The organism is Gordonia sp. SL306 (assembly GCF_026625785.1).
GTDB lineage: Bacteria > Actinomycetota > Actinomycetes > Mycobacteriales > Mycobacteriaceae > Gordonia.
The window spans coordinates 4,471,702-4,702,387 of sequence record NZ_CP113063.1; the positions used below are offsets into that span (position 1 = coordinate 4,471,702).

The window sequence follows — 230,686 nt, forward strand, 5'->3', positions numbered from 1 at the left end:
GTTCGAGCCGGTGGCCGGCGAGCGGTTCGACCTGATTGTCTCCAACCCGCCGTTCGTCGTCGGCGCCGGCGGCCAGGATTACGTCTATCGGGATTCCGGCATGATCGGGGACGCACTGTGCGCCGACCTGATCAGGCAGATTCCCGATCACCTGAATCCCGGTGGCACGGCCCAGATCCTGGCGAACTGGATCGTGCCGAAGGACGCGGACTGGCGCGACCGGGTGCGTGGCTGGCTGGAGGGTACGGGCCTCGACGCCTGGGTCGTCCAGCGTGAGCTGGCCGACCCCGTCAGCTACATCTCGCTCTGGTTGTCCGATGCGGGAGAGTCTGCCGACACCGTCGCCGAACGCGGCGCGGCGTGGCTCGACTGGTTCGCCGACTCCGGCATCGCAGGCATCGGGATGGGACTCATCACGATGCGCCGCCGGATGGACGGTGAGGCCGGGGAGCCGGACCTGGTCGTCGAGGAGATCACCGGGGCGGGGGAGGAGGTCACGGGGTCCGAGGCCCAGGCATTCCTGGCCCGGCGCCACTATCTCCGGACCAGGTCTGACGCGCATCTGCTCAGCGCGCGGTTGTCGACTGCGCCGATCTTCCTGGAGGAACAGTCGCTGCCCGGAGAGGATGGCTGGCAACAGATCTCGGCGGCCGCGCGCCGGCCCGGCGGGCCGGGTGCCGTACTCGGGGTCGACGAGGTCTCGCGAGCGCTGCTCGCGGGTTGTCGTGGACACGTGCCGCTCGGCGCGCTGATCGACCTGCTCGCCGGCTTTCACGGGGTGGACGAGGGAGCGCTCGCCGAGGCGGCGTTGCCGGTCGTGCGGGAAGCGATCGGGCGGGGGATTCTCTACGAGGCGACCTGACGTAGGTCGCTGCCGCATTCACGTTGTGCAGCAGCACATCTCATGCCGGGCCCGTTGTCAGCCGAAGGTCGCGTCCAAGGCGTCACGGAGGTCCGATTCGAGGTCGGCGTGATCCTCGAGGCCGACCGAGAACCGGAGGTGCCCCCAGCGCCGGAACTCGGCCGGGTAGGCGGCCACCCGGGGACCGTCGGTGCCGACGTGCACGATCAACGACTCGTCGTGGCCGAGGGAGACCGCGGAGGTGATCACCCGCAGGTGGGAGACGAAGCGATTCTGGTCGTCGGGGGTCCCGCTCACCGCGAACGCCATCATCCCGCCGAAGCCGCGGCCGCCGAATTGTCGGGTGGCGAGCCGGTGTTGCGGGTGCGATCGCAGCCCGGGATAAGCGACGAACGCGATGCGCTCGTCCGCTTCGAGGAACTCGGCCAACCGCTGCGCATTCGACTGGTGCTGGGCCAGTCGCAGAGGAAGGGTGATCGATCCTCGCGAGATGAGCCACGCGTTGAACGGTGAGATCACCCCGCCCACATCGACCATCGCCTCGGCCTTGATCGGTTCGACGAGGTCGGTTCGCCCGACGACCGCACCGCCCATCGCATCACCGTGTCCATTGATGTACTTCGTGAGCGAGTGGGCCACGAGGTCGGCGCCATCGGTGAGCGGGCGGTACAACGGCGGTGGGGTGAACGTCGAGTCCACCACCAGAAGTGCATCGGCGCCGTGAGCGATGTCGGCGAGGGCCGCGATGTCGGCCACCTTCGTCGTCGGGTTGGCGACGGCCTCGGTGATCAGCAACCGGGTGGTGGGGCGCACTGCCGCGCGTACGGCGTCGAGATCGGTGACGTCGACGAACGTGGCCTCGATCCCGTACTTGCGGGGCAACAGCGACGACCAGAGCTTCCAGGTCGCCTCGTACGTGGTATCCGACACCACGACGTGGTCGCCGGTTGCGACATGGGTGAAGAAGATCGCGTGAAGGGCGGCGACTCCGGACGCGAGCGCGACGGCATCCTCCCCGTGGTCGAGCGCCGCGAGCTTCTCCTGCAACGCGATCTGGTTGTCTCCCGAGTTGCGGGTGTAGAACGGCCGGTCGGTCGCGGACCAGTTCATCGTGGACGGGTCGTCGGGCAGGCGATAGGAGTTCGCCATGGTGATCGGCGTCCGGATGGCGCCCGACGGGCCTCCCGTGTTGCCGGCGTGGACACACAGCGTGTGATCGCCGATGCCACGCAGCGGTTCCGGGCGGGATGAGCCTGACGACGTCATGGTGGCGCTCCGACGGTCTCGGCGGCCTGCGCCGCCACAATGGGTGGATGTGTGTGGTGGCTGCGCCGTTCGATCCGCCGCGCGAGGATGACCGGCAGCCGGTGGAGTTTGTCGATGTGACAGGCACTCCGGAACTCCGACCATGCCCAGCAGAGGCCGAAGACCGTGAGTACCACGCAGGTGGTCGTCAGCGATGCCCATGGTCGGTGGGCCACGTGTATCGGTATGAGTACGAGGGCGATGGCCTGCAGCACATAGGAGTCGAGGCTGCGGGTGCCGGTCATCACGAGCGGTCGCAGCCAGTCCTTGTGCCACCAACGGAGCAGCATGCGGAAGATCCCGTAGATCGCCGGGACCACGAGCCATGCACCGATCGCGCGCGCGGGCCGAAAATCCAGCTTGTCGGCGATGGCCGGCTCGAATCGCATCCACGGACCCGCGTCGACCACGAAATGGAGTATCAGCGCGACACCGATCGCGACCGCAACGATCGCCGGTAGCCACCGATCGATGAACTCGGGAACCCGCCAATCCCGCCACTTCCAACCCACCACGACCGCAGGTACGAACATGATCTGCCACGCCGCCCAGTTCTGGATCCGCGGTGCCTCCATGGTCGCCGTCAGGTAGAACCAGTCCGGCGAGAACGTCAGCGAGATCACGTACAGGGCAACCGAACCGCCGAGGACGATCGGCCACCATCCCCGCATCAACATGGGGAAGAGGACATAGGCCGATGCCATCAGCACCATGTAGAGCAACAGGATGTTTCCGCCGCTCGGCAGGTATTGCATGCGCAGCGCCAGGCCGAGTCCCTGACCCCAACCGTCGACGGGGAGCAGCAGGGTCAGCCAGCGATGGCCCTCGAGGGCCGCCGCGACCGCGATCAGCGCGATCGTCAGCTGGCACACGTAGAGGACTGCGAGTCGCTTGGTGAGTCGCCAATAGGCGAACCGCAACGAGATGCGTTCGATCCAGCGGCGGTAGACCAGCCCCAGCACCATCCCCGACAGCAAGACGAACGCCGACATCCCGTCCACATAGGGATACGCGTGCGTGGGCGCCGCGATGTGCGTGCCTGCGGCAAAGTGCAGCGAGATCATGCTCCAGATCGCGAGCCCCCGCGTCGCGTCGATGGCGAGATCTCGATTCATCGGATGACACCTTACGTTGTCGATCGTCCGGGGACGCCACGGCGACCGTGGTCACCCGCCCGACGAGAACGCCCGGCTCCCGAAGAGGGGAGCCGGGCGTCGGTCGTCGACCCGGTGGGTGTCGGCCCGTCCGGGTGGGCGATCAGGTGTAGAGATCTGCGATGGCCCGCTTCTGCGCGTCGTGGATCACGTTGCGCTTCAACTTCAGCGTGGGCGTCAGCTCGCCGGACTCGATGGTGAAATCGGTGTCCAGGATGGTGAACTTCTTGATCGCCTCGGCCTTCGACACCTTCGCGTTCGCGTCCTTGACCGCGGCGTCGATCTCAGCGGTCAGGGTCTCGTTCTGGGCGAGATCGGCGAGCGAGGTGTCGGCGGGCAGGTGATGACGCTCGAGCCAGCCCGGGATCGCTTCCGGATCGATCGTGATCAGTGCGGCGATGAACGGCTTGTTGTCGCCGACCACGAGGCACTGGCTGACCATCGGATGTGCCCGGATGGTGTCCTCGAGCTGTGCAGGGGAGACGTTCTTGCCACCGGCCGTGACGATCAGCTCCTTCTTGCGTCCGGTGATGAACAGGAAGCCGTCGTCGAGATGCCCGATGTCACCGGTGTGGAACCAGCCGTCGACGATGGATTCCTCGGTCGCCTTGGGGTTCTTCCAATAGCCGCCGAAGACCACCGGACCGTTCAGCAGCACCTCGCCGTCGTCGGCGATCCCCACCGTCACCCCGGGGACCGGGCGTCCAACGGAGCCGACACGCTGATGCTCTTCGTTGTTCGCCGTCACGGCCGCGGTGGTCTCGGACAGTCCGTAGCCCTCGTACACCGGGATGCCGACGCCGCGGAAGAAGTGTCCGAGTCGCGCACCGAGGGGTGCGCCGCCGGAGATCGCGCCCTCGCACTGTCCGCCGAGCGCGTCGCGGAGCTTGCCGTACACCAAGCGGTCGAACACCGCGTGCTTGAGCTTCAGGCCGAGGCCGGCGCCGCCGTTCTCCATCGCCTTGCTGTATTCGATCGCGGTGTCGGCTGCGCGGTCGAAGATCTTGCCCTTGCCGCCGTCGTAGGCCTTCTGCTTGGCGGAGTTGTAGACCTTCTCGAAGACCCGCGGCACCGACAACACATAATTCGGTTTGAACTTGCCGAGGTCGTCGATGAGGTTCGGGATGTCGCTGGTGTGACCGAGGACCACCCCGTTCTCCACACATCCGACCGCGACGACGCGGGCGAACACATGCGCCAGCGGGAGGAACAGCAGCGTCGACTTGCCCTCGACCAGGCCGGCGCCGACGGCGTCGCGGGTGGCCTCGCACTCGGCCAGGAAGTTGGCGTGGGTCAGGACCACACCTTTCGGCCTGCCCGTGGTGCCCGAGGTGTAGATCAGTGTCGCCGCGTCCGAGGAGAGCGCGTTGGCGTGCCGCGTGTCGAGCTCCGCGTCCCCGATCTTGGCGCCGCGCTTGGTGATCGTCGCCAGCGCGTGGTCGTCGATGACGATGGTCTCCCGCAGCTCGGGAGCTTCTTCGATGACGCGGATGTGCTTGGTGTGGTGGGCGTGCTGCTCGACGAACAGCATCGACGTCCCCGAGTCCTCGAGAATCCACTTCACCTGGTCGGGCGCCGACGTCTCGTAGATCGCCACCGTCGTGGCCCCCGCGCGCCAGATCGCATAGTCCAGCACGGTCCACTCGTAGCGGGTCGACGACAGGATCGCGACGCGTTCGCCCGGCTTGATCCCGGAGGCGATGAGACCCTTGGCCACCGCGTCGACCTCGTCGGCGAACTGTTTGGCCGTCACGTTCACCCACTGATTCCCGGAACGCTTCCGGAACAACGGCATCGTCGGGCGCTCCGATCGGTACCGGAGAATGCTGTCGACGGTCGTCGCCTTGTCCTCGATGGAAAGGTTCGACGGGGTGGAATACTGCTCCATGGCGGGCTCCCCTGTGCGCAACGAATTGGTACATAACGGACACGGGCGGGCCCGCGTGAACTCCGTCAGCTGTCTGTTGAGTGTCACTGACAGTACCAGTATCAGTGGGCGCGATCACAGGTCGGTGCATGCGTGAGCAAGGGCAGGTCGAGGCCGTGACGTCGGCGTTCGGTGAGATTCCTCGCCAGAGGCCTCGGCCGATTAGAGTGGCAGTGATGAACGGACAGATCGCACATGAGTGAGTCCACCGACGAGAAGGCCGACAACGGCGACGGCCCCGGCGTCACGTTCGACGACCTGGACATCGACCCACAGGTCCGCCAGGCGATCACCGATGTCGGATACGAGACACCGTCGCCTATCCAGGCCGCCACCATCCCGCCCCTGATGGCCGGCCGCGATGTGGTGGGCCTCGCCCAGACCGGAACCGGTAAGACCGCCGCGTTCGCGATCCCGATCCTCTCCCGGCTCGACGCCTCGGCGCGTCGCCCACAGGCACTGGTGCTGGCTCCCACGCGTGAGCTCGCCCTGCAGGTGTCCGAGGCATTCGGGCGCTACTCGTCGCACATGCCACAGGTTCGGGTGCTGCCCATCTACGGCGGCCAGAGCTACGGCGTCCAGCTCGCCGGACTCAAGCGTGGCGCGCAGGTCATCGTCGGGACGCCGGGCCGTGTCATCGACCACCTCGACAAGGGCACCCTGGACATCTCCCAGTTGGAGTATCTCGTCCTCGACGAGGCCGACGAGATGCTCACCATGGGTTTCGCCGAGGACGTCGAACGAATCCTGGCCGAGACGCCGGACTCCAAGCAGGTGGCGCTGTTCTCGGCGACCATGCCAAGCGCGATCCGTCGGCTGGCGCAGCGGTATCTCGACAACCCGCAGGAGATCACGGTCAAGTCCAAGACCGCGACGGCCCAGAACATCACCCAGCGTTACCTGCAGGTCTCCCACCAGCGCAAACTCGATGCGCTCACCCGCTTCCTCGAAGTCGAGACCTTCGACGCGATGATCGTCTTCGTCCGCACCAAATCGGCCACCGAGGAACTGGCGGAGAAATTGCGCTCCCGCGGCTTCTCCGCCGTCGCGATCAACGGCGACATGGCGCAGGCCCAGCGTGAGCGGACCATCAACCAGCTCAAGGGCGGGGCGATCGACATCCTGGTCGCCACGGACGTGGCTGCACGCGGACTCGACGTCGAGCGCATCTCGCATGTCGTCAACTACGACATCCCGCATGACACCGAGTCGTATGTGCACCGTATCGGCCGCACCGGGCGCGCCGGCCGGTCGGGAAATGCGCTGCTGTTCGTCTCGCCGCGGGAGCGGCATCTGCTACGGGCCATCGAGCGGGCGACGCGTTCGACCCTGACCGAGATCGGGTTGCCCAGCGTCGAGGACGTGAACGCGCAGCGTGTCGCGAAGTTCGCGGATTCGATCAACGCGAACCTCGGCTCGGACCACCTCGACCTGTTCCGCAAGCTCGTGGAGGACTACGCGCGCGACAAGGACGTCACGATGGCCGACATCGCCGCGGCGCTCGCGCTCGAGACCCGCGACGGCGGTTTCCTGATGGCCCCCGACCCGCCGGAGGGGCAGCGTCCCGAACGGCGCGAGCGTACGCCACGCGGATCCGGCGGCGGCCAGTTCGCCACCTATCGGATCGCGGTCGGACGTAAGCACAAGGTCTCACCGGGTGCCATCGTCGGCGCGATCGCCAATGAGGGTGGACTGTCGCGCGGGGACTTCGGCAACATCAGCATCCGCGACGACTTCTCCCTCGTCGAGCTCCCGGAGAATCTCGACAACGAGACCCTGGCGGGCCTGCGGAACACCAGGATCGGGAAGACCCCCATCGACATCCGCCGTGACTACGGACCACCGCGGTCCCGGGGCGGCGCGAAACGCGGACAGGGTCAGCGCGGCGGGCATGGGCGCGACGGCCACGGGAAACGACCGGATCACTGGGGCAAGCGCACGACGCCGAGAGTCGCCGGCCGCGGCCGTAGCTGAACGTATCCGACGAGATACCTGTGGGGTTTGGTATTTCGTGGTGCAAAACTTGCCGGATCGAGATATTTCCGTAACCTTTTGTGGTGGGGGAGCGACAGACCTCATGGGCCGCGCACATCGCGACCCGCGCCCTTCTGAGCACGGCTGAGGCCGTGCGTCAGTGGAGGTTTCAGACCGGACGACACAACAGGAACGGTGAGTCACCAGTGTCAGTGGTGGATTCGATAACAGCAGCCGACGCGAAGTCGCATTGCGAGGACGATCACGCAGTGATCGTCGATGCGCGCCCGCAGGTGGTCCGACACCAGGGCAGTCTGCCCGGTGCGGTCGTGGTGGACCCGACCGACGTCCGCGATCGGTTCAAGCCCACCCCGTCGGGAACATTCCCCATCGTGCGGGACCCCGACACCGAGATCGCCGTCGTGTCGGTGCGGTCGCAGGCACCCGCCATCGCCGAGGAGATCGCGGATCTCGGCTACACGAATGTGCGCTACGTCGACGGTGGTTTCCCCGCGCTGCGCACCGCGTACCGCGCGTAGTCGAATCCGCACGCACCGAGTCCGATTGGTAGCGTTCTGGACGTATCCACGCCAGTGAATCCAGCCGACGACGCCGGATAGGGCGGACGGAGGAGGGAACGGAACAGGCATGGCCGACGGGACCGACACGGCGCACATTGATCGAGGGCACACAGATCGAGAGCACACTGATCCAGGGCAGACCGATCAGGCCGACCAGGTGGTGCGACTGCTGGGTTATCTCCGAGAACTGGTGCGCTCCCGATCAGAAGCCGTCAGCGACGTCGAGCAGCACCCGGGCCTGGTCTGGGTGGGCAAATCGACCGACGTTCCGATACGGGTGGGTGCCGTGGCCGGTCAGGCCGTCATCGAGCTCGCGCCCGACAGCCAGGGATACGACGCCGTCTCACGCCTGATCGACGAACTGCACGACAGTCCGGAGACCCTCGAACTCGTACTGGCCAACGCGCTGGTCACGGTGCGCGACGTCGAGTCAGAGGGCGACCCCCGCATCCGTGAGCACCTGGTCACCCAGCAAGTGGTCGCCGATCGTGACGACGACACCGCGGCGATCCGCGTGACCATCGGTACCGGCGCGACGCCGATGATGCACGACACCTATCTTCTCGCCCCGATCGACGGTGTCGACCTCGCCGCCGCGGTCAAGGTGCGCGGCAAGGTCTCCGAACTCGTCAGCCCGGTGGGCACACAGGTCACCGAACTCGTGGACACCTGGCTGCAGCAGGTGCGGGACGACTCCGCCACCGTGTCGCTCTCGGTCGACATGCGTCCGGCGCTCGTGCTGCGGCGCCGCGGCGTCACGGCAGCACTCGCGTTCTACGACGCGATCCTGGCCGAGCTACGGGAGACCGCCGGTACCGAGAACGACCCGGACCGACCGGGCAGGGGCGAGGTGCCCATCGGGCTCGCGCAGTTGGTCGCCCCGATCGAGGCGCCCGAACGGCTGGCCGCACTCACACGCTCCGGTGCGTTGCCCGCCGAGGACCTCGTGCGCGACGCGCTGTACCCGCTGCCCGCGAACGTGGAGCAGCGAGATGTGTTGGCGCAATTGGGCGTCGACAGCGGCGTGGTCGTTGAGGGGCCACCGGGGACCGGTAAGACCCACACCATCGCCAACCTCACGGCGGCGCTGCTGGCCAAGGGGCAGCGTGTGCTCGTGACGAGCGAGAAGGCACACGCCCTGCAGGTGATCCGGGACATGCTGCCTCCGGAACTGCGAGGGCTCGCGGTCTCGATCGCCGATGTCGGGCAGGACGATTTCGAGGCGACGGTTTCCGGTGTGGAGGCAATCGCCGAACGCAAGGCCGGGCACCAGCCGCGGGTGGTGGCCGCGGAGATCGCCGACCTCATCGACAAGCGGGAGCAGGCGATCCGCAAGCGTGAGCGAGTGCTCCGCGAACTCTGGACGGCGCGCGAGTCGGAGACCGAGGTCCACGAATGGGTGGCCGGGGACTACCGCGGGACAGCTGCCGAGGTCGTTCGGCAATGCAACGACGACAAAGACCAGTACGACTGGTTGCCGGGTCCGGTCGAGGGGGCGTTACCCCCGCTCGACGCCGGCGAGTTCGAGGAGCTTCTCGACCTACTCCGCACCACTGCCGGTGCGACAACACGATTGGGGCAGCGGCTCCCCGATCTCGCCGATCATCTGCCCGACTCGGCCGACCTCGAGCAGATCTGCGAACGGATCGGGCGGCGGCCGCACGAGCCGATGGTCGGGAGCGGATCGCTGCTGTCGATCCTGTCCGGTGTGGACAGCCGACGATTGGTGCGGATCAAGGACGTGTGCGACCACCTCGCGGTCTCCGCAGGCGAAGTGGCGTCGTTCCCGCCGTTGGTCGCGGACATGGCCGATCGTCTGCTCGCCGGTCAGGCAGCTCATCTGTGGTCGCGGGTCACCACCCTGTCGCCGATCATCGGCGAGGCCGCCGAGCGCGACCGGGCGATCGGGGCACACGTGGTCGGAACCGAGGGTGCGCGGCCCGGCAACAGCTCGATCTTCCGCGCCGCTGCCGATCACCTCGCCGCAGGCGGGCGCTGGCGAGGCCGGCTCCTGCGGTCGGCAGAACAACGTGCCGTCGAGGAATCCGGTGTCCGGGCCACCGTCGACGGGGTCGAGGCAACCGACGAGCAGTCGTTGCGGCTCGTCGCCGACCACCTCTCCGTCTTCGACGCGGTGCAGCAGGTGCAGAAGGTGCTCGCCGACCTGCATGTCCCGGTGGACAACTCAGGATCACGGTCGGCGCAACTGAACAGCCTTGTGCGACTGGACAACCAGCTTGCGTGGATCTCCGAGCTGCTGGCAGGCCGCGACCAACTGGTTCGCGAACTCGAGGCGATCAGCCCGGGCGGCCCGCGGCCACGCAGCGTCGCCGAGGTGACCGAGGTCGCGGTGCAGGCAGGCGTGATCGCCGCCACCAACGACGCGGTTCTCGCCGAGCACGAGCTGGCCGAGTGCGCGTACAAACTCTCGGCCGAAGTGGACCGCGGACCTTCTCCGGAAGGCGATGCGCTTGTCGCCGCGCTGGCGAAAGCCGATGCCCAGGCGATCAAGTCGGCGCGGCGGGACTGGAGCGCGGCACGCGGCGAACTGGAGGCACAGACCGCGCTCGATCTCTACACGCTGCGACTGCGCAACAAGGCGCCGGAGTTCTACCGCCTGTTGTGCGACACCGCGCACGACGACAGCTGGCATGGCCGACTGCGCGACGTCGGGGCGGCCTGGTCGTGGCGTCGCGCACAGACCTGGGCTCTCGAGCGCAGCGACCCGACGCTCGAGACGCGGCTGCAGGCCGAGCTCGACGAACACGAAGCCGACATCGCACAGTTCACCGCCCGGCTCACCGCGGCCTACGCCTGGCGCGAGTGCCTGGATCGGATGAGTGTCGCGCAAGTGCAGGCCCTGCAGTCCTACCGGGACCACATGATTAACCTGGGCAAGGGATCAGGAAAGCACGCCAACCGTTTCCGGGCGGCAGCCCGGGCCGCGATGGAGCATGCGCAGGGCGCGGTGCCCGCGTGGATCATGTCGATCAGCCAGGTCGCGGAAACCGTGGACCCGCACCGCAACGCGTTCGACGTCGTGATCGTCGACGAGGCCAGTCAGGCCGACATCACCAGCTCGTTCCTGCTCTGGCTGGCCCCGCGGGTCATCGTCGTGGGCGATGACCGGCAGTGCGCGCCCACCGGGCTGTCGGGAACCACCCTCGACGACGCGTTTGCCAAACTCGACGCGCATCTGCCCGACCTGCCGCACTATCTGCGGGACGGGCTCACGCCCCGGTCGAGCCTTTTCTCCCTGCTGCGCAGCCGATTCGGTCATCTGATCCGTCTTCGTGAGCATTTCCGGTCGATGCCCGAGATCATTGAGTTCTCGTCACGTCAGTTCTATTCGGGCGCCCCGCTCCTGCCGGTGCGCCAATTCGGTGCGGACCGGTTGCCGCCGCTGCGATCGGTCGCCGTCGACGACGGTGTCGCCACCGGTCAGGGGGCGTCGGTGGTGAACGAGAACGAGGCGGCGGCGATCGTCGCGGCGCTCACCACCTGTCTGGACGACCCCGCCTACGACGGACTCGATTTCGGAGTCATCGCGTTACAGGGCACCAAGCAGGTGGACGAGATCTCCCGCAGGCTGCGTGCTGCCGTCAGCGAAGACGACTGGCGGTCGCGGCGTATCCGGGTGGGGACGCCGCCGGACTTCCAGGGCGATGAGCGGCACGTGGTGATGTTGTCCATGGTGGTGTCCGATCCGTCCGCGATCGCTCCACTGACGCGGGCCGAATCCCAGCGCCGGATCAATGTCGCTGCCTCGCGCGCAATGGATCAGATGTGGCTCTTCCACTCGATCGACCTCGAGGCGCTCAAGACGAACGATCTGAGGTACTCGCTGCTCGACTACGTCCGGGCCGGACAGGGGCCGACCAATCTGCCGATGCCGTCCGACGTCTCGGACACCGAGCGGCAGCAGCCGTTCTCCAGTCTCTTCGAGCAGCAGGTGTTCAACCGGCTCGCGGGCCGGGGCTACTACGTCGTGCCGTCGATGACCATCAACAACCGCGTGATCGATCTCGTGGTCACCGGATCCGACGCCCGGATGGCCGTCGAGTGCGATGGGGACTCGTTCCGGACCACCGGCGAGCAGGCCCGTTCGGACATGGAACGCGAACGCGAATTGCGTCGATGTGGTTGGTACTTCTGGCGAGTGCGGGAGTCCGAGTTCGAGCTCGACCCCGACCGTGCCCTCGACGGGCTGTGGGAGGTGCTCGATCGGCGCGGGGTGAAGCCGGGATCGATCACCTCCCTGTCGGTGGATGTGCCGGCGACATCCGATCATCGTTGGGACCCGATCGATCTCAGCGCGGGGGAGTGAGACGGCGCGGGACCCTGATCGTCAGTCGGTGGGTCGGACCGCGGTGACCAACGCGGGCAGGCCGATCGCGGCCGACGTTCGGATGCTGTGGGTGACTTCGCGGCTCAACGCCGAAGGCTCCGGATTGAACTCGATGACCGGGGTGCCGGCGACGATTGCCCGCTCGGGGAGTTCGGCAGCCGGATAGACGATGCCACTGGTTCCGACCACGAGTACGACATCGCTTGCGGCAAAGACGTTCTCGGCGGTCTTCCACGCGTCGGTCGGCAGCGGCTCGCCGAACCAGACGACACCGGGACGGATCGCGGACAGGCAGACCGGACATGTGGGCGGTTCCACGCGCACCTCGTGCACGGCCAGCTCCGGGTCGGCGCCGGTGCCGTGATACGGCCGCCCGCAATGGCTGCAGCGCGGAGCGAACAGGCTGCCGTGCAGGTGACTCACCACGTCGCTGCCTGCCCGCTCATGGAGATCGTCGACGTTCTGGGTCACCACCATCACCGCACGATCACGAGCCAGTTCGACGAGCGCGCGGTGCCCGGCGTTGGGCTGGGCGTCACGAATCATCCGGGCTCGCCACTGATACCACCCCCACACGAGCGCGGGATCGGCCGCCCAGGCCTCCGGCGTCGCCAGCTGCGCGGGATCGAACTCCTGCCACAGCCCGGTCTCGGCATCGCGAAAGGTGGCGATGCCGCTCTCGGCGGACATCCCGGCGCCGGTGAACACCGTGATCCATTCGGCCCGCCGAACCGCCTCGACCACCTCACCGGGCAGGTCGGGATCGATTGCGGATGCCGACGACGTCGACCGCGTGGTCGGCGGCGTTGGCGATTCGTCGCGCTCGCTCATCGGTGATCCGGTTCCAGCGCCACCCGGAGCAGGTCGGCGGTCTGGTCAGGGTCGGGGTCGCGGCGTACCACCAGCCCTTTGGCGAAGCTCAGCTTGTCTCCGTTGTGGCGGGGTACGACGTGCAGATGTGTGTGGAACACGGTCTGGAAGGCGGCCCGACCGTCGTTGACGACCAGATTGACGCCGTCGGCGCCCAGCGCGCCTGACTTCATCGCGGCGGCCACCCGTTGACCGGCGGCGAAGAGGCGGCCGCCCATCTCGGGGTCGAGGTCGGCGAGCCCGGACGAGTGCTCGCGCGGGACGAGCAGCGTGTGGCCGCGGGTGACCGGGCGGATGTCGAGGAAGCCGACGACGTCGTCGTCGCGGTAGACCGTCCGAGCGGGCGCCCGCCCGCCGACGATGTCGCAGAACACGCACGTTGCCATGTCGAGCACCCTACGTTTCCGGACGCGGGCCGTCGCGATCGGTGGCGACCGGTGACCGTCCTGGATCGAGAGTGCAGCATGTCACATAACGATTGGATAACGGATCGACGCGACTTCCGGAGGCCCCGAACGAGCGCTCGGAAACAATCCGTGATCAGGGGCGATCCGGGGGTGTTCGGTTGAGGGTTCGGTGCACACATGTGTTACTCGCGGGGTTACCCACGGGTATACCCGCGGGTCGATGTCAAACATGAGGAAAGCCTCATTTTCGTGTGTCATCATTGGGACACGTTCACGCCGACGATGACTCATAGGTGAGTCTCACGTGCAACCAAAAGTGTTGCGCGGCAGGTGTGTTCATCCAGTGTGCCACAGCGCAACACGGATAAGTGCAGCGCAGCACCGAAAAGTCCAGGCCACCGTACCGACAGACCTCAGCGGGTGATTTCTGTGCCCGCGGCTCAGCCAACGACGACAAGCCATTGACTACCCGCGACACGAGCACCCCCGCCACAGCAGTGTCGAGACAAGAGGAGAACCCGTGACCGTCGACCAATTCCGTTCAGGAGCACAGGGCGCCGCGCACTCGGACCGCCCGACCACGACGCTGATCGACCGTCTCATCGACGGCGAGCCGTATGCGATCAGTTTCGGTGGACAGGGTTCGCCCTGGCTGCCCACCCTGGCCGAACTGGTCGTCGACGCCGACCTCGAGCATCGGATCGGGAAGATCGTCGCCGCTGCCGAGCGCATCATCGATCCGGTCGCCGCCCAGCTCACCATCGCGGTGGTGGACGGTTTCCACCCGCTGACCTGGGTTCGGGCCCTCGATGCCGAAGAGCCGGTGCCCGGTGAGACAGAGCTCGCTGACTTCACGCTGTCGGGTCCGGGCGTACTCCTGACCCAACTGGCCGCCGTCGAAGCGCTGAAGAAGCAGGGCCTCGACACCACCGCCATCACGCCGACTGCCGTCATCGGGCACTCGCAGGGATCCATCGCCACCCACGCGATCGGCGCCGACGGCCAGGCCGCAGAGTCCGGCCAGGGGCTGCTGCTGGCGATCGCACACCTCATCGGCGCCGCCGGCACCCTCGTCGCACGTCGTCGCGGATTGGCGACCACCACCGACGGCACCCCCATGCTCGCCATCAGCGGTGCCGTGCCCGCACGCATCGAGGCGATCCTCGCCGAATACCGCGCCGGTCTGAGCGAGTCCGAGCTGGCCTCGGCCCCCGTCGTCGCGATCCGCAACGGCCGTCGCGCCGTCGCCCTCTCCGGTGCACCTCGCCATCTCGCCGCGTTCGCGGCGCTCTGCGAGCGCATCGCGGCCGCCGAGACCGACGAGCGCAAGCGCAAGGTCGCGGGTGGGGCGCCGTTCGCGCCCAAGTTCGATCACCTGAACGTCAGCGTCGCCTTCCATCACCCGACCATGGCCGAGGCCGTCGACCTGGTCGCGGAGTGGGCCGACGAGTGCGGGATCGATCGCGACACCGCGATCGGCCACGCCAAGTCCATCCTGGTCGATCCCGTCGACTGGGTCGCGACGGTCGACGAGGTCGTCGATGCCGGCGCCAAATGGATCCTCGACTTCGGGCCCGGCGACCTCGCCACCCGCCTCACCTCATCGCTGGTCCGCGGTCAGGGCGTCGGTCTGGTGTCGCCTGCGCTGCGCGTGGGTCAGCGGAACCTGTTCAGCCCGGGCGGAATCCCCGAGGTCGCCCGGCCCTGGACGCAGTTCGCCCCGCAGCTCGTCGAGCTGCCCGACGGCCGCAAGGTCGTCGATACCGCATTCACCCGGCTGACCGGTCGTTCACCGATGCTGCTGGCAGGCATGACCCCGACCACCGTCGACCCCGCCATCGTCGCTGCGGCCGCCAACGCCGGACACTGGGCCGAGCTCGCCGGTGGTGGGCAGGTCACCGAGCAGATCTTTGCCGACAACGTCGCACGCATGACCGATCTCCTCGAGGACGGCCGGCAGGCACAGTTCAACGCGCTGTTCCTCGACCCCTATCTGTGGAAGCTGCAGCTCGGCGGCAAGCGCCTCGTGCAGAAGGCCCGCGCCCAGGGGGCCCCGATCGACGGTGTCGTCGTGTCCGCGGGCATTCCCGAACTCGAGGACGCTGTCGCGCTCGTCGACGAGTTCGTCGAGGCAGGCCTCCGCTTCGTCGCCTTCAAGCCCGGCACCGTCGAGCAGATCCGCGCAGTGGTCCGCATCGCCGCCGAGGTGCCCCATCACCCGGTCATCGTCCAGATCGAGGGCGGCCGCGCGGGTGGCCACCACTCGTGGGAGGACCTCGACGATCTGTTGCTGGGCACCTACAGCGAACTACGGGCCCGCAACAACGTCGTGATCTGTGTCGGTGGCGGCATCGGTACCCCGGAACGGGCGAGCGAATACCTCACCGGCGCATGGTCGTCGGTCTACGGCTACCCGTCGATGCCGCTCGACGGCATCCTGGTCGGTACCGCCGCGATGGCCACCAAGGAGGCCACCACCGCCCCCGAGGTCAAGCAGCTGCTGGTGGACACGGTCGGCTGTGACGACTGGATCGGGGCCGGGCACGCGACCGCAGGCATGGCGTCCGGGCGTAGCCAGCTCGGTGCCGACATCCACGAGATCGACAACACCGCGTCGCGCTGCGGTCGCCTGCTCGACGAGGTCGCCGGTGACGGCGACGCCGTCGCCGACCGCCGCGACGAGATCATCGCCGCCATGGCCGACACCGCCAAGCCGTACTTCGGCGACGTCGCCGATATGACCTACCGGGCATGGCTGGACCGCTACGCGACCCTCGCCGTCGGCGACGGGCGGTCCGATCAGCTGCCCTGGGCCGACATCACCTGGCAGCAGCGGTTCACCGATATGCTCCAGCGCACCGAGGCCCGGATGAGTCCCGTCGATTCGGGGGAGATCCCGACGATGTTCGCCGGGTCCGGCAGCACCGACGATCCCCACTCCGCGATCGATGCACTCGGCAGCGTCTACCCGGAGATCGAGACCGACGTCCTGCATCCCGCCGACGTCGCGTTCTTCCTCGAGCTCTGCCGCACCCCCGGCAAGCCGGTCAACTTCGTGCCCGTCATCGACAAGGACGTGCGCCGCTGGTGGCGCAGTGACTCGCTGTGGCAGGCCCACGATGAGCGCTACCCGGCCGATGCGGTGTGCATCATCCCCGGTCCGGTGGCCGTCTCCGGCATCACCCGCGTCGATGAGCCGGTCGGCGAGCTGCTCGACCGGTTCGAGGCTCAGGTCGTGAACGATCTGCGCGACGCCGGCACGGACTCCGTCGCCGTCGACACCCGCAAGCGTGCCGGTCTGGTGGACGGCGACGGCACCATCGTGGCCGTGCTCGAAGCCGACGACGTCGACTGGGTCGGGCGCATGGTGCCCAATCCCATTGCGCTGCTGGGCGACCGCGATCGCTGGACGCTCGTGGACCCGGATCGTGCCGAGCACGAGCCGACGGGTTCGGTGCTCGAGCACGTGGCCGAGGATCGTTACGACCTGGTGACGCCCATCTCGGGTTCCTCGGTCCGGATTCCGCTGCACATCGACGCCGGTCTGCTCGACGGCGGCAACCCGCGGGTCGGGATCGACGAGGCCGCGCAGGCCATGCGTGAGATCCTGACCGTCGCCGCCGGTGGCGAACTCGCGACCGTCGAGGACGGCGTCGCGGTCACCACCGTGTCGTGGGACCCGGACAGCGTTGCCGACCACGCCGCGGTGACCGGCTACACCCTGCCTGCCAACCTGCGTCCGACGACCCCGACCGAACCGTTCGGCTTCGCGGTCCCCGACACCCTCGTCGGCGCGAGTTGGCCCAGCGTCTTCAGCCTCATCGGTGCCGCCCGGACCGAATCAGGGGCTCCCGTCGTCGAGGGTCTGCTGGACCTGGTCCACCTCGACCATGCCGTCGAGCTGGTCGGCGAGATCCCTGCCACCACAGCAGAACTGACCGTCACCGCGCGGTCCGGCGCGGTGTACGACTCCGAGGTCGGCCGCGTGGTCGAGGTCGGTGTCGAGGTGGCAGGCCCGACCGGTCCGATCGCCACGATGACCGAGCGGTTCGCCATCCGCGGACGCCTTGGTTCGGCGGAACTCGCCGACCCGGTCCGGGCCGGCGGCGCCTCCGACGACGAGCGGGCGGCCACTCGCAAGCTGCTCCGTTCCGCCACCATCACCGCACCGAGCCGGATGACCGGTTTCGCCGCGGTGTCCGGTGATCGCAACCCGATCCACACCGATGTCGCGGCCGCCAAACTGGCCGGGCTCGGCGACCCGATCGTGCACGGCATGTGGCTGTCGGCAGCCGCCCAGCAGGTGGTCACCGCCACCGACAGCAAGCACCCGACCCCGTCGGCCCGCCCGTTGGTCGGCTGGACCGCCCGGTACCTGGGCATGGTGCGCACCGGCGACTCCATCTCGATCCGCGTCGACAGGGTCGGTCTCGATGCCGGCCGTGAGGTCGTCGAGGTCACCGCGAAGGTCGGCGACGACCTCGTGATGGCCGCCACCGGTCTGCTGGCCGCGCCGCGTACGGTCTACGCCTTCCCGGGCCAGGGCATCCAGAGCAAGGGCATGGGACTCGACGCCCGGTCGCGGTCGAAGGCCGCACGGGAGATCTGGGATCGCGCCGACAAGCACACCCGCGACGCTCTGGGCTTCTCGATCCTGGCGGTGGTGCGCGACAACCCGACCACCCTGGTCGCCAACGGCACCACCTACAACCATCCCGACGGAGTGCTCTACCTGACGCAGTTCACCCAGGTCGCCATGGCGACCCTGGGTGTCGCGCAGATCGCCGAGCTCAAGGAGGCGGGTGGTTTCGTCGAGAACGCCATCACCTGCGGTCACTCGGTGGGCGAGTACAACGCGCTCGCGGCGTGTGCCGGGGTGCTGCCGCTCGAGGCCGTGCTCGAGGTCGTGTTCCAGCGCGGTGAGGCCATGCATCACCTGGTCCCCCGAGATGACCTGGGCCGCAGTGACTACCGCATGGCGGCGATCCGCCCGAGCCAGTTCGGTCTGGCCGATGCCGACGTCACCGGTTTCGTGACGGAGGTCGGAGAGTCGGTCGGCGAGTTCCTCGAGGTCGTGAACCTGAACCTGCTCGGCTCGCAGTATGCGATCGCCGGCACGGTCCGTGGCCTCGAACACCTCGAAGACGAGATCGAGCGTCGTCGCAACGAGTTCGGCGGCAAGAAGTCCTTCATCCTGGTGCCCGGTATCGACGTGCCGTTCCACTCCACGGTGTTGCGTGAAGGCGTGCCGGAATTCCGGTCCAAGCTCGAAGGCCTGCTGCCGGAACACATCGATCCGGAGATCCTGGTCGGTCACTACATCCCCAACCTCGTGCCCCGGCTGTTCACCCTCGATCGCTCCTTCATCGAGGAGATCGCCGCGCTGGTGCCGTCCGATCCGCTCGATGCCGTTCTGGCGGACTGGGATTCCTGGTCGGACAAGCCCGGACAGCTGGTTCGCGTCGTCCTCATCGAGCTGCTGGCCTGGCAGTTCGCCAGCCCGGTCCGCTGGATCGAGACCCAGGAACTGTTGTTCGCCGGACCGTCGCGTGACGGCCTCGGGGTTCAGAGATTCGTCGAGATCGGCCTGAAGGGCGCCCCGACCCTCGCCGGACTCGCCACCAACACCCTCAAGCTCGACGACTACGCCGCGGCGACCACCGAGGTGGCCAACGTCGAACGCGATTCCGATGTGATCCTGGCCAAGGACTCCGGTCCCGAACCCGAGGACGAGGTCGACGAGGGTTCGCAGGCGCCGGCCGCCGAGGCCACGGCAGCAGAGGCCGCGCCGACAGCTGCGCCTGCCGCCGCACCGGCACCGGCAGCAGCCGCATCAGGGCCCCGACCGGACGACATCTCGTTCGGGCCTGCCGACGCGGTGAAGTCCGTGATCGCGCTGTGGACCAAGATGCGGACCGATCAGATCGGCTCCGCGGACACCATCGAGGCGCTGTGCGACGGCGTCTCGTCACGCCGCAACCAGCTCCTCCTCGACATCGGCGGCGAACTCGGACTGGGAGCCATCGACGGTGCGGCCGAGGCCGACATGAACGCGCTGTCGTCGACGGTGGAGACGCTGGCACGCGGTTATCGCCCGCTGGGCCCGGTGCTCAGCGACGCCGTCGGCGACCAGGTCCGCAAGGTGCTCGGGCCCCTGGGCAAGCGGCAGTCCTACATCACCGATCGTGTTTCCAACGTGTGGCAGCTCGGACCCGGCTGGGGACTGCACGCCACGGTGGCGGTCGCCCTCGGTACCCGCGACGGCGCCAGCGTCCGCGGCGAGGATCTCGGTAACCTGCTCGACGGCGCGCTCGCCAACGCGGACGCGCTCGATGCCCTGATCGATCGTGCGGTCACCTCGGTCGGTGCGGAACGCGGTGTCGCCGTGGCCAAGCCGGCCGCCGAGAGTGGTGGCGGCGCAACGGTCGACGCGGCAGCGCTCGGTGAGTTCACCGAACAGATCACCGGTCGCTCCGGTGCGCTGGCCTCGGCCGCCTATACCGTGCTGGAGAAGCTCGGCCTGGCCGAGATCAACGCCGCGGGCGAGGTGGTCGACGACCCGAACGTGGCCATCGTCGAGCGTGTCAGTGCCGAACTCGGCTCCGACTGGGCCAGGACCGTCGCCCCGGCCTTCGACACCGCCAAGGTGGTGTTGGTCGACGACCGCTGGGCCACCAGCCGCGAGGACCTCGTCCGGATCTGGCTGACCGACGAGCACGACCTCGACACCGACTTCGAGGGTGTGGTCGGTCGGTTCAACGGCGCAGGCCACACGGTTGCGACGCACGCCACCTGGTGGCAGGGCAAGGCACTGGCATCCGGAAACGCCGTGCACGCACGCACGTTCGCCGCCATCGCCAGTGCGGCGGAGCAGCCGGGCGTCGGGCAGTGGTCGAACGAGATCGCCGTCGTCACCGGTGCAGGCAAGGGCTCGATCGCCTCCGGCGTGATCGCCGGGCTGCTGGCCGGCGGCGCAACGGTGATCGCCACGACCTCGCGCCTGGACTCCGGCAAGCTCGCGTTCTACAAGAAGCTCTACCGTGAGAACGCCCGATACGACGCGGCATTGTGGGTGGCGCCCGCCAACATGGCGTCCTACACCGACGTCGACGACCTGGTCGAGTGGATCGGTGCAGAGCAGACCGAGAACCTCGGTGGCACCACGTCGGTGATCAAGCCGGCGATGAAGCCGACCCTGCTCTTCCCGTTCGCCGCGCCCCGGGTGGCCGGTGATCTCACCGATGCCGGCGGTCGTGCCGAACTGGAGATGAAGGTTCTGCTCTGGTCGGTCGAGCGGATGATCGGTGGACTGGGAGAACTGCACGCCGATCACGACATCGCCGCCCGCGTCCACGTGGTGCTGCCCGGTTCGCCGAACCGCGGCATGTTCGGCGGCGACGGCGCCTACGGCGAGAGCAAGGCGTCGCTGGACGCGCTGGTCACCCGTTGGGCGGCCGAGGACTCCTGGAATCAGAAGACCACCATCGCGCACGCCCTCATCGGATGGGTGCGCGGAACCGGTCTGATGGGCCACAACGACGGGATGGTCGACGCCGTCGAGGCGGCGGGTGTGCGCACCTGGAGCACGGCCGAGATGGCCGCGAACCTGCTCGGCCTGTGCACCACGGAGCATCGGCAGCACGCCCGCACCGAGGCGATCGTCGCCGACTTCACCGGCGGTCTCGACCCGTCGATCGACCTCAAGGCACTGGCCGGTGCGGCCGCCGAAGCGGCGGCCGACGAAGCCGAGGAGTCCGACGACGAGGTGACCACCGTGGCGGCGTTGCCCGCCCCGGCCCGCGCACCGAAGGGGATGACCCCGCAGTGGCCGTCGATCGACGCCCGTCCGGAGGATCTGGTCGTCATCGTCGGTGCAGGCGAGCTCGGGCCGTACGGCTCATCGCGGACTCGGCTCGAGATGGAGGTCGACGAGAAGCTCTCCGCCGCAGGCGTTGTGGAACTCGCCTGGAACACCGGACTGATCCAGTGGGACACCGCGCCCAAGCCGGGCTGGTACGACACCGAATCCGGTGACCCGGTGCCGGAGAGCGAGATCGCCGAGCGCTACCACGACGAGGTCGTGTCGCGCTGTGGTATCCGGCGCTACGCCGACGAGGGTGCGATGGTCGACAACACCTCGCCGTTGCTCACCTCGGTCTTCCTCGACGAGGACCTCACCTTCACGGTGAGCTCCGAGGCGGAGGCACGAGCATTCGCCTCGGCCGCCCCGGAGAAGACGCGGATCGTGGAGAATGCGGAGACCGGCGACTGGCAGGTGACCCGACTCTCGGGCACCGAGATCCGGGTGCCGCGACAGTTCACGTTGTCGCGCACCGTCGGCGGTCAGATCCCGACCGGTTTCGACCCGACCCGCTGGGGTGTCACCCCGGACATGGCCGAGTCGATCGACCGTGTCGCACTGTGGAACCTGGTGGCGACGGTCGATGCGTTCCTGTCCTCGGGATTCACTCCGTCGGAGCTGATGCGGTGGGTGCACCCCGGTCTGGTCGCCAACACGCAGGGCACCGGTATGGGCGGCATGACGTCGATGCGGGAGCTCTACATCAACACCCTGCTCGGCGAGTCCAAGGCCAACGACATCCTGCAGGAAGCCCTGCCGAACATCGTTGCCGCACACGTGGTCCAGTCCTATGTCGGCAGCTACGGCGCGATGATCCACCCGGTCGCCGCATGTGCCACGGCAGCCGTCTCGGTCGAGGAGGGCGTCGACAAGATCCGTCTCGGCAAGGCGATGTTCGCGGTGGCCGGCGGTTTCGACGATCTCGGTATCGAGGGCATCGTGGGCTTCGGTGATATGTCCGCGACCGCGGAGTCGGCCGCGATGTCGGCACGAGGGATCGACGAGCGCCGGTTCTCCCGGGCCAACGATCGTCGTCGCGGCGGGTTCGTCGAATCCGCAGGCGGCGGAACGATCCTGCTGGCCCGCGGCGACGTGGCGGCGCAGATGGGTCTGCCGGTCCTCGGCGTGGTCGCCTGGGCGCAGAGCTTCGGTGACGGTGTGCACACCTCGATCCCGGCCCCCGGCCTGGGTGCGTTGGGCGCCGCACGTGGCAACGATGCCTCGCCGCTGGCCTGCGCGCTCAGTGCGCTGGGCGTCAGCGCCGATGACGTCGCGGTGATCTCCAAGCACGACACCTCGACGCGGGCAAACGATCCCAACGAGTCCGAGCTGCACGAGCGGCTCGCCTCCGCGATCGGTCGCGGTGACGGCGCTCCGCTGTTCGTGGTGTCGCAGAAGTCGCTGACCGGCCATGCCAAGGGCGGTGCCGCTGCCTTCCAGCTGATCGGGCTGTGCCAGCTGCTGCGCGACGGGGTGATCCCGCCGAACCGCAGTCTGGACTGTGTCGACGAGCAGATGCGCGACTACCCGCACCTGGTGTGGCCGCGTGAGACCCTGAACCTCGGCGAGCGGTTCCCGCTCAAGGCGGGTCTGCTGACCAGCCTCGGGTTCGGTCACGTCTCCGGTCTGATCGCCGTGGTCCACCCGGAAGCCTTTGTGGCGACACTGGATTCGGAACAGGCCAAGGTCTACCGGCAGCAGGCCGCGGAGCGCGCCCGCAAGGGCAACCACCGTCTGCTGGAGGCGATGTGCGGCGTCGAGCCCGCTTACCAGCGTCCGCCGAACCGCCGGTTCGACAGCGCGGCCGACGAGCACGATGCCGAGGCCGAGCTCCTGCTCGACCCGTCGGTGCGGCTCGCGGCAGGTGGCAGCTATGTCCGCGCCGGCGGAGCGGAGTGAAGCCCGAGTCTGATGCGGCGATGAGCGTTCTCGGAGTGGGTATCGACATCGTGTCGATCCCGGAGTTCGGTGAGCAGTTGCGCCAGCCCGGCACGACGTTCGCGGACCGGTTCACGGTTCGCGAACGCCGTGACGCGGCGGCGGGCACCGGCGACGAGGCACGCCATCTGGCCGCACGGTGGGCGGCCAAGGAGGCCGTGGTGAAAGCGTGGTCGGTGAGCCGGTTCTCGCGGTCGCCGCTGCTGCCGCTCATCCGCCACAGCGACATCGAGGTGGTCACCGACAACTGGGGCCGCCCGGCGATCCGCCTGGGCGGAGAGATCGGCGAATTGCTCAAGGACACGCGCCTGCACATCTCGCTCACCCATGACGGCGACACCGCCGCCGCGGTCGCGATCCTGGAAGGCGTCTGACCACACGCGCACGCTCGACGACAAACTGCGCACGCTCGACGGGAAACACTCGTCGAGCGTGCGCAGATTCGCGTCGAGCGTGCGCGGCTCAGTCCTCTGCAGTCGTCTCCTCGAGCAATAGGTAGCCGGCGAGCATCCGCTTGAGCTCCGAGACCGTCTCGTCGTGGTCGTGACCGTCCTGGACGGAGAAACTCAGCAGCGAGTACGCGGTGTGCACCAGCACTTGCGACATCATCTCGCGGCGACCGCGTTGGGTCGGGGTGAGGGGAGCGAGGATGTGTGCGACCTGCTCGGCGAGGACGCGTTCGTTCCGCGAGGCGGTGGCCCTGGTGGCGGGGGTGGACTGCACCGCCAGCCAGACCGCCCGGCGCGACGGGTCGTCGCGCCAGAGTGCGGCGAGGTGATCGAGGAACTTCTCGAGCAGGTGGGGCCATTCCAACGACGGGATCTCCGACGAGAACGCTGCCAACTCCTCCCGGACGTCGACCGTGTCCTGGCGGTCGAGCTCACAGACGATGACGTACTTGTTGGCGAAGTACTGATAGAGGGTGCCGATCGGGACCTCGGCACGCGACGCGATCTCTTCGCAGGTCAACGACTCGAAACCGACCTCGATCAGCAGGTCGCGGGCGGCGCCGAGCATCGCGGAGAACTTCTTCTTGCTACGTTCCTGCGTCGGCCGCTTCCGTGGGACCAGCGGCTCGGCGAGTGATGCGGACATCGTCGTCGCTCCTCGAGGCCGGTCTCACACGGCGATATCGCGCCGGAGCTTGGCGACATGCCCCGTGGCGCGGACGTTGTACTGTGCCACTTCGATCTTGCCGTCCTCGTCGACGAGAAAGGTCGAACGGATCACGCCGGTCACGGTCTTGCCGTACATCTTCTTCTCGCCGAAGGCGCCCCAGGCGCTGAGGACCTCTTTGTCCGGGTCGGACAACAGCGGGAACGTCAGGTCCTGAGCCTCGGTGAACTTCGCCAGCTTGGCCGGCTTGTCGGGCGAGATCCCGAGGACCGCGATGCCCGCGTCGTCGAGGTCCTTCAGGTTGTCGCGGAAATCACATGCCTGCTTCGTGCAGCCGGGGGTGGACGCCGCCGGATAGAAGTAGACGATCACCTTGCGTCCGGCGTAGTCGGACAGGGACACCGGCGTGTCCTGCGAATCGTGAAGGGTGAAAGCGGGGGCTGGGTCTCCGACGGACAACCTCGGTGTCGCTGGCATACCGCCAGGTTAGTCGATGCGCACATCGGTCGGATGCCGCGTGGGGGTGCGGAATGTCGGTATCGCTCGATTTCACGTGGGCACTCCGGCGCGGCGCGTGGCGGCGCGCATGCCTGGTGGGGCCGCCGATGCCGTAGTCTCGAAAGGTCGCAACTCAGGCGTCGCGCGGGTGGCCGGAACGCTGCCGAACACCGATCCGATGACGCCGTCAATCACGTATGGGAGGAACCACGTGGCCGGGGATACCGAACGTATCGAGCAGGAGATCGCACAGGCGCGCGAGGACCTGGCCAAGACCCTCGATTCGCTGGCCGAGCGCGCGAATCCGCAGCGGCTGGCAGGCGATGTCAAGAAGAAGGTGATGGCCACCCTCTCGACCCCGGCGGTGAAGTACACGCTGGCGGGGGTCGGGACAGTAGTCGTCGTCGTGATCGTACGAAAGATCGTGAAGTGACCGATGTTCGTCTGCCCGGCGTACGCCGGGCTCGTCGCCGTGGCGCCGGAGTGGCGCTGGTTGCCGCACTCTCCGTCGTCGCGCTCGCGGGTTGCTCCACGTCGTCGAGCTATCCCGACGTCATCACCGACGCCCAGAGCCTCGATTCCGTGGCGCAGCCGACCATCTCGGTGACCGGCTGGCATGACCAGCCGATGAACGACAAGGCCGTCGGTGTGATGCCCGGTGCGCCGATCACGGTCACCGCCCACGACGGCAATCTGTCGTCGGTGGTCGTGTCGGGCCCCGACGGTCCGGTCCCGGGGAAGACGTCGTCGGACGGCGCTCACTGGGTCTCCACGGGTGCCCTCGACTTCGGTGCCGACTACTCCCTGACGGCGGCCGCTCGCGGCGTCGACGGCGCCGGGGCCCGCAAGATCGGCTTCACCACCGCCTCGGCCGACTCGCTGGCCGATGCGTCCACCGTGACCGGCGACGGTGAGACCGTCGGCGTCGGGCAGCCCGTGGTGATCAACTTCGACACCCCGGTCGCCGACAAGCGCAACGCGGAGAACGCCATCAAGGTCACCACCGACCCGCCGGTCGAGGGCGCGTTCTACTGGCTGAACGACAGCATGGTGCGGTGGCGTCCGGAACACTTCTGGAAGCCAGGCACCAAGGTGCACGTCGCGGCGAACATCAAGGGAATCGACCTCGGCGACGGCGTGTTCGGCGAGAACAATCTGGATTCCGGCTTCAAGGTCGGCCGAAGCTTCATCGCGGTGGCCGACGACAAGACCAAACAGCTGACGGTCTCGGTGAACGGCAAGGTGGTCAAGACCATGCCGACCTCGCTGGGCAAGGACTCCACACCCACCAACAACGGGACCTACATCGTGGCCGAGCGCGAGCCGAGCGTGGTCATGGACTCCTCGACCTACGGTGTGCCGGTGAACTCTCCGGAGGGGTACAAGGAGACGGTCTACGACGCGACCCGAATCTCGTTCAGCGGCATCTACGTCCACTCCGCGCCGTGGTCACTCGGCGATCAGGGCGTCGACGACGTCAGCAACGGGTGCCTGAACGTGAGCCCGGAGAACGCGGAATGGTTCCTCAACCATGCGTTGCGCGGCGACATCGTGATCGCGAAAAACACTGTCGGTCCAACACTTCCCGGCGACGACGGGCTCGGGGACTGGAACGTCCCCTGGTCGGTCTGGAAGAAGGGCAATGCCTGATCGACACGGTGCCCAGGGGCCGTCGTGGGGGCGATTTCACTTCTGTCGCCACGACATGTAAGGTTCCTTTTCGCACCGGCAAGCGCCATTAGCTCAATTGGCAGAGCAGCTGACTCTTAATCAGCGGGTTCGGGGTTCGAGTCCCTGATGGCGCACAACACACACAGATGAACGCCCCGCCCAGCGCGGGGCGTTTTTCTGTCGGGTGGAACACACTGTGCGGGCCCCGATTCATCCGGGGAACCGACTCGGACAAACCGGTCGCACGTCGTCTCGTACACTTGTGTCCAACCGTGGGTCAGGGGCGCGTCATCGTCGACGTGAGCGGTGAGATCGTCGTGGTGGTTACAAGGTTGGAGGATCATGGGGATCAGTCGTACCCGGATGGGGCGTCGTTCACCGCTCGCGCTCATCGGCGTCCTCGTCGCGATCGTCGCGAGCGTGTCGTCGTGCACGGAGGACCCGAAGTATTCGTCGGATGTCGGGAGTTCCAACCTGATCGACGACATGCTCAAGCCGGGGGTGGAAGTCTCGGAATGGGGCAATCGCCCGCTGGCCGATCAGGCGGTCGGGATCCAGCCGGGGGCGCCGATCACCGTTGCCGCCCGCGAAGGCGCCATCACCGGCGTGGTGATCTCCAAGGCCGACGGCTCGCCGGTCAAGGGCGAACTCTCCGAGGACGGCACCACGTGGACCAGCGCGGAGCCGCTCGGCTACAACCGCACCTACACACTGCAGGCCGACGCGGTCGGGATCGGCGGCAAGAGCACCAAACGCGTCTCGTTCACCACCCGCGCGCCGAACAACCTCACGCAGGCATACCTGACACCGTCGCCACGTGAGACGGTCGGCGTCGGTCAGCCGGTCGCGGTCAAGTTCGACGAGCCGATACCGGACCGGAAGGCCGCCCAGGACGCCATCAAGGTCACCACCGACCCCCCGACCGCCGGCGCGTTCTACTGGATCAGCGACTCGGAGGTCCGGTGGCGTCCGCAACACTGGTGGAAGACCGGCACCAAGGTCGCCGTCGCGGTCAACACCTACGGCATCGATCTCGGCGATGGATTGTTCGGCCAGGAGAACGTACGCACCGACTTCCAGGTGGGGCGGTCGATGATCATCACTGCCGACGACAACTCCAAGCAGGTCAGCTTTGCCCGGGACGGGAAGGTGATCCGCAGCATGCCGACCTCGATGGGCAAGCCGGGTGCGGAGACCGACAACGGGGTGTACCTGGTGTCGGACAAGCACGACCACATCATCATGGACTCGTCGACCTACGGCGTGCCGGTGACGTCTGCCGACGGTTATCGCACGCCGGTGGACTATGCGACCCGGATGTCCTACAGCGGCATCTTCTTCCACTCCGCACCGTGGTCGGTCTGGGCCCAGGGCAACACCAACACCAGCCACGGCTGCTTGAACCTCAGCCCGGATGATGCGCTCTGGGTCATGCGCAACACGCTGCGTGGGGACCCGGTGGTGGTGAAGAACACCGGGGGAGCGACCCTGTCGGGCACCGACGGGCTGGGGGATTGGAACATCCCGTGGGCCGTGTGGTCGAAGGGCAACGCCTGACCGCGGTCGGACTCCCTCGCGAGGTGGTCGCGCCGACGTTACCAACACCCACTGTTACGATCGCCGATGACAGTAACGTCCGACGACAAAGGGTGTGCCGACATGGCCGAACGCTCCTCCTGGGAAACCGACGATCTCACCGCGCTGCGTGATCTCGCTCGCAGCTTCTGTGAGAAAGAGATCAAGCCGAACATCGAGAAGTTCATCGACCAGCATCATGTCGACCGCGACCTGTGGAACAAGGCCGGCGAGCTGGGGCTGCTCTGCATGTCGATCCCGGAGGAGTACGGGGGCGGTGGTGGCACGTTCGCGCACGAGGCTGTGCTCATCGAAGAGCAGGCGCGCGTTGCCGATTCGTCCTGGGGGGCGAGCCTGCACAACGGGATCGTCGCGCACTACCTCCTCGCATACGGATCCGAGGAGCAGAAGAAGACCTGGCTGCCCAGGATGGCCGGCGGGGAAGCGGTCGGCGCCATCGCGATGACCGAACCGGGGACGGGTTCGGATCTGCAGAACGTGAAGACAAAGGCGATCCAGCAGGGCGACGAATACGTGATCGACGGGTCGAAGACCTTCATCACCAACGGCAGCCAGGCCGACCTGATCATCGTGGTGGCCAAGACCGACACCAGTGAGGGCGCCAAGGGGATCTCGCTGATCCTCGTCGAAGCGGACCGTGAGGGCTTCCGCCGCGGCCGGGTGCTGGACAAGGTCGGTCAGCGTGGCCAGGACACGTCGGAGCTCTTCTTCGACGGCGTCCGCGTGCCGACCTCGAATCTGCTGGGGCAGGAAGAAGGTCAGGGCTTCATCCAGCTGATGCAGCAGCTACCGCAGGAGCGACTCATCATCGCGGTGGCCTCGGTGGCAGGCATGGAGAGCGCGGTTGCGCAGACCATCGAATACACCAAGGACCGCACGGCCTTCGGCCGACCGATCTTCGGCTTCCAGAACACCAAGTTCAAGCTCGCCGAGGCCGCGACGGAGACACGGATCGCGCGGGTCTTCGTGGACGACTGCATCACCAAACACCTCGACGGCAAGCTCGACATCCCGACCGTGGCGATGGCGAAGTGGTGGACCAGCGATCGTGCCATGGTCGTGGCCGACGAATGCCTGCAACTCTTCGGTGGGTACGGCTACATGAACGAGTACCCGATAGCGCGGATGTGGGCCGACAACCGCGTGCAGAAGATCTACGCCGGCACCAACGAGATCATGAAGGAGATCATCGCGCGATCCCTCTGAAGTGCCCGGAGATCGTCGATCAGCCGACCGTGAATTCCGTCGAGGTGCCGATGAACGAACGGGTGGATCCGTTGTCGGCCCGGCTGTCCCCGTGGTACCGGATGCGGAACCGGCCGGAGGTGCCCGACGGAATCGTCCACTCGATCCGGATCACCGAGGCCTGGGTCTCACCGGCCGGACGTCGCCAATGGAGTTCGGTCTCCCAGTCGTTGTCGTCGGCGACGGTGGTCCAGGACATACGGTCTCGCCGTTGGATCTCGAGGTAGGTCCCGCCGGTGCGCAGCCGGTTGTTCGGGTGCGCACCGGCGAACTCGGCCACCGCCACCTGACCCGGGCGGTACCGGCCCGCGGGGCGGGACAGCAGGTCTCCGTAGCCGCGGCCCGCCACCGGACGGTCGGGTGGAACCGGTGGCAGCAGGTCGGGCTGGAATCCCGACTTGTTCAGCGGGGCAGGGCCCCGGCCGAGTGGGCTGCCCGACGCCATTGCGGCGGCCAGCGCGTGGAACTCCTGCATGTACGCCGACAGCGTCCATCGCCCGAATTGGGTCTCGCCGCCCTCGTACTGCTGGGCGTCGTATTCTTCGGGGGTGGTGACGTATTGCGTGTAGGAGTTCGAATAGCCCTGCACCAGAATGTTGTCGGGGTCGATCCGCAACGCATCGGCGACGACGGTCCGTAATCGGAGGCCCGCGACGATGGTCACCTCGGCGGGCACCGCAACCAGGACGAGATCTCCGATACGGAGGATCTGCAGCGGGACGACCTGAGGAATCCATGGTGCCGGCGGCATGATCCCGAGCGGGAACAGGATGAACTTGGGGGCCTGCATGTCGCGGATCCACGGGGAGACGGGCGGTCGCCGGTCGCCGCCGAACGCGGAGACCAGCGGGTTGGTGGTGCCCTCTTTCAGGAACGGGAGCTGGGATTTCCAGTTGTCCTCAGTGCTGGTCGCTGCCGCGGCGGCACCCATCATCGCCGGCGTGGTGGCGGCCGGTCTGCCTTCGGGCGTGTATGCACCATCGATCTTCACCGCGGACATGTCGACGTAGCGCACGATGGAGTCGACACCGCCGCGGGTCATCTGACGTGCGTCATCGAATGCGGTTCGGCCTGCGAGGTATTGGCGTTCGCCGATCATCTCGCAGTTCGTCTTGTTGTCGGAGGTCGGACCGCCCGGATGCATCTTCACCAGGTTGAGATTCGGTGTCATGTCACCGCTGTTGGTCTGCGGGAAGGCCGCGACGAAGCCGGGATGGGTGCGCTCCCAGCGGTAGCTGGCGTAGCCCTTGTTGTCGCCGGCGATGAGCCGATTTCGGTCGGTCAGTGACGTGCCGTGGGTGGAGAACCAGGTGATGGCGCCGACGTCGGTGTCGCCCTGCCGGAATCGCAGCACGGTGACCTTCGGGTCGATGGCCTCGGGGAAGTGCTTCCGGTCGGAGCCGGGGTTGAGGTCGAACGCGACCTTCGACCGGTTGCGGCTCGCGTTGTGCAGCTCTCCGTGACCGATGGAGAGCGTCCCGGGTGCGAGATTCTCATGGGCGCGCACGATGGCCGTATAGATCCCGTTCAGCTCGGCCTCGTAGGAGTTCTTCTTGAAGCCGTAGGCCGCAAGAGAATACGCGAAGTCCCAGGCCGTACCCCCGCAGGAGGCGTGGCTGTGCGTGGCATTGAGATTGACGTTGCGCTCGGTGTACAGGGAGCCGAACCTCTGGCGGAGCCGGGGCATCAGGCCCATGTGGTGCGACTCGAAGAGGCAGGCGATGTCCGCGGTCACGAACACCACCCGCTCGCCGCTGCCACGGTCGACGATGATGTAGGCGCGTGCCCAGCAGCGCTGGAGGAGGCCTGCCGCGACCTGGTCGGCGTCGGAGTACCCCATCATGCCCTGGCCGGCGATCGCGCCGGTGATGTCGGCGATACCGCAACCGACGAGGAGGTCGGTGCTCCCCGTGCCGGTCGCCTTCGGCGCCGCCTCGGCCACCGGCGGCCTCGCGGTGAGTGCGGCGCCGCCCCCGACGGCCGTCGCCGCAACCCCGGCGAGGAGCTGTCTACGTGTCACGTCCATGATCTGTCCCCCTGTCGATCTCGCGTCATCGTCGACGCGCAGATGTTGATCAGCTCGAGCGTGTGCGGGTCACGTGGCCGAGAAGCAGCGTCACGGTCGCCTCGGCGACGCGTTCGCAGACAGCGCGGTCGCGCGTGTTGAGATAGGCCAGGGTGATCCCGTCCGTCGCCGCGACCACGAGCGGGGCCAGTTCGTCGGTCGGACGGTCCCATTCGACTCCGGCCTGCTCGGCGCCGATGCCGAGTCCGTATGCGATGGCCTCGTAATAGCGGCGGTACATGTCGGCGCCGAGTCCGGCGAGCCCGGCGGTCTGTCTCGCGTACTGGTTGAGCGAGATCATCGCCTGTTCACGGTCCGGGTCCTCGATCAGACCGTAGATATAGCCGAACAGACTCTCCCGCAGCATGATCCGGATTCCGTCGAAACCACCGATGCCGTCTGCCGATGCCGCGGTCAGGGCGTCGGCGATCACTGCCAACTCCCTGTCGGTACCGCGCTCCACCAGCGCGGCCAGCAGGTCGTCGCGCGAGGTGAAGACATAGTGGAAGGTCGAGAGCGTCATCCCCGCCTCGGTGCAGATCGCCCGCGTGGTGGCGCCGTCGACGCCGTCGTGGGCGATCACCCGAAACGCCGCGTCGAGCAGCAGCTCACGGCGCTTCTCGACAGCCATCCTGGCCATGATGTGCCCGGATCAGCGGAGGTCGGCGAGGACTTCGCGTGCGGCGCGCCGCCCCGATCGCACCGCGCCGTCCATGTACCCGGTCCAGTAGTCGGCGGTCTCGGTGCCTGCCCAGTGGATGGGGCCGACCGGATCACGCAGTGCCGGACCGTATTTGGTCAAGGTCCCCGGCGAGCTGACCGCAACCGGACCGCCTCGCGACCACTCCTCGAGATCCCATTTGAACACGCCGTAGTCGACGAGATCGCGCGCCTCGGGGCCGAAGTAGTCGACGAAGTTGCCGACGCACTCACGGACGATCTGGCTCTCCGGCGCATGATCGAGTCTGCGCATGGCATCGGCGGAGATGAACCCGATGAGTATGTGACGACCTTCGGCATGACTCTCGAAGGTCACATCGATCGGCCGCCCGTTGCCGATCACTTGACCGGAGAAACCCTTGTCCCGCCAGAACGGTCGTCGGTAGACCGCGGAGAACTTGCTGACCGCCCCCATGTGGAAACCGCGGGTGAGGGCGACGCGTGCGGCAGGCAGTCCGGGTCGGTATCTGATCTGACCGCTGATCGCGGGCGACATCGCGACGATGACCTTGCGTGCGCGGAATGTCCCGGCATCGCTGTTGACCGAGGCGATCCCGCCCGTGTGGTCGATGGAGCGGACCGGCGCGTTGTACACGACACGTGACCCGAGGGCGTTCGCCATGCGCAACGGGATCAGCGCCGCACCGCCCTCGAAGAGACTCTCCTGCGCGCCGCCGTCGGTGCTCAGCAGGCGGATGAGCGTTCCGGGATTGTTCTCGTCGCCGGACGCAGCGATGTAGTTGATGTAGTAGAGGGCCGAGACCTCGTCGGGGCGCACGGAGAGGGCGGCCGACATCGCGATGCTGGTCAGCATGCGTGCGGTCGGGTCCGAGGTGACGGAGTCGGTGTACTGCTTCCAGGTGATCGAATCCAGATAGCGGGCATTCGGATGCTTCCAGGCCTCGCCGACCGGGAAGGGGAGCAGGGCCTCGGCCTGGGCGCGGGCCAGCGCCGGCAGCGCCGCGAGGGTCGAGAACTCGGCGGGCAGCGGTAGCGCCGCGGGCATCCGGGTGCCTTTGTCCGTGTTCCAGAAGACGCTGTCGCCCTGGTTGTAGGTGCGGATCGAACGCACGTCGTATTCGCGCGCGAGGCCGGCGATGTGGTTCTGCGTCGGTCCGATGAACTCGGCTCCGGCATCGAGGGTGGCGCCTGCCCTCGGCGTGGTGATGTTGTGGACCCGTCCACCAGCCCGGTTGCGTGCCTCCAACACGACGACGGTCGCTCCGGACTCGCTCAGGGTCTTGGCCGCCGACAACCCGGACAGTCCGCCACCGACCACGATCGCATCGACGGTGTCGCCGGGAGCGGCCGCCGCGCGACCACTGCCGAGCGTGGCCACGCCGGCGACCGCGCCCGCGGTCGCGACTGCGCCGCCCAGAAAGACGCGGCGTGAGATGTCTTGGCTCATGAAGGTTTCCGATCCTGACCAGGGACTGCTGGAGTCCGCCACGGGGTACGACGAAACGTTAGGGTCCAGATGTTTAGGTCATTTGACCTGAAGTAACGGCAGAGTAACAGGTGCCTGTGTCGTACGTCTCGGAGGTGGCGGTGTGTCGGATCTGGTCACCGTGGGCCCGCGCCACGAAAACCACCCCACCGCCGACGATTCATCCCTGCGGTGACAGGGCATCGTCGGAGACGGGGTGGAGTGGACGGCGACCCACGAGGGCGTGATCCGCCCTCGTCGCGCTACTTGTACTTCTTGATGATCTTGGCCGCCTCGTCGGCGTCGACATTCTTCGCCACGAGCTTGGCGTTCTTGGTCTTCCGGATGGAGTACTTGCCATCCTTCTTCGCCGCGGCAACGTGCAGACCGACCTTCTTGGCCGCCTTGTTCAGATCCTCGAGCATGCGCGGGATAGTACGGGATGGAGGTGAACAGTCGGCGTCGCGGCTCCGGCGGCGGCCGGGCAGCTACGCCGCGTCTTCCGCCCGTCGGATCGCCGCCACGAGCGCATCGACCGCATCCGGAGTCGTCGCATGGGATGTGACGAGGCGCGCGACACCTGGCTCGGGGTGGCCGTGATGAAAGACGAAGCCGTCGTCGGTGAGTGCCTCGACGGTCGCATCCGGCAGGTGGCAGAACACGATGTTCGCCCCGCCCGTTCCGTGCACGTCCACGTGCGGCGTGGCCCGGAGGCCGTCGACGAGGCGTTCGGCCATCGCGTTGGCGTGGCGAGCGTTGCGCAACCACAGGTCGTCGGTCAGGTACGCGGCGAGCTGCGCGGACTGAAAACGCATCTTCGAGGTGAGCTGCCCAGCCCGCTTGACCCGATAGGCGAGTTCGGTCCCGAGTGTCGTGTCGAAGGCGACCACGGCATCGGTGGTGAGGCCGCCGTTCTTCGTCACCCCGAAGGAGAGGATGTCGACGCCCGCGCGCCAGGTCATCTCGGCAGCACTGATGTCCAGTGCGACAAGCGCGTTCGTGAACCGAGCGCCGTCCATGTGTACCCGCAGACCCGCGTCGTGGGCGATCGTGGTCAACGCGCGGATCTCGTCGACGGTGTAGACCGATCCGCTCTCGGTGGCCTGTGTGATGCTGACGACCTGCGGTTGGGCACTGTGGATGCTGCCGACACCGGCGCGCACGGCACGACCGAGTTCGTCGGGATCGATCTTGCCGTCCGGCCCGTCGAGGGGGATCAGCTTGCCGCCCGAGGTGAAGAACTCCGGCGCGCCGCATTCGTCATAGAAGATGTGGCTCCCGCGATGACAGAGGACCGACCCCCACGGGTCGAGAAGCGTCGCCAGGGCCAACCCGTTGGCCGCGGATCCCGTCGATACGCAGTGCACGATCGCCTCATGGCCGAAGACCTCGGCGACCTTGCGTCGGGCTTGCGAGGTGTACGCGTCCTCGCCGTAGGCGAGGTGCCCGCCTGTCGACGCATGTGCGACCGCTTCGACGATCTCGGTCGAAGCGCCGACCCCGTTGTCGCTGGCGAACATCCGATCGGCCGGGTGGCCGACGAACGTGGCGTCCGATTCAGGCATGAGCACAAGTGTAGGTGGATCGAACAGCAGCCCTCAGAGCCGCAGACGAACAATGCCCCACCTGCGCCGTCGCAGGTGGGGCATTGATTCTTCTCGGGGTGGATGACGGGACTCGAACCCGCGACAGCCAGGATCACAACCTGGTGCTCTACCAACTGAACTACATCCACCATCGGCGTCCGTCACCCAGGATCGCTCACCGGGTCCCAGAGCCAAGGTCATACTCTAGCCGGTCGGGCCGCCCGAACTCCAATCGGCAGGCGGTGCGCGTGTTCACGCAGGTCCGAGGTCCTTCACGATGGCGGCGAGGTCATCGGCGTCAGGACCGGGTGCCGCGACGAAGACGGCTGTCCGGTAGTACTTCAGCTCGCGGATGGACTCCCGTATGTCGGCGAGTGCGCGGTGGGCGAGTCCCTTCTCGGGCTGCCCGTAGTAGATCTTCGGGTACCAGCGGCGGCACAGCTCCTTGATCGAGCTCACGTCGACCATGCGGTAGTGCAGGTAGGCGTCGAGTTCCGGCATGTCCCGGGCGATGAAGCCGCGGTCGGTGGCGATCGAATTGCCCGCGAGTGGCACGGCGCCTGCCGTGGTCACCTGGGTACGGATGTAGTCGAGGACCTGCTTCTCGGCTTCGGCGACGGTCACCGTCGAGGCGCGCACCTCGTCGGTCAGGCCAGACGCGGCGTGCATCTTGGTGACCACGTCGGGCATTGCTGCGAGGTCGTCGTCGGCAGCGTGGATCACGATGTCCACGCCGTCACCGAGGACATTGAGTTCGCTGTCGGTGACGAGCGCGGCGATCTCGATCAGCTTGTCCGATTCGAGACGCAGACCGGTCATCTCGCAATCGATCCACACCAGTTTGTCCTGCATCCGGTCAACCTTAGTCGTCGGTGTGGTTCATGACGGACGGCGACCGCTCTTGTTTGCTGTGATGCACGCGCCGTCGGGCCGATTCCGTCGTCGAGAGTCAGCGGAATGCGCGTGTCGGGACTACGGATTCGCCGGTTCGTCGCCACCGAGTCTGCGGTAGAAACTGCCGACGATCGGCGCGACGACCGCGCGCGGACTGTAACCACCGGCCACCGACATCGCTTTGGACAGAGTGCCCGGGACCACGCGCATCTTGTTGTTCTCCAACGCATCCAGGCTCAACTCGGCGACCTTGGCGCTGGAGTGCCAGAGGAAGTCGGGGACCACACGATCAACGATCGAGGCATCTTCGGGAGTGGGTGTCGAGGTGCGTACCGGGCCGGGCGCGAGCAGCGTCACGTGGACGCCCCGGGGGCCGACCTCACCGCGCAGCGACTCGCTGAAGGAGTTCACGAAGGCCTTGGTGGCCGCATAGGTGGCGTTGTTGGGGATGGGCATGTTCCCGGCGGCCGAACCCACCATGAGGATGCCGCCGGAACCACGGCGCACCATCTGCGGCAGCACCGCCAGTGTCAGGTCATGGACGGCGTTCACGTTCAGGCGGACCTGTGCGCGCTCGTAGTCGGGGTCGAGCTCGCTGAGGGCCCCGAACGTCGAGATGCCCGCGTTGTTGCAGAGGACGGAGATCTCGCGGTCGGCCAGCTCGGCGCAGAAGACCTCGACGGCGCACGGATCCGACAGATCCACCGCCCGGACCTCGGCCTGGACATCGTGCTGTGCGCGGATCCGGGCGGAGAGATCTTCGAGGATGTCGCCGCGCCGGGCGACCAGGACGAGCGAGTGCCCGCGCGCGGCCAAGTCCCAGGCGAGGGCCATCCCGATGCCCGATGAGGCGCCGGTCACCACGGCGCGGGCGGACTCGTTCGGCGCAGGTATACCCATGACAGAAATCCTAGTCGGGCGCCGACCGTCGGCCGGCGCCCGAGGGATTCATGACTCGATCGCTTCCTCAGGCGATGCCGGCGGCCACCTCGGTGCCCTGGCGGATGGCCCGCTTGGCGTCGAGTTCGGCGGCCAGATCGGCACCGCCGATGACGTGGGTGGTCACGCCTGCCACGGTCAGCGGATCGACGAGCTCGCGAACAGATTCCTGACCGGCGCACACGACCACGTTGTCGACCTCGAGCACACGCGTCTCGGTCACCGAGCCGTCCTCACCTCGGAAGCTCAGGTGCAGGCCCTGATCGTCGATCTTGTCGTAGGTCGCTCCGCTGATCTGCTCGACGCCCTTCATCTTGACCGTGGCGCGGTGCACCCAGCCGGTGGTCTTGCCGAGCGACTTGCCCTGCCGGCCGGATTTGCGCTGCACCAGGAACACCTCGCGCGCCGCGGGGAGCGGGCGGGGCTTGGTGACGAAGCCGGGCTTCGAGAGGTCTTCGCTCACACCCCATTCCTGTTCCCATTCCTTGAGATTCAGGGTCGGTGACTCATCGACGGTCAGGAACTCGGTGATGTCGAAGCCGATTCCGCCTGCCCCGATCACGGCGACCCGCTTGCCGATCTCACGGTGACCGAGGACGGCATCGGCATAGGACATGACCATCGGGTGGTCGATGCCGGGGATCTCGGGCATCCGTGGGGTGACGCCGGTCGCCACGATCACCTCGTCGAACTTCGCCTCGATGATCTCCTCTGCAGTGATCCGGGTGTCGAGGTGAACCGTGACGTTGTTGATCTCGAGCTGGCGGGTGTAGTAGCGGATGGTCTCGTTGAACTCTTCCTTGCCGGGAATCCTTGCGGCGATGGAGAACTGGCCACCGATGTGTTCACCTGCCTCGTACAGGTGCACCTTGTGGCCGCGCTGGGCGGTCGACACCGCCGCCGACAGACCGGCCGGCCCGGCGCCGATCACCGCGACCCGCTTCGCCCGGCGGGTGGCGCCCAGCGTGAGGGTGGTCTCACGTCCCGCGCGCGGGTTGAGCAGACACGACACCTTCTTGCCGACGAATGCGTGATCGAGACAGGCCTGGTTGCATCCGATGCAGGTGTTGATCTCGTCGGCGCGACCGGTCTCGGCCTTCGCGGCGAAGTCGGGGTCGGCGAGCAGCGGGCGCGCCATCGAGATCGCGTCGACCTTGCCGCGCTCGAGGATCTCCTCGGCGATCTCGGGGGTGTTGATGCGGTTGCTGGCGATCAGCGGGATGGACACCTCGTCGCGCAGCCGCTCGGTGAACTTCACGAAGGCGGCGCGCGGCACCGAGGTCACAATGGTCGGCACACCGGCCTCGTGCCAACCGATGTCGCTGTTGATCGCATCCACGCCGTATTCCTCGGCCTTGCGGGCCATGAGCGCGATCTCGTCCCAGGTCTGGCCCTTGCGGACGAAGTCGGCGATCGACTGACGCAGGATGACCGGGAAGTCGCGCGGCACCTGGCGGCGGATCTCTTTGATGATCTCGACCAGGAAGCGCTGCCGGTTCTCGGTGGAGCCGCCCCACTTGTCGGTGCGGTCGTTGGTGTGCGGGCAGAGGAACTGATTGATCAGATAACCCTCGCCGCCCATGATCTCGATGGCGTCGTATCCGGCCCTGCGGGCGAGTTTGGCGGAGCGGCCGAACGAGCGGATGACGTGCCAGATGATCTGTTCGGTCATCTTCAGATGCTTGAACGGGTGAATGGGGGAGGGTTCCGAACCCGCGGCGACCTTCAGCGGTGTGTAACCGTACCGGCCTGCATGGATGAGCTGCATCGCGATCTTGCCGTCCTCGCGGTGAACGGCGCGGGTGATCCGCTGGTGCCGCTTCACATCCGCGACATTGGTCATCTTGCCGGCGAAGGGCAGCAGGAGTCCGGTCCGCGACGAGCTGAAGCCGCCCGTGATGATCAAGCCGACCCCACCCCGAGCGCGCTCGGCGTAGTAGGCGGCGAGCTTGTCGGTGTCCCAGACGCGGTCCTCGAGCCCGGTGTGCATGGAGCCCATGACGAGCCGGTTCTTCAGTGTCGTCCCGCCGAGCTGCATGGGCTCGAACAGTCTCGGATAGTGCGGATTCGGTGCGGCCGTGTGGGCTGACATGGCGACCTTTCGGATTCGATGGATGACCGGATGAGGCCGGTCAGGCGGACAGCTCTCGTTCGAGTGCGGCGATGACCTCGTCGCACCATTCGATGAAGCCTGCTTCTTGGCGGATACCGCCGCGCAGCACCAGATACTGGTGCAGTTTGCGGCCGGTGAGCGTGTCCGGATCCGGGTAGTAGCTCTCTTCGAATCCGGTGAAGATCTTGAGCTGGGCGACGTGCTCGTCGCGGTGCACCTTCAATTCGCCGATGATGGCGGAGAGGTCACCGAACTCGGCGGCACGCAGCTTGACGCCCAGGTCGCTCCGAAGGGGCTGCATCGGCGTCGAGCTCGTCGCCCATGCCGACAGGACCTCTCGTCCGGCGTCGGAGATGGTGTAGACCTTCTTGTCCGGCCGGCCGTCCTGGGTGATCGACTCGAAACTGACCAGTCCGTCGGAGTGAAGCTTCTTGAGCGTGCGATAGATCTGCTGATGCGTCGCCGACCAGAAGTAGCCGATCGACCTGTCGAACTGCCGGCCGATCTCGTAACCCGTGCCGGGTCGTTCGGCCAGCGACACGAGAATCGCATGCTCGAGTGCCATGAGATCACGCTAGCAGTGCACCAATGCACTATGCAACTAGGTTCATATCCACCGCGTAGGCGGCGGGGCGGTCAGGCGACGGCGACGCTACGGCTGTGCAGGCGTCCGTCCCGGAGCTCGAGGACGTCGTCGGCGATCTCCGTCACCCGGGCATCGTGCGTGATGAGCAGGGTGGACCGTCCGTGTGCGAGGCGACGCAGCGGTTCGAGGATGCGCTGTGCGGTGGCGTCGTCGAGGCCCGACGTGGGTTCGTCGAGGATCAGGACCGGGCTGTCGCGGAGAAACGCGCGCGCCATGGCGATCCGTTGCCGCTGACCGCCCGACAGCGTCAGACCGTCCTCGCCGAGGGGGGCGTCATAACCGAGCGGGAGATCCGAGATGAATCCATCGGCATCGGCCGCGATGGCGGCGCTGATGATCTCCGCGCGGGATGCCTCGGGACGACCGTAGGCGATGTTGTCGGCGACGGTGGCCGCCTTGATGATCGGCTGCTGGGGGAGCAAGGTGACGTGGTCGCGGATCGAACGACCGGTCAGCGTGGTGAAGTCGTTGCCGCCGAGCATGATCCGACCGTCATCGGGATTCTCGAAGCGACACAGCAGTGACGCCAGGGTTGACTTCCCGGCGCCGCTGCCGCCGACGAGGGCGGTGATCTCGCCGGGGCGCAGGTCCAGCGAGACGTCGTCGAGGATGGTGACGCCGTCGCGGCGCAGCGTCACGCCGCGGACCGCGACGTCGTGACCCGGCCCGTTGTGCGCCACCGCGTCCTCGCGATCCGAGTCGGTGGGGACGAGGTCGAGGAGTTCGGAGATCCGTTCCGCGCTCACCGCGGCGGAGGCGAGCGACAGGCGAACCTCCGCGAGTTCCTGCATCTTCGGGTAGAGCATGCCGAGGTAGCCGGTCAGCGCGAGCAGTTGTCCGACGCTGAGGGCACCGTGGCGGACCTGCCAGACGCCCGCGACCGCGATGGCGAGGGTTACCACCACCTGCCCGAAACCCATGACGGCACCGAAGCCGGCCTCGATCCGCGTCTGTGACATCCGGGCGCCGAGCCAGGTGACGCCGTGGCGGTGCAACCGCGCGTGTTCGCGGCTCTGCTGGTTGTAGGCGACTGCGGTCTCATGCCCGCTGAGCGCGGTCTGGACGGCGATGGCGATGTCGGCGTTGGCTGTTCGCTCGTCGCGGGTGACGATCGTCTGACGGCGGCCGTAATAGGCCGAGATCACCCACAGGACCGGCACCGCTGCGATGGCGACCATTGCAACCTGCCAACTCATGATGAACGCCGCGACGACGAGGCCGATGGTGTTGGCCACCGCGATGACGAACTGCATGACACCGGATCCGACGAGGTACTCGACCGCTTCGAGGTCGCTGGAGTGCCGCGTCACGAGGTCGCCGAGGCCGAACCGTCGATGGATGACCGGATTGAGTCGCTGCACGTGGGCGAACAGCGAATCGCGCAGGCGCAGGACCACCCGCTCGGAGATGCCGATGGCGGTGACCTGACCGTAGTAGTCCGCGCCGGTGGAGACCGCGGTGATGAGTAGCCACAGAACCGCCAACTCGGCGAAGCGGACGGCGCTGTCGGCGGTGAGAGCTCCGTCGATCACATCGGAGAGCACGAAGATCGCGACGATCTCGCAGCCGGTGGCGACGAGTAGAAGCATTGCGGCCAGCGTGAATCGAGCGCCTTCGCCTTTGAGGGCGGGGAAGAAGCGGCGGAAGGCTTCGCGTGCGGTCATCCTGTGATCCGATCGATGACGTGCGACGTTCCGGGACCATACGTGCGGCGGTATGGCCCCGGGACGCTGCGTGGGGTGGTCAGAAACGGGTGGTGCTCAGAACCACGCCCAGTCCCACCGATGCAGACGCCGGTTCCAGACGCGACGACGGCGACGCTTGCGCGGCGGTGCGGGATGCTGCTGCGGGCGAGGGCCGTTTCCGGGCTTGGGTCCTGGCTGAGGCATGAGTGCTTCTCCTTGTGTTCGGGCCGGCAACATTGCCGACGTGGAGAAAGCTATGGGCGCCACCTTCGGACGGCCTTGGCCGTAGCTGGCAGAAGGCTGTCAGATCGGAGCCGTCGGCTGTTCCGCAGCACCGACCGTGCCGTCGTGATCTCCGCCACCCTCGCGCGGACGCTCGGTAAGCGCGCGGGCGCAGGGCGTCATGTCGCACACTGATTCCCATGGCGACACCGGACACTCGAACGGGTGGATTCTTGTCCTGGAGGAAGGTCGACGGCGGGGGAGTCATCGCACCCGACGAACGCCTCAGCTGGCCGCGAACGGTGGGTATCGGACTACAGCACGTTGTGGCGATGTTCGGCGCGACTTTCTCGTCCCGGTGCTCACCGGGTTCCCGCCGTCGACGACGCTGCTGTTCTCCGGGATCGGGACGGTGCTGTTCCTGCTGATCACCCGCAACCGGCTACCCAGCTATCTCGGTTCGAGTTTCGCGATCATCGCCCCGGTGCTGGCGGCCACCGCCTCCAACGGCCAGTCGGCCGCGCTGGGCGGGATCGTGGTGGTGGGAGCGCTGTTGATCGTGATCGGCGCGATCGCACAGTTCGCCGGTATCGGCTGGATCGAGATCCTCATGCCTCCGGTCGTGACCGGCACGATCGTTGCGCTCATCGGGCTGAACCTCGCGCCGACCGCGAAGACGAATTTCGAGAAGGACCCGGTCATCGCGACGGTGGTGCTGGTGCTGCTCGTCGTGTCGGTGGTGCTGTTCCGAGGGCTGTTGGGGCGCCTGGCGATCTTCCTCAGCGTGATCCTGGGGTACGTGATCTCGCTGATCTTCGACAAGGTGGACACCAGTGGGATCGGCGACGCCGCGTGGGTCGGCTTCCCCGAGTTCCACACCCCGACATTCCATCTCTCGGTGATCCCGATGTTCTTGCCGGTCGTGCTCGTGTTGTTGGTGGAGAACATCGGCCATGTGAAGTCGGTCGCGACGATGACCGGGAACAACTACGACCGCCGGATCGGCCGCGCGCTGGTCGCCGACGGATTGGCCACGGCGCTCGCCGGCAGTGGCGGCGGTTCGGCCACCACGACCTACGCCGAGAACATCGGCGTGATGGCGGCGACGAAGGTGTATTCGACTGCCGCGTACTGGATCGCGGGTGTGGTGGCGGTGCTGCTCGGACTGTCACCGAAGGTCGGGGCGGTGATCGCCGCGGTGCCGGCCGGAGTGCTCGGTGGCGTCACGACGGCGCTGTACGGGCTGGTCGGTGTCCTCGGTGTGCACATCTGGGTGACCAATCGGGTGGATTTCTCCAGGCCGGTCAACCAGTTCACCGCAGCGATCCCACTGGTGATCGGGATCGCCGACTTCACCTGGGTCGTGGGGGATCTCGACTTCGGCGGTATCGCCCTGGGCGCCGCGGCGGCGCTGGTCATCTACCATTCGATGTCGCTGATCGGACGGTGGCGGGGCACGGTTGCGCCTGAGCGCAGCAGCGACGAGAGGGAGGCCGATCCGACAGCAGGTGCGTAGGGTCGTCGGGATGAGCGAGGAGTCCGGGACCGACGGAGTCGAGGACGAGGTCGAGGTCAGCGCGCTGGCGATCAATGTCACCATCCCCGAACCGATGAGATGGACGGACAGACGGCGCGACGAGGAGTTCACGCTGACGACACTGAACGTGCGCCTGCTGCCGGACGGACGGCTCGCGGCCAAGGCGTACGGGCGGCCGACGCACGGCGGGCGCGGGACCTACACGTCGTTCCGGGTGCCCGACGATCCCGAGATCTCCACGCTGATCGATCGGGCTGCGGCGCGCCGCGACCTTGTGGTCGGGCCATCGCGGACTCGGGTGACGTGTCCGAGATCACACGGCGGACAGTGCGCCTGCGCCGATCTCTGTCGAGCTCGGTGGGCGCACCGCCGCTGGTGGCGGCCGAGGATTCGGTGGTGCCCCCGGCAGGACTCGAACCTGATTTTGGGAACGTCGGCCGTGGGGTCTCCACCAGCATCAACACCGGAAAACACCAGGTAATCTGACCCGCCGGGAAGCGGACATTAGCGGACGCAAACGGCATGAATGTAGTCTCATCTTGCACGCAAGTTGCACGGGTGAGAGGGCTTAGACATGGCAGGCAAGCGCACCAAACGGGGATTCGGCCGTCTCCGGGAACTCCCCAGTGGCAGATGGCAGGCCGCCTACGTCGATCCCAAGGGGGTTGACGTCTACAAGGCCCCGGCCACGTTCGCGGCCAAGATCGACGCCGAGGGTTGGCTTGCCGCCGAACGTCGGAAGATGGACCTGGGGACATGGAGGCCGCCGACCGCCGAGGCCATCCGGGGGACCACCGTCAAGGTCTACGCGGAGCGATGGCTTGCCCAGCGGGACCTCAAGCCCAGGACCCGCGCCCTGTACTCCGATCTCCTCCGGCTCCACATCAATCCGGGCTTGGGGGATGCCGAGCTGGCCACGGTCACGCCGGGACAGATCCGGGCCTGGCACGCCGGTCTCACGACCGGGCCGACCCGCAAGACTCACGCGTATCAACTCATCCACGCCATATTCAGGACGGCGGTCACCGATGAGGTGATCGACGCCAACCCGTGTCGGTTGGAGAACGCGATGCACACCAAGCGCAAGCGGGAGCCGGTGATCCTGGACGCCAAGGAGCTGGCCGCGTTGGCCGACGCCATGGGCGACCAGTGGGGGACCTCGGTCCTCCTCATGGGTTGGTGCGGACTCCGGCGGGGTGAGTTGTTCGAACTCCGGCGTGGGGACGTGAACCTCAAGGGCGGGACCGTGGCCGTGTCGCGGGCCGTTACGTACCGGGACGGCCAGTGGAGTGTGGACACTCCCAAAACGGCCGCCGGGACCCGGACCGTGGTTGTCCCTCCTCACATCGTCCCGATCTTGAAACAGCACCTGGCCCGTTATGTGGGCAAGGGATCCGATGCCCTCCTGTTCGCCACCGAGGCCGGGGGACACGTAGGAGAGTGGGACTACCGCAAGGTGTTCGGGCCGGCCAAGGCCAAGATCGGTAAGTCCGATCTCCGGGTCCATGACCTCCGACACGCCGGGGCCGTCCTGGCCGCCCAAAGTGGTGCAACCGTCGCGGAACTCATGCACCGGATCGGCCACACCACCCCGGCCATGGCGATGACATATCAGCATGTCGCGGCCAATCGGGACTCTGAAATAGCCCGCCGGATGAGTGAGTTGGCCGGGGGATAAGTAGCCTCCTCTGTGTTGACCTTGTTGGTTAACAACGACTTTCGCGTTTTGTCAGGTATTTGCATAGCGGACACGGACGGCCTAGTGTCGTCCTCATCGCTTGACGGATAACCTCCGCAGACTCGCCATAAGTGCGCAGCACGAGGACCCAGAGCGGCTCCACGCCCGGACATGATCCCGGATCACGTATCTGCGAGTCATCGACAGAAGCGACTCCCGCACATCTGCTGACTAGGAGTCCCGTCATGGCCGCATCGCGTGCCCGCACTCGTTATCTCTCCCTCCAGGACATTGCCGAGGAGCTCGGCATCTCTGACCGCACCGTCCGCCGGTGGATCGCCACGGGCCAACTCAAGGCTGTCCGGCCGTCCCCCCGTGTGATCCGGGTGGAGGCCTCGGAGCTGGACCGCTTCATATCTGCCGCCTGAACGAACCATTAACCCGAACAACACAATTCGGTTCGTTTCAGCAGGAGTAAAAGTGACTACTTTTCTAACCCTCATCGGCCTGGCCGCGCTGTCATGGCCGTTCGGATTTAGCCTCGGCGCGGTTCTCACCAGAGGGGTGAGTGACCGGTGAGCGAAACCATCAAACTCAGTACCGGAGAGATCACCTCGGTTCAGGGTGTCGTTGCCGAGGAGATCCAGCACCTCAAGGCCGCGGTGAAACGGGCCGCGACCAAGGCCGCCAAGGCCAAGAACGACATCTACGAAACCGAGAAGGCGCGCGACGACGCGCGGGACCGTATCCGGGAGGAGAAAGCCAAGAAGAAGGCCGAGGCCGCCGGTATCGCCTCGGTCCGGGAGCGGCTCATGACTGCCGATGAGTTCATGGACGCCGAGGCCGCGGCCGCGCTGGTCAAGGACGTGCTGGACGCCGGAGGGCTCTCCATGCTCATCGGCCACCGCGGGACCTACAAGACCACCGTTGCCTTGGCCATCGCGCTCTGTATCGCGTGCGGGATCTGGTGGGGACGCCATCAGACCACGCGTGGCCGGGTCCTCTACCTGGTCGGTGAAGGTGGCGGCCGAGCGTTCGGCATCCGCATAGAGGCCTGGCTCACCCATCACAGGATCACGCGCGAGGAGATCCGGCCCTGGTTCATGGGTCTCAATGGCGCGGCCCCGTTCATGTCGGCGGCCTGGGATGAGTTGGTGGACGTTGCAAAGGAGTTCGGCCCGTCGCTCATCGTTGTGGACACTCTCGCGCGCCACCAGCTCGGCCTGGAGGAGAACTCCAACTCCGACGCCTCCGAGGCCTTGAGCAAGGCCGACCACCTCCGAGCCCAGACCGGCGCGGCCGTCATGGTCCTCCACCACCCGCCGAAATCTGGGGGTGGAGGGCGCGGAGCTGGCGCATGGGAGGGAGGCGCGGATTCGGTGTTCCTCCTGGAGAAGGACGAACCGGTCAAGGGCCAGGTCAAGATGACCACGACGAAACAGAAACATCGGCCCGAAACCGGCCAGTGGGCATTCCGTATCGAACAGGTGGAGGTCCGGGAGAACGGCACGTGGCCCACCTCCATGGTCCCGGTCCACGCCGATCCGTTCGTGGTGGACCTGGCCGCCCAGGAAGCCAAGGCCGCCGAGAACGCCGCGCTCCACGCCGAGGTCCTGGACTTCATCCGAGGCCGGGAGGCCGCGGAGATGGCCCCGAACATGACCACGTTCCGGGATCACTTCCAGGCCACCGGGAGACGGCAAAAGGCACTGGATGCACTGGCAGAACTGAAGCGGCGCGGGGATGTGGAGACGGCCTCTGGATTCCGGGGTGCGCAGGTCCTCCACGTCGTCACCGAGGCCACGGTGATCCCGTTCTCACAGTCCGGTGGTGGCTCCGATGCCAGCTGACCCCGCACTGACCCCGCACAACAAGTCCGCACAAGGCCCGATTTTCGCTGTGCGGGGTCAAAACCCCCGTTTACCTGCACTAAACGGCGACCCCGCACACCCCGCACGACCCCGCACTAAGTCCGCACAACGACCCCGCACACCCCGCACAGGCCCTATAAGGGCCTGTGTGCCGCGAACTCATGCGGCGTGGAAGACAAACACGGACCGGGCATCGGCCGAGACAGCACACGCCCAGGCAATGGGGTCCCACTCATTTGGGCTACATGGTCAGCAGGCCGTGTCCGCCGACCTGGCCGCGCAACCGAAGGAGGACCTCAAGTGACCGACAACAAACCCATCCAGGCCTCGGTGGACAACCATGGCCGCCTCGGAGGCCCACGTGTGTCCTCAAGGGAGACAAGCAAGGCCACGATCCGTGAGGAGTTCGGAGTTGCCCGCGGCCGCCGCTTGGCCAAGGACCTGGCCGAGGACCTCGGAGTGATCCGTGGTCGCGCCCTCACATCCGACATCATCGACGCCGAGGAGGGCCGCGGGTGAACGCTTCACCGACCCATGATGTCGTCGGACTCCTCACTCACGTTCTCCAGGGCACCGAGGATCTACGCGGCGCAGCGTGCCGAGGCCATGGCCCGTTGTTTGACCCAGACGTGCACGCGACCGAGCTGGGATACCCGGACGAGCGCGAGAGGTGGCGGGAAGTCACCGCGACATGCATCAGATGTCCCGTGCGATCCAAGTGCTGGGCCTGGGCTTCGGGGGTCTCCGCGAACCGGGTGGTCGGACCCACGGCCGCCAGCAGGGCTAACCCGTTTGCAATGCGCCGCAATAGATCTGGGGGGTAGGGGGTGATTGCCGCTGGAAAAACCAAGCCATTCCCAGGTCCACCGGTTCCGGAAGTTTGAAAAAACGTGAGGAGCCCTCATGTTTAGATTCCCGCCGGCCGAATTGACCCAGATTGTCAACACGAAGGACGTACAACCGAGATGACTCAAAACACCCTTACCCCGACCGCCGACGACATCGCATTTACAACGGAACTGGTGACCGCGTTGCGCACCAAGGACCCTGCGCAATTCGGCCCACTCCTGACGCGGGCATTGGAGAAGCCCCGTAGCTACCTCGGGGCGGCGCTACTCCTGTTGACCTGTCATCCAACGCCAGATCCGGACCATCCCGGCCGGGAGCTCCAGGAGGCCGCCACGGCCGTCCTGGCGGCCGTGGACGGGGTGGTTCGATGATCGACATCACCGTGACCCCTGAGGGTGTCCGCGACATCGCCAGGCTCACCAACGCATTACGGGACGGGGACACCCCCGAGGTCCTGGAGCCGCTCATCATCGCGGGATCGGCTCACCCCGGCCGGTTCCTCGGTGGAGCCGTGGCGCTGCTCCTCACCGTCCGCACCCCCGGCCAGGATCCCGGCCTCACCCTCCACCACCGCGCGGAGAACGTGATCGCGACGATGGAGGCGCGGCGATGACCGCGACGAACGTGCGGCAGACCGAGACGTACCGGCATCGGGTCCGCGGGCAGGGCGAGCACGAGCACCACCGCTACGCCACCCCCGCGGGCGAGGTCGTGGAGGTCACGCGCTGGCCGCGGCACCCGCACCGCAACGCATGGGTTCGCAGACTCGACCGCGGCGGCGTCATGGTCACCGAGGAACGGCACTCGGGCCTGATCTCGGTCCGCGGCCTGCTCCGCATGTCTGGTTACAGCCTGGAGGTCGATAGTCCGGTAACCTAGTCCTCGGAGAAGTCGCCACCAGCGTCCGCCATCCTCACCAGCGGTGAGGCCCGCGAGACCAGGCCGCGAACGAATCCGACGAGGTCGAAACGCACAGTGTGCGCTGATCTTTCGTTGTTGATCGACTCCAATTTCTCACACCCTCAAGGAGGGAACCCGTGCGCACAATGCACAAAACAATTGCCGTGACCGGCATCAAGACCAGCGGCCTGGCCGAGGGTGAGTTCATCGGCTACGCGTCCACGTTCGGCAACGTGGACCACCAGGGAGACCGAGTCGTCAAGGGAGCGTTCACCAAGTCCCTGGAGACCGACACCGTCGTACCCATCGCGTGGGAACACAAGACCTCCGACCCCCGGAACCTGGTGGGTGAGATCAAGTCCGCGCGCGAGACCGACGAGGGCCTGGAGATACACGCCAAGCTGGACCTGGACACCGAGTTCGGCGCGGCCGCCTACCGGGCCGTCAAGGCCCGCCGGGTCGGATCCCTGTCCATCGGGTACGGCGTCCGGAACTCGGTCAAGGCCTCGGACGGGGTGAACGAACTCACCGACCTGGACCTCATTGAGGTCTCTCTGGTCTCGCGTCCGGCCAACGACAGGGCCACCATCACCGCGTCCAAGTCGGCCACGCCCCCGACCAAGCTCCTCAAGGCACGGGCCAAGGCCGCGGCCTTGGCCGCCGACGACCCGGACGCCGCCGAGGACGACAAGCCCGACGAGTCAGACATGACCGTGGGTGAGCGTCTCGTGGCGGCGCTGGAGCGTGCCACCGAGGCCGCCAATGAGCTGATCGAGACCGCCGAGGAGGAGGGCCGGGATCTCACCGACGCGGAGGCCGCCGAGGTGGACAAGGCACAAGGTAAGGCCAAGGGCTACCGCCAGGAGATCGAAAAATGGGCCGCCATGAGCCCGACCGACCGGTACGGGCTCCAGTACATCGCAGATGTCATGCACGGAACCAAAGGGGCCGACGTATTTCACACGGCCTGGGGAGCCCAGGACGCCGCCCACACCTCGGACCGGTTCGCCACATTCGCTGCACCATTCAAAACCAAGGCATCAAATACCAAGAACCACAAGGAGACTCACGTGGACACCCTCACCAAGGACAAGTTCCTGACTTTCGGCGCAGGCCGTAAAGCGATGGCATCGGCCATTGCCACCAAGATGACCGGCGGCCACCGAGCTCCCGGCGATGAGACGGCCACGGGCATCGGAACCAAGGCCCTCACCAGCTCCGGCCAGATCGTCTCGGACGTACCGATCCGCCCGGACGTGATCCCGGTTGGCCGTCCCGCAACGTCGATCCTGGACGTGTTGCCCACGGTCACCCGGACCACCCCGACGTGGCGTTACCTGCGCCAGAACTCCCGGACCTCGGCCGCGGCACCAGTGGCACCCGGTGCCCTCAAACCCGAGTCGGTCTACGGCGTCGAGACCATCGACGGTGAAGCCACGGTCATCGCCCACCTCTCAGAACCGGTCGACAAGTTCGTCCTCCAGGACGCTCCCGGCCTCCAACGGTTCCTAGCCGATGAGATGGTCTACGGACTGGACCGCGCCGTCCAGGCCCAGGTCCTCACCGGGGACGGCCTCGGGGCCAACCTCACCGGCATCCTGTCCACCTCCGGCGTGAGCGTCCAGGCGTTCGCCACCAACGTCCTCACCTCGGTCCGTAAGGCCATCACCCAGGCCGAGAGTCTCGGCTACGAACCCAGCGTCCTGGTGATTTCCCCGGCCGACTGGGAAGCCCTGGAGCTACTGGCCACCACCGACGCCGCGCTCTCGTACCGCGGCGTCCCCCTGGACCAGGGGGAGCGCAAGATCTGGGGTCTGCGAGCGGTCCTGGCCACCGGCCTCCCGGCCAAGACCGCCATCGTCCTGGACCCGGCCGCGGTGTCCATCGACATCGTCGGACCGGCCGTCCAGGTGGAGTGGTCCACCGAGAGTGGGGAGCTGTTCGCCCGCAACCAGGTTCAGGTCCGCGTGGAGGGGCGGTTTGGGATCTCGGTCTACCAACCCACCGCAGTGTTCAAGGTCGCCACCGCGGCCGCATGACCTGACCGCATGACCTGACCGCACGACCAACGGCCCCGGACGTCTCGTAAGGAGGTCCGGGGCCTAGTCGATCAGGACCGTGTCAGCGATCATTGCGGCGACTTCCTCCAGTGAGGAGTAGCTCGCAGTGTCCAGTCCGGACCGTGCCGCAAGCAACGGACTGACCCGTCGTAACTCATCAAATGTCGTGTCGTGGACTATTGGGATAACCCGGTCGGTCGCGAGCAATGCTGAAAGCTCCTGCGCCGCGATACCTTCATTGTTCAGGCTCTTGAACAATGAAGGTGTGACAAGAACGATCCCGGCGCGTGAACTCGCCAAGCCCTTGTCGATCTTGCGGATTAACGACGTGCCGAGTGGGACGTCCATCTCACTAAACCAGACCGATACGTCGAGATCGGTCAAGAGGTTGTTCAGTTCCAGGGCTGTGCCCTGACGGTCGTCCCATGCATGGCAGAGAAACAGATCGCGACCGGCGTCAACGGTCTGGGCGATCTTGACGACCTGTTCGCGAACTGGGTTGAGCGTTTGATGCTCTCGCTGCGAGTACGAAACGGATGATCGCCGGGCACGGCTTGAACTGCCACTCCCGCCGGTGGATCGACCGCCACCCCCAGGGGAGCTGCTGGCATAGCTCGGAAACCGGCGCGGCGGCGGAGGCGCCACATAGGTGCGAGGCGGCGGCGAGTAGGTCGACCGGCGAGAGCGGTAGCGGCATTCGGGGCAGTTCGCTTGAGCGGCCGCAGAGCGATGGCCTTGAACCGGTGCAGTGCATCCTGACATGAGCAGAAGATACAGCGCTCCGCTGACATATTCGGTCAAGATTCGCTGACTTCAGCCGTTCGTGCCAACGGCCACCAGATCATGGCCGCGCGAGTCGTCGCGCAACGGCCGCTTAGATCTCGTATGACTCCAGGCTCGCGCCCGCGTCGATCCTGGCGGCCAGGCTTGGAGGAGCGCCGGGGGTATCAGACCAACGGATCTCGACTATTCCGGCCGGGTCCGCGCCGAGGCCAAAACGCCAACCGCCGACATCGTCGCCATCCTGAACCTCTACATCCAGGCCGATACTCGCGTGGGGGGCCGGGGCGTATGGAGGCCGTGCCGGATGCCAGGCATCGGCGGCGTCATCCAGCGCGGTCACGGTGACATCGTGGGCCGGGTTACCCGTCCGATTCACCAGGACGTGGCCACCTGCATTGTCGCGTGGCTCGAGTATCCAAGACATGAGTCGACCGTAACTCGTCTGTCCACAGGCTGAATACTGAGTCGCATGGACTTCCTCAAACTCGTGGTTGGCCCGTTGGTGGGTGCCTTCATCGCTGGAAGCATCACGCTCGCGCTGGCGGTATTCGGGCCTGGACGTTACCGGGGCTGGCGTCTTCAAAAGCTGCTGGATCTCATCCGGGGGATGTCGGACATAGACGACTTCGCGGCGCAACGGGCCGCGCTGGTTGCCGAGGCCGACGATCTTGGCCGCAAAGTTGCCGCAATGCACAAGGTTCCAACCGACTGGCCGATATTCATACTTGGCATCGTGGGGTACGGGTCCGCCTACGGCGCAGCTCTAGGGCTCCCGTACTGGGGGCCACCGTCTATGTCGTGGCCATGGGCAATCGTCTTCTGGACAGTGCTTGTCGTCTGGCTTTTATTCGGTTCGCTCACTTGGCTTTGGGCCAGTCAGTCGCGTCACGCGACGACTGCGGAGCGCGCCAGGTTTATAGCCGAGGGCCTACCAGCCGATTTCAAGTTCAAACCGTCGGCCAGACCCTATTGGATGCCGCCGCGAATCTCAGGGCAGGCAACGTACCGACCTCCGAAACGCGCGGGACATCCGGGCGTTTGACCTAGGACCGCCACACGACACACGAGGGGTCGAACACGTTCCGGCCACGCACACCGCGGAGCAGGCGGACGGCGGCCAGCGCCTCAATTAGGGCCCGATGGGCCATGAGGTCGGCGGATTTGATCGTCCGAATTGCACGGATCTTGCACGGTCGAGGGCGACAGACCTCTGACGTGCACAAACGTGGTGCCCCCGGCAGGACTCGAACCTGCGACCTAGGGATTAGAAGGCCCTTGCTCTATCCACCTGAGCTACGGAGGCAGCGCCGCTCGGGGCGGCAGCGTGGGCGAGTATATCCCGTCCTAGAGTGGTGCCATGACCAGCGCAACGCCGACAGTCCCGGCCGAGCCCGGCCGGGACGCGATGCGCGAGCAGCGAGGCGCGGCGGCGGGTCTGTCGTGGGCGCTCGGTTGGCTGGCCGGGATCGTCGCGATCCTCGTGACAGCGATGTCGGCGGCGACGGCGGTGCAACTCGCCGGTGTGCCCGACCCGGGTTGGCTGACGACCTATGGGCTGCCTGCGGTCACTGCGGTCGGTGAGGTGAGTGCCGCGATCGCTCTGGGGTCGGCCGTCTTCGCCGCGTTCTTCGTGCCCCCGCAATCCGACGGTGTGCTCGACGTCGGTGGCTATCGAGCGATCCGGATCGCGGCGACCGCCGCCCTCACCTGGGCCGTCTGTGCCGTCCTGCTGATCCCGCTGTCGATCTCCAACGTGAGTGGGCAACCACTGTCGGCGTCGCTGAAACCGGGGAACCTGATCAACTCGTACTCGCAGGTCGCCGACGCGCGCACCTGGCTGTGGACGGCGATCTTCGCGGTGGCCGCCGCGGCCCTGGCGCGCGTGATCCTGAAGTGGGGGTGGACGTTCGGCGCGATCGCGCTGATGGTGCTGAGCCTGATGCCTGCGGCGCTCGCCGGCCACTCGTCGACGGGTGGCAACCATGACGTGGCCACCAACAGCCTGATCGTGCACATCGTTGGCGCGACGGTGTGGATGGGTGGGCTGTTCGCAGTGGTCGTCTACGCCCTGGCCGACGGGCGCTGGCGGGTGCTGGCGGTTCGACGGTTCTCCCGGGTCGCGTTCTGGAGCATCCTCGCGGTCGGCGTCAGCGGGGTGATCAACGCACTCGTCCGGATGCCGCTCGCCGATCTCTTCAGCGACACCTATGGGCGGCTGGTGCTGGCCAAGACCTGTGCACTGGTCGTGCTCGGCGCGCTGGGGGCCTGGCATCGGCGGGTGACCATCGCGCGCCTGGAGGACGAGCCCGCGCCGCGGTCGACGTTCGTCCGATTCGGCATCGTCGAGACGCTGGTGTTCGCCATCACCTTCGGACTGGCCGTCGGCCTGTCGCGGACCCCACCGCCGGCAGGCGAGAACGCCGACGTCTCCGCGGTCGAGGCGCAGATCGGATACCGGATCGACGCCCCGCCCTCGCTGTGGCGGATTCTGGTCGACTGGCGGTTCGATCTCCTGTTCGGGACGCTCGCGATCGTCCTGGCCATCGTCTATCTGCGCGGGGTGGTGCGGCTCCGGCGCCGTGGGGACGACTGGCCGGTCGGGCGGACGGTGGCTTGGATTCTCGGCTGCGCGCTGCTGCTGTTCACGACGTCGTCCGGCCTCGGCAGATACTCGCCTGCGATGTTCAGCATGCACATGATCGCGCACATGCTGATGTCGATGATGATCCCGGTCCTGCTGGTCCTGGGCGGGCCGGTCACGCTGGCACTGCGTGCATTGCGGCCGGCCGGAAGGGGTAATCCCCCCGGGCCGCGGGAGTGGATCCAGTCGGCCATCCACAGTGGGCCGTCGCGGTTCCTGACCCACCCCGCGGTCGCGGCGACCCTCTTCGTCGGCAGCTTCTACGTCCTCTATCTGGGCGGTGTGTTCGAGGCGGTGGTGCCGTATCACGCGGCGCACATCCTGATGAACGCGCACTTCCTGCTCAGTGGCTACCTCTTCTACTGGATCGTGATCGGCATCGACCCCGCGCCACGTCAGGTCCGACCGGTCGCGAAACTCGGCATCGTCATGGGTTCGCTGCCGTTCCATGCGTTCTTCGGGGTGGCCCTGATGATGGCCGGTGCGGTCATCGCCGAGGGGTACTACCGCAGCCTGAACCTGCCGTTCGCCTACGACCTGTTCGACGATCAGCGCGCCGGCGGTGGAATCGCCTGGGCGGCAGGCGAGATACCGCTGGTGGTGATCATGCTCGCGCTGCTCGTGCAATGGCGGCGCCAGGACGAGAAGCAGGCTCGCCGTTACGACCGCCGGGCCGCACGGGATCACGACGCGGATCTCGAGAGCTACAACGAAATGCTCAAGGATCTCCACAACCGGACGTGATCGCCGGCGATTCCGCGGACTTGTCCACAGATCACGCTGCGGATCGTTTCGCGGCTGTCGCGTGATCGATGCTGGCTCCAGCCACGACAACGCGTGGCGCGGGAGAACCCGAGGAGTCGAGCATGTACGAGACCTACACCACCATCATCGGCACCGTTGTTTCCGAACCACGGCGCAGGCAGACCACCACCGGGGAGGAGGTGATCTCCTTCCGCGTGGCGTGCAACTCGCGACGGATCGACAAGCGCAGTCAGGAATGGATCGACGGTCCGACCCTGTATCTGACCGTGAGTTGCTGGCGTCGGCTTCTGGCGGGAGTCGGTCTCGCGGTCGCGAAGGGACGCCCAGTCATCGCCCACGGGCAGATCAAGACCAACGAATACGTCACCGCCGATGGGGAGAAGCGCTCCGACCTCGAGATGACCGCCAATGCGGTGGGACTGGACCTGAGCCGGTGTGTGGTCACCTACCAGGGAACACCAGGAGCCGACCGACCGCAGGCGGTCGACCGGGCGGCAGAGGCCGACGTGGCCCCCACGGCGGCGTGATCGTCGGCCGACCTCTCACGACCCGTGGTCGTCGTCCCTGTGAGGCGGGAACGACGGCCACGGGTTCGCGCGTGGATCACCACGCTTTTTGTCAGCGTCTACGCGGCGCGGATACCGTTGGTGCCGTGTCCGCACCCATCCATCCCGGCGAGCTGCTCGCCGACGAGTTCATGACCGACCTCGGACTGTCTCCGCGGCAGTTGGCAGGGCAGTTGGGCGTGCCTCTGGGGCATGTCCGCGAGATCATGGAGGGTCGGCGCGTCATCACATTGGGAATGTCGGAGAGGCTCGGAAAGCTGTTCAACCAGAGCGAGACGTTCTGGTTCGCCTTGCAGGCCGATCACGACAACGCGGTTGCCGCCCAGGGTGCTGGAGGCGTCGGAACCCGTTGAGGGTGAAACACTTCCCAGCCGTCTGACCCGCCAAGCGCTCGCGGCACCCCTCGCTGTCCGGTCCGCCCAATGCGGTGGCGTCAGTGGGCTGGATCGCCGGACGTCTGATGCGAGGGGTGCGTCGAACGCGAGGGTGCGTCGACGGTTGGTCGCGGACGGGCCGCGGGCGGGGACAGCCTGCCCCGACGTGGTGCCACTAGACTGAACAACCGTTGTGTCATGGGTTGGACCTTCCGCCTGATTTCTTTCTCCCTGCGAGGGAGTTCTGCGGGAGACACCACAGTCCAGAGACCCGAAAACGCCGCTAGAGAGGTTGAAGCGTGAGCGAGTTCATCTACACGATGAAGAAGGTGCGCAAGGCGCACGGCGACAAGGTCATCCTCGACGATGTCACCATGTCGTTCTATCCCGGCGCCAAGATCGGCGTCGTCGGACCCAACGGCGCCGGCAAGTCGTCGATTCTGAAGATCATGGCCGGGCTCGACCAGCCGTCGAACGGCGAGGCCTTCCTCGACCCCGACGCCACCGTCGGCATCCTGATGCAGGAGCCTCCCCTCAACGAGGAGAAGACGGTCAAGGAGAACGTCGAGGAGGGGATGGGCGAGATCAAGGTGAAGCTCGACCGCTTCAACGAGATCGCCGAGCAGCTCGCCACCGACTACTCCGACGAGTTGATGGAGGAGATGGGCAAGCTCCAGGAAGACCTGGACAACAACGACGCGTGGGACCTGGACTCGCAGCTCGAGCAGGCGATGGACGCTCTGCGGTGCCCGCCGGCCGACTCGCCGGTCACCCATCTCTCCGGCGGTGAGCGCCGTCGTGTCGCCCTGTGCAAGCTCCTGCTGCAGAAGCCCGATCTGCTGCTCCTCGACGAGCCGACCAACCACCTCGACGCCGAGAGTGTGCTGTGGCTCGAGCAGTTCCTGGCCGGGTACCCCGGCGCCGTCCTCGCCGTCACCCACGACAGGTACTTCCTGGATCACGTCGCGGGCTGGATCTGTGAGGTCGACCGCGGCAAGCTGCACCCCTACGAGGGCAACTACTCCACCTACCTGGAGAAGAAGGCCGAGCGTCTCGAGGTCCAGGGCAAGAAGGACCAGAAGTTGCAGCGCCGCCTCAAGGAGGAGCTGGCCTGGGTCCGCTCGGGAGCCAAGGCGCGTCAGACCAAGAACAAGGCCCGTCTCGCGCGCTATGAGGAGATGGCGACCGAGGCCGAGAAGACCCGCAAGCTCGATTTCGAGGAGATCCAGATCCCGACCCCACCACGTCTGGGCGACGTGGTGGTGGAGGTCAACAACCTCGACAAGGGTTTCGACGGGCGGGTGCTGATCAAGGACCTGTCCTTCACCCTGCCGCGCAACGGCATCGTCGGTGTGATCGGCCCCAACGGCGTCGGCAAGACCACCCTGTTCAAGACGATCGTCGGCCTCGAGGAGCCCGATTCGGGCTCGGTCAAGGTGGGCGAGACGGTCAAGCTGAGCTATGTGGATCAGAACCGCGCGAACATCGATCCCAAGAAGAACGTCTGGGAGGTCGTGTCCGGCGGGATGGACTTCATCGAGGTCGGCCAGAACGAGATGCCGTCACGCGCGTACGTGAGTGCATTCGGCTTCAAGGGCCCCGACCAGCAGAAGCGTGCCGAGGTCTTGTCCGGTGGTGAGCGCAACCGCCTGAACCTGGCGCTGACCCTCAAAGAGGGCGGAAACCTGATCCTGCTGGACGAGCCGACCAACGATCTCGACGTCGAGACCCTCGGTTCCCTGGAGAATGCTCTCGAGAAGTTCCCCGGTTGTGCCGTGGTGATCTCGCACGACCGGTGGTTCCTCGACCGCACCTGTACCCACATCCTGGCGTGGGAGGGCAACGTCGCCGAAGGTCAGTGGTTTTGGTTCGAGGGCAACTTCGAGGCCTACGAGGCCAACAAGGTGGAACGTCTCGGTGCCGACGCCGCGCGGCCGCATCGGGTCACGCACCGCAAGCTCACCCGCGACTAATTCGTGCATCGGCGGCCGGACACGCGCCGGATCGGCTGACCGCGACCACCTCGGTCATTACCATCGCAGAGGAGAGGGCACACTCCGGAGATTCCGGGTCCCTGCCCCTCCCGCGATGGGGTGAGTGCCGTTGCCGAACGTGACATCGCTTCTGCCGCAAGCGATTGCGCGATATTTCAGCTCCTCCTCGTCGGCGCGTCCGGCAGAGTCGCCGGATCTGGATCGATTCGCATCCGAGGAGGTCGACCGGGTACGTCGTCACCTCGACGTGGCTCATCGGCGCGATCCCGGCGAACGTCTGGTCGACATCGCCGCGAGTCGGTCCGGCGGCGTCGAGGTGGTGGTCGTCAACGACGACATGCCCCTACTGGTCGAGGCGGTGCTGGCGACCGTCGAGGCCCACGAGCTGGTGGTGACCCGCATCGACCATCCGGTGCTGCCGGTGATCCGCCACGGCGACGGGACGCTGTCGGCTTTCGGCGACGACGAGCCGACCTCCGTCGAATCATGGATCTTCGTCGTCGCCCTGTCGCAGCAACCCGACTTCGATCTGGCAGCCCTGCGGTCCGACGTCCTCGAGGTCATCGGCCGGGTCGCCGACGTCGACCGGGACGTCGATCGGATGCGGACCGGACTCACCGAGTTGGCCGTCGAATGCGCGGCTGTCCAGGAGTCCGGTGCTACCGGCCTGCCCGCGGGCGAGCGTCAGGAGTACGCGCGCCTGCTGGAGTGGTTCGTCGGCAACCACTTCCTGCCGCTCGGATATGCGCGCGCCCCCGCCGACGGCGCGCCACTCACCGACCGTCTCGGTGTGTGGCGCACGGACACGGTCGTGTCGGCGTTCCCGGTCGCCGCCGAGGCGCCGTTGCCGCGGGTGTCGCGCATCTACCTCGAGACCGGAATCCAGCGTTCCGACTTTCCCACCCTGCTGCAGATACCCGCGTTCACCTCCGACGGCGAGCACGCAGGCGAGCATCGGTTCGTCGGCACCTTCACCTCGTCCGGCCTGCATCAGACGGTGCTCGACATCCCGGTGCTGCGCGCCAAGGTTCGTGGCGTTCTCGACCGGGCCGGTGTCGACGCGGACTCGTTCGCCGGGCAGGCGATGCTCGAACTGCTGCAGAACTACCCGCTCGTCGAGATGTTCGCCGCCACCGATGCCGAACTCGGCCGCCAGGTCGACGAGATGCTGGACGCGGTCGCGACCCGGTCGCTGCGACTGTTCGTACGCATGAACCCCGACGGGCGGATGGCGGCGGCCCTGGTCTACCTGCCGCGTGACCGCTACAACACCCAGTCGCGCCTCACGCTGCAGGCCGAACTCCTCGACGCACTCGGTGGGACCGCGATCGAGTACACCGCACGAGTGAGTGAGATGCCGCTGGCGCTGCTCCAGGTGCTGGTACGTGTCGACAGCGACCGCGCGCGGCTGCTCGGTTCACTAGACACCGGCGGCCGCAGGCATCAGGCGATGCAAGCGAAACTCGCCGGATCGATACGCAGCTGGGACGAACGTGTCCGCGCTCTCGGTCGCGCCACCGAGGCCGGACACCCGCCGTCGGACTGGCCGGCCGGTGGCGTCGACACCTTGCTCCGCGCCCTGCCGTCACTTCCGGAGGACTACAAGGAGCAACGGAACCCACGGGCGGCCCTCGCCGATCTGATCCACGTGACCCAGTTGGAGCCGGGCGGCGTCACTGTCACACTGAGTCGATTCGTCCAGGGGGAACCGGACGAACGGGAGGTCGGTGAGGCGATCGCCGACGACGTCGACAACCGACAACTCGCCGACGACCGGTGGATCTTCACGCTGTACCTGTGCGGGGCGGCCGCGACCCTCACCGATGTGCTGCCGGTGCTCCACAGTCTCGGTCTCGACGTCCTCGACGAGCATCCCTATCACCTCATTCGCCCGGACGGAACATCGTGCTGGGCTTATGAATTCGGTGTGACCCTGACGACGGGAATGTCGGTGGACGCCGAGGCCCTCGACGATCTCGAGCATCGGTTCACCGATGCGTTCCGTCAGATCTGGCGCCAGAACGCGGAAGTGGACGCGTTCAACGAATTGGTGATCCGATGCGGGTTGGACTGGCGGTCGGCGGCGATGCTCCGTGCCTACGCCCGGTATCTGCGTCAGTGTGGATTCTCCTATACGACAACACATGTCGCGGCGGTTCTCGGTGAGCACAGGTCGGTCACCCGTGGGTTGGTCGACCTGTTCGCCGCGTCGTTCGACCCGGCAGGTGCCGACGAGGACCGGCGTGACGATGTCCTCACACGCCTGCGGCGCGACGTCGAGACAGTGATCAGCCTGGACGCCGACCGCATCCTGTCGGCGTTCGTCGCGGTGGTCACCGCGACCTCGCGCACCAATTACTACGTGACCGGCGATGCCGGTCGTCGACCGGTCATCTCGTTCAAGCTCCGTCCCCGCGACATCCCGCAGGCGCCGGAGCCCCGGCCACTGCACGAGATCTTCGTGTACTCACCGCGCATCGAAGGCGTGCACCTGCGCTTCGGAATGGTCGCCCGCGGTGGTCTGCGATGGTCTGATCGGCGCGAGGATTTCCGCACCGAGATCCTCGGACTGGTGAAGGCGCAGGCCGTGAAGAACGCGGTGATCGTCCCCGTCGGGGCCAAGGGCGGGTTCGTCGTGAAGCGCCCGCCTGCGTCGACGGGTGATCCGGTCGCGGACCGTGACATCCAACGCTCCGAGGGTGTCGAGTGCTATCGGGCCTTCATCTCCGGCCTGCTCGACGTCACCGACAACATCGACCATCAGAGCGGAACGGTGATCCCGGCTCGGTCTGTGGTGCGTCGGGACGGCGACGATCCGTATCTCGTCGTCGCCGCGGACAAGGGCACCGCGTCGTTCTCCGACATCGCCAATAACGTTGCCACGCAGTACGGTTTCTGGCTCGGTGACGGCTTCGCCTCGGGTGGGTCGGCCGGTTACGACCACAAGGCGATGGGGATCACCGCCCGGGGTGCGTGGGAGTCGGTGAAGCGCCACTTCCGCGAGTTGGGCCGCGACACCCAATCCGAGGACTTCACGGTGGTCGGGATCGGCGACATGAGCGGTGACGTCTTCGGCAACGGGATGCTGTTGTCCGAGCACATCAGGCTGGTCGCAGCTTTCGACCACCGACATGTCTTCGTCGATCCGGAACCCGGTGCGACCGCCGCACGGCGAGAGCGTGAACGGTTGTTCGCGCTTGCCCGCTCGTCGTGGGCCGATTACGACACAACGCTGATCAGTCCCGGCGGCGGGGTGTGGTCGCGGGAGCAGAAGTCGATCCCGGTCAGCGGCGAGATGCGCGCTGCGCTCGGCCTCGGCGACGGGATAACCGCGTTGTCGCCACCGGAACTGATCCGGGCAATTCTGCTGGCGCCTGTCGATCTGCTGTGGAACGGCGGCATCGGCACCTATGTCAAGGCGTCCACCGAGTCCGACGCCGAGGTCGGCGACAAGGCGAACGACGCGATCCGCGTGGACGGCTCGGAGTTGCGCGCCAAGGTCCTCGGGGAGGGTGGGAACCTCGGCGCCACCGAGCGCGGCCGGATCGAATTCGACCTTGCGGGTGGGCGCGTCAACACCGACGCGATGGACAACTCGGCGGGCGTCGACTGTTCCGACCACGAGGTGAACATCAAGATCCTGCTCGATTCCGCGGTGTCGTCGGGTGACCTGGACGTCGCGGACCGCAACCCGCTGCTGGAGTCGATGACCGGTGAGGTCGCCGATCTGGTGTTGGCCGACAACATCTCGCAGAACTCCGAACTCGGCTTCAGCCGAACCTTCTCCACCGTCCGGGTGGACGTCCACATGCGGCAGCTGACCGATCTCTCGCGCAATCGCGGTGTGGACCTCCGGCTGGAGGCGCTACCGCAACCGGCCGAACTCCGGAAGCGATTCGGCGGCGAGCTGCATCGCGGCCTCACCTCTCCCGAACTCGCCACCCTGATGGCCCATGTGAAACTGGCGGCGAAGTCGGATCTCCTCGCGACCGATCTGCCCGACAACGAGGTGTTCGACGCGCGGTTGTCCGGCTATTTCCCGATGCCCCTGCGGGATCGGTTCGCCGACGGCATCCGCTCGCACCGCCTGCGGCGGGAGATCGTGACCACCACGCTGGTCAACGACGTGGTCGACAAGGCGGGGATGACACACCTGTTCCGTCTGGGGGAGGGCACCGGCTCCTCGACAGAGGAGGGCGTTCGCGCATATGTGGTGGCGGGCGCGGTCTTCGGGATGGACGGTCTGATCGAACGGATCACCCATGCGCCCGCGCCTGCTGCGGCGATCGACGAGATGTCCATGTACGCCAGGCGTCTGCTGTTCCGGGCATCTCGGTGGTTGCTGGCATTCCGGCCACAGCCGCTGGCGATGGCCGCGGAGATCACCCGGTACGGGGAGCGGGTCGCGGAGCTGTCGGCCCTGCTCGACAGCTGGTTCGGGGCGAGTTCGGCATTCGATGTCGACGCGCGCGTGGACCGCTACCAGGCGGCAGGCGTGCCCCAGGATCTCGCGCACGACGTGGCGGTGAGCCTGCACCGGTTCTGCCTCCTCGACATCATCGATGCCTCGGAGATCGCGGACCGTGAGCCCGTCGAGGTCGGCGAACTCTATTTCGCGGTGATGGAACACTTCGGACTCGAGGAGTTGCTGACCGCGGTATCCGACCTCGCCTACGGCGATCGATGGCATGCGCTGGCGCGCTTGGCACTTCGCGATGACATGCACGGCGCACTCCGGGCTCTGACACTGAAGATCCTCGAGGTGGGCGAGCCCGACGAGTCGGCGGCGGAGAAGATCGACGAATGGGAGTTCTCGCACACCTCCCGGTTGTCCCGGGTCCGCACAATGCTCGCCGACATCACCGAGTCGGACACCCTGGACCTGGCCGTGCTCTCCGTGGCGGCCCGTCAACTGCGCAGCGTGATCCGTTGAGCGATACCGTCCGGACGCAGGTCGCCCCGGTCTAGGGTTGGTCATGGCCCGAAATGCGTTGCGCATCTGTCCGCTGTGTGAGGCGACCTGCGGACTGACCCTCACCGTCGACGACTCGCAGCGACGGGTCCTGACCGCACGGGGCGATCATGACGACGTCTTCAGTCATGGCTACATCTGCCCCAAAGGGGCGAGTCTGCCCGACCTCGACGACGATCCGGATCGTCTCGGGCAACCTCTGGTGCGCCGTGGCGGTGAGCTCGTCACCACCGGCTGGGATGAGGCGTTCGACGTGGTCGCCGACCGCCTCGGAGCGGTCATCGGCGATCACGGCGGGTCGTCGGTCGGCCTGTACCTCGGTAATCCGAATGCGCACACCGTCGCCGGGGCGCTCTACACGCCGCTGCTGGCCAGGGCGCTCGGTACCCAACAGGTGTTCAGCGCGAGCACACTCGACCAGATGCCCAAACAGGTGGCCCTGGGGTATCTGTTCGGGAACCCGTTCGCGTTCCCGGTGCCAGACCTGGATCGGACCGACCACCTGGTCGTCATCGGCGCGAACCCGGTGGTGTCCAACGGAAGCGTCACCACCGCCGCCGACTTCCCGGGAAAACTCGCCGCATTGCGTCGTCGCGGCGGGCGGTTGACGGTGATCGATCCGGCTCGAACCCGCACCGCGAAACTCGCCGACACACACATCGCGCCCCGCCCGGGGACCGACGCCGCCCTGCTGTTCGCGATGGTGCACACGTTGTTCGACGAGAACCTGGTGGCACCCGACCTCGGTGGGATCGCGCGTCATGTGACCGGGGTCGACGGGCCGCGGACGAGTTCGCCCCCGAACGCGTCGCCGGATACTGTGACGTCCCCGCCGCGGATCTTCGCGAGCTGACCCGCGCGGTGGCAACCGCGTCGTCGGCGGCGGTGTACGGCCGGATGGGAACCACCACAGTCGAATTCGGGACCGTCGGCAGCTGGCTCATCGATGCGATCAACATCCTCACCGGCAATCTCGACGTACCCGGCGGCGTGATGTTCCCGACCGCCCCCACTGCACCGGCGCCACGTCCGCCACGCCCGGGCCGCACGTTCCGGACGGGACGCTGGCGGAGCCGGGTGTCCGGACACCCCGAGGTGGCGGGCGAACTACCGGCCGTGGCTCTCGCCGAGGAACTCGACACCCCAGGGGCCGGACAACTCGAAGCCCTGATCACGGTCGCCGGGAACCCGGTCCTGTCCGCGCCGAACGGGGAGCGTCTGGCGCGTGCCCTCGAGGGCGTCGACTTCATGCTGAGCATCGACCCGTACCTCAACGAGACCACCCGTCACGCCGACGTCATCCTGCCTCCGCCACCGCCGTCGCAGAGCCCTCACTTCGACTTCGTGCTCAACAATCTCGCCGTCCGGGCGACGGCCCGCTACTCGCCCCCGGTGTTCGAGTTGCCCGCCGGGCGGCCCGACGAGGCCGAGATCGTCTCCCGGATCGCGCTGGCAGTCAGTGGCGTCGGGGTGCACGCCGACCCGGGCCTGGTGGACGACCAGGCGATCACCGCAACGCTCTCGAAGGAGGTGTCGGATCAGCACTCGCCGGTGGCCGGCCGTCGGGTCGAGGAACTCGCCGACATGTTGCGCGACGGTCCGGGATACGAACGACGACTCGACATGATGCTGCGACTCGGCGCCTACGGGGACGCGTTCGGCTCCAGGGCCGACGGATTGACCCTCGACTCCCTCAGGGATGCCCCGCACGGCATCGACCTCGGTCCCATGAGGCCGCGGCTGCCCGGGGTACTGCGGACCGAGTCGGGGAAGATCGAACTCGCCGCCGAGGATCTGATCGGCGACGTCGCACGGCTGCGTGCCGCGATCGATCGCGGGCCCGACGATCTCGTGCTCATCGGCCGACGCAATCTGCGCTCCAACAACAGCTGGATGCACAACCTGCCGGCACTGTCGGGAGGGACAAACCGCTGCACCCTGCACGTCCATCCGGACGACGCGGACCGTCTCGGGCTCGCCGACGTCGCGGTCATCCGCGGTCCCGGCGGCGAGCTCTGCGTCCCCGTCGAGATCACGACCGACATCCGTCCCGGTGTCGCGTCGTTGCCGCACGGATGGGGGCACGACATCGAGGGCACCAGACTCACCGTCGCAGCCTCGACGCCTGGCGTGAACGTGAACCGGCTCAACGACGGGACGGTGCTCGATCCGCTGTCGGGCACCGTGGTGCTCAACGGCCTGCCGGTTCAGATCATGCCGGGCTGATCCGGCGACCGCGCTTGCGTAGGGTTGGACCCGCGGCGACGAGTCGCGGGTCGACGACGTCTGGGAAGGGAAGCGCGTGCTCTACGAGGACGAAGGAACGAGGACCGACGCCGGATATCTGGTCAAGGTGCCCGTCCGCTGGTCTGACATGGATGTCTTCGCCCACATCAACCATGCCCGGATGGTGACCCTCCTCGAGGAGGCACGGATTCCGTGGCTCTTCTACGACGGACGGCCCACCGCCTCGCTGCGAGAAGGGTGCGTGGTGGCCGACCTGCACGTGAAGTACCGGGAGCAGGTGCGCCACGACGAGGGGCCGATCGAGGTGACCATGTTCGTCGAGCAGCTGCGCGCGGTGGACTTCACGGTCGGCTATGAGGTCCGGCCGAAGGGGGCCGACCCGGCGAGCAAGCCGGCGGTCACCGCCACCACCCAGCTCGTCGCGTTCGACGTCGATGCGCAGCGTCTGCGACGACTCACAGCAGAGGAGAAGGGGTTCCTCGCGTCCTTCCGCCGTGCGGACCCGGAGGTCCGGTGACCGCGCCCGAACGCCACATCACGGTGACCGGGCCGGGTGACCGGGCCGATGCCGTCACATTCCTGGGACGCGCGGTCCGCCTCGACGACACGGCCGCCGTGCGGGTGGCCGCCCGCCCCGACGGTTTACTCGGATTCTGGGTCAACACCGGATTCGATGTCCTCGCAAGCAGATCCGTGTTCGGGACGATGCGACCCGACGACATCGTCGCGGACGCCGGGATGCTGCGCGCGGCACTGTCGGCGGCGGAGTCGGGGAGCGCGGTCGACCCCGGTTTCGGTCTGGACAGTGCCTGGCGCGGCGCGCTGCCCGCGAACTCCGGTTTCACCCAGCTCGATGACGTCCCGGCGCGTACCGTCGTCGAGTTGTCCCGTGGCGGTGCGCATCTCGCGCGGACCGAGGGCAGCGCCCATGGTCCGGCGACCGGACTGCTCGACCAGGATGTGCTCGACGTGACGTCGCGCGACGGTGAACGGCGGGCCTCGGTCTCGATGAGATCGCTCTTCGCCGTCACCGCGATGGGGTTCATCCGGGACGCCGACGGCCACGAGATCACCGAAACGTCACCGCTCGACCGTATCGCCGCCGACGAACCGGTTCGGATCCGTGTGTCGGGGGCCTGGATTCGGATAGATGCACGCTACGGATCGGTCTTCCAGCGCCGGGAGAAGATCGCGATGATGACCGTGTGAGGACGCCCGTCCCACGGTGTTCCCCGGAAGGCGCTCAGACCAGCCAGGCAGCCGAGTTTGGCGCGAGCTGACCGTCGATGAGTGGATAACTGGTCAGCAGGATCTCGCCGGGCGGGAGCGGGACCGGGACGTCGCCGGTGTTGAGGGCGCAGGTCAGGTGCCCGACCGACCGGCGGAAGGCCAGGCAGCCGTCCGGCGCGCCGTACCACTCCACCGTGTCACCCTCGAATTCCGGTCGTTCATACCGCATCTCGATCGCCTGCCGATACAGCGAGAGCGTCGAACCGATGTCCTCGAGCTGTGCCTCGACGGTGAACCGCGTCCATGATGCGGGCATCGGCAGCCACGTGTCCGGATTGCTGCTGAACCCGAACGGCGGCTCGACACCCTCCCAGGGCAGCGGAACCCGGCACGCGTCGCGGCCACGCTCGGTGTGCCCGGAGCGCTCCCACACCGGGTCCTGGAGGGCGCCGTCGGGCAGGTCGGCGTTCGGCAGTCCGAGTTCGGCGCCGTTGTAGATGAACACCGTTCCCGGCAGTGCGAGTTCGACGAGCAGCATGGCGCGCGCCCTCAGGATGCCCAGATCGATGTCGGTGTCGGATGACTCGACATCGACATCGGCGGGGTCGGCACCGGCGGGCGTGGCCGCGATACGTCCGTAGCGGCTGACCTCACGGTCCACGTCGTGGTTGGACAGGGTCCAGGTGGGCACCCCGGACACCGACAGCACTGCCTCCAGCGAGTTCTCGATCGCGTCCCGGATCGATTCCGTGTCGAACGTCGCCTTGGCGAGGCGGAAGTTGAAACCGAGGTGCAACTCGTCGGGCCTCAGGTATTCGGCGAATCGTTCGTTGTCGTCGACCCAGATCTCACCGACGTTGGCCGCGCCCGGATACTCGTCGAGCACCTTGCGGATCTTGCGATGGATGTCGTGCACCGCATAGTTGTTGAACCGCGGATCGTCGTCGTCGTTCTGCAGCAGACCCGCCGACTCGAGATCCATGTCGGGTAGGTCGGCAGGCTTCGCCATGCCGTGCGCGACGTCGATGCGGAAACCGTCCACCCCGCGGTCGAGCCAGAAACGCAGGGTCTTCTCCAGATCGTCGAAGACCTCGGGGTTCTCCCAGTTCAGATCCGGTTGTTCGGCAGCGAAGATGTGCAGATACCACTGCCCCGGTGTGCCATCGGGATCCGGGACCCGCGTCCAGGCCGGACCACCGAAGATGCTCTGCCAGTTGTTCGGCGGCTCGTCGCCGTCATCGCCTCGTCCGTCGCGGAAGATGTACCGCGCCCGCTCGCTGCTGCCGGGTTCGGCCGCCAGCGCCTCGACGAACCATGGGTGCTGATCGCTGGTGTGGTTGGGGACGAGGTCCATCGTGACGCGGATCGACCGCTCATGGGCCTCGGCGATCAGCTCGTCGAACCGCGCGAGATCGCCGAAGATCGGATCGATGTCGCGTGGATCGGAGACGTCGTAGCCGTGATCGGCCATGGGGGAGCGCATGATCGGACTCAGCCACAGCGCGTCCACCCCGAGGAGTTCGAGGTAGCCGAGCTTGTCGATCACACCGGCGAGGTCGCCGACGCCATCGCCGTCCAGATCGGAGAACGAGCGCGGATAGATCTGGTAGAAGATCGCGGCCTTCCACCAGGTGTCGTCATCGGGATCGAGTTGCGTCGCAGCGCTTGCGGGGACCACGGCATCGTCGGCATCGACAGTCTGGTCGTCGGCGGCGATGTCGTCGGTCGGGTCGTCGTTGTCCTCGGTCGCCTCGATGTCGGTGGCAACTGCGTCGTCGGTGTCGTCGTCCGCGTGGTCGACCTCAACGGCCTCAACGGTTTCGGCGGTCTGCTCGTCGTCGCCTGCGGCCTCGATCTCCGAGTCGTCGATGGCTTCGTCGGCGCTCCCAGCGACGTCCGCGTCCGGAGTTCCGGTCTCGTCGGTCTCGCCGGCACCCTCGGTCTCGGTGGGACCGGGATCTGTACGCGCAGAGTCGACCGTGTCGTCCGCCGGTTCCTTGCCCACGCCCTCAGCAGCGTCTTCGTCTGTGCTGTCCGTGGCCGCGGCCTCCTCGGAGGTCACGTCGTTCCCGTCGGCATCGGTGACCACCGCGTCGGGCGCGGCATCGGGATCCGGTTCGGCGGGGACAGCGTTCGATGTCTCGTCGCTCACCGTCGTCATTGTGCCCTACCTGTGTTTTCGGTGAGAACTACAGGTCATCTCGGCGCGTCGAAACGGACGTGTCGGCGTGTCAGACGGGCGAATTCATCATCGATTGCGCTGCCATCTCCATGTAGTCGACCAGTGCCTGCCGGTGCGGGTCATCGAGGGTCTGAGCGTCGATCGACCCGATCGCGGTGTGCATGCAGCGCAGCCATGCATCGCGTTCGATGGGACCGATGCGGAACGGGTGGTGGCGCATGCGCAACCGTGGATGGCCACGTTCCTCCGAATACGTGCGGGGCCCGCCCCAGTACTGCTCGAGGAACATCCGCAGACGTCGTTCCGCGGGTCCGAGGTCCTCCTCGGGGTAGAGCGGCCGTAACACCTCATCGGCGGCGACCTCCTCGTAGAACCGCGCGGTGAGCTTGTGAAACGTCTCCGCGCCGCCCACCTCGTCGTAAAAGGTTCGCTGCGTGGAAGGGTTGCTGGGCTCTATGCCGCCGGGGACCTCGGTACTCACGGCCTCCATTGTCCTGACCGCGGGCGCAGGCCTCAACCGCCCGTGCTCCGCGGGTGATCGGGTCACCGGCTGTTCACCGAGGCGACCTGCGGTGACACGCACAATTGTCGTGCAATAGTCCGTGTTCCATGGTCAACTTGACCTCGTCGTGTTGAGGTGGGAGACACATATGACGAGCAGGAGCGCAGCAAAGACGGTATCGGCCGACGGCGGCCGGGCGCGCATCACTGCGCTCACCACGCTCCCAGGCGGCCGCGCGCACGAGTCCGTTGGCGCCTGTCCGTCGCGTTCGGCATTGCTCTGGGGTCGTCGCCGGGTGCTGTTGCTCAACGCCACCTATGAGCCGCTGACCGCCATCTCTCTGCGACGGGCCATCGTCCTGGTCCTGCGTGAGCGCGCCGACGTCGTGCACGCCGACGACGGCGGACTCGCCGTGCATTCGGCCGACATGTCGGTTCCGGTGCCCTCGGTCATCCGGTTGCGGTCGTTCGTCAAGGTGCCGTATCGCGCCGTGGTGCCGCTGACGCGGGCCGCGCTGATGCACCGCGACCGTTTTCGCTGCGGGTACTGCTCCGCCAAGGCGACCACCATCGATCATGTGTTGCCACGGAGTCGGGGCGGTGCCCACTCGTGGGAGAACTGCGTCGCCTGTTGCGCGAGCTGCAACCACCGCAAGGCCGATCGGCTCCTGAGCGAGCTGGGCTGGTCGCTGCGTGTCCAGCCGGGGGTCCCGAAGGGGCGTCATTGGCGTTTGCTGGCCACGGTCAAGGAGATCGATCCGGCGTGGGCGCAGTACATCGACGCCGGGGCCGCCTGATCCGGCCAGGAATCGGATGGTGGATCGGCGAAATCGTGTCTACGACGCACTGTAGGGGTCAGCGCCCGAGTGCCGCGTGCGTCGGCTAGATTGATCACAATGACCTGTACTTCGGATGTTCCGCAGGTCACCGCAGTGCAACCGATCGAAAGGGTGACATGGACAACCTGATCGTCGCCATCGGAGTGCCTGTCACGATCATCTGTGTGGTCCTTGTCGTGGCATGTGTCATCGCGATGGCGTTCACGTTCAACACGAAGTATCCGAAGGTGTCGCTGTACACCCTCGATCAGCAGTGGGATCGCGCCCCACTGCTCTTCAGCGCCACGGGCATAGAGCCGATGACGCTGGCACATCATGCGGAATCGACCGATGTGGACGGAGGCTCGGCCAGTGGCAAGTGGTGAGGTAGCAACAGGTCGTCACGCCGAGGTCGAGGCGACATCGGCGGCCGGGAGTGCACTGCCGGTCGGCACGGTCATCACCAACAGTGGACGCGTCTCGGCGACGCGGTTCCCGGGTCAGGCGCCCACCACGCCGCCGTTCACCCGTGAGGAACTGATCGGGCTCGACGACGCGCTCAAGAGCGCCAGCGAGAAGGCCCTCGTCCGGTTCTCGGTCTACATCGGTGAGCTCGGTGCGGACGCCGTCGCGGATGCTCGCGCGGTACTGCTCCGCTCTCCGGAGCCCGCCAACGGCGCGCTGATCGCAGTGTCCCCGAATGCCCACGAGGTCGTGGTGGTCTCGGGTGTCGCCGTCGCCGACCGGGTCAACGATCGCGTCGCCCAGCTCGGTGTGACCGCGGCCGTGACGAGTTTCCGTCAGGGTGACCTGATCGACGGATTGATCGCGGCGCTGCGGGTGATGTCGACCGCTGCCGCCGTCTCCTGACGGGCGGTACCGGAGCCTGCTGAGGGCGTACCTCACAATCCAGACAATCCAACTGACGGCCGCTCACCCCCGGGTGAGCGGCCGTCAGTCTTTCTGTCGGTGTCCGCGGTCAGTGATCGGTCAGTACGCGATCCGACCGTGGTGATGTCCGCTCCGCGTCCTCGCCCGAGCGGCGGACCACCGGTTCGTCGTCGACCATGTCCGACTCGTTGAACGGTGCGCCGCCGCTGAGGACGGTGTCGACCCTGCCCTTGTCGACGGTCCCCGTCCACGAGCCGACCAGCAGCGTCGCGACCGCGTTGCCGGAGAAGTTGGTCACCGCGCGGGCCTCGGACATGAACCGGTCGATCCCGACGATGAGTCCCACGCCGTCGAGCATCTCGGGTCGATGGGCCTGCAACCCGCCGGCCAGGGTGGCCAACCCCGCGCCGCTGACGCCTGCTGCGCCCTTCGACGCGATGATCATGAATGCCAGCAGACCGATCTGTTCGCCGATCGACAGCGGGTCGCCCATCGCATCGGCGATGAAGATCGAGGCCATCGTGAGATAGATGGCCGTCCCGTCGAGGTTGAACGAATATCCGGTGGGCACCACCACGCCCACGGTGGTCTTCTCCACGCCCAGGTGTTCCATCTTCGCGATCAGGCGCGGGAGGGCGGACTCCGACGACGAGGTGGCGAAGATCAGCAGGTACTCACGGGCGAGGTAGCGGACCAACCGGAAGATGGACACGCTCGCCACGGTCCGCAGCAGGACGCCGAGGACACCGAACACGAACACCACGCAGGTGAGGTAGAACGCCAGCATCAGGATCAGCAGTTGCTGGACCGCGGCCCACCCCGTCTGGCCGACGACGTTGGCGATCGCGCCGAATGCGCCGATCGGGGCCACCCACAGGATCATCGACAAGACCTTGAAGACGAGTTTCTGGAAGTACGACACCGCGGTCAGGATCGGCTCGCCGGTGCGGCCCATGGCCTGGATCGCGAATCCCACGAGCAGGGCGACGAACAGCGCCTGCAACACATTGCCCTCCGTCAGCGCGGACACCATCGAGGTGGGGATGATGCCCTCGACGAAGTCGAGCGTCCCACCGGATTCATGTGCCTCCGCCGCGAGTTCGGCGCCCTTGCCCGCGGCCGTCGTGATGTTGAGACCTTCGCCGGGCTTGATCAGGTTGCCGACGACGAGGCCGATCGCCAGCGCGACGGTCGACATCACCAGGAAGTACACGAATGCGAGTCCGCCGACCTTACCGACGGTCGCCGCCTTCCGTACCGACCCGATGCCGAGGACGATGGTGCAGAAGATCACCGGCGCGATCATCATCTTGATCAGGCTCACGAACATGGTGCCCAGGAACGCGAGATCCTTGCCGGCCTGCGGCGCGACGAGGCCGACGACGACACCGGCCACCACCGCGACGATCACGGCGATGTAGAGCCAATGCGTGCGATCGCGCTTCTTGACCGCGGGCAGATCAGTGGTGGACACCGGAGGAGCGGGCTCGTCGCCCGGCTCGTTCGGTCGTGATCGCAGATTCATCGGATTCCTCTCGTCGTAGCCGCGTCATGGACCGCGCGGTCACCGTCCGTGTATGGATTGTGGGATGAAAGCGTGACGCGGGTCACGATTGAGTTCGTTTCGTTCACCGAACGAAACCGACGATTCCCGGGTGGAGGTGGCCGATGTATCGAGCGATTCCCCGGACTCTCGCTGGTCAGGCGGTTGCCTGGCTGCTGATGCTGGTCGCCGTCATCGTCGTCGCCGGTAGTGTGCTCGCCGCGATCGATGCCCGAGTCGACGGTGATCGTGCCGCCCGGGACGAGGTGACGGCGATCGCGGTGAGTCTCGCCGATTCACCGTCTACGTCCCGCGCACTCATGTCGCCCGATCCGGCGGCGACTCTGCAACCGGTGACCGAACAGGTCCGGAAGGCGACGGACATCGCCTTCATCACGATCATGGGCACCGACGGCACCCGCTACACGCACACCAATCCCGGGCTCATCGGGCAGAAGTACATCGGATCGACGGTCGAGGCGCTCCGGGGCGAGGTCCACACCGAGACCTACACGGGCACGCTCGGACCGTCGGTCCGGACGGTCGCGCCGGTCCGTGCCCCCGACGGGCGGATCGTCGGGCTGGTCGCGGCGGGGATCACCCAGCAGTCGCTCACCGCGGCGTGGCTTGCGCAACTGCCGCTGATCGCCGCGATCGCGCTCGCGGCACTCGTGACGGCCGGGTTGGGTCTCTGGCTGATCCGCCGCAGACTCCTCCGACAGACCGGTGGGCTGGCACCGTCGGAGCTCCGGCTCATGTACGAGCACCACGACGCGGTGCTCCATGCCGTTCGCGAAGGGCTGGTGGTGACCGAGCGCGGCCACCCAGCACTGGTCAACGACGAGGCTCGGCGGCTGCTGGGCGGGGGGCACAACGGAGAGGTCGAACTGCCTGCCTTCCTCGTCAGCGGCGACGAGCCGTTGGTCGACGTGCTCTACGCCGAACAGGGCCGGACACTGGTGGTCAGCCGGTCGCCGGTGCCGACCGACGCCACCTCCGCGGTCGTCACGATTCGGGACCGCACCGAATTGGCCGAGGCCATGGGCGAACTCGACTCGATGACCCGATTCGCCGAGGCGCTGAGATCGCAGCTGCACGAATCCGCGAATCGGCTGCACACCGTGGTCGCGATGATCGAGACGGGCCGCAGCGAGGAGGCGGCGCTGATGGCGACGACCGAGATGCAGTTGTCGCAACGATTGATCGATCGGATGACCGAAACCGTGGCGGAGCCGGCGCTGGCCGCACTGCTGCTGGGGAAGTCGGCACAGGCCGCCGAGCGTGGCATCTCGTTGATGCTCACCGAAGATTCGCAATTCGGCGACGATGCGATCGAACTCCTGACCGTCGGTGAGATGATCACCGTCGTGGGCAATCTCATCGACAATGCGCTCGACGCATGTGATCCCGCCGACCCCTGGGTGGAGGTGACCGTCGTCGGGGACCACGGCCATCTCGAGGTCGTCGTCGCCGACAGCGGACCCGGAATGGACCCCGGCGAGTTCGATCGCGCACAGACCAGGGGGTACTCCACCAAGGCGGGTGGTGATGCCCTCGGCCGCGGGTTGGGTCTGGCACTGGTCGCCCAGGTGGTCGATCGGCATCACGGAACCCTGCGTGCCGAGAACACCTATGCGTCCGTGGTGACGGTGATGTTGTCGGGGGACGGCGATCGATGATCCGCGTGCTGATCGTCGAGGACGAACCCCTCATCGCCGAGGCGCATCGCGAATATCTCTCCCGCGTGGGTGGATTCGAGATCGTGGCGTCGGTCACCACGGCGCAGCAGGCGATGCGGGTCGCGACCGAGGCCGCGGGATCGTCGGAGCCGATCGACCTGGTGCTGCTCGACCTGGGACTGCCCGATGCGCGTGGGGTGGACCTCGCCTCCGCGCTGTCGGGCGTGCGGCCCGGCCCGGATGTCATCGCGATCACCGCGCAGCGTGATCTGGCCACGGTGCGCAGTGCGATGTCCCATGGCGTACTGCTGTATCTCCTGAAGCCCTTCACCTTTGCGGCCTTCGGTGAGAAGATCCGGCAGTACCTCAACTATCGAGGTGCGCTCACCGCAGGCAGTGATGCGGTGAGTCAGCGTGACGTCGACCGAGCTCTTGCCGAACTGCGGACCTCGGACACGCGGCGGACCGCGAAGAAGGGGGCCGCCCCGGACACCGAGGATGCCGTCGGGCGCGCGGTCCGGGACAGCGACGGTGGCCTCACCGCGTCGGAGGTGGCAGCGGTGCTGGGGAGTTCGCGCGTCACCGCCTGGCGATATCTGGAGCGGCTGGCCGACGACGGCACGGTCGAGCGCACCACCGAATACGGCAACACCGGGCGACCTCAGGTCCGGTATCGCTGGCGAAGCCGCTGAGCGAGGCGGGGTCCGACGACAGTGCCGCCGGACCCCGGACACTCACTGCTGTGCGTCGAACTCCCGTGCGCGCAGCGACCGGGCCACGGTGTCACGCCCCTCGGAGATCAGGCGCTTCAGTGCCGGCGGGTGATCGGCGGACAGGAACTCGTCCGCGGCGGCGATACTCTCGGCGTTGATCGCCCAATGTGGGTAGAGGCCCACGACAACCGTTTGCGCCACCTCGCTCGACCGACGGGCCCAGATGTCGGGGATCGCCTCGAAGTACTTGGCCACATACGGCTGCAGCAGCTCGTCCTGGCCTGCCCGTGCGAAGCCCTCGATCATGGTCCGGGTGTAGACATTCGAGAGCGAGTCGTCCTCGACGGCCTGAGCCCAGGCGTCGGCCTTGGCCTCGGCCAGTGGTCGGGACGCCCGTGCGGCGGCGGCCTGGCGCTGACCGGTGGCCGTGTTGTCGCGTCCCGCCTCGGCGTCGATGATGGGCGAGCTCGCCGGGTCCGTGTCGATCGCGCCGGCGGAGGCCAGTGCGCGCACCAACTTCCAGCGCATGTCGGTGTCCACCACGAGACCGGCGAGTCCGTGCGACGTCGGATCGTCGCCGTCGAGCAGACCGCGAACGGCCGGGATCTGATCGTCGTTGAGCTTGCCGGCGAGCCAGGTGTTCACGAAGGCGAGCTGATGATCGGAGCCGGGCTCGGAGCTTCGTGCGAGTTCGAACAGTCGGGCGCTGAAACCCGGACGGCCTGTCGCCGACACCCATGCGGGATCGGCATAGGCCTCGATTGCGCTGGTCGCCTGCATCAGGACTCGTTGCACCACACCGATCTCCGATTCGGAGGCGATGCCGCGCTGCACCAGCTCGGCGAACTCGCGTGCCGCCATCTCGGCCTGCCGGGTCATCTCCCAGGCCGCCGACCAGACGAGCGTGCGCGGCATCGGATCGGCGATGTCGCCGATCCGGGTGGTCGCGGTGGCCAGGGACTCCGAATCCAGTCGGACCGATGCGTAGGTGAGATCGTCGTCGTTGAGCAGCACGAGGGCGCCGCGGGCGATCCCGACGAGCTCGGCGACGTCGGTCCGCTCGCCCTCGACGTCGAGTTCGGCGCTGTGGACGCGCTCGAGCGTCCCGGAGCCGTTGTCGTCGTAGATGCCGACCTTCATGCGATGGACGCGGGTCTCGCCTGCGCCAGGTTTCGCGCCGTCCTGGACGATCGTGAACCGGGTGAACTTCCCGTCCGCGTCGAGCTCGAAGTCGGGCCGCATCACGTTGATGCCGGTCGTCTTGAGCCACTGGGAACCCCAGTCGGACAGATCGCGTCCGGACGACTTCTCCAGTGCGGCAAGGAGGTCCGAGAACGATGCGTTGCCGAACTTGTGGGCCTCGAAGTAGTCGCGCAGGCCGGCCAGGAAGTCCTCGAGGCCGACATAGGCGACCAGTTGCTTGAGTACCGACGCGCCCTTGGCGTAGGTGATGCCGTCGAAGTTGACCTCGACGGCTGCGATGTCGGGGATATCCGCGGCCACCGGGTGGGTGGACGGCAGCTGGTCCTGTCGATACGCCCAGGATTTCTCGACGTTCGCGAACGTGGTCCACGCGTTCTTGTACTCGGTCGCCTCGGACTGGGACAGGACAGACGCGAACGTGGCGAAGGACTCGTTGAGCCACAGGTCATCCCACCACTGCATGGTGACCAGGTCACCGAACCACATGTGGGCCATCTCGTGCAGGACGGTCTCGGCGCGACGCTCGTAGAGGTACTTGGTGACCCGTGAACGGAAGACATAGTCCTCGAGGAAGGTCACCGCGCCTGCGTTCTCCATCGCGCCTGCATTGAACTCCGGCACGAAGAGCTGATCGTATTTGCCGAAGGCATAGGGGATGCCGAAGTTCTGGTGGTAGAAGCCGAAGCCCTGTTTGGTCTCGGTGAACAGTCGCTCGGCGTCCATGTGCTCGGCAAGCGATGCACGGCAATAGATCCCGAGCGGAATGGTGCCGTGATCGTCGGTGTAGTCGTCGGTCCACTCCGCATAGGGGCCGGCGATCAGGGCGACCAGGTACGTGCTGAGCAGCGGCGTCGCCCGGAACCGGTGGAGTCCAGGTTCGGCGGCGAGCGTGTTCACCACCGCCGCGTTCGAGATCACCTTCCAGTCCTCGGGAGCGGTGACCGTCAGCGTGTAGGTGGCCTTCAGGTCCGGCTGGTCGAAACAGGCGAACATGCGCTTGGCGTCGGCTGTCTCGAACTGCGAGTACAGATAGACCGCATCGTCAGTCGGGTCGACGAAGCGGTGCAGTCCCTCGCCGGTGTTGGAGTAGGCACAGTCGGCGACGACCGTGAGGGTGTTCTCGGCGGCCAGCGACGGGAGTGCGATACCCACCGACTCGTCGAAGCCGGACACGTCGAGGTCGGTGCCGTTGAGGGTTGCCGAGATGAGCGACGGTGCGACGAGGTCGATGAAGGTCTCGGCCCCGGGCGAGGCCGTGAACGTCACGGTGGTCACCGATCGGAAGGTGTCGACCCCCGGGCCCCCGTTGCCGTCGGTGAGGTCGAGGTCGATCGCATAGTTGCCGACGTCGATGGTCGCGGCGCGTTCGCGGGCTTGGTCGCGGGTCAGGTTGGGAGCAGTCACAGTCGGGTCAGTCCGCCTCTCGAATCGTGGTCCGTGGGCCAGCTTAACGGGAATGAGCGTCCGGGAATCTGGTTGTAGTTTGCGAAGAGGTATACCCACGACACACGCGGAAGGTCAGGTCGATGGCAACAGAGACGCAGACAGGTCAGCAGACACGGGATCGGGTGGATTTCTGGTTCGACCCACTGTGTCCGTGGTGCTGGATCACTTCGCGATGGATTCTGGAGGCCGAGAAGGTCCGGTCCATCGACGTGAACTTCCACGTCATGAGCCTGGCGGTGCTGAACGAGGGCAAGGACATCCCCGAGGAATACCGCGAAGGACTCAAGCAGGCCTGGCGTCCGGTACGCGTGATCGCCGCGGCGTGGGCGCAGAAGGGCGACGAGATCTTGGCACCGCTTTACGCGGCGATGGGCACGCGCATCCACAACAAGGGCATCAAGGACTTCGACCAGGTGATCAGCGAGTCGCTGGCCGAACTCGACCTGGACCCGTCGTTGGCGGACGCTGCCACGTCGGAGGAGTTCGACGAGTGGATCCGGACGAGCCATCACGAGGGCATGGACAAGGTCGGCGACGATGTCGGAACCCCGACCATCCACGTGAACGGTGTCGCGTTCTTCGGGCCGGTGCTCTCCCGTATCCCGCGCGGCGAGACCGCGGGGACCGTCTGGGACGGCGCTGTCGCGCTCGCGTCCTACCCGCACTTCTTCGAACTCAAGCGCAGTCGCGACGAAGCTCCCGAATTCGACTGACTCCCGGCCGGGCCGGTGCGGTGATGCCGCACCGGCTCAGAGCTTGGGTGGCATCTCCAGCCCGTTCGGCAGCGTGCCCGGTGTGACGGCCGCCGGGTGCGGTGGCGGCGGAACCGGGACGACGTTGCCGCTGCCGACGCCGCGCACGATGGCCTTCGGACGGAACAACATCGCGCCTGCACGGGTGCGATCGCGCAGTGCCGCCGCCCGCCAGGTGAGCACGGGGTGCGAGGCCAGTGCGTTGACCGCCCAGGTGAAGAATCCACGTTCGTGGGTGGCCCGGTCCGCGAACTGGTCGAAATCCACCGCCGACAACATGTATTTGCCCGCCGACAGCACGCCCATAGCCCCTGGTACTCCTCGGGGTTTGGTGTAGTACCCGTAGTTGTCGGCGGTGTACTCCTGTGCCCGCGACAGTGCCGCGCCGATCAGCGGGATGTTCATCCCCACCACGGTGGCCAGCTGTCGCCAGTAGGAGGTATGGCCCGCGGCGATATGACCGACCTCGTGGCCGATGATGAACTCGAGCGCCTCGGGGTCGCGCGCGCGACCACCCACCTCGAAGAGGTCCGAGTAGACCACCACGTACCGCCGGAAGCCGTGTCCGGAGGCGAAGGCGTTGATCATGCCGTTGCCGAGCACCACGTAGGCATCGGGAACGTACTCGAGTCCGTAGCGGGCGGCCGCCTCGACCACGATCCGGTAGCCCTCGGGGAATTGCGTCGGCGTCATCTGCACGCCGTTCACCCGTGGCTGCGCGTAGGTCAACCCACGAATCAGCAGGAGGACCAGGGGAGCGGCCAGGAGTGCGAGAAAATACTCGCTGAACTGGCCGAGGACCACCAGCCAGACGATCACGAGGTAACCGATGAGCGTGATCGCGACGATCAGCACGAGCATCGGGATCTCCCATGGATGCAGGCGTGGCCGCAGCGCGTATTGGGCGGGCGGCAGCCAGTAGGCGCCCGGTCCCGTCTCCTGAGGCGCTGGGGTCCGGTCACGGTCGGCGTCCGCGTGTGATTCCGAGACACCGGGAACATTGGGTATCGGCGATTGTGCGTCCACCTGACCAATCTATAGTGACGCCATGCGTGTCTACCTCGGTGCCGACCATGCCGGATTCGAATTGAAGAACGCGATCGCCGAACACCTGACGGCCAACGGTCATGAAGTCGTCGATTGCGGTGCGCTCACCTACGACGCGCAGGACGACTATCCGGCGTTCTGCATCGAGGCCGCACGTCGCACCGTGGCAGACCCGGGCAGTCTGGGAATTGTCTTGGGCGGCAGCGGAAACGGCGAGCAGATCGCCGCGAACAAGGTGCCCGGTGCGCGTTGCGCCCTGGCGTGGAGCACCGAGACCGCTCAGCTCGCCCGGCAGCACAACAATGCGCAGCTCATCGGCATCGGCGGCCGGATGCACAGCACGGCGGAAGCCCTCGCGATCGTGGATGCGTTCATTGCGACGCCGTGGTCGGACGAGGCTCGTCACCAGCGGCGGATCGACATCCTCGCCGACTACGAGCGCACCGGCGAGGCGCCTGCCCTGCCGGGGCAGAGCTGAGGCGACCCGCTCCGGGTCGTGGGTGAGTCGTGCCCGAAGGTCACACCCTGCATCGGTTGGCGCGCCGACAACAGCGCGTGTTCGGCGGGTCGCCGGTCCGTGTCAGCAGCCCGCAGGGCCGCTTCGTCGACGGTGCCGCCGCAGTCGACGGCCTGGTGTTCGCCAAGGCGGAAGCGTGGGGCAAGCACCTCGTCCAGCATTTTCGGCCGCTCGAGGGCAGGGGGCGGGCCGGTCGGCGGATGATCCACGTCCATCTCGGTCTCTATGGTGCGTTCACCGAGGCGGCGATGCCGATGGACGATCCGGTCGGCCAGGTCCGGATGCGGATCGAGGGTCGCGACGTGGGGACGGATCTGCGCGGACCGACGGCGTGCGAACTGTTCACCCCGGCCGACCTGGATGCCCTGATCGCCCGGCTGGGTCCCGATCCGTTGCGCAGCGATGCGGACCCGGCACGTGCTCGGGACGCCATCGGCCGGTCGCGCCGACCGATCGCTGCCTTGTTGATGGACCAACGTGTGATCGCGGGCGTGGGGAACGTCTATCGGGCGGAGGTCCTGTTCCGGGCGGGCATCGACCCGTATCGGGAGAGTCGCCGGATCGATCCCGACGAGTTCGACGGGCTGTGGTCTGACCTCGTGGCCCTGATGCGGATCGGGGTGCGCCGCGGACGCATGCACGTGGTCCGGCCCGAAGACGACCACGGGGCGCCGTCGTATGCGACCGATCGTCCGCGCACATATGTCTATCGCCGCGCGGGGGAGCCCTGTCGGATCTGTGGGGCCACAGTACGTGTCGTCGAACTCGACGGGCGAAACCTGTACTGGTGTCCCGTCTGTCAGCGTTGAGGGGCGATCAGCGGGATTCGGCGCGCTGCGCCATCACCAGGAGTTCGTCGCGCTGGTTGCGACTGGCGAGCGCATAGATGTCGTCGTAGAGCTTGCGCTGTGCGAACGGCTGAAAACGGGCACGGATACGTGCGAAGGACATGGGGGAACAACTCCTGAATTTGCGGTGCTTCGTATCCCATTGTCCGTGTTACAGCCAGGTTAATCAATCTGACCTGGGGTGATGTCGCTTACGTCCGGTGCGCGAATCACAGGAAACCCTCAGGCTCGGCCACGGGATTTCACACCCGGCACACGCACCATGGGGTGATGGGCGGGTTCTCGGAGATCGGATCACGGCAACACCGGCGGGTGACCGTGCTCGCGGTGGGCGGCACCGGGGAGTCCTTCGACGGCGACCGACGACGTGACGTGACCGGCATGCTGCGTGGCGTCACCGAAGGGCTCGACGAGCGCTTCGACTGTCGATGGATCGGATATCCCGCCAGCTACGGTCCTGCCACACACATCGGCGGGATCAGCTATCAGCGCAGCCTCGACATCGGTACGAGCGCGCTCCACACGGCCCTGTGGCAGACCGAGGGTCCCGTCGCCTTGATCGGCTATTCGCAAGGCGCCGTGGTGATCCGGGCCGCGCTGCACGAACTGGGCGAGGCCTCGGACCCGGTGCTCGAGCGTGTGTTGGCGGTCGGGTTCGTCGCCGACCCCCATCAGCCAACGGGCGTGGTGGCGGGTTGTGCGGGATGGGGTGTCGCCGGCCCGGGACCGGCCCTGCCTGTCGCGGTGCCTGCTCACTGGGTGGGTACGCCGGACGACATGATCTGCAACGCGGCTGCGGACTCCTTTCTCCGCGACGTCGCCGATCTGACGGCAGGTTTCGCAGTGGGCCGAGTCCGTTCCTGGATGACCCAGATATGGAACATCCTGCGGCACAATTCCTTCCAGAATGCAGATCGGACATCGCCCGGCCTGGCGCAGATGTCCCGCGACGTCGGGCGGCTCTGGTCGGCGGTCCGGGAGGTGCTCGGCTATCTACCCGGGACCATCACCTGGCGCGGTCTGGTGTTCCGAAATCGCCGGGGCGGCCGGCACACGTCCTATGCCCGGGAGCCGTACCGGCGCGGATCGTGGACGGATCCCGACACCACCGGATGCGAGGCGCTCGCCGCCTGGTTGCAGGTGTGCGCGACGTTCTCGGACGTCGGTTGCGCGGCGGAGTGGGGCGAGGTCGAGTTCGCCGCCTGAGCGTGTCGCGCCCGATTCGTCCGCGCCGATGATTCGTCGGTGTTGAATCCCGTCGAACACTGTGCTTCTCGAGTCGTACCGCCCCGGATCCGGGGTGAGACTTGGTCCATGGATCACTACGACGTCGTCGTCATCGGTTCCGGTCCGGCGGGGCAGAAGGCCGCGATCGCCGCGGCCAAGCTCGGCAAGCGGGCCGCCATCGTCGAGCGGCGGCACATGGTCGGGGGAGTGTGCATCAACACCGGCACGATCCCGTCGAAGACCTTGCGCGAGGCTGTTCTCTATCTGTCCGGACTGAATCAACGCGCTCGGCACCAAGGTGACCGTCATCGAGCAGCGTCCCGTGATGCTCCGCTTCTGCCATCGTGAGATCATCGAGGCCCTGCAATACCAACTGCGTGAGCGAGACGTCACCTTCCGGTTCGGCGGGCACGTGATGACCGTCGAGACGCATCCGTCGGGCACGGTGACAGCGGACGCCCGGGGCAGGCTGAACGTCGACGAGCACTTCCGCACCGCGGTCGATCACATCTACGCCGTCGGCGACATCATCGGATACGAGAAGGGCCCGATCCGTGTGGACCGGGCCCTTCTCACATTCTTGACGATCTGGCGGGTGCGTTCAGTCGCCGGTGTATTTCGGACCGACGGTGCCACGCACGACGATCGGAGTGTCACGCGGGATGGTGTTGAACACCCACTTGCCGTTCTCGGTGCTCACGTTGATGCAGCCGTGGCTCGCATTGCTGCGGCCCTGCTGCGAGACCGACCAGGGGGCCGCATGGATGAAGATGCCGTCCCACGACATGCGGGTCGCGTACTCGACGTACGTGCGGTACCCCTCGGCGGAGTCGACCGGCACACCGTACGTGGACGAGTCCATGTACATGTCGCGGTACTTCTCCTTGGTGTGGTACACGCCGTTCGGGGTCGGGTGATCGTTGGTGCCCATCGAGATCGGCATCGTCTTGACCTGATTGCCGTTGTGCCACCAGGTGATCTGGTGGGAGGCATCGTCAGCGAGTGCGATCCAGCCGGTCGAGGTCTTGACCCCCGGGATGGCCGGGCCCTTGGGCTTTTCCGGCGTCGTGGGGGTCGGCTTCGGCTTCGGAGTGCTCTTGGGCGTCGACGGGGCACCCGGGATCTGCGGGGCACCGGGGATGTCGGGGATCGTCAGCGGCGGCAGCCCCGGCACCGGGGTGACGGTCGTCGGCGCGGCACTGGCGGCGATCGGCAGGGCGAGCACGACGGCGAGCGCACCGATCACGATGGCGATCGCACGTTGTGTCAGGCCGCGGCGCGCGCGACGTGAAGGCTTCGATGTGAACACGGAGAGACCTTTGCAGTTCGAGTTACTGAAGCGCTTCCCCCGGAGCGCTCAACCATCGTTACACAAACGTTGTCATCGGGCCAAAGCCGAAACGTCGAACATTCCACCAATTCCGCCCGACGGATGGGGGGATTCCGTGAACAGCGTGGTGACCGGGGCAGGTGACCCAGTCGGCGTGACAACCGTCACATCGTGACAAGGTCATCTCTACGACCTGCGGCCGTGACGTGGCCGCGACCCGACGCCGGAGTTCTCGCGGGGTCACCCGGGTGACCCCGCGCGAACTCCGGTCAGCAGCTACTCGGAGCCGGAGCCCCGTTGAAGCGGTCGGTGAGGTACTGGAAAGCGGGCAGGAGACCGATGACGGCAGCCGACAGATGATCGGGCGACGGTGTCAGCAGGCGCTGGACGCGAGCGCCGGCCCGGCAGTACCGGTTGATCGTGTAGTCGATCGACGACACGGGGATGAGGACATCGGTCGGGCTGTGCCATTCGAAGATGGGAATGCGCGGGATTCCGGGATAGAGCGAGAGGCTGTTCTCCTCGACGACCCGGCGCGCATCCTTGTTGTCGAAGATCGCTCGGCCGCCGATGGTCACCTGCTGGGCGTCATGCCCGGCGCCCAGGCGCAGGATGTCGTTCGTGCAAGCGTTGCGCATGCCCTGATACATCTGTCTGCCGAGCGGCGACAGGTATTGCATCATCGGGATCTGCTCGGGGTACTCGCGCGCGACGCCGATGGCCGCGGCGAACGCCAGGCCGAAGGCCGGATGCGGGTTGTTGTAGCCCAGTCCCTCGGCCATCTTGATCAGGTTCATCGGCACGCCACCGTAGGCGGCACCGACGATGTTCAGGTCGGGCGCGTACTTCGGTGCCAGGGCGACCGCCCATGCGGTGGCCATACCGCCACCGGAGTAGCCGGCCATGCCGACCCGGCTCTTGGACACCTGTGCGGGGCCGAATCGCTGCACCGCGCGGATGCCGTCCAAGGTGATCTGGCCGCCGAGTTTGGCGGCACCGTAGGCGCTGCGCGGTCCGAGGTGGTCGGGGATGGCGATCGTCCAGCCACGCTGCAGGGCCACGTTCAGGGCCGGGGCCTCCCGGATCGTCAGATTCGGGTCCTGGGTCCAGAGTGCTTGCGACGGAGCGCATTCGAGGCCGGTCGCGTTGATGATGTGCTGGAAAGACAGCAGTGGTCCGTTGACGCGTTTCTTGGTGGGCACCATCAGGGTGGTCACGGCCGAGATCGGCTTGCCCTGGCTGTCGGTCGAACGGAACTTGATCTGGTAGGTCCGTACGTCGAAGAACGCGGGGGGATTGGGTCGGCCGCGCACCGAGATCACGTCGCCGGGCGCATACTTCCCGATGTTCTTCGGGATCGTGTAGAAGCTGTCGGGTAGCGGTGTGGGCATCGCGACGTCGTCGGCGGTCGCGGTCGGTGTGCCTGCGATCATGCCGCCCGCGATCATCGACAGTGCCGCCGCGGCGGCGACGAGTCTGCGTCGAATGGCCGTCGTCCTACGTGGCGGCGAAGGCGTGATGTGCGTTCGGTCGTCGGGCAAGAGCATGTGTCCCCCAGGGCTGAATATCAGGATCGGATGTCCCACGACGTCCTCCGACCCCCACGGTGGTGTCCGTCGTTCGTCCTAATGGTGCGACACATAGGTGCGCAATGCCAACGCGTGTTGAGATCTTTGGTCCGGACGGATGGTTGGTCGGCATGCCGGGGCCCGGCGCCCACCGGCGCCGGCACGATGGGTCTTCAGGCAGGCTGCGGGTGCTCGGTCCGCAGGTGACGAGCCGGTTCGGAACAGGACTCATCGCGGCATACGAGCATCACGTCGACGCGTCCGGGGCCGGAGTCGGAATGTGTGACGTCCTTTCGGACGTACAGATGTGCACCGCAACTCGGGCACTTGCGTGGGCTCTTCGAATGGCTGGATGACATGGCCCAACCCTACGCCGGATGTGGCCTACATCACAGGGCCGCGGACGGGCCACGGGCAGGGCCGAAAGCGCTCGCGATCGAGGTTCCGGGTCGTGTGGAGCGGGTGACGGGAATCGAACCCGCGTAGCTAGTTTGGAAGACTAGGGCTCTACCATTGAGCTACACCCGCGTGCCGCGCCACCGGTGGGATCGCCACCGGCGTCGCGTGCGCACCAGACTGTACCCGGTGGGGTCGGTGATCTCGAAATCGCCTCGTGGGTCGTCATCCGCCCGGGTCGGAGTGCACCCGTTTAGGTCGTCGGCACACCGCCACGTACTATCGTCTGTTGGCCCTGCTCTGCGTTCTCGCCGGTCTCCGGTGTGTGGCGCGACGGAGGGGTCGACCGGGATGTGGCGCAGCTTGGTAGCGCATCCGCTTTGGGAGCGGAGGGTCGCAGGTTCAAATCCTGTCATCCCGACTCAGGTGAACGACCTCGAGACTTGTCATTACCCGACGCAGAAATGCAGATGTTAGGAGCAGGCGTGAAGAGCACCGTCGAGCAGCTGAGCCCGACCCGAGTGAAGCTCAATGTCGAAGTCCCCTTCGAGGAGTTGTCCGGGGAGTTCGACCGGGCCTACAAGTCTCTGGCCCAGCAGATCCGGATCCCGGGCTTCCGTCCGGGTAAAGCGCCCGCGAAGCTGATCGAGGCCCGGGTCGGTCGCGATTCGATCCTCGCCCAGGTGGTCAACGACGCGCTCCCGACCAAGTACTCGCAGGCCGTCGAGGAGACCGACACGAAGGCCATCGGTCAGCCCGAGATCGACCTCGCCGAGCTCGTGTACGGCGATCCGGTCACCTTCACCGCCGAGGTCGACGTCCGTCCGGACGTCGAGCTGCCGGACTACTCGACCCTGGCCGTCGAGGTCGACGCCATCGAGGTCGACGACGCCGAGGTCGAGGAGCAGGTCGAGGGGCTGCGAGCCCGATTCGGCACGCTGAAGGGCGTCGACCGTGGCGCCGAGAACGGTGACTTCGTCTCGATCGATCTGGCCGCCACCGTCGACGGCGAGGCCGTCGAAGAGGCCTCGACCGAGGGCCTGTCGCACGAGGTCGGCTCGGGTCAGCTGATCGAGGGCCTCGACGACGCGCTGGTCGGGATGACGGCCGGCGAGAACAAGGAGTTCACCACCAAGCTCGTCGCCGGCGACCATGCCGGTGAGGACGCCCAGGTGACGGTGACCGTGAACTCGGTCAAGGAGCGCGAACTCCCCGAGCTCGACGACGAGTTCGCCCAGATGGCCAGTGAGTTCGACACCGTGGCCGAACTGCGCGAGAGCCTGGTCGATCGCGTCGAGCAGTCGAAGAAGCTCGAGCAGGCCAACGCGATCCGCGACAAGGTCCTCGAGGAGCTGCTCGAGAAGGTCGAGATCCCGCTGCCGGAGAAGGTCGTCGCCGACGAGATCGAGGGCCAGCAGCACCAGGTGATCCACGCACTCGGGCACGATGACGAGCAGGTTGCCAAGTTCCTCGAGGCGCAGGGCAAGACGCGCGAAGAGTGGGACAACGAGGCTCGCGAGGAGGCCGAGAAGTCGGTCAAGACGCAGTTGCTGCTCGATGCCATCGCCGAGCAGCAGGACACCGAGGTCGGCCAGGACGAGCTGACCCAGCAGATCCTCTTCCAGGCGCAGCGCTACGGGATGCAGCCGCAGGAGTTCATCCAGCAGCTGCAGAACGCCGGCCAGGTCGGCGCGGTCTACGCCGATGTCCGGCGGGGCAAGGCACTCGCCGGGATCGTCTCGGACGTCACCGTGACCGACAGCAAGGGCGCGGCAGTCGACACCGACGAGTTCTTCGGCAAGCCCGAGGAAGCAGCCGACGAAGACGCAGCCGACGACGACAGCGCGGAGAACTGAGTATCCACACCTAGATGCATGAACAGCCGGAGCCGGGTCATCACCCGTCGCCGGCTGTTCTGCTCTCAGCGAAGAGCGGTGTCATCGGGACTGTCCGTCCGGCCGCGTTGGTTAGTGTCGATGAGGACGTCGAGATGGCCACCGGGCTGACCCCGGGCATCGCACAGACGAAGGTAGACCCGTAATCGGTTGACGCGGTCGAGAACCGCATGTCACCACGACAGGCAAAGGTAGGAACTGTGAGTGAGCCGACCATCCACACACCAACGCTGAGTTCGGGAGTGTCGGGGCTGAACCTGACCGACTCCGTGTTCGAGCGACTGCTCCGAGAGCGCATCATCTTCCTCGGCACCCAGGTCGACGACGACATCGCGAACCGGTTGTGCGCGCAGATCCTGTTGCTCGCCGCCGAGGACCCGACGCGCGACATCAACCTCTACATCAATTCACCGGGTGGTTCGGTCACCTCGGGCATGGCCATCTTCGACACGATGCAGCTGGCCGAGTGCGACGTCGCGACCTATGCCATGGGCATGGCGGCGTCGATGGGGCAGTTCCTGTTGGCAGCCGGTACCCCGGGCAAGCGCCACGCACTGCCCCACGCGCGGATCATGATGCACCAGCCGTCGGCGGGCATCGGCGGTACCGCGGCCGACATCGCCATCCAGGCCGAGCAGTTCGCGGCCACCAAGAAGGAGATGAACCGCCTCAACGCCGAGTTCAGTGGGCAGCCGCTGGAGAAGATCGAGGCCGACGCCGATCGTGACAAGTGGTTCACCGCGCAGGAGGCCAAGGACTACGGGCTGGTCGATCACGTGGTCACCCGCGCATCGGTGACGCCGTCCTGATCTCTCCCGACCACCCCAGTCCCACGAGGCCAATCACAGCAACGGAGCACAAGATGACCAACTCCAGCTCTCTCGACTCCCGACTCCCGGGGTCGCTCCCGGCCGACGTCGCGGCCGGTATCCCGGCGTCGGCGCTCGCGCTGCGCGCCATCGAGGCGCGGTACATCCTCCCGCAGTTCATCGAGCACACGCCGAACGGTCAGCGCCAGTACGACCCCTACGCCAAGCTGTTCGAAGAGCGCATCGTCTTCGTCGGTACGCCGATCGATCAGACCGTTGCCAACGACGTGATGGCGCAGCTGCTCGTCCTCGAGTCGCAGGATCCCGATCGCGACATCACGATGTACATCAACTCCCCGGGTGGCAGCGTGCCGGACATGCTCGCGATCTACGACACGATGCAGTACGTGCACTGCGACATCGTGACGGTCTGCCTCGGTGAGGCGGCGTCGGCGGCCGCGATCCTGCTGGCAGGCGGTACACCGGGCAAGCGCGCGGCACTGCCCAACGCGACGATCCTGATCCATCAGCCGCGGACCGGTGGAGCGTATCAGGGGCAGGTCTCCGACCTGGAGATCCAGGCGGCCGAGATCGAACGGATCCGCAACCGACTCGACGAGATCCTCGCCGGGCACACCGGCCAGGACCCCGCGAAGATCCGTAAGGACACCGACCGCGACAACATCCTGACCGCAGACGCGGCCAAGGAATACGGGATCATCGACGAGGTCTTCGAGTACCGCAAGAAGTCGTTCAAGAAGTCGTCGTCCTGACCTAGAGGTACGCACATCGGCTCGACACGCCGGGCCGATGTGCGTGCCCGAGGTCGCCGGCGCGGTCATCCTTGACGTCTGCGCCACAGTGCCTCACCGGACGCCGACGCGCAGGCGAAGATGACGATCAGATAGACAGAAGACGACCGAATCGGGACACGACATTTGTCCTTATCGGTCGAAGTTCGAGCGGCACGCGGGTACCGTCAGGTTGGTGGGCATTCCGATTGTCGGTCGGTAGCCCATGCCCGGCTGCACGCGGAGACCGTCCGCCGGTTCGACCGGAGCAACAAGGAAGGTACAGCACAGATGGCACGAATCGGAGACGGTGGCGATCTGCTGAAGTGCTCTTTCTGCGGAAAGAGTCAGAAGCAGGTCAAGAAGCTGATCGCCGGGCCCGGCGTGTACATCTGTGACGAGTGCATCGACCTGTGCAACGAGATCATCGAGGAAGAACTCGCCGAGAACGGCGATGTGAAACTCGACGAGCTGCCGAAGCCGGTCGAGATCCGCGACTTCCTCGAGAACTACGTCATCGGCCAGGACACCGCCAAGCGCACTCTCGCCGTTGCGGTCTACAACCATTACAAGCGCATCCAGGCCGGCGAGAAGAAGGATTCGCGCAGCGGAGAGACCGTCGAGATCGCGAAGTCCAACATCCTGATGCTCGGACCGACCGGCTGCGGCAAGACCTACCTCGCGCAGACCCTCGCCAAGATGCTCAACGTGCCCTTCGCGATCGCCGATGCCACCGCCCTCACCGAGGCAGGCTACGTCGGCGAAGATGTGGAGAACATCCTCCTCAAGCTGATCCAGGCGGCGGACTACGACGTCAAGCGCGCCGAGACCGGGATCATCTACATCGACGAGGTCGACAAGGTCGCGCGCAAGAGTGAGAACCCCTCGATCACCCGCGACGTGTCGGGGGAGGGTGTGCAGCAGGCGCTGCTGAAGATCCTCGAGGGGACACAGGCATCCGTGCCGCCGCAGGGGGGACGCAAGCATCCCCATCAGGAGTTCATCCAGATCGACACCACCAACGTCTTGTTCATCGTCGCGGGTGCGTTCGCTGGTCTGGAGAAGATCGTCTCCGAGCGAATCGGTAAGCGCGGCATCGGCTTCGGCAACGAGGTGACGAGCAAGGACGACGTCGACACCACCGATCACTTCGCCGAGGTGATGCCGGAAGACTTGATCAAGTTCGGTCTGATCCCCGAGTTCATCGGTCGTCTGCCGATCCTCGCCTCGGTGACCAACCTGGACAAGGACTCGCTCGTGAGCATCCTGTCCGAACCGAAGAACGCGCTGGTGAAGCAGTACACCAAGCTCTTCGAGATGGACAACGTAGAACTCGAGTTCGCCAAGGACGCACTGGAGGCGATCGCCGATCAGGCCATCCACCGCGGCACCGGGGCCCGCGGTCTGCGCGCCATCATGGAGGAAGTCCTGCTGCCGGTGATGTACGACATCCCGAGCCGCGACGACGTCGAGAAGGTCGTCGTGACCGGAGAGACGGTGCGCGACAACGTGCTCCCGACGATCGTCCCGCGCAAGGAAGGTCGCGACGAGCGGCGCGACAAGAGCGCCTGAGTCATAGTCTGCTCCGTCAGGAGTGAGGCCGTCAGCGAGCCTCGAAGGGCCATCAGCCCTTCGAGGCTCGCTGCTTTTCGGGCACCCGTCGCGACGCCCGTGAGTCGACTCCTGCGGTATCAGACGGTGGGACTCGGCTCGAGACGAACGACGACAGCCTTCGACACCGGGGTGTTCGACTCCTTCGCCACCGCACCGAGCGGTACCAGTGGATTGGTCTCCGGGTAGTAGGCGGCGGCGTTGCCGCGCGGCGTCGCGTAGGCGATCACCTCGAATCCCGTGACCCGTCGTTCCTGTACGCCGTCGAGCGCGGCGAACTCCGACACGATGTCCACCCGGTCACCGGCCTTCAGGCCCCAGCTGTCGATGTCGTCGGGGTTCACCATGATGACCCGGCGATTGCCCTTGATGCCGCGGTAGCGATCGTCGTGGCCGTAGATCGTGGTGTTGTACTGGTCATGACTGCGCAACGTCTGCAGGATCAGTCGTCCCTCCGGGACGCGAACCCACTCGAGGGGATTGACGGCGAAGTTTGCGCGGGAGGTGGCGGTGTCGAACTCTCGACGGTCGCGCGGTGGGTGCGGCAGGACGAATCCGTCGGACAGCCGCACGCGGGTGTTGAAGTTCTCGAAGCCGGGAATCACCCGTGAGATGTGCTCGCGTATCACGTCGTAGTCGCCGCGGAACGTCTGCCATGGCACGGCGTGCTCGGATCCCAGAACTGCTGTCGCGAGGTCGCAGACGATGGCCACCTCGCTGTGCAGTTCGGGTGATGTCGGCGGCAGCGAACCCCGGGAGAGATGGACCACCGACATCGAATCCTCCACCGAGACCTGTTGGCGGACACCGTTCACGACGTCCTTGTCGGTACGTCCGAGGGTGGGCAGGATGAGAGCGGCCGTGCCGGTGGCGAGGTGGGACTCGTTGAGTTTGGTGCTGATCTGAACGGTCAGCGAGCACTTCTCGAGCGCCGCCCGGGTGTATTCGGTGTCGGGTGCGGCGGAGACGAAGTTCCCGCCCATCGCGACGAACAGCCGGACGTCACCACGGGCCATCGCGCCGATGGCCGCGACGGTGTCGTACCCGTGTGCACGTGGACTCACGATGCCGAACTCGGCGTCCTGGGCGGCGAGGAACGACTCGGGCATCTTCTCGAAGATCCCCATCGTGCGGTCGCCCTGCACGTTGGAGTGGCCGCGGACCGGACACAGTCCGGCGCCGGGTTTGCCGATCATGCCGCGCAGCAGCAGGACGTTGGTGCCCTCGCCGATGGTGGCCACGGCATGGTGATGCTGGGTGAGACCCATCGCCCAGCAGAGGACTATCCGTTCGGACGACGCGACGGCGTCGGCGAGGTCGACGATCGCCGCACGGCTCAGTCCGGTCGCCTCGAGGATGTCGGCGAAGTCGACGTCATCGAGCAGCCGGAGGTAGTCGTCCACCCCGGCGCAGTGGCGGTCCAGGAACTCCTGGTCGAGAACTGTTCCGGGAGCGGCACGCTCGGCGTCGAGGAGCAGGCGCGCGACGCCGCGGAACAGTGCCATGTCCCCACCGAGGCGAATCTGCAGGAAGTCGTCGGCGAGCTTCACCCCGCGCCCGACCACGCCGCTCACCTTCTGCGGATCCTTGAACCGCATCAGACCGGCCTCGGGCAGCGGATTGATGGCGATGATCCGGGCGCCGTTGTGCTTGGCCTTCTCCAGAGTCGACAGCATGCGCGGATGGTTGGTGCCCGGGTTCTGGCCGGCGATCAGGATCAGGTCGGCGGCCTCGATGTCGGGCACGGTGACCGATCCCTTGCCGATCCCGATCGAGGCGCCGAGCGCCGCGCCGGACGACTCGTGACACATGTTGGAACAGTCGGGGAGGTTGTTGGTGCCGACGCTGCGCGCGAACAGTTGATAGACGAAGGCAGCCTCGTTGCTGGTCCGTCCCGAGGTGTAGAAGACCGCCTCGTCCGGCGACGACATCGCGGTGAACTCGTCGGCGATGATGCTATTCGCCTCGTCCCAGCTGACCGGGCGGTAGTGGGTGTCACCGGCGGCCAGGTACACGGGATGGGTCAGTCGTCCCTGCTGTGACAGCCAATACCCCGACTTCTCACGCAGATCCGCGACCGAGTGGGTGGCGAAGAACTCCGGGGTGACCCGCCGCCTGGTCGCCTCCTCGGCGACGGCCTTGGCCCCGTTCTCGCAGAACTCGGCGTGCTTGCGGTGTCCGGGGGTCTCCGGCCAGGCGCAGCCGGGGCAGTCGAAACCGTCGCGCTGATTGAGCTTGGTGAGTGTTCGCGCCGTGCGCAGCGGCCCCATCTGCTCCAGCCCGCGCGCCAGGGCGACCGCCACCGCGGGCACGCCCGCCGCGTAATCCTTCACATGCGCGATGTGGACGGTGTCGGGTTCGGCGATGGGGGTTTCGTCGCGGGGCTGTGCGGGACTCATATCACCATCTTGCCCCCAGAGACCGGACGCTTCACCGAGACTGGTCCCATGGCGCAACAGGATGCAGAGCAGCGGGTGGCGGGGATCGTGCTGGCGGGCGGACGCTCGCGGCGGATGGGCCGGGACAAGGCGGCACTGGAGTGGGAGGGCGAGCCGATGCTGGCCCGTGTGGTGCGGGTGGTCGGGGAGCGTTGCCAACCGGTGCTGGTGGTGGCGAACGAGGAGTCCGCCGCATACCGGTCGCTGTACGGCACCGGCGGTCCGGAGGCACAGTGGGTCACCGACGAGGCGCCGGGCACGGGTCCGCTCGGCGGGCTCGCGGTCGGACTGGCGAGAGCCGCGGAGGCGGGTGCGGAGTGGGCCTTCGTGTGCGCCACCGACATGCCGTTGATCTCGGTCGACCTCGTCGACGAACTGATGCGCGGCGTGACGACGTCGAACCAGGTGGTGATCGCGACCGACGCTCAGCGCGACCATCCGATGGCCGGTGTCTACCGCACCGACGTGGCCGGGACGCTCGGCCGACTGACCGACGGCGGCGAACGCCGGATGCTGGCCGCACTCGAACTGCTGACCACCCATCGCGTGGCGGTGAGCAACCCCGAGTGGCTCACCAACGTCAACGCGCCGGAGGACCTGCATCGGCTCCACGTGTGAGACACATGCAGGCCTCCCGGCCGAACACGTACGGGCCTGCAGTCCAGTGGGGACCCGTTCCCTAAGATTGTGGGGTGACCACATCCGATCCCACCCGTGAATTGCCGAAGTCCTGGGACCCCGCCGAGCACGAGGGCAGGCTCTATCAGGGCTGGGTGGACGCCGGCTACTTCACGGCCGATGCGACCAGTGACCGGCCGGCCTTCTCCATCGTCATCCCGCCACCGAACGTCAACGGTTCGCTGCACATGGGGCACGCCTACGAGCACGTGCTGATGGACGCACTCGCACGCCGGCGCCGGATGCAAGGGTATGAGGTGTTGTGGCTGCCGGGCATGGACCACGCGGCGATCGCGATGCAGACGATGGTCGAGCGCAAGCTCGCCGGTGAGGGGTTGACGCGCGACGATCTCGGTCGTGAGGCCTTCATCGAACGCGCGTGGACCGAGAAGGCCGAGATCGGCGACAACATCGGTACCCAGATGCGACGGCTGGGCGACAGTGTCGACTGGAGCCGCGAGCGGTTCACCATGGACGACGGACTGTCCCGCGCGGTGCAGACGGTGTTCAAGCAGATGTTCGACGACGGGCTGATCTACCGCGCGGAGCGACTGGTCAACTGGTCGCCGGTGCTCAAGACCGCGATCAGTGACATCGAGGTCAGCTATGCCGACGTCGAGGGCGAACTCGTCAGCTTCCGATACGGCAGTCTCGACGACGGGCAGCCTCATATCGTCGTCGCCACCACCCGCCTGGAGACGATGCTCGGCGACACGGCGATCGCCGTGCATCCCGACGACGAGCGCTACGCGCATCTGATCGGCACCGAACTCGAGCATCCGTTCTCCGACCGGATGATCCCGGTGATAGCCGACGACTACGTCGACCCCGAATTCGGTAGTGGTGCAGTGAAGATCACGCCCGCCCACGACCCCAACGACTTCGCGATCGGGCAGCGACACGACCTGCCCATGCCCACGATCATGGACGACGAGGCCCGGATAGCCGACACCGGGACACCGTTCGACGGCATGGACCGGTTCGAAGCGCGGGTCAAGGTGCGCGAGGCCCTCGCCGAGCAGGGGCGCATCGTCAAAGAGGTGCGGCCCTACCTGCACAGCGTGGGTCACTCCGAGCGCACCGGGGAGCCGATCGAACCGCGACTGTCCATGCAGTGGTGGGTCAAGGTCGAGTCCCTGGCCAAGGCGGCAGGTGACGCGGTCCGCAACGGCGACACCGTGATCCATCCGATATCGATGGAACCACGCTGGTTCGGCTGGGTCGACAGCATGTACGACTGGTGCATCTCACGACAGTTGTGGTGGGGCCATCGCATCCCGATCTGGTACGGCCCGGATGGTGACGTGGTGTGCGTCGGTCCCGACGACCAGGCGCCGGAGGGATACGTGCAGGACACCGACGTCCTCGACACGTGGTTCTCGTCCGGGCTGTGGCCCTTTTCCACGATGGGCTGGCCCGAGAAGACACCCGATCTCGAGAAGTTCTATCCCACTTCGGTTCTCGTCACGGGTTACGACATCCTGTTCTTCTGGGTGGCCCGGATGATGATGTTCGGGACCTACGTCGCACCGCAGCTGGGCGAAGATGACAAGGTCCCGTTCCACAATCTGTTCCTGCACGGCTTGGTCCGCGATGAGCACGGTCGCAAGATGTCGAAGTCGAAGGGCAACGGCATCGATCCGCTGGACTGGGTGGAGCGATTCGGCGCCGACGCCCTGCGTTTCACGCTCGCACGTGGCGCCAACCCGGGCAGTGACATCTCGGTGGGCGAGGACCACGCCCAGTCGTCGCGCAACTTCGCCACCAAGCTGTTCAACGCGACCAAGTTCGCGATGATGAACGGGGCGGCCCTCGGAGATCTGCCGGAGCGATCCACCCTCACCGAGGCGGATCGCTGGATTCTGGATCGCCTCGCGACCGTTCGTGCCGAGGCCGACGCGGGTTTCGAATCCTACGAGTTCTCCAAGGCCTGCGAGGCGCTGTACCACTTCGCTTGGGACGAGGTGTGTGACTGGTACCTGGAGCTGGCGAAGGTCCAGTACGCCGAGAACGACACAGAGCGTTCGCGGTCGACCTCGTTGGTGCTCGGCACAGTGCTCGACAGCCTGCTGCGTCTGCTGCATCCGGTTATGCCGTTTGTCACGGAGGCATTGTGGACGGCGCTGACCGGCCAGACGTCGGTCGTGGTAGCCGAGTGGCCCCAGGGCGACGATGCTGAAGGCGACGTCGCGGCGGCACGGCACATAGACGACCTCCAGCGCCTCATCACCGAGGTCCGTCGTTTCCGCAGTGACCAGGGACTGAAGCCGGGGCAGCGGGTCGCGGCCGAGATCGACGGCCTCGACGTCGCCGGACTGGCGCCGTCCCGCGCCTACCTCGATTCCCTCGCGCGTCTCGAACCCGCGGGTGACGACTTCTCGGCCACCGCAACCATCGACGTCCGGCTGTCGGCGACCACGGTGACCGTGCGGATCGACACGTCGGGAACGGTCGACGTGGCGGCCGAGCGCAAACGCCTGACCAAGGACCTCGCCGCTGCGGAGAAGGAATTGGCAGGCACCACAGCGAAACTCGGCAACGAGCAGTTCCTGTCCAAGGCCCCCGACCACGTCGTCGCGAAGATCCGCGACCGGCAGCAGGTCGCCACGGAGGAAGTCGAACGACTCGGTGCCGCCCTCGATGCGTTGAGCGGCTCGTGAGTCCGCGCGAGCGGGGACACGGCAGCGCCGACGACGAGGACGTCGACGACATCGACCGTGACCACCTCGGCGAGGATCCGCTCGACCGCGCTGAGATCGATGTGGATCCGCTCGGTGCCGCTCCGCTGCCGACCGACCTGGGGTCCCTGCTCGCCGGCCGCGGTGGAGCACCCGACGACCTCTACGCCGACGACGTCGCCGACGACGACGGATCCGGGTACGAAGAGTCCGCGGACGATGACGGCGATCGTGCGCAATCGCCGGTCAACGCAGGCCCGCGCGACGACGCGGCGACGCTGGCCGAGCTCGCGGAGCTCGAGGCCGAGCTCGACACGCGCTGGCCGGAGACCAGGATCGAGCCGTCGCTGACCCGCATCTCGGCGCTGATGGATCTGCTCGGTTCGCCGCAGAACAGCTATCCCGCGATCCACGTTGCGGGTACCAACGGCAAGACGTCGGTCACCCGTATGGTCGATGCGTTGCTCATCGCACTGCACCGACGGACCGGTCGCATCACCAGCCCGCACCTGCAACGGGTCACCGAGCGGATCTCGGTGGACGGCAGGCCGATCAGCGCGCGGCACTACATCGACACCTACCGCGAACTCGAGCCCTACATCACCATGGTCGACGACTCCTCGACCGCGACCGGTGGACCACGGATGAGCAAGTTCGAGGTCCTCATCGCGATGTCGTATGCGGTGTTCGCCGAGGCGCCGGTGGACGTCGCCGTCGTGGAGACCGGGATGGGTGGACGCTGGGATGCCACGAACGTCATCGACGCCGCCGTCGCGGTGATCACGCCGATCGCCATGGACCACGCCGACTATCTGGGCGACTCCCTCGGTGCGATCGCATCCGAGAAAGCCGGGATCATCAAGAAGGCCGCCGCCGACGAACTCCTGCCCACCGACCCGGTCACGATCATCGCGACGCAGGAACCCGAGGTGTCCGACGTGCTGCTGCGGCAGGCAGTCGAATCGGAGACGATCGTCGCGAGGCAGAACTCCGAGTTCGCGGTGCTCGACTCGATGACCGCCGTCGGGGGTCAGCTGTTGCGCCTGCAGGGACTCGGCGGTGTCTACGACGAGGTCTTCCTCCCGCTGCACGGCGCCCACCAGGCGGCCAATGCCGCGCTGGCGTTGGCCGCGGTCGAGGCGTTCTTCGGCGCCGGTGCCGATCGGCAACTCGACATCGACGCGATCCGTGCGGGTTTCGCATCGGTGACGAGTCCGGGGCGTCTCGAGCGGGTGCGGAGCGCACCCACCGTCTTCGTCGACGCCGCGCACAATCCGCACGGCGCCACCGCGCTGGCCCAGGCGTTGGCCGAGGAATTCGATTTCCGACGTCTCGTGGGCGTCATCGGCATGCTCGGCGACAAGGACGCCGAGGGCTTCCTGGAGGCCGTCGAGCCGGTGTTCGACCAGATCGTGCTGACCAACAACGGTTCTCCGCGGGCGGTGGACACGGAGTCACTCGCCGAGATCGCGCGACCGATCTTCGGGGATGACCGAATCGTGGTGAAGCCCTTCCTGCCGGACGCGGTTGAGACGGCGATCGGCCTGGCCGAGGAATCCGAGGGTGAGCCCGTTTCCGGTGCGGGCGTGGTGATCACCGGGTCGGTGGTCACCGCAGGTGCTGCGCGCACCCTGTTCGGCAAGGAGCCCACATGACTGAACCGGTTCGGTTCACCCCGCCGGCCAACGACCCGTGGAAGGGGCTGCGTGGCGTGATGGCCGGCACCCTGATACTCGAGGTCATCGTGCTCGGGCTGGCATTCCCGATCGTGGCGAACATCGGCTCTGGCCTGACGTGGCTGTCGGGCGTCTATCTGGGCGTCGTCGTCCTCGCCCACATCCTGGCGGCCGGATTGCAGGGCCGACCGTATGCGCTGCGACTCGACCTGGCGCTCCAGGTCCTGGTGATCGTCGGCGGCGTCTTCCACTGGTCGATCGCCGTGATCGGGGTGATCTTCCTCTGCGTGTGGATCTACATCGCGTACATCAAGCACGACGTGGAGGTCCGGATCGCCCGGGGGATGCTGCCCGGTCAGCAACCGCTCGACGGCTGACCTCTCCGTTTCGGCAACCACCAGGCCGGGTTCGGCGAGTGCAACACGTGTTGCCCGACTGTGACCTCGGAGCCCTCGCTTTTGGTGCGGCGAGCCTGTGACAATGTCGCTGCCGGGGGGCGCTTTTTCGTGCGTTCCCTGTGTTCCGACTTCCAGTGATGTGAGGAAACGCTTGTCTGTCAACACCCGCTTTCACCGCCCCTTGGCCACCGCCGCAATGGCGCTGGCCGTGATCGGATCGTCGCTGGCCGCCGGTGCCGCCAACGCTGCGCCGCCCGTCGACCCGGCGGATCTGCCGGTGGCCGACGCGCCGATGCCCGTGTCGGAGGGGGAGTACAGCTACGTCGCCACCCACGACGTCACCATGCGCGCGGCTTCGATGAAGGTTCCTGACGCGGTCGCGTCCCTGCCGGTGCCGGCTCAGTACCGTCCGGCGAACCTCGCACTCGCGGCCCAATTCGACATGGCGCTCGCCGGCGCTCTCAAGTCCCCGGGTGGTTGTCTGCAGATCGTCGTGGATCCGCGCGCGAAGTCGGGCAACCTGTTCAACTACGGATTCTTCCCGGTCGCCGGGACTTACTGCCAGTGACTCGTGGCGCGTGGGAGCGAAGCGAGCCGGCAGACCGCAACGATAAGGTGACGTCGTGACTGAACGGACTCTGGTACTCATCAAGCCCGACGGCGTCGAGCGGTCGCTGGTCGGCGACATCATCAGCCGGATCGAGCGCAAGGGATTGACCCTCGTGGCGCTGGAACTCAAGACCGTGAGCGACGACGTCGCGCGCGGGCACTACGCCGAACACGAGGGCAAGCCCTTCTACCCGTCGTTGCTGGAGTTCATCACCTCCGGCCCGTTGGTCGCCGCGGTGCTCGAAGGGCCGCGGGCGGTGGCCGCGTTCCGTCAGATCGCCGGTGGTACCGACCCGGTCGAGAAGGCCGTCCCGGGAACGATCCGTGGCGACTTTGCCTTGAGCACGCAGACCAATCTGGTGCACGGCTCGGACTCGCCGGAGTCTGCCGAGCGCGAGATCGCGCTGTGGTTCCCTGACCTGGGCATCTGACCGACGCCTCACCCGCGTTGCTCGTGCCGCGGAGACCCCGGCAGTGAGCAAACCCGCATAGTGTGCGGGGATCGACTCGTGGTGTGGGATACTTGCAGAGTTGTCGGTGACACACTTTGTCGCCGGCAACCGGATGACGCCTCCGGTATCGGTCACCCCGATCACCCGTCTTCCCCATCAGGCTCGGGCTGCCGTGGCAGCCGGACGGCTGGCTCGAACGCCCGCGGCCCGATGGCGTGGAAGACCTGACCGGTTGAGGTCATCAACAACGCAAGGCGCCGCCTCGTGACCAGTTGTTGCAGGTCGCGGAGAAGGCGCGAAGACCACACAACACCGGTCCACCAGAGACCGGGACACAGAGTGAAGCCCTCGCGTGGCCGCGTCAGCCCGACGCGCCCGGGGGCTCGAGGAGACTGAGTGACCGACAACGGGTCGCCGACTGACGCGAACGCATCGTCAGGATCGGCGGAAGAATTTCCCAGCAGGCTTCGCGTGCATGCTCTGGCCAGGACCTTGGGCCTGACCAGCAGACAAGTGCTCGCGCACCTGACCGAGCTGGGGGTGGAGACACGTAGCCCCCAATCCAGCATCGACCGCGAGGTCGCACAGCGGGTCGCCGACCGGGTCCGCGCGCACGTCGAGGTCGACGAGGCCGCCGTCGAGGCGGTCGAGGACGCGGCCGACACCGCCGGGACCGACGAGTCGGGGCAACCCGAGGTCGAGCCCGTCGGCCCGGACACCGCTGAGACCACGCCCGCCGAGACAACTCCGGCCGCAACCGACGCACCGGCCGCCGAGAGCCCGGCCGCTGACATCGAGGCCGCCGCCGACGAATCGGAGGTGTCCTCGACTCCAACCCCCGAGACCGGCGGCATGCCGTCGTTGTTCTCGTCGGTTGAGCAGACCCAACACCAGCCGATCTCCGCCGCCGAGGTGGCCGTGTCGCAGCCGCTGTTCCTCTCGCCTCAGGCGGTCGAGCCCGTGAAGCGCGCGCAGCGCCAGGCGAAGGCCGTGGAGAAGAAGCAACCCGAGGAGAAGCAACCCGAGGACAAGAAGTCCCAGGGGGCGAAGCCAGACAGCGCAAAGTCGGACAGCGCACAGTCAGACGGCGCGAAGTCCGACAGGGCGAGCGACGACGAGGCCGGCGCCGGCAAGGCCGACGATGTCGACGCCGACAAGACACGCGATGACGACAACGGGCGCGACGACGACTCGGGCGGCGATGGCGACCGCGGGTCGCGTCGGCGCCGTCGTGGCCGCCGCGGACGAGGCCGTGGCCGGGGCGATCAGGCCGACACGGGCACCGACGACACATCCGACTCCACCGACGAGGACTCCGACGACGAGTCAGCCGATGCCGCCGGCGACGACAGGAGTGCGCGTCCGTCCGGCAAGAAGAGCAAGAAGGCCAAGGCCAAGGACAAGGACCGCGACTCGGACGACGGGGAGAGCAGGGACGACGAGGGCGAGGCAACCGACGACGCCGAGGACGGTTCGGGCTCGGAGGACTCCGACCAGAACTCGTCCAAGCGGCGTCGACGTCGCCGCCGCCGAAAGGGCGGTGCGGACGACGCCGAGGACGCCTCGCCGGACGATCCGCCGAACACCGTGGTGCACGAGCGCGAGCCGCGCAGCAAGCGAGCACGCGACGAGGTGCAGGGCATCTCCGGTTCCACTCGACTCGAGGCCAAGCGTCAGCGTCGGCGTGACGGCCGTGACGCGGGTCGTCGACGACCACCGATTCTGAGCGAGTCGGAGTTCCTGGCGCGACGGGAGGCCGTCGACCGGGTGATGGTGGTGCGCGAGCGCAGCGCGAACAGCTCGATCACCGTGGGGGCGAACCCCGGCGACCACGGGCACGACCAGGCCGTGCCGGTCGAGGACTACACACAGGTCGCCGTGCTGGAGGACGGGGTGCTCGTCGAGCACTTCGTGACCACCGAGACCTCGTCGTCGATGGTCGGCAACATTTACCTCGGCCGCGTACAGAACGTGCTGCCCGGGATGGAAGCCGCATTCGTCGACATCGGTCGCGGGCGCAACGGCGTGCTCTATGCCGGCGAGGTCAACTGGGACGCCGCCGGACTCGACGGCGGGTCACGAAAGATCGAGCAGGCCCTCAAGCCGGGCGACAACGTCCTCGTCCAGGTCAGCAAGGACCCGGTCGGGCACAAGGGTGCGCGCCTGACGACGCAGATCTCGCTGGCCGGCCGCTACCTCGTCTACGTACCAGGCGGTTCGTCGACGGGTATCAGCCGCAAGCTGCCCGACGTCGAGCGCAAACGGCTCAAGAGCATCCTGGGCAAACTCGTCCCCGACGACGCAGGCGTGATCATCCGCACCGCCTCCGAGGGCGTCAGTGCCGAGGATCTCGGCGCCGACATCGAGCGCCTCGAAGGTCAGTGGAAAGAGATCGACGCCGCGGTCGGCAAGGCCAAGGGCGGATCCGGTTCGACCTCGCCCCAGGCTCTGTACGAAGAGCCGGACCTGCTGGTGCGGGTCGTGCGCGACCTGTTCAACGAGGACTTCAAGAAGCTCGTCGTCGAGGGGCAGAAGGCGTGGGATCTGGTCCAGCGCTACATCGGCGCGGTGGCACCGGATCTGATGGATCGGGTCGAGCGATTCGAGCGTGCGCACGCCGACGCGCCGGACTCGTTCGTCGTGCACCGGATCGATGAGCAGCTCGCGAAGGCGCTCGATCGCAAGGTCTGGCTGCCCTCGGGTGGCACGCTGATCATCGAACACACCGAGGCCATGACCGTGGTCGACGTGAACACCGGAAAGTTCACCGGGTCCGGCGGAAACCTCGAGGAGACCGTCACCCGCAACAACCTCGAGGCCGCCGAGGAGATCGTGCGGCAGATGCGTCTGCGCGACATCGGCGGCATGATCATCGTCGACTTCATCGACATGGTCCTCGAATCCAACCGTGACCTCGTCCTGCGCCGCCTGACCGAGGCGCTCGCACGCGACCGGACCAGGCATCAGGTCTCCGAGGTGACATCGCTCGGGCTGGTGCAGATGACGCGCAAGCGTCTCGGTACGGGACTGCTCGAGGCCTTCTCCACGACGTGCACCCATTGCAGCGGACGCGGCATCATCGTGCACGCGAATCCGGTCGAGGTTCGATCCGACGACACCGCGCGGTCCGACGGCGGCGGTGGATCGAAGCGATCGCGGCGTAATCGTCGCAAGGCCGAGCCGACACCCGAGACGCAGAAACCTGCACACAATCCGGCCGAACATCCGATGTTCCGCGCGATGGCGGCCCACACCCACGATCACGACGGCGAGCACGAGTCGCACGAGGTTCACGGCGAATCGGAAGTGAAGGCGGACACCGCGGCCGACCAGGAAGATGCTGCTCAGGGCGACCACGCCGACGTGGTCGAGAAAACCACGAAGGTCTCGGTGGAGAAGCCGGCCGACGGAGACTCTCGTGACGCAGATTCCCGGGACACCAGCGTGAGTTCCGAGCCCCGCACGGCCGCGAGCGAGTCCGTGGCCGCGCCGGAGACCACACCGAGCAAGCACGAGGACGCGGCGACGGCGGCCTCGGAGGCCGAGCCGACGCCCGGCAGTGCGCCGAAACGCCGACGTCGGGTGGTCCGCCAGGCGGCCTCCCCGCCGACGGCGTCGGAGCCGGTGGTCCTCACCGCCGACACCGACGGATCGTCGTCGGGACCGAAGACCACGTTCGGGCCGGTCGGCGGAACCGCGTCGTCCGAGGCCGCCGTTGCGGTCCGGCGTCGCCCTCGTCGCCGGACGGCAGGCAGGCCTGCCGGCCCGCCACCGGCGGAGGAATGAGGATGACGACCGCTGTGAGCAGGTCGGGAGGCTACACGTGAGTTTGACCCGAGCGACGACGGTCCCGTAATCTTGATTGGTCGCCTTCCGCGGAGGGCTTGCGCTGTGCCCGGAACCTCCAGGACGACCCTGGAATCCGGCAGATGCGCGAGATCCGACGGCAGGCATCTGGTGTGATCCGTAGTGACTCCCCGGCGCAGATGCGGGGTTGGCGTGCGGCCCGTACCAGGCACGCACCACCCACACGCCCCGGTGCGCAACAGCGCCGTGGGTCCGACAGACGAGTTAAAGAGGACAGCTTCGATGGCAACGTACGCGATCGTCAAGACCGGCGGTAAGCAGTACAAGGTCGCTGAGGGCGACATTGTGAAGGTCGAGAAGATCGACAGCGAGCCGGGCAGCAGCGTGAACCTGCCGGTGGCGCTGGTCGTCGATGGCTCGAACCTCACCACCGATGCGGACAAGTTGGCGAAGATCTCGGTGACCGGTGAGGTCGTCGAGCACGTCAAGGGCCCGAAGATCCGCATCCACAAGTTCAAGAACAAGACCGGCTACCACAAGCGCCAGGGTCACCGTCAGAAGCTGACGGTCCTCAAGGTCACCGGTATCAAGTAACTCGATTCCCGCACGTACCTCAGGAGGACTGCAGAGATGGCACACAAGAAGGGCGCGTCCAGCTCGCGCAACGGTCGTGATTCCAACGCCCAGCGACTCGGCGTCAAGCGTTTCGGTGGACAGAAGGTGAGCGCGGGCGAGATCCTGGTCCGCCAGCGCGGCACCAAGTTCCACCCGGGCGTCAATGTCGGTCGCGGTGGCGACGACACCCTGTTCGCACTGGAGACCGGCTCGGTGGAGTTCGGCACCAAGCGTGGCCGCAAGACGGTGAACATCGTCCCGGAGACCGTCGCGGTCTGACGGACGCCGGGAGCACGTTCAGCTCTACACAGGGCGGGCAAGGGTCATGACGTACCCGGCCCGCCCTGCTTGTTTTCTCAGGAAGGAAGTCACCGATGTCTCGGTTCGTCGACCGTGTGACGATTCACGTCGCGGCGGGCAACGGCGGCCATGGCTGCTCGTCGGTGCACCGCGAGAAGTTCAAGCCGCTCGGCGGTCCCGACGGTGGCAACGGTGGCAACGGCGGGTCGGTTCGTCTCGTCGTCGACCCGCAGGTGCACACGCTGCTGGACTTCCACTTCCGTCCGCACGCCAAGGCGTCGAACGGCAAGCCGGGCGCGGGGGACAACCGCGACGGCGCCACCGGTGACGACCTGGTGCTGGCCGTTCCCGACGGTACCGTCGTGCTCGACGAGGACGGGAAGATCCTCGTCGACCTGGTCGGCGAGGGCACCACGTTCGAGGCCGCACAAGGTGGCCGCGGGGGACTGGGCAACGCATCGCTGGCATCCAAGGCGCGCAAGGCGCCCGGCTTCGCCCTGCTCGGCGAGGACGGCCAGCATCGTGATCTCGTCCTCGAACTGAAGTCGGTCGCCGACGTCGGGCTGGTCGGGTTTCCGTCGGCAGGCAAGTCGTCGCTCGTGTCGGTGTTGTCGGCGGCCAAGCCGAAGATCGCCGACTACCCGTTCACCACGCTGGCGCCGAATCTCGGGGTGGTACAGACGGCCGGAGATGTGTTCACCATCGCCGATGTGCCGGGCCTGATCCCCGGTGCCTCGACCGGCCGTGGGCTTGGGCTGGAGTTCCTCCGGCACCTGGAACGCTGCGCAGTGCTCGCTCACGTCGTCGACTGCGCCACCTTGGAGCCCGGTCGCGATCCGGTCTCCGACATCGACGCCCTCGAGGCGGAACTGGCCGCATATCAGCCCGCTCTCGACACCGACCACAGCCTGGGTGACCTGGCCGAGCGACCGCGCGTGGTGATCCTCAACAAGATCGACGTCCCCGACGCGGCAGACCTTGCCGATCTCGTCGAACCCGAACTCGCACAACGTGGTTGGCCGGTCTTCCGCATCTCCGCCGTGAGTCACGAAGGGCTGCGGGAACTGACCTTCGCCCTGGCGAAGTTGGTCGCGGACTATCGCGAGAGCCATCCGAAGCCCCAGCCGCGCCGCCAGGTGATCCGCCCCAAGGCGGTCGACGACGCGGGCTTCAGTGTCTCGGCCGATCCCGACGTGGACGGCGGTTTCATCGTGCGCGGAACCCGCCCGGAGCGGTGGATCGCGCAGACCCAGTTCGACAACGACGAGGCCGTCGGTTATCTGGCCGACCGTCTCAACCGGCTCGGTGTGGAGGACGAACTCGTCCGCCAGGGCGCCAAGCCCGGCGCACCCGTGACGATCGGCGACGTGTCGTTCGACTGGGAGCCGATGACGCCCATGGGTGACGACGTCCCGGTCACCGGGCGCGGCACCGACATCCGGCTCGACCGCAACGACCGCGTCGGGGCGGCCGAGCGTAAGCAGGCCCGGCGATTGCGCCGCGGCGTGCCGCAGCCCGACGAGGACGGCGAACAGGACGTCCGGTGAGCGACGTCCGTGAACGGATCGCCCGTGCACGCAGTGTGGTGGTCAAGATCGGATCGTCGGCGCTGACCGATCTGCACGAGGGACTCGACCGGAGTCGCCTCGACCGTCTCGCCGACGCGTTGGAAGCGCGGATGCGTGCGGGTTCGGACGTGATCGTGGTGTCGTCGGGTGCGATCGGTGCCGGGATCGCACCGCTGGGACTGAAGCGACGACCGACCGATCTCGCCACCAAGCAGGCCGCGGCGAGTGTCGGTCAGTTGGCGCTCGCGCACGCGTGGGGGACCTCGTTCCATCGTTACGGCCGTACGGTCGGACAGGTCCTGCTCACCGCAGACGACATCTCCAATCGCGCCCATCATGCGAATGCCCAACGGACACTTGACCGTCTGCGATCGCTGGGTGCCGTTGCGGTGGTGAACGAGAACGACACCGTCGCGACCACCGAGATCCGTTTCGGCGACAATGATCGCCTCGCCGCCCTTGTCGCCCATCTCGCCGGTGCCGACGCGCTGTTCCTGCTGTCGGACGTCGACGGCCTCTACGACGGTGACCCGCGCCGGGTCGGCGCCGACGGGCGTCGGGCGAGGCTGATCCCAGAGGTCCACGGGCCGGAGGACCTCGACGGCGTGATCGCAGGCTCCGGAGGAGCGCTCGGCACCGGCGGAATGGCCTCCAAGCTCGCCGCTGCCAGGCTGTCGGCCGACGCCGGTGTACCGGTGCTGCTCGCAGCGGCCGATCAGGCCCCGCAGGCTTTGGCGGATGCTTCGGTAGGGACGGTCTTCGCGGCACGCGACGAGCGCCTCTCGGCGCGCCGCTTCTGGGTTCGGCATGCCGCGGACGCGCGTGGACAACTCGTCCTCGACGACGGCGCGGTCGCGGCGGTCGCACGCCGACGCCGGTCGTTGCTCGCCGCGGGCATCGTCGGCGTGAACGGGCGGTTCTACGGCGGCGACGTGGTGGAACTCGTCGACCTCACCGGTGCCGTGCGGGCGCGCGGTGTGGTGGCCTACGACTCCGACGACATCGCTCTCGCGGTGGGGCGTTCGACCACCGACCTGCCGTCGGAGCTCCGTCGCCCGGTGATCCACGCGGACGATCTGGTCGCGACCTGACCTGGCGGAGCTGTTGCGCCTCGGCCGCTTTCGTTGCCACGGCCTGGCGGGCGCTCATGCCGTCGCGTGCACCTGTGATTCCGACAACCCCGGTAGCACCACTGACGCGAGGTGGTCGATCTTGAGGTCGGCGATGTCGTCGGCACGGGTTGCGCCGCGGTTGACGACGGCGAGTTTCTTCCCGGCGCGGTGCGCATGTCGGGCAAACCGGAGGCCGCTCATCACGGTCAGCGACGATCCGATCACGAGCAGTGCATCTGCGTCGTCGACCATCGAGAATGCCTGGTGCACCAACGGTTTGGGAACACTCTCGCCGAAATAGACGATGTCGGGTTTGACGATACCGCCGCATCGGGGGCAGTCGACCATCTGGAAATCGCTGGTGTCGTCGATGGCGGCGTCGGCGTCGGGGGCCACCTCGATGGCGCCTCGTCCACGGACCCGCGCGGTGAATCCGGTGTTGAGCGCGTCGAGTTCGCGGGCCAGTCGATGCCGAGAGATGAGCCAGTCACAGTCGAGGCATCGGACGCGTCCGTAGCAGCCGTGGAGTTCGAGGACCTTTCGCGTGCCTGCCTTGGTGTGCAACATGTCGACGTTCTGAGTGATCACGCCGGTGAGGAGACCCGTGCGCTGCAACTCGGTGAGTGCCCGGTGCGCGGCATTGGGCCGTGCGGCATCCATGTGTCGCCAGCCGAGGTGGTTGCGGGCCCAGTAATGGCGACGGAACTCGGGTGACGACAGGAACATCTCCAGCGTCATCGGCGTGCGTGGTGGAGCGCCCGGGCTGCGATAGTCGGGGATTCCGGAATCGGTGGAGATGCCGGCACCGGTCAGCGCCACGATCTGTCGCCCGTCGAGCAGCGCGCGCAACTCGTCGATCCGCGCCTCGACGTCGGTGTCGACGGCTGTCGGCTCGGCCGGGTCCCAGCCGATCTGGAGTCGAGTGCGCACTCTGCCCAGGGTAACCGCACAGGCAGAGGGCCCGCCACGACGAGTCGTGGCGGGCCCTGTGCCTGTGGCGCGGTGGCCGACCGGCTAAACGGTGCTGTGCTTGCCTGCCGGGGCAGGCACGGCGACGAGCGGGTACACGCCGTCCTCGTCGTGCACCTCGGTGCCGACGACGGGCGGGTTGAAGACGCACAGCATGCGCATCTGAGTGTCCGCGGTGACCGTGTGCCGTTCGTGGCCGTTCAGCAGGTACATGGTGCCGGGCGCGAGCGGATAGGTCTCGCCGGTTTCGCGGTCGAGGAGCGTGCCCTCGCCTTCGACGAGCCAGACGGCCTCCACATGGTTGGCGTAGTGGAACTCGTTGACCGATCCGGCGTTGATGGTGGTCTCGTGAAACGAGAACCCGACGTGGTCGCCACCGAGGACGATTCGCTTGGAGACCCAATTGCCCTTCGGGTCGGCGACGTCGCGGTCGGTACCGGTGATTTCTGCTGTGGTTCGGACGATCATCCGATCACCTCCTTGACGGAATCGCTGATGATCTGCAGTCCGCGACCCAGGTCCTCGGTCGAAATCGTCAGCGCGGGAAGAAGTTTCACGACCTCATCGGACGGTCCGGAGGTCTCGGCGAGCAGGCCGGCACCGAATGCCGACGCGCACACCTTGCTGGCGGTCGCCGACTCCTCGAAGACGAGTCCGCGAACCATTCCACGGCCACGAGTGCTGATGCCCTCGTAGCGCTCGGCCAGCTCGGTGAAAGCGGTGTTGATCTGCTCACCCTTGGCGTGCACCTGCTTGGTGAGCGAATCGTCGCTCCAGAAGTGCTCGATGGTCTTCGTGCCGGTCACGAACGCGGGGTTGTTGCCGCGGAACGTGCCGTTGTGCTCACCCGGAGTCCAGACATCGAGCTCCGGCTTGAACAGCGTCAGCGCCAACGGGAGTCCGTAACCGCTGATCGACTTCGACAGGGTGACGATGTCCGGCTTGATCCCGGCCTCCTCGAACGAGAAGAACTCGCCGGTGCGGCCGCAGCCCATCTGGACGTCGTCGACGATCAGCAGGATGTCGCGGCGCTCGCACAGCTCCGACAGTGCGCGCAGCCACTCCATGCGGGCGACATTGACACCGCCCTCGCCCTGCACGGTCTCGACGATCACCGCGGCGGGGCGGTTGAGGCCGCTGCCCGAATCGTCCAGGACGCGCTCGAACCAACCGAAGTCCTCGGTGACACCGCCGAAGTAGTTGTCGAACGGCATCGGGGTCGCATGGACCAGCGGGATGCCGGCGCCGGCACGCTTCATCGAGTTACCGGTCACCGAGAGCGAGCCCAGCGTCATACCGTGAAAAGCGTTGGTGAAGCTGATGATCGACTCACGGCCGGTCACCTTGCGGGCCAGCTTCAGTGCTGCCTCCACCGCATTGGTGCCGGTGGGTCCCGGGAACTGGATCTTGTAGTCCAGCCCGCGCGGCGCGAGGATCTTCTGTGTGAAGGCCTCGATGAACTTTCCCTTGGCGACGGTGGCCATGTCGAGGCCGTGGGTGATGCCGTCGTCGGAGATGTAGTCCAGCAGAGCCGCTTTCATGATCGGGTTGTTGTGCCCGTAGTTCAGTGAGCCGGCTCCGGCAAAGAAGTCCAGGTATTCGCGACCGGTGGTATCGGTCATCCACGAACCGCTCGCGCGGGTGAACACGGTCGGCCAGCTACGGCAGTAGCTGCGTACTTCGGACTCGTGTTGGGTGAAGACCGAATCATCAACGGTCTGATCGAGAAGCTCCATCGTGACTTCCCCCTTTTTTTGGTGTGACGATCAATGGACGGCGGCGGCCGAGAACTCCGGTGACCCGGAAGATGGCCCCGCCAAAATTTCACAATTGTTGTGCGAAATCAGAATTCGGAAACTGTAGGTTCGAGGATGTAGAGATCCTCGGGCTCGTGGGCGTCCGGGAACTGTTCTGCGGCGAACAGATCCCGACGTTCGAATCGCAGTCCACGCGCGTCGGCGACGGACTCGAACAAGCGTTGCGAGGCGCCGTTGTCGGGGCTGATCGTGGTGTGCATCGCCACCACACCCGACTGCTGGGTGCGGTCGAACAGACGGTGCAGCATGGTGCCGGCGATGCCGTGACCACGGTAATTGTCGTCCACCGCGACCTGCCAGACCATGATGGTCGACGGGTCGGTCTGACGGCGATATCCGGTGACGAAACCGACCGGATGTCCATCGACTTCGGCGACGATGGATGTGGTGGCGAAATCATGGCACCACAGGACATAGGCGTAACTCGAGTTGACGTCGAGAACCTTTGAGTCCGAGGCGATTTCCCACAGTCGCATGCCGTCGTCGGCGGTGGGCTGTCGATAATCGACAGCAAGGGCAGTTGTTGGGGCCGTTCTAGTTTGGGACGGGCTCATGACCTTTTTGACGTTAACAATGTGTGTCCGCGAAATCATCTAGCAGCGGGAATCGGTCCCTGAATGCCCTACCTTCCGCCTGTTCAGCACCGGTTTGTGAAGTGGGTCACATCCATGTCACCCGGTGCCCATGCGTGGGGACGGGGCGGACGTCATCGACAGCGGTCCGGGGCGCAGAATGAGGGCAATGACCAGAATCATCGCCGGTGACTCCCGCGGGCGCCGTTTGTCCGTTCCTGACGACGGTACGCGTCCTACGTCCGATCGGGTCCGGGAAGCCGTCTTCAGCATGATCTCCGCCCGGTTCGATCTCGCGGGTACCCGTGTGCTCGACCTGTATGCGGGGTCGGGTGCGCTCGCGATCGAAGCGCTCTCTCGCGGCGCCGAGCACGCGACATTGGTGGATTCTCGCCGACGCGCCACCTCGGTGATCAGGGCGAACCTCGCCACCTGCGAAAAGGCCGGATCAGGTGTGGTGGTCACCCGCGCCGTGGCGTCGTTTCTGTCGACGGCCCCAGCCGGCAGATTCGACCTGATCTTCCTCGATCCGCCTTACGACCAGGCGAACGACGAGATGACGGCCGATCTCGCGGCCATCGGGGCCGGGTGGCTGGCCGACGGTGGCATCGTCGTGGTGGAACGGAGTGCGCGAGCGCCGGTCACCGAGTGGCCGGACGGGATGAGCGTGCTCGTCGAGAAGAACTACGGAGATACCCGCGTGGAGGTGGCCGACCATGAGTGAACCTGTCGACGGCGTCGACCCGATGCAGATCGGGTCGCTGCAGGTCCCGTTGCCGATCTTGTGCGCGCCGATGGCCGGCGGCCCGTCGACGCCCGCACTGGTCGCCGCGGTGGGCGAAGCGGGCGGACTCGGCTGGCTCCCCGCGGGCTACCTGACCCCCGAAGCGTTGGAGGACCTGGTCACCGACGTCGAGGAGCGGTCCGCCCGGCCCTACGGCGTGAATCTCTTCCTGTCCGGGACCGAGTCGGGCGACGACACAGACGGTGCCGTGCAGGCCTACGTCGAGGAACTCGCCGGCGAAGCGGCGCGCTACGGCGTCGCGCCGGGTGAGCCGCGGTTCACCGACGAGCGGGTGGCCGAGAAGCTCGACGTCCTGGCCCGGCACCGGCCCGCGATCATCAGCTTCACCTTCGGCGACCCGGGTGCCGCGGTCGTCTCACGCGTCCACAACGAACTCGGCGTACCGGTCGCGGTGACCGTGACCTCGGCGACGGAAGCCGTCACCGCGGTGGCATCGGGTGCCGACGCGGTGGTGGTACAAGGCATCGAGGCGGGCGGTCACCGCGGATTGTGGTTCGACGATCCGTCCGAACCCGAAGGCGGACCGCGCACGTCGACCGCCGACCTCGTTCGGGCGGTCGTCGGGTCGGTCGGTGTCCCGGTGATCGCGGCGGGCGGCATCACCGACGGTGCGACGATCGGATCGCTGGTGGAGCTCGGTGCAGTCGGCGCGCAGCTGGGGACCGCGTTCCTGTGCTGTGACGAGGCCGGGACAGCGGCACCGTATCGTCGGGCGCTGCTGGAAGGACCCTATGTCGACACCGTCGTCACGCGGGCCTTCTCGGGCCGCTCGGCACGGTCGCTGCGAAACGGGTTCACCGAGCGGCATTCCGGAGCGCCGGCGCGGTATCCACACGTTCATCACGTGACGAAACCGATCCGGTCTGCGGCGACCGCCGCCGGTGAGGCCGACGACATCAATCTGTGGGCGGGGACGAGCTGGCGGTCGGTGACCGCCGGCCCGGCCGCCGATCTCATGGCTCGGCTGACGGCCGAGTTGACCGCCGGGTCATGACCCGGGCGGTGGTGACCGCTCGCGTAGATTTCCGGATATGACCTCAGCTGTCTTTCCCGGATCCTTCGACCCGTTCACGGTCGGCCACCGCTACATCGTGGAGCGCGCGGCCGCCCGATTCGACTCCCTGGTGGTCACCGTGGTGGTGAATCCGAACAAGCAGGGCATGTTCGGGGTCGACGAACGCATCGCCCTCATCCGCGAGGACTGTGCCGATCTGCCGAACGTCCGGGTGGACCGGTGGACCGGACTGCTCGTCGACTACACCCGCAATGAGGGGATCGACACCATCGTGAAGGGTCTGCGCTCGGGCACCGACTTCGACTACGAGGTACCGATGGCGCAGATGAACCGCGACCTCACCGATGTGGAGACGATGTTCCTGCTGACCGATCCGCGCTTCGCGCACGTGTCGAGCTCCTTGGTCAAAGAGGTGGCCAAGCTCGGCGGCGACGTGGTGCCGTTCCTGTCGCCGAGGATTCACGATCGTCTGCAGGCGCGACTGGCGGGGGAGCGCCGCATCTAGCCTCACCGCTGCGCGACACACCCCTCACGCCTCACTAATCACAGGCACACCATTCGGCACAATAGTCACAGTTGTTTCATTCGCAGACCGAAGGCATACGCCGGATTGGGGTAGCTGTGTACCGGGTTTTTGAAGCGCTCGACGAACTCGTCGCGATTGTCGAGGAAGCGCGAAGCGTCCCGATGACTGCGGGCTGCGTCGTTCCGCGAGGCGATGTCCTCGAACTCCTCGACGACATCAAGGACTCCATTCCAGGTGAGCTCGACGACGCTCAGGACGTGCTCGATCAGCGCGATTCGCTCGTCGGCAATGCCCGGGAGCACGCGGAGAACGTGATCAGCAAGGCCGACTCGGAATCCGAGGCGGTGATGGGCCACGCTCGCGCCGAGGCCGACCGCATCCTCTCCGAGGCCAAGGCGCAGGCCGATCGCATGGTGGACGAGGCCGGCGCCCACGGTAACCAGCTGGTGGACGAGGCCACCGCCGAGGCTCATCGCCTGTCGACGAGTGCGGCGCGGGAGTTCGACGCCGTCACCGGACGTGCACGGGCCGAAGCGCAGCGGACCATCGACTCGGCCAACAACTCCTACGACAAGTCGGTCGCCGACGGCATCGCCGAACAGCAGCGACTGGTCTCGGAGGCCGAGGTGGTCGCCGCGTCCAAGTCCGAGGCCGAACGCATCATCGATGCCGCACACGCCGAGGCCGACCGACTGCGGGGCGACTGCGACATCTACGTCGACGAGAAGCTGGCGCAGTTCGAGGAGATCCTCACGGGCACGCTGCGGTCGGTGAACCGAGGCCGCCATCAGCTGCGCACGGGTGCAGGCATGCACGACTACGTCGAGTATCCGCGCAGCGTGGACGAGCCGCCGGCACCGCGGGGCGGTGCGTCGTCGAGCCGGGATGTCGCCGACGAGCAGGGTTCCCGCCTGGCGGTGTGAGGCGATCGGCCCCTGCCACGGGTGATTCGAGCGGATGTCGTTCGAACACCCCGCAGGTCGGGCGTATCGTGCAACTGTGTCTGAACATGCAATGAGCCGCGGAACCGCCGCGGGCGAGTCGGTGTCACCTGCCGATCCGCGCGGCGGCCCCGAAAGGCGGACGCCCGACTCGGCAGCAGCCGTCCGTGATCCCTTCGTGCTCGACATCCGGTCCCTCGGCCGCCGGCCGGGAACGATGTCTGAGGTACACCGCACCGCCATCGCCCCCGAGCGTCTCGGCGTCGATATGATCGCGATCCCCGAGAACTCCGAGGTCGACCTCGATCTGCGACTGGAATCGGTCAGCGAAGGCGTGCTGGTGACCGGGACCGTGAGCGGTGAAACCCAGGGGCAGTGCTCGCGCTGTCTGGAACCGGTCGACGGCACCGTCACGGTCTTCCTCACCGAACTGTTCGCCTATCCCGACAGTGAGACGGAACAGACCACCGACGCCGAGGACATTCACCGCATCTCCGACGACCGCGTCGATCTGGAGCAATCGATCATCGACGCCGTCGCGCTCGAGCTCCCGATGTCGCCGCTCTGCTCGCAGGATTGCGAAGGGCTGTGTCCGGAGTGCGGCGTCCGGCTCGCGGTCGCCGAACCCGGGCACGCCCACGACGTCATCGACCCGCGCTGGGCGGCGCTGCGGGACAAATTCGGTGCCACGGAGGAAGCGTCCCCGAACGCATCGGGACGTCCGGACGATCAGGGTGGTGACTGAGCCGTCGTGGCCGAAGGACAAGGCGCGACCGACGAGTCGACGCGGACCGAGACCACCGACGGCGGGTTCGGGGATCTGCTCACCGCCGTACGCGGAGAGTTGTCTCCGCCGATGCTCACCCTCGCATTGACCCACCGTTCCTACGCATACGAGAACGGGGGACTGCCAACCAACGAGCGCCTGGAGTTCCTGGGCGACTCGGTGCTCGGTGTGGTGATCACCGAGCGTCTCTACCTTCGATATCCGGACAAATCCGAGGGTGAGCTGGCCAAGATCCGGGCGAGCGTGGTCAACATGCATGCGCTCGCGGACGTGGCCCGCGGTCTCGGCCCGGGTGGTCTCGGGCGCCATCTCTACCTCGGGCGGGGTGAGGAGATGACCGGTGGCCGCGACAAGGACAGCATCCTCGCCGACGGCCTGGAGTCGTTACTCGGTGCGCTGTACCTGGAGCACGGACTGGCCGAATGCCAGACCATCATCCTGGGTCTGTTCGACGAGATTATCGGGCACGCAGGTCATCTCGGGGCTGGGCTGGATTGGAAGACCTCGTTGCAGGAACTCTCCGCCGAACACGGATTCGGTCCGCCGCACTACCAGATCTCCTCGACCGGTCCCGACCACAACAAGGAATTCACCGCGACCGCGATGATCGCCGGGGAAGGACTCGGCGAGGGCAGTGGTCGGACCAAGAAAGAGGCCGAGCAGAAGGCAGCGGCCCTGGCCTGGCAGGTGCTGACCGACCGCGCCGCGGCCGCGAACTGATCGGCGGAGCCCCGTGCCCGAGCTACCCGAGGTCGAGACAGTTCGGCGTGGCCTCGCCGACCATGTCGCCGGCAGGCAGATCGTCGCCGTCGAGGTGCTGCACCCACGATCGGTGCGGCGTCACCTCGGGGGTGGCGCGGACCTCGCCGGACGTCTGATGGGAAAGACCGTGACCGGCGCCCACCGACGCGGAAAATATCTCTGGCTCGACCTCGGTGACGACACCGACGGATTTCCGGTCGTCGTCCACCTGGGCATGAGCGGTCAGATGTTGATCACCGAGGCCGGGGTCCCGGACCACGTGCATCTGCGGATCCGTGCCACTCTCGACGACGGCAACGAGCTGCGATTCGTGGACCAACGGACCTTCGGCGGTTGGCATGTCGACGAATACCTGGGGCCCCCGGTCGCCGACGGGGGCTCGCTGCCCGAGTCGATCGCGCACATCGCACCCGACCCATTCGACCCGGCATTCGATGCGGCAGCCGTCGTCGTCGCCATCAGAGCCCGGCACTCGGAGATCAAACGAGTGCTCCTGGACCAGACGGTGATCTCCGGGGTCGGCAACATCTACGCCGACGAGGCGTTGTGGCGCAGTCGGATTCACGGCACGAGGATGGCAGATCGATTGAGCCGGGCCAAGATCGCCGATCTGGTCGGCTCCGTGACCGACGTGATGGGCGAGGCCCTCGTGGTCGGCGGGACGTCGTTCGACTCGTTGTACGTGAACGTCAACGGGCAGTCGGGGTACTTCGAACGATCGCTCAATGCGTACGGGCGCGAAGGACTGCCGTGCCGGCGCTGTGGTGCGATCATGCGCCGCGAGCAGTTCATGAACCGCAGCTCGTACTACTGCCCGAAGTGTCAGCGGCGCGAATCGAGCCGGAAGCAATCCGGGTCCGTGCGTGTTGTGAGTTCAGCAGAGATCGCAACGAAGCGGATCACCGGCCGTACCCGAGGAAAAGGATCGAATCAGCGACCATGACGACCGATCAGCAGACCACGCAGACAGCGGCCGACGGCCAGGCGGCACACCATCCCCACACCGATCTGTGGGTCGAACGCACCGGCACCCGCCGCTACAAGGGGCGGAGCTCTCGGGGTGCCGAGGTCCTGATCGGTTCCGAGGACGTCGAGGGCGTGTTCACCCCAGGGGAACTGCTCAAGATCGCGCTGGCCGCCTGTACCGGTATGTCGTCGGACCGGCCGTTGTCCCGGCGGCTCGGTGACGACTACGACGCCACCGTCCGGGTCAGCGGCGCGGCCGACCGCGAGAACGAGCGGTACCCGGTCCTCGACGAAGTCCTCGAGGTCGACCTGTCCGAACTCGACGACGCCGCCGCCGAGCGGCTGCTCGTGGTGGTCGAGCGTGCGATCGACGCGGTCTGCACGGTCGGGCGCACGATCAAGGCCGGTGCCACGGTGAACCTCGCGATCGAGACCGACTGAGCCATGCCCGACAACGGGGACGTCCGGCTCACCGCGTATGTGCACGGGTACGTCCAGGGCGTCGGGTTCCGATGGTGGACGCGCTCCCGGGCGCTCGAGCTGGGACTCGTCGGGTATGCCGCCAACCTGGCCGACGGCCGCGTGCTGGTGGTCGCGGAAGGGCCTCGGAACGCGGCCGAGGCGCTGCTGGCCGCGCTGCGGTCGGGCGAGACCGCGGGTTCGGTCGACCTCGTCGTCGAGCGGTTCGACGCCGCACGCGGCGATCTGAGCGGCTTCGTCGAGCGGTGACCCTCGCCGATTGTGGCCGCACGAGGCGCGGGAGGGACGTGCTCGCCACCGCGTGGTGACCGTGATCAGGCCACGATGGTGAGTATTCTGTACCGTCGTGCACCTCAAAAGCCTCACCCTGAAGGGCTTCAAGTCGTTTGCGTCGTCGACGACGCTGCGATTCGAGCCGGGTATCACCTGTGTGGTGGGGCCCAACGGGTCGGGCAAGTCCAACGTCGTCGACGCGCTGACCTGGGTGATGGGTGAGCAGGGCGCCAAGGCGCTGCGCGGCGGCAAGATGGAAGATGTCATCTTTGCGGGCACCTCCGGACGGCCGCCCCTCGGTCGCGCCGAGGTGACCCTGACCATCGACAACTCCGACGGCGCACTGCCCATCGAGTACTCCGAGGTCTCCATCACGCGGCGGATGTTCCGCGACGGGGCGGGCGAGTACGAGATCAACGGGAACTCCTGCCGGCTGATGGACGTGCAGGAGTTGCTGAGTGACTCGGGTATCGGCCGGGAGATGCACGTCATCGTCGGACAGGGCAGGCTCGCGGCCATCCTCGAGTCACGACCCGAGGATCGGCGGGCGTTCATCGAGGAGGCGGCGGGCGTCCTCAAACACCGCAAGCGGAAAGAGAAGGCGGTCCGCAAGCTCGACGGGATGCAGGCCAACCTGGCCCGCCTGACCGACCTGACCGCAGAGCTCCGACGTCAGCTCAAACCACTGGGACGGCAGGCCGAGGTGGCGCGCCGGGCGCAGACGGTGCAGGCAGACCTCCGCGACGCGCGTCTGCGGCTGGCCGCCGACGATCTGGTCACCCGCCGTTCCGAGATGGCCGAGCACACGGCGGTCGAGGACGAGGTCCGGCACCAACAGGACGAGGTGACCGCCGCACTCGACCATGTCACCGCCGAACTCGCCGAACACGAACGCCACCTCGGGGAGGTGGCGCCTGCCGCCACCGCCGCCGCCCAGACCTGGTTCCGGTTGTCCGCACTCGCCGAGCGGGTGGACGCGACGTGCCGGGTGGCGGCCGAGCGCAGCCGCTACCTGAGCGAGCCGTCGAGCGCGCCGGGTGGCCCCGATCCCGACGAACTCGAACGCGAGGCTGAGGAAGCGGCACTGACCGAGGCCGAACTCGACGGCACGGTGGGTGCCGCGGCAGAGTATCTGGACGCCGCTAAGGCAGAACTGTCCCGATCCGAGCAGGTGGCAGCCGACGCCGAACAGGCGCACATGGCGGCGGTTCGGGCCATCGCCGACCGCCGAGAGGGACTCGCCCGCCTCGAAGGGCAGGTCGCCAACCTGCGGACCAAGTCGGAGTCGGTCGACGCCGAGACGGCACGCCTCACCAGCGCGATCGCCGCGGCGAACCAGCGCGCCGAAGCGGCTCAGGCCCAGCAGGACTCGATGGCCGAGACGCTGGGGGAGTACGAGGCCGCCGAGCACGGACTCGACGAGCATCACGAACGGTCGGTCACGGCGCTGAACCAGGCCAACGAGCGGGTGGCGTCGCTGCAGGCCGGGCAACGTGAGACCGAGCAGCGGATCGCGTCGCTGTCCGCGCGGATCGAGGCACTCGAGGTCGGACTCGAACGCAACGACGGCGGTGCCTGGCTCCTAGACAACGCCCCCGACGGGCTGGTCGCACCGATGTCGGAACTGCTCACCGTCGACGCCGGATATGAGACGGCGATCGCCGGTGCCCTCGGGCCTGCGGTCGACGCAATCGCCACCGTGGACGCGATCGCTGCGGTCCGGGCGCTCGCCGCGCTGAAATCCGGCGACGGTGGTCGTGCCGCGCTGATCCTCGGCGGCCTGCCCGACGCCGCGGCCCGGACCGACATCGACCTGCCCGACGGTGCCCGCTGGGCGTCCTCGGTGGTGACCTGCCGGCCGTCGGTCCGCGGGGCCGTCGAGCATGTCCTGGCCGACACGGTCCTGGTGGACACCGCCGAGCAGGGTCTCGACATCGCGCAGCGGCACCGTGTCCGGACGGTCACCCTCGACGGCGACCGGATCGGTCCGGGATCCATCGAGGGCGGCTCGTCGCACCGGCCGTCGACGCTCGAGGTCCAGTCGGCCATCGATGCGGCGACCTCCGAACTGGCCGGGGCCCGACGTCGGCTCGAGGAGATCGAGGCCGCCCTCGACGGCGCGATGTCCGCGCAGGTGGGCCGACGCGAATCGGCCGAAGAGGCGTTGGCCGCGTTGCACGAATCCGACGCCAACGTCGGCGGCACCTACGAGCAGATGGCGCGCCTCGGCCACGAGATCCGCGCGGCGCGATCGGAGAGCGAACGTCTGACCCGCCAGCGCGGAAAGGCCGAGGAAGGTCGCGCCGAGGCGCTGACCACCCTGCATGAGCTCGAAGAGCGATTGCGTTATGCGCGTGACGAATCCGACGACACACCGGCTCACGCCGGCGACGACACGACCCGTACCGCCGCGGCGGAGGCGGTGGCCGCGGCGCGGTCGGCGGAGATGGAGGCGCGGCTGCAGTTGCGCACCGCCGAAGAACGACTCGCCTCGGTGCGGGGACGTGCGGATTCCCTGCGTCGGGCTGCGCAGCGCGAACGCGAGGCGCGTCTGCGTGCTGAGCGTCAGGATCTGGCGCGCCGGCGTGCGGCTGCTGTCGCGTCGGCTGTCGTGGAGGCGGGAGCCGAAGTCTCCCAGCGACTTTCGGTGGCTGTGCAGAACGCGCAGGCAGGCCGTGACGAACTCGAACAGGTGCGCGTGGAGCGGACCGCTGCCGTCGACGAACTCAAGAACAAGGCCGCCGAGCTGACCACCAGACTCAACACGCTGCGTGACACCGTGCACCGCGACGAGTTGGCCAGGGCGCAGGCCGCTCTCCGGATCGAGCAACTCGAGGAACAGATCCTGGATTCGTTCGCGATCGCGCCGGACGACCTCGTCGCCGAGTACGGTCCCGATGTGCCGATGCCGCCGTCGGCGCTCGAGATGCACGAGTACGAGCAGGCGAAGGCCCGTGGCGAGTCAGTGGTCGCGCCCGCGCCGTTGCCGTTCGATCGCGCGACGCAGGAGACGCGGGCCAAGAAGGCGCAGAAGGACCTCAACACCTTGGGCAAGGTCAACCCACTCGCGCTCGAGGAGTTCGCCGCGCTCGAAGAGCGCTACAACTTCCTGTCGGCTCAGCTCGAGGACGTCAAGGCGGCCCGTCGGGACCTGTTGTCGGTGGTCGAGGAGGTCGACGCCCGCATCCTGCAGGTCTTCACCGAGGCGTACGCCGACGTCGAGCGGGAGTTCGCACAGGTGTTCACCACATTGTTCCCGGGTGGCGAGGGACGTCTCGTGCTCACCGAGCCCGGCGACATGCTCACCACCGGAATCGAGGTCGAGGCCCGCCCACCGGGTAAGAAGGTCAAGCGGCTCTCGCTGCTGTCGGGCGGTGAGAAGTCGCTGACCGCGGTGGCGATGCTGGTGGCGATCTTCCGGGCGCGGCCCTCCCCGTTCTATGTGATGGACGAGGTGGAGGCGGCACTCGATGACACCAACCTGCGGCGACTGATCTCGCTGTTCGAGCAGTTGCGTGAGCGATCCCAGCTGATCGTGATCACGCACCAGAAGCCGACGATGCAGGTCGCCGATGCGCTCTACGGCGTGAGTATGCGCGGCGACGGCATCACCACGGTGATCTCGCAGCGCCTGCGTGGAGTGGACCTGCCGGTCACGAACACCGACGCGACCTGACGGCCGTTCACCGTCACGTGCGACCCTGATCGGGTCAGCTCGCTCGCATCAACCACATCGACAGGGGTCTACCGGAGTGAACACCGCAGTCATCATCGGCATCGTTGTCGCCGTCATCGTGCTCATCGCGCTGATCGTTCTCGGCGTGATGTTGTCGCGGCGACGGCGGATCTCGCTGTCCGAGGATTCGGCGACACAGGGTCCGGTCGACGGTACGACCAGGCAGGTCGACAAGTCGGGCGGGTATCAAGCGGGCTCGGGATTCAACTTCAGTCAGGGCGGCGGCGGGGTCGGTCTCGCCGAACCCCCGGAACCCGTGGTGCGTCCCGGTACGGAGCGCACCGAGGTCGACGGCCAGCCCGGTGTCGGTGACGACGCGTCGGTGCCCCGCGACTCCGCGCAGCGAGGCATCCGGGACGTCGCGCTGCCCGACGCCGATACGGACACCGGCACGCAGACCCTGCCCGACGACACCGCCGAGACATCGGTACCGGACGACGTCGCCGCGGCCCCGAGCTCAGCGCCCGAGGCGCCCGCGGTCGAGCCCGCAAAACCTGAACCGGCACCTGAGGCAGCGGCGCCGGAGGCACCTGAGGCAGGGGCGATATCCGAGGTGCCGGTCGCGGAACCGGCAGCACCCGAACCCGCAGCACCCGAGGCCGCAGCACCCGAGGCTGCCGCGCCCGCCGCACCCGAACTCGACGAGATCGCCCCGACGGCGGGCCGGCTCGGCCGTCTGCGTGGGCGGTTGTCACGGTCCCAGGGCGCGATCGGCAAGAGCATGCTCGGCCTGCTCGGGGCCGGCGATCTGGACGAGGAGAGCTGGGAGGACATCGAGGACACGCTCTTGATGGCCGATCTCGGCACGGCCTCCACGATGGCGGTCGTCGAGCGTCTGCGGACCGAACTCGCCACGTCGAACGTGCGTACCGCCGACGACGCACGCGCGCTGCTGAAGCGGGTGCTGGTCGAGCAGTTGCGTCCGGAGTTCGACCGCTCGGTCCGTGCGCTGCCGCATGCCGGGCAGCCCGCCGTGGTCCTGGTGGTCGGGGTCAACGGAACCGGGAAGACGACGACCACCGGAAAACTGGCGCGGGTACTGGTGGCCGACGGCAGGCGCGTGCTGTTGGGCGCCGCAGACACCTTCCGCGCGGCGGCCGCCGACCAGCTGCAGACCTGGGGCGAACGAGTCGGCGCGGAGGTGGTCCGGGGCAAGGAACAGGCGGATCCGGCGTCGGTGGCCTTCGACGCCGTCGTCAAGGGCATCGATCACGGTGCCGACGTGGTGATGATCGACACCGCGGGCAGACTGCACACCAAGACCGGTCTGATGGACGAATTGGGCAAGGTCAAGCGGGTCGTCGAGAAGAAGGCGCCGGTCGACGAGGTCTTGCTCGTGCTCGACGCCACCGTGGGCCAGAACGGGCTCACGCAGGCGCGGGTGTTCGCCGAAGTCGTCGACATCACGGGTGTGGTCCTGACCAAGCTGGACGGCACCGCCAAGGGCGGCATCGTGTTCCATGTGCAGGAAGAGCTCGGTGTACCGGTGAAGCTCGTCGGCCTCGGAGAGGGCGCCGACGACCTGGCGCCGTTCGAGCCGGAGGCATTTGTCGACGCGTTGCTGTAGACGATTCACCGTTCTGAAATCGAGCTTCCGGGAACGTGAATTCGCGGTCGGCGATTCTTCGACGGGCCTGAGAACCCGCTGAGGCACGACCTGCGCTGTTACCCGCAGGAAATATAAACCGGCGACTGGTTCACATTCTCGAAACGTCTGAGCACCACGGATGAAACCGACTGCCGACAGTCTCTTTGCAGGCGCCGAGCCGTCGGCGCACTCTGAGGAGGTTTCTACAGTGGTTTTGGCACTGCCAGACGATGCTTTCGCAGTTCCAGATGCCGGCAATACAGCGTGGATGCTCGCCAGTGCGTCGATGGTTCTGCTGATGACGCCGGCATTGGCCTTCTTTTACGGGGGGCTATCGCGGGGCAAGTCGGTTCTGAACATGATGATGATGTCCTTCGGCTCGATCGCGACCGTCAGTGTCGTGTACGTGCTGTGGGGCTTCTCGATGGCTTTCGGTAATGGCATCACAGGCGACGACGACATCTGGGGCGTCTTCTCGAACCCGTTCGCGCTCTTCGGGTCCAATCAGTTGATGGAGACCAAAGAGGTGACCCAGGGCGGGGAGGCGGTCGAGCAGGTCGTCACCGGCGGGCTCACGATCCCGTCGACGGTGTTCCTCGCATTCCAGCTGACCTTCGCGGTCATCACGGTCGCACTCATCTCGGGCTCACTCGCCGAGCGCGTGAAGTTCTCGACGTGGCTGGTGTTCTCGGTCGTCTGGGCGACGATCGTGTACTTCCCGCTGTCGCACATGGTCTGGGGCGGCGGCATCATGTCCGGCGCCGAGAACGGCTTCGCCTCATGGATGTTCGGCACCACCGACGGCGCAGCGACTGTCGCGCCGATCGACTTCGCCGGCGGCACCGTGGTCCACATCAACGCCGGTATGGCAGGCCTCGTGCTCGCGGTGATCGTCGGTTCCCGTGCCGGATTCGGCAAGACCGCCTACCGGCCGCACAACATCCCGTTCGTGATGCTCGGTGCGGCCCTCCTGTGGTTCGGATGGTTCGGATTCAACGCCGGATCGGAACTCGCCGCCGACATGGTCGCAGGCAAGGTGTGGATCAACACGACAGCGGCCACCGCCGCCGCGATGATCGGCTGGCTTGCCGTTGAGTGGGTTCGCGATCGGCACCCCACCTCGGTCGGTGCGGCATCGGGCATCGTCGCGGGTCTGGTCGCCATCACGCCGGCCTGTGGGGCGCTGACCCCGGTCGGATCGATGATCCTGGGTGTCGTCGCCGGTATCCTGTCCGCGCTCGCCATCAGCCTGAAGAACAAGTTCGGCTACGACGACTCGCTCGACGTCGTCGGTGTGCACCTCGTCTCGGGTCTCTGGGGCACGATCGGCATCGGATTGCTGGCCGAGGAGACCGGTCTGTTCTACGGACACGACTACAAGCAGCTCGTTGTGCAGATCGTGATCGCACTCTTCGCCCTGGTGTTCACCGGTGTCCTCACCGCGATCATCGCGCTGGTCCTCAAGCCGCTGGGCTGGAAGGTCAGCCAGGAAGACGAGCACAACGGCATCGACGAGGCGGAACATGCGGAGACGGCATATGAACTCGCATGAATCCCTGCACTTTCGCTACTACGCTGATTCTTGTGGAGAGGGATAACTCATGAAGCTGATCACCGCAATCGTGAAACCGTTCACGCTTGAGGACGTCAAAGCAGGTTTGGAGCAGGCCGGAATCCTGGGTATGACCGTGAGTGAGGTCCAGGGCTACGGACGGCAGAAGGGCCACACCGAGGTGTACCGCGGCGCCGAGTACTCGGTGGACTTCGTACCCAAGGTCCGCGTCGAGGTCGTCGTCGACGACGCGGCGGTGGACAAGGTCGTGGACGTCATCGTGGAGGCCGCACGCACCGGCAAGATCGGTGACGGAAAGGTGTGGGTGTCGCCGGTCGAGTCGGTCGTTCGCGTCCGCACCGGTGAGCGCGGCGCCGACGCGCTGTAAGCCGGGCCGATGCCCTTTCTCAACCCATCTCACGGCCCCGCGTCTGATGATTCAGGCGCGGGGCCGCGTCCTGCACGTCCGATTCCCGAGACACCGGTGGCCGCAACCGATCTCGCCGCGACCCGCCGTCAGCTCCTGGAGTCGGGCAAGAGCGGGAAGCTCGACGCACCGGGCCTTCGGCAGGTGCTCGTCGACCTTCACGAATTCTGGCTGACGTCCAAGGGCGTCGAACTCGGGATCCGGCCGGACAGCGGATACTCGATCATCGCGGTCGGCGGACTCGGACGCGGCGAACTGTTGCCCTTCTCCGATCTCGATCTCATCCTGTTGCACGACGACATGCCACCGGACGAGGTCGCCGAGGTGGCCGACGGTCTGTGGTACCCGTTGTGGGACGCCAACATTCCGCTCGACCACAGCGTGCGCACGGTCCCGCAGGCGCTCCAGGTCGCCACTGAGGACGTCAGTGCCGCACTCGGATTGCTCGAGGCGCGGCACATCGTCGGCGACGAGGATCTGTCCACCTTGCTGATCGGCGGTATCCGCCAGCAGTGGCGCACCGACATCCGTGATCGGTTCCCCGCAGTTGTCGCGCATGCGCAGGATCGCTGGCGCCGCGCCGGTGACATCGCGCACCGCGCCGAGCCGGACCTGAAGAACGGCCGCGGCGGTCTGCGTGACGTCCAGCTGCTCGGTGCGCTGGCCATCGCGCAACTCACCGACGGGATGGCCAGCCTGCGGCCGGACTCCCCGGGGGCGGGGCCACAGGTCGCCTACGGCCGACTGCTGGACATCCGTACCGAATTGCACCGGATCGCCGGCCGTCCCCGGGAGCAGGTGCGCGCACAGGACGCCGACGAGATCGGCGCGGCCCTGAGGATCGGCGACCGTTTCGACCTGGCGCGGGTCATCAGCGATTCGGCCCGCACCATCAGCTATTCCATCGATGTGGGCCTACGGACCGCGGGTAATGCGTTGCCGCGCCGTGGTCTCGCCAAACTGCGCCGATCGCCGATCCGCCGCCCGCTCGACGAGGGCGTGGTGGAGCACAACGGGGAGATCGTGTTGGCGCGCAACGCGATTCCCAGCAAGGATCCGGGCCTGATTCTGAGGGTGGCTTCGGCGTCGGCGCGCACGGGTCTCCCGATCAGTGCGTCGACCCTCAGCCGTCTGGCCGACTACGCCCCCGAACTCAGGGAACCGTGGCCCGCCGAGGCCCTCAGCGATCTTCTCGTGCTGCTGGGGTCGGGTCATCACATGGTCGACCCCATCGAGGCCCTGGACCGGACCGGGCTGTGGGGTCGGCTGTTGCCGGAGTGGGGTGCGGTTCGTGATCTCCCGCCGCGTGACGCCATCCATACGTGGACCGTCGACCGTCACCTGGTGGAGACGGCGGCGCATGCCGGGTCGATGACCACGCGGGTGTCGCGTCCGGACCTGTTGGTGCTCGGTGCGTTGATCCATGATCTCGGCAAGGGACGCGGTGCAGATCACAGCATCGTGGGCGCGGACCTGGCCATCCAGGTGGGAAATCGGTTCGGGTTGTGGCCGCAAGATGTGACTCTCCTGTCGGAGATGGTCCGGCACCATCTCCTCCTGCCGAGTGTGGCGACCCGCCGCGACCTCGACGACCCGGCGACCGCGGAATCGGTGGCCGCGACGCTCGGCTACAACAGGACCCTGCTCGAGCTGCTGGCGACGCTGGCCGAGGCGGACTCGCTCGCGACAGGGCCCGGGGTGTGGGGCGAGTGGAAGGCCTCATTGATCAACGACCTCGTGCGGCGTGCACTCCGATTGATCGACGGGGGTGAGCCGGCCAGGCCGGAGTCGTTGTCGCCGGAGCAGATCGCGTTGGCGGAGGCCGGCGGGTTCGCCGTGGTCATGTCGCCTGCCGACGGCCCGCACACCTTCCGGGTGACGATGGTCGCCCCGGACCAGCCCGGCCTGCTGTCCAAGATGGCCGGCGTGCTGGCGCTCAACGGCCTTCGGTCGCACTCGGCGACGGTGCAGGGTCATGCGGGCAGTGCGGTGAACTCGTTCGTCGTGGTCCCGCTCTTCGGGAGCCCGCCCGAGGCCGGGCTGATGCGCCAGCAGCTGATGGCCGCGATCGACGGCAAGATCGACGTGTTGGCCCGGCTCGACGCGCGGGAGGCCGAATCGCCGATCCCGACGATCGGGTCGGTGTCGGCGACACCCGGGGTGTCGGCGGGAACCGGTGCCTCGGCAGGCAGCACCGACCCGGCCGTTGATGGTGCGGGCCATCCGAAGACCGCGGTGCCCGCTCTGTTCGCGGTCGCACCACCCCGCGTCATCTGGGTCGATCTCGACGCCGCCGACTCACCCGCGGAGCCCGGCGACGTCCTGATGGAGTTGCGGACCGATGACCGCATCGGTCTGTTGAGCCGTGTCAGCGCGGTGATCGAACGCCACGGCGCGCAGGTGCGCTGGGCCAAGGTCGCCACCCTGGGCAGCACCGTCGTCGACACGTTCTGTCTACGTCTCGACGACGACAGCGCGTCGGAAAGGACGCGCGTGGCCGACGACGTCCTCGCGGTGTGTCCGCCGCCGCAACCGCGTGCCGAAGGCGATGACGGAGACGGCCCGCAGCACCATGGCGGGACCGCGCGGTCGGGGGTGCCGATCAGCTGAGCGCACCCGCCGGACGGACCACGACGACCACACGACCACGCGCCGGTGATCCATTCCGACACCGGAGGTGATCGGGCCGGGGCACGAGCATGGAAGACTAGAGGCATGTTCGATTCGCTTTCCGATCGGTTGGCCGATGCCCTGAAGGATCTTCGCGGTAAGGGCCGGTTGTCCGATGCCGACATCGACCGCACCTGCCGTGAGATCCGGCTGGCGTTGCTCGAGGCCGACGTCTCCCTGCCCGTGGTCCGTGGCTTCATCGCCAAGGTCAAGGAGCGTGCCAAGGGTGCCGAGGTATCCGGTGCGTTGAACCCTGCCCAGCAGGTCGTCAAGATCGTCAACGACGAGCTCGTCGGGATCCTGGGTGGCGAGACGCGTCGGATCACCTTCGCGAAGAACCCGCCGACGGTGATCATGCTGGCCGGCCTGCAGGGTGCCGGTAAGACCACCCTGGCAGGCAAGCTCGGTCACTGGCTGCAGAAGCAGGGCCACACCCCGCTGCTGGTGGCCTGCGACCTGCAGCGTCCCGGCGCGGTCTCACAGCTGCAGATCGTCGGTGAGCGTGCCGGCGTCAAGGTCTTCGCGCCGCATCCCGGGACCAGCATCGGCGGCGAGGGCCAGCTCGGTGTCACTGCAGGCGATCCGGTGTCGGTGGCACGCAGCGGCGTGGCCGAGGCGGCGGCCCAGCATCACGACGTCGTGGTGATCGACACCGCGGGTCGACTGGGCATCGACCAGGAGCTCATGAAGCAGGCATCGGACATCCGTGATGCCACCGAACCGGATGAGGTCCTGTTCGTCGTCGACGCGATGATCGGTCAGGACGCGGTGTCCACCGCCGAGGCCTTCCAGGACGGAGTCGGGTTCACCGGCGTCGTACTGACCAAACTCGACGGCGACGCCCGTGGTGGTGCGGCGCTCTCGGTGCGTGAGGTCACCGGTCGTCCGATCATGTTCGCGTCGTCGGGCGAGAAGCTCGACGACTTCGACGTCTTCCACCCGGACCGGATGGCCAGTCGGATTCTCGGGATGGGCGACGTGCTGTCGCTCATCGAACAGGCCGAACAGCATTGGGACACCCAGCAGGCCGAGGCCGCAGCGGCGAAGATCACCCAGGGGGAGCTGACCCTCGAGGACTTCCTCGAGCAGATGCTGATGATCCGCAAGATGGGTCCGATCGGCAACATCCTGGGCATGCTGCCCGGCGCAGGCCAGATGAAGGATGCGTTGTCGCAGGTCGACGACAAGCAGCTCGACCGCGTGCAGGCGATCATCCGCGGGATGACGCCGGCCGAGAGGGACAACCCGAAGATCATCAACGCGTCACGCAGGCTGCGTATCGCCAACGGCTCGGGTGTCGCGGTCAGCGAGGTCAATCAGCTCGTCGATCGGTTCTACGACGCCCGCAAGATGATGTCGCAGATGTCCGGCCGAATGGGCATGGGCGGCGGGGGACGCAAGACCAACCGCAAGAAGGGTAAGGGCAAGAAGGGCAAGGGCCGCGGACCCACGCCACCGAAGGCCGCGCGTGCCGGTTTCCCCGGCATGGGCGGTATGCCCGGGATGCCTGCCGGTTTCCCCGACCTGTCCAACATGCCTGCGGGACTCGACGAGCTGCCGCCGGGGCTCGAAGGCCTCGACGTCAGCCAATTCCAGCCCAAGAAGAAGAAGTAGCCGCGGTGGCCGGACCGATGGGAATCGGGTCGGCGCCCGCCGACGACGTGCGGCACTACCGTGGGCGAGACCCGTTCAGCGACGAACAGATCGACCTCTGGGTGGTCGGTGACACGATCACCCGCGAGCCGGTGGCGTCGGCCCGCACCGTCCTCGATGGCGGCTGGATCATCCCGGGCCTGGTGGACGCACACAACCACGTCGGGATCGCACCGGGCCTCGGCGTCACCATCGACCGGGCGCGCGAGTACGCGAAGGCGGATGCGCGCGCAGGCACATTGCTGATTCGCGAGGTGGGGTCGCCTCTGGACACCCACCCACTCGACGACGACCCATCGTGCCCGCGCTTCATCCGGTCGGGCAAGCACATCGCGCGCCCCAAGCGGTATCTGCGGGATTACGGCGTCGACCTCGAGAATCCCGACGAGCTCGCTGACGAGGTGACCAGGCAGGCGCGCGACGGAGACGGCTGGGTGAAGATCGTCGGCGACTGGATCGACCGCGAGGTGGGGGATCTCGCGCCGCTGTGGACGCGGCGACAACTCGATGCGGCAGTGGCCGCCGCGCACGCGGAGGGAGCGCGGATCACCGCCCATGTCTTCGGCTCCGATGCGTTGCCCGACCTCATCGGCGCCGGAGTCGACTGCATCGAACACGGCACCGGACTGACGGCAGATCTCGTCGACGAGATGGTCGAACGGTCGATCTCGTTGGTGCCCACCCTGATCCAGGTGGAGAACTTCCCGGGTATCGCCGACGGCGCCGACCGGTTCCCGACCTATCAGGCGAACATGCGCAAGCTCCACCAGAATGCGGAGGCTGTGTTCGCGGCCGCCCGTGAGGCGGGGATCACGATGTTCGCCGGCACCGACGCGGGTGGGTTCGTCGAGCACGGGCGGATCGTCGACGAGATCGTGGCGATGGCCGCGGTCGGCTTCGGGGCGGAGGGTGCGTTGCGGGCCGCCAGCGTCGCGCCGCGGGAGTGGCTCGGCGCAGGCGTCCTCGGCGAAGGCGATCGTGCCGACTTCGTCGTCCTCGACGACGACCCACGAGAAGACCTGACGACCCTGCGCCGACCGCGGTCGATTGTTTGCTCCGGGCTAACCGTTTCCTGACCTCGTTGCGCACAAAACCCCAGCTCGCATCCGCGGCTGTGACGTATTCGTGTGAGGTACTCCACGTTCGTCGAACTGGTACCGCTAACTTACCGGCTGGTAATGTGACGACCGCGTTGCATGGGTTCGCGGGCGCGGAGACATCGCCGACTTCACCCGAGGCAGGTCGGGGGAGGGCCACCACGGGAGATATCGGTGAGTCGGGGTCTCCGCGGTCGGCACGCGACATGTGGTTACCTTCAGCGGGGTGGGTAACCACATGTCGAACCCCGTGTTCGACACCGCGTGCGCGACCTCGGGGAGGTCTGGGCCGCAGCGTCGATTCGACGCGGTTTTTGCTCCGGGAGCCCGGTCTGGCAGAATGGCACGCTGGTTCGTCGGACCCGGTTACGCACCGACCGACGGTCACACCACAACAGATCGCAAAACCGGGTCCGTCACCGGACGGGCCGCTGAATTGCGCAGTGACCACTCGAGGAAGAAACATGGCTGTCAAGATCAAACTCACGCGTCTCGGCAAGATTCGCAACCCGCAGTACCGCATCGTCGTCGCTGATTCTCGGACCCGCCGCAACGGCCGGGTGATCGAGACCATCGGCAAGTACCACCCGAAGGAAGAGCCGAGCCTCATCGAGGTCGATTCGGACCGCGCGCAGTACTGGCTGGGCGTCGGCGCACAGCCGACCGAGCCCGTCGCGGCCATCCTGAAGGTCACCGGTGACTGGCAGAAGTACAAGGGCCTCCCGGGCGCCGAGGGCACCTTGAAGACCAAGGAGCCGAAGCCGTCGAAGCTCGACCTCTTCAACGCCGCGTTGGCCGCCGCCGACAGCGGACCGGCCGCCGAGGCCACCACCCCGAAGAAGAAGGCTGCCAAGAAGGCCGACGAGGAGACCCCGGCCGAGGCCCCCGCCGACGCCGCCGCGACCACCGGTGACGACAAGGCCGACGCGTGACCGCAGTCGTCGCTGACGCGGTCGAGCACCTCGTCCGTGGCATCGTCGCGAACCCGGACGACGTCCGTGTCGAGATGATCACCGGCCGCCGTGGTCGGCTTGTCGAGGTGCACGTCAACCCCGAGGACCTCGGCAAGGTGATCGGTCGCAACGGCCGCACCGCGACCGCACTGCGTACCCTCGTCACCGGCATCGGTGGCCGCGGTATGCGTGTGGACATCGTCGACACCGATCGCTGATCGAGAACGACTCCGCGATGGATCTCGTGGTCGGCCGTGTGGCCAAATCGCACGGTGTTCGCGGTGAGGTGGTCGTCGACATCCGCACCGACGATCCGGCGTCGCGATTCGCTCCCGGGACCGACCTGCGAGGCCGACTGCCGCGCGGAGGCGGGGAGAAGACATTCACGGTGACAGCCGCCCGGCATCATGCCGGGCGGCTGTTGCTGTCCCTGGACGAGGTGGCCGATCGGTCGGCGGCAGATGCTCTGCGCGGCACGCTGTTTCTGATCGACAGCACCGACGTCGACTCGGGTGACGACCCCGACGAGTTCTACGATCACGAACTCGAGGGTCTGCCGGTCTCGACGATCGACGGTGCGGCGGTGGGCAGGGTCGCATCCGTGCTGCATCTGCCCGGCGGGGAGATCCTCGCCGTCACGACGCCGGAGGGCGCCGAGGTGCTGATCCCGTTCGTCCGCGAGATCGTGCCGACCGTGACCTCCGAACTGATCGAGATAGATCCCCCCGACGGTCTGCTCGACCCCGAGGCGTGACGATGCGCATCGACGTCGTCTCGATCTTTCCCGAGTATCTCGACCCGTTGCGGTTTGCCTTGCTGGGCAAGGCCATCGATGCGGGCCGCATCAGTGTCGACGTGCACGACCTGCGTGCGTGGACCCACGACGTGCACCGCAGTGTCGACGACTCGCCGTACGGCGGCGGGCCCGGGATGGTCATGAAGCCCGAGGTGTGGGGACCGTGTCTGGACGAGGTGTGTCCCGACGACGCGCTGCTCGTCGTCCCGACCCCAGCGGGCGTGCCGTTCACCCAGGCGACGGCACAGCGCTGGAGCGCGGAAGATCAGCTGGTGTTCGCGTGTGGGCGCTACGAGGGCATCGACCAGCGCGTCTTCGACGACGCGGCGCGTCGCGTACGGGTCGAGGAGGTCTCCCTCGGCGACTTCGTGCTGATCGGAGGCGAGGTCGCGGCGATGGCGATGATCGAGGCCACCGTCCGGCTCATCGACGGCGTCCTCGGCAATCCGCAGTCGCACCAAGAGGATTCGTTCTCCGATGGGCTGCTCGAAGGGCCGAGCTACACCCGGCCGGTGTCGTGGCGCGGCCTCGACGTGCCCCCGGTGCTGCTCAGCGGCGACCATGCCAAGGTGGCGGCCTGGCGGCACGGGCAGTCGCTGGCGCGGACGGCTGCGCGCAGGCCGGACCTGCTGCCTCGCGGATCACACGACGATCGCGCCGAGTGACCTCGCGGTCGGCCTGACCCGTTGACGGCGGCCGGATGTGGCGCTCGGATCTCGTCTGAGCGCCCGCTAGGATTGCTCGACCGGGAGGGGGTCGGATGATGGCGGATCGATGGTCGGCGATGCTCGAGGAGCTGTCTCGTCAGAGGTCGGAGTTGACCCGGGTCGGCGAGGCGATGGCCGGGTTGACCGCTCGTGCCGTCAGCACCGATCGTCTGGTGTCGGTCACCGTCGACGCCCGCGGGTTGCTGCACGATCTGACGATCGATCCCCGCGCGATGCGTCGCTATCGGGCCGACCAGCTCTCGGCGCAGATCACCGCGCTCGTCGCCGAGGCGGACCGGCGGTTGCAGGACCAGCGGAACCAGATCTACACCGAGGCCGTCCAACCATCACCGGACTACTCCGATATCCGAGTGGGTGAGGGCACATGGCCGCGACGGGCGGGGGACACGAATGACTGACACATCCGTTCCCGGCGAGGCGCCGTCACGTACCGGCGAGCATGGCCGTCCGGAGGCCGGGGTCGGGCGACTCGATGTCGACGTCGACTCGTTGAGCCGGCTCACCGCCCGCCTCGCGGCCGTCGACACTAGGCTCGGGTGGCTTGCCGTCGAGGTGACCGACGCGCTCGCCGACGCCGAGGCCGCGATCGGCGTCGACGATGCCGCACGCGCATTTCGCACTGGATTCGCCGGCCTCACCACCGATCTCGCGGGAGCGTCGGCCGGGGTGGCGCGAGCATTGGCAGATCATCAGACGCTGATCGCCCGTGGAGTGCGCGAGATCGGCGGCGCCGACGACGAGGCGGGTCTGCGGCTGAAGTCGGGCGACCGATGACGACGGGGACGACGCCGATGAGCGTGCCGCCGGAGATCCGTGCCCTGGCCGAGCAATTGGCTCCCGGTACGTGGCCGAGTGCCGACGTCCGCGGACTACGAGCGGCTGCCGCCCGCTGTCGTGATCTGGCGTCGCGGGCGGCCGACCTGGCCGCGGAGGTCGTTGCGGCGCATCGTGATCAGGTGAGCGGTGCCGGCGCTTTCCACGACGGGGTCGTCGAGGGCGGGCGCGCGCTGACCGGCTCCCCGGACACGGGATTCGGGCGGTTGATCGGGCGGCTCGAGTCGACTGCGACGGCGCTGGAGCGCTACGCGGATGCCGCGGCGACCACGCACAACGAGATGACCGTGATCGCATCGCTCGCCGACCGGGAGCGACTGCGATCGGACCTGCTCTCGACGCTGGGGGACGACTCCGCACGCGTGGTCGCCGCCGGCGGAGGTCGGATGGCACTGACGGCGGCCGGCGAGGACTACACCGAAGCGGCCGGCGACGCCGGCCACCGACACCACGACGATCAGGCACAACCGGCAGCGACCAGTGGCATGCTGCCGTTCTCGGCGATGAGTGGACTGGCCGCGGGGGCCGGCGCACTGGCCGCCTCGCACGCCGGGACGGTGAGTGGCGGCCCGGCGGAACTGAGCGGTCCCGACACCGACTGGCTGCAACGGCGGGCGGCCCAACTGCAGTCGGCACTGCCGTCGTCGGTGGCCGGCTGGGTCCGAATGGCCGTGGGTATCGGTGTGTCCGCCGACGGTTCCCGTGCGGTGGTGATCGGCACCAGCGACCCGTATCCCTATCAGCGCGAAGGGATCACGCTCGGCCCCGGCGAGATCATCGCCGGCAGCGGCCGGGCAGCCGAACTCGCCGTCGTCGATCACATGACCGAATCCGGGATCAGCCTGCAGGCGATCGCAGCGGCGACGCCGATGGCACCGGGGACCCTCGCAGCGCTGGCCGGAACCGATGCCGAGTTGTTCGCGCCGGACGAGCACGGATCTGACGACGGACTTCTGTCGCTTTCCCACGAGCCGGGGAGCGAGCACCCATGAGCGATCGGATCACGCGACTGCCCGACGGTGTCGCCGAGCTGGTGGACCGCGTCCCCGACAGTGATCTCGCCCCGTGCATGTACTTTCTGGCGATCACGGTGCTCTCGGGTGTCGACGTCGGCGACAGCGCGGAGCTCACCACGGCGCTGACCGAGTTGCGGGAACGCGGATCCGTGTCGGCGGGACACCGGTTGGAGGTCGGTAGCTGCCTCGCGCAATTGGAACAACGCGCGTTCATCGCGGGTCGTCGAGGTGACGACGAGGCACGTGATCGAGCATTCTTCCAGGCGCGCGCGGTGAACTGTCTGGTCCACGTGATCGGGGCGGGCTCCGGGGCCGTCGCCGCCCGGGAGCCGAGGGACCGGCTGCGAGAGGCCGCCTATGAGGCTGCGATCGCGTTCCGCGGGACGCCGGGGGTGGTGAGCGTTCTCAATCGCTACGCGGGGTGAACTGCGGCATTAACCTTGGCGTGTGCACCACTGGCTCTCGCATCGGGCCGCCGATTGGATGTCACACGACATCATCGAGCGGGGGCGATTGCCCCTGCTGGTGTTCTTCCTGGGGCTGATCGTCGGTTTCGTGGTGATCCGCATCAGCGTGCGGTTGATCAGGGCCGACGTCGGCTGGTGGTTCTCCAACGTCACCGCGGGCGACACGCACGTCCACCACGTGGTGTTCGGGGTGGTCCTGACGCTGTTGTCCGGGCTCGGGTTGATCGCGTTCGCGCTCAGTGGTGATCAAGCGGCCATGTCCGTCCTGGCCGGGCTGTTCGGAGTCGGCGCCGCCCTCATCCTCGACGAGTTCGCGCTGATCTTCTACCTGCGCGACGTCTATTGGTCGCAAGAGGGTCGGACGTCTGTGGATGCGGTCTTCATCGCCCTCGCGGCAACCGGCATGATCCTGCTCGGATTCCGGCCTCTCGACCTCTACTTCGATGCTCTCCACGATCTGCGGATCGGACGGACCTTTGTGGTCGACCTGATCGCCGCGGTGCTGAACCTGGCGCTAGCTGCGATCGTCGTGTTGAAAGGCAAGGTGTGGACCGGCGTGATCGGCGTGTTCGCGTGGCCTTTGCTGATAGTCGGGGTGATCCGGCTGGCGCGTCCGACCTCACCGTGGGCGCGCTGGCGATATCTGTCGCGACCGAGGAAACTGAAACGGGCGATCGAGCGGGAGCGGAAGCTCCGACGCCCGTTCGTCCGGGCGAAGATCTTCGTCCAGGATCTGGTCGCCGGGCGTCCCGACGTCCTGCCGCACGTCCGGGCCGCGACCGAGGATCGGCTCGATCACGTGGTGCATCCGGCGCCGCCGCCACCGGCGATTTCGCCGCAGCGGGGTCTGTCTGGCACAATAGTCGGGTTGCCTGGCGATGATGTCCCACCTGAGGGACGTGGTCCCGGGACGCACCTTGACTCGGAGCACGAACCGGTCGAACCTCACACATGATCACCCGCGCGTCGGGAGGTCGAGTGCGGGCCGCCAGGTTCCTCTGTTCACGCGAACCGCCAGATTGGACCTACCACAATGAACACCCTCGACTTTCTCGACAAGCAGTCGTTGCGCGACGACATCCCCAAGTTCGGACCCGGTGACACCCTCGACGTCCACGTCAAGGTGATCGAGGGCTCGAAGGAGCGCGTCCAGGTGTTCAAGGGCGTTGTGATCCGTCGCCAGGGCGGTGGCGTGCGCGAGACCTTCACCGTGCGCAAGGTGTCCTTCGGCGTCGGCGTTGAGCGCACCTTCCCGGTGCACAGCCCGAACATCGCCAAGATCGACGTGGTCACCCGCGGTGACGTGCGACGCGCGAAGCTCTACTACCTGCGCGATCTGCGCGGCAAGGCAGCCAAGATCAAGGAAAAGCGCTGACGCGTCTACCCTGACGACGTGGCTGACACACACTCCACGGGTGGGGAATCCGAACACGCTGCCGATCGCTCGTCCTCCGATGCGGGGGACTACGGCTGGGACCGTGACGGCGACCACCCCGATGAGCGCCCATGGCGCACCAAGAGTGACAAACCCGAGAAGCGTGGCTCGCTACTTCGTGAAGCAGTCATCATCATCGGCTGCGTGCTTCTGCTGACCTGGTTGTTGCAGACCTTCATCGGACGTCAGTACGTCATACCGTCCGAATCGATGGAGCAGACCCTGCACGGCTGTGCAGGCTGCACCAACGACCGCATCGTCATCGACAAGCTGTCGTACCGCTTCGGCGACCCCAGCCCCGGTGACGTGGTGGTGTTCAAAGCTCCCAGCGAGTCATGGGACGGCGCGTGGCTTTCGCCCCGCTCCGAGAACCCGGTCGTCCACGGACTGCAGGATGGTCTGTCGTGGTTCGGTTTCGCGCCGCCGGACGAGAACGATCTGGTGAAGCGCGTGATCGCGACCGGCGGGCAGACCGTGGAATGCAAGAACGCCGAGAACGTCGGGGTGAAGGTCAACGGCAAACCCTTGACAGAGCCGTACGTCGACAAGCAGTTGCAGGCCGACGACGTCGCAGCCGGCAACGAGATGGCAGCGGGCCCCAACGGTCAGCCGAACTCCTGCTACGGGCCCGACTTCGGTCCGGTCAAGGTGCCCGACGGCAACGTGTGGGTGATGGGCGACAACCGCGCCAATTCGGCGGATTCCCGGTTCCACATGGAGGACGAGTTCCACGGCACGGTGCCGGAGAGCGACATCCGCGGCAAGGTCCGATTCATCATCTATCCCTTCTCGCGGATCGGTGGTGTGTCCTCGCCCAATCCCCAGTCATGACATTCGGGGATTGCACCGGTGGGGGTAAGTGAACTGTGAGCCGTTGGCCGCCACGATTCCCGATTCGTCGGGCAGCAAGTCTGCGTACCTTCGAGTTCGCGCTGCATCGCAACGGGCTCGGTCCGGTCGCAGGCGTCGACGAGGCAGGTCGGGGAGCATGCGCGGGACCGCTGGTGGTTGCCGCGTGCGTCCTCAAGCCCACGCAGATCGCCTCGCTCGCCGATCTCGACGACTCCAAGCGCCTCACCGAGGCGGTCCGCGAGTCGCTGTACAAGGCGGTGACGAAGTACTCGTTGAGCTGGAGTGCCGTCATAATTGACGCTGATGAGATCGACCGGATCGGCATCCACGTCGCGAACATCGAAGGGATGCGTCGCGCGGTTGCCGGCCTCGACGTCACCCCCGGATACGTGCTCTCGGACGGATTCGTGGTCCCAGGGCTGACGGTCCCGTCGCTACCCGTGATCGGTGGCGATGGTGCCGCCGCGTGTATCGCGGCCGCCAGCATCATTGCCAAGGTGACCCGGGACCGGATCATGGTCGCGATGGACGCCGACCTCCCCGGTTACGATTTCGCCGTTCACAAGGGCTACAGCACAGCCCATCACATGTCTTGCATCGATCGTCACGGACCGTCGGTGCAGCACCGTATGTCCTACCGGAATGTCGCCGCGCGGGTGACGTCCGGCCCCGACCCGACCACGATAGGCTTGTCGAATGAGTGCTGAGGATCTCGAGAAGTACGAAACCGAGATGGAACTCTCCCTGTACCGCGAGTACAAGGACATTGTCGGTCAGTTCACCTACGTGGTGGAGACCGAACGGCGCTTCTACCTCGCCAACGGGGTGGAGATGGTGCCCCGCAACACCGAGGGCGAGATCTACTTCGAGCTGCGCATGTCCGACGCGTGGGTCTGGGACATGTACCGACCTGCGCGCTTCGTCAAACAGGTTCGGGTCATCACGTTCAAGGACGTCAACATCGAGGAGCTCGAGAAGCCGGAACTCCGGCTCCCGGACGAGCCGTGATCCACCGCGCCCCGCCGCCCGCCCCCGCCCACCCGCGCGCGATTTTGTAGCATTAATCCGCACCTGACGCGGATTAATGCTAGGGATTCATTTGGTGGCTTGGTTATTTGGGGATTTTGTTGATGGTGGCTGTAACCATATCGATCGCGTAGCCGCAGATCTCCGCCACGGGTTTGCTTGGGCTCAGAGCGTAATCGGCAAGGGTGATTACTCCGCTACCTCCGGACTGAACGTACGTTGTACAGCTTCCAGAAGTATCACTTGCCACACCGATATCGCGCCCTCCGATAACTCTATCGGGTAGCCAGGTTGAGCCCACCTGATTTTGTTGCTTATACCAGGAAAGATCGCTTGAGTCCACGACTGTTTGCGAGATTGCCAAATATTCGGATTGAGGCGGCAAGTAGTTCCAGGTGCATCCGCGCAATGACTGGCCGTCAACAGTTGCTGCATCTTTTACACTTCGGGGGTCGATACCGATGCGCGAAAGATCATTCGGATCTGTGGTGCAAGGTTCATAGGACGTTCCATCATTTGAGCCGTTCCATCGCAGGAGGAACCGATTCTCAAAGGGAAGTGAAACACCATTGTCGTCAGTCTGTCGTGGGCCTGACGATGTATTGGAGGCGGCAAGACTTGATTGTTGCGTTGGGCTGCCGCTGATTGGCTCGGAGCACCCAGTGGCAACCGAGGCGGCCAACACCACAGCAAATATGCTCGCACGTCGGTTGATCAGAATCGCGTCACTAGTTTTCAAAGTCTTGGGCCAACTGGGAATCTTGATTACGGATCGATTCAGCTGCAGCGAGACAGTTAGCGGCTAGAGTGTCTAATTCAGAAATATGGTCGCCAAGCTGTGTACGCCAGCCGCTTTCAACAATCGCTGTGCGGAGTGCGTTATAGAGATTGAGCCCTTCCACGCAATCGCGGCCGAAATAGTTCGAGTTTACGATCGTCATTACCCTGTGTCTGCAGTCGGCGAGTTCTCGCGCTGCTGCCTTCGCGGCCTCAGCGCGCCGAGTCCAAGCGACGTCATCGGACACCACATCGGGAGCGCCAAGCATCCTCCCCACCTCCCCGCGCATCGACGTCCCATCCCCACCGCTCATACAGTCCTCCCCACAGAACCTTCGACGTCGCATGCGCCGCAGCGGTTCCACCCTAGCGATCCACACCTGCAGGTCTCGTGCCCGCAGACACAGAAGTCACAAGTAGGATAGCCAACCGTTGGACATCGATGGTGGCGACCGGTGGAAGGCGCAGACCGAGGGGGATCCGTGGCGGACGATGGCTCCACATACTTCTGGGACGCGTCGGATGACGGCAAGAACGCGGGATCGGCCGGCGCATCGAGCGGTGGATCGACGGACTGGCAGCTGGCGATCCAACAGATGCTGAGCCGAATCGCCTCGATGGAGCCGGGCACGGCCGGGGCGGATGCTGCCGCGCTGCAACAGGCCATCGACGCCGCGATCAAAGCGACAGAGCGTCTGAAAGACTTCGCTCAGGATGGTCTCGAAGGTCACGCCGCGCAGGGAAGTGCGGAACGCGCGTCTCGACTTGCGACCGAAATAACTTCCGGAGCGAAGTCCGTCTCGGGGGGAGTAGGTGCCTTGGCGACGGCGCAGGGGATCCTGGCTGCCGCCAAGGTGCAGGAGCCTTTTCTTCAGCAGATGCAGAAGGAGATGGAAGAAAAACCCGAGGACGCTGCGGAGATCATGACGCGCGCCGCATCCCTCATGACGAGTCTTTACAACGGGCCGATGAGCTCTGCAGCGGGTCAAGCTCCTGACCCGATCATGAATCCGTCAGTCGGTTCCGCCCTGATCGCAGGGTCGACCGCCAGCGTCGTCGGTGGCTCAGGTGGTAGCGGTGGAAACAGTGGTGGCGGAAGCACCCACACCACCGCAGGCGGATCGTCTGACCTCGGCGAGTACGGCAACAACGGTGCAGCGTCCGGGGCGGCGACGCCGACCGATGCGGGTACGGCCGCAAATGCACCGTCCTCGAACACTAATTCCTCTGGCGACAAACCTTTGTCACTGGGCGATGACGCCGCGAGCGGCGGTGGCGGTGCCGATGATCCCGACGACCTCTCCCGCGGCGGCCTCGGGAGCGCGAACAGCTCGGGCAATTCGACGGTCCCGACAGGAATGATGCCCGCCGGGGGCGCCGCGGGAGCGGCGGGCTCGGGCGGGAAGGTCGGCGGCCCGAATGCGGGCGCCGGCGGCTCGGGCGGGACCGGTGGCGCCAACGCGGCATCGGCGATGTCGCGACGACTGTCGGGAGCGTTGCCCGCAGCAGCGTCGCCGTCGACTACGCCTGCGAGCTCCACGACACCTGTGGGCGCCGGCCCGGGGCGTGCAGGCGGGCCGATGGGCGGTGCACCCCACGGAGGACGCGCGCGCGGATCCGACGACCGGAGCCACAAGCCGGCGCACTACCTCCACACGCAGGAGAACGGGGCGGAGATCGTCGGGAGCCTGCCATTGGTCGGGCCGCCGGTGATCGGGGACTGGGCGCCCCCGCAGGCACCGGCCGTAGCCGAGGCGCCCGCGCCAAGATCAGATGAAGCCGACGGGACCGACACGGATCTCAAGCTCTGACCTGTGGCCGGGAAAAGGACGCAACCTGTCCACATTCTCTGAACCATCCACAGAACCGGACGATTTCGGCTGTGACGACCTGAATCGTCGTACGCTCCGACGATGCTTATGGCATGAGCGACAACATATCCCGGCCGCAGCGTTCTGGCACGCCTCGGCGGCCACGTAGCGCGGATATCGGCCGTCTCGGTGAAGATCTCGCCGCCGAGCACGTGCAGGGTCTCGGGTGGACCGTGATCGAGCGCAACTGGCGCAACCGATTCGGCGAGCTGGACCTGATCGCGGCCGACGGGTCGGTACTGGTCGTCGTGGAGGTGAAGACGCGGGCCTCCCGGATCTTCGACGATCCGGCCGCGGCCGTCACCCCTCTCAAGCTCGCGCGTATGCGGCGGCTGATCCGCCACTGGCTGGCCGATCATCGCGAGGGCTGGTGGGGCGAGATCCGCTTCGACGTGCTGTCCGTACAACTCGACTCGAGGGATCCGACCGCGGTCGACCGGGCCGTGGTGCGTCACCATCGAGGCGTGTTCGCATGAGCGAGCCGGGCCTCGTCACCGGGCTCGGGCGCGTGCATTCGGTGGGACTCAACGCGTTTGTCGCGCGGCAGATCGAGATCCAGGCGAACGTGGGGCACGGACTGCCAGGCTTCGCGGTCACCGGCACGGTCGATGCGTCGCTGCGCGAGGCCCGCGACCGCGTGCGTGCGGCGATCTCGAACAGCACGCTCAAGTTCCCGGACATGAAGGTGACGGTCTCACTCGCTCCGGCCGACCTCCCCAAGGCGGGCTCCTCGTTCGATCTCGGTATGGCATTGGCGATCCTTGCCGCCACCGAGCAGGTGACCACCACCAGGTTGCACCACACTGTGTTCCTCGGAGAACTCGGCCTCGACGGCGGGCTACGGCCGGTGCGAGGAGTGCTACCGGCCCTGAAAAGGGCCCGCGACTGCGGGTTCACCCATGCGGTGGTGCCGATTCCGAACATCGCGGAGGCCGCTCTTGTCGCCGACCTCGACGTCGGCGGCGCACATACCTTGCGGGAGGTGGTCCGCTGGCTGGCGGGAGACCATGTGCTGGACACCGTCACCGAAAGCGACAGCGTTCCGCCGCCACCCGAGGTCGCCGACATGGCTGACGTCGTCGGGCAGGCGGAGGCGCGTCATGCCCTCGAGATCGCCGCTGCCGGCGCGCATCACGTCCTGATGACCGGACCGCCCGGCATCGGCAAGACGATGCTCGCACGACGGTTGCCCGGCATCCTGCCGGCGCTGTGTCCCGAAGAATCTCTCGAGGTCACGGCCATCCACTCCATCGCCGGAACCTTGCGCGCAGGTCATCCACTCATCACCGACGCGCCGTTCGTCGCCCCGCACCACACCACGACCGCGACCGCGTTACTCGGCGGAGGTACCGGCCTCGCGCGACCCGGCGCGGTTTCTCGTGCGCACCGAGGCGTCCTGTTCCTCGACGAATGTGCCGAGATGGGAGCAAAGGTTCTCGACTCCTTGCGACAACCCCTGGAAGAAGGCGAGGTCCGCGTCTCGCGGCGAGATGGCGTGGCCACCTACCCGTCCCGTTTTCAGCTCATCATGGCCGCGAATCCCTGTCCGTGCGCACCTGCGCACGACATCGACTGCGTCTGTTCGGCTGTCGCGCGACGTCGGTACCTCGGGAAGCTGTCAGGGCCGTTGATGGACCGCGTCGACATCCGGGTTCACATGGACCCACCCGGGAACACCGCCCTGATGAACTCGGTCGAGGAGTCCAGCGCGACAGTACGTGAGCGTGTCTCGCGGGCTCGGGCCACCGCGATCGAACGTTGGTCGGAACACGGCTGGCTGACCAATGCAGAAGTACCGGGCTCCGCACTGCGGCAGCGATTTCGACTGTCACCCAAGGCTCTACGGCCGATCGAGCTCTTTCTTCGCGACGGACGCGTGACGGCTCGCGGAGCCGATCGCGCGATCCGCCTCGCGTGGACCCTGGCCGACCTGAAGCAGGGTAGCGAGCCTGGCGAGACCGAGATCGCTGAGGCCCTGCTGTACCGGGACCGGAGAGGATACCGATGAGCCACCACCTCGACGACGCCGAGCGTCGGGCCTGGGCGTATCTCGCCCGTGTCGCCGAACCGCCCTGCGCTGCCATCGAATCCCTGTGTGACGAGCTCGGCCCAGTCGAGGCGGCAGCCGCCGTACGGGCGCGTTCGGTCCCGGCCGGCCACCCCTTGGTACTCGAGGCCACGGCCGCTCGCGCCGACATCGACACCGCCGCAGACGATCTGGAGATCGCCGAGCGGATCGGGGCCCGCCTGGTGACCCGCGACGACGACGAATGGCCGGGCTGGCCGCTGATGTCGTTGAGTCAGTCGGACACGGCAGCCCGTGGCGGAGTGCCGTTGGCATTGTGGGTCCGTGGGCCGGGCCGGCTCGACGAATTGGCGACGACGGGTGTCGCGCTGGTCGGTTCGCGTGCCGCGTCGGGCTATGGCGAGCAGGTCGCGTCGAGCCTCGCGTCCGGACTCGTCGCGGAGAACTGGACAGTGACCTCGGGCGGGGCATACGGGATCGACGGGGTCGCCCACCGTGGTGCCCTGGCTTCCGGCGGTTCGACGATGGCTGTCATGGCTTGTGGGATCGATCGCGACTATCCCGCCGGTCACGCACGATTGCTCGCAGAGATCGCCGACCGGGGCCTGGTCGTCTCCGAGTACCCGCCGGGTACCACTGCTGCCAAGCATCGCTTCCTCACCCGGAATCGCCTGGTGGCCGCGATGTCCGCCGCCGTGGTGGTCGTCGAGGCGGGACGTCGGTCGGGCGCGGCGAACACGGCCGCGTGGGCACGGAAACTCGGCCGTCCGCTCGGGGCCGTGCCCGGCCCGGTGACGTCGGCGACATCGATCGGATGTCACCAGATGATCGCCGACGACCTGGCAGTGCTCGTGATCGACACCCGGTCGGTCATCGCGCTTGCCGCTCCCGACGGCGCAGCCGACAACGGCCGGGGCCGAACGCGGCCCACTGATCGCCTCACGGCAGACGAGCGGCGTGTGCACGACGCGTTACCGGGTCGGGGCTCGGTCACGATCGAGGAGATCTCGTTCTCCGCCGGGCTCGACATCCCGGTCGTGCGATCCGCCCTGGCCCGGATGGACGTCAGTGGACACGTGGTGAATGACGCAGGAATGTGGCGATTGCCCTGACTGGAACGTGCCGGCCCGTTGGCGTGTACGGCGGCGGCGCGAGAACGCTGGACTTCTTGGTCCTCGCCGTGGGTCGAGATCGGCCCCGAGGGCCATGGACGCGTCACGCAACGGGCACCTCCGCATCGTCGCAGCTGGGCCACTCCGGTGGCCGGTCTGAGCTTGGCGGGGGCACGTGTGACGACCCGTCAATCCGTCATCGACGTCGATGTCCCCGACTAGGGTCGGTGTATGAGAATCCTGCTGGTCGGCGCCGGCGGTGTGGGTGACGCCGTTGCGAAGATCGCCGCTCGACGTGAGTTCTTCGACCACATGGTCGTCGCTGACTACGACGAGGACCGGGCGCGGCGCACGGTGGCCGCGATCGTCGACGTGCATGGCCCGGGTGCCGCCGCGAGGTTCAGCGCGGTGGCGATCGACGCGGGCGATGCGTCGGCGATTCGCGATGCGGTGCGGGATCACGGTGCGACGCACGTGATGAATGCGGTGGAACCGAAGTTCGTGCCGACGGTGTTCGGCGGAGCCTTCGCCGGCGGCGCCGACTATCTGGACATGGCCATGAGTCTGTCGACTCCGCACCCGTCCGAACCCCACCGGCAAACCGGAGTGAAGCTCGGTGACGAGCAGTTCGCCGCCGCCGCGGACTGGGAGGGGGGCGGTCGCCTGGCGCTGGTCGGGATGGGGGTCGAGCCCGGGTTGTCCGACGTGTTCGCCCGCTACGCCTGCGACAACCTCTTCGACGAGGTCCACGAACTCGGCACCCGGGACGGCGCAAACTTGGTGGTGCGCAACGAGAGTGGCGAGGAGGTCTTCGCGCCGTCGTTCAGCATCTGGACCACCATCGAGGAATGTCTGAATCCGCCGGTGATCTGGGAGAGGGACAGGGGTTTCTTCACCACGCCGCCCTTTTCCGAGCCGGAGGTGTTCGACTTCCCCGAGGGGATCGGCCGGGTCGAATGTGTGAACGTCGAACACGAAGAGGTCCTGCTGATGCCGCGATGGTGCGACGCGCGACGCGTCACGTTCAAATACGGTCTGGGGGAGGAGTTCATCGGTGTGCTCCGAGTTCTCAACACGCTCGGTCTCGATTCCACCGAGCCGGTCGGCGTGCGCTCGGCGGCGGGACGTGTGCGGGTGGCCCCGCGTGACGTGGTGGCCGCCGTCCTGCCCGACCCTGCCACCATCGGACCGGTCATGACCGGCAAGACCTGCGCGGGGCTGGCGGTCACTGGCATCAAAGACGGGCGACCACGCCGCGTGTACCTCTACCACGTCAGCGACAACGAGTGGACGATGCGTGAGTACGGCACGCAATGTGTGGTCTGGCAGACCGCGCTGGGGCCGGTGATCGCGCTCGAACTGCTGGCCGCGGGGACTTGGCGCGGAACGGGCGTCCTCGGTCCCGAGGCCTTCCCGGCAGAACCCTTCCTCGAGTTGATGCGAGCGGACGAGTCCCAGGGCGGATACGGGCAGCCATGGGGACTCCGTGAAGACGACCCGCAGGTGTGAGACCGTTCAGCGCCCGGTGAGCAGGTCGATGAAGATCCGGGTGTCGTCGTCACTTGCGGGGCCGTGGCGCCGGCGCGCGTGCAGATAACCGATCCCGGCGTACAGGAGAGTCGTCGCGCGCGCATGTGCCTCCGGCTCGTCGAAACCGAGTTCGCGCATCGCCTCGTGGGCGATGTCGAAGATCTGCTCGTCGAGTGCGGCCACGGTGTCCGCCAGGGATTCATCGGTTTCGGCCCAGGTGCGGACGGCGGCCTCGACCGTCCAGCGCCGAGGATCGGACACCAGTCGGACCATCGCCTCGATCCGTTCCACCGGGGGGAGGGTCTGCAGATCGGCCAATGTCTGCCTCGCCGACTCCTCGACCTCTCGGCAGTGATCGGCGAGCGCCGACATGAGCGCGGCGATATCGGTGAAATGCCAGTAGAAGCTACCTTTGGTGACCCCGAGGTGGGCGCACAGCCGCGAGATCTTGATGGCTCCGACGCCTTCGGTGATCAGCAGTTGCATCGCGGCATCGAGCCAGTCATCCACGGTCAGACGCGATCCGCGTCGAGGAGACGGCTCCGGCATGTTGACCTCGATGGGTTGTGACTGTGTACTGACAATTCGACGACCTGAACTCCCAGGTTAGATCACACCGCGAATACGATGCGTCGGAACTCTTTACTTAGGTTTACCTAATGCGGCGTACTGTGGTGTCCGAGAGGAGGCTTCATGGCCAAACACATGAACATCATGACGGTGCTCCGACGCGAGCAGCTCAGCCCGCACTTCGTCCGTCTCTACCTCGGTGGCGACGACTTCGACGACTTCACCCCCGACGGTGATCGTGGTACCTGGGATACCGACCTGTACATCAAGATTGCCTTCGGCCCCGATGGTGCGCCATTCCAGGGGGACGTCGACCGCAAGCAGATGCGGCTCATGCCGGCAGCGGAGCAGCCGGTACTGCGGACCTACACGGTGCGCTCGATCGATGTGGACCGACGCGAGATCGCCGTCGACTTCGTCGTCCATGGCGACGAGGGCATCGCGGGTCCGTGGGCGGCAACCGTCGAACCCGGTGCGACCGTTCGGTTCCTCGGTCCCGGGGGCGGCTATCGGCCGGCGGCGACGGCTCCCTGGCACCTGTTGGCCAGTGATGAGGCCGGATTGCCTGCGGTCGCCGCCGCACTCGAGGCGCTGCCCGACGACGCCGTCGCGAAGGTGTTCGTCGAGGTCGCGGGTCCGGAGGACGAGATCGCGCTCACCGCACCGGCCGGTGCGGAGATCGTGTGGGTCCATCGCGGTGGCCCGGCGGGCGAGGTCGGTGACGACCGGGCCGGCGACAATGCTCCCCTGATCGCAGCCGTCCGCGCCGCCGAGTGGCTCGACGGTGAACCGCATGTGTTCATCCACGGCGAGGCGCAGGCAGTGATGCACAATCTGCGCGCCTACGTGCGCAAGGAACGCGGTGTCGGGGCAAAGAATGCGTCGATCTCCGGCTACTGGCGCCGGGGTCGGACCGAAGAGGGCTTCCGAGAGTGGAAGTCGGACCTGCGCGCTGCCGAGGAGGTAACCGGAGCTGCGGTATAGCCGTCGCGGACGGCCACGATCCGGCAACGGACCGCGTGCCCGGTTGCGCTCGGTCACGGTGGCTAGTTCTCTCGATGCCATGACCGCCGAGTCCGACTCCGCTTCGCCTCACGTCGCCGGCGTCCTCGACGACTTCACCTCCTTTCTCACCTACGAGAAGGGGCACAGCGAGCACACCGTGCGCGCGTACGTCGCTGACGTCCGAGGACTCGTCACGTTTGCGGGGGCACGGGGTGTGTCGGTCGCAGACATCGACCTGTCGCTGCTGCGGAGTTGGCTTGCCGACCACACGCGCCGTGGCGCTGCGCGGACCTCGATCGCGCGCCGGGTGTCGTCGGCCAAGGCCTTCTGCGCGTGGGCCGCCCGCGAGGGGGTATTCGGCGCCGACCCGTCGACGCGTCTGCAGGCGCCGAAGGCGCACCGGACGTTGCCCGCTGTCCTGGCGCCGGACCAGGCCGCCGCGACGATGCGTTCGGCGGCCGATGGCGGGACCGATGAGGAACCGCTCGCGTTGCGTGATCGGTTGATCGTGGAACTGTTGTACGCCACCGGGATTCGTGTCGGAGAGCTCTGCGGCCTCGATGTCGGCGACGTCGACGAGACGCGACGCGTTCTGCGGGTCACCGGTAAGGGGAACAAGGAACGGACGGTGCCGTACGGGGATCCGGCCGCGGTGGCGATCGACCGTTGGTTGGCGCACGGGCGGCCGGCATTGTCCGGGCCGTCGTCGGCGGGCGCTCTCTTGCTCGGCGCACAGGGCGGCCGGCTCAACCAGCGGATGGCCCGACGTGTGGTGCACCGGGCGGTCGCGGCCGCCGGCGGGCCGGACATGGGGCCGCACGGACTGCGGCACAGCGCGGCCACGCATCTTCTCGAAGGTGGTGCCGATCTCCGGGTGGTGCAGGAGTTGCTCGGGCACTCGTCGTTGGCGACCACGCAGCTCTACACCCATGTCAGTGTGGAACGCCTGCGTGCGGTCCATCGGCAGGCGCATCCCCGGGCCTGATCCCACCGACGGGTTTCAGTCGGACGCGGAGCGCGCCGATCAGGGCCAGGGGGTTCAGGTAGGTGGCCGCCCTGCCCTGGCCCCGGCGAGCACCCCAGTGCAGGCAGGCAGGCGCAGAGCATCCCTCGTGTCCGGCGATCACGGTGCCGATCACCTCACCGCGCCGTACCGTCGTGCCCTGTCGGACCGAGGCGCGGACCGGCTCGTAGGTGGTGATCAGCGCATCGGCGTGCCGGATCGACACGACGGGGCGCCCGGCGACCACACCGGCGAACTGCACCGTCCCGGCGCCGGCCGCGTGGACGACGGCGCCCGGCGACGTCGAGAGGTCGACTCCGCGATGACCCGGTTGCCACCGGTGCTCGGGAGGGTCGAATCCACGGTCCACCGCGGGCGGCGGTGGCAGGGGCAGTCGGAATCGTGGATTGGCGCCGCCGGCCACACCCGGCAGCGCACACAGCAGTACGGCAACCAGCACGAGCTCGGACAATGCGTACAGGATGACCCGGAACAGGCGTTTCCGGCGGTGCCGTCGGGTCCGTCGATCATGGTCGGCCATGAACATCTGACGCACAGGTGGCGTGATCGGCTCCCGCGGAAATCGCCGTCGTCGGAGGCGACCGCGCACGGCCCGGCAGAACGCCGGGTGGGGTTTTTGGTTTTCGGCAGATGACCGGCGTAAACTGGCCCACGCACCTCATCGATTTCGGTGAGGTGACTTCGCGCGCCTGCGTTGCGAACCGCACTCACCTCGTGAAAAGCGGTTCATCACGCCGGGTGGGCGGTCCCGGATGCGGTCGAGAACTGCGACCCGGGTCCACCACGGCGGCAGGCGTCAGGATCGGCACCGACCGGTGTCGATGTCAACTGCACACAAAGGAAATGACGACATGGCTGTCGTGACCATGAAGCAGCTGCTTGACAGCGGCGCACACTTCGGGCATCAGACCCGCCGTTGGAATCCGAAGATGAAGCGGTTCATCTTCACCGACCGCAACGGCATCTACATCATCGACCTGCAGCAGACGCTGACCTACATCGACAAGGCGTACGAGTTCGTCAAGGAGACCGTTGCCCACGGTGGCACGATCCTCTTCGTCGGTACCAAGAAGCAGGCGCAGGAGTCGATCGCCGCAGAGGCCACTCGCGTCGGCATGCCGTATGTGAACCAGCGCTGGCTCGGCGGCATGCTCACCAACTTCTCGACCGTCCACAAGCGCCTGCAGCGCCTGAAGGAACTCGAGACCATGGAGCAGACCGGTGGCTTCGAGGGTCGCACCAAGAAGGAAATCCTCATGCTCACGCGTGAGAAGAACAAGCTCGAGCGGACACTCGGTGGTATCCGCGATATGGCCAAGGTGCCGTCCGCCGTTTGGGTGGTGGACACCAACAAGGAGCACATTGCTGTCGGTGAGGCACGCAAGCTCAACATCCCGGTCATCGCGATCCTCGACACCAACTGCGATCCGGACCTCGTCGACTACCCGATCCCGGGCAACGACGACGCGATCCGCAGCGCCGCTCTGCTCACCCGCGTGGTCGCCTCGGCGGTCGCCGAGGGAGTCCAGGCCCGTGCCGGCCAGTCCTCCGACGATTCCAAGCCGGAAGCCGGCGGCGGCGAGCCCCTGGCCGAGTGGGAGCAGGAACTGCTCACCCAGGCCACCGCGCCCGCCGGTGGCGAGGCCGGAACCACCCCGGCCCAGTAGGAACCAGTCCTGACGTCTCCCCGGGCCGCGACCCGGCCCGGGGAGGCATCCGACACTCTCTCTAAGGAGGCTCGCCACCGATGGCGAACTACACCGCAGCCGATGTGAAGCGTCTCCGTGAGCTCACCGGCTCAGGAATGATGGACTGCAAGAACGCGCTCGCGAACAACGACGGCGACTTCGACAAGGCCGTCGAGGAATTGCGCATCAAGGGCGCGAAGGACGTCGGCAAGCGCGCCGAGCGCTCCACTGCCGAGGGCCTCGTCGCAGCCAAGGACGGCGTGCTGATCGAGCTGAACTCGGAGACCGACTTCGTCGCGAAGAACGCCGAGTTCCAGGAACTCGCCGACCAGATCCTCGACGCCGCGGCGGTCGCCAAGACCAGTGACGTCGACGCGCTGAAGGCGGCGGCTCTGGCTGGCGGCACCGTGGACGAGGCCGTCGCCGCGCTGTCGGCCAAGATCGGCGAGAAGCTCGAACTGCGTCGGGTCGCCTACTACGACGGTCCCGTCGCCGTGTACCTGCACAAGCGTGCATCGGACCTGCCGCCTGCTGTCGGCGTGCTGGTCTCCTACACCGGTGAGGGCGACGCCGCTGCCGAGGCCGCGCGTGGCGCAGCCATGCAGGTTGCCGCGCTGCGGGCGAAGTACGCGACCCGCGACGAGGTGCCCGCCGACGTGGTGGAGAACGAGCGCCGCATCGCCGAGCAGACCGCGAAGGAAGAGGGCAAGCCCGAGCAGGCGCTGCCGAAGATCGTCGAAGGCCGCGTGAACGGCTTCTACAAGGATGTCGTGCTGCTCGACCAGCCGTCGGTGCAGGACTCCAAGAAGACCGTCAAGGCTCTTCTCGACGAAGCAGGCGTGACCATCAACGGCTTCACCCGCTTCGAGGTCGGCCAGTCCTGACCTGTTGACCAACAGACAACCCCGCGTCACCGCCGAGGTGACGCGGGGTTGTCTGCTGTTCGGGGTGGTGCACGGGACCGCGCCGCGGGCCGAGACCGAGCGTCAGCACGGCGATCGCCGCGCACATACCGGCGAGCACCCACAACGTCGTCTGGAACGCCCCCACGAAACTTCGTGCCGCCACTGACCGGCCCGCCACCTGCAATTGGCCCTCGGCCTTGTCGACCAGATCCGCCGCCATGCCACTCCGTGCCGAGGCATCGCCGCCGCACCCCGGCGTGGGTCGATCGGGATGCGGCGAGGTCAGACGGTCGCGTGCACAGTCGGCGAACCGATCGGCCATCGGACCGCGGAACATCGGCTCGACGGTGGTGTGCTGCAGCTCTGCGACGAGTTCCGCACGTGCTGTCGGCACCACTGACTGCGCGTGAGCGGCAACCTGACCGAAGAAGAACAGGGACACGACGGCCAGCCCGATCGACGCGCCGATCTGCTGAACCGTCGGTACGCATCCCGATGCCGAGCCGATGTTCGCCTCGGAGGTGTCCGACAGGATCGCCGTCTGCAGCGGCGCGACGAACAGACCGGTGCCGATACCACCGACCACGAGTGGCGCGATCACCGCGGGTATCGACATCGTCCCGCTGATCGGCTGCAGCGTCAGCCCGATCCAGGCGAGCCCGGTGCCGAGTACGAGGACACCGGCACACAATGTCCGCGCCGACCCGATCCGGTCGACGACGGCAGGGGAGAGTACCGATCCCACGACACCGCCGACCGCGAACGGCAGTGCCAGCAGTCCGGTGCGCAACGGGGAGTAGCCGAGTCCGAACTGGGCCGAGATGGAGACGGTGAAGAAGAATCCGGCGAACACACTGAAGAAGAGCAGCGAGAGCGACAGACCGACGGTGAAGCGTCGAGAGCCGAACAGATCCACCCTGAGCAAGGGTGCGCCGCCCCGTGCGAGGAGTTGCCGTTCGAGGACCACGAACAGGACGAGCAGCACGGTCGACGCACCCATCATGACCCAGAGCCGCGGCGGCCAACCCTGCTCACGTCCCACGGCGAGGGGATACAGCAGAAAGAACAGACCCGCGGTCGACAGGGCCATTCCACGCAGATCCAGTCGGGGTGCGGGCAGCTCACGCAGTTGCGGAAGCCGGCGCCACGCCAACCCACACGCGATCACGCCGAGCGGGAAGTTGACGAAGAAGATCGTCCGCCAACCCCACCCGAGGACGTCCGAGGTGACGAGCACACCACCGATGACGGGCCCGAGCATCGCGGCGAGACCTGCGACGGCGCCGTAGATGCCGAACACCAGACCATGTCGGGTCTTGGGGAAGAGTGCGGCGATGAGCGCCAACGTCTGTGCCGACATGAGAGCGGCGCTGACACCCTGGGCACCCCGGAACACGATCAGCTCGACAGGTCCCTGAGCCACACCGCAGAGCACCGACGTGACGGTGAACGCCAGGATCGCGGTGACGAACACGCGCCGGCGACCGAGGCGGCCGCCCAGGGTTGCGGCGGTCAGCAGGGTGCACGCGAATGCCAGGGTGTACACGCTGAGGACCAACAGTTGCTCGGAGGTGGACGCGCGGAGGTCGGTGGTCAGGTCCGGGAGTGCGATGTTGACGATCGTGGTGTCGAGCATCTGCATGAACAGACCGAGCAGGCAGCCGGCGAGGGCCAACCACGCTGCGCGGTCGACCGGCTCGGCCGCGGCCGAATCCGCAGGCGCGGCGTCGGCACTCGCCATCGTGCCCCGGTCGTGCGCGGGCGGGGTCACCGGGTCAGCGCGGGGGCAACCTGGTCGTAGTCACCCTGACTCGCAACGGTTTCCATGATCTCGATGAACTTGTGCGTGTAGTCGTGCACAGATTCCCGGGCGATCTCGGTGTCGGGATACAAGAAGGTCATCGAGGTCTCTTCCTGGAATCGGTTGATCCACATGAACACCTCTTCGCTGCTGCCCCGGTTGCCGTACAGGCATCCGTTGATGGCGTCGAACATCTCGACGCCGGGCAGCTTCCGCACGTCGATGTAGGAGATCATCGGAACCGACCAGCCGGGCTCGACATCGATGCCGTCTTCCGGTCGCACGAGCTCGAGGACCCGGTGGAAGGACACATCGGTCAGGTCTTTCCCGGCCTCGTAACTCCGGGCGGCCTGCGCGACCGCCGAGGCGAACGTGCTGTCGGGCCGTACCGTCACCGGGACCGGGATGAGGCTGGTGAACCATCCGACCGAGTTCAGTTCACTGCCGGTCTGCCGGGTGCTCTTGGGCGTCATTCCCAGATAGCCGGACTCGCCGGTGAACTCGGCGTAGGCCAGCGCGGCGATGGCCATGAGGCCGGCTGTGACGTTTCCGCCGTTCGCCCGACAGGCGTCCTCGAATCGCTGTGCAGCAGCATCGTCGTCGAAGACCTTCGTCGTGAGATGCGCACTGCGGGTGTGGGTGTCGGCATCCTTTCCGAGCGGTAGCGGAAAGCGGGGAAGGTGGCCGCCATGGTCCGACACGACGTCGATCCACCTCTGGACCCGGGGAGAATCCCGGGACAGTTCGCGCGAGATGGACCGCTCGCGGTCGCAGTAGTCGACATAGCTGCCGACCGGCGCCAGGGCGGTGTCCATGCCGAACGCCGCATTCATGTACAGAGTCATCAGATCGACGCAGGTCATCGCCTGCGACATGCCATCGGTGTTCAGATGATCCACGGCGCAGTAGATGGTGAATCCGCCATCCCACTCGATTGCGCCGAACGAGAAGCAGTCCCAGTCGAAGGGCCCGGGGGTCTCCTGCTGTACGTGCGCACGGATGCGGGCCGGCGTGGAGAAATCGCCGTGATCGTTGCAGAGCAGTTCGATCGTCTCCGGTTCGGTCACATGTCTGGCGACGGATCCGTCGGGCTCGACCGAGAACCATGACCTGAACGTGTCGTGTCGGCGCAGGAAGGTGGTCAGCGCGGTGGTCAATGCCGAAGGGTCCAGCTGCGCTCGGATGTCGAACGCGATCAGACACAGACGTGAGAACCGGAAGCCGGCGGATCGGTTGCGATCCGCAGCGCGGAGGTACTCCTCCTGCTGATGCGACGGCGGCACCGGATGCATTGCAGCACGCGATGATTCGGCGATCGATGATGGAGACGCGACCCAGCTGGTCAATCGTCCCGGACGAGGGTTCCACTCGTCGATGAGCCCGAAACTTACCATCTCTAACCTCTATTCGCTGATTGCGGATGGAGCGGTGGCTCGCCCGTGGGCTACCGCACTTGGACGCGAGATCTCGAAACGAGAGCCGGCCGGACCGGGAAGTTCAATCCCTCCCACAGCATCCACCCATGAAAGATGTTGCCTGTCAACAATTTTAATTGGACAAAGGTCCCAGTCATGCGTACCTGCGAGGGGGTGGACAGCGGGGAGGTGTTACGGCACACTCCAAGCGTCGACACCGAGTCGGGTGTTTCTGCGATGGGGGTGACAAGGATGGGCAAGCCTGAGGCGGGGCCATCGGTCTCACGAGTCATGCGGGTCGTCGCCGCATGGGGAGTGACGACAGCGGCCGCGATGGCCTGTGTCGCCATGGCGGGGCAGCTGGTGCCGTCGGTGTCGTCCGCGACCCCGTTGGGTGCGACGATCGTCGCCGAGCATGTCCGGTCGACCCACGAGATCGACCTCACGGTGCACTCGGTGGCGATGCGTAGAGCGTTGTCCGTCAAGGTGATTCCCGCGCGCGGTGGCGGTCCTGCTCCGACGCTCTACCTGTTGAACGGAGCCGCCGGGGGCGAGGGTGGCAGCAGCTGGTTCGACCAGACCGACATCCGGCCCTTCTTCGCCGGCGAGCATGTCAACGTCGTCGTCCCGATGGGCGGTGCGGCGAGTTACTTCACCGACTGGAAGCGCCCGGATCCTACACTGGGGTACCAGAAGTGGTCCACCTTTCTGACCGACGAGCTCCCGCGGGCCATCGACGCGCGTTTCGATGGCAACGGACGCAACGCAATTGCCGGTATCTCGATGGCCGGGACATCGGTCTTCCAGCTGTCGCTACACGCTCCGAAGCGCTACCAGGCGATCGGTTCGTTCAGTGGATGCGCGCAGACCAGTGACCCGCTCGGGCAAGCCGTCGTCCGGATGGTGGTGGAGGGACGCGGCGGTGGAAACACTCTCAACATGTGGGGGCCGCCCACCGACCCGTCATGGCGGGACAACGACCCGTACCTGCACGTCGACGAGTTCCGCGGCAAGTCCGTCTACGTCTCCAACGGTTCCGGGACGCCCGGACGCTACGACACGATCAACGGGCCGGGCATCGACGGAAACGGCGGCAAGCTGTTCGACCAGATCGCGGTCGGTGCGGTCATCGAGACCGCAACCGGCGAATGTACGCGCAACCTCCAGCGACGCATGCGAGAACAAGGGGTCGCCGCGACATTCCACCTGTACGACGGCGGCACTCACGCGTGGCCGTACTGGCAGGACGAACTGCACCGCGCGTGGCCGCAGTTCCGACGGGCTCTCGCCGCGTGACGGCCCGTCGTCACGACCGTGCCGGGACTGCCGCGGACGGTGGGACCGGGATGGACCGCGATTCGATGACGATCGCCGACATGGCGGGCTCGGCGACCTGGCTGGAATCGAACACGTGGGACCGGCCGGAGTGGTCGATCGACGAATTGATCGCCCACAAGGAGGGCCGGTCGATCTCGGTGGTGTTGCCGGCCCTCGACGAGGAGCGGACCGTCGGGTCCGTGATTGCGAGCATCATGCCCCTCGTGGGTGGGCTCGTCGACGAGGTCGTCGTGGTCGACTCCGGGTCGTCGGATGCCACCATGGCTCGCGCAGCGGCCGCGGGGGCACGTGTGGAGAGCAGGGAGTCGGCGTTGCCGGGGGTGGCGCCGTTGCCGGGCAAGGGTGAGGTCCTGTGGCGGTCGCTGGCGACGACGATCGGCGACATCGTGGTCTACGTCGACAGTGACCTGGTGGATCCCGATCCGATGTATGTGCCCAGGCTCGTCGGTCCGCTGCTGATGCTGCCCGAGTTGCAGCTGGTCAAGGGCTATTACCGTCGGCCGCTCATGGGATCCGGCGGGATCGATCCGACCGGCGGCGGGCGGGTGACCGAGCTCGTGGTGCGGCCTCTGGTCGCGGCTCTGAGGCCCGAGCTGTCCGCCCTGATCCAGCCTCTGGCAGGCGAATATGCCGGAACCCGCGAGTTGCTGACATCGATTCCGTTCGCCCCGGGATACGGCGTGGAGATCGGCATCCTCCTCGACACGTTGAGCCGGCATGGGATGGATGCGATGGGTCAGGTCAATCTCGGGACCAGGATCCATCGCAACCGCCCTCTACGTGAACTGGGGCCGATGTCCCGCCAGATCGTCGCGACACTGATGAGTAGGCTCGGGATCGAGGATTCGGGGAGTCCTCTCACCCAGTTCCTGATGGAGGGTGACGGGCACTCCGTCCGTCGCGCCTATCCGGTGCTCGACGATCGGCCTCCGATGCGGACGGTTCCTGGTCGCACTCTGGCCGACGTCGGCGCTCTCTGACAGCTCGCGCACGCCGTCCGCATGCGTGCTCTGCGTGGGCCGACTCGTCCTGCGGACGGGCGCGCCGACCGCTCTTCGCCGGACCGCTCGTCGAGGGACGTACGATGTTCACCGAACCGACGAGTGAGGATGTTGATGAGCGAAACCCCCGACATGCAGCAGTCCGAACGTCACGGCTACCGTCGCGTGCTTCTCAAACTCGGGGGTGAGATGTTCGGCGGCGGCGAGGTAGGTCTCGATCCCGACGTCGTGGCGACCGTCGCCGACCAGATCGCCGATGTGGTCGGATCGGGGGTGCAGGTTGCGGTCGTCATCGGCGGTGGCAACTTCTTCCGAGGCGCCGAACTCCAGCAGCGTGGACTCGATCGATCCCGGTCGGACTACATGGGCATGCTCGGTACGGTGATGAATTGTCTCGCCTTGCAGGACTTTCTGGAGAAGCGTGGCGTGAGCACGCGCGTCCAGACCGCCATCACGATGGGCCAGGTGGCCGAGCCCTATCTGCCCCTGAGGGCGCAACGTCACCTGGAAAAGGGGCGGGTGGTGATCTTCGGCGCAGGCATGGGGATGCCCTATTTCTCCACCGACACCACCGCAGCTCAGCGGGCCCTGGAGATCAAGGCCGAGGTCGTCTTGATGGCCAAGGGGGTCGACGGTGTGTACGACGCCGATCCTCGTCTCGTCCCGGATGCCAAGATGTACACCGAGGTCACCCATCGCGAGGTGCTCGACAAGGAACTCAAGGTCGCCGACGCGACCGCGTTCAGTCTGTGTATGGACAACAAGATGCCGATGCTGGTGTTCAATCTGCTGGAGGAGGGCAACATCGCCCGGGCAGTCGCAGGCAAGCGAATCGGCACCCTGGTGGCAACGTAGTCATGCCGGCTCGTGCCCTCATGACCTGCACCAATCCGAACCCGTACCGAGTAGAAGTGGGACGACGATGATCGACGACGCGCTGCTGGACGCCGAAGAGAAGATGGAGAAGGCGGTCGGTGTCGCCAAGGACGACATGGGCTCGATTCGCACCGGCCGTGCCAATCCTGCGATGTTCAACAAGGTCAACATCGAGTACTACGGTGCGCTCACCCCGGTCACGCAGGTGGCGAGCATCAACACGCCGGAAGCCAGGATGGTCGTGATCAAGCCCTACGAGCCCTCCACACTGCGCGACATCGAGACGGCGATCCGCAACTCCGACCTCGGCGTGAACCCGACCAACGACGGCACGATCATCCGGGTCGCGATCCCTCAGCTCACCGAGGAACGGCGGCGCGAGCTCGTCAAGCAGGCCAAAGGCAAGGGCGAGGACGCGAAGGTGGCCATCCGTAATGTCCGCCGTAAGGCCGTCGACGAACTCAAGCGCATCCAGAAGGATGGCGAGGCCGGCGAGGACGAGGTGAACCGCGCTGAGAAGGAACTCGACAAGACGACCGCCGGCTACGTCACCCAGGTCGACGACCTGGTGAAGCACAAAGAGAACGAATTGCTCGAAGTGTGAGCACTGACCCAACCCACGCGTCTATACCGGAAGTGATGGCCACCGAATCCTCCGCGAACACGCCGCCTGCCGAAGGCGGCGAGGGTTCGGGGACCCCCGCCGAGCCGGTGTCCGGGGAGGCGCCTGCGCCCAAGAAGTCGCGGGCGGGCCGAAATCTGCCCGCGGCGATCGCGGTCGGCGGGTCCCTCGGTGTCTCTATCATCCTGATCCTGCTGTTCGCGCCGAAGATCTGGTACGGCGTGGTTGCCGTTGCGTTCGCGATCGCGACGTGGGAGGTGACCAAGCGGTTGCGCGACGGCGGCTTCCAGGTGGCGCTGTGGCCGTTGCTGATCGGCGGGCAGGCGATCATCTGGTCGAGTTGGCCCTGGGCGCAGACCGGAGTGCTCACCGCGTTCGCGGCGACGGTGCTGATCCTGATGGTCTGGATGCTGCTGGCCCAGGGGATCGGTCACGCACCCGAGAACTACCTCCGAAATCTGGCCGCGAGTGTGTTCGTGCTGGCATGGTTGCCGCTGCTCGCGTCGTTCGGCGCCTACATGGTGGTGCAGGACCACGGCGCCGCCCGAGTGGCGACGTTGATGGTGGTGGTGGTGTGCTCCGACGTCGGCGGCTATGCCGCGGGCGTGTTGTTCGGCAAGCATGCGATGGCGCCGGCCATCAGCCCGAAGAAATCCTGGGAAGGGCTCGTCGGATCACTGGTCGTCGGTACGGCGGGCGCGATCTGCTGCGTGGTCTTCCTCCTCGACACCCACTGGTGGGTCGGCGCGATCCTCGGACCGGTGCTGGTCGTCTGCGCAACGCTCGGTGATCTGGTCGAATCCCAGGTCAAACGGGACCTCGGTATCAAGGACATGGGCACGTTGCTCCCTGGACACGGCGGCATCATGGATCGACTCGACTCGCTGCTGCCGTCGGCGTTCATCGTGTGGGCGGTCCTGACTGCGCTCCTCTGACGCCTGTCGGCCGGTGTCGCCTGCGCTACTTCTTGGCCTTGCGCATCGCCCGGCTCATCTGCAACATGCGCAGGCCGCCGGCCAGGGCGACGATGAGTGCTCCGGCGATCGCGGCGATGAGAAGGCTCACACCCAGCGGTAGGTTGACCTCCCAGAAGATCAACGTGATCCGCTGCGAGTCGAGGTTCTGCAGGATGAAGACGAGCAGCAGCACAGTGATGACCGCACCGATCACCAGGCCGATGAAAGTCGCACGGGTGCGCGTGTGTTCGACGTTCTTCACCTTCGTGCGGAGCTCGTCACGTTCGTCGAGCAAGGCCTGGTGATCTCGATCCAGTTCGGGATCGGCCGGGGGCAGATCGCCCGGTGTCGCCTCGGGTCGCTGCGGATCAGGTGTCGTCATCTACCCATCATGACATGCGACAATGTCAACATGTCGTCATTGCCGCTCGTGTTCGACGCGCCCAAACGGGGGCGTCCGCCGACTCATTTCGCCGACCTCGACCCCGACGGCCGGGTCGCCGCCCTCGCTGCCCTGGGGCTCCCGAAGTTCCGGGCGAATCAGCTGGCGAGACAGTACTACGGCCGCCTCAACGGGGACGTCGAGGAGATGAGCGACCTGCCCGCGACGTCGCGCGATGCCGTCGGCGAGACACTCTTCCCGCCGTTGCTGAGCCCGGTACGGCACATCTCCTGCGATGACGGCGATACGCGGAAGACACTGTGGCGACTGCACGACGGCACGCTCCTCGAGAGCGTTCTCATGCGCTACACCGAGCGCAACACACTGTGCATCTCCAGTCAGGCCGGTTGCGGGATGGCGTGCCCGTTCTGCGCGACCGGGCAGGGCGGCCTCGACCGCAATCTGTCGGCGGCCGAGATCGTCGATCAGGTCCGCGCCGCGGCGCGGGCGCTGCGCGACGGTGAGTTCGGCGCGCCCGGCCGGTTGTCGAACGTGGTCTTCATGGGTATGGGTGAGCCGCTGGCGAACTACAAGCGCGTGGTCAGCGCGGTCCGGCAGATCACATCGCCGGTACCGGACGGCCTCGGGATCTCGGCGCGGTCGGTGACCGTCTCGACGGTCGGCCTCGCACCGTCGATCCGGCGTCTGGCCGACGAGGGACTGGCGGTGACACTGGCGGTGTCGCTGCACACGCCCGACGACGAACTGCGCGACACCCTGGTGCCGGTGAACAACAGGTGGTCGGTATCGGAGGTCCTCGACGCGGCACGCTACTACGCCGACACCACCGGTCGGCGGGTGTCGATCGAGTACGCGTTGATCCGAGACGTCAACGACCAGCCGTGGCGTGCGGATCTGTTGGGGGAGAAGCTGCACAAGGCACTCGGCTCCCGAGTACACGTCAACCTGATCCCGCTCAATCCGACGCCGGGATCAGAATGGGACGCCAGTCCCAAACCGGTCGAACGCGAGTTCGTCCGGCGGGTGCGGGAACAAGGTGTGTCCTGCACGGTGCGGGACACCCGCGGGCAGGAGATCGCCGCAGCCTGTGGGCAGTTGGCGGCCGAGGAACGCTGAGACCGGCAGGCGGTCAGTTCTTCCAGCGGCCCCGATTGCGGATCGACGGCCGGATCAGGAAATAGGCGAGGACCACGGCCATCCCGACGAGGTAGATGTCCTCGATGTGGCCCCGCTGATTGCCGATGAGCATGCAGAGCAGCGCGACGACGCAGAACCATCCGGCGATCATGAAGGACTTGGTCGCCTGACCGTGCCAGCCGAACCGGGCCGACGGCGCATCCGCGGGTTCGCGGACCCAGCCGGTGTCGACGGGCTCAACCTCGGTGCTTGCCACGGTGGCTCCTCACTGCACGGTCAGCGATCTGACGGACGTGGCCAGAAGTCTGACGGTCGGTAGTAGTTCATCGAACAGCATAGCGGTAGCGCTGTGCGCGCGACGTACCTGCCACCACGCATCGTCGCGGGTTCGGTGACAGAATGCCGCCATGTCCGACACCGCGCATCGAAACCTGGCCGACTACCGCTCGGAGAACTATCCGCGCGACATGATCGGATACGGTGCGACACCTCCGGATCCGCAGTGGCCGGGCGGCGCCAGGATCGCCGTGCAGTTCGTGCTCAACTACGAGGAGGGTTCGGAGAACAACGTCCTCGAGAACGACCGTGGCAGTGAGACCTTCCTGTCCGAGATGGTCGGTGCCCAGTCGTTCCCGAACCGGCACATGAGCATGGAATCGCTCTACGAGTACGGGTCCCGCGCCGGGGTCTGGCGGATCCTGCGCACGTTCTCGCGACGGCAACTGCCCCTCACCATCTTCGCTGTCGCGCAGGCGATGGCGCGTAACCCGGAGGCGGCCGCGGCCTTTGTCGAACGTGGCGACGAGATCGCGTGTCACGGCTATCGATGGCTCAGTTACCAGTTGGTCAACCCGGCGGTGGAGCGTGAACACATGCAGGCGGGCATCGACCTGCTCACCGAGATCACCGGCCACCGACCTCTCGGCTGGTACACCGGCCGCGATTCGCCCAACACCCGCCGACTCGTGGTGGAGCAGGGTGGGTTCGTCTACGACTCCGACAGCTACGCCGACGACCTGCCGTACTGGGTGAAGGTGCCTCGAGATGACTCCGTCGTCGATCACCTCGTGGTGCCGTACACGCTCGACACGAACGACATGCGATTCGCCTCGCCCGGCGGTTTTCCCTCCGGCGACCAGTTCTTCGCCCATCTCCGTGACGCCTTCGACGTGCTATATGCCGAAGGCGTGGCGGGCGCACCCAAGATGCTCTCCATCGGGCTGCACTGCCGGATCGCGGGCAGGCCGGCACGGCTGGCGGCACTCGAGCGGTTCCTCGACCACGTGCAGGCCCACGACGATGTCTGGATCACCCGTCGCATCGACATCGCCGAACACTGGCGGAAGGTGCACCCGGCCGGCTGAACCGGGAAGTTTGGGCTCACCCCTCCGAGGCAGGACAATGAGTTCGTGACGACGCGCGTACTCATTCTCGGCTCGACCGGGTCGATCGGTGTCCAGGCCCTCGAGGTCATCGCCGAACATCCCGAACGTTTCCAGGTGGTCGGACTCGGGGCGGGCGGCGCGAACCTCGATCTGCTGCGTGCGCAGGCACAGGCGTTCCGGATTCCGGCCGGCGCCCTGGCGGTCGCCGATCCGGTCGCCGCGCGAACCCTCTCCGACGATCTCGGCAGCCGTGTTCTCGGCGGCCCGGACGCGATGTGTGACCTGATCGGCACCGTCGAGGCCGATGTGGTGCTCAACGCCGTCGTCGGGTCCATCGGTCTCCGGCCGAGTCTCGCAGCGCTGCGATCCGGGGCGCGACTGGCGCTGGCCAACAAGGAGTCTCTGGTCGCAGGCGGCTCCCTGGTTCTCGACGCCGCCGCCCCCGGTCAGATCGTGCCCGTGGATTCCGAGCACTCGGCCATCGCCCAGTGCCTGCGGGCCGGTACCGCCGACGAGGTCGACCGGCTCGTCCTCACCGCATCGGGCGGACCCTTCCGGGGATGGACCCGGACGGCACTCGAGGACGTGACACCGGAGCAGGCAGGACACCATCCGACCTGGTCGATGGGTCCGATGATCACACTGAACTCGGCAACGCTGGTGAACAAGGCACTCGAGGTCATCGAGGCCCACCTGCTGTTCGGGGTGGACTACGACCGCATCGACGTCACCGTGCATGCACAGTCGATCGTCCATTCGATGGTGACCTTCGTCGACGGGGCGACCGTCGCCAAGGCATCCCCGCCGTCGATGAAACTCCCGATCGCGCTGGCGCTCGGTTGGCCGGCGCGCGTGCCCGGCTCGTCGGCCGCCTGTGACTTCTCGACCGCGTCGTCGTGGACATTCGAACCGGTCGACAACGCGGTTTTCCCGGCGATCGATCTCGCTCGTGAGGCGGGTCGTGGGGGCGGCTCGCTCACCGCCGTCTACAACGCCGCCAACGAGGCCGCGGCAGAGGGCTTCTTCGCCGGTGCCATCCGGTTCCCGCGGATCGTCGAGATCATCCGTGAGGTGCTCGCCGAGGCCGATCAGTGGCGTGAACGGCCAGGTACTGTGGATGAGGTCTTGGCTGCTGACCAGTGGGCACGCGAACATGCTGCGCGTCTGGTCAAGGCATATGCGGATGGAGTGAGTCAGTGAGTTTTGCGCTCGGCGTGGTGCTGTTCGCCGCAGCGCTGGTGCTGTCGGTTGCGTGGCACGAATGCGGTCACATGTGGGCAGCACAGGCGACCGGGATGAAGGTCCGCCGATACTTCGTCGGCTTCGGGCCAACGCTGTGGTCGACCCGTCGCGGGGAGACCGAATACGGCATCAAGGCGCTGCCGCTCGGCGGTTTCTGTGACATCGCGGGCATGACGCCCTACGACGAGATCGCCGAGGAAGACCGGCCGCGGGCCATGTACCTGCAGAAGCCGTGGAAACGGCTGGTGGTGCTGTTGGCCGGTCCGGCGCAGAACTTCGTGCTCGGGTTCGTGCTGGTCGTCATCGTGGGCGCGATCTTCGGCCTGCCGAACATCAGCCAGGACCCGGTGCCCGCGACGGTGTCGAAGACCAGCTGCGTGTCGGCCACGACCACGTACTCCGAGACGGCGGAGCCGGTGCGGACCCCGTGCGCCGGCAACGGTCCGGCCGCCGACGCAGGCCTGCGCGCCGGCGACACGATCGTCGCCGTCAACGGCCAGCCGGTCTCCGACTACTCCGAGGTGTCCAAACAGATCGGCACGGGCTCCGACCCGGTCGCCATGACCGTGCAGCGAGGCAGCGAGAAGATCGACCTCACGATCGTCCCCCAACCCGCGACCATCGTCGTCCAGCGGTCCGACGGGACCCAGGAGACCGAACAGGCCCGACAGGTCGGCATCACGTTCACTCCGCCGCCGAACATCAACCACTACGACGGCCTCGAGGTGATCCCCGCATCGTTCGCGTTCACCGGTGACCTGTTCGTGGCCACCTGGGACGCCTTGCTGTCGATGCCGTCGAAGGTCAGCGCCCTGTGGACGGCGGTCACCGGCGGTGAGCGCTCGGCAGACACCCCGGTCAGCGTCTACGGTGCATCGGTGCTGGGTGGTCAGGCCGTCGAGCGGGGTGCGTGGAGCACCTTCCTGCTGTTGCTGATCAGCATCAACTTCTTCCTCGGGTTGTTCAATCTCGTGCCGCTACTACCGTTGGATGGTGGGCACATGGCCGTCGTCGGCTACGAGAAGGCCCGCAACACGGTGCGCGGATGGTTCGGGCGTGCCGCAGGCGGGCCCGTCGACTACCTGAAGCTCATGCCGATCACCTACGCGGTGGTGATCATCATGGGTGGATTCATGGTCCTGACGGTCACCGCCGACATCGTCAACCCGATCGAACTGTTCAAATGATCCAGCCCGGCCGTCACACAGCCTTCCATCACATAGCTCAGCCGTTGAACCACACAGCCATTCGTCATTCGAGGTGAACGAGATGAACGCCCCAGCAACTCCCGGAGACGCGCTCTCGGTCGGGCTCGGCATGCCCGCCGGCCCGCCGCCCGTGTTGGCGCCCCGACGCCAGACACGCCAGATCCAGGTCGGTCAGGTCGGTGTGGGCAGCGACCATCCGATCTCGGTGCAGTCGATGACCACCACCAAGACCCACGACATCAACGCAACGCTGCAGCAGATCGCCGAGCTCACCGCATCGGGCTGCGACATCGTGCGGGTGGCCTGCCCGCGTCCCGAAGACGCAGAGGCGTTGCCGGTGATCGCCAAGAAGAGCAAGATCCCGGTGATCGCCGACATCCACTTCCAGCCGAAGTACATCTTCGCCGCCATCGACGCGGGATGTGCGGCGGTTCGCGTCAACCCGGGCAACATCAAGGAGTTCGACGGGCGCGTCAAAGAGGTGGCATATGCCGCCAAGGACGCCGGGATCCCGATCCGGATCGGCGTCAACGCCGGCTCCCTCGATCCCCGGCTGCTGAAGAAGTACGGCAAGGCGACCCCGGAAGCCCTCGTCGAATCGGCGCTCTGGGAGGCAGGCCTGTTCGAGGAGCACGGCTTCGGCGACATCAAGATCTCCGTCAAGCACAACGACCCGGTGGTGATGGTCGAGGCCTATCGGCAGCTCGCCGCGCAGTGCGACTATCCGCTGCACCTCGGGGTCACCGAGGCCGGACCGGCATTCCAGGGCACGATCAAGTCGGCGGTCGCTTTCGGTGCACTGCTCTCCGAGGGCATCGGCGACACCATCCGGGTCTCGCTGTCGGCACCGCCCGCCGAGGAGGTCAAGGTCGGTGATCAGATCCTGCAGTCACTCAACCTCCGGCCACGCAAACTCGAGATCGTGTCCTGCCCGTCGTGTGGGCGCGCGCAGGTCGACGTCTACAAGCTGGCGGACGCGGTCAGTGCAGGACTCGAGGGTATGGAGGTCCCGCTGCGTGTTGCCGTGATGGGTTGTGTCGTCAACGGTCCCGGTGAGGCACGCGAGGCAGATCTCGGTGTGGCATCGGGTAACGGCAAGGGCCAGATCTTCGTCAAGGGAGAGGTCATCAAGACCGTGCCCGAGGCCGAGATCGTGGAGACCTTGATCGAAGAAGCGCTGCGAATCGCAGGCGAGTCGGGTGACACTGGTGGGGACAGGGAAGTGGGCCCACCGGTCGTCACGATCAGCTGACGACAGCGGAGGCGACCACCGCCGAAGGTGCAGGAGCCGGAGGTCGTACCCTGCCCGACTACTGCAGAGGAGCGGTGGTGCTGAAGCTACTGGGTGACCGCCCCCTCGGCGCACGTGATGCGCCGGTGGTCGAGCGCGTCATGGCTGCCGACCCGGTGGCGATGTGCATGGTGGCGGCACGTTTCGAGACCCACGGCATCAACCCGCGGCTGCTCGGCGGGGAGCTGTGGACCATCGACGACCCGACGACGTCGCTGTGTTTCTCGGGGGCGAACCTGATCCCCCTCGCCGGTTCTGCCGACGACATGGAGGGTTTCGCCGACCGCGCCGCCTCGGCGCCACGGGTCTGCTCCTCGATCGTCGGTCGCGCCGAGTTGGTGTTGCCGTTCTGGGACCGAGTACAGCCGTGTTGGGGTCCCGCACGTGAGGTGCGCGACAACCAGCCACTGATGGCGCTCACCGGCACGCCTGCCATCGCGCCGGACCCGCTGGTACGGCTGGTCACCCTCGACGATCTCGACGCATATCTGCCGGCCGCCGTCGACATGTTCATCGGTGAGGTCGGCGTTGACCCGTGTGCCGGCGATGGCGGGCGTTCCTACCGCCGCCGGCTGGCGTCGTTGGTCACTGCGCAGCGCGTGTTCGCCCGGTTCGACCGCGGTGAGGTCGTGTTCAAGGCCGAGATCGGTTCGCTCTCAAGGAGAGTCGGTCAGATCCAGGGTGTCTGGGTCGCCCCGCACCGACGCGGTGAGGGACTTGGCGCCGCCGGCACCGCAGCCGTTGCGGCGGCGATCATCTCGCACGGCCGGACGCCGAGTCTCTACGTCAACAGCTTCAACCTCCCCGCGCGAGCGGTCTATCGGCAGGTCGGGTTCAGCGAGGTCGGGACGTTCGCGACGGTTCTGGTCGACTGACTAGTCCCGTTTTCGCAGCGCGTAGCGCGTGGCGCAACGGATTCCGGTCATGGACGCCATATGATCGCAACTGATGTGGCAGATGAGACGGCGTGTGATCAGCGGGACCTGTGTGTCGGTGACCGCTCTAGTCGTGCTCGGGGTGGCCGGTTGCTCCACGGCTGACGACGGTCCCCGTCAGGCCGTCGAGAGGTTCCTGACCTCCTACGGAGCCCACGACACCGCGGCCGCTGCCCAGCTCACCGACAACGCGTCGCAGGCCCGCACCGATCTCGACGCCGCATGGAAGGGAATCTCGGCCGAGAAGATGACCTTCAGCACCGGCAAGGCGCAGGTCTCCGGCGACACCGCCGACATCGACGTCACCTACCGCTGGGGGCTGCCGGGTGGACGTGAGTGGAGCTATCCGGCCCGGATCGCGATGATCCGGACCGACGCCGGGTGGGGCGTGCGATGGATGTCGACCGACATCCATCCGGACCTCGGTGCCAACCAACGGCTTTCGCTGCGGACGATGGGGGCACCGCGGGCGACGGTGAACGAATCCGACGGTTCGGAGGTGATGGTCAACGGCACGGTGGTCGGTATCAACTTCGATGCACAGGCCGCTGCCGCCAGTGGCTCGGTGGCCGATTCGGTGACGCAGCTCGTGTCGGTCCTGAAGCCGTTCGATCCGTCTCTGTCGGCGCAGAAGATCGCCGAGGAGTCCACCGCGGGCGGCGGCTCGTATCCCATCACCCGCCTGTCCCAGCGTGATTTCGACCGGCTCCGCGACCAATTGGCCATCCCGGGGGTCGAGCACAACGAACAGGCCGAGCTGGTTCCGAAGAACCCGGACTTCGCGCCTGCCCTGCTGACCGAGGTCAAGAAGGTGGTCGACAGCGAGGTCGACGGCCGGGCCGGGTGGCGCGTGGTCACCGTCAATCCCAACGGTCTCGACGCCGATGTCCTCGCCGACCATGCCGCGCAGCCCGCACCGGCGGTCTCGCTGAGCCTGTCGCGGCAGGTGCAGACGGCCGCGCAGCGGGCGGTCGACGCCACCAACCGCTTCCAGGTCGCGATGGTGGTCATCCAGCCGTCCACCGGCCACATCCTCGCGGTCGCGCAGAACAGGTCGGCCGATCGCGACGGACCGATCGCGACCGCCGGGCTCTATCCGCCCGGCTCGACGTTCAAGATGGTCACCGCGGCCGCGGCCATCAGCCGCAACCTGGCTCATCCCGGGACCATGGTGCCCTGCCCGGGCGAGATCGAGATCGGGCCGCGTCGTATCCCCAACTACGACCGATTCTCGTTGGGGACCGTGCCGATGCTGCAGGCCTTCGCGAACTCCTGCAACACGACCTTCGCCAAACTCGCCAGCGAGATGGGGCCGTCGGATCTCGCACACACCGCCGCATCAATGGGGATCGGGCAGCACTACGACATCGCGGGTCTCGCGGCCGTCTCCGGTTCGGTGCCGATCGCCCCGGAGTTGGTGGCCCGCACCGAGGACGGCTTCGGTCAGGGCAAGGTCCTGGTCAGCCCGCTCGGTCTCGCGCTGGTCGCGGCCACTGTCGCCCACAACGGCAAAGCTCCGGTACCGCAACTGATCCTGGGCAAGCCGACCAAGGTCGAGGGGCCGCAACCGTCGCTGGATCCGTCGGTGGTGGCCGAGCTCCGACCGATGATGCGAGCGGTCGTCCAGCAGGGCACCGGCACCGTCATCGCCGGACAGGGCGACATCCTCGGCAAGACCGGTGAGGCAGAGTTCGCCGGCGGCTCACACGCGTGGTTCGCCGGTTACCGGGGCGATCTCGCATTCGCGACCCTGGTGGTGCGCGGCGGCGACTCGAACAACGCGGTCGCGGTGACCCGGGACATGTTCGCCTCACTACCGCCGGGATACGCCGCCGCTGCCCGGTCGTGAGTCGCGGCATCGGTCAGGTGCGGCGCGGTACCACGATCGGCTGTCCCGACGCCGGGTGATCCCAGATCTCGACGGGGTGGTCGTAGGTCTCCGAGAGCAGGGCGGCCGTCATCACCTCCCGGGTCGGGCCGGTGGCGAGCAGGTGACCGTCCTTCATCAGTGCGACCCGGTCGGCATAGGCCGCTGCCAGGGACAGGTCATGAACCACCAGCAGGATGGCGCCGCCGGCGTCGCGGGCGGCTCGCAGGATGTCGAGTACCGATTCCTGGTGGTGGATGTCGAGCGCGGCAGTCGGTTCATCGAGCAGCATCACCGGTGTCCGTTGGGCGAGAGCTCGGGCGATCGACACGCGGGCCTGCTGGCCGCCGGAGAGTTGGGCGAACGGGCGATCGGTGATGTCGGTGAGATCACAGGCACGCAACGCGTCGTCGATGATCTCGGGCGACTCGGTGGCCTGCGGTGTGCGCAGCCAGGGAAAGCGGCCCATCTCCACCACCTCGACGACGGTGAACGGGGTGTCGGTGCGGTTGTGTTGCGTCACAAACGAACGCAGGCGGGCCAGTTCGGTCGACGACGCCTTGGACACCAGGTGATCGCCGATGCGCACGGTGCCGTGGTCGGGGCGACGCAAACCTGCGAGCACCGACAGCAAGGTGGATTTTCCGCACCCGTTGGGCCCGACGAGGGCCAGCAGGGAACCCGGCTCGACCTGGAGGGACACATCCGCCACCACATGACGGCCGCCGAGGGTCACGGTGACGTTCTCGGCGATCACGCCGTCGGCCGCTTGAGCCACGATGCTCACCACCCGGCCCCGGCGTGCCTGCTGCGCCGCAGCAGGATGAAGAACACCGGCCCGCCGATCAGCGAGGTGAACATGCCCAGTGGCAGGTCGGCGTCTCCGAGCATGGTGCGCGCCGCCAGGTCTGCGGCGGTGATGACGAGTGCACCGCCCACCACGCTGGTGGGTAGCAGGATCGCGTGTCGGGGTCCGACGATCAGTCGCATCACGTGCGGCACCACGAGGCCCACGAACATGATGATCCCGGAGAACGCCACCGCGGCCGCGGTCAGGATGGACACCAGCACGATGACCTGCCGCCGCACCACTTCCACGTTGACGCCGAGGGAAGCCGCCTGGATCTCGCCCAGTGCCAGCAGATCGAGCTTGTGAACCAGGACGAGTGCGGCCGCGATCGCGGCGATGATCAATGGTGCCGACACCCAGATCTCGTCCCAGGTCGCCCCGGCCAGGGATCCGAGCTGCCAGAACACGATCTGCTCGCGCGCGGCGGTGGAGGCAACGAAGGTGAGGTAGGCGATGATGCCGAGGGCGAAGGCGTTGACCGCGATGCCGGTGAGTACCAGCATGATCGCGGAGGTCGAGCCGTCCCGTAGTGACAACAGGTAGACGGCTGCGGCGGTGAACAGGCCGAACACGAAGGCGGCGCCGGCCAACGCCCAGTCGTTGGTCATGCCGCCGCCGAGCACGATCATCAGGCATGCGCCGACCGCAGCCCCCGACGACACCCCGATGATGCCGGGCTCGGCGAGGGGATTGGCCAGCACGCCCTGGAGCAGGCACCCGCCGGCGCCGAGCGCGGCCCCGACCAGCAGACCCAGGACGATGCGCGGGAAACGCACATTCCACAGGGCGCCCTCGCCGTTGGGGTGCGACGGGAGCGGTCCGAGGTCGAGATGGAAGTGGTGGGCGAGACTGCCGAGGACCTCGATCGGCGGCACCGACACCTTGCCGACGCCTGCCGAGACGACGATGAGTGCCGCGGTCGCGACCACCATCACCGCCATCACGGTGATGTTGCGGGTTCGGTGCCGGTTGCGGTGGTCGGCCGTCGTGGCCGCGGAGGCCCGAGGTGTGGTCGGGGCGCTCATGTGTAGATCGCCCGGGCGAGGGAGCCGAGCACCTCGCCGACATCGGGACCGAAGGCGAGGATCTTCGTCTCGTCCATCTGCACCACACGTCTGTTGCGGCCGGCGTCGGTCTCCGCGATCCCCGGCAGGCCCAGTACTCCGTCGAGGCCGCCGACCGTGTCGGCGCCCTGGGTCATCACCAGGATCACGTCGGGATCGGCCTTGATCATCGCCTCGGCGCTGATCGCGGTGAACGCCCCGGTCAGGTCGGCCTCGGTTCCGGCGTCCTTGCCCCCGAGGCTCGCGATGAGGTCGTCGGCGCCGGAGCCGGGGCCGGCGAGCAGGATCAGGTTGCGACCGCGGATGTAGACGAATGCCATCGTCGGGTCGCCGGACGGCGACGGCACGAGCCTCTCGGCGGCGGCGACCTCGGCGTCGGTGCGCGAGACGAGCTGTTCACCCTGGCGCGGAACACCGAGTGCACCGGCGACCGAGCGCATGAGTGAGTCGTTGGACTGCAGGCTTCGCGTACCGGGGAACGCCACGACGGTCACCCCGGAGTCGCGGATCTGATCGACCGCAGCGGCCGGGACGGTGTTCTCGTCGACGAGCAACACGCTGGGGTTCAGCGCGAGCACGGCCTCGGCGTCGAGGCTGTGGCCCCGGTTGGTGACCACCGGTAGGCGCGCGGCCGACGGGAACGCCGTCGACGTGTCCCGCCCGACGACGTGGGAGCCCAGACCCAGCGAGAAGACGATGCTGCCGAGCGTCCCGTTGATGTCGACGGCGATGATGCGACTGGCGTCGGCCACGGTGACCTTGCCGTAGCGGACCGAGTCCACGGTCGCCGGCAGTGACGGTGTCGGGTCGTCTGCGACGGGCCGCACGTCACGCTCCGGCAGATCGGCGGTCCGAGGACCGTTGTGCAGGTGTTCGGTGGGGTCCACCGACGACCCGGATGTCTGCTCGATCGGCTCGACGAAGCACGCCGTGGTGGAACCCGCCAGCATCAGTACCGCCAGAACGAGGGCCGGCCGCATCAGTCGGCGCGCCCTCGTCGTCACCTGCTCACCCGCATCACTCGTCCTCCGCACCCGTCTACTGAGTCTCACCTTAGTTCGCGCCGATGGTCCACCCGTGTGCCGGGACCAGTGCCCGCGGCGTTCACCTCGCCCGAGAGGTCTGGATAAGCTGGGTGCATGACTGTTCGCGCTGCCCTGCGGCCCGGCACCGTGTCGCCGACCCGCCCGGTTCCCGACTCGATCGAGCGTCCCGAGTACGCGTGGAAACCGACGGCGAACGAGGGAAACGAACCATGGGTCCAGACCCCGGAGACCATCGAGAAGATGCGGCTGGCGAGCAGGATCGCCGCCAACGCGCTTGCACAGGCGGGTGCCGCGGTGGCGCCCGGCGTCACCACCGATGAGCTGGACCGCATCGCCCACGAGTACATGGTCGACCATGGCGCCTACCCGTCGACCTTGGGCTACAAGGGTTTTCCCAAGTCGTGCTGTACGTCGCTGAATGAGATCATCTGCCACGGAATCCCGGACTCGACGGTCGTCGAGGACGGCGACATCGTCAACATCGACGTGACCGCCTACATCGACGGCGTGCACGGTGACACCAACGCGACGTTCTTGGCCGGCGACGTCGCGTCCGAGGCCGCCGATCTCGTCGAGCGGACACGGGTCGCCACCGAGCGCGCCATCAAGGCGGTCAAACCCGGCCGGGAACTCAACGTCATCGGCCGGGTTATCGAGGCGTACGCGAACCGGTTCGGCTACAACGTGGTGCGCGATTTCACCGGGCACGGTATCGGTGAGACCTTTCACAACGGACTCGTGGTCCTGCACTACGACCAGCCCAACGTGGACACCGTCATCGAGCCGGGCATGGTGTTCACCATCGAACCGATGATCAACCTCGGTGGCCTCGGCTACGAGATCTGGGATGACGGCTGGACCGTCGCGACGACGGACAAGAAGTGGACCGCCCAGTTCGAGCACACCCTCGTGGTGACCGAGAACGGCGCGGAGATCCTCACTCTGCCGGACGCCTGACACCACCGGGGTGAAGGGTGCACTCCTGGTCGGCGGCACCAGTTCCGACGCAGGCAAGAGTCTGATCGTCGCCGGACTGTGCCGTCACCTGGCCAGGCAGGGGATTCGTGTCGCGCCCTTCAAGGCGCAGAACATGTCGAACAACTCCGTGGTCACCCTCGACGGCGGGGAGATCGGGCGCGCACAGGCTCTGCAGGCCTTCGCGTGTGGGCTGGAACCGTCGACCCGTTTCAATCCGGTGCTGCTCAAACCGGGCAGTGATCGTCGGTCTCACGTGGTGGTGCGCGGACAACCCGCCGGTGACGTCGGTGCCCGCGACTACCACGCGTGGCGCGCTCGGCTCGTGGGGATCGTGGCCGACGAACTGGCCTCGCTCCGAGACGATTTCGACGTCGTGATCGGTGAGGGTGCCGGCTCGGTCGCGGAGATCAACCTACGTCCGACCGACATCGCGAACATGGGTCTCGCGCGGTCGGCGGATCTGCCGGTGATCCTGGTGAGCGACATCGACCGCGGCGGTTCACTGGCTCACCTGTTCGGCACGACGGCCGTGCTCGACGCCGCGGATCAGCGACTGATCGCCGGATTCGTGATCAACAAGTTCCGGGGCGACCCGGCGATCCTCGCGCCCGGACTCGACCAGTTGCGGGGACTGACCGGACGATCCACCTTCGGGGTGATCCCGTTCCGGTCCGATCTCTGGATCGACGCCGAGGATTCGCTCGCCGCTCCGGTCGGCCGCCGGGTCGGGCCTCCCGACGACAGCACCGATCCGTCCGCGGTGCACCTGTCGGTGGCGGCCATCCGATTGCCGCGGGTGTCCAACACCACGGACGTGGAGGCCTTGGGCTGTGAGCCCGGGGTGGACGTGACCTGGGTCGACGACGCGGCGAGCGTGGCGTCGGCGGATCTGGTGGTACTGCCGGGTACGCGTGCGACGGTCTCGGATCTCGCGTGGCTCCGGAGCCGGGGACTCGCCGACGCGCTGGTCGGTCGCGCACGGCGGGGGTGGCCGGTGATCGGGATCTGTGGCGGCTTCCAGATGCTCGGGCGCCACATCGACGATCCGGTGGAGTCGGGCGCCGGTCCGGTCGATGGCCTCGGGATTCTCGATCTGGACATCGGCTTCGAATCGGGCAAGGTGCTGCGGCAGGTGACCGGCAACAGCGACGGCAGGCCGATCAGTGGTTATGAGATCCACCACGGCCGCGTGCGGTCGTCGGGTGAGCGGCCGTGGATCGTGGATGCACAGAACGGTCCCGAGGGCGCAGTACGCGGGGCCGTGCGCGGGACGCACTGGCACGGGCTGCTCGCCTCCGACGCCTTTCGCCGTGATCTGCTGTGCACGGTGGCCGAGGAACGTGGTGTCACCGGCTTCGTCGCCGCCGCGGACACGGTCGTGAACGAGATCCGCGGCGCACAGGTCGACCTCATGGCCGATCTCGTCGGCGAGCACCTCGACCTCGCAGCGCTGGAGGCGATCATCGAGCACGGCCCGGACCCGCGATCTCCGGTGATCACTCATCGCCTCGAATGACCGGCGCCGAAGCCCGAGCCGGGCGATCTCGCCTATCCTGGGCCCGTGGACACGCAACAGCGCGCGGTGAGGGTCGGGGAATACACATTCGACGTCCGGATCGGCGGACCCGAGGACGGCAAATGGGTGCTGCTCCTGCACGGATTCCCGGTCAACAGTTCGTGCTTCGACGCGGTGGTCCCGCGGCTGCACGAGAGCGGACTGCGCACCATCGTCTTCGATCAGCGGGGCTACAGCCCGGGTGCCCGACCGGACGGTACGGATGCCTATCACCTGTCCAACCTCGTCGATGACGCCCTCGGCGTCCTCGATGAACTCGGAGTCCAGTACGCGATGGTGGTCGGGCACGATTGGGGAGGCATCGTCGCGTGGCATCTGGCAGCCAGGCATCTGGACCGGTTCACGAGTCTCGTCGCGGCGAGTACGGGTCATCCGTCGGCAATGCGCGACGCGCTGTCGTCGAGCGATCAGCGTGAGAAGTCCTCATACATCAAGGATTTCATCGCCGACGACGCCGAGGAGAAGCTTTTGGCGCGCAACGGCGTGCTGTTGCGCCGGGCGGGGGTCACCGCCGACGAGCTCAAGCCCCTCATGGAGCCGGGTGCGCTGACCGGACCGCTGAACTGGTACCGCGCGAACTTCACCGGGAACATCGCCGACACCCTGGCCTGCCCGGCCGTCGAGATCCCCACGACGATGGTGTGGGGCGACGGCGACACCGCGCTCGGGCGGGAACAGGCAGAGCTCAGCGGCCGCTACGCGTATTCCGATTACCGGTTCTGCGAACTGCCCGGCGTGGACCACTGGATTCCGCAGCACGCCGCCGCGGCGCTGGCGAGTGAGATCGCACTGCGATCCGCGATGTTCTGACGGCTGTTCTGACGCCGACGGTCAGCCGAAGCGTTCGGTGCGGACCCGCCCCGGCTCATGCCCGGCCGCGACCATCGCGGCCGCACACTGCTCGACGAAACCGTTGGGCCCGCAGATGAACACCGTCGGATCGTGGTCGGGCGACATCGTGATCTCGGCGAGTTCACCGCCGCCGAGCCGCCCGACCGGTCGCGGATCGTCGGCTGGGGCCTCCCGGGTGTAGGCGAGATGGACCGGCATCCGTCCCCGGTGCATCAGTTGTCGCAGTTCATCGGCGAACAGGAGGCGGTCCGGCGATCGCAACGAGTACACGAGTCCGAACGGCACCATCGGCGCAGTGACCTCTCGGCTGCGGATCATCGCCATCAGTGGCGCGAGTCCGGAGCCGCCCGCGATGAGCTGCACAGGGTGCGGGTCCTGGTCGTCCCAGGTGAACCAACCGCCGTGTGCACGTGTCACCTCGAGCGGCTCACCAACCTCGACCACGTCGACGAGATAGGGCGACACCTCGCCGTCGTCGGCGCGTTCGATGGTGACCTCGATCGTCCGTGTCTCGCGGACATCGGACAGCGAATAGGTGCGGGCGGTCGAATAGCCGTCCTCGGCGGTCAGGCGGATGTCGATGTGCTGGCCGGGCAGTCCTTGAAACGGCTCGGCAAGGCCGAGACGTAGCGAACGCGCACTGGTGCTGTGACGGATCTGCGAGAGGACCGTCGTCACCTGCCATTCGTTCATGAGTAGCGCTGCTCTGTCCAGGGGTCGCCGTGCATGTGGTAGCCGCGGCTCTCCCAGAACCCCGGGGTGTCGCCCGGCATGAATCGCAGTCGGCGCACCCATTTGGCGCTCTTCCAGAAATACAGATGGGGCACCAGCAACCGTGCCGGACCGCCGTGTTCGGCCGGGAGTGGCTCGCCGTCGTAGGAATCGGCGATCCAGCCCCGGCCCGACACGAGGTCGGCCACCGCCAGGTTGGTCGTGTACCCGCCGTGGCAGTGGGCCATCACATGGCTGTCGCCGGGCCAGGGGAGGTTGCTCATGATGGTGTCGAAAGAGACGCCACGCCACCGTGTCTCGAACTTCGACCAGCGGGTCACGCAATGGATGTCGGTGACTATCTCCTCGTGTGGGAGGTCCTGGAATCGAGCCCAGTCCCAGGTGTGCGCCCGGTGATCCGACGACTGCATGGTCAACGACCAGTCGTCGAGCGCGATGGCCGGTGTCGGCTCGGCGGACAGCACCGGGAAATCGAAGGTCCGGTACTGGCCCGGCGGCAGGCGGGTGGCGTCGCGATCACGACGGCCCACGAATCCCCGGTTCACGATCGCCATGCCGAGATCCTACGCGCCGGATCGGATCTCGCAGCGCGAACGAAACCGTCTCAGAGTTCGAGGCCGAGCAGCGCGTTCTCCAGGACCTCGGGCATGGCCGGGTGAATCCAGTACTGCCCACGCGCCATGTCGGATGCGTTGAGGCCGAACGACATCGCCTGGATGACCGGCTGGATCACGGTGGGCGCCTGCGGGCCCATGATGTGGCAGCCCAGCAAGCGGCCGGTGCCGCGTTCTGCGATCAGCTTGCAGAACCCCGTCGAGTCCTCCATCGCCCAGCCGTACGCGACGTCGCCGTAGGCCTGCACCTTCACGGTGACGTCGAGCCCGAGGTCGCGCGCTCGGGTCTCGGTGAGGCCAACCGACGCGATCTGCGGATGCGTGAACACCGCCGCGGGAACGAAACGATGATCGAAGGCGACCAGATCGTCGGCATCCCAGCCCTTCAGCAAGTTCGCCTGGACCACCCGCTCCTCGTGGTTGGCGACGTGTTTGAGCTGATAGGGGGAACTCACGTCGCCGAGCGCCCACACACCGGCGGCATCGGTACGCCCATGCCGATCGCAGACGACGCGGCCGTGTTCGTCGAGGGCGACGCCGATCGATCCCAGGTTGAGACGGTCACCGTTCGGTTTGCGACCGGTGGCCACGAGCAAGGCGTCACCGTCGACGTGGGTGCCGTCCTCGAAGCTGACCCGCACCCCGCCGTCGGGCAGGTCGATGGCGCCGGCCACGTCGGTGTCGAGGTGGACGTCCCATTTCTCGGCGGCGATCTCGGTGAACCGCGCGGCGATCTCGGCGTCGAGATGCCGGAGCAATGCGGGGCCGCGCGCGATGATCGAGACCTCGGTGCCGAGCGCGCCGAAGACGTGGGCGAATTCGGCTGCCACATAGCCACTTCCGATGATGACCAGTCGCTCGGGAAGCCGCTCGAGGCGCATCACGTCGTCGCTGGTGTGGTAGCGCACATCGCATTCGGCGATGATCGGCGGCACGGTCGCACGTGAGCCCGCGGCGATGACCACCTCGGTGGCCAGGACGACGGCGCCGGGGGTGACGAGCCGATATCGGCCGTCGTCGTCGCGGCCGTCGAACTCGACGTGCGCGGAGTGCACGGTGATGTTCGCGCACCGGTCGACGCGGTACTCCTTGCCACCGGCCGAGATCGGGTCGATGCGGCCGAAGATCCGGTCGACGATCGCAGGCCAGTCCACGGATTCGACACGCGCGTGCACGCCGTACCGGTCGGAATGGCGGGCCATCTCGGCCACCTCGGCGGCGTAGACGAACATCTTGGTGGGGATGCAGCCGACGTTGAGGCAGGTGCCGCCGTAGACACCTTCCTCGAAGATCGCGATGGTCCGGTCGTCGAAGCGCTCGTCGGGGATGGAGTTGCCGCTGCCGGAACCGATGATGGCGAGGTCGACGATCTGTGTCTCGGTCATGCGCCGCCCACCAGCGATCGGGTGTCGGCTCCGTCGGTGGGCACCGAGAGGGTGGCGCGCATCCACTTCTCGACTTCGCGGTAGGCCTGGCCGCGGGCGTTCTCGACCGAGAGGAACACGTCATGACGCGCGTCGGCAACGGGCGTCACCGACACGCGGTCGCCCAGATAGCCGCTCCAGCGGGCCATATGCCGGACGTCGAGGACGACGTCGGCGTTGTTCACGCCCGCCCCGTGACCGCGATCGAACAGCGTCTTGTCCGATCGCAACACCAACGACGGGACACCGACGTCGATGCCGCGGTGCAGTCGTGCCTGACCTCTGCGGACCGCGGTGAGGAACCCGAAGGTGACCGGGAATCCGCCCATCGGCTTCAGCGAAAGGTCGAACGTCCATTCGCCGCCGGTGGTCTCGTGGATGCTTCGGCCGTAGCCGTCGGACAGCTCCTGGGGGATCACTGTTCTCGGTCGCGCCGCCGCGACACCGCGCAGGACGAGCGAGACCGGGAGCGATCGCAGGACCGGGCTGCCCTGGAGGTCGAACCAGGGGCTGTTGAGGAGCAGCCCGCTCACGTGGGCGTGGCGGCCGGGTGCCTCGGTGCGGAGCCGGTCCAGCCAGAGCGGCGTGATGAGGCCTCCGGTGGAATGCGCGGCGACGATCACGCGGGCCGAGCCACCGTCGGCCGCCGTCTCGTCGACGATCACGTCGAGTGCCCGGCCGAGTTCCTCGTCGTACTGGCGCAGGTCGGTGGTGAAGTGCGCGGTGTGATGCGGCTTCAGGGAACGCCCGCACTTGCGCAGATCGAGGGCGTAGAAGGCGTAACCCCGCTCATGGAAGAAGTCGGCGAGGGGCTCGTGGAAGAAGTAGTCGGTGAAGCCGTGCACGTACAGGACGGCTCCGTTGGGGAAGCTCGTGTCGGCGTCGCCTGCCTTGCGGACCAGGGTGGCGGTGATCGGGTCCTCGCCGTCGGGATCGGGCCCCAGCGGCAGGGTGAGGATCTCGTAGCGGTCGAGCAGGCGATCGGGTTGCCAGTTCGCGGTGGGCGGTCCATCCTGGCGGTCGGCCCCGTGGGTTGCGGTCACGGCATCCACTGTAGAGAAACCCCCGGATGCGAATACCGGCGCCAAGTGTCGCCCAGCCCACATTTTGGCCCAGGCGATTCCGTCGTTCGGCGGATGATGGGGAACAATGGCCGTTGACAGGGACGACAACAGCGGCGAGAGCCGTCGGCCTCGATCGTCCAACCTGTGCGAAGGAGAGCTCCTCGTGTCTCAATCGGTGATCAAGACGGACGTCGCGCTGGTCGGTGCCGGAATCATGAGCGCCACACTCGGCGCCTTGCTGCGGCGGCTGCAGCCCGACTGGTCGATCAGCCTGTTCGAACGGCTCGACGCCGCGGGTGCCGAGAGCAGCGATCCGTGGAACAACGCGGGCACCGGCCACTCGGCCCTCTGCGAACTGAACTACACGCCGAAGACCGCCGACGGTGACGTGAACATCGACAAGGCGCTCAACATCAACGAGCAGTTCCAGGTCTCGCGGCAGTTCTGGGCGAACTCGGTGGACAACGGCATCCTGGGCGACCCGAGTGAGTTCATCAACCCGATCCCGCACGTCAGCTTCACGCACGGTCCCGCAGGCGTCGACTACCTCCGCAAGCGCTACGACCGCCTGGCCGGGCAGGTGCTCTTCGAGGGCATGGAGTTCATCGACGACCCGACCGAGTTCAGCGCGCGGCTCCCGCTGATGTCGGCCGGTCGCGACTTCTCCGACCCGGTCGCGCTGAACTGGTTCACCGACGGCACCGATGTCGACTTCGGCGCCCTCACCCAACAGCTGCTCAACTTCGTCGGTCGCACCGGCGCCGACATCTACTACGGGCACGACGTCACCAACCTGTCCAAGCAGTCCGACGGCAGCTGGGTCATCAAGGTCCGCAACCTGCGGACCAAGGAGAAGCGGACCGTCCACGCCAAGTTCGTCTTCGTCGGGGCCGGTGGCGGCGCACTCCACCTCCTGCAGAAGTCGGGCATCAAGGAGGCGAAGGGGTTCGGCGGATTCCCGGTCTCGGGCGAGTTCTTCCGCTGCACGAACCCCGACCTGATCTCCGAACATCAGGCCAAGGTCTACGGGCAGGCCGCCGTCGGCGCGCCGCCGATGTCGGTGCCGCATCTCGACACCCGCGTCATCAATCACCAGCCGGGACTGCTGTTCGGTCCGTACGCGGGCTGGTCGCCGAAATTCCTCAAGAACGGCAAGCTCACCGACCTGCCGTACTCGGTCAAGGCGAACAATCTGTTGCCCATGCTGTCCATCGCTCCGCAGGAGTTCGGGCTGCTCAAGTACCTGATCAGCGAACTCGCGGCGAACCGCGCGGATCGCGTCAACACGTTGAGCGAGTTCGTCCCGCGCGCCGACGGCGGTGACTGGGAGATCATCACGGCAGGCCAGCGAGTCCAGGTGATCCGCAAGACCGGCGTCGGCGGCACACTCGAGTTCGGGACCGCGGTGGTCACGGCCGGAGACGGCACGATCGCCGGCCTGCTCGGCGCCTCACCGGGCGCCTCGACGGCGGTGCCCGCGATGCTCCAGGTCCTCGAGAAGTGCTTCCCGAACGAGTACGCGGGATGGGGGCCGGCGCTCACCGAGATGATCCCGTCGTTCGGACAGAAGCTCTCGGACAATCGCGACCTCTTCCGTCAGGTCTGGGACTGGACCACGGCCAGCCTGCAACTCAAGCGCGGCGCCGTGGACACCCGCGTCGAGGCGGATCGCACACCTGCCGCGGCGTTGTGACATCGATGCCGCCGACGTCAGCGCCGTCCGATCGACACGGGCGCGGCTGGTGCGACCGAACACCGATGTGATAGTCACGACACCATGACTCCGGTAGGGCAACTGCGCCAGAGCCCGGCCGCAGACCTCGATGCGGCGACGCTCTATCAGATCCTGCGGTTGCGGGTGGACGTCTTCGTCGTCGAACAGGCCTGCCCGTACCCGGAACTCGACGGCCGTGACCTCGAGCCGAACACACGTCAGTTCTGGATCTCCGACACCGAAGGATGCGTGATCGCCACCTTGCGGCTCCTGACCGAACCGCCGTCGGCCGACGGCAGGCCCCTGTTCCGTATCGGCCGGGTGTGCACAGAGCGCTCGCATCGTGGTGAGGGTCTGACCGCACGTCTGTTGTCGGCCGCGCTCGCCGAGGTCGGCGACGATCCGTGTCGGATCGAGGCGCAGGCCTACCTGGTCGAGATGTATGCGAAATTCGGTTTCGTGCCCGAGGGTGACGAGTACCTCGAGGACGGGATTCCGCACGTCTCGATGGTCCGGGACCGCGGTGTGGCAACCGATCGCGTCGGTGCCTCTCCGGACACCGTCCGATGAGTGGTCGCCACCGTTCGTCGGGGGAACCGACCCTGACCCGTTACCCGTTCAGCGCTGTCGTCGGGCAGGAGCGGCTGAAACTCGCGTTGATCCTGTCCGCCATCTCGCCCGGGATCGGGGGAGTCCTGATCCGTGGTGAGAAGGGAACGGCCAAGTCGACGATCGTCCGGGGACTCGGCCCGCTTCTCGCCGGTGACCCCACCCGGACCGACGACGCCCGAGGTCGCGTCGTCGAACTCCCGATCGGCGCCACCGAGGACCGCGTCATCGGCTCCCTCGACCTGACCGCGGTACTCAGTGAGGGCCGTGCGGAGTTCACCCCCGGTCTGCTGGCACGGGCCGACGGCGGCGTGCTCTACATCGACGAGGTCAACCTCCTCGCCGATCACCTCGTCGACGTTCTCCTCGACGCCGCCGCCAGCGGCCGGGTCGCCATCGAACGAGATGGTGTGTCGCACACCCAATCCGCCGATTTCGTGTTGGTGGGGACGATGAACCCGGAAGAAGGGGAGCTCCGGCCGCAGCTGCTCGACCGCTTCGGCCTCGCGGTGGACGTGGCCGCCGGTCGCGACATCTCGGAGCGGGTGGAGATCGTCTCGCGCCGAATGGAATTCGATGCCGACCCGGACGGTTTCGCGGCGCGCCATCAGGACTCGGAGCGGGAACTGACGCGACGGATCGGCACCGCCCGCGAGCTGATGTCGTCGGTCACCATCCCGCCCGAGGAATTGCGCCGGATCGCCGGGATCTGCGCACACCTCGACGTCGACGGGTTGCGCGGAGACATCGTGGTCGCGCGGACGGCGGCCGCGCACGCCGCATGGCGCGAGGCCCTCGAGGTCACCGAGGACGATGTCCGGGTGGCCGTCGAGTTGGCGTTGCCACATCGCAGGCGCCGGAATCCGTTCGACGAATCCGGTTTGACCACCGAACAACTCGACGATGCGATGGATGCAGGCGACCAGGCCGCTGGATCGGGGGAGCCCGACGACGATCCCGATCCCACGGATCCGGGACCGGGCGGAAGCGACGGCCCCGGTGAGGATGCCTCTCCCGGTACGGATGAATCCGCCGGGACGACAGCAGATCCGGGAGCAGATCCGGGAGCAGACACCGGTGGCGATACCGATGCCGACGAGAAGACACCGGCCCCGGGAGCGCGATTCGGGACACCGCCGCCTCGCGCGAGCGCGCCCACCGTGCGGAGACTGCGGGTGGGCGGTGTCGGTGACGGCGATCCCGGACGCCGATCGCGCGCGCGGTCCCGTAGGGGACACACCACGCATGCGACCGCATTCGAGCACGGCCGGCCGGTCCATCTGTTCGGCACCATCCTGAATGCGGCCGAGCGCCACCACGGTTCGTCGGGTTCCACGGGGTCGGGGAACTCCTCGCCGATGCGGGTCGCCGCCGACGATCTGCGCGCCGCCCAGCGCATCGGTCAGGAGGGCAACCTCGTCGTCTTCCTCGTCGACCTGTCGGGTTCGATGACCGCGCGACGTCGGCTCACCACCGTGAGCAGCGTGTGCGTCGATCTGCTGCGCGATTCCTACACCCGGCGCGACCGGGTGGCGGTTGTCGTCGCGCGGGGGGCGTCGGCATCGGTGGCCGTGCCGCCGACCAAGTCCGTCGACATCGCTGTGCGCCGGCTGGCCGACCTCCGCACCGGCGGGCGCACCCCGCTGGCGGAGGGGATCACCACCGCGGCCGAGCTCATCGAGCGGGCCGGACGCCGGGAGCCGCAGCGACGTCCGTTGCTGGTCGTCCTCACCGACGGGCGCGCGACCGCGGGCCCGGATGCCGCCGGCCGTGCACGGTCGGCCGCCGCCGCGATCGGGCGCCGCGACATCGATGCGGTGGTCGTGGACTGCGAGCAGGGCATGATCCGGCTGGGCTTGGCGAACGACCTCGCCGCCGCCATGGGGGCCCGATGCCTGCCGATGGACGAACTCACCGCCGGCGTGCTCGCCCGTCCAGGACGAGCCGCCTGACATCTGTTCTGCACCAGCGAGAAACGGCAGGAGGCCGCAATGCCGCAAGGAGTGCCCGACACCATCCCCGACGACGGGCTCACCACCCGGCAACGCCGGAACCAGCCGGTCCTGGCAGTGCACACCGGGGACGGCAAGGGCAAGTCGACGGCCGCGTTCGGGATGGCGATGCGTGCGTGGAACGCCGGCATGCGGGTGGCCGTGTTCCAGTTCGTCAAGAGCGCCAAGTGGCGCGTCGGCGAGGAGACCGCGCTCACGGCGCTGGGCACCGTGCACGAGCAGACCGGTCAGGGCGGCCCGGTCGAATGGCACAAGATGGGGCAAGGCTGGTCGTGGCTGCGTGCCAACGAAGACCATGATGCCGACCATGCCGACGCCGCTCGCGCCGGATGGGCGGAGATAGCTCGGCGGCTGGCCGCCGAGCAGCACGATTTCTACGTGCTGGACGAGTTCACCTACCCGCTCGACTGGGGCTGGGTCGACACCGACGAGGTGGTCTCCGCGCTCGGTGGTCGACCCGGTCGGCAGCATGTCGTCATCACCGGGCGTCGCGCCCCGTCGGCCCTGGTCGACGCTGCCGACCTCGTCACCGAGATGCGTAAGGTCGCCCACCCGATGGATGCAGGTCGCAAGGGGCAGAAGGGCATCGAGTGGTGACGCCGTCCTCGAATGCCACGGCTCTCGTTCCGGAGGGGCCGGGATGAGTTCGGTCCCGGCCGTCGTGATCGCCGCCCCCGCATCGGGGAGTGGAAAGACGACGGTGTCGACCGGACTGATCGGGGCGCTGCGGACCGCCGGACACCGCGTCGCGCCGTTCAAGGTCGGGCCCGACTACATCGACCCCGGTTATCACGCGGTTGCAGCCGGGGTGGTCGGCCGCAATCTCGATCCCAACTTGGTGGGGACGGATCTCGTCGCACCGCTGTTCGCCGCGGGGACCGTGGGCGCCGACATCGCCGTCGTGGAGGGGGTGATGGGGCTGTTCGACGGCCGCATCCTGCCCGACGACGCCGGTGGCGATCCGAGTGGCTTCGGCTCGACCGCCCATGTCGCCCAACTGATCGGCGCGCCGGTTGTCCTGGTGGTGGACGCGGCCGGACACAGCCAGTCGCTCGCCGCCCTGCTGCAGGGCTTCGTCGGGTACGACCCGTCGATCCACGTCGCGGGGGTCATCCTGAACCGAGTGGGTTCGGATCGTCACGAGACCGTCCTGCGTCAGGCGTGTGCACGTGCCGGCCTGCCGGTGTTCGGGGTGCTGCGTCGGGCACCCACATCTGCAGGTGCCGTCGCGCCATCTCGGGCTGATCCCGGCTGCCGAACGTCGCGACGACGCGGTCCGAGCGGTCGCCGCGATGACCGCCACGGTCGGTGCGGCGCTGGATCTCCCGGCGATCGTGGCCGCGGCCCGCGGTCGTAGACAGGGACCGGTCGATGCCTGGTCGGCGGCGGACGCGGTCGGCCACGACGGCTTCGGGCCTGCGGGTTCGCGCGCCCAGCGTCCGATCGTGGCGGTCGCGGGTGGTGCCGCATTCACGTTCGGCTATGCCGAACACAGCGAGTTGCTCGCCGCCGCAGGCGCGGACGTCGTCGGGTTCGACCCGCTCCACGATCCGCTGCCGCCCGACACCGACGCCGTCGTCGTCGGGGGTGGTTTCCCGGAAGAGCACGCCGAGGTGCTGTCGGCGAACGAACCGTTGCGCACCGGGCTCGCCGCACACGCACGAGCGGGTCGCCCGATCCTCGCCGAATGTGCCGGATTGCTCTATCTCGCAACCGAACTCGATGGCCATCCGATGGCCGGGGTGCTCGACGTGGCCGGGCGGTTCGGCCCGGCCCTGACGCTGGGTTACCGCGACGGGGTGGCCGTCGCGGATTCCGTCGCATTCGTTGCCGGTGAGCGCGTCACCGGACACGAGTTCCATCGATCCACCGTCGAGGCCCGCGGCGAGATCACGCCCGCGTGGGCCTGGCGCGATCATCGGGGGACAGCCGGTACGCACGGATTCGTACAGGCATCGGTGCACGCCTCCTACCTTCATGTCCATCCGGCCGGTCATCCGGCTGCGGTGACGAGGTTCGTCTCCGCGGCACGGCGTGCCGCCGAGGCGACCGGCCCGGGACGAGACGAGGCGGCGGAGCGCACGGGATGAGCAATCAGGGGCTCGACGACGCTCTCGACGCACTGGCCCGACATGGCGTCGACGATCCGGCTGTCCTGCGCGAACTCCTCGAGGCGGTACTCGTCGTCGGACAGGGACTCGAACTCGACCAAGCCCTGCAGCGGATCGTCGAGGTCGCCTCCGCGGTGGTCGACGCCCGCTACGGTGCGCTCGGTGTCCGCGGACCAGACGGCGGACTCAGTGCATTCGTCTACACCGGTATCAGCAGATCGCAGCGTGCGCGGATGGATCACCTCCCGGTCGGCCGCGGGGTGTTGGGGCTGCTCATCGAGCAACCGCAGGTGTTGCGAATTCCGGCGCTGTCGAAACACCCTGCCTCGGTGGGCTTCCCCGCCAACCATCCGCCGATGAACACGTTCCTCGGTGCGCCGATCATCGTGCGGGGCTCGGTGTTCGGGAGCATCTATCTGACGGAGAAGCAGTCCGCGCCCGAGTTCGGGGAGGTGGACGAGACGCTGGTGGCGGTGCTCGCTGTCGCGGCGGGAATCGCAGTGGACAACGCCCGGCTGTTCGAGAGTGCCCGCACCCGGCACCGCTGGATGCAGGTCATCGCTCGCCGTGGCTCAGAGCCGCTGGCCGGAATCGCGCTCGACGACACGCTGTCCCGGCTGTGTGGCGACGTCACCGAGCTCACCGGCGGTGTCGACGCCTTCATCCTCACCGGCGAGTCCGGGGCTGTCGAGGTGGCCGGGCACACCGGGCGGGCCGTGACGGCGGGGGACATGGCGTTGCCGCCCACGGACATCCACATGGTGCGATCCGCCACCGACCTGTCGTCCGAACTCGTCCGAGGCGGGGCGCGATGGGCGACGGTGCAGCCGCTGCAGCGCGCGGCCGGGGTGTTCGGGTGGATCGTGATCACCCACCGTGAGCGACCCCGGTGGGACGGGGAGGACGCGTCGGGGCTCGCCGGCGTCGCCGAGGTGGCCTCGCTGGCGGTGGCCTACGCCGAACAGCAACAGGTCGCCCGCGATCTGGAGGTGCTCGAGGACCGCCATCGCATCGCCCGGGACCTGCACGACCACGTGATCCAGCGGCTGTTCGCCATCGGGATGTCGGTACAGACGATGTTGGCCACCCAGCCGTCGTCGGGAGAAGGGGCGGACACTCCGGCGGTGCAGAGTGCCACCACGGCCCGCCTCGAGCAGGTGATCGCCGACCTCGACCGGACCATCGCGCAGATCCGCACCTCCATCTTCGACCTGCAGACGATTCCCGGTCATCACGACACCACCACGCTGCGTCGCCGCGTCCTCGACATCGTGTCCGAACTGGCCGCGCGCGCCCCGATCGCACCCGGTGTCGCGTTCGCCGGACCGGTGGACACCGTGGTCCCGGAATCGTTGGGTCCGCACATCGACGCGGTCCTGCGCGAGGGGTTGTCGAACGCCTTGCGGCATGCGCAGGCCCAGCACATCGACGTCTCGGTACGCGCCGAGGACGATGTGTTGTCGGTCGAGATCTGCGACGACGGCGTCGGCATCGGCTCCGACGTGGTCTACCGCGGCCTCGACAACCTGACCCGCCGCGCCGAGGAATGTGACGGGGTGTTCAGCGTGGTGACCCGACCAGGCGCGGGTACCACGCTGACGTGGTCCGTCCCGCTGACCGGCTAGGGCCGCGTCCGCGCACGAACAACGGGGGAGAGCGCGGGACGAGCCCGGCGCGTCAGATCTTGCCGTCGCGCAGTTTGGTCGCCATCACGGCGACTTGTGTGCGTCGCTGCATGTCGAGCTTCGCCAGGATGCGGGACACGTAGTTCTTGATCGTCTTCTCGGCCAGGAACATCCGTTCCGCGATCTGTCGATTGGTGAGCCCGTCGCCGATGTGGCTGAACACCTCGCGCTCCTGTGCGGTGAGTTCGGCGAGCGGATCGGCGGCCGAACCCTTGCCGCCCCGCAGTTTGGCAAGGAGGGCGGCCGTGCTGCGGTCGTCGAGCAGGGACCCGCCGTGTCCGACAGTTCGGACGGCCGCGACGAGGTTGTGGCCGAGGATCTGCTTGAGCACGAAGCCGGACGCGCCGGCCAGCACGGCCGCCAGCAAGGCGTCGTCGTCGGCGTAGCTCGTCAGCATCAGACAACGCACCGACGGTTCTTCCGCGCGCACGTCACGACAGAGTTCCACGCCGTTGCCGTCCGGGAGGCGGACGTCGAGGACCGCGACGTCGGGCTTGGTCGCGAGGATGCCGACCTTCGCCTCGCCAACAGATGCGGCCTCACCCACCACTTCCAGATCGTCGGCGGTGCCCAAGAGGTCGCGCAAGCCGCGTCGGACCAGTTCGTGGTCATCGACGAGGTAGACGCGGACCGGCTTGTCCGGCGCGCCGTCCGGTGTGGCATCGGCAGGCATGTCCTCGACGGTACCGCAGGCCCAGACGGCGGGAGGCACATGAGCTTTGACGACCTGAGACCCAGCCGATCCGGGACTTTGTGCTCACGTGACGACGCCACCCGGTGGCGCAGTGTTGGTTGCACACCGGCGATGGCGGCCGGCGAGTGCGACTTCGAGGGAGAGCGATGACGAGCATGGTCGGTTCACCGACGGTTACGGACACAGGGATGACCGGATCGGATCTGCTGCGGGAGTTGCTCCCGGTCTGCGAGACCGAGGTCGAGCGGCACATGACGATGACCACGGACTGGCATCCGCACGACTACGTCCCGTGGACCGACGGCCGCAACTTCGCCGCGCTGGGCGGCGATGACTGGGACCCGTCGCAGTCCCACCTCTCGGAGACGGCCAAGGCGGCCATGATCACCAATCTCCTGACCGAGGACAACCTCCCGTCCTATCACCGCGTGATCGCGGACAACTTCGGCCTCGACGACGCGTGGGGTTTCTGGGTGGGCCGGTGGACCGCCGAGGAGATGCGTCACTCGGTGGTGATGCGCGACTACCTCGTGGTCACCCGAGGTGTGGACCCCGTCGAACTGGAGAACACCCGGATGCAGCACATGACGCACGGCTTCAACCCGCTGCCCGAGGACGACGGACAGCGCGACCACAGCTTCGACATGCTCTACGCCGTCAGCTACGTGAGCTTCCAGGAGCTGGCCACCCGGGTGTCGCACCGCAACACCGGCAAGGCCTGCGGCGACCCGATCGCCGACCGCATGCTGCAACGCGTCGCCGCGGACGAGAACCTGCACATGCTCTTCTATCGCAACATCGTCGACGGTGCGCTCGACTTGGTCCCGGATCAGGCGATGGTCGCGATCTACGGCATCGTCTCGAACTTCCAGATGCCCGGCGCGTCGATGCCGAACTTCCGTCGCAACGCGGTCCTGATCGCCAAGGGAGGGATCTACGACCTGCCGCAGCACATGTCCGAGGTGGTGATGCCGGTGCTGCGCAAGTGGCGGATCTTCGAACGCGATGACTTCGGCCCACTCGGCGAGCACTACCGAGAGTTGTTGGGCGGCTTCCTCGAACAGATGAACATCAAGGTGGGGAAGTTCGAGGAAGCGCGTGAGCGCGCCCTGGCCCGTCAGCGAGCCAAGGGGGGACTTGTCGAGGTGTCTGCCCGATGACCCGCGTCAGCTCGTCGGCACCTGCGGGAGAACGTCTGCTCTACCGTGTTCGCGGAACTCATCGGCGAGTCGGGCCGCCCGGATCTCGTCGAACGGGTGGTAGTCACCGTCCCGGAACTCGAAGATCGGGTCGTCGGTGAACCAGGCCGCACGTCGTAACGCGGGTTTGTCGAGCTTGCGGGTGGCGGTGAGGGGGAGCGCATCGGTCAGTCGCACCAGCGACGGCGTCCACTTGGTGCCCAGATCGGGCTGCGCGGAGATGAATTCGGCGAAGGCCTGTGGATCGAAATCGACCGCGGGCAACTCGAGCGTGACCATCACCCGGTCGCCGGTGCGCGGATCGGGGATGCCGTAGGCGGCCACGCCTCGCAGGCCGGGGAACCGGGCGACGATCCGCTCGAGCGGTGCGGTGGCGAAGTTCTCGGAGTCGACGCGGATCCAGTCACTGGTGCGACCGGCGAACCAGAAGACGCCGTCGGCGTCCCGGTAGGCGAGGTCGCCGGACCAGTAATCACCGTCGCGGATCTTCTCTGCCGTCGCCTCGGGATTGTTGTAGTAGCCCTCGAAGCGGTCGCCGCCGCCGCGCGCCACGATCTCCCCGATCGCCTCCTCGGCGTTCGTCATGATCCCGTCCCCATCGAAAATCGCAGGAGGACAGGGTGTTCCGTCGTCTTTCAGGATCTCCAGACCTATCTCGGGCCGGGGAATCCCGAGTGCACCCGGTGGGGTGTCGGGGTCCCGCAGGATGACGCAGACTCCCTCGGAGGAGCCATAGGACTCGATGATCCGGCAGCCGAACCGGCGCGTGAACTCCGCACGGTCGACGGCAGACGCCTCGGTCCCGAAGCCGAGCCGGAGGTCGGTGTGCGATTCGTCGGGCGATTCGGGCTGGGCAAGGATGTAGGTCAGAGACCGGCCGACATAGTTGAAGAACGTGGCGCCGAAGCGCCGGACGTCCGGGAGGAACCCCGACGCGCTGAATCGAGGACGGATGGCGAACGTCCCGCCGTAGGCGAGGATCGGCGCCCAGGCGCTCATCAACGCATTGCCGTGGAAGAGCGGCATGGCGTTGTATGCGACGTCGTGGCGGCCGAGGCCGCGGACATTGAGTTCGCCGATCGCGGCGAGCCGCGCGGAGCTGCAGATCACCGCCTTGGGTGCCCCCGTGGACCCCGAGGTGAACAGCAGCAGCAGATCGTGATTGACGCCGCGGAACGTGGGGAAGTCGTCGATGCGGGCATGTCGGTGGTCGTCGATCACGGTGGCGTAGTGCGCTGAGTCGGTCTCGAGGGTCTCGACGTCGCCGCAGTCGGGGATCAACTCACGGCGCGAGGCCCCGACGAGGACCAGTCCGCAGTCGGTGCGCCGGACATCGGCGGCGAGTTCGGCGCCGCGCCGGGTCGGATTGACACCGACCACGGTGACGCCGGCGAGCGCGGCACCACCGATGAGGAACAGATACTCGGGGTCGTTGTCCATCAGGACGCCGACGTGCCACGGGCCGGGCCGGGGGCCGCGCAGTCGCCTGAGCGCTGCGGCCCGTACCGCCGACTCCGTGACGAACTCGCGCCACGTCCATGCGTCGTCACCGGAACGCAGTGCGATGCCCGGATCGTCGCTGCGGGCGGCGAGAAGGTCGGCGATCGTCCTCGTCGACGGGTTGGTCATCCGGGCACCCTTCTGTGACGTCGGTTACGTGGCGGTGATCCGCAACGTATCACCGTGATCGCGCCGCCTCGGTGATCCGGCGTCCGGTACCGCAGGCGTCGTCCTGGCGAGGGTCGACCGTGGTTCGGACGGTAGGCTCGTGGCTCATGTCGGCACCAGCATCCGCAGACGGCTCGTCCGGCGGTCACTACCTCGTGGGCCTCGATCTGACCGGCCGCAAGGTCGTCCTCGTGGGCGGGGGATCGGTGGCACAGCGGCGACTGCCCAATCTGGTCGCTGCGGGCGCACAGGTGCATGTCGTCGCAATCGACCCGACGCCCGCCGTCGAATCCACCCCCGGGGTCACCGTGTACCGCCGCGCCTACCAGGAGGACGATCTCGTCGGGGCCTGGTACGTGATGGCCTGCACCGACGATCCCGAGGTCAACGAGCGGGTCGTCGCCGATGCCGAGGCACGTCACACCTTCTGCGTCCGCACCGACGACGCCCGGTTCGGCACGGCGGTCACGCCGGCCTCCGGCCGCCATCGGGACCTCCAGTTCGGCGTGCTCGCCGGCGGAGACCATCGGCAGTCGGCGGCGTTGCGCGCAGCGATCGGACGTGCCCTCGCCGACGGTTCGCTGACCGTCGACGACGATGCGCCCCATCCGCCGGGCGTAGCGCTGGTCGGCGGAGGTCCCGGCGACCCCGATCTGATCACCGTGCGAGGCCAGAAGCTCCTGCAGGCGGCCGATGTGGTGGTCGCCGACCGGCTCGCGCCACCTCAACTGCTCGCCGAACTGGGGCCGCAGGTCGAGATCGTCGACGCCGCGAAGGTGCCCTACGGGCGCGCCATGAAACAAGAGGCAATCAACGCCGTCCTGGTGGATCGCGCCACGGCGGGGAAGTTCGTGGTGCGGCTCAAGGGCGGTGACCCGTATGTCTACGGCCGCGGATTCGAAGAGGTCCAGGCTTGCGTCGAGGCCGGCGTCCCGGTGACCGTCGTCCCCGGGATCAGCAGTCCGATCGCGGTACCCGCGTCGGCGGGCATCCCGGTCACGCATCGCGGTGTCACGCATGAGGTGGTGATCGCCTCGGGGCACGTCCCGCCCGGCCACCCGGACTCGCTGATCGACTGGTCGGCCGTCGCCCGGCTACGAGGCACCTTGGTGCTGATGATGGCGGTGGAGCGGGTCGACGTGTTCGCCGACGCGCTGCTCGCCGGCGGAAAGCCGGCGCATACGCCCGTCGCGATGATCGAGAACGGCTCCCTGCCGACGCAGCGCGTGCTGCGTACCGACCTCGCCGGTGCGGCGGCGACCGCCCGGGAGCACGACCTGCGGCCACCGGCGATCGTGGTGATCGGCGACGTCGCCGGGTTCACCGACGCATCCTGACATCCGTTCCGACCTGGACGTCTGATCAGGACGTCCGACCCTGCGACGATGCCCATCAACGGGTCAATGGCGATTGGCATATTCCACTCCGGGGGCGGTAGCGTCGGGCTTTATGTCCGCACCGGAAACGTCGAGCCCCGGGCACACCGCCGTGCCGGAATACCGCAACGTCTTCGGTCCCGCGATCATCGTCCTGAGCGGGATGCAGCTGCTGATGGTGCTCGACGGCACCGTCGCGGCTCTGGCGCTGCCGCGGATCCGCGACGGCCTGCAACTCTCCGAATCCGGCGCTAACTGGATCATCAGCAGTTACGTGCTCGCCTTCGGTGGACTGATGCTGCTCGGCGGTCGGCTCGGCGACACCTTCGGTCGCAAGCGCATGTTCATCGTCGGCGTCGTCGCGTTCACCGCGACATCGTTGTTGTGCGGTCTCGCGTGGAACGAGACGAGCCTGATCATCGGTCGGGCGCTGCAGGGCGCGTCGGCCGCCGTCGCCGCACCGACGGCGATGGCACTGGTCGCGACGACGTTCGCGCCGGGCAAGGCCCGTAGCCAGGCGTTTGCGATCTACGCCGCGATGACCGGCGTCGGGTCGGTCGCCGGACTCATCCTGGGAGGCGTCCTCACGCAGGTGTCGTGGCGGCTGGTGTTCCTGATCAACGTCCCGATCGGGGTGCTCGTCGCCGTCGGCGCGATCGCCGTCCTCCGCGAGTCGCAGGGCGAGCGCCTCTCACTGGATGTGCCGGGCGCGATTCTCGCGACCCTCGGTTGCTCGTTGCTGGTGCTGGCGGTCAACGAGGGGCCGAGCGGTTGGGCCCGGCCGGTCGTGGTCGGCTCGTTCGTCCTGGGGGCGCTCGCGCTGATCGCCTTCGTGTTCGTCGAGCGCCGGGCGAGCAACCCGATCCTTCCGTTCGTCATCTTCGAGAACCGCAACCGCGTCGCCGCCTTGGCGTCGATCTTCCTGGCCAGCATGATCATGATGTGCATGGCGGTGTTCATCTCGCTGTACCTCCAGGGCATCCTCAAGTACTCGCCGATCCAGAGCGGGCTGGCCGTCGTGCCGTTCGCCTTCGGGCTCGGTGTGGCGGCCGCGATCGCCTCCAAGCTGGCCCTGATGATCCAGCCGCGCTGGCTGGTGCTGGTCGGTGGCGCGATCATCCTCGCCGGCTGCCTATACGCCTCGTCGATCGCCACCGCGACCCCGGGATATTTCCCGAGCATCGCGCTCCCCGTCGTCGTCATCGGTTTCGGCGTCGGCTTCGCCGTCATACCGCTCACGCTGTCGGTGGTCGCCGGGGTCGGGCCGATGGAGATCGGTCCGCTCACCGCGCTCGCACAGGTCGCACAGAACCTGGGCGGAGCAATCGGACTCGTCGCCGTCGGTGCTGCGGTCACCTCGCGCGCCCTGTCGGAGGGCGGCACCACGCGCCCGGTCGAGGACATGAACCCGACCGAGCTGGCCGCCCAGGCCAGCGGCTACGGGCTGGCGTTCGCGTGCTGTGCCGGTATCGCGGTGCTCGCGGCCGTCGTCGTGATGTTCATGCGGTTCACGCCGGAAGAGGTCGCGGAGGGACAGGCTGCGCAAGAAGCGGCCAACGCGTCGCTCGACGTCGACCCCGAGCATCCCTGAGCGCATCCGACGCGATGATTTTCCTCGCCGCGGCGGGTCTAGGTCTGTATGACGACCAAGAACCTGGCCGACCTGTACCAGCTCGCCACGCTCGACTGGGACCCGATAGCCGCGCGCCTCGACGCCGGGGTGTCACAGGCTCCGGGGACCGGCGGACCTGACCGGCACACCTGGTGGCTGGCGACCATCGACGCCGACGGCCACCCACACGTGGCCGGTGTCGGAGCGCTCTGGCACGACGGCGCCTTGTGGTTCGAGACGGGCGCCGAGACCCGGAAGGGGCGCAACGTCGCCAGGGACCCGCGATGCACGTTGTCGCTGGCGATGCATGACTACGACCTCGTCGTCGAGGGAGAGGCGCATCGGGTCACCGAGCCCGACGTCGTGGCCGAGATGGCCGAACAGTGGGCCGTCGACTGGCCGTGTCGCGTCGACGACAGCGGGGTCGCGCTCACCGCGGACTTCAGCGCACCGTCGGCGGGCCCGCCGCCCTGGTACGTCTATCGCGTCACGCCGCGTGCGGCCACCGCGCTGCTGACCGTGGAGCCGGGTGGTGCCACCCGATTCACGTTCGACTGAACGAGGCGCTCAGTCGGTGACGACGACAATCGTGTCGTCCGAGGCGATCTCGGCCCGCTGACCGGCGTCGGCCAGCACGGCGGCCAGCGCGTTGACCTCCCGTACGTTCCGTCGGGTCCGCACCAACTCGCGCGCCATCAGCCCCTTGTAGTGCTTGTTGAAGTGGCTGACCACTTTTCGGCTACCGTCGGCCGCCTCGGTGACCACCGTCGCCGTGACCGCGCCCCGGATCGGGCCGAGCTGCTGATAGATGCCCGACCGGAGATCGACGACGAAATCGTCCACCGTCTCGAGACTGTCGGACAGGTCGGGCTTCCACACCGAGGCCAGCGTCGGCAGCCCGGGCAGCTTCGAGCCGCCCGACAACCGATACGCCGGGATCATGTCCGGAGCGCGAACCACACCGAACAACGCCGACCCCACGGCCAGACGGTCGGCGGCCTTGGATCTGCCGGCGCGGGTGAGCGACCCGTGGTCGAGCGCGTCGTAGAGAACTCCCGTATAGCGCTCGATCGCGGGGCGGGTAGGAGCGAGCCAGAGGTCGGCATTACGGTCGATCTCGCCGAGCTGGGTGCGGCCGAGGCCGAGCGCCTCGCGACTGGCGTCGAGATCGCTCGCGAGATCGACTATCGCCTCGGCGATGCGCTTGCGGATCGGATTCAGCTCGGGGAACGACAGGGTGTCCAGGTCGAGTGGGGCACCTCGCCCGCCGTCGGATTTGGTCTCGGAGGGAGGCAGGATGACGAGCACCGCAACACCATAACCGGGGGGAACGACGGGGTCGGGAACCGTCCCATACCGCAGGGCCGTGACCGAAGGCTCCCGACTAAGGTGAACCCCGTGATCACACGGATGTCGACCCTGTTCCTGCGTACTCTCCGCGACGATCCGGCCGACGCCGAGGTGCCCAGCCACAAGCTGCTGGTCCGGGCCGGCTACGTGCGACGTACCGCGCCCGGCGTCTACAGCTGGCTGCCGCTGGGCCTGCGCGTCCTCAAGGCCGTCGAGAACGTCGTCCGGGAGGAGATGTCCGCGATCGGTGCGCAAGAGATCCTGTTGCCCGCGCTGCTGCCGCGTGACCCCTACGAGTCGACCGGCAGGTGGACCGAATACGGCGACAGCCTGTTTCGGCTCAAGGACCGCAAGGGTGCGGACATGCTGCTCGGCCCGACGCACGAGGAGCTGTTCACCCAGCTCGTGAAGGGTGAGTACTCCTCGTACAAGGATCTGCCGGTGATCCTCTACCAGATCCAGAGCAAGTACCGCGACGAGGAGCGGCCCCGAGCGGGCATCCTGCGCGGCCGCGAGTTCGTCATGAAAGACGCCTATTCGTTCGACCTCGACGACGACGGGCTCAAGACCTCCTACAACGCCCACCGCGAGGCGTATCAGAAGATCTTCCGGCGCCTGGAGGTCAGCTATGTGATCGTCGCTGCGACGTCGGGGGCGATGGGTGGCAGCGCGTCGGAGGAGTTCCTCGCGGAGAGCGAGGTCGGCGAGGACACGTTCGTGCGTTGCCTCGACTCGGGCTATGCGGCGAACGTCGAAGCGGTGATCACACCTGCGCCCGCGCCGATCCCGTTCGACGGCCTCCCCGAGGCCAAGGTGCACGACACACCGGACACCCCGACCATCGAGACCCTCGTGCAGTGGGCGAATGCGACCTTCGAGCACACCTACGGCGGATACGACACGCTGAAGAACGTGATGGTGAAAATCCGTCAGCCGGGTGGCGACTGGGAGATCACCGGTATCGGTGTCCCCGGCGACCGTGAGGTCGACATGAAGCGGCTCGAGGCCGCTGTCGAGCCGGCCGAGGTGGAGTTGCTGACCGACGAGGACTTCGCCGCCAACCCGTTCCTGGTGAAGGGGTACATCGGCCCGAAGGGGTTGGCGGCCAACGGGATCAAGTACCTGGTGGATCCGCGCGTGGTGGACGGTACGTCGTGGATCACGGGTGCCGACGAATCGGGGAAGCACTACGTCGATCTGGTGGCAGGCCGAGACTTCACGCCCGACGGCACCGTCGAGGCGGCCGAGGTGCGCGACGGCGACCCGTCGCCGGACGGCAAAGGCCCGCTCGTCTCCGCCAAGGGCATCGAGATCGGCCACATCTTCCAGTTGGGTCAGAAGTACACCAACGCCTTCGAGGTCGACGTCCTCGGCGAGAGCGGCAAGCCGGTGCGTCTCACCATGGGCTCCTACGGCGTCGGCGTGTCACGACTGGTCGCGGTGATCGCCGAGCAGTGCCATGACGAGAAGGGCTTGAGGTGGCCGCGTTCGGTCGCGCCGTTCGCGGTGCACCTCGTCATCGCGAACAAGGACGAAGCCGCGATCACCGGCGCGCACGAGTTGGCCGAGGATCTCGACGCGGCCGGACTGTCGGTGCTGCTCGACGACCGCAAGGCCTCACCGGGTGTCAAGTTCAAGGATGCCGAGCTGCTCGGGATGCCTGTCGTCGTGGTGGTGGGACGCGGATATGCCAACGGCACCATCGAGATCCGCGACCGTTTCACCGGGGAGACCACCGAGGTCGCCGTCGGGGATGCCGTGGCGGAGGTCACCGCGGCCGCCCGCGGCTGACGCGGGGTTCCGCATCGGCTGATCGGTGCTGTCGACGCGAGAACGGTTGCTGTCGGCGGTATTGGCGTTGCTGTCGGCGGAACCTCGGTTGCTGTCGACGGGATTGGCGTTGCCGTCGGCGAGGGGGTCAGCCGGGACGGCCCGGGAAGGCGACCGTGGCCGGCGAGATCCGCGCTGCGACCCGCCAGGTGCCTGCGCGTACCGACGAGTCGGTGAGGCCGTCGAGCCCCAGCCGGCGGGCGACGCTGTTCTCGGCACGTTCCAGGAGTGCCCGATACGCGACCGTGCAGTCCACCTCGGCGGCGAGGAGTGCCTTCACCGCGGAGACCGAATCGTCGACGGTCAGCGGCAGCGTGTAGCCGGCGGCCGACTCCGGAACCGTCGCCTTGGCCGCGTTGAGCGCGGCCACCAGCTCGTCGCGTCGGGCCCGGTGTGCCGCGGCGTACTCGGCGACGGTGTCGCGCCGGGCGGCCGACACGAAGGCGGTCGAGACACCGTAGGTGAAGATCGCCGCATTCTCCGCGTTGACGGCCGCGGCCAGAGCATCGGTGGTCGCGGTCATGCGAGTTGTACCTCCACCATGCTGGTCACCGACGCGCCGACGGCGCCGGCGAGTCCTGCCGAGTATCCGCTCAGGTTGACGCTCGCGTCGCCTGCCGTGCGCGCCGACCGTGCGAGTTGTGCACGAAGAGCATCGACGGTGCTCGCGGTCGGTGCCGGTGCCGGTGTCGCGGGACTGTTCGGGGGCGCCGACGCGGGCGCCGACGACGGCGTCGCAGCGCCCGGTACCGAGATCCGCCCGGCGGTCTGCTCATCGAGGCGCGCAACCTCTTCGCGGAGAGCGTTGGCGTGTTCACCGCGCTGCTCGGCGACCACGCCGAGCGCATTCGCATACTCCGGTGTGCGGGGCGCCAGTGACTGCGCAGAGGCCTGATCGGCGAATGCGGCATCGGCGAGAGGCACGAGCGCGGCCGCCGTGATCTGTTCGGGGGACGGTCCGCTGTCGCAGGCCGCCACCGTTGCCGCAGCGACGGTTCCGACCGTGACGGCGAGGCCACCGCGCAGCACCGCGCGGCGCGTCAGGGGTGAGGTCACGCGACACATGATGCCAGTTGATGCGGCCGCGTCCGGGACGGGCGCAGGAGCCATGGCCGCCCGGTCCGGGGCCGGCGTCCGGACCGAACCGGATCCACTAGGATGATTGCGTCTCACCGGTCGAATGGCCGCCCAGCGGCGCCCCCCGGGGAGCGCCGTCGGGACAACTGAAGACGAGGAGCGCCCGTGCCGATCACCGCCGAACAGGTGACCCAACTCGTCGAACCAGTCGTCTCCGCTGCGGGATTCGACTTGGAGGACGTCGTCGTCACCGAGGTGGCCGATCGCACCGAGCTCACCGTCGTGGTCGACCGCGACGGCGGCAGTGATCTCGATGTCCTCGCCGACCTCAGTCGCGAACTCTCCGATCTCCTCGACGACGCTCCGTCGACCGCCGACGCCGTGTACACCCTCGAGGTCACCTCGCCGGGTGTGGACCGTCCGCTGACGGCCGCGCGGCACTGGCAGCGGGCCCGCGGTCGCAAGGTCGCGGTCGAGATTGCCACCGACGACGACGCGTCGCCGCGTCGCGTCACGGGTCGCGCCGGTCCCGTCGACGACGACGGCGGGGTTCTGCTCGTGGTCAACGAGCGTGGGCGGATCCGCACCGAGACGGTCGCGCTCGACTCGGTGACCAACGCCGTCGTGCAGGTCGATTTCGGACAGCCGAGCGCCACCGAACTACAGCTGTGCGGGCTCGATCCCGACGAGATCCGCCGCAGAAGGTCCGAAGCCTGACCGGACACGCCGGGGAGTACCGGTTCCACGATCGATCAGGATCTGCGCACAATCGAAACGGACAAATGAATACGAAGCGACAAATGAATAGGAGCTCAACCCCATGAACATCGACATCAACGCGCTCCGCATGATCGAGGCGGACAAGGGTATCTCGATCGACACGGTCATCACCGCGATCGAGACCGCGCTGTTGACCGCCTACCGCCACACCGAAGGGTTCGCGCCGCACGCCCGCATCGACGTCAACCGCAAGACCGGCGCGGTGCGGGTGATGGCGCAGGAACTCGACGACACCGGCGAGGTCGTGCACGAGTGGGACGACACCCCGGAGGGGTTCGGCCGGATCGCGGCCACCACGGCCCGCCAGGTCATCCTGCAACGACTGCGTGACGCGGAGAACGAGAAGAACTTCGGCGACTTCGTCACCCACGAGGGCGAGATCGTCGGCGGTGTCGTCCAGCAGGACGCCCGGGCGAACGCCCGCGGGATGATCGTCGTGGCCATCGGCAGCGACGCCAACACCGCCGAAGGCGTGATCCCGCCCGCCGAGCAGGTGCCCGGCGAGACCTACACCCACGGTGACCGCATCAAGTGCTATGTCGTCGGGGTGTCACGGGGACCCCGCGGTCCGCAGATCACACTCTCGCGCACCCACCCGAACCTCGTCCGCAAGCTGTTCGCGCTCGAGGTGCCCGAGATCGAGGACGGGTCCGTCGAGATCGTCGCGGTGGCCCGCGAGGCGGGACACCGCTCCAAGATCGCCGTGCACACCGGGGTAAGCGGCCTCAACGCGAAGGGTGCCTGCATCGGTCCGATGGGTCAGCGCGTCCGGAACGTGATGAGCGAGCTCGCCGGCGAGAAGATCGACATCATCGACTACGACACCGATCCCGGCGCGTTCGTCGGGAATGCCCTGTCGCCCGCGAAGGTTGTCTCGGTCGAGGTGATCGACCTCGCGGCCAAGGCGGCCCGGGTGGTGGTGCCTGATTATCAGCTGTCGTTGGCCATCGGCAAGGAGGGCCAGAACGCTCGGCTGGCCGCACGCCTGACGGGTTGGCGGATCGACATCCGATCGGATGCGGATCCGGCGCCGCCGGCAGTAGACGGCCGCGGTTCCGACGTCGCGCACACCGACTGAGCAGCCGGTTGCCGGAGATGCGTAGGGGCGCGCTAGACTGATCGATGGTTCAGCGAACTCTCTCGACACCAGCCGAGGATGGGGCCGCGCGAGATGGTTCGACCATCCGCGGACCTGTCCGAACATGTGTCGGATGTCGGCAGCGTGCCGAGGCAACGGCCCTGGTCCGGATTGTCGCCCGTCGGGGTGACGGTCCGCCGGTGACGGTGGTCGATCTCGCGAAGACCATGCCGGGACGGGGTGCTTGGTTGCACCCGCGACGGGACTGTTTGTCCGCCGCGGTGCGACGTAAGGCATTTCCCTCGGCACTTCGGGCGCCCGGTCTGACCGTGGCACCCGACGACCTCGCCGAAGCAATCGGTGGGATCACCGAAGTAGATGGCCTCAACGGCCGGAACAGGTAGCAGAAGACATGAGCACACCGTGAAGTACCCACGATGAGCGCGTTTCTAACGTAAACCGAGGTCGTAGCGGGCAGCCCGCTCGACCTCCAAGTGAGGAGAGCAGTGGCAGGCAAGGCCCGCGTGCATGAACTGGCCAAAGAACTCGGCGTGACGAGCAAGCAAGTGCTCGAGCGACTGAAGGAACAGGGCGAGTTCGTCAAATCAGCGTCGTCGACCGTCGAGGCCCCGGTGGCCCGTCGACTTCGCGAATCATTCCCCCAGAACTCAGGATCCAAGGACGCCCGGAAGTCGGCGGCCAAGCCCGGCGGCGCACCGAAGCCCGGTGCGAACGGTGCTGCGGCCAAGCCCGGCCCGGCCCGTCCAGGACCCAAGCCGGGTGCACCTGCACCCGGCCCGACGCCCGCTGCGGCCGCCGCTCCGGCGCCGGCCCCGGCGGCACCCGCGCCGACCCCGGCACCTGCACCGACCCCGGCGCCCGCGGCACCCGCCGCGCAGGCTCCGGCAGCGCAGGCTCCCCAGGCCGATGCGACAGCAGCACAGGATTCGGGCGCCGCCGCACCGGCTCGCCCTGCACCGCGACCGGGCCCCAAGCCCGGCCCGCGCGCACCGCGCGTCGGCAACAACCCGTACTCATCGGCACCGGCACCCGCTCCGCGTCCGCAGGCTCCGCGCCCCGGTCCCGGACAGGGTGGCCCTCGCCCCGGCGGCGGTCGTCCGGGCACGACCGGCCGACCTGGACCTGCAGGTCAGGGCGGTCCCCGTCCGGCTCCCGGTCAGGGCGGTCCTCGTCCGAGCCCGGGTAGCATGCCCCCGCGTCCGAACCCGGGTGCGATGCCCAGTCGTGCGGCCCGCCCCGACGCCGGACGCCCAGGTCGTGGTGGACCGGGCGGCGGCAACCGTGGCGGCGGTGGCGGAGGCTACCGCGGCGGCGGTGGCGGTGCCCCCGGCGGCGCACCAGGTGGAGCTCCCGGTGGTTTCCGCGGTCGTCCCGGTGGCGGTGGCGGACGTGGCCGCGGCGGTGCCGCAGGTGCGTTCGGTCGCCCCGGTGGCGCGCCGCGCAGGGGACGCAAGTCGAAGCGTCAGAAGCGCCAGGAATATGACTCGATGCAGGCGCCCGCCGTCGGCGGCGTGCGTTTGCCACGTGGCAATGGCGAGACCATCCGGCTGGCCCGCGGCGCATCATTGTCGGACTTCGCCGACAAGATCGACGCGAACCCGGCATCGTTGGTGCAGGCGCTGTTCAACCTCGGCGAGATGGTCACCGCAACCGAGTCGGTGAACGACGAGACGCTGGAGCTGCTCGGCTCCGAGATGAACTACACCGTCCAGGTCGTCAGCCCGGAGGACGAGGACCGCGAGCTCCTGCAGAGCTTCGACCTCACCTACGGCGAGGACGAGGGCGACGACGAGGATCTCGAACAGCGTCCGCCGGTGGTGACCGTCATGGGTCACGTCGATCACGGTAAGACCCGCCTGCTGGACACGATCCGTAAGGCCAACGTCCGTGAGGGCGAGGCAGGCGGCATCACCCAGCACATCGGTGCGTACCAGGTCAACACCCACCTCAACGGTGAGGACCGTCTGGTCACCTTCATCGACACCCCGGGTCACGAGGCCTTCACGGCCATGCGTGCCCGCGGTGCGAAGGCCACCGACATCGCGATCCTCGTGGTCGCGGCCGACGACGGCGTCATGCCGCAGACGGTCGAGGCGGTCAACCACGCGCAGGCTGCTGACGTGCCGATCGTGGTGGCGGTCAACAAGATCGACAAAGAAGGCGCCGATCCGCAGAAGATCCGCGGGCAGCTCACCGAATACGGGCTGATCCCGGAGGAGTACGGCGGCGAGAGCATGTTCGTCGACATCTCGGCGAAGCAGGGCGAGAACATCGACGCACTGCTCGAAGCCGTGCTGCTGACCGCGGACGCCTCGCTCGATCTGCGTGCGAACCCGGACATGGACGCCCAGGGTGTCGCGATCGAGGCACACCTCGACCGCGGCCGCGGTCCCGTGGCGACCGTGCTGGTCCAGCGCGGAACGCTCAAGGTCGGCGACTCGATTGTCGCCGGCGACGCCTACGGACGCGTCCGACGCATGGTCGACGAGCACGGCGACGACGTCGCCGAGGCTCTGCCGTCGCGACCTGTCCAGGTCATCGGGTTCACCTCGGTGCCCGGCGCGGGTGACAACCTGCTCGTCGTCGAGGAGGACCGGACCGCACGGCAGATCGCCGACCGTCGCAATGCGCGCAAGCGGAATGCGCTGGCCGCACGCAGCCGTAAGCGGATCAGCCTGGAAGATCTGGATTCGGCGCTCAAGGAGACGAGTCAGCTCAACCTGATCGTCAAGGGCGACAACTCCGGTACGGTCGAGGCGCTCGAAGAGGCCCTTCTGGGTATCGACATGGGCGACGAAGTGGCACTCCGGGTCATCGACCGCGGTGTCGGCGGCGTCACCGAGACCAACGTCAACCTGGCGACGGCCTCGGACGCGATCATCATCGGATTCAACGTCCGCGCAGAGGGCAAGGCCACCGAGCTGGCCAACCGCGAGGGCGTCGACATCCGGTACTACTCGGTGATCTACCAGGCGATCGACGAGATCGAGAGCGCGCTCAAGGGCATGCTCAAGCCGGTCTACGAAGAGGTGGAGCTCGGCCGCGCCGAGATCCGCGCGATCTTCAAGTCGTCGAAGGTCGGCAACATCGCCGGCTGTCTGGTCCAGTCGGGCATCGTCCGTCGCAACGCGAAGGCACGGCTGCTGCGCGACAACGTCGTGGTCGCCGAGAACCTCACCATCGCGTCGCTCAAGCGTGAGAAGGACGATGTCACCGAGGTCCGCGACGGGTACGAGTGTGGTCTCACGCTCACCTACAGCGACATCAAGGTCGACGACGTGATCGAGAGTTACGAACTACAGGAGAAGCCGCGCGACTGAGGTCTGCGCGCCGTTCGCCGAGCTCCCCTTCCCGTCCGCGCCGTCGAGTGTGGACGGGAAGGGGAGTGGTTTTCCCCGATGGAAAGGATCGAAGATGGTTGATACGGCGAGGGCTGCCCGCATGGCAAAGCGCATCTCGTCGATCGTCGCCTCGGCGATCGGCACCGAGATCAAGGACCCGCGGCTCGCCCACGTGACGATCACCGACGCTCGTGTCACCAACGATCTGCACGATGCGACGCTCTTCTACACCGTGATGGGGGAGTCGATCGACGCCGAACCCGACTACGAGGCAGCAGCGGCCGGACTGGCAAAGGCCACCGGCATCCTGCGCTCCAAGGTCGGCGCAGGCACCGGGGTGCGGTTCACCCCGACCCTCACGTTCGTGCTCGACACGGTTCCCGACTCCGCCCGACACATGGAAGAGCTCGTCGCCCGGGCCCGTGCCAACGACGAGATGGTGGCGCGGCAGGCGCAGGAGGCAACTCCGGCAGGCGATGTCGATCCCTACCGTGCCCGTGAGGACGACATCGAGAATGGCACGGGCAAGGACGGCTCCGTCGAGTGACTGCCTCGACGAGTGCGGCGGTCGCCCGAGAGCTGACCGACGCCCCGGCGGTGACCATCCTCTGTCACGTCCGCCCCGATGCGGACACCATCGGCAGTGGGCTGGCGCTCGGATTGGCGCTCGACCGACAGGGCGTCGACGTGGAGGTCGCCTTCCCGGACACGGTTGCACTGCCGTCGACACTGGCCGGGTTGCCCGGTAGCACCCTGCTGGTCGCGGCGCAGGAGGTGGTCGGACATCCGGTGGTGGTCTCGGTGGACGCGGCCAGTCTGGGCCGCCTGGATTCGCTGGCCGCGGTGTTCACCGCCGCCGAGCGGTCGATGACCATCGATCACCACGCCTCAAACACGGGATTCGGCGATCTCGACCTCATCGACGCCGCCGCGGACTGTACGGCCGTACTGGTGTTGTCGGTGCTCGACGACCTGGGCGTGGAGATCGACGACGACATCGCGACGTGTCTCTACGCGGGTCTCGTGACCGATACCGGCTCGTTCCGCTGGGCACGCCCCGAATCGTTCCGGATCGCCGCCCGCCTGCTCGACGCCGGAGTCGACGCGCGGACCTGGAGCCGCAACCTGCTCGACAGCCATCCGTTCCGGTGGTTCGAGATGGTCGCCTCGGTGCTCGGCGGTGCACGACTGGTACCGGAGGCCTGTCGGGGTGAAGGACTGGTCTACGCGATCGTCGGCCACGACGTCCTTTCCGGCATGAGCTGGGAGGAGTCGGAGAGCGTCGTCGACATCGTCCGGACCGCGAACGAGGCCGAGGTCGCCGCGGTGTTCAAGGAGACCGGCCCGGCGACCTGGACGGTGTCGCTGCGCTCCAAACGCCGCGTCGACCTGGTGCCGATCGCGGCTGCGCACGGTGGTGGCGGGCATCGTCACGCATCCGGTTACAGCGATGCGGGAACCGCCGACGAGGTCGTCGCGCATCTGCTGGAGTCGCTCTGAGTCGAGTGAGCACCGCAGGAACCGCGAGCGGGCGTCGGATAGCCGTCCTGACGGTCTCTGCGTTAGCGGTGCTCATCGCGCCACCCATCTACCTGCTGCTCGACCTGGCGGTGGTGGGTCGCCTCGGGGGCCATCAGCTCGCCGCTCTCGGGGTCGCGACACTCGTGCTCTCGGTGATCAGCACGCAGCTCACCTTCCTCTCGTATGGCACCACGGCACGGTCGGCGCGACGCTTCGGTGCCGGTGACCGCGCGGGTGCGGTGGTCGAGGGCGTACAGGCGAGCTGGATCGCGGTCTCGGTCGGCGCGATCCTGGTCGCCATCATGTATCCGCTGGCCCCGGTGGTGCTCCGCGTGCTCGTCGGCGGAGGTTCTCCGGAGGCCGAGCAGGTGGTGGTCGACGCGACGGGATGGCTGCGGATCGCGATGTTCGGAGTTCCGCTGATCCTGTTGTCGATGGCGGGCAACGGGTGGATGCGCGGTGTCCAGGAGACCCGTCGGCCAGTGATCTATGTGATCGCGGGCCTCGCAGTCGCCGCAGTCCTCGTCGTCGGACTCACACACGGCATCGGTCCGTTCCCACGCGTGGGCCTGGCGGGCAGTGCGGTCGCGAATCTGATCGGACAGGGCATCACCGGGCTGCTGTTCGCGGTGCGCGTCCTCCGGGACGCACGTCGCTCGGCGGTGACGAGCCTTGCGCCCCAGTGGTCGGTGATGCGCGCGCAGCTCGTGATGGCGCGCGACCTCGTCCTGCGGAGCCTCTCGTTCCAGGTGTGCTTCCTGTCCGCGGCCGCCGTCGCGGCACGCTTCGGGGTGTCGGCCGTGGCGGCCCATCAGGTGGTGCTGCAACTGTGGGAGTTCATGTCCTTGTTCCTCGACTCCCTGGCGATCGCCGCGCAGGCGCTGGTCGGCGCCGCGCTCGGCGGGGGTGCGGTGGGAGCCGCCGTCGGCGTCGCCCGCCGCGTGACCGTGGTGTCGCTGCTCGCCGCGGGTCTGATGGCGGGTGTGTTCGCACTGGGCGCTGGGTTGATCCCGCGCCTGTTCACCTCCGATCCGGAGATCCTCGATGCGATCGCGGTGCCGTGGTGGTTCTTTGTCGCGATGCTGCCGATCGCAGGCATCGTGTTCGCGCTCGACGGAGTCCTCCTCGGCAGCGGTGACGCCGGCTTCCTGCGTACCGCAACACTTGTCGCTGCCCTGGTCGGATTCTTACCGCTGATCTGGATGTCGCTCGCCTTCGACTGGGGACTTGCGGGGATCTGGACCGGGCTGGTGGTGTTCATGCTGCTGCGACTTGCCGCGGTGCTCGTGCGCGTCCGATCCGGTCGCTGGCACCGCACCGGGGTGGACGCCTGAGTCATCCGGTCGGACGGTTCGGGTCCGCCCAGGGGGAGATGCGACCAAGTTCGGTTACCCTTACCTGATGTCGATCCGCTCTCTCGTCGTCCTCGTCACCGGCGTCCTCGCCATGATTCTCTCCGTCGTCGCCGCGCCCTCGGCGAACGCCGCGCCCCCGACGACGCGAGTGCTGATCATCCCAGGCCAATACGTCGGCGCGGTGCCCTTCGCGCCGATGGCCGACAATCTGACCTCCCGGGGTTATCCGACCACGGTGCTCGACCTGCCCGGATTCGACATGAAGACCGATGCGAAGAAGATCGGCGCCGCGGTCGACCGGATCCATCGCGAGCATCCGACAGATCGAATCGCGCTGGTGGGCCACAGCATCGGCGGCGTGAGTGCGCGCTACTACCTGAAGGAGATGGGCGGGCACGCCAAGGTTGCGACCTACGTGGCGGCCGGCTCGCCCCAATACGGCTCGCCCGGGGCCTGTGGTCAGCAGGCGGCGCCCGAGGTCTGCCCGGGTACCCCGTTCATGACATCGCTGAACAAGGGTGACGACACCCCGGGGAAGACCGAGTACTACGGGGTGCGCAGCGCGCGCGAGTGGGTCGACGGTCACCTCGACGGCGGGCAATGCCGGGTCACCCCGATCCCGGCGAACGAGTCGTTGCCGAGGCTCGGTCTCGAGCACACCTTCGAGCCCTTCGACCCGAAGATCTGGGACGTCACGGTCGCCGCGATCAACGGGCAGTGCCGCGGGCGGTTCGTCACCGAGCCGGACGGCGTCCTGACCTACCAGAAGTCGGCACTGCCCGGGGCGCCGGGCCACCGCTGAGTCACCGCGGTCGTGGGTGCGGCCGCTCGGAGGTGAGCCACCGCACATCGTTACGCTGGTTGGCATGGCGACGTTGTGGGCAATCAGTGATCTCCATGTCGCACATCGGGGCAACGAGCACATCGTCGACCAGCTGCGGCCGCAGAGCAGCGACGACTGGCTGATCGTCGCGGGCGACGTGGCCGAGCGCACCGACGACATCATCGACACGCTGCGGCGGCTGCGTACCCGGTTCCACACGGTGGTGTGGGTGCCGGGCAACCACGAGCTCTACACGACCGCCAAGGATCCGCTGCAGATCTTCGGTGTGGCGCGCTATGACTACCTGGTCCAGGCGTGCCGCGACATCGGCGTGGTCACCCCCGAGGACATCTATCCGCTGTTCGACCCGGGCAACGGCGCACAGCCGGTGCGGGTGGTGCCGATGTTCCTGCTCTACGACTACACATTCCGTCCCGAGGGCACGACGACGACTCTCACCGCGCTCGCGCTGGCCCGCGAACGCAACGTGGTCGCCACCGACGAATTCCTGCTGTCGCCCGAGCCCTATCCGACCCGGGATGCCTGGGGGCGGGCACGCGTGGAGGCGACCCGGAGCAGGCTCGAGGCCATCGATCCGTCCGAGCCGACGGTGTTGATCAATCACTGGCCGTTGCGGCGTGAACCCACCGATGCGCTGATGTACCCGGAGTTCGCGTTGTGGTGCGGCAGCGAGCTGACCGCGGACTGGCACACCCGCTACCACGCCGCCTGCTGCGTGTACGGCCACCTCCACATCCCACGGACCACCTGGTACGACGGCGTGCGCTTCGAGGAGGTGTCGGTCGGATACCCGCGGGAGTGGAAGCGTCGTGGGCTACCGGAGCCGTTGCTGCGGGCCATCATCCCCGACCCGGGACTCACCGAGGCCGACCTGCCCGGACATGGCGCCCGGTTCGAGCTGCCGCCGGACTACGAGGAGCGCGCGCAGGAGTTCGCCCGGCGAATCCAGGAACGCAGGGAACGACGGGCGGCGCGCTCGGGCGGCCGGACCGATCGCGAGGAGCCACGTTGATCGAACAGCTGGTGCCCAGCGGTGTGGCGTCGGCAGAGGCCTTCGAGGACCCGCCCGGAATCGAACCGATGCCGGCCGAGCGCACGCTCATCGAACGAGCTGTCGAGAAGCGTCGCCGCGAGTTCACCACCGCACGACACTGCGCCCGACAGGCAATGTCCGAACTGGGGATCGGGCCGACGCCGATCATGCGGGGCGAGCGCGGGATGCCGCTGTGGCCAGAACGCGTGGTCGGAAGTCTCACGCACTGCGACGGCTACCGGGCCGCGGTGGTCGCCTACTCGTTGCAGGTACGGTCGCTCGGCATCGACGCCGAGCCGCACGAACAGCTTCCCGACGGCGTGCTCGAGCACACCAGCATCGCCGACGAGCGTGATGTCCTCGCCGGCCGTCCGTCCGGCTTGCACTGGGATCGACTCCTGTTCTGCGCCAAGGAAGCAACCTACAAGGCGTGGTTCCCGATCACGCAGCGCTGGCTCGGGTTCGAGGACGCCCACATCACGTTCGAGCAGACAGCCCCACAGGCGGGGACCTTCACCTCGCGAATCCTCATCGACGGCACGGCCGTCGACGGCGGCGCCCCCTTGCGAGAACTGTCCGGCCGCTGGCTCGTCGACCGCGGACTGATCACCACGTCGATCGCACTCGTCTGACATGGCCGACGCATCCATCGAGAACGCCGGGCTGGTCATCGTCGACAAGGACGCGGGCATGACGAGCCACGATGTCGTGTCCCGATGCCGGAAGCTGTTCAACACCAGGCGGGTCGGACATGCGGGCACGCTCGACCCGATGGCGACCGGAGTCCTGGTGATCGGAGTCGAACGCGCCACCAAACTGCTCGGGCTCCTGTCCCTGACCACCAAGGCGTACACCGCGACGATCCGCCTGGGTGCCGGCACCGATACCGACGACCGTGAGGGCGAGATCATCTCCCGCGCGGATGCCACGCACGTGACCGATACCCAGATCGCGGCCGGGGTGGCCGAGTTGACCGGCGACATCGAGCAGGTCCCGGCCAAGGTCAGCGCGATCAAGGTCGACGGTCGGCGGGCGCACAGCCTGGTCCGGACCGGCGCCGAGTTCGACCTCGCCGCCCGGCCGGTGACCGTGTCACGCTTCGGGGTGCTCGAGACCCGGCGTACCGACGACGGTTTCGTCGATCTCGACGTCGAGGTCGATTGTTCGGCCGGTACCTACATCCGTTCGCTGGCCCGCGATCTGGGCGGTGCGCTCGGTGTCGGGGGACACCTGACGGCGTTGCGGCGCACCGCGGTCGGGCCGTTCACGCTCGAACACGCGCGAACGCTCGCCACCCTCACCGAGGGGCCACGGTTGTCGCTGACCATCGACGAGGCGGCGAAACTGTCGTTCCCGCATCGCGACATCAGCGACGACGAAGCGGAGTCGATCAGCCAGGGTCGGTGGCTGGACCCGGTCGGGCGCAAGGAGATCTACGTGGTCATCGACCCGTCCGGCCAGGCCATCGCACTCGTGCAGGAGAAGGGCAGGCGCGCCAGTTCGGTGATGGTCGTCCGGCCCGCAACGCTGCGCTGAGTCGTGAGGTCAGCGCCTCACGACTGCGGCACCAGGAAGATGGCCTGGGCGGCGACATCGCCGAGGTCGATGTGGTCGTTGCCGTCCACCGAGATCGAGATGGTGCCCGCGAACGGACGCTTCTCGATCACCGTCACCTCACAGTCCAACGCCACCCCGACCTCGTCGAAATAGCGGAGCATGTCCGGATCGGTGTCGGAAATCCTTGCCACCGTCCCGGATTCGTCGACGTCGAGTTCGGACAGGAGTTTCACGTCCGGGCTGGGCACCGATCCGTCGATGGCCGGGATCGGATCGCCGTGCGGATCTCGGTTCGGGTGACCGAGTTTCGCATCCAGCCGCGACATCAGACGATCGGAGACCGCGTGTTCGAGGACCTCGGCCTCGTCGTGGACCTCGTCCCAGCCGTAGCCGAGCTCGCGTACCAGGAACGTCTCCAGCAACCGGTGTCGGCGCACCATCAGGATCGCCGCGGTCTGCCCCTCCTCGGTGAGCGTCACTGCGCCGTAGCGCTCGTGCGAGACCAGACCCTGGTCGGCGAGTTTGCGGATCGCTTCTGACGCCGTCGATGCCGAGACGCCCAGGCGTTCGGCCAGCATCTTGGTGGTCACCTTGACCTCTGCCCACTCCTGGATGGTCCAGATGACCTTCAGATAGTCCTGGGTGACCGTGGACAGCTCCGTGACCGGTCGCTCCGGAGTGGGGAGTGCGGCGCCGCCGTCGGACTCGCCGGACGGCGGTCTGCCGGATCGGGCCGTGGGGGACTGGGGCATTCTTCGAGCTTAGGACGTGCCTTCGCCCAGAGCGAGACAGGTGGCGGTGTGTTGTCCGGGTTGGGGGTCCGTTCAACGTTCGTCGGACCCTGGGAAACTCGCTGTTCAACACCAGCGACCGGAAGTGGTTTGCGGGCCGGGTGGGCCGTAGGCTTGTGCGCGTGTTGCGTTGGCGAGGTCTCGAGGACATCCCCGCGGACTGGGGTAGGTGTGTGGTCACCATCGGTGTGTTCGACGGCGTCCACCGTGGGCACGCCCAGCTGATCCATGCCGCGACCGCCGCCGCCGCCGAGCGCGGCGTACCCGCCGTGCTGATGACCTTCGATCCCCATCCGGCCGAGGTGGTCCGTCCGGGATCGCATCCGCCACAGCTCACCACGCTCACGCGCCGGGCGGAACTCGCCGAACAACTGGGCATCGACGTGTTCTGCGTGATGCCGTTCACGCCCGAACTCGCGTCACGATCACCCAAGGACTTCGCCCACGACATCCTCGTCGAGACCCTGCATGCCGCCGATGTGGTGGTCGGCGACAACTTCACCTTCGGCAAGAAGGCGGCGGGCGACGTCGAGAAGCTGACCGAACTCGGACAGAAGTTCGGGTTCGAGGTGCAGGGCATCTCGTTGTTCGGTGAACACGCGGTGACCTTCTCGTCGACCTATATCCGTTCATGTGTGGCCTCGGGTGACGTGGAACTCGCGGCCGAAGCGCTCGGGCGGCCGCACCGGGTGGAGGGTGTGGTGGTCCGCGGCGACGGCCGTGGCCGCGAACTCGGGTTCCCGACCGCCAATGTGGCACCGCCGATGTACGCCGCCATCCCCGCCGATGGCGTGTACGCCGCCTGGTTCACGGTGCTCGGCGTCGGACCGGTGGTGGGGCAGGTGGTGCCGGGTGAGCGCTATCAGGCTGCGGTCTCGGTGGGCACCAACCCGACCTTCTCGGGACGCACCCGCACGGTCGAGGCCTTTGTCCTGGACACGAGCGCCGACCTCTACGGCCAGCACGTCGCCGTGGACTTCGTCGGCCGGCTTCGGGGCATGGTGAACTATCCCGACGTCGACGAGTTGATCACCGCGATCGCCGGCGACGTCGACGAGACGCGGAAGCTGCTCGCCCAGTCCGAACGGTGACGTGAACGGTGCCGCGACGATTTGGGTCGACAGGGTCTGCGCTGGTAAATTGATCCGCTGGCGTTGCTGCGGTCCGCGGTGGCGCGCCATCCGCCGGCCTCTGGGTAGATGCCGGCGGCCCCCAGACGAGCGCGGCACTGAGAATCCAGGAGTATCTCCATGGCATTGACTGTCACCCAGAAGAAGGAAATCCTCGCCGAGTACGGGCTGCACGAGACCGACACCGGCTCGCCCGAAGCGCAGGTCGCCATGCTGACCAAGCGCATCACCGACCTGACCGAGCACCTCAAGGAGCACAAGCACGATCACCACAGCCGTCGTGGTCTGCTGCTTCTCGTGGGTCGCCGTCGTCGTCTGCTCAAGTACGTCGCGAAGGTCGACATCAACCGTTACCGCTCGCTGATCGAGCGCCTGGGTCTGCGTCGCTGAGCGACCGGGTCACCCCAATACCATCGCCTCGGCCGTCTCCGTGTCACACGGGGACGGCCGAGTCGTTTATGCTGCTCAGCCCTCAATGATAGGCTGAGCACTGATCGTTGCCGTGAAAGTCCTGCTGGACGTGACGAACGAGCAGATCGGTCCTCGGTAGTGGCCGCCGGAACCCAGTCAGACCGGTTCCGGCCGCTTCGATCGAAGGCCGTCTGCCATACAACGCGGCGCGCATCTCGCGATCGCGCCCCCGCACGACCTGCACTTCTCTCACGGCTCCGTTCCGGGTCGGCTCTCTGCACTCGCAGTCGTCGCCGCACACCGTGGTGTGCACGGAGACGTGTCGACCCGCATCCACAACCGCAGCCGCCGAAGCGCGGTGGCTGACACGAAGGGATTTCTACATCCACATGACCGATGTGAACACCGACGTCGACTACGACGACGCCATCACCGAAGCCACCGCCGTGATCGACAACGGAAGTTTCGGCACCCGCACCATCCGATTCGAGACCGGCCGCCTCGCGCTGCAGGCCGCCGGATCGGTCACCGCCTACCTTGACGACGAGAACATGCTGCTGTCGACGACGACGGCTTCCAAGCAGCCGAAGGAGCATTTCGACTTCTTCCCGCTGACCGTGGACGTCGAGGAGCGCATGTATGCCGCGGGCCGCATCCCCGGCTCGTTCTTCCGTCGTGAAGGTCGCCCGTCGACCGATGCGATCCTCACCTGCCGCCTGATCGACCGTCCGCTGCGCCCGACCTTCGTCGACGGCCTGCGCAACGAGATCCAGGTCGTCGTCACCGTGATGAGCCTGAACCCGAACGACCTCTATGACGTCGTCGCGATCAACGCCGCGTCGGCGTCGACCCAGCTCGCCGGGCTGCCTTTCTCCGGTCCCGTCGGTGGCGTGCGCGTCGCGCTGATCCCGACCGAGGAGAACAAGGCCGGCCAGTGGGTCGCGTTCCCCACCGTCGAGCAGCTCGAAGGCGCCGTGTTCAACATGGTCGTCGCCGGCCGGATCGTATCCGGTCAGGGCGATTCGGCCGACGTCGCGATCATGATGGTCGAGGCGGAAGCCACCGACAACGTTCTCGAGATCATCGCGGGCGGCGCGCAGGCGCCGACCGAGGCGATCGTCGCCGAGGGCCTCGAGGCCGCGAAGCCGTTCATCGCGCGTCTGTGCGAGGCACAGCGCTCGCTCGCCGACGCCGCCGCGAAGGCGACCGGCGAGTTCCCGCTGTTCCCGCCGTACGAGAGCGACGTCTACGACGCCGTCGCATCCGCCGCGAGTGACCGTCTCGCCGAGATCCTCACCATCGCAGGCAAGCAGGAGCGCGACGACAAGACCGACGAGCTCAAGGCAGACGTCCTCGCCCAGCTCGGCGGACAGTTCGAGGGTCGCGAGAAGGAGATCGGCGGTGCCTACCGCTCGCTCACCAAGAAGCTCGTGCGCCAGCGGATCCTGACCGATCACTTCCGTATCGACGGCCGCGGCATCACCGACATCCGGTCGCTCTCGGCCGAGGTCGCGGTCATTCCTCGCGCGCACGGCAGCGCGCTGTTCGAGCGTGGCGAGACCCAGATCCTGGGTGTCACCACCCTCGACATGGTCAAGATGGCGCAGCAGATCGACTCGCTCGGGCCGGAGACGTCCAAGCGCTACATGCATCACTACAACTTCCCGCCATATTCGACCGGTGAGACCGGTCGCGTCGGTTCGCCGAAGCGCCGCGAGATCGGCCACGGAGCGCTCGCCGAGCGCGCCCTGATGCCGGTGCTGCCGAGCGTCGAGGAGTTCCCGTACGCCATTCGTCAGGTCTCGGAAGCGTTGAGCTCCAACGGTTCCACCTCGATGGGTTCGGTCTGTGCGTCGACCATGTCGCTGCTCAACGCCGGTGTGCCGCTGAAGGCCCCGGTCGCGGGTATCGCCATGGGACTCGTCTCCGACACCGTCGACGGCGAGACCCGGTACGTGGCGCTCACCGACATCCTCGGTGCCGAAGATGCCTTCGGCGACATGGACTTCAAGGTCGCGGGCACGAAGGACTTCGTCACGGCGCTGCAGCTCGACACCAAGCTCGACGGCATCCCGTCGAAGGTGCTCGCGGGTGCGCTCGGCCAGGCCAAGGACGCCCGGCTGACGATCCTCGACGTGATGGCCGAGGCCATCGACGAGCCTGACGAGATGAGCCCGTACGCACCGCGGATCACCACCATCAAGATCCCGATGGACAAGATCGGTGAACTGATCGGCCCCAAGGGCAAGACGATCAACGGCATCACCGAGGACACCGGCGCCAACATCTCCATCGAGGATGACGGCACCGTGTTCATCGGCGCATCCGACGGAGAGAAGGCGCAGGCCGCGATCGATCGGGTCAACGCGATCGCCAACCCGCAGCTGCCGAAGGTCGGCGAGCGATTCCTCGGCACCGTGGTGAAGACCACCGCCTTCGGTGCGTTCGTGTCGCTCCTCCCGGGACGGGATGGCCTCGTGCACATCTCGAAGCTCGGCAAGGGCAAGCGGATCAACAAGGTCGAGGATGTCGTGAACGTCGGCTCCAAGCTCCGCGTGGAGATCGCCGACATCGACGAGCGCGGCAAGATCAGCCTCGTGCCGGTCGACGACGATGCCGCCGCCGAGAGTGCGCCGGAGGCCGTCGAGGCCAACGCCTGATCGTCCTGAATCGCGCACGGCCCGTCACCCGCTCGTGGGTGACGGGCCGTTTGCGTCCGTCGTGGATAGGCTGACGGCGACGGCCGTGACGATCGGAGGACGAGGACTCGTGTCGGACACCGAGGGCAGGATTCCCCCCGAGAAGCTCACCGTCGCGCGCCGACGAGATCACGGCGTACCCGAACGGGGAACCGTCGACGACCTGCTGGTGACCGAGCCCGTCGTCGGGTCGCAGGCGATGACCGTGCGGGAGGCGGCCGCTCTGATGACCGAGCGTCGCCAGGAATACGTGCTGATCCCGTTGGGGGATCAGGAGTACGGGCTGCTCACCGACGCCGACATCCGGTCGCGGGTGGTGGCGACGGGGCGCGGCATCGACACTCCCGTCGGCGATCTGGTCACCGTCCCGGTGCATGGTGTGCGCCGTGACACCGCCGCCGTCGACGCGCTCACCGAACTGCTCGACCGGGAGCTGACAGTGATCCCGGTCGTCGATTCGACCGGCGACGTCGTCGGTGTGGTGGCGGCGGCGGACTTCATCGCGGCACCCTCGGGTCCGGGAATGTCGCTGCGCGGGCAGGTGTCCCGTGCCTCGACGATCGACGACCTGCAGGCGCGGGCGCAGCGCGTGCCATATCTGCTCGCCGACCTGCTGCGCCGTGGACAGCCCGTCCACGAGATCACCGCGGTGGCGTCACTGATTCACGACGCCGTCGTCCGGCGTGCTCTGGAGCTCGTGCTCACCCGACATCCGGACCTGGACTCCGATGCGGTAACCTGGCTCTCGCTGGGCAGCAATGCCCGCCGCGAACCGGTGTTGACCTCCGACATGGATTCCGCCGTGTCACTCGACGACGCGGTAGGCGACGACGGGATCGTCGCGTACCGGTCCGCGTTCGCCGAGGTCGACGAGATTCTCCGAGGGTCAGGGATGGCGATCGACGAGAACGGTGCGATCGCCTCCAAGCCACTGTTCGCCCGGACACACGCGCAGTGGCGTGCGGCCGCACGGGACTGGATCGAGGCGCCGCTGGAGAACAAGGGGATGATCTTCACGTCACTGCTGCTCGACGGGCGCCCGATCTGGGGTGACGAGGGATTGTCGGCGGTCGGGGAAGTCTTCACCGACCTGCGTTCCCATCCGGGCACGATGGGCCTCCTGCTGGCGGAGGCCTTGTCCTACAAGGCGAGATTGCGCTCGATGCGCGACATGCTGGCCCGGCGCGGCGACACCTTCGACATCAAGGCCCATGCGCTCACACCGCTGGTGAACATCGCTCGATGGGCCGCACTGAGCGTCGAGAGCACCGAGTTGAACACGCGATCGCGACTACGGGCGGCCGCAGGCAGTCCGATGTTGCCGGCGGACCACGCGACCACCCTGGTCGAGGTCTTCGATGTGCTGCAAAGGGTCCGGCTCACCTATCAGGTGGCGCAGTTCGACCGGGGTGAGCCGGTGAGCGACCTGCTCACCATGAAGCGGCTCTCGCCGCTCGATCGCAGTCTCGTTGCCCAGGCGGTCCGCGAGATCGCGGGTGTCCAGCGCCGGATGGTCAACCTGAGCCATTACATGCCGATCACCGACCAGTCGTAGCGAGTTGAAAAACCTTGTGTCTCATTCTGTTCGCCTGGAACACCGATCCGGATCAGCGACTCGTGGTGGCGGCGAACCGGGACGAGTACCACCGCCGGAAGACGGCGCCGCTGTCGCGCTGGCCCGACCTGCCGATCATCGGGGGACGCGATCGCGTCGCGGGCGGGACCTGGATGGGTCTCGACGCCGTGAATCCGTCGCGCGTCGCGATGGTGACCAACGTGCGGGTGGGCAGGCCGGGCGCACCGGGCCCGCGCTCCCGCGGCGCGTTACCGGTGCAATTCCTCGTGGGCGCCGATGGCCCCGGCGCGTTCGCGCAGCGGCTGCGCCGGGAGGGACACGCGTATCTCCCGGTGAATCTGCTCGTCGGCGACGAGCACGAACTGTGGTGGATCACCAACTGGCCGGAGCCGCACGCCGAACGCGTCGAGGTGGGGGTGCACGGCCTCTCCAACGGCGCGCTCGACAGCGATTGGCCGAAGGTCACCGACGGGCGCGCGACGATGACGCAGTTGCTGTCGCGGCCCGGCGGGACGGCAACCGTCGAGCCCTACCTGAACCTGCTCGCCGATCGGCGCCGTCCCGCCGTCGATCGGCTGCCCGACACCGGGGTCGCGGACGAGCTCGAGGCCGATCTGTCGCCGATCTTCATCGACATGCGTGGCTACGGAACGCGAGCCTCGACCGTCCTGCGGATCGGTCGAGACGGGCGCGGTGACATCACCGAGCGCCGCTTCACCTACCGCGGCCGTCGTCGAGGAACCAGCGCCATCCGCTTCTGACGCCGATCGGGCACAGAAACTCGTCGATCGGGCACAGAAACTCGTCGATCGGGCACGATCGTGCACCCATCGTGCGCGGCTACGCCGAGATGCGCACGGTCGATGAGATCTTGTGCCCGATCGGCGCGAAACCGTGCCCGATCGGCGGAGTCGGGGGGTCAGAACGGCGTGGCGGCAACCGGGATGTCGAGGGCCGCACCGACCTCCGGGGTGAACAGCGCGCCGGCGTGGGTGCTCAGTCCCGCGGCCAGCGACGCGTCGTCCCGGCAGGCCTGCTCCCATCCCTTGTCGGCAAGACGCAGGACGTAGGGGAGGGTCGCGCCGGTCAACGCCGACGTCGATGTCCGGGCGACGGTGCCGGGCATGTTGGCAACGCAGTAGAAGACCGTGTCGTGCACGGCGAACGTCGGGTCGTCGTGGGTGGTGGGACGAGAGTCCTCGAAGCATCCACCCTGATCGATCGCGATGTCGACCAGGACCGCACCCGACTTCATCTGTGCCACAAGGCTGTTCGGTACCAGGACCGGGGCCTTTGCGCCGGGGACGAGGACCGCGCCGATCACGAGATCGGCATCCCGGACTGCTTCGGCCAGCGCCAGGCCCGTGCTGTAGCGGGTGTGGACACGGCCGGCGAACCGGGCGTCGACGGCGCGGAGTTTGGCGATGTCGACGTCGAACACGGTCACCTGTGCGCCCATGCCGACGGCGATCGTGGCCGCGTTGACGCCGCTGACACCGCCACCGATCACGACGACATTCGCCGGTTCGGTACCGGGGACGCCGCCCATCAGCACGCCGCGGCCGCCTTCGGAACGCATGAGGTGGTACGCGCCGACCTGCGGTGCGAGTCGTCCGGCGACCTCACTCATCGGAGCGAGGAGCGGGAGGGAGCCGTCGGCCCCGCGGACGGTCTCGTAGGCGATCGACGTGGTCTTCGAATCGAGCAATGCCTCGGTGCACGGCCGGCTCGCGGCGAGGTGCAGGTAGGTGAAGAGGGTCTGTCCTTCCCGCAGCAGTGGGTACTCGGCCGCGATCGGCTCCTTGACCTTCAGCAGGAGATCGGACTGCTCCCAGACCTGCTCCGCGGTGGAGAGGATCTGGGCGCCGGCCTCTTTGAAGTCGTTGTCGTGGATGGCCGATCCCTCGCCGGCGCCCGCCTGGATCACCACGTCGTGGCCGCGGTGGTGGAGTTCGGCGACTCCCGCGGGGGTGATCGCGACGCGGTACTCGTTGTTCTTGATCTCGGTGGGGATGCCGACGCGCATGACGGTTCTCCTTGCGAATGGTTGCGGTGCGGGTGTGTTGACCTCAGAGTGAAGGAACTACGGAAGTGGCACAATATCTGTGTAGATCATTCTTAGAAGTGCCATGGTGGCGAAGATTCGACGAAACTCAGGAGTGGCATGACCGTCCAACCGAAGGATGTTCGGAGCGCGGACCGCGCCCTCGACGACACCGACCGAACACTGCTGCGTCTCCTGCAGACTGATGCGCGGATGCCGAACAGCGAGCTAGCGGCGCGGGCCGGGATTGCCGCGTCCACCTGCCACGGACGCGTGCGGCGGCTGACCGACCTCGGCGTGATCCGGGGATTCTTCGCCGAGGTGGACCCGGCGGCCGTGGGCCGCCCTCTCCGGGCCATGGTTGCGGTGAGTCTGCAGTCGGAGGCCCGGGGCGAGATCCGGCATTTCGTCGGTGAGATCGCCCGCCAGGACGCGGTGATCGACGTCTTCTTCCTCGCCGGCGCCGACGACTACATGCTGCATGTCGCCACCGCCGACACCGAAGCACTCCGACAGTTCGTCGAGATGCTCAACTCGCGGCGGGAGGTGTCCGGGACGACGACGTCGCTCGTCTTCGAGCATCGCCGGGGTGGTGCGCCGATCTTCTGAACGACGACGCGCAATAGAATCGGACGCGGTATGTCGCGAAACGAAGGGACTTCTCGATGTCAGGTGATATCCGGGTCGGTGTGCTCGGCAGTGCGGGCAAGGTCGGCCAGGCCATCGTCGCCGCGGCGGAGGCCGCCGACGGCCTGACGTACACGGTCGGGGTGGACAAGGGCGACCCGCTCGAGAAGTTCACCGAGTCCAACACGTCTGTCGTCGTCGACTTCACCCATCCCGGCGTGGTCATGGACAACCTGGAGTTCTTGATCCGCAACGGAATCCACGCCGTGGTCGGCACCACTGGCTTCACCGACGATCGACTCGACCAGGTCCGGTCCTGGCTCGCCGACAGTCCGGGTGTCGGTGTCCTGATCGCGCCGAACTTCGCCATCGGGGCCGTGTTGTCGATGCGTTTCGCCGCGCAGGCCGCGCGGTTCTACGACTCGGTCGAGGTCATCGAGCTGCACCATCCGCACAAGGCCGACGCGCCGTCGGGAACTGCCTACCGCACTGCGGCGCTCATCGCGCAGGCACGGGCGGACGCCGGGGTGGGGCAGAGTCCGGACGCGACGACCGACGAACTGGACGGTGCGCGAGGCGCCGAGGTCGACGGCGTCCGCGTGCACTCGGTCCGCCTGGCGGGTCTCGTGGCCCACCAGGAAGTGATCCTCGGGACGGAGGGGGAGACGCTCACGATCCGCCACGACTCGCTCGACCGCACATCGTTCGCGCCCGGGGTCCTCCTCGGCGTCCGCGAGATCGGCGGACGACCGGGCCTCACGGTGGGCCTGGAAGAGCTGATGGACCTCTGAGCGAGATGGCCGCCGAACCGAAACAGCGCGACGCCCGCCCGATCGTCTGGATGATCGGGTTCCTGGTGGTGGCGATGATCGTGTATTTCGTCATCCTCGGGGAGCGCGGGATCGACCTCATCTCGTCGGGGACGGTCGCCGGGATCGGCGTCGGGATCGGTGTGCTGATCCTGCCGTTCATCGGTGCATGGCTGATCTATGCGACGCTCCGGGCCGGCATCGAACACCAGCGGCTGGCCCGGATCATGGCCGAGGAGGGGCGCGAGCTCGACGTCTCCTCGTTGCCGCGCAGGGCGTCCGGACGCATCGAGCGGGACGCGGCGGACGAGTTGTTCGCCCAGGTCAAGGCGGAGTGGGAGGCGGAACCATCGGATTGGCGCAACACCTACCGGATCGCGCGCGCCTATGACTACGCAGGCGACCGGGGGCGGGCCCGCCAGATGATGAAACGGGCCGTCGCGCAGTTCAAAGGGGAGGAAACGTGAGCACCCTGCTGATCGTCCACCACACGCCTTCGCCGTATTGCCAGGCGATGTTCGAGGCGGTGATCGCCGGCGCGTCGTATCCGGAGATCGAGGGAGTGGACGTGGTGCGACGTGCCGCGCTCGCCGTCACCGCCACCGACATGCTGGAGGCGGACGGATACGTACTCGGCAGCCCGGCGAACCTCGGCTACATCAGCGGCGCGCTCAAACATTTAAGTCACGGATACCCCGCTATTAAGCATTCGCGGAGGTCAGCGGCATGGCACAGCTCCTGATCGTGCATCACACGCCCTCGCCCTACTGCCAGGCGATGTTCGAGGCCGTCATCAGCGGTGCGACCGACCCCGAGATCGAGGGCGTCGAGGTCGTCCGCCGCGCGGCGCTGTCGGTGTCGGCGAGCGACTTCCTCGCGGCCGACGGGTATCTGCTCGGCAGCCCCGCGAACCTCGGGTCGATTTCCGGTGCCCTCAAGCACGCGTTCGATTGTTCGTACTACCAGATACTCGACTCGACGCGCGGCCGCCCGTTCGGGCTGTACCTGCACGGCAACGAGGGCACCGAGGGAGCCGAACGCGCCGTTGATTCGATCACCACGGGCCTCGGCTGGGTGAAGGCGGCCGACTACGTCGTCGTGTCGGGCAAGCCCGAGAAGGCGGACCTGGAGCGGTGCTGGGAGCTGGGCGCGACGGTCGGTGCGCGACTTATGGGCTAGTCGCGTTCGAACTCCTCGTCCTCGGCCGTGTGCTCGGGCATCTCGCTGGAGTCGTCCGGAGTGTTGAGGACTGTCCGACTACTGCCGGTCTTCTCTTGGTCGGACCGACGATCCTGTTCGGCACCTGACTCTGCGCCGTCACTCTGATCTCTTGGGATGACGTCCGCATCAATAACGGAAAGGTTGTCGGCAGCTATCGCTGTAGCTCGGGCGGCCTGCACAGCGTCCATCCGACGTAGCTCTTCGGACACATCTCGATGGTTCGCGATCGCGCGGAACATCAGGCCGTCGGTCCACGGCTTGAGGTGTCCCTCCAACCTGCCCAGAGCCTCGTAGCCGTGATACAGACCGATACCTACGATCGGGAACCTGTCGCCGCGTTCCTTGGCGATCTCTTCGACCGCGTGCTGAAGTTCTTCTCGCTCTGGGCGTTCGTCAAACCTAGACATCGCCTGGTCGAGGATGAAACCCGCCATGCCGCGCGTAGTCGCCGGGCCGGACTGGGGGTGTCGGTCGGGGTCATCCCTCTCCGGTAGTTGCACATACAGTTCGCGCCAGAGTACGGCGAAGGGCGTGAACGAAGGGGGCCCGCCGATTGCTGTGTACGAGCCGCGTGCGATCGTCCATCGTCGTCGCCATTTGGACCGCTGCGGCCGGTTTGAGCGACCGGCGACACCGACTTGGCCCCGCAAGACGATGTGGTCGACCGAGGTGTCCCCGAACAGATTCGGCACGATGCTCCAGTAGTCGAGGAGGAAGGTGGTTCGCGCGTACGGCTCTAGGCGGACAGTTCGTTCGGTTGTGGATCGATCGTGGCCAAAGCTGTCACCCGTAGAGAACGATCGCGGACTAATTGAGTGATTCTTCTTCCCGTGCCCGGTGATATAGATGCCAGGCGAGTGGACGGTGACCGGCACACGGCCTGGGTTCTCGACGACGAGCTGAGCGAGTTCCAGCCCCTTTCCGTCAGTCGCGGATCGGGCGGTGTCGTCGTCGGGGAACCCGAACTTGCCGTTCGTGATCGTGTAAAGGCTGACTTCTGGCTCCCAGATGGCGGTGTTCAAGAACACTTTCACCCGACCGCCGTCGAGGAAGTGCTTTGCGATCTGCCAGCCCAGCGCCGCGAGTGCGATCACGAAGCTCAGCAGGGATACGCCGAAGGCCCACACCGCTACTGGGACTTCGAGCAGTTCTGGACCGCTGGCGGGAGTGGGCACGGGTGTTGTCATGACCTAGATGGTGCCATCAGGCGTGATCGCGTTCGGGGCGTCGTGCGGTCTGGGGTTAGAGCAGCGCGGGCGTCACCTTGAACGAGCCGGGCACACGGCCCGAGCGGATCGAGGCGAGGGCAAATGCTCGCGCCTCGGGCTCGTCCTCGGGGAGCCACAGCGCGCGGTCGACGTCGGACTGAGTCGCGGTGCCGTTGATGAACAGTTGACGCGCGAGACCCGAGATCGAACCCCAGCAGTTCGCGATGAGACGCGGGACGTCGGCCGGTCGAGGGTCACCGCTCTCGCGGACGATCTTGTCGTCCTCGCGGCCCGACGCGGTGAGCACCCGGCGCAGCGTGTTCGACGTCGGCGGCCCGCCATGCCGCCAGTACGCCTCGGCGTACGGCCCGGCGAACGCGATTCTTGCCGCGTTGACGCCGGGGAACTGCTCGGCGGCGAGGGTGCATTGCCCGAGGTTCGTGGGGTGGTCGGGCGTGAGGGCCACCGTGCCGACGGTGTCGCCGAGCGCCGTCGCGGTGATCGCGTGTCCGGCTTCGTGTGCGCAGATCGCGAAGCGCTGCTTCTCTTCTGGGGTGATGTCGCGGAGCCGGAGCTTGCCCATCATGTCGTCCTATCTATCCGTTGAGCTGGGGTGGGTGACGATCCCGGCACCCGGGGCGGCCGGTCCGTAACCAGACGCCGCCCCGGGGCGGGTGGGGCGGTGGGAAAGGAGGATGAAACCACCGCCCCTATCAGTGACACGCCAGTTGGTCAGGTGAGCGTTGCCGACGCGACGGCCGTTTCCCAGCCGACGACGACGGACCGCTCGGCGATCGCGATGAACTCGTTGTTCTCGGCGCTGATGGTCTCGCGGACAGCAACCTCATCACGCCAGCCGAACGTCGGCGAGGTCGCGATGAGAGCCTTGCCGAGGCCATCGACGTAGCCGCCGCCGAAGACCCACGTGTGGCCGAGCGGCGTCTTGAGGGTCGAGCCGGTGCGGATGATGAGGTTGGCGGCCGACGCAGCCGCCGCGACACCGGCGGACGCATGGATGAAGCCGGTGGTGTTGGTCTTCGCCAGCTCGGCTTCGAGGTGACCCACCGCGTTCACCAGGTCCGCCGGTGCCGGACCGGCGGGGGCATCGGCGATCAGCCGGGCCGCGATCTCGCGTTCGACGGCGACCTGCTCCAGCAGTCGCATGTTCTGCCGGACTCGGAGCCGTACTTCCTCCTGCGATCCCGGGGTCGGGTCACAGCTATCGAAAGCCCACACGGTGATCGGGTCGAAGGGGGTGGTGTCGGGGTCGGGCCGGTCGCCGTCCTTGAGTTCGTCGCCGGGATCGCCGCACCACTCAGCGGCCCAGACGCCGAACGCGCCTTCGCCGCCGTAGTTGTGTGGGCGCACCTGCACACCGGAGGCCAGCCAGCGCGGGACCGCCTCGTCGGTCCACTGGGTGACGCCGTAGAGCCCGTGGGGGTTCGGGTTGACGAGCGGTGCGTCGAACCGCACCGGCAGAAGGGTAGGGGTGGTGATCGTGTTGCCTCAATTCCGAGTTCGTGCAGTGTGTTTCGGTGGGCGTCGAGTTCGTCCTCGTGCGGACGTTCGACGGGTCGAGGGTTGAGTTCCCGGTAGGTGCGGGCGCGGTGAGTCCGGCGGGACAGGTCCAGCACCGCCCGATCAAGGTCGCGCAGCTCGGCGGTGAGCGCCTGACTTAGCACGGAAGGTTCGCCGTCCACGGTCTGTGCCACCGCCCCGAGGGCATCGGCCAGCGGTTGCGCGTAGGGCGCAGCCAGCTCGACCAGCGAGACGGTCCAGGTATCAGCAAGCACATCGGCACGTGTCACGGCCGGGCGGGTGGGTCGTGCGAGGCCGACTAGGGCTGCCCGAGCGCGATCTCGATCCGCCGGGGCGAGGGCGTTGATCTTCTCGCGGGCGTCGCGGGCGTCGCGGGCGTCGCGGGCGGTCACGGTTCCCGCAACCGAGGTCACGAGGGTGTGGACGGCACCGGCGATCATCTCGACGGCGTCGAGGTACGAGCCGGGGCACGGCTCGACGGCCAGATCGGCGGCGACCGGCGCGAGGACGGCCTCGACCTCGGCGGCGAGGTCGAAACTGCCGGTGTAGTGAACGCGGTGCGCCTGGCGACGTCGTTCCCGCGACTCGTCCTGAGTGAACGTGCGCGGCGTGCGCCGGGTCGGCCACTGGCGTTGGTTACGGCGGATCGCTCCGAGTTCGTCGGGGCGTGCGCCGTGGTCGATGTCGCCCCGCTTGGTACGGGTGGTCATGAGGAATGCTCCTTCGAGTTGGTTTCCTTGGCGACCTGGAGGGCCAGGTCGGGGCGGCCGGTCGTCGCGTGGCGTAAGACCTCGCCGATCCAGTCGGGGTCGATCGCGTCGGCCGATGAGGCGGTAGACCACATCTGCCGGAGGATTTCGTCGGGCTCGATGGCGGCGGTCATGCGGCGTAGGTCTTCGGGCCGATCGCCTTGTCGAACTCGTCGGCAAGACCGATCAGCGGCGACCCGCCAACCTTGACGAGGACGACGTCGCCGCGCTGCCACAGCTCCGTGACGGCTTCCGTGATCGCCCAGTAGCCGCCGGTGATCTTGGGGCGGACGGTCGATAGTCGGACGAGGGTGCCGTCGGCGTCAGGGTCGCGGCGGCGCAGTTCGGTGAGTATTTGTTGCTCGATGGTGGTCATGCGGGTTCTCCTCGGGGTGTCGTGCGGTGGTAGTCCTTCTCGGTTGTGGGACGCGCACGTTGGTGAGGGTCAAGTCGACATGGCGGCCTCCGTCCCGATGAGGGAGTCGAGCACGGCGTCGGCCCGATGTCTGTCAACGAGCCCCGAGGCGACCTCGCGATCGACGGCGGCGCGCAGCCGCCACCACGACAGCGCGGCCCGAGCCTCATCGACCCGTGGGCCGCTCGTTTCGCCCCGGGACGCGAGGACGCCGAGCCGAGATCGCCACCCCGCCATCGACCGGCTACGGGGATCTGCCATCGCTTTCGTGCTCATGCTTGTCAGTCAAGCAAGTAGGGGTGCAACCGACTTCGGCGCAAAGGTCTGGAGACCACTCCGAATGTCAGTGCCCGCTGCGATAATCGCCGCATGACAGCAAGTTCCACCCGCCACGCAGGCGGGGCAGAGCAATGACTGATGAGGCACTACTCGTCACGCTGAGCGAGCACAGCGTGGACGACGACTACTCGCTCGCCAACCTTCTAAGAGCGTGCGTGCTACTCGGTGCACGCACCGGGTCGGATGCTCTGCGCGCGTGGGCACAGCACGAGCTGCGCGGGTATGCACCAGACGACGCGTTGCCTGACTACCGACGCGTATCTCTGCCTCTCTTTGTTGACACTCAGAGTGGCCCGACCTTTATTCGCGGCCAGCACATTCACCGCCTCCAAGTCCCGTCCGACCTTCGCGACGGTGTCCCAGAATCTGTCGAGATGCGCCAATCTGTCGACGAGTTGGAGTCCATGGCCTCGGCATCCAGGACGCCGCAGCTTGCGAACGAGAGCTTCGCGTTGGTGGCTAGCCGGTGGAGCGACCAGTTGCCAATGTTCCAGACAGTTGACCGGCTGTACTACAGGCCAACAGCGACAACATTCGTCGCGATAGTGGGTGCCGTCAGGACCACACTCGTCGAGATCGTCGCTGATCTCGTCAGCGATGCACCTATCACCCTCCCTTCGAAATCAAAGGTGGATAACGCCGTGAACGTACGGATCAACAACGTGTCAGGTGACCACAACGAGGTCTCGGTCGCGTCTAACTCAGGCGCAGTGGGAGCGGGTACTAGGTCTAAGCAGATCGTGAACAACGGCATCCTGCCCGACGAGCTGACCGAGCTGTTCGCGTCAGTTCGCAATCTCGTCCCGGAGGTTGGGAACGATGACGATCGCGCTGACGTCGAGCAGGCGATCGACGACTTCGAGGGCGAGCTCACCCAGCCGGAACCTCAACCCGGCAAAGTGCGCACCCGCGCCCGGGCACTGCTGGCGTTGTGCGAGAAGATCGCGCTTCCGGCGCTCACCTCGGCGGCGACAACGCTCACAACCTCAGGGCTGGCAGAACTGGGGATTGGATAAGTGACGCATCGGAACGCTGCGTGACGACACGTGGCTGCACGATCTCGATCGAAATCGTGCTTTCCGTGGACAGCACGAGACCGAGCTGGCGAAAGCTACTACACAACAGCGTGATCGGGGTCTGTCGCTTCGAGGTGGGCGGTGATTGCTCGACCTCGTCGACCGTCAAGCACCCGGCGCACGGCGTTCGCGTGCCAGGTCGTTGAGCCGCTGCCGGTGAGCACACCGTCAGCCTCCAGCGATGAGCCGATCGAGCGCAGCGACACACCGTTGTACGCGGCCCGGCAGATGCGTTCGACGACGGCGTCGGGGAGTTTGGAGGGCGTGCCGAGTTGGACGCCTTGAGCGCGCTTCTCGGCCAGCGCCTCACGGGTCCGCTGCGAGATCATGTCCCGCTCGAACTCGGAGAAGACTCGCAACATGTTCATCGCGGCCCGGCCCGCCGGGGTGGTGGTGTCGACCATCTGATCGGCGGTGGTGATCCGCCATCCCTGTTTGGCGGCGATGCGATCGAGGTCAACCGCATCGGCGAGCGATCGGCTGATTCTGTCCAGCTTCGCCGCGAGCAGGGTCTCGGCTCGCCGGTCGGCCAGCGCGTCGAGAGCGTCACGCATCGCGGGTCGCTTGGTCGGGGCAGTGCCACCGCTGACTCCAGCATCCTCGAACCACTCGACGATCATCAGCCCGCGTGCCTCGGCGTACGTCTCGATGGTTCGACGCTGGGCGTTGAGGCCGAGTCCTGAATCGGATTGCTCGGTCGTCGACACCCGAAGGTAGGCAACGGCCGTGCCGGTCGGGGCGGTGGGTCGGGTGCGGGTGACGCGCATATTGGCCATGCTCCAAGTCTATCGCGTTACTCCGACGACGGTTGACGTAACACTGTTGCGTCCGTTGCCAATTCGCCTACCCCCACCCTGTCGCCTCGCCTCCGATTTCGATGGTGGGCTGGCGTCGGCCCGAGATCGAGCGGGACAGAAGCGGGTTCGTGACACCGGGAGGCCCGTACCCGCCGGGCTGGACTTTGTAGCGCCGCTGGCTGCTCGTGGTCTGTGAGACCTCGACGATCTCGGCGTCGATCACGTCCTCATCGCCCTTGTCATCGGGCTCGGGCTCGTCGCGCACATCGACCTCGGGCACAGCCTCATCAGCCGCCAGCGGTTCACTCAGCGCCGGGGTGGGCTCATCCCAGGGTTCGGGCGGCGCGGTCAGCGCGGGGTGCTCGTCGGTGTCACTCCAGGCCGTTCGCCGCCACAGGTCGGCGCGCTCCGCCTCGGTGAGCGGCATGAGCACCTGCTCGGTGGCGGCCAGGTGTTCGCTCCACAGGGGGCCGCCGCGTTCAACATGCCTGTATATCCCGACGACTCCCTCGGCGATCTGTCGGTCCAGGTCTTCGGCGCTGTGCGTGCCATCGGCGATCTCGGCTGCCGAGTCGATCCCTGCCTCGACGACGTCGAGCACCGCAGCGTCGTGTTCGTTCTCGGTGATCGCGCGGGCGAGTCCGACTGCCTTCTTCATGACGTTCTTCTTGTCGGTCACTGGTCAAGCACCTCTCCATCGATGACGTTGCCGAACTTTGCTTCGAGTTGATCCAGCAGGTCGGTTGTCGTAGTGGCAACCACCGCTTCTACCTGGTGGCGCTCAGGGCTGTTCGCGCCGGTGAGCTGCGCCCACTGACTCAAGTTCCTATGGACCTCGCGGGAGAGCTTGACCAGCATGTCGTCGTCGCCTCGGCGGGACGCGTCGGCGAACCGGCCCATCAGAACCGACCGTGTGATCCGCAGGGTCTCGCCCGCCGACCGGCGTACCTCGTCGACCGACTCGCCGGGCTCGGAGTCGAGGTACCGCTGCACCGCCGTACGGGCCGCGCCGCGAGACCGGAACCCCTCGGAGTCGGCGATCTCGGCCCACGTCCGACCGAGGGCGCGTAGGCGATGCGCACGCTCAGCGCGACGGCGCGAGTCTTCGCGGCTCATAACAGGTCCAGGGCGGGGCATGTACCCACTATGTACCAATTGCGTGCAGACTCAGAACGCCGACAAGGGCGGGTAATACGTTGGCGGGCGCGATGATTCGGAGATCACTGCTATTCCACTCGACCGCTTCGGCGACAGCCTGACAACGCCGACCTCGGCGGGCACGATCCGGCCGTCACCGCTCCTTCCCGATCAACCGACTAGACCGCGATCTACCCCTTATTCATCACCTCGCGTCCATCTATCCCGCCCTTCCAGCCCTCCCTATAGGTCGGGCTGGATAGGGCTATGGCGATCCAGCCCTATCCAGCCCCGCCGAGGGCAGGATAGAAAGACCAGGTCAATGGTGCTTTTCGTGACCTATCCAGCCCTATCCGGCCCTCGACTGGGCTGGATACATTCCAGCCTATCCAGCCCTCGAAAAGGGCTGGATACATTTCAGCTGGTCAGGGCATGTTTCTGGTCGATTCTGATCTATCCGGCCCCGAGGCCCGTTGACCCGATCTCGGGCGGGGGCGAAGCGGTGCGCGGAGTAGCTGTGCGACCGCTTCATCTGAAACGTGCTGCCCGACAACGACTAACAGTGTCGGCGTTGTCGACTCGCCGGTGTGCCTAACGCGCCTCGCCAACCCGAAAAGGAGCTATAGTTGCCGTAACGCACCGGTGTCGATAGCCCCCGCAGGAGTCGGTGCGCCGCATGATCCCGAATCGCCGGAGCTGACATAGACGCCCCGGATCGACGCGAGATCGGCATGTAGCGGCTGCTCGGGTCACCTCGCCGGTGCCCCTCACGTAGCTCGCGCCCAGGGTGGACGCGGAGGCCACCTCATCACCGGGCGGGGCCGTGGAACCAATCCGACTTATCGGAGTTCCACCGTGCCCACAACCAGCACACTCGTCTCGACGCAGGAGCTAGCGCGCGAGCTTGGCTGCGCTAAGAAGACAGTCCTTCACTACGTCCACAACTTCGGCCTGCCGGTCCATCGACTCGGCCCCCGGGTGTTCCGCTATGACCTCGATGAGGTTCACGCCTGGCTGCGTAGCAACCCGATGCCTGCCCAAGGTGCGCCGTCGGGTACCCCAACCGACGCCGACGATGATTACCGCGACTCGATCCGCAAGCTGGTCGATGCCGCTCCGGCGTTGAGTGCCGATCAGGCCGACCGCGCATCCGCACGATTCTCACGGGCGGTGCGGCGTGAGTGCCGCGGCAACCCTCATTGGCGGGCAGCGCCAGGACGCCCCGCCACAAGCGCGTGAGCATTGGGTCGCTGACCAGGTCGCCAAGTTCGAGCCTGCTGACCTACGCCGCGCGGCGACATTGCTGTCCAGCTTGGCCTCGGACGGTCAACGATGAGCCCCGGTGCGTCACCTCGCGCCGACCCACATACGAGTCGACCGGCCAGCGCCCGAGATTCGCTGACCGGTCGGAAACCCGCTACCAAACGAGATAGGCCCTGAACATGACCTACGACCAGAATAGCAGCGCCGAGGTGCGTGCTCGGGCATTGACGAAGATCCTCGACAACGCCTCCCAAAGTCGGGATTCGTTGGGCGGGTCCATCTCCGACCTCGCGGCCGAGGGGTGTGCGGTGATGTTCGTTCACCCGGGCTCGAAGTACCCCGCCGACATGCGGTCGGTGAAGGTGCGCCGGGCTGACGACCTCGCCGCACAACACGCAGCTCGCGCCGCGGGCCGATCCAACTGGCGTAAGGCGAAGAGTCCGGCCGGGGTGGCGCTCGCGACGACCGACGAGTCGACCCTTGACGGGTATCTCGCGCCGTACGTCGAACTGCACGATGACCAGCCCGTCAACCTCGCCGTCTCAGCGGGCCGTAGCCGCCTCGTCGTCGTCGACTGTGACAACCCCGAGCAGAGGGCCGCGTTCCTCCGCGACACGGGCGCCGACGCCGACACACCGCCCACCGTCAGCACACCCGGGGCTCACGACACCGTCGGCAACCTCGTCCACCACGACGGCGGTCACTATTGGTTCACCGCGCCCGAGGGCGTCGAGCTACCCGTTCACCTGCACGCGATGACAGTCGGGTCCGGTGACGCGGCGTACTCGATCAAGTGGGGGCCGAATACCTACGTCCTGATCCCGCCGAGCGAACGCGCCGAAGGTGCCTACCGGCTGACGGGAACCGTTGAGTCGCTGCCGGAGTCGCTGGCCGAGGTGATCGGGAGCTACGCCGCCGCTCGTCCCCGGGCCGATCGTCCCGCGAGCCGTGACGACGCCACCACGATCGAGGAATGGGGAGCGGCGACCCCGTGGTCGGAAATCCTCGCCGACGCCGACGGCTGGAGCGCCACCGGCACCGTCGACAACTGCGGGTGTGACGTATGGACCGCGCCTGGCGCTCACGCCAGCCCCAAGTCCGCCACCGCCCACGAGCCCGGGTGTGGCCGGTTCGCTGATTCGCCGGACCCGCCGCTCTACATCTGGACGGATCATGACGCCGAGCCGTTCACCGACCTCGTCGCGAAGCACGGCCGGGCGGTGACGCGGCTACGGGCGGTGTCAGCACTGCATTCGACGGCGACGACAGCGCCACCATGCGTGATCTCGATCTGTTTCCCGCCCCGGTCACCCTCGACCACTCGACCCCCAAGGACGCCTCCGTGACCGACGACACCGCCCCCGATGCCGAGTTCGAGCGCGAGGTCGCGAAACGTCAGATGTACCTGCTGGCTGACCGTGAGGCGCGCCGCCGCCTCGCAGCAGCAGACACCGAAGACTTGGACCTTCTGGCCGCGTTCCCGACGCTCGATGAGTTTCTGGCACAGGAGGACACGCCCTCGCGCTTTCGCATCGAGGGGCTGTGGCCGTCTGGAGGCGCGAAGATCATGTGCGCGGCCCAGGCCAAGACCGGCAAGACAACGCTGAACATGAACCTCATCCGGTCGCTGGCTGACGGTGACGCATTCCTCGACTCGTTCGAAGTCCACGAACGCGCACAACGCATCGTCGTCATGGACAACGAGATGAACGAGGACATGCTCCGGTACTGGATACGGCTACAGAAGATACGAAACACTTCGGCGGTCGCGGGCGTCGCAGCGTTGCGCGACAAGCCCCGCCTGCTCGATCTCGGCAACGATCGCGTGCGTGAGTTCTGGGTGCATCGACTTCGCGATCTCGGGTGCGATCTCCTCATCTTCGACTGCCTCAAGCCCGCCCTGGACGTGATGGGGCTCGACGAGAACCACGAAATCGGCAAGTTCCTGGCCCCATTCAGTCAACTGCTCGCTGACGCGGGAATCGGTGACGTCATCGTCTACCACCACATGGGCCACAACAACGAGCGTGCGCGCGGTGACTCGACGCTGGTGGGCTGGACCGACGCCAACCTGAAGCTGATCCGCGACCAGATGAATCCCGAGGACCGATATTTTTCGGCACCCGATGTTCGCGGCGCTCAGCAGCCCGTCGGTGAGGGGTTGCTGTCGTTCAACCCCGCCACTCAACGGCTCAGCTACGCGGGCGGCGATCGCATCCAGACCCACGAGGACGGCGTCGTCGAGGACCGCGCAACCCGCATTCTCGAAGTACTGGCGGAAGCCGTTGCCGATGCCAAGAACGACACGAACACCCTCAACCGGACCGCGTTGTACAGGGCCGTCGGCGGCAAGGACGAGACAACCAAGAAGGCGCTCGACATACTCATAGACACCCGCAAGCAGGTGATCCGGGAATCCGTTGGCCGGGCGCTGCTCTACAAACTCGCACCGAAAGCGAACGACCCGACAGACATGGGTGCTGAGCCCTACACGCTGCCCGCCCCGATGCCGTCCCCGGCGGCGGGACGGGCGAGCTAACAGCTACCCCCGGTAGGGCGCGTCAGACAGCACGACCTCGGTATCGGCTGAGCCGATCTTCGCTAGCAGGCGCTCCAGGGCCTCCTTTCGGAGTTCGCGCTCGCCACCGGGGCCGACAACGATCTCCTTCACCAACGGTGTTCCAGCTTTGGTGATCGGGAAATAGAGCTTTTGGTAGGGGATTAGGCCGACTCGCCCGGCGCGGAACTGCGCATCTTCACCGCCCCATTCCTGGTCCACAACGACGCGCCACTCGGACTCCTCGCGGAAGGCGTCGTGCTTGACCTGGGCGAGCGAGGTCGCAATCACGCCATGAAACGTGTCGGGCCACCTGTACGACTTCTTGCCACTCTCGATTTGTTCGAGGCCGTGTCTGGCTTCGCCCGCACACTCGGTAAGGAACGGTTCGGCCTCAACCTTGCCATAGCGAACCCTCACGGCCTGCTGAACGGGACCTACTGAGAGCTCTGGGTCCGTTTGGAAGAGTGACGCATTCACCGTGATGAGTCCTGCGATAGCGGTGCCGGTGAAACCGATCGCGTACCCACCGCCACCGTCGCCATAGCCGCGCCACTGGCTGAGCAGGTTGCCGGAAGTGCAGAAGCAGGTCACGTGGGGGTTCGGCTTCTCGACTTTGGAGCGGGTGTTGTACTCGAACCTTCCGTTGCGAGTATCGGCGGCAAGCTGGTGCAGCCGCTCACGGACAG

At 67.1% G+C, this 230,686-nt stretch carries 201 protein-coding genes, 5 tRNA genes and 5 pseudogenes (2 of these 211 running past the window's edge); 144 read left to right on the forward strand and 67 right to left on the reverse strand.

The features are described from left to right. Positions 1 to 862, forward strand: the 3' portion of a protein-coding gene (locus tag OVA31_RS20485; protein ID WP_267628417.1) for a class I SAM-dependent methyltransferase. Its footprint begins 653 nt before the window's first position; the window shows 862 of its 1,515 coding nt (coding positions 654-1,515); its start codon lies off the left edge, out of view; its stop codon occupies positions 860 to 862. 57 nt (positions 863 to 919) lie between these two features. Here OVA31_RS20485 and OVA31_RS20490 read toward each other — a convergent pair whose 3' ends face one another. The 3 genes from OVA31_RS20490 to OVA31_RS20500 all read right to left on the reverse strand — a co-directional run bounded on the left by OVA31_RS20490 (position 920) and on the right by OVA31_RS20500 (position 5,209). Beyond that, a complete protein-coding gene (locus tag OVA31_RS20490; protein ID WP_267628418.1) occupies positions 920 to 2,128 on the reverse strand; it encodes a trans-sulfuration enzyme family protein in 1,209 nt (402 codons plus the stop codon). Next, entirely contained in the window at positions 2,125 to 3,282 is a 1,158-nt protein-coding gene (gene opgC / locus OVA31_RS20495; protein ID WP_267628419.1) for an OpgC domain-containing protein, read from the reverse strand. Before opgC ends, OVA31_RS20490 begins: the two co-directional genes overlap by 4 nt. A 142-nt stretch (positions 3,283 to 3,424) precedes the next feature. Then, positions 3,425 to 5,209: an AMP-dependent synthetase/ligase gene (locus OVA31_RS20500; RefSeq protein WP_267628420.1), complete on the reverse strand. Its 1,785-nt coding sequence runs from the start codon at positions 5,207 to 5,209 to the stop codon at positions 3,425 to 3,427. 234 nt (positions 5,210 to 5,443) lie between these two features. On the opposite strand from OVA31_RS20500, the gene OVA31_RS20505 reads away from it, so the two are divergent. The 3 genes from OVA31_RS20505 (at position 5,444) to OVA31_RS20515 (ending at position 12,130) form a co-directional block, all read left to right on the forward strand. Next, complete coding sequence (locus tag OVA31_RS20505) at positions 5,444 to 7,222, forward strand: DEAD/DEAH box helicase (protein ID WP_267628421.1); 1,779 nt, start codon at positions 5,444 to 5,446, stop codon at positions 7,220 to 7,222. A 206-nt stretch (positions 7,223 to 7,428) separates the two neighbouring features. Next, entirely contained in the window at positions 7,429 to 7,761 is a 333-nt protein-coding gene (locus OVA31_RS20510; RefSeq protein WP_267628422.1) for a rhodanese-like domain-containing protein, read from the forward strand. 109 nt (positions 7,762 to 7,870) lie between these two features. After that, positions 7,871 to 12,130 carry an AAA domain-containing protein gene (locus tag OVA31_RS20515; RefSeq protein WP_267628423.1) on the forward strand — a complete coding sequence of 1,420 codons (4,260 nt, stop codon included), beginning with the start codon at positions 7,871 to 7,873 and terminating at the stop codon, positions 12,128 to 12,130. Between the two features lie 21 nt (positions 12,131 to 12,151). Here OVA31_RS20515 and OVA31_RS20520 read toward each other — a convergent pair whose 3' ends face one another. Beyond that, a complete protein-coding gene (locus tag OVA31_RS20520) occupies positions 12,152 to 12,982 on the reverse strand; it encodes an SIR2 family NAD-dependent protein deacylase (protein ID WP_267628424.1) in 831 nt (276 codons plus the stop codon). Then, positions 12,979 to 13,407, reverse strand: a complete 429-nt coding sequence (locus OVA31_RS20525; RefSeq protein WP_267628425.1) for an HIT family protein — start codon at positions 13,405 to 13,407, stop codon at positions 12,979 to 12,981. The genes OVA31_RS20520 and OVA31_RS20525 overlap by 4 nt, the downstream gene beginning before the upstream one ends. 541 nt (positions 13,408 to 13,948) lie before the next feature. Here OVA31_RS20525 and OVA31_RS20530 point away from each other — a divergent pair. Then, positions 13,949 to 23,188, forward strand: coding sequence for a type I polyketide synthase (locus tag OVA31_RS20530; protein ID WP_267628426.1), 9,240 nt, complete (start codon positions 13,949 to 13,951; stop codon positions 23,186 to 23,188). Positions 23,189 to 23,208: 20 nt separating this feature from the next. Continuing rightward, on the forward strand, positions 23,209 to 23,601 hold the full coding sequence (locus tag OVA31_RS20535; protein ID WP_164306596.1) for a holo-ACP synthase: 393 nt from the start codon (positions 23,209 to 23,211) through the stop codon (positions 23,599 to 23,601). Between the two features lie 88 nt (positions 23,602 to 23,689). Here the strand turns inward: OVA31_RS20535 and OVA31_RS20540 are convergent, their stop codons facing one another. Together OVA31_RS20540 and bcp are read right to left on the reverse strand one after the other, a co-directional pair. Continuing rightward, positions 23,690 to 24,322 (reverse strand): TetR family transcriptional regulator, encoded by a 633-nt coding sequence (locus OVA31_RS20540; protein ID WP_164306597.1) that lies wholly within the window; start codon positions 24,320 to 24,322, stop codon positions 23,690 to 23,692. Positions 24,323 to 24,346: 24 nt separating this feature from the next. Continuing rightward, positions 24,347 to 24,820, reverse strand: a complete 474-nt coding sequence (gene bcp / locus OVA31_RS20545) for a thioredoxin-dependent thiol peroxidase (protein WP_267628427.1) — start codon at positions 24,818 to 24,820, stop codon at positions 24,347 to 24,349. Between the two features lie 232 nt (positions 24,821 to 25,052). Between bcp and OVA31_RS20550 the strand changes: the two genes are divergently transcribed. The 5 genes from OVA31_RS20550 to OVA31_RS20570 all read left to right on the forward strand — a co-directional run bounded on the left by OVA31_RS20550 (position 25,053) and on the right by OVA31_RS20570 (position 29,314). Then, positions 25,053 to 25,274, forward strand: a complete 222-nt coding sequence (locus OVA31_RS20550; protein ID WP_267628428.1) for a DUF3618 domain-containing protein — start codon at positions 25,053 to 25,055, stop codon at positions 25,272 to 25,274. After that, positions 25,271 to 26,491, forward strand: a complete 1,221-nt coding sequence (locus OVA31_RS20555; protein WP_420714093.1) for a L,D-transpeptidase — start codon at positions 25,271 to 25,273, stop codon at positions 26,489 to 26,491. The genes OVA31_RS20550 and OVA31_RS20555 overlap by 4 nt, the downstream gene beginning before the upstream one ends. Positions 26,492 to 26,573: 82 nt before the next feature. Then, a tRNA-Lys gene (locus tag OVA31_RS20560) sits at positions 26,574 to 26,646 on the forward strand. Positions 26,647 to 26,854: 208 nt separating this feature from the next. Continuing rightward, positions 26,855 to 28,069 carry a L,D-transpeptidase gene (locus OVA31_RS20565; protein WP_267628429.1) on the forward strand — a complete coding sequence of 405 codons (1,215 nt, stop codon included), beginning with the start codon at positions 26,855 to 26,857 and terminating at the stop codon, positions 28,067 to 28,069. 102 nt (positions 28,070 to 28,171) lie between these two features. Further along, positions 28,172 to 29,314 (forward strand): acyl-CoA dehydrogenase family protein, encoded by a 1,143-nt coding sequence (locus OVA31_RS20570; RefSeq protein ID WP_267631627.1) that lies wholly within the window; start codon positions 28,172 to 28,174, stop codon positions 29,312 to 29,314. Between the two features lie 19 nt (positions 29,315 to 29,333). On the opposite strand, the gene OVA31_RS20575 is transcribed toward OVA31_RS20570, so the two are convergent. The 12 genes from OVA31_RS20575 to OVA31_RS20630 all read right to left on the reverse strand — a co-directional run bounded on the left by OVA31_RS20575 (position 29,334) and on the right by OVA31_RS20630 (position 41,631). Beyond that, positions 29,334 to 31,379, reverse strand: coding sequence for a neutral/alkaline ceramidase (locus OVA31_RS20575; protein WP_267628430.1), 2,046 nt, complete (start codon positions 31,377 to 31,379; stop codon positions 29,334 to 29,336). Positions 31,380 to 31,428: 49 nt separating this feature from the next. Next, positions 31,429 to 32,049, reverse strand: coding sequence for a TetR/AcrR family transcriptional regulator (locus tag OVA31_RS20580; protein WP_267628432.1), 621 nt, complete (start codon positions 32,047 to 32,049; stop codon positions 31,429 to 31,431). A gap of 21 nt (positions 32,050 to 32,070) precedes the next feature. Next, positions 32,071 to 33,546: a flavin monoamine oxidase family protein gene (locus OVA31_RS20585; protein WP_267628433.1), complete on the reverse strand. Its 1,476-nt coding sequence runs from the start codon at positions 33,544 to 33,546 to the stop codon at positions 32,071 to 32,073. A 281-nt stretch (positions 33,547 to 33,827) separates the two neighbouring features. After that, positions 33,828 to 33,989, reverse strand: coding sequence for a hypothetical protein (locus tag OVA31_RS20590; protein WP_190268129.1), 162 nt, complete (start codon positions 33,987 to 33,989; stop codon positions 33,828 to 33,830). A 63-nt stretch (positions 33,990 to 34,052) separates the two neighbouring features. Then, positions 34,053 to 35,129 (reverse strand): threonine aldolase family protein, encoded by a 1,077-nt coding sequence (locus tag OVA31_RS20595; RefSeq protein ID WP_267628435.1) that lies wholly within the window; start codon positions 35,127 to 35,129, stop codon positions 34,053 to 34,055. A 97-nt stretch (positions 35,130 to 35,226) separates the two neighbouring features. Further along, positions 35,227 to 35,299: transfer RNA gene (locus OVA31_RS20600), tRNA-His, on the reverse strand. Between the two features lie 103 nt (positions 35,300 to 35,402). Further along, positions 35,403 to 36,002, reverse strand: a complete 600-nt coding sequence (orn, locus tag OVA31_RS20605; RefSeq protein ID WP_267628437.1) for an oligoribonuclease — start codon at positions 36,000 to 36,002, stop codon at positions 35,403 to 35,405. A gap of 120 nt (positions 36,003 to 36,122) precedes the next feature. After that, positions 36,123 to 36,944 (reverse strand): mycolate reductase, encoded by an 822-nt coding sequence (cmrA, locus tag OVA31_RS20610; protein ID WP_267628438.1) that lies wholly within the window; start codon positions 36,942 to 36,944, stop codon positions 36,123 to 36,125. Between the two features lie 67 nt (positions 36,945 to 37,011). Further along, the gene (locus OVA31_RS20615) at positions 37,012 to 39,075 is read right to left on the reverse strand and encodes an NADPH-dependent 2,4-dienoyl-CoA reductase (RefSeq protein ID WP_267628439.1); all 2,064 of its coding nucleotides are present in this window, start codon (positions 39,073 to 39,075) and stop codon (positions 37,012 to 37,014) included. Between the two features lie 40 nt (positions 39,076 to 39,115). Continuing rightward, on the reverse strand, positions 39,116 to 39,661 hold the full coding sequence (locus tag OVA31_RS20620) for a PadR family transcriptional regulator (RefSeq protein ID WP_267628440.1): 546 nt from the start codon (positions 39,659 to 39,661) through the stop codon (positions 39,116 to 39,118). 71 nt (positions 39,662 to 39,732) lie between these two features. Continuing rightward, positions 39,733 to 41,406, reverse strand: a complete 1,674-nt coding sequence (locus tag OVA31_RS20625; RefSeq protein WP_267628441.1) for an ABC transporter ATP-binding protein — start codon at positions 41,404 to 41,406, stop codon at positions 39,733 to 39,735. A gap of 96 nt (positions 41,407 to 41,502) precedes the next feature. Further along, on the reverse strand, positions 41,503 to 41,631 hold the full coding sequence (locus OVA31_RS20630; protein WP_267628442.1) for a hypothetical protein: 129 nt from the start codon (positions 41,629 to 41,631) through the stop codon (positions 41,503 to 41,505). A gap of 218 nt (positions 41,632 to 41,849) precedes the next feature. Here OVA31_RS20630 and OVA31_RS20635 point away from each other — a divergent pair. From OVA31_RS20635 to OVA31_RS20680, 10 genes and pseudogenes are all read left to right on the forward strand, one after another. Beyond that, a pseudogene (locus tag OVA31_RS20635) lies at positions 41,850 to 43,165 on the forward strand (uracil-xanthine permease family protein). A 10-nt stretch (positions 43,166 to 43,175) separates the two neighbouring features. Then, positions 43,176 to 43,667: a hypothetical protein gene (locus OVA31_RS20640; RefSeq protein WP_267628443.1), complete on the forward strand. Its 492-nt coding sequence runs from the start codon at positions 43,176 to 43,178 to the stop codon at positions 43,665 to 43,667. Between the two features lie 93 nt (positions 43,668 to 43,760). Beyond that, positions 43,761 to 44,864 carry a tyrosine-type recombinase/integrase gene (locus OVA31_RS20645; protein WP_267628444.1) on the forward strand — a complete coding sequence of 368 codons (1,104 nt, stop codon included), beginning with the start codon at positions 43,761 to 43,763 and terminating at the stop codon, positions 44,862 to 44,864. Between the two features lie 245 nt (positions 44,865 to 45,109). After that, positions 45,110 to 45,292 (forward strand): helix-turn-helix transcriptional regulator, encoded by a 183-nt coding sequence (locus OVA31_RS20650; RefSeq protein WP_267628445.1) that lies wholly within the window; start codon positions 45,110 to 45,112, stop codon positions 45,290 to 45,292. Between the two features lie 147 nt (positions 45,293 to 45,439). Continuing rightward, positions 45,440 to 46,714 (forward strand): AAA family ATPase, encoded by a 1,275-nt coding sequence (locus OVA31_RS20655; RefSeq protein ID WP_267628446.1) that lies wholly within the window; start codon positions 45,440 to 45,442, stop codon positions 46,712 to 46,714. 321 nt (positions 46,715 to 47,035) lie between these two features. Next, entirely contained in the window at positions 47,036 to 47,254 is a 219-nt protein-coding gene (locus OVA31_RS20660) for a hypothetical protein (RefSeq protein ID WP_267628447.1), read from the forward strand. A 503-nt stretch (positions 47,255 to 47,757) separates the two neighbouring features. After that, positions 47,758 to 47,955, forward strand: coding sequence for a hypothetical protein (locus OVA31_RS20665; protein WP_267628448.1), 198 nt, complete (start codon positions 47,758 to 47,760; stop codon positions 47,953 to 47,955). After that, complete coding sequence (locus OVA31_RS20670) at positions 47,952 to 48,197, forward strand: hypothetical protein (protein ID WP_267628449.1); 246 nt, start codon at positions 47,952 to 47,954, stop codon at positions 48,195 to 48,197. Before OVA31_RS20665 ends, OVA31_RS20670 begins: the two co-directional genes overlap by 4 nt. Further along, positions 48,194 to 48,463 (forward strand): hypothetical protein, encoded by a 270-nt coding sequence (locus OVA31_RS20675; protein WP_267628450.1) that lies wholly within the window; start codon positions 48,194 to 48,196, stop codon positions 48,461 to 48,463. The genes OVA31_RS20670 and OVA31_RS20675 overlap by 4 nt, the downstream gene beginning before the upstream one ends. Positions 48,464 to 48,630: 167 nt before the next feature. After that, entirely contained in the window at positions 48,631 to 50,523 is a 1,893-nt protein-coding gene (locus OVA31_RS20680) for an HK97 family phage prohead protease (RefSeq protein WP_267631628.1), read from the forward strand. A gap of 63 nt (positions 50,524 to 50,586) precedes the next feature. Here OVA31_RS20680 and OVA31_RS20685 read toward each other — a convergent pair whose 3' ends face one another. From OVA31_RS20685 to OVA31_RS20695, 3 genes are all read right to left on the reverse strand, one after another. Continuing rightward, entirely contained in the window at positions 50,587 to 51,345 is a 759-nt protein-coding gene (locus tag OVA31_RS20685) for a toll/interleukin-1 receptor domain-containing protein (RefSeq protein WP_267628451.1), read from the reverse strand. 73 nt (positions 51,346 to 51,418) lie between these two features. Next, positions 51,419 to 52,021, reverse strand: a complete 603-nt coding sequence (locus OVA31_RS20690; RefSeq protein WP_267628452.1) for a hypothetical protein — start codon at positions 52,019 to 52,021, stop codon at positions 51,419 to 51,421. A gap of 532 nt (positions 52,022 to 52,553) precedes the next feature. Next, positions 52,554 to 52,630, reverse strand: a tRNA-Arg gene (locus OVA31_RS20695). Between the two features lie 54 nt (positions 52,631 to 52,684). Between OVA31_RS20695 and OVA31_RS20700 the strand changes: the two genes are divergently transcribed. The 8 genes and pseudogenes from OVA31_RS20700 to OVA31_RS20735 all read left to right on the forward strand — a co-directional run bounded on the left by OVA31_RS20700 (position 52,685) and on the right by OVA31_RS20735 (position 66,095). After that, on the forward strand, positions 52,685 to 54,712 hold the full coding sequence (locus OVA31_RS20700; protein ID WP_267628453.1) for a cytochrome c oxidase assembly protein: 2,028 nt from the start codon (positions 52,685 to 52,687) through the stop codon (positions 54,710 to 54,712). 122 nt (positions 54,713 to 54,834) lie between these two features. After that, positions 54,835 to 55,260 (forward strand): single-stranded DNA-binding protein, encoded by a 426-nt coding sequence (locus OVA31_RS20705; protein ID WP_267628454.1) that lies wholly within the window; start codon positions 54,835 to 54,837, stop codon positions 55,258 to 55,260. 125 nt (positions 55,261 to 55,385) lie between these two features. Then, a complete protein-coding gene (locus OVA31_RS20710) occupies positions 55,386 to 55,652 on the forward strand; it encodes a HigA family addiction module antitoxin (RefSeq protein WP_267628455.1) in 267 nt (88 codons plus the stop codon). A gap of 320 nt (positions 55,653 to 55,972) precedes the next feature. Beyond that, positions 55,973 to 57,646 (forward strand): energy-dependent translational throttle protein EttA, encoded by a 1,674-nt coding sequence (gene ettA, locus OVA31_RS20715; RefSeq protein WP_267628456.1) that lies wholly within the window; start codon positions 55,973 to 55,975, stop codon positions 57,644 to 57,646. 139 nt (positions 57,647 to 57,785) lie between these two features. Next, a complete protein-coding gene (locus tag OVA31_RS20720) occupies positions 57,786 to 62,600 on the forward strand; it encodes an NAD-glutamate dehydrogenase (protein ID WP_420714094.1) in 4,815 nt (1,604 codons plus the stop codon). 43 nt (positions 62,601 to 62,643) lie between these two features. Then, positions 62,644 to 64,865: pseudogene (locus OVA31_RS20725) on the forward strand (molybdopterin-dependent oxidoreductase). A 76-nt stretch (positions 64,866 to 64,941) separates the two neighbouring features. Continuing rightward, the gene (locus OVA31_RS20730) at positions 64,942 to 65,403 is read left to right on the forward strand and encodes an acyl-CoA thioesterase (protein ID WP_267628458.1); all 462 of its coding nucleotides are present in this window, start codon (positions 64,942 to 64,944) and stop codon (positions 65,401 to 65,403) included. Beyond that, positions 65,400 to 66,095, forward strand: coding sequence for a hypothetical protein (locus OVA31_RS20735; RefSeq protein WP_267628459.1), 696 nt, complete (start codon positions 65,400 to 65,402; stop codon positions 66,093 to 66,095). The genes OVA31_RS20730 and OVA31_RS20735 overlap by 4 nt, the downstream gene beginning before the upstream one ends. Positions 66,096 to 66,129: 34 nt before the next feature. Here the strand turns inward: OVA31_RS20735 and OVA31_RS20740 are convergent, their stop codons facing one another. Together OVA31_RS20740 and OVA31_RS20745 are read right to left on the reverse strand one after the other, a co-directional pair. Next, positions 66,130 to 68,277, reverse strand: coding sequence for an alpha-amylase family glycosyl hydrolase (locus OVA31_RS20740; protein WP_267628460.1), 2,148 nt, complete (start codon positions 68,275 to 68,277; stop codon positions 66,130 to 66,132). Between the two features lie 70 nt (positions 68,278 to 68,347). Continuing rightward, a complete protein-coding gene (locus tag OVA31_RS20745; RefSeq protein WP_267628461.1) occupies positions 68,348 to 68,788 on the reverse strand; it encodes a globin in 441 nt (146 codons plus the stop codon). Positions 68,789 to 68,948: 160 nt separating this feature from the next. Between OVA31_RS20745 and OVA31_RS20750 the strand changes: the two genes are divergently transcribed. The 3 genes from OVA31_RS20750 (at position 68,949) to OVA31_RS20760 (ending at position 70,487) form a co-directional block, all read left to right on the forward strand. After that, positions 68,949 to 69,596 (forward strand): HNH endonuclease, encoded by a 648-nt coding sequence (locus OVA31_RS20750; protein WP_267628462.1) that lies wholly within the window; start codon positions 68,949 to 68,951, stop codon positions 69,594 to 69,596. A gap of 158 nt (positions 69,597 to 69,754) precedes the next feature. Next, positions 69,755 to 70,003, forward strand: a complete 249-nt coding sequence (locus OVA31_RS20755; RefSeq protein WP_267628463.1) for a hypothetical protein — start codon at positions 69,755 to 69,757, stop codon at positions 70,001 to 70,003. Next, positions 69,990 to 70,487, forward strand: coding sequence for a DUF5130 family protein (locus tag OVA31_RS20760; RefSeq protein ID WP_267628464.1), 498 nt, complete (start codon positions 69,990 to 69,992; stop codon positions 70,485 to 70,487). The genes OVA31_RS20755 and OVA31_RS20760 overlap by 14 nt, the downstream gene beginning before the upstream one ends. 109 nt (positions 70,488 to 70,596) lie before the next feature. Here the strand turns inward: OVA31_RS20760 and OVA31_RS20765 are convergent, their stop codons facing one another. Beyond that, positions 70,597 to 72,033 carry a cation:dicarboxylate symporter family transporter gene (locus tag OVA31_RS20765; RefSeq protein WP_267628465.1) on the reverse strand — a complete coding sequence of 479 codons (1,437 nt, stop codon included), beginning with the start codon at positions 72,031 to 72,033 and terminating at the stop codon, positions 70,597 to 70,599. 143 nt (positions 72,034 to 72,176) lie between these two features. Here OVA31_RS20765 and OVA31_RS20770 point away from each other — a divergent pair, with 143 nt between their 5' ends. Further along, positions 72,177 to 73,730, forward strand: coding sequence for an ATP-binding protein (locus OVA31_RS20770; RefSeq protein ID WP_267628467.1), 1,554 nt, complete (start codon positions 72,177 to 72,179; stop codon positions 73,728 to 73,730). Then, the gene (locus tag OVA31_RS20775; protein ID WP_267628468.1) at positions 73,727 to 74,422 is read left to right on the forward strand and encodes a response regulator; all 696 of its coding nucleotides are present in this window, start codon (positions 73,727 to 73,729) and stop codon (positions 74,420 to 74,422) included. The genes OVA31_RS20770 and OVA31_RS20775 overlap by 4 nt, the downstream gene beginning before the upstream one ends. Positions 74,423 to 74,464: 42 nt before the next feature. Here the strand turns inward: OVA31_RS20775 and pepN are convergent, their stop codons facing one another. Then, on the reverse strand, positions 74,465 to 77,050 hold the full coding sequence (gene pepN / locus OVA31_RS20780; protein ID WP_267628469.1) for an aminopeptidase N: 2,586 nt from the start codon (positions 77,048 to 77,050) through the stop codon (positions 74,465 to 74,467). Between the two features lie 122 nt (positions 77,051 to 77,172). On the opposite strand from pepN, the gene OVA31_RS20785 reads away from it, so the two are divergent. Further along, entirely contained in the window at positions 77,173 to 77,805 is a 633-nt protein-coding gene (locus tag OVA31_RS20785) for a DsbA family protein (RefSeq protein ID WP_267628471.1), read from the forward strand. A 36-nt stretch (positions 77,806 to 77,841) separates the two neighbouring features. Here the strand turns inward: OVA31_RS20785 and OVA31_RS20790 are convergent, their stop codons facing one another. Then, positions 77,842 to 78,870 carry a M48 family metallopeptidase gene (locus OVA31_RS20790; protein ID WP_267628472.1) on the reverse strand — a complete coding sequence of 343 codons (1,029 nt, stop codon included), beginning with the start codon at positions 78,868 to 78,870 and terminating at the stop codon, positions 77,842 to 77,844. 22 nt (positions 78,871 to 78,892) lie between these two features. On the opposite strand from OVA31_RS20790, the gene OVA31_RS20795 reads away from it, so the two are divergent. After that, positions 78,893 to 79,369, forward strand: a complete 477-nt coding sequence (locus tag OVA31_RS20795; RefSeq protein ID WP_267628473.1) for a ribose-5-phosphate isomerase — start codon at positions 78,893 to 78,895, stop codon at positions 79,367 to 79,369. A gap of 29 nt (positions 79,370 to 79,398) precedes the next feature. After that, on the forward strand, positions 79,399 to 80,217 hold the full coding sequence (locus tag OVA31_RS20800; RefSeq protein WP_267628474.1) for an Fpg/Nei family DNA glycosylase: 819 nt from the start codon (positions 79,399 to 79,401) through the stop codon (positions 80,215 to 80,217). Positions 80,218 to 80,224: 7 nt separating this feature from the next. Here the strand turns inward: OVA31_RS20800 and OVA31_RS20805 are convergent, their stop codons facing one another. Next, positions 80,225 to 80,359: a hypothetical protein gene (locus OVA31_RS20805; RefSeq protein WP_267628475.1), complete on the reverse strand. Its 135-nt coding sequence runs from the start codon at positions 80,357 to 80,359 to the stop codon at positions 80,225 to 80,227. 167 nt (positions 80,360 to 80,526) lie between these two features. Between OVA31_RS20805 and OVA31_RS20810 the strand changes: the two genes are divergently transcribed. Further along, positions 80,527 to 81,462 carry a PE-PPE domain-containing protein gene (locus OVA31_RS20810; protein ID WP_267628476.1) on the forward strand — a complete coding sequence of 312 codons (936 nt, stop codon included), beginning with the start codon at positions 80,527 to 80,529 and terminating at the stop codon, positions 81,460 to 81,462. 108 nt (positions 81,463 to 81,570) lie between these two features. Next, positions 81,571 to 82,018 (forward strand): annotated as a pseudogene (locus OVA31_RS20815) (FAD-dependent oxidoreductase); the annotation flags it as partial. 66 nt (positions 82,019 to 82,084) lie between these two features. Here OVA31_RS20815 and OVA31_RS20820 read toward each other — a convergent pair. The 3 genes from OVA31_RS20820 to OVA31_RS20830 form a co-directional block, all read right to left on the reverse strand. Then, positions 82,085 to 82,792, reverse strand: a complete 708-nt coding sequence (locus OVA31_RS20820) for a L,D-transpeptidase (RefSeq protein ID WP_267628477.1) — start codon at positions 82,790 to 82,792, stop codon at positions 82,085 to 82,087. Between the two features lie 290 nt (positions 82,793 to 83,082). Beyond that, on the reverse strand, positions 83,083 to 84,261 hold the full coding sequence (locus tag OVA31_RS20825; protein ID WP_267631629.1) for a lipase family protein: 1,179 nt from the start codon (positions 84,259 to 84,261) through the stop codon (positions 83,083 to 83,085). Between the two features lie 574 nt (positions 84,262 to 84,835). Then, positions 84,836 to 84,909, reverse strand: a tRNA-Gly gene (locus OVA31_RS20830). Positions 84,910 to 85,124: 215 nt separating this feature from the next. Between OVA31_RS20830 and OVA31_RS20835 the strand changes: the two genes are divergently transcribed. From OVA31_RS20835 to clpX, 5 genes are all read left to right on the forward strand, one after another. Then, a tRNA-Pro gene (locus OVA31_RS20835) sits at positions 85,125 to 85,198 on the forward strand. A 64-nt stretch (positions 85,199 to 85,262) separates the two neighbouring features. Then, a complete protein-coding gene (gene tig / locus OVA31_RS20840) occupies positions 85,263 to 86,633 on the forward strand; it encodes a trigger factor (protein ID WP_267628478.1) in 1,371 nt (456 codons plus the stop codon). Between the two features lie 239 nt (positions 86,634 to 86,872). Then, a complete protein-coding gene (locus OVA31_RS20845; protein ID WP_267628479.1) occupies positions 86,873 to 87,481 on the forward strand; it encodes an ATP-dependent Clp protease proteolytic subunit in 609 nt (202 codons plus the stop codon). A 53-nt stretch (positions 87,482 to 87,534) separates the two neighbouring features. Next, positions 87,535 to 88,254 (forward strand): ATP-dependent Clp protease proteolytic subunit, encoded by a 720-nt coding sequence (locus OVA31_RS20850; protein ID WP_267628480.1) that lies wholly within the window; start codon positions 87,535 to 87,537, stop codon positions 88,252 to 88,254. A 309-nt stretch (positions 88,255 to 88,563) separates the two neighbouring features. Beyond that, on the forward strand, positions 88,564 to 89,844 hold the full coding sequence (gene clpX / locus OVA31_RS20855) for an ATP-dependent Clp protease ATP-binding subunit ClpX (RefSeq protein ID WP_267628481.1): 1,281 nt from the start codon (positions 88,564 to 88,566) through the stop codon (positions 89,842 to 89,844). Positions 89,845 to 89,963: 119 nt separating this feature from the next. Here the strand turns inward: clpX and OVA31_RS20860 are convergent, their stop codons facing one another. Then, on the reverse strand, positions 89,964 to 92,282 hold the full coding sequence (locus OVA31_RS20860) for an FdhF/YdeP family oxidoreductase (RefSeq protein WP_267628482.1): 2,319 nt from the start codon (positions 92,280 to 92,282) through the stop codon (positions 89,964 to 89,966). Between the two features lie 48 nt (positions 92,283 to 92,330). Here OVA31_RS20860 and mobA point away from each other — a divergent pair, with 48 nt between their 5' ends. The 11 genes from mobA (at position 92,331) to proB (ending at position 106,193) form a co-directional block, all read left to right on the forward strand. Next, a complete protein-coding gene (mobA, locus tag OVA31_RS20865; RefSeq protein WP_267628483.1) occupies positions 92,331 to 92,939 on the forward strand; it encodes a molybdenum cofactor guanylyltransferase in 609 nt (202 codons plus the stop codon). A 74-nt stretch (positions 92,940 to 93,013) separates the two neighbouring features. Then, a complete protein-coding gene (locus OVA31_RS20870) occupies positions 93,014 to 95,659 on the forward strand; it encodes a valine--tRNA ligase (RefSeq protein WP_267628484.1) in 2,646 nt (881 codons plus the stop codon). Between the two features lie 137 nt (positions 95,660 to 95,796). Continuing rightward, a complete protein-coding gene (gene folC / locus OVA31_RS20875; protein WP_420714225.1) occupies positions 95,797 to 97,332 on the forward strand; it encodes a bifunctional tetrahydrofolate synthase/dihydrofolate synthase in 1,536 nt (511 codons plus the stop codon). Next, positions 97,329 to 97,730, forward strand: a complete 402-nt coding sequence (locus tag OVA31_RS20880) for a DUF4233 domain-containing protein (RefSeq protein WP_267628485.1) — start codon at positions 97,329 to 97,331, stop codon at positions 97,728 to 97,730. The genes folC and OVA31_RS20880 overlap by 4 nt, the downstream gene beginning before the upstream one ends. Positions 97,731 to 97,902: 172 nt before the next feature. After that, the gene (locus tag OVA31_RS20885; protein WP_420714095.1) at positions 97,903 to 98,319 is read left to right on the forward strand and encodes a hypothetical protein; all 417 of its coding nucleotides are present in this window, start codon (positions 97,903 to 97,905) and stop codon (positions 98,317 to 98,319) included. Between the two features lie 55 nt (positions 98,320 to 98,374). Next, positions 98,375 to 98,791 carry a nucleoside-diphosphate kinase gene (ndk, locus tag OVA31_RS20890; protein WP_190268164.1) on the forward strand — a complete coding sequence of 139 codons (417 nt, stop codon included), beginning with the start codon at positions 98,375 to 98,377 and terminating at the stop codon, positions 98,789 to 98,791. Between the two features lie 417 nt (positions 98,792 to 99,208). After that, entirely contained in the window at positions 99,209 to 102,598 is a 3,390-nt protein-coding gene (locus OVA31_RS20895) for a translation initiation factor IF-2 N-terminal domain-containing protein (RefSeq protein ID WP_267628486.1), read from the forward strand. Between the two features lie 303 nt (positions 102,599 to 102,901). Next, entirely contained in the window at positions 102,902 to 103,213 is a 312-nt protein-coding gene (gene rplU, locus OVA31_RS20900; RefSeq protein ID WP_267628487.1) for a 50S ribosomal protein L21, read from the forward strand. Positions 103,214 to 103,249: 36 nt separating this feature from the next. Continuing rightward, a complete protein-coding gene (rpmA, locus tag OVA31_RS20905) occupies positions 103,250 to 103,513 on the forward strand; it encodes a 50S ribosomal protein L27 (RefSeq protein ID WP_164306645.1) in 264 nt (87 codons plus the stop codon). Between the two features lie 95 nt (positions 103,514 to 103,608). Next, positions 103,609 to 105,081 (forward strand): GTPase ObgE, encoded by a 1,473-nt coding sequence (gene obgE / locus OVA31_RS20910; protein WP_267628488.1) that lies wholly within the window; start codon positions 103,609 to 103,611, stop codon positions 105,079 to 105,081. Continuing rightward, the gene (gene proB / locus OVA31_RS20915) at positions 105,078 to 106,193 is read left to right on the forward strand and encodes a glutamate 5-kinase (protein WP_267628489.1); all 1,116 of its coding nucleotides are present in this window, start codon (positions 105,078 to 105,080) and stop codon (positions 106,191 to 106,193) included. The genes obgE and proB overlap by 4 nt, the downstream gene beginning before the upstream one ends. A 54-nt stretch (positions 106,194 to 106,247) precedes the next feature. On the opposite strand, the gene OVA31_RS20920 is transcribed toward proB, so the two are convergent. The 4 genes from OVA31_RS20920 to ectA all read right to left on the reverse strand — a co-directional run bounded on the left by OVA31_RS20920 (position 106,248) and on the right by ectA (position 109,554). After that, positions 106,248 to 107,144: a Sir2 family NAD-dependent protein deacetylase gene (locus OVA31_RS20920; protein WP_267628490.1), complete on the reverse strand. Its 897-nt coding sequence runs from the start codon at positions 107,142 to 107,144 to the stop codon at positions 106,248 to 106,250. An 84-nt stretch (positions 107,145 to 107,228) separates the two neighbouring features. After that, entirely contained in the window at positions 107,229 to 107,651 is a 423-nt protein-coding gene (locus tag OVA31_RS20925) for an ectoine synthase (RefSeq protein WP_164306649.1), read from the reverse strand. Beyond that, positions 107,648 to 108,919: a diaminobutyrate--2-oxoglutarate transaminase gene (ectB, locus tag OVA31_RS20930; RefSeq protein WP_267628491.1), complete on the reverse strand. Its 1,272-nt coding sequence runs from the start codon at positions 108,917 to 108,919 to the stop codon at positions 107,648 to 107,650. Before ectB ends, OVA31_RS20925 begins: the two co-directional genes overlap by 4 nt. Positions 108,920 to 109,026: 107 nt before the next feature. Continuing rightward, a complete protein-coding gene (gene ectA, locus OVA31_RS20935) occupies positions 109,027 to 109,554 on the reverse strand; it encodes a diaminobutyrate acetyltransferase (RefSeq protein ID WP_267628493.1) in 528 nt (175 codons plus the stop codon). A 187-nt stretch (positions 109,555 to 109,741) separates the two neighbouring features. Between ectA and rsmD the strand changes: the two genes are divergently transcribed. From rsmD to OVA31_RS21080, 29 genes are all read left to right on the forward strand, one after another. Further along, complete coding sequence (gene rsmD, locus OVA31_RS20940) at positions 109,742 to 110,296, forward strand: 16S rRNA (guanine(966)-N(2))-methyltransferase RsmD (RefSeq protein WP_267628495.1); 555 nt, start codon at positions 109,742 to 109,744, stop codon at positions 110,294 to 110,296. Continuing rightward, positions 110,289 to 111,371, forward strand: a complete 1,083-nt coding sequence (locus OVA31_RS20945) for an NAD(P)H-dependent flavin oxidoreductase (protein ID WP_267628496.1) — start codon at positions 110,289 to 110,291, stop codon at positions 111,369 to 111,371. Before rsmD ends, OVA31_RS20945 begins: the two co-directional genes overlap by 8 nt. Positions 111,372 to 111,408: 37 nt before the next feature. After that, entirely contained in the window at positions 111,409 to 111,897 is a 489-nt protein-coding gene (gene coaD, locus OVA31_RS20950) for a pantetheine-phosphate adenylyltransferase (RefSeq protein ID WP_267628497.1), read from the forward strand. 116 nt (positions 111,898 to 112,013) lie between these two features. Next, positions 112,014 to 112,841, forward strand: coding sequence for a DivIVA domain-containing protein (locus OVA31_RS20955; RefSeq protein WP_267628498.1), 828 nt, complete (start codon positions 112,014 to 112,016; stop codon positions 112,839 to 112,841). A gap of 76 nt (positions 112,842 to 112,917) precedes the next feature. Next, the gene (locus OVA31_RS20960; RefSeq protein WP_267628499.1) at positions 112,918 to 113,604 is read left to right on the forward strand and encodes a YceD family protein; all 687 of its coding nucleotides are present in this window, start codon (positions 112,918 to 112,920) and stop codon (positions 113,602 to 113,604) included. A 75-nt stretch (positions 113,605 to 113,679) separates the two neighbouring features. Beyond that, on the forward strand, positions 113,680 to 114,366 hold the full coding sequence (rnc, locus tag OVA31_RS20965) for a ribonuclease III (RefSeq protein ID WP_203588507.1): 687 nt from the start codon (positions 113,680 to 113,682) through the stop codon (positions 114,364 to 114,366). A gap of 13 nt (positions 114,367 to 114,379) precedes the next feature. Beyond that, positions 114,380 to 115,351 (forward strand): bifunctional DNA-formamidopyrimidine glycosylase/DNA-(apurinic or apyrimidinic site) lyase, encoded by a 972-nt coding sequence (gene mutM / locus OVA31_RS20970; RefSeq protein ID WP_267628500.1) that lies wholly within the window; start codon positions 114,380 to 114,382, stop codon positions 115,349 to 115,351. Next, entirely contained in the window at positions 115,348 to 115,815 is a 468-nt protein-coding gene (locus OVA31_RS20975; protein ID WP_267628501.1) for an OsmC family protein, read from the forward strand. Before mutM ends, OVA31_RS20975 begins: the two co-directional genes overlap by 4 nt. 3 nt (positions 115,816 to 115,818) lie before the next feature. Further along, positions 115,819 to 116,103, forward strand: a complete 285-nt coding sequence (locus tag OVA31_RS20980; RefSeq protein WP_267628502.1) for an acylphosphatase — start codon at positions 115,819 to 115,821, stop codon at positions 116,101 to 116,103. Positions 116,104 to 116,200: 97 nt separating this feature from the next. Further along, on the forward strand, positions 116,201 to 119,803 hold the full coding sequence (gene smc / locus OVA31_RS20985; RefSeq protein ID WP_267628503.1) for a chromosome segregation protein SMC: 3,603 nt from the start codon (positions 116,201 to 116,203) through the stop codon (positions 119,801 to 119,803). 76 nt (positions 119,804 to 119,879) lie between these two features. Next, positions 119,880 to 121,430 carry a signal recognition particle-docking protein FtsY gene (gene ftsY / locus OVA31_RS20990; RefSeq protein WP_267628504.1) on the forward strand — a complete coding sequence of 517 codons (1,551 nt, stop codon included), beginning with the start codon at positions 119,880 to 119,882 and terminating at the stop codon, positions 121,428 to 121,430. Positions 121,431 to 121,659: 229 nt separating this feature from the next. Beyond that, complete coding sequence (locus OVA31_RS20995) at positions 121,660 to 123,003, forward strand: ammonium transporter (RefSeq protein ID WP_267628505.1); 1,344 nt, start codon at positions 121,660 to 121,662, stop codon at positions 123,001 to 123,003. A 49-nt stretch (positions 123,004 to 123,052) separates the two neighbouring features. Continuing rightward, complete coding sequence (locus tag OVA31_RS21000) at positions 123,053 to 123,391, forward strand: P-II family nitrogen regulator (protein WP_005176661.1); 339 nt, start codon at positions 123,053 to 123,055, stop codon at positions 123,389 to 123,391. A 9-nt stretch (positions 123,392 to 123,400) separates the two neighbouring features. Then, positions 123,401 to 126,040: a [protein-PII] uridylyltransferase gene (locus OVA31_RS21005; protein WP_267628506.1), complete on the forward strand. Its 2,640-nt coding sequence runs from the start codon at positions 123,401 to 123,403 to the stop codon at positions 126,038 to 126,040. Positions 126,041 to 126,145: 105 nt separating this feature from the next. Beyond that, complete coding sequence (ffh, locus tag OVA31_RS21010; protein WP_164306664.1) at positions 126,146 to 127,714, forward strand: signal recognition particle protein; 1,569 nt, start codon at positions 126,146 to 126,148, stop codon at positions 127,712 to 127,714. A gap of 17 nt (positions 127,715 to 127,731) precedes the next feature. Continuing rightward, a complete protein-coding gene (locus OVA31_RS21015) occupies positions 127,732 to 128,829 on the forward strand; it encodes an amidohydrolase family protein (RefSeq protein ID WP_267631632.1) in 1,098 nt (365 codons plus the stop codon). A gap of 485 nt (positions 128,830 to 129,314) precedes the next feature. After that, complete coding sequence (gene rpsP / locus OVA31_RS21020; protein ID WP_267628507.1) at positions 129,315 to 129,782, forward strand: 30S ribosomal protein S16; 468 nt, start codon at positions 129,315 to 129,317, stop codon at positions 129,780 to 129,782. Then, on the forward strand, positions 129,779 to 130,021 hold the full coding sequence (locus tag OVA31_RS21025; RefSeq protein WP_124706967.1) for an RNA-binding protein: 243 nt from the start codon (positions 129,779 to 129,781) through the stop codon (positions 130,019 to 130,021). Before rpsP ends, OVA31_RS21025 begins: the two co-directional genes overlap by 4 nt. A 17-nt stretch (positions 130,022 to 130,038) precedes the next feature. Next, on the forward strand, positions 130,039 to 130,557 hold the full coding sequence (gene rimM / locus OVA31_RS21030; protein WP_267628508.1) for a ribosome maturation factor RimM: 519 nt from the start codon (positions 130,039 to 130,041) through the stop codon (positions 130,555 to 130,557). A 2-nt stretch (positions 130,558 to 130,559) separates the two neighbouring features. Then, the gene (gene trmD / locus OVA31_RS21035; RefSeq protein ID WP_267628509.1) at positions 130,560 to 131,264 is read left to right on the forward strand and encodes a tRNA (guanosine(37)-N1)-methyltransferase TrmD; all 705 of its coding nucleotides are present in this window, start codon (positions 130,560 to 130,562) and stop codon (positions 131,262 to 131,264) included. A 95-nt stretch (positions 131,265 to 131,359) separates the two neighbouring features. Then, positions 131,360 to 131,725, forward strand: coding sequence for a YbaB/EbfC family nucleoid-associated protein (locus OVA31_RS21040; protein ID WP_324290138.1), 366 nt, complete (start codon positions 131,360 to 131,362; stop codon positions 131,723 to 131,725). Continuing rightward, positions 131,718 to 132,101: a hypothetical protein gene (locus OVA31_RS21045; protein WP_267628510.1), complete on the forward strand. Its 384-nt coding sequence runs from the start codon at positions 131,718 to 131,720 to the stop codon at positions 132,099 to 132,101. Before OVA31_RS21040 ends, OVA31_RS21045 begins: the two co-directional genes overlap by 8 nt. 17 nt (positions 132,102 to 132,118) lie before the next feature. Then, positions 132,119 to 133,153 carry a hypothetical protein gene (locus OVA31_RS21050; RefSeq protein ID WP_267628511.1) on the forward strand — a complete coding sequence of 345 codons (1,035 nt, stop codon included), beginning with the start codon at positions 132,119 to 132,121 and terminating at the stop codon, positions 133,151 to 133,153. Next, positions 133,150 to 133,602, forward strand: a complete 453-nt coding sequence (locus OVA31_RS21055; RefSeq protein ID WP_267628512.1) for a hypothetical protein — start codon at positions 133,150 to 133,152, stop codon at positions 133,600 to 133,602. The genes OVA31_RS21050 and OVA31_RS21055 overlap by 4 nt, the downstream gene beginning before the upstream one ends. Before the next feature lie 58 nt (positions 133,603 to 133,660). Beyond that, complete coding sequence (locus tag OVA31_RS21060; RefSeq protein WP_267631634.1) at positions 133,661 to 134,599, forward strand: hypothetical protein; 939 nt, start codon at positions 133,661 to 133,663, stop codon at positions 134,597 to 134,599. 78 nt (positions 134,600 to 134,677) lie between these two features. Then, complete coding sequence (gene rplS, locus OVA31_RS21065) at positions 134,678 to 135,019, forward strand: 50S ribosomal protein L19 (protein WP_164306672.1); 342 nt, start codon at positions 134,678 to 134,680, stop codon at positions 135,017 to 135,019. Positions 135,020 to 135,037: 18 nt separating this feature from the next. Further along, positions 135,038 to 135,910, forward strand: a complete 873-nt coding sequence (lepB, locus tag OVA31_RS21070; protein WP_267628514.1) for a signal peptidase I — start codon at positions 135,038 to 135,040, stop codon at positions 135,908 to 135,910. Between the two features lie 35 nt (positions 135,911 to 135,945). After that, on the forward strand, positions 135,946 to 136,638 hold the full coding sequence (locus OVA31_RS21075) for a ribonuclease HII (RefSeq protein ID WP_267628515.1): 693 nt from the start codon (positions 135,946 to 135,948) through the stop codon (positions 136,636 to 136,638). Further along, positions 136,628 to 136,939 carry a DUF2469 domain-containing protein gene (locus OVA31_RS21080; protein ID WP_267628516.1) on the forward strand — a complete coding sequence of 104 codons (312 nt, stop codon included), beginning with the start codon at positions 136,628 to 136,630 and terminating at the stop codon, positions 136,937 to 136,939. Before OVA31_RS21075 ends, OVA31_RS21080 begins: the two co-directional genes overlap by 11 nt. Before the next feature lie 103 nt (positions 136,940 to 137,042). Here OVA31_RS21080 and OVA31_RS24785 read toward each other — a convergent pair whose 3' ends face one another. Next, on the reverse strand, positions 137,043 to 137,645 hold the full coding sequence (locus tag OVA31_RS24785) for a DUF3558 family protein (protein ID WP_420714096.1): 603 nt from the start codon (positions 137,643 to 137,645) through the stop codon (positions 137,043 to 137,045). A gap of 571 nt (positions 137,646 to 138,216) precedes the next feature. Between OVA31_RS24785 and OVA31_RS21085 the strand changes: the two genes are divergently transcribed. From OVA31_RS21085 to OVA31_RS21105, 5 genes are all read left to right on the forward strand, one after another. Further along, a complete protein-coding gene (locus OVA31_RS21085; protein WP_267628517.1) occupies positions 138,217 to 139,545 on the forward strand; it encodes a hypothetical protein in 1,329 nt (442 codons plus the stop codon). A gap of 113 nt (positions 139,546 to 139,658) precedes the next feature. Beyond that, on the forward strand, positions 139,659 to 140,081 hold the full coding sequence (locus tag OVA31_RS21090) for a YraN family protein (protein ID WP_267628518.1): 423 nt from the start codon (positions 139,659 to 139,661) through the stop codon (positions 140,079 to 140,081). Continuing rightward, a complete protein-coding gene (locus tag OVA31_RS21095) occupies positions 140,078 to 141,613 on the forward strand; it encodes a YifB family Mg chelatase-like AAA ATPase (protein WP_267628519.1) in 1,536 nt (511 codons plus the stop codon). The genes OVA31_RS21090 and OVA31_RS21095 overlap by 4 nt, the downstream gene beginning before the upstream one ends. Next, positions 141,610 to 142,743, forward strand: coding sequence for a DNA-processing protein DprA (gene dprA, locus OVA31_RS21100; RefSeq protein ID WP_267628520.1), 1,134 nt, complete (start codon positions 141,610 to 141,612; stop codon positions 142,741 to 142,743). The genes OVA31_RS21095 and dprA overlap by 4 nt, the downstream gene beginning before the upstream one ends. A 231-nt stretch (positions 142,744 to 142,974) precedes the next feature. Next, positions 142,975 to 144,252 (forward strand): saccharopine dehydrogenase family protein, encoded by a 1,278-nt coding sequence (locus OVA31_RS21105; protein ID WP_267628521.1) that lies wholly within the window; start codon positions 142,975 to 142,977, stop codon positions 144,250 to 144,252. Positions 144,253 to 144,258: 6 nt separating this feature from the next. Here OVA31_RS21105 and OVA31_RS21110 read toward each other — a convergent pair whose 3' ends face one another. Beyond that, entirely contained in the window at positions 144,259 to 144,822 is a 564-nt protein-coding gene (locus tag OVA31_RS21110) for a TetR/AcrR family transcriptional regulator (protein WP_267628522.1), read from the reverse strand. A 144-nt stretch (positions 144,823 to 144,966) separates the two neighbouring features. Here OVA31_RS21110 and OVA31_RS21115 point away from each other — a divergent pair, with 144 nt between their 5' ends. After that, positions 144,967 to 145,827, forward strand: a complete 861-nt coding sequence (locus tag OVA31_RS21115) for a siderophore-interacting protein (protein ID WP_267628523.1) — start codon at positions 144,967 to 144,969, stop codon at positions 145,825 to 145,827. A 79-nt stretch (positions 145,828 to 145,906) separates the two neighbouring features. After that, positions 145,907 to 146,833: a tyrosine recombinase XerC gene (locus tag OVA31_RS21120; RefSeq protein ID WP_267628524.1), complete on the forward strand. Its 927-nt coding sequence runs from the start codon at positions 145,907 to 145,909 to the stop codon at positions 146,831 to 146,833. Here OVA31_RS21120 and OVA31_RS21125 read toward each other — a convergent pair. Then, positions 146,781 to 147,398: a M23 family metallopeptidase gene (locus tag OVA31_RS21125; RefSeq protein WP_267631635.1), complete on the reverse strand. Its 618-nt coding sequence runs from the start codon at positions 147,396 to 147,398 to the stop codon at positions 146,781 to 146,783. The genes OVA31_RS21120 and OVA31_RS21125 overlap by 53 nt on opposite strands. A gap of 325 nt (positions 147,399 to 147,723) precedes the next feature. Here OVA31_RS21125 and rpsB point away from each other — a divergent pair, with 325 nt between their 5' ends. After that, positions 147,724 to 148,539: a 30S ribosomal protein S2 gene (gene rpsB, locus OVA31_RS21130; RefSeq protein ID WP_164306762.1), complete on the forward strand. Its 816-nt coding sequence runs from the start codon at positions 147,724 to 147,726 to the stop codon at positions 148,537 to 148,539. 80 nt (positions 148,540 to 148,619) lie between these two features. Continuing rightward, a complete protein-coding gene (tsf, locus tag OVA31_RS21135; protein WP_267628525.1) occupies positions 148,620 to 149,444 on the forward strand; it encodes a translation elongation factor Ts in 825 nt (274 codons plus the stop codon). Here tsf and OVA31_RS21140 read toward each other — a convergent pair. Further along, complete coding sequence (locus tag OVA31_RS21140; protein WP_267628526.1) at positions 149,416 to 151,206, reverse strand: MFS transporter; 1,791 nt, start codon at positions 151,204 to 151,206, stop codon at positions 149,416 to 149,418. The two genes, tsf and OVA31_RS21140, sit on opposite strands and share 29 nt — an antisense overlap. Before the next feature lie 26 nt (positions 151,207 to 151,232). After that, entirely contained in the window at positions 151,233 to 152,660 is a 1,428-nt protein-coding gene (locus tag OVA31_RS21145) for a condensation domain-containing protein (protein ID WP_267628527.1), read from the reverse strand. A 369-nt stretch (positions 152,661 to 153,029) separates the two neighbouring features. Between OVA31_RS21145 and OVA31_RS21150 the strand changes: the two genes are divergently transcribed. From OVA31_RS21150 to OVA31_RS21170, 5 genes are all read left to right on the forward strand, one after another. Continuing rightward, positions 153,030 to 153,977: an alpha/beta hydrolase gene (locus tag OVA31_RS21150; RefSeq protein ID WP_267631636.1), complete on the forward strand. Its 948-nt coding sequence runs from the start codon at positions 153,030 to 153,032 to the stop codon at positions 153,975 to 153,977. Between the two features lie 65 nt (positions 153,978 to 154,042). Beyond that, the gene (locus tag OVA31_RS21155) at positions 154,043 to 154,999 is read left to right on the forward strand and encodes a glucosyl-3-phosphoglycerate synthase (RefSeq protein WP_420714226.1); all 957 of its coding nucleotides are present in this window, start codon (positions 154,043 to 154,045) and stop codon (positions 154,997 to 154,999) included. Positions 155,000 to 155,134: 135 nt separating this feature from the next. Next, positions 155,135 to 155,875 (forward strand): UMP kinase, encoded by a 741-nt coding sequence (gene pyrH, locus OVA31_RS21160; RefSeq protein ID WP_190268198.1) that lies wholly within the window; start codon positions 155,135 to 155,137, stop codon positions 155,873 to 155,875. Positions 155,876 to 155,942: 67 nt separating this feature from the next. Further along, positions 155,943 to 156,500: a ribosome recycling factor gene (gene frr / locus OVA31_RS21165; protein WP_267628529.1), complete on the forward strand. Its 558-nt coding sequence runs from the start codon at positions 155,943 to 155,945 to the stop codon at positions 156,498 to 156,500. 35 nt (positions 156,501 to 156,535) lie between these two features. Then, entirely contained in the window at positions 156,536 to 157,453 is a 918-nt protein-coding gene (locus OVA31_RS21170) for a phosphatidate cytidylyltransferase (protein ID WP_267628530.1), read from the forward strand. Positions 157,454 to 157,478: 25 nt separating this feature from the next. On the opposite strand, the gene OVA31_RS21175 is transcribed toward OVA31_RS21170, so the two are convergent. Beyond that, a complete protein-coding gene (locus OVA31_RS21175) occupies positions 157,479 to 157,856 on the reverse strand; it encodes a LapA family protein (protein WP_267628531.1) in 378 nt (125 codons plus the stop codon). 30 nt (positions 157,857 to 157,886) lie between these two features. Between OVA31_RS21175 and rlmN the strand changes: the two genes are divergently transcribed. Beyond that, positions 157,887 to 158,993, forward strand: a complete 1,107-nt coding sequence (rlmN, locus tag OVA31_RS21180; protein ID WP_267628532.1) for a 23S rRNA (adenine(2503)-C(2))-methyltransferase RlmN — start codon at positions 157,887 to 157,889, stop codon at positions 158,991 to 158,993. A 13-nt stretch (positions 158,994 to 159,006) separates the two neighbouring features. Here rlmN and OVA31_RS21185 read toward each other — a convergent pair whose 3' ends face one another. Beyond that, positions 159,007 to 159,270: a DUF2631 domain-containing protein gene (locus tag OVA31_RS21185; protein WP_267628533.1), complete on the reverse strand. Its 264-nt coding sequence runs from the start codon at positions 159,268 to 159,270 to the stop codon at positions 159,007 to 159,009. A gap of 151 nt (positions 159,271 to 159,421) precedes the next feature. On the opposite strand from OVA31_RS21185, the gene puuE reads away from it, so the two are divergent. The 6 genes from puuE to OVA31_RS21215 all read left to right on the forward strand — a co-directional run bounded on the left by puuE (position 159,422) and on the right by OVA31_RS21215 (position 166,924). Further along, complete coding sequence (gene puuE / locus OVA31_RS21190; RefSeq protein ID WP_267628534.1) at positions 159,422 to 160,378, forward strand: allantoinase PuuE; 957 nt, start codon at positions 159,422 to 159,424, stop codon at positions 160,376 to 160,378. Positions 160,379 to 160,423: 45 nt separating this feature from the next. After that, positions 160,424 to 161,599, forward strand: coding sequence for a 1-deoxy-D-xylulose-5-phosphate reductoisomerase (gene dxr, locus OVA31_RS21195; protein WP_267628535.1), 1,176 nt, complete (start codon positions 160,424 to 160,426; stop codon positions 161,597 to 161,599). Continuing rightward, positions 161,596 to 162,828, forward strand: coding sequence for a M50 family metallopeptidase (locus OVA31_RS21200; RefSeq protein ID WP_267628536.1), 1,233 nt, complete (start codon positions 161,596 to 161,598; stop codon positions 162,826 to 162,828). The genes dxr and OVA31_RS21200 overlap by 4 nt, the downstream gene beginning before the upstream one ends. A gap of 82 nt (positions 162,829 to 162,910) precedes the next feature. Then, positions 162,911 to 164,101, forward strand: coding sequence for a flavodoxin-dependent (E)-4-hydroxy-3-methylbut-2-enyl-diphosphate synthase (ispG, locus tag OVA31_RS21205; RefSeq protein WP_267628537.1), 1,191 nt, complete (start codon positions 162,911 to 162,913; stop codon positions 164,099 to 164,101). 77 nt (positions 164,102 to 164,178) lie between these two features. Beyond that, positions 164,179 to 165,015: a GNAT family N-acetyltransferase gene (locus OVA31_RS21210; RefSeq protein ID WP_267628538.1), complete on the forward strand. Its 837-nt coding sequence runs from the start codon at positions 164,179 to 164,181 to the stop codon at positions 165,013 to 165,015. Positions 165,016 to 165,088: 73 nt separating this feature from the next. Next, positions 165,089 to 166,924, forward strand: a complete 1,836-nt coding sequence (locus OVA31_RS21215) for a penicillin-binding transpeptidase domain-containing protein (protein ID WP_267628539.1) — start codon at positions 165,089 to 165,091, stop codon at positions 166,922 to 166,924. 13 nt (positions 166,925 to 166,937) lie between these two features. On the opposite strand, the gene OVA31_RS21220 is transcribed toward OVA31_RS21215, so the two are convergent. Genes OVA31_RS21220 through OVA31_RS21230 form a run of 3 tightly spaced genes read right to left on the reverse strand, consistent with a single transcriptional unit; the run spans position 166,938 to position 169,836 of the window. Next, the gene (locus OVA31_RS21220; RefSeq protein WP_267628540.1) at positions 166,938 to 167,720 is read right to left on the reverse strand and encodes a heme ABC transporter ATP-binding protein; all 783 of its coding nucleotides are present in this window, start codon (positions 167,718 to 167,720) and stop codon (positions 166,938 to 166,940) included. 5 nt (positions 167,721 to 167,725) lie between these two features. Continuing rightward, the gene (locus OVA31_RS21225) at positions 167,726 to 168,817 is read right to left on the reverse strand and encodes a FecCD family ABC transporter permease (protein WP_267628541.1); all 1,092 of its coding nucleotides are present in this window, start codon (positions 168,815 to 168,817) and stop codon (positions 167,726 to 167,728) included. Further along, positions 168,814 to 169,836 (reverse strand): heme/hemin ABC transporter substrate-binding protein, encoded by a 1,023-nt coding sequence (locus OVA31_RS21230; RefSeq protein WP_267631637.1) that lies wholly within the window; start codon positions 169,834 to 169,836, stop codon positions 168,814 to 168,816. The genes OVA31_RS21225 and OVA31_RS21230 overlap by 4 nt, the downstream gene beginning before the upstream one ends. Positions 169,837 to 169,995: 159 nt before the next feature. On the opposite strand from OVA31_RS21230, the gene map reads away from it, so the two are divergent. Genes map through OVA31_RS21245 form a run of 3 tightly spaced genes read left to right on the forward strand, consistent with a single transcriptional unit; the run spans position 169,996 to position 173,266 of the window. Then, a complete protein-coding gene (gene map / locus OVA31_RS21235) occupies positions 169,996 to 170,859 on the forward strand; it encodes a type I methionyl aminopeptidase (protein ID WP_267628542.1) in 864 nt (287 codons plus the stop codon). A 10-nt stretch (positions 170,860 to 170,869) separates the two neighbouring features. Then, positions 170,870 to 172,396 carry a cobyric acid synthase gene (locus OVA31_RS21240; protein WP_267628543.1) on the forward strand — a complete coding sequence of 509 codons (1,527 nt, stop codon included), beginning with the start codon at positions 170,870 to 170,872 and terminating at the stop codon, positions 172,394 to 172,396. A gap of 45 nt (positions 172,397 to 172,441) precedes the next feature. Continuing rightward, complete coding sequence (locus OVA31_RS21245; protein ID WP_267628544.1) at positions 172,442 to 173,266, forward strand: alpha/beta fold hydrolase; 825 nt, start codon at positions 172,442 to 172,444, stop codon at positions 173,264 to 173,266. Between the two features lie 21 nt (positions 173,267 to 173,287). Here OVA31_RS21245 and OVA31_RS21250 read toward each other — a convergent pair whose 3' ends face one another. The 4 genes from OVA31_RS21250 to OVA31_RS21265 are packed head-to-tail and all read right to left on the reverse strand — an operon-like array spanning position 173,288 to position 177,121. After that, the gene (locus tag OVA31_RS21250) at positions 173,288 to 174,001 is read right to left on the reverse strand and encodes an FAD-binding oxidoreductase (protein ID WP_267628545.1); all 714 of its coding nucleotides are present in this window, start codon (positions 173,999 to 174,001) and stop codon (positions 173,288 to 173,290) included. Then, positions 173,998 to 174,594: a molybdopterin-dependent oxidoreductase gene (locus OVA31_RS21255; RefSeq protein WP_267628546.1), complete on the reverse strand. Its 597-nt coding sequence runs from the start codon at positions 174,592 to 174,594 to the stop codon at positions 173,998 to 174,000. Before OVA31_RS21255 ends, OVA31_RS21250 begins: the two co-directional genes overlap by 4 nt. 50 nt (positions 174,595 to 174,644) lie before the next feature. Next, the gene (locus OVA31_RS21260) at positions 174,645 to 176,039 is read right to left on the reverse strand and encodes a mycothione reductase (protein WP_267628547.1); all 1,395 of its coding nucleotides are present in this window, start codon (positions 176,037 to 176,039) and stop codon (positions 174,645 to 174,647) included. Next, the gene (locus tag OVA31_RS21265; RefSeq protein WP_267628548.1) at positions 176,036 to 177,121 is read right to left on the reverse strand and encodes an alpha/beta hydrolase; all 1,086 of its coding nucleotides are present in this window, start codon (positions 177,119 to 177,121) and stop codon (positions 176,036 to 176,038) included. Before OVA31_RS21265 ends, OVA31_RS21260 begins: the two co-directional genes overlap by 4 nt. 184 nt (positions 177,122 to 177,305) lie before the next feature. On the opposite strand from OVA31_RS21265, the gene mqo reads away from it, so the two are divergent. The 6 genes and pseudogenes from mqo to OVA31_RS21295 all read left to right on the forward strand — a co-directional run bounded on the left by mqo (position 177,306) and on the right by OVA31_RS21295 (position 185,213). After that, positions 177,306 to 178,835, forward strand: coding sequence for a malate dehydrogenase (quinone) (gene mqo, locus OVA31_RS21270; RefSeq protein WP_267628549.1), 1,530 nt, complete (start codon positions 177,306 to 177,308; stop codon positions 178,833 to 178,835). Between the two features lie 84 nt (positions 178,836 to 178,919). Continuing rightward, a complete protein-coding gene (locus tag OVA31_RS21275) occupies positions 178,920 to 179,426 on the forward strand; it encodes a GNAT family N-acetyltransferase (RefSeq protein WP_267628550.1) in 507 nt (168 codons plus the stop codon). After that, entirely contained in the window at positions 179,423 to 181,417 is a 1,995-nt protein-coding gene (locus OVA31_RS21280; protein ID WP_267628551.1) for a VWA domain-containing protein, read from the forward strand. Before OVA31_RS21275 ends, OVA31_RS21280 begins: the two co-directional genes overlap by 4 nt. 39 nt (positions 181,418 to 181,456) lie before the next feature. Further along, entirely contained in the window at positions 181,457 to 182,074 is a 618-nt protein-coding gene (gene cobO / locus OVA31_RS21285) for a cob(I)yrinic acid a,c-diamide adenosyltransferase (protein WP_267628552.1), read from the forward strand. A 43-nt stretch (positions 182,075 to 182,117) separates the two neighbouring features. Continuing rightward, positions 182,118 to 183,567: pseudogene (locus OVA31_RS21290) on the forward strand (cobyrinate a,c-diamide synthase). Further along, positions 183,564 to 185,213, forward strand: a complete 1,650-nt coding sequence (locus OVA31_RS21295; protein WP_267628553.1) for a GAF domain-containing sensor histidine kinase — start codon at positions 183,564 to 183,566, stop codon at positions 185,211 to 185,213. Before OVA31_RS21290 ends, OVA31_RS21295 begins: the two are co-directional and overlap by 4 nt. A gap of 52 nt (positions 185,214 to 185,265) precedes the next feature. Here OVA31_RS21295 and OVA31_RS21300 read toward each other — a convergent pair whose 3' ends face one another. After that, positions 185,266 to 185,946, reverse strand: a complete 681-nt coding sequence (locus OVA31_RS21300; protein WP_267628554.1) for a response regulator — start codon at positions 185,944 to 185,946, stop codon at positions 185,266 to 185,268. A 167-nt stretch (positions 185,947 to 186,113) separates the two neighbouring features. On the opposite strand from OVA31_RS21300, the gene OVA31_RS21305 reads away from it, so the two are divergent. After that, positions 186,114 to 187,127: an acyl-ACP desaturase gene (locus OVA31_RS21305; protein ID WP_267628555.1), complete on the forward strand. Its 1,014-nt coding sequence runs from the start codon at positions 186,114 to 186,116 to the stop codon at positions 187,125 to 187,127. Positions 187,128 to 187,133: 6 nt separating this feature from the next. Here OVA31_RS21305 and OVA31_RS21310 read toward each other — a convergent pair whose 3' ends face one another. Next, positions 187,134 to 188,795, reverse strand: coding sequence for an AMP-binding protein (locus OVA31_RS21310; RefSeq protein WP_267628556.1), 1,662 nt, complete (start codon positions 188,793 to 188,795; stop codon positions 187,134 to 187,136). Positions 188,796 to 188,941: 146 nt separating this feature from the next. Here OVA31_RS21310 and cobA point away from each other — a divergent pair, with 146 nt between their 5' ends. The 3 genes from cobA (at position 188,942) to OVA31_RS21325 (ending at position 192,380) form a co-directional block, all read left to right on the forward strand. Further along, on the forward strand, positions 188,942 to 190,171 hold the full coding sequence (gene cobA / locus OVA31_RS21315) for a uroporphyrinogen-III C-methyltransferase (RefSeq protein WP_267628557.1): 1,230 nt from the start codon (positions 188,942 to 188,944) through the stop codon (positions 190,169 to 190,171). 112 nt (positions 190,172 to 190,283) lie between these two features. Next, positions 190,284 to 191,801 (forward strand): DHA2 family efflux MFS transporter permease subunit, encoded by a 1,518-nt coding sequence (locus OVA31_RS21320; RefSeq protein ID WP_267628558.1) that lies wholly within the window; start codon positions 190,284 to 190,286, stop codon positions 191,799 to 191,801. Positions 191,802 to 191,849: 48 nt separating this feature from the next. Then, on the forward strand, positions 191,850 to 192,380 hold the full coding sequence (locus tag OVA31_RS21325; RefSeq protein WP_267628559.1) for a pyridoxamine 5'-phosphate oxidase family protein: 531 nt from the start codon (positions 191,850 to 191,852) through the stop codon (positions 192,378 to 192,380). Positions 192,381 to 192,389: 9 nt separating this feature from the next. Here the strand turns inward: OVA31_RS21325 and yaaA are convergent, their stop codons facing one another. Next, the gene (gene yaaA, locus OVA31_RS21330) at positions 192,390 to 193,130 is read right to left on the reverse strand and encodes a peroxide stress protein YaaA (RefSeq protein WP_267628560.1); all 741 of its coding nucleotides are present in this window, start codon (positions 193,128 to 193,130) and stop codon (positions 192,390 to 192,392) included. Positions 193,131 to 193,232: 102 nt separating this feature from the next. Here yaaA and OVA31_RS21335 point away from each other — a divergent pair, with 102 nt between their 5' ends. Further along, complete coding sequence (locus OVA31_RS21335) at positions 193,233 to 194,963, forward strand: proline--tRNA ligase (protein ID WP_267631638.1); 1,731 nt, start codon at positions 193,233 to 193,235, stop codon at positions 194,961 to 194,963. A gap of 127 nt (positions 194,964 to 195,090) precedes the next feature. On the opposite strand, the gene OVA31_RS21340 is transcribed toward OVA31_RS21335, so the two are convergent. Together OVA31_RS21340 and OVA31_RS21345 are read right to left on the reverse strand one after the other, a co-directional pair. After that, on the reverse strand, positions 195,091 to 195,525 hold the full coding sequence (locus OVA31_RS21340) for a ferritin-like domain-containing protein (protein WP_267628561.1): 435 nt from the start codon (positions 195,523 to 195,525) through the stop codon (positions 195,091 to 195,093). After that, positions 195,522 to 196,067: a hypothetical protein gene (locus OVA31_RS21345; protein ID WP_267628562.1), complete on the reverse strand. Its 546-nt coding sequence runs from the start codon at positions 196,065 to 196,067 to the stop codon at positions 195,522 to 195,524. Before OVA31_RS21345 ends, OVA31_RS21340 begins: the two co-directional genes overlap by 4 nt. A 177-nt stretch (positions 196,068 to 196,244) precedes the next feature. Here OVA31_RS21345 and rimP point away from each other — a divergent pair, with 177 nt between their 5' ends. The 11 genes from rimP (at position 196,245) to truB (ending at position 207,588) form a co-directional block, all read left to right on the forward strand. Then, a complete protein-coding gene (gene rimP, locus OVA31_RS21350; protein ID WP_267628563.1) occupies positions 196,245 to 196,796 on the forward strand; it encodes a ribosome maturation factor RimP in 552 nt (183 codons plus the stop codon). Between the two features lie 103 nt (positions 196,797 to 196,899). Next, the gene (gene nusA, locus OVA31_RS21355; RefSeq protein ID WP_267628564.1) at positions 196,900 to 197,937 is read left to right on the forward strand and encodes a transcription termination factor NusA; all 1,038 of its coding nucleotides are present in this window, start codon (positions 196,900 to 196,902) and stop codon (positions 197,935 to 197,937) included. Positions 197,938 to 197,981: 44 nt separating this feature from the next. Further along, on the forward strand, positions 197,982 to 198,341 hold the full coding sequence (locus OVA31_RS21360) for a YlxR family protein (protein WP_164306803.1): 360 nt from the start codon (positions 197,982 to 197,984) through the stop codon (positions 198,339 to 198,341). Positions 198,342 to 198,443: 102 nt separating this feature from the next. Beyond that, positions 198,444 to 201,278: a translation initiation factor IF-2 gene (infB, locus tag OVA31_RS21365; protein WP_267628566.1), complete on the forward strand. Its 2,835-nt coding sequence runs from the start codon at positions 198,444 to 198,446 to the stop codon at positions 201,276 to 201,278. 94 nt (positions 201,279 to 201,372) lie between these two features. Continuing rightward, complete coding sequence (gene rbfA, locus OVA31_RS21370) at positions 201,373 to 201,846, forward strand: 30S ribosome-binding factor RbfA (RefSeq protein ID WP_267628567.1); 474 nt, start codon at positions 201,373 to 201,375, stop codon at positions 201,844 to 201,846. Beyond that, positions 201,843 to 202,799, forward strand: coding sequence for a DHH family phosphoesterase (locus tag OVA31_RS21375; RefSeq protein ID WP_267628568.1), 957 nt, complete (start codon positions 201,843 to 201,845; stop codon positions 202,797 to 202,799). Before rbfA ends, OVA31_RS21375 begins: the two co-directional genes overlap by 4 nt. Before the next feature lie 5 nt (positions 202,800 to 202,804). After that, positions 202,805 to 204,154: an MATE family efflux transporter gene (locus tag OVA31_RS21380; protein WP_267628569.1), complete on the forward strand. Its 1,350-nt coding sequence runs from the start codon at positions 202,805 to 202,807 to the stop codon at positions 204,152 to 204,154. Between the two features lie 67 nt (positions 204,155 to 204,221). Then, the gene (locus OVA31_RS21385; RefSeq protein ID WP_267628570.1) at positions 204,222 to 204,977 is read left to right on the forward strand and encodes an esterase/lipase family protein; all 756 of its coding nucleotides are present in this window, start codon (positions 204,222 to 204,224) and stop codon (positions 204,975 to 204,977) included. 64 nt (positions 204,978 to 205,041) lie between these two features. Beyond that, complete coding sequence (locus OVA31_RS21390; RefSeq protein ID WP_267628571.1) at positions 205,042 to 206,031, forward strand: metallophosphoesterase family protein; 990 nt, start codon at positions 205,042 to 205,044, stop codon at positions 206,029 to 206,031. Beyond that, positions 206,028 to 206,684, forward strand: a complete 657-nt coding sequence (locus OVA31_RS21395; RefSeq protein ID WP_267628572.1) for a 4'-phosphopantetheinyl transferase family protein — start codon at positions 206,028 to 206,030, stop codon at positions 206,682 to 206,684. The genes OVA31_RS21390 and OVA31_RS21395 overlap by 4 nt, the downstream gene beginning before the upstream one ends. Position 206,685: 1 nt before the next feature. Beyond that, on the forward strand, positions 206,686 to 207,588 hold the full coding sequence (gene truB / locus OVA31_RS21400) for a tRNA pseudouridine(55) synthase TruB (RefSeq protein WP_267628573.1): 903 nt from the start codon (positions 206,686 to 206,688) through the stop codon (positions 207,586 to 207,588). 17 nt (positions 207,589 to 207,605) lie between these two features. On the opposite strand, the gene OVA31_RS21405 is transcribed toward truB, so the two are convergent. Beyond that, complete coding sequence (locus tag OVA31_RS21405; RefSeq protein WP_267628574.1) at positions 207,606 to 208,361, reverse strand: metal-dependent transcriptional regulator; 756 nt, start codon at positions 208,359 to 208,361, stop codon at positions 207,606 to 207,608. 161 nt (positions 208,362 to 208,522) lie between these two features. Between OVA31_RS21405 and OVA31_RS21410 the strand changes: the two genes are divergently transcribed. The 5 genes from OVA31_RS21410 (at position 208,523) to OVA31_RS21430 (ending at position 214,977) form a co-directional block, all read left to right on the forward strand. Beyond that, positions 208,523 to 209,491, forward strand: a complete 969-nt coding sequence (locus tag OVA31_RS21410; protein WP_164308298.1) for a bifunctional riboflavin kinase/FAD synthetase — start codon at positions 208,523 to 208,525, stop codon at positions 209,489 to 209,491. A 159-nt stretch (positions 209,492 to 209,650) separates the two neighbouring features. Further along, complete coding sequence (rpsO, locus tag OVA31_RS21415) at positions 209,651 to 209,920, forward strand: 30S ribosomal protein S15 (protein ID WP_267628575.1); 270 nt, start codon at positions 209,651 to 209,653, stop codon at positions 209,918 to 209,920. 410 nt (positions 209,921 to 210,330) lie between these two features. Continuing rightward, positions 210,331 to 212,601 (forward strand): polyribonucleotide nucleotidyltransferase, encoded by a 2,271-nt coding sequence (locus OVA31_RS21420; protein ID WP_267628576.1) that lies wholly within the window; start codon positions 210,331 to 210,333, stop codon positions 212,599 to 212,601. Between the two features lie 109 nt (positions 212,602 to 212,710). Next, positions 212,711 to 214,195 (forward strand): putative nucleotidyltransferase substrate binding domain-containing protein, encoded by a 1,485-nt coding sequence (locus OVA31_RS21425; RefSeq protein ID WP_267628577.1) that lies wholly within the window; start codon positions 212,711 to 212,713, stop codon positions 214,193 to 214,195. A gap of 14 nt (positions 214,196 to 214,209) precedes the next feature. After that, positions 214,210 to 214,977, forward strand: a complete 768-nt coding sequence (locus OVA31_RS21430; protein ID WP_267628579.1) for an NRDE family protein — start codon at positions 214,210 to 214,212, stop codon at positions 214,975 to 214,977. 158 nt (positions 214,978 to 215,135) lie between these two features. Here OVA31_RS21430 and ald read toward each other — a convergent pair whose 3' ends face one another. Continuing rightward, positions 215,136 to 216,242: an alanine dehydrogenase gene (ald, locus tag OVA31_RS21435; RefSeq protein WP_267628580.1), complete on the reverse strand. Its 1,107-nt coding sequence runs from the start codon at positions 216,240 to 216,242 to the stop codon at positions 215,136 to 215,138. Positions 216,243 to 216,380: 138 nt separating this feature from the next. On the opposite strand from ald, the gene OVA31_RS21440 reads away from it, so the two are divergent. The 5 genes and pseudogenes from OVA31_RS21440 to OVA31_RS21460 all read left to right on the forward strand — a co-directional run bounded on the left by OVA31_RS21440 (position 216,381) and on the right by OVA31_RS21460 (position 218,875). Continuing rightward, positions 216,381 to 216,869 carry an Lrp/AsnC family transcriptional regulator gene (locus tag OVA31_RS21440; RefSeq protein WP_267628581.1) on the forward strand — a complete coding sequence of 163 codons (489 nt, stop codon included), beginning with the start codon at positions 216,381 to 216,383 and terminating at the stop codon, positions 216,867 to 216,869. A 56-nt stretch (positions 216,870 to 216,925) separates the two neighbouring features. Beyond that, positions 216,926 to 217,678, forward strand: a complete 753-nt coding sequence (gene dapB / locus OVA31_RS21445) for a 4-hydroxy-tetrahydrodipicolinate reductase (RefSeq protein WP_267628582.1) — start codon at positions 216,926 to 216,928, stop codon at positions 217,676 to 217,678. A gap of 5 nt (positions 217,679 to 217,683) precedes the next feature. Further along, on the forward strand, positions 217,684 to 218,163 hold the full coding sequence (locus OVA31_RS21450) for a hypothetical protein (RefSeq protein ID WP_190268237.1): 480 nt from the start codon (positions 217,684 to 217,686) through the stop codon (positions 218,161 to 218,163). Further along, a pseudogene (locus tag OVA31_RS21455) lies at positions 218,160 to 218,375 on the forward strand (flavodoxin family protein); the annotation flags it as partial. The gene OVA31_RS21450 and the pseudogene OVA31_RS21455, both read left to right, overlap by 4 nt. Before the next feature lie 47 nt (positions 218,376 to 218,422). Further along, a complete protein-coding gene (locus OVA31_RS21460; protein ID WP_267628583.1) occupies positions 218,423 to 218,875 on the forward strand; it encodes a flavodoxin family protein in 453 nt (150 codons plus the stop codon). On the opposite strand, the gene OVA31_RS21465 is transcribed toward OVA31_RS21460, so the two are convergent. The 6 genes from OVA31_RS21465 to OVA31_RS21490 all read right to left on the reverse strand — a co-directional run bounded on the left by OVA31_RS21465 (position 218,872) and on the right by OVA31_RS21490 (position 223,104). Beyond that, positions 218,872 to 220,104 (reverse strand): hypothetical protein, encoded by a 1,233-nt coding sequence (locus tag OVA31_RS21465; protein WP_267628584.1) that lies wholly within the window; start codon positions 220,102 to 220,104, stop codon positions 218,872 to 218,874. The genes OVA31_RS21460 and OVA31_RS21465 overlap by 4 nt on opposite strands. 55 nt (positions 220,105 to 220,159) lie before the next feature. Further along, a complete protein-coding gene (locus OVA31_RS21470; protein WP_267628585.1) occupies positions 220,160 to 220,711 on the reverse strand; it encodes a hypothetical protein in 552 nt (183 codons plus the stop codon). A gap of 146 nt (positions 220,712 to 220,857) precedes the next feature. Further along, positions 220,858 to 221,604, reverse strand: coding sequence for a hypothetical protein (locus tag OVA31_RS21475; protein ID WP_267631639.1), 747 nt, complete (start codon positions 221,602 to 221,604; stop codon positions 220,858 to 220,860). Positions 221,605 to 222,370: 766 nt separating this feature from the next. Further along, positions 222,371 to 222,547, reverse strand: coding sequence for a hypothetical protein (locus tag OVA31_RS21480; RefSeq protein WP_267628586.1), 177 nt, complete (start codon positions 222,545 to 222,547; stop codon positions 222,371 to 222,373). Then, complete coding sequence (locus OVA31_RS21485; RefSeq protein ID WP_267628587.1) at positions 222,544 to 222,789, reverse strand: hypothetical protein; 246 nt, start codon at positions 222,787 to 222,789, stop codon at positions 222,544 to 222,546. Before OVA31_RS21485 ends, OVA31_RS21480 begins: the two co-directional genes overlap by 4 nt. A 69-nt stretch (positions 222,790 to 222,858) precedes the next feature. Next, on the reverse strand, positions 222,859 to 223,104 hold the full coding sequence (locus OVA31_RS21490; RefSeq protein WP_267628588.1) for a hypothetical protein: 246 nt from the start codon (positions 223,102 to 223,104) through the stop codon (positions 222,859 to 222,861). Positions 223,105 to 223,238: 134 nt separating this feature from the next. Here OVA31_RS21490 and OVA31_RS21495 point away from each other — a divergent pair, with 134 nt between their 5' ends. Next, positions 223,239 to 224,183 (forward strand): hypothetical protein, encoded by a 945-nt coding sequence (locus OVA31_RS21495; protein WP_267628589.1) that lies wholly within the window; start codon positions 223,239 to 223,241, stop codon positions 224,181 to 224,183. A gap of 98 nt (positions 224,184 to 224,281) precedes the next feature. Here OVA31_RS21495 and OVA31_RS21500 read toward each other — a convergent pair whose 3' ends face one another. The 3 genes from OVA31_RS21500 to OVA31_RS21510 all read right to left on the reverse strand — a co-directional run bounded on the left by OVA31_RS21500 (position 224,282) and on the right by OVA31_RS21510 (position 226,156). Further along, positions 224,282 to 225,019 (reverse strand): recombinase family protein, encoded by a 738-nt coding sequence (locus tag OVA31_RS21500; RefSeq protein WP_267628590.1) that lies wholly within the window; start codon positions 225,017 to 225,019, stop codon positions 224,282 to 224,284. Between the two features lie 67 nt (positions 225,020 to 225,086). Next, positions 225,087 to 225,719 (reverse strand): hypothetical protein, encoded by a 633-nt coding sequence (locus tag OVA31_RS21505; protein ID WP_267628591.1) that lies wholly within the window; start codon positions 225,717 to 225,719, stop codon positions 225,087 to 225,089. Beyond that, positions 225,716 to 226,156 (reverse strand): hypothetical protein, encoded by a 441-nt coding sequence (locus tag OVA31_RS21510; protein WP_267628592.1) that lies wholly within the window; start codon positions 226,154 to 226,156, stop codon positions 225,716 to 225,718. Before OVA31_RS21510 ends, OVA31_RS21505 begins: the two co-directional genes overlap by 4 nt. Positions 226,157 to 227,032: 876 nt before the next feature. Here OVA31_RS21510 and OVA31_RS21515 point away from each other — a divergent pair. The 3 genes from OVA31_RS21515 (at position 227,033) to OVA31_RS21525 (ending at position 229,979) form a co-directional block, all read left to right on the forward strand. Continuing rightward, the gene (locus OVA31_RS21515; protein WP_267628593.1) at positions 227,033 to 227,416 is read left to right on the forward strand and encodes a helix-turn-helix transcriptional regulator; all 384 of its coding nucleotides are present in this window, start codon (positions 227,033 to 227,035) and stop codon (positions 227,414 to 227,416) included. A 203-nt stretch (positions 227,417 to 227,619) separates the two neighbouring features. Further along, positions 227,620 to 228,786 carry a bifunctional DNA primase/polymerase gene (locus OVA31_RS21520; RefSeq protein WP_267628594.1) on the forward strand — a complete coding sequence of 389 codons (1,167 nt, stop codon included), beginning with the start codon at positions 227,620 to 227,622 and terminating at the stop codon, positions 228,784 to 228,786. Then, complete coding sequence (locus OVA31_RS21525; RefSeq protein WP_267628595.1) at positions 228,783 to 229,979, forward strand: AAA family ATPase; 1,197 nt, start codon at positions 228,783 to 228,785, stop codon at positions 229,977 to 229,979. The genes OVA31_RS21520 and OVA31_RS21525 overlap by 4 nt, the downstream gene beginning before the upstream one ends. A gap of 3 nt (positions 229,980 to 229,982) precedes the next feature. Here OVA31_RS21525 and OVA31_RS21530 read toward each other — a convergent pair whose 3' ends face one another. Further along, positions 229,983 to 230,686: the 3' portion of a DUF2971 domain-containing protein gene (locus OVA31_RS21530; protein WP_267628596.1), read on the reverse strand. 253 nt of this gene lie beyond the right edge of the window; 704 of the gene's 957 nt are visible here — the last part of the coding sequence; the start codon falls outside the window, past its right edge; it ends in the stop codon at positions 229,983 to 229,985.

Coding starts and splice junctions, on each gene's coding strand:
- OVA31_RS20490 (WP_267628418.1), bottom strand. CDS start 2,128: ATGACGTCGTCAGGCTCATCCCGCCCGGAACCGCTGCGTGGCATCGGC.
- opgC (WP_267628419.1), bottom strand. CDS start 3,282: ATGAATCGAGATCTCGCCATCGACGCGACGCGGGGGCTCGCGATCTGG.
- OVA31_RS20500 (WP_267628420.1), bottom strand. CDS start 5,209: ATGGAGCAGTATTCCACCCCGTCGAACCTTTCCATCGAGGACAAGGCG.
- OVA31_RS20505 (WP_267628421.1), top strand. CDS start 5,444: ATGAGTGAGTCCACCGACGAGAAGGCCGACAACGGCGACGGCCCCGGC.
- OVA31_RS20515 (WP_267628423.1), top strand. CDS start 7,871: ATGGCCGACGGGACCGACACGGCGCACATTGATCGAGGGCACACAGAT.
- OVA31_RS20520 (WP_267628424.1), bottom strand. CDS start 12,982: ATGAGCGAGCGCGACGAATCGCCAACGCCGCCGACCACGCGGTCGACG.
- OVA31_RS20525 (WP_267628425.1), bottom strand. CDS start 13,407: ATGGCAACGTGCGTGTTCTGCGACATCGTCGGCGGGCGGGCGCCCGCT.
- OVA31_RS20535 (WP_164306596.1), top strand. CDS start 23,209: ATGAGCGTTCTCGGAGTGGGTATCGACATCGTGTCGATCCCGGAGTTC.
- OVA31_RS20540 (WP_164306597.1), bottom strand. CDS start 24,322: ATGTCCGCATCACTCGCCGAGCCGCTGGTCCCACGGAAGCGGCCGACG.
- bcp (WP_267628427.1), bottom strand. CDS start 24,820: ATGCCAGCGACACCGAGGTTGTCCGTCGGAGACCCAGCCCCCGCTTTC.
- OVA31_RS20565 (WP_267628429.1), top strand. CDS start 26,855: ATGGGGATCAGTCGTACCCGGATGGGGCGTCGTTCACCGCTCGCGCTC.
- OVA31_RS20570 (WP_267631627.1), top strand. CDS start 28,172: ATGGCCGAACGCTCCTCCTGGGAAACCGACGATCTCACCGCGCTGCGT.
- OVA31_RS20575 (WP_267628430.1), bottom strand. CDS start 31,379: ATGGACGTGACACGTAGACAGCTCCTCGCCGGGGTTGCGGCGACGGCC.
- OVA31_RS20580 (WP_267628432.1), bottom strand. CDS start 32,049: ATGGCTGTCGAGAAGCGCCGTGAGCTGCTGCTCGACGCGGCGTTTCGG.
- OVA31_RS20585 (WP_267628433.1), bottom strand. CDS start 33,546: ATGAGCCAAGACATCTCACGCCGCGTCTTTCTGGGCGGCGCAGTCGCG.
- OVA31_RS20590 (WP_190268129.1), bottom strand. CDS start 33,989: ATGCTCGAGGATCTGAACAAGGCGGCCAAGAAGGTCGGTCTGCACGTT.
- OVA31_RS20595 (WP_267628435.1), bottom strand. CDS start 35,129: ATGCCTGAATCGGACGCCACGTTCGTCGGCCACCCGGCCGATCGGATG.
- orn (WP_267628437.1), bottom strand. CDS start 36,002: ATGCAGGACAAACTGGTGTGGATCGATTGCGAGATGACCGGTCTGCGT.
- cmrA (WP_267628438.1), bottom strand. CDS start 36,944: ATGGGTATACCTGCGCCGAACGAGTCCGCCCGCGCCGTGGTGACCGGC.
- OVA31_RS20615 (WP_267628439.1), bottom strand. CDS start 39,075: ATGTCAGCCCACACGGCCGCACCGAATCCGCACTATCCGAGACTGTTC.
- OVA31_RS20620 (WP_267628440.1), bottom strand. CDS start 39,661: ATGGCACTCGAGCATGCGATTCTCGTGTCGCTGGCCGAACGACCCGGC.
- OVA31_RS20625 (WP_267628441.1), bottom strand. CDS start 41,406: ATGACCGCACGCGAAGCCTTCCGCCGCTTCTTCCCCGCCCTCAAAGGC.
- OVA31_RS20630 (WP_267628442.1), bottom strand. CDS start 41,631: ATGCCTCAGCCAGGACCCAAGCCCGGAAACGGCCCTCGCCCGCAGCAG.
- OVA31_RS20640 (WP_267628443.1), top strand. CDS start 43,176: ATGAGCGAGGAGTCCGGGACCGACGGAGTCGAGGACGAGGTCGAGGTC.
- OVA31_RS20645 (WP_267628444.1), top strand. CDS start 43,761: ATGGCAGGCAAGCGCACCAAACGGGGATTCGGCCGTCTCCGGGAACTC.
- OVA31_RS20650 (WP_267628445.1), top strand. CDS start 45,110: ATGGCCGCATCGCGTGCCCGCACTCGTTATCTCTCCCTCCAGGACATT.
- OVA31_RS20670 (WP_267628449.1), top strand. CDS start 47,952: ATGATCGACATCACCGTGACCCCTGAGGGTGTCCGCGACATCGCCAGG.
- OVA31_RS20675 (WP_267628450.1), top strand. CDS start 48,194: ATGACCGCGACGAACGTGCGGCAGACCGAGACGTACCGGCATCGGGTC.
- OVA31_RS20680 (WP_267631628.1), top strand. CDS start 48,631: ATGCACAAAACAATTGCCGTGACCGGCATCAAGACCAGCGGCCTGGCC.
- OVA31_RS20700 (WP_267628453.1), top strand. CDS start 52,685: ATGACCAGCGCAACGCCGACAGTCCCGGCCGAGCCCGGCCGGGACGCG.
- OVA31_RS20705 (WP_267628454.1), top strand. CDS start 54,835: ATGTACGAGACCTACACCACCATCATCGGCACCGTTGTTTCCGAACCA.
- OVA31_RS20740 (WP_267628460.1), bottom strand. CDS start 68,277: ATGACGACGGTGAGCGACGAGACATCGAACGCTGTCCCCGCCGAACCG.
- OVA31_RS20745 (WP_267628461.1), bottom strand. CDS start 68,788: ATGGAGGCCGTGAGTACCGAGGTCCCCGGCGGCATAGAGCCCAGCAAC.
- OVA31_RS20750 (WP_267628462.1), top strand. CDS start 68,949: ATGACGAGCAGGAGCGCAGCAAAGACGGTATCGGCCGACGGCGGCCGG.
- OVA31_RS20755 (WP_267628463.1), top strand. CDS start 69,755: ATGGACAACCTGATCGTCGCCATCGGAGTGCCTGTCACGATCATCTGT.
- OVA31_RS20765 (WP_267628465.1), bottom strand. CDS start 72,033: ATGAATCTGCGATCACGACCGAACGAGCCGGGCGACGAGCCCGCTCCT.
- OVA31_RS20770 (WP_267628467.1), top strand. CDS start 72,177: ATGTATCGAGCGATTCCCCGGACTCTCGCTGGTCAGGCGGTTGCCTGG.
- OVA31_RS20775 (WP_267628468.1), top strand. CDS start 73,727: ATGATCCGCGTGCTGATCGTCGAGGACGAACCCCTCATCGCCGAGGCG.
- OVA31_RS20785 (WP_267628471.1), top strand. CDS start 77,173: ATGGCAACAGAGACGCAGACAGGTCAGCAGACACGGGATCGGGTGGAT.
- OVA31_RS20795 (WP_267628473.1), top strand. CDS start 78,893: ATGCGTGTCTACCTCGGTGCCGACCATGCCGGATTCGAATTGAAGAAC.
- OVA31_RS20805 (WP_267628475.1), bottom strand. CDS start 80,359: ATGTCCTTCGCACGTATCCGTGCCCGTTTTCAGCCGTTCGCACAGCGC.
- OVA31_RS20810 (WP_267628476.1), top strand. CDS start 80,527: ATGGGCGGGTTCTCGGAGATCGGATCACGGCAACACCGGCGGGTGACC.
- OVA31_RS20825 (WP_267631629.1), bottom strand. CDS start 84,261: ATGATCGCGGGCGGCATGATCGCAGGCACACCGACCGCGACCGCCGAC.
- OVA31_RS20850 (WP_267628480.1), top strand. CDS start 87,535: ATGACCAACTCCAGCTCTCTCGACTCCCGACTCCCGGGGTCGCTCCCG.
- clpX (WP_267628481.1), top strand. CDS start 88,564: ATGGCACGAATCGGAGACGGTGGCGATCTGCTGAAGTGCTCTTTCTGC.
- OVA31_RS20860 (WP_267628482.1), bottom strand. CDS start 92,282: ATGAGTCCCGCACAGCCCCGCGACGAAACCCCCATCGCCGAACCCGAC.
- mobA (WP_267628483.1), top strand. CDS start 92,331: ATGGCGCAACAGGATGCAGAGCAGCGGGTGGCGGGGATCGTGCTGGCG.
- OVA31_RS20880 (WP_267628485.1), top strand. CDS start 97,329: ATGACTGAACCGGTTCGGTTCACCCCGCCGGCCAACGACCCGTGGAAG.
- rplU (WP_267628487.1), top strand. CDS start 102,902: ATGGCAACGTACGCGATCGTCAAGACCGGCGGTAAGCAGTACAAGGTC.
- rpmA (WP_164306645.1), top strand. CDS start 103,250: ATGGCACACAAGAAGGGCGCGTCCAGCTCGCGCAACGGTCGTGATTCC.
- obgE (WP_267628488.1), top strand. CDS start 103,609: ATGTCTCGGTTCGTCGACCGTGTGACGATTCACGTCGCGGCGGGCAAC.
- OVA31_RS20925 (WP_164306649.1), bottom strand. CDS start 107,651: ATGATCGTCCGAACCACAGCAGAAATCACCGGTACCGACCGCGACGTC.
- ectB (WP_267628491.1), bottom strand. CDS start 108,919: ATGGAGCTTCTCGATCAGACCGTTGATGATTCGGTCTTCACCCAACAC.
- ectA (WP_267628493.1), bottom strand. CDS start 109,554: ATGAGCCCGTCCCAAACTAGAACGGCCCCAACAACTGCCCTTGCTGTC.
- rsmD (WP_267628495.1), top strand. CDS start 109,742: ATGACCAGAATCATCGCCGGTGACTCCCGCGGGCGCCGTTTGTCCGTT.
- OVA31_RS20945 (WP_267628496.1), top strand. CDS start 110,289: ATGAGTGAACCTGTCGACGGCGTCGACCCGATGCAGATCGGGTCGCTG.
- coaD (WP_267628497.1), top strand. CDS start 111,409: ATGACCTCAGCTGTCTTTCCCGGATCCTTCGACCCGTTCACGGTCGGC.
- OVA31_RS20975 (WP_267628501.1), top strand. CDS start 115,348: ATGACGACCGATCAGCAGACCACGCAGACAGCGGCCGACGGCCAGGCG.
- OVA31_RS20980 (WP_267628502.1), top strand. CDS start 115,819: ATGCCCGACAACGGGGACGTCCGGCTCACCGCGTATGTGCACGGGTAC.
- OVA31_RS21000 (WP_005176661.1), top strand. CDS start 123,053: ATGAAGCTGATCACCGCAATCGTGAAACCGTTCACGCTTGAGGACGTC.
- OVA31_RS21005 (WP_267628506.1), top strand. CDS start 123,401: ATGCCCTTTCTCAACCCATCTCACGGCCCCGCGTCTGATGATTCAGGC.
- ffh (WP_164306664.1), top strand. CDS start 126,146: ATGTTCGATTCGCTTTCCGATCGGTTGGCCGATGCCCTGAAGGATCTT.
- OVA31_RS21015 (WP_267631632.1), top strand. CDS start 127,732: ATGGGAATCGGGTCGGCGCCCGCCGACGACGTGCGGCACTACCGTGGG.
- rpsP (WP_267628507.1), top strand. CDS start 129,315: ATGGCTGTCAAGATCAAACTCACGCGTCTCGGCAAGATTCGCAACCCG.
- rimM (WP_267628508.1), top strand. CDS start 130,039: ATGGATCTCGTGGTCGGCCGTGTGGCCAAATCGCACGGTGTTCGCGGT.
- trmD (WP_267628509.1), top strand. CDS start 130,560: ATGCGCATCGACGTCGTCTCGATCTTTCCCGAGTATCTCGACCCGTTG.
- OVA31_RS21040 (WP_324290138.1), top strand. CDS start 131,360: ATGATGGCGGATCGATGGTCGGCGATGCTCGAGGAGCTGTCTCGTCAG.
- OVA31_RS21045 (WP_267628510.1), top strand. CDS start 131,718: ATGACTGACACATCCGTTCCCGGCGAGGCGCCGTCACGTACCGGCGAG.
- OVA31_RS21050 (WP_267628511.1), top strand. CDS start 132,119: ATGAGCGTGCCGCCGGAGATCCGTGCCCTGGCCGAGCAATTGGCTCCC.
- OVA31_RS21055 (WP_267628512.1), top strand. CDS start 133,150: ATGAGCGATCGGATCACGCGACTGCCCGACGGTGTCGCCGAGCTGGTG.
- OVA31_RS21060 (WP_267631634.1), top strand. CDS start 133,661: ATGTCACACGACATCATCGAGCGGGGGCGATTGCCCCTGCTGGTGTTC.
- rplS (WP_164306672.1), top strand. CDS start 134,678: ATGAACACCCTCGACTTTCTCGACAAGCAGTCGTTGCGCGACGACATC.
- OVA31_RS21080 (WP_267628516.1), top strand. CDS start 136,628: ATGAGTGCTGAGGATCTCGAGAAGTACGAAACCGAGATGGAACTCTCC.
- OVA31_RS21090 (WP_267628518.1), top strand. CDS start 139,659: ATGAGCGACAACATATCCCGGCCGCAGCGTTCTGGCACGCCTCGGCGG.
- OVA31_RS21095 (WP_267628519.1), top strand. CDS start 140,078: ATGAGCGAGCCGGGCCTCGTCACCGGGCTCGGGCGCGTGCATTCGGTG.
- dprA (WP_267628520.1), top strand. CDS start 141,610: ATGAGCCACCACCTCGACGACGCCGAGCGTCGGGCCTGGGCGTATCTC.
- OVA31_RS21105 (WP_267628521.1), top strand. CDS start 142,975: ATGAGAATCCTGCTGGTCGGCGCCGGCGGTGTGGGTGACGCCGTTGCG.
- OVA31_RS21110 (WP_267628522.1), bottom strand. CDS start 144,822: ATGCCGGAGCCGTCTCCTCGACGCGGATCGCGTCTGACCGTGGATGAC.
- OVA31_RS21115 (WP_267628523.1), top strand. CDS start 144,967: ATGGCCAAACACATGAACATCATGACGGTGCTCCGACGCGAGCAGCTC.
- OVA31_RS21120 (WP_267628524.1), top strand. CDS start 145,907: ATGACCGCCGAGTCCGACTCCGCTTCGCCTCACGTCGCCGGCGTCCTC.
- OVA31_RS21125 (WP_267631635.1), bottom strand. CDS start 147,398: ATGTTCATGGCCGACCATGATCGACGGACCCGACGGCACCGCCGGAAA.
- rpsB (WP_164306762.1), top strand. CDS start 147,724: ATGGCTGTCGTGACCATGAAGCAGCTGCTTGACAGCGGCGCACACTTC.
- tsf (WP_267628525.1), top strand. CDS start 148,620: ATGGCGAACTACACCGCAGCCGATGTGAAGCGTCTCCGTGAGCTCACC.
- OVA31_RS21140 (WP_267628526.1), bottom strand. CDS start 151,206: ATGGCGAGTGCCGACGCCGCGCCTGCGGATTCGGCCGCGGCCGAGCCG.
- OVA31_RS21145 (WP_267628527.1), bottom strand. CDS start 152,660: ATGGTAAGTTTCGGGCTCATCGACGAGTGGAACCCTCGTCCGGGACGA.
- OVA31_RS21150 (WP_267631636.1), top strand. CDS start 153,030: ATGGCGGGGCAGCTGGTGCCGTCGGTGTCGTCCGCGACCCCGTTGGGT.
- OVA31_RS21155 (WP_420714226.1), top strand. CDS start 154,043: ATGACGATCGCCGACATGGCGGGCTCGGCGACCTGGCTGGAATCGAAC.
- pyrH (WP_190268198.1), top strand. CDS start 155,135: ATGAGCGAAACCCCCGACATGCAGCAGTCCGAACGTCACGGCTACCGT.
- frr (WP_267628529.1), top strand. CDS start 155,943: ATGATCGACGACGCGCTGCTGGACGCCGAAGAGAAGATGGAGAAGGCG.
- OVA31_RS21170 (WP_267628530.1), top strand. CDS start 156,536: ATGGCCACCGAATCCTCCGCGAACACGCCGCCTGCCGAAGGCGGCGAG.
- OVA31_RS21175 (WP_267628531.1), bottom strand. CDS start 157,856: ATGACGACACCTGATCCGCAGCGACCCGAGGCGACACCGGGCGATCTG.
- rlmN (WP_267628532.1), top strand. CDS start 157,887: ATGTCGTCATTGCCGCTCGTGTTCGACGCGCCCAAACGGGGGCGTCCG.
- puuE (WP_267628534.1), top strand. CDS start 159,422: ATGTCCGACACCGCGCATCGAAACCTGGCCGACTACCGCTCGGAGAAC.
- ispG (WP_267628537.1), top strand. CDS start 162,911: ATGAACGCCCCAGCAACTCCCGGAGACGCGCTCTCGGTCGGGCTCGGC.
- OVA31_RS21215 (WP_267628539.1), top strand. CDS start 165,089: ATGTGGCAGATGAGACGGCGTGTGATCAGCGGGACCTGTGTGTCGGTG.
- OVA31_RS21225 (WP_267628541.1), bottom strand. CDS start 168,817: ATGAGCGCCCCGACCACACCTCGGGCCTCCGCGGCCACGACGGCCGAC.
- OVA31_RS21230 (WP_267631637.1), bottom strand. CDS start 169,836: ATGCGGCCGGCCCTCGTTCTGGCGGTACTGATGCTGGCGGGTTCCACC.
- map (WP_267628542.1), top strand. CDS start 169,996: ATGACTGTTCGCGCTGCCCTGCGGCCCGGCACCGTGTCGCCGACCCGC.
- OVA31_RS21250 (WP_267628545.1), bottom strand. CDS start 174,001: ATGAACGAATGGCAGGTGACGACGGTCCTCTCGCAGATCCGTCACAGC.
- OVA31_RS21255 (WP_267628546.1), bottom strand. CDS start 174,594: ATGGCGATCGTGAACCGGGGATTCGTGGGCCGTCGTGATCGCGACGCC.
- OVA31_RS21260 (WP_267628547.1), bottom strand. CDS start 176,039: ATGACCGAGACACAGATCGTCGACCTCGCCATCATCGGTTCCGGCAGC.
- OVA31_RS21275 (WP_267628550.1), top strand. CDS start 178,920: ATGACTCCGGTAGGGCAACTGCGCCAGAGCCCGGCCGCAGACCTCGAT.
- OVA31_RS21280 (WP_267628551.1), top strand. CDS start 179,423: ATGAGTGGTCGCCACCGTTCGTCGGGGGAACCGACCCTGACCCGTTAC.
- cobO (WP_267628552.1), top strand. CDS start 181,457: ATGCCGCAAGGAGTGCCCGACACCATCCCCGACGACGGGCTCACCACC.
- OVA31_RS21295 (WP_267628553.1), top strand. CDS start 183,564: ATGAGCAATCAGGGGCTCGACGACGCTCTCGACGCACTGGCCCGACAT.
- OVA31_RS21300 (WP_267628554.1), bottom strand. CDS start 185,946: ATGCCTGCCGATGCCACACCGGACGGCGCGCCGGACAAGCCGGTCCGC.
- OVA31_RS21305 (WP_267628555.1), top strand. CDS start 186,114: ATGACGAGCATGGTCGGTTCACCGACGGTTACGGACACAGGGATGACC.
- OVA31_RS21310 (WP_267628556.1), bottom strand. CDS start 188,795: ATGACCAACCCGTCGACGAGGACGATCGCCGACCTTCTCGCCGCCCGC.
- cobA (WP_267628557.1), top strand. CDS start 188,942: ATGTCGGCACCAGCATCCGCAGACGGCTCGTCCGGCGGTCACTACCTC.
- OVA31_RS21320 (WP_267628558.1), top strand. CDS start 190,284: ATGTCCGCACCGGAAACGTCGAGCCCCGGGCACACCGCCGTGCCGGAA.
- OVA31_RS21325 (WP_267628559.1), top strand. CDS start 191,850: ATGACGACCAAGAACCTGGCCGACCTGTACCAGCTCGCCACGCTCGAC.
- OVA31_RS21335 (WP_267631638.1), top strand. CDS start 193,233: ATGTCGACCCTGTTCCTGCGTACTCTCCGCGACGATCCGGCCGACGCC.
- OVA31_RS21340 (WP_267628561.1), bottom strand. CDS start 195,525: ATGACCGCGACCACCGATGCTCTGGCCGCGGCCGTCAACGCGGAGAAT.
- OVA31_RS21345 (WP_267628562.1), bottom strand. CDS start 196,067: ATGTGTCGCGTGACCTCACCCCTGACGCGCCGCGCGGTGCTGCGCGGT.
- nusA (WP_267628564.1), top strand. CDS start 196,900: ATGAACATCGACATCAACGCGCTCCGCATGATCGAGGCGGACAAGGGT.
- OVA31_RS21360 (WP_164306803.1), top strand. CDS start 197,982: ATGGTTCAGCGAACTCTCTCGACACCAGCCGAGGATGGGGCCGCGCGA.
- rbfA (WP_267628567.1), top strand. CDS start 201,373: ATGGTTGATACGGCGAGGGCTGCCCGCATGGCAAAGCGCATCTCGTCG.
- OVA31_RS21385 (WP_267628570.1), top strand. CDS start 204,222: ATGTCGATCCGCTCTCTCGTCGTCCTCGTCACCGGCGTCCTCGCCATG.
- OVA31_RS21390 (WP_267628571.1), top strand. CDS start 205,042: ATGGCGACGTTGTGGGCAATCAGTGATCTCCATGTCGCACATCGGGGC.
- truB (WP_267628573.1), top strand. CDS start 206,686: ATGGCCGACGCATCCATCGAGAACGCCGGGCTGGTCATCGTCGACAAG.
- OVA31_RS21405 (WP_267628574.1), bottom strand. CDS start 208,361: ATGCCCCAGTCCCCCACGGCCCGATCCGGCAGACCGCCGTCCGGCGAG.
- rpsO (WP_267628575.1), top strand. CDS start 209,651: ATGGCATTGACTGTCACCCAGAAGAAGGAAATCCTCGCCGAGTACGGG.
- OVA31_RS21420 (WP_267628576.1), top strand. CDS start 210,331: ATGACCGATGTGAACACCGACGTCGACTACGACGACGCCATCACCGAA.
- ald (WP_267628580.1), bottom strand. CDS start 216,242: ATGCGCGTCGGCATCCCCACCGAGATCAAGAACAACGAGTACCGCGTC.
- OVA31_RS21440 (WP_267628581.1), top strand. CDS start 216,381: ATGACCGTCCAACCGAAGGATGTTCGGAGCGCGGACCGCGCCCTCGAC.
- dapB (WP_267628582.1), top strand. CDS start 216,926: ATGTCAGGTGATATCCGGGTCGGTGTGCTCGGCAGTGCGGGCAAGGTC.
- OVA31_RS21450 (WP_190268237.1), top strand. CDS start 217,684: ATGGCCGCCGAACCGAAACAGCGCGACGCCCGCCCGATCGTCTGGATG.
- OVA31_RS21460 (WP_267628583.1), top strand. CDS start 218,423: ATGGCACAGCTCCTGATCGTGCATCACACGCCCTCGCCCTACTGCCAG.
- OVA31_RS21465 (WP_267628584.1), bottom strand. CDS start 220,104: ATGACAACACCCGTGCCCACTCCCGCCAGCGGTCCAGAACTGCTCGAA.
- OVA31_RS21470 (WP_267628585.1), bottom strand. CDS start 220,711: ATGATGGGCAAGCTCCGGCTCCGCGACATCACCCCAGAAGAGAAGCAG.
- OVA31_RS21480 (WP_267628586.1), bottom strand. CDS start 222,547: ATGACCGCCGCCATCGAGCCCGACGAAATCCTCCGGCAGATGTGGTCT.
- OVA31_RS21485 (WP_267628587.1), bottom strand. CDS start 222,789: ATGACCACCATCGAGCAACAAATACTCACCGAACTGCGCCGCCGCGAC.
- OVA31_RS21490 (WP_267628588.1), bottom strand. CDS start 223,104: ATGAGCACGAAAGCGATGGCAGATCCCCGTAGCCGGTCGATGGCGGGG.
- OVA31_RS21495 (WP_267628589.1), top strand. CDS start 223,239: ATGACTGATGAGGCACTACTCGTCACGCTGAGCGAGCACAGCGTGGAC.
- OVA31_RS21500 (WP_267628590.1), bottom strand. CDS start 225,019: ATGGCCAATATGCGCGTCACCCGCACCCGACCCACCGCCCCGACCGGC.
- OVA31_RS21510 (WP_267628592.1), bottom strand. CDS start 226,156: ATGAGCCGCGAAGACTCGCGCCGTCGCGCTGAGCGTGCGCATCGCCTA.
- OVA31_RS21520 (WP_267628594.1), top strand. CDS start 227,620: ATGACCTACGACCAGAATAGCAGCGCCGAGGTGCGTGCTCGGGCATTG.